General features: G+C 66.9%; 209 protein-coding genes and 3 pseudogenes (2 of these 212 running past the window's edge). 116 read left to right on the top strand and 96 right to left on the bottom strand.

Going from position 1 to position 222705, the window contains the following annotated elements; all coding sequences use genetic code 11:
* Positions 1-669, bottom strand: partial view of a class I SAM-dependent methyltransferase gene (locus FFS62_RS18295; RefSeq protein ID WP_137974276.1) — the 5' portion only. It extends 111 nt beyond the left edge of the window; 669 of the gene's 780 nt are visible here — the first part of the coding sequence; it begins with the start codon at positions 667-669; its stop codon lies off the left edge, out of view.
* Positions 670-776: 107 nt separating this feature from the next.
* Between FFS62_RS18295 and FFS62_RS18290 the strand changes: the two genes are divergently transcribed.
* The gene (locus tag FFS62_RS18290; RefSeq protein ID WP_137974275.1) at positions 777-1541 is read left to right on the top strand and encodes a hypothetical protein; all 765 of its coding nucleotides are present in this window, start codon (positions 777-779) and stop codon (positions 1539-1541) included.
* 14 nt (positions 1542-1555) lie between these two features.
* Here FFS62_RS18290 and FFS62_RS18285 read toward each other — a convergent pair whose 3' ends face one another.
* The 7 genes from FFS62_RS18285 to ppc form a co-directional block, all read right to left on the bottom strand.
* Positions 1556-2245 carry an extensin family protein gene (locus tag FFS62_RS18285; protein ID WP_137974274.1) on the bottom strand — a complete coding sequence of 230 codons (690 nt, stop codon included), beginning with the start codon at positions 2243-2245 and terminating at the stop codon, positions 1556-1558.
* Between the two features lie 4 nt (positions 2246-2249).
* Complete coding sequence (locus FFS62_RS18280) at positions 2250-3074, bottom strand: oxaloacetate decarboxylase (RefSeq protein WP_137974273.1); 825 nt, start codon at positions 3072-3074, stop codon at positions 2250-2252.
* A 72-nt stretch (positions 3075-3146) separates the two neighbouring features.
* Positions 3147-4001, bottom strand: coding sequence for a DUF72 domain-containing protein (locus FFS62_RS18275; protein ID WP_137974272.1), 855 nt, complete (start codon positions 3999-4001; stop codon positions 3147-3149).
* On the bottom strand, positions 4001-4348 hold the full coding sequence (locus FFS62_RS18270) for a hypothetical protein (RefSeq protein WP_137974271.1): 348 nt from the start codon (positions 4346-4348) through the stop codon (positions 4001-4003). Before FFS62_RS18270 ends, FFS62_RS18275 begins: the two co-directional genes overlap by 1 nt.
* A gap of 106 nt (positions 4349-4454) precedes the next feature.
* Positions 4455-5138, bottom strand: coding sequence for a tRNA (adenosine(37)-N6)-threonylcarbamoyltransferase complex dimerization subunit type 1 TsaB (tsaB, locus tag FFS62_RS18265; protein WP_137974270.1), 684 nt, complete (start codon positions 5136-5138; stop codon positions 4455-4457).
* Between the two features lie 86 nt (positions 5139-5224).
* The gene (gene adk, locus FFS62_RS18260; RefSeq protein ID WP_137974269.1) at positions 5225-5872 is read right to left on the bottom strand and encodes an adenylate kinase; all 648 of its coding nucleotides are present in this window, start codon (positions 5870-5872) and stop codon (positions 5225-5227) included.
* A 160-nt stretch (positions 5873-6032) separates the two neighbouring features.
* Positions 6033-8669, bottom strand: a complete 2637-nt coding sequence (ppc, locus tag FFS62_RS18255) for a phosphoenolpyruvate carboxylase (RefSeq protein WP_137974268.1) — start codon at positions 8667-8669, stop codon at positions 6033-6035.
* 194 nt (positions 8670-8863) lie between these two features.
* Here ppc and FFS62_RS18250 point away from each other — a divergent pair, with 194 nt between their 5' ends.
* The 3 genes from FFS62_RS18250 (at position 8864) to FFS62_RS18240 (ending at position 10582) form a co-directional block, all read left to right on the top strand.
* Positions 8864-9208 (top strand): pilin assembly protein, encoded by a 345-nt coding sequence (locus FFS62_RS18250; RefSeq protein WP_137974267.1) that lies wholly within the window; start codon positions 8864-8866, stop codon positions 9206-9208.
* Positions 9209-9402: 194 nt separating this feature from the next.
* A complete protein-coding gene (locus FFS62_RS18245) occupies positions 9403-9783 on the top strand; it encodes a DUF4398 domain-containing protein (RefSeq protein ID WP_256662297.1) in 381 nt (126 codons plus the stop codon).
* Positions 9784-9802: 19 nt separating this feature from the next.
* Positions 9803-10582: an OmpA family protein gene (locus FFS62_RS18240; protein WP_137974265.1), complete on the top strand. Its 780-nt coding sequence runs from the start codon at positions 9803-9805 to the stop codon at positions 10580-10582.
* A 38-nt stretch (positions 10583-10620) separates the two neighbouring features.
* On the opposite strand, the gene FFS62_RS18235 is transcribed toward FFS62_RS18240, so the two are convergent.
* The 11 genes from FFS62_RS18235 to FFS62_RS18185 form a co-directional block, all read right to left on the bottom strand.
* On the bottom strand, positions 10621-11124 hold the full coding sequence (locus FFS62_RS18235; protein ID WP_137974264.1) for an O-acetyl-ADP-ribose deacetylase: 504 nt from the start codon (positions 11122-11124) through the stop codon (positions 10621-10623).
* A gap of 25 nt (positions 11125-11149) precedes the next feature.
* Positions 11150-11479 carry a hypothetical protein gene (locus tag FFS62_RS18230; protein ID WP_137974263.1) on the bottom strand — a complete coding sequence of 110 codons (330 nt, stop codon included), beginning with the start codon at positions 11477-11479 and terminating at the stop codon, positions 11150-11152.
* Positions 11480-11554: 75 nt separating this feature from the next.
* Positions 11555-12301, bottom strand: coding sequence for a TIGR00266 family protein (locus FFS62_RS18225; RefSeq protein ID WP_137974262.1), 747 nt, complete (start codon positions 12299-12301; stop codon positions 11555-11557).
* Positions 12302-12415: 114 nt separating this feature from the next.
* The gene (locus tag FFS62_RS18220) at positions 12416-13705 is read right to left on the bottom strand and encodes a flavohemoglobin expression-modulating QEGLA motif protein (protein WP_137974261.1); all 1290 of its coding nucleotides are present in this window, start codon (positions 13703-13705) and stop codon (positions 12416-12418) included.
* Between the two features lie 9 nt (positions 13706-13714).
* Positions 13715-14266, bottom strand: a complete 552-nt coding sequence (locus FFS62_RS18215; RefSeq protein WP_137974260.1) for a hypothetical protein — start codon at positions 14264-14266, stop codon at positions 13715-13717.
* Positions 14267-14333: 67 nt separating this feature from the next.
* Complete coding sequence (locus tag FFS62_RS18210) at positions 14334-15047, bottom strand: TetR/AcrR family transcriptional regulator (RefSeq protein WP_137974259.1); 714 nt, start codon at positions 15045-15047, stop codon at positions 14334-14336.
* A gap of 131 nt (positions 15048-15178) precedes the next feature.
* Positions 15179-16681, bottom strand: a complete 1503-nt coding sequence (gene lysS, locus FFS62_RS18205; RefSeq protein ID WP_137974258.1) for a lysine--tRNA ligase — start codon at positions 16679-16681, stop codon at positions 15179-15181.
* A gap of 63 nt (positions 16682-16744) precedes the next feature.
* Positions 16745-17840, bottom strand: a protein-coding gene (prfB, locus tag FFS62_RS18200) for a peptide chain release factor 2 (RefSeq protein WP_137974257.1) whose coding sequence is annotated in 2 segments (ribosomal slippage) — positions 16745-17767 and positions 17769-17840 — 1095 coding nt in all. Because the reading frame shifts where the segments join, the coding sequence is not laid out codon by codon here.
* Between the two features lie 316 nt (positions 17841-18156).
* Positions 18157-19089 carry an autotransporter domain-containing protein gene (locus FFS62_RS18195; RefSeq protein ID WP_137974256.1) on the bottom strand — a complete coding sequence of 311 codons (933 nt, stop codon included), beginning with the start codon at positions 19087-19089 and terminating at the stop codon, positions 18157-18159.
* A gap of 32 nt (positions 19090-19121) precedes the next feature.
* The gene (xrtQ, locus tag FFS62_RS23280) at positions 19122-20477 is read right to left on the bottom strand and encodes an exosortase Q (RefSeq protein ID WP_218569299.1); all 1356 of its coding nucleotides are present in this window, start codon (positions 20475-20477) and stop codon (positions 19122-19124) included.
* On the bottom strand, positions 20467-22464 hold the full coding sequence (locus FFS62_RS18185; RefSeq protein WP_137974255.1) for a VIT domain-containing protein: 1998 nt from the start codon (positions 22462-22464) through the stop codon (positions 20467-20469). The genes xrtQ and FFS62_RS18185 overlap by 11 nt, the downstream gene beginning before the upstream one ends.
* A 191-nt stretch (positions 22465-22655) precedes the next feature.
* Here FFS62_RS18185 and FFS62_RS18180 point away from each other — a divergent pair, with 191 nt between their 5' ends.
* On the top strand, positions 22656-24287 hold the full coding sequence (locus FFS62_RS18180; RefSeq protein ID WP_137974254.1) for a sensor domain-containing diguanylate cyclase: 1632 nt from the start codon (positions 22656-22658) through the stop codon (positions 24285-24287).
* A 3-nt stretch (positions 24288-24290) separates the two neighbouring features.
* Here FFS62_RS18180 and FFS62_RS18175 read toward each other — a convergent pair whose 3' ends face one another.
* On the bottom strand, positions 24291-25034 hold the full coding sequence (locus FFS62_RS18175; protein ID WP_137974253.1) for a tellurite resistance TerB family protein: 744 nt from the start codon (positions 25032-25034) through the stop codon (positions 24291-24293).
* 197 nt (positions 25035-25231) lie between these two features.
* On the opposite strand from FFS62_RS18175, the gene FFS62_RS18170 reads away from it, so the two are divergent.
* The 9 genes from FFS62_RS18170 (at position 25232) to FFS62_RS18130 (ending at position 34946) form a co-directional block, all read left to right on the top strand.
* The gene (locus FFS62_RS18170) at positions 25232-26143 is read left to right on the top strand and encodes a LysR family transcriptional regulator (protein WP_137974252.1); all 912 of its coding nucleotides are present in this window, start codon (positions 25232-25234) and stop codon (positions 26141-26143) included.
* 135 nt (positions 26144-26278) lie between these two features.
* Complete coding sequence (locus tag FFS62_RS18165) at positions 26279-27733, top strand: gamma-aminobutyraldehyde dehydrogenase (RefSeq protein WP_256662296.1); 1455 nt, start codon at positions 26279-26281, stop codon at positions 27731-27733.
* An 81-nt stretch (positions 27734-27814) separates the two neighbouring features.
* Positions 27815-28966, top strand: coding sequence for a putative ABC transporter substrate-binding protein YdcS (ydcS, locus tag FFS62_RS18160; protein WP_137974250.1), 1152 nt, complete (start codon positions 27815-27817; stop codon positions 28964-28966).
* A 213-nt stretch (positions 28967-29179) separates the two neighbouring features.
* Positions 29180-30208 carry an ABC transporter ATP-binding protein gene (locus FFS62_RS18155; RefSeq protein WP_137974249.1) on the top strand — a complete coding sequence of 343 codons (1029 nt, stop codon included), beginning with the start codon at positions 29180-29182 and terminating at the stop codon, positions 30206-30208.
* 1 nt (position 30209) lies between these two features.
* Positions 30210-31154 (top strand): ABC transporter permease, encoded by a 945-nt coding sequence (locus FFS62_RS18150; protein WP_137974248.1) that lies wholly within the window; start codon positions 30210-30212, stop codon positions 31152-31154.
* Positions 31144-31950 carry an ABC transporter permease gene (locus FFS62_RS18145; protein WP_137974247.1) on the top strand — a complete coding sequence of 269 codons (807 nt, stop codon included), beginning with the start codon at positions 31144-31146 and terminating at the stop codon, positions 31948-31950. Before FFS62_RS18150 ends, FFS62_RS18145 begins: the two co-directional genes overlap by 11 nt.
* Positions 31951-31988: 38 nt before the next feature.
* Positions 31989-33413, top strand: coding sequence for a gamma-aminobutyraldehyde dehydrogenase (locus tag FFS62_RS18140; RefSeq protein ID WP_137974246.1), 1425 nt, complete (start codon positions 31989-31991; stop codon positions 33411-33413).
* Between the two features lie 239 nt (positions 33414-33652).
* Positions 33653-34126, top strand: a complete 474-nt coding sequence (locus FFS62_RS18135) for an ester cyclase (protein ID WP_137974245.1) — start codon at positions 33653-33655, stop codon at positions 34124-34126.
* A 139-nt stretch (positions 34127-34265) separates the two neighbouring features.
* Positions 34266-34946, top strand: a complete 681-nt coding sequence (locus FFS62_RS18130; RefSeq protein WP_137974244.1) for a transglutaminase-like cysteine peptidase — start codon at positions 34266-34268, stop codon at positions 34944-34946.
* On the opposite strand, the gene FFS62_RS18125 is transcribed toward FFS62_RS18130, so the two are convergent.
* The 13 genes from FFS62_RS18125 to FFS62_RS18065 form a co-directional block, all read right to left on the bottom strand.
* The gene (locus FFS62_RS18125) at positions 34943-36274 is read right to left on the bottom strand and encodes a choice-of-anchor Q domain-containing protein (RefSeq protein ID WP_137974243.1); all 1332 of its coding nucleotides are present in this window, start codon (positions 36272-36274) and stop codon (positions 34943-34945) included. The two genes, FFS62_RS18130 and FFS62_RS18125, sit on opposite strands and share 4 nt — an antisense overlap.
* Before the next feature lie 133 nt (positions 36275-36407).
* Positions 36408-37739, bottom strand: coding sequence for a choice-of-anchor Q domain-containing protein (locus FFS62_RS18120; RefSeq protein WP_137974242.1), 1332 nt, complete (start codon positions 37737-37739; stop codon positions 36408-36410).
* A 133-nt stretch (positions 37740-37872) separates the two neighbouring features.
* A complete protein-coding gene (locus FFS62_RS18115; protein WP_137974241.1) occupies positions 37873-39210 on the bottom strand; it encodes a CSLREA domain-containing protein in 1338 nt (445 codons plus the stop codon).
* A gap of 127 nt (positions 39211-39337) precedes the next feature.
* Positions 39338-41053, bottom strand: a complete 1716-nt coding sequence (gene recJ, locus FFS62_RS18110; RefSeq protein ID WP_137974240.1) for a single-stranded-DNA-specific exonuclease RecJ — start codon at positions 41051-41053, stop codon at positions 39338-39340.
* Positions 41054-41201: 148 nt separating this feature from the next.
* Positions 41202-41741, bottom strand: a complete 540-nt coding sequence (locus FFS62_RS18105) for a YaeQ family protein (RefSeq protein ID WP_137974239.1) — start codon at positions 41739-41741, stop codon at positions 41202-41204.
* A gap of 72 nt (positions 41742-41813) precedes the next feature.
* Positions 41814-42503, bottom strand: coding sequence for a phospholipase D-like domain-containing protein (locus tag FFS62_RS18100; protein ID WP_137974238.1), 690 nt, complete (start codon positions 42501-42503; stop codon positions 41814-41816).
* A 10-nt stretch (positions 42504-42513) separates the two neighbouring features.
* Positions 42514-43011 carry a rhomboid family intramembrane serine protease gene (locus tag FFS62_RS18095; protein WP_137974488.1) on the bottom strand — a complete coding sequence of 166 codons (498 nt, stop codon included), beginning with the start codon at positions 43009-43011 and terminating at the stop codon, positions 42514-42516.
* A 50-nt stretch (positions 43012-43061) separates the two neighbouring features.
* On the bottom strand, positions 43062-48320 hold the full coding sequence (locus tag FFS62_RS18090; RefSeq protein ID WP_137974237.1) for a DNA repair ATPase: 5259 nt from the start codon (positions 48318-48320) through the stop codon (positions 43062-43064).
* A gap of 171 nt (positions 48321-48491) precedes the next feature.
* Positions 48492-48731, bottom strand: coding sequence for a hypothetical protein (locus tag FFS62_RS18085; protein ID WP_137974236.1), 240 nt, complete (start codon positions 48729-48731; stop codon positions 48492-48494).
* Between the two features lie 87 nt (positions 48732-48818).
* Positions 48819-50870 carry a flotillin family protein gene (locus FFS62_RS18080; protein ID WP_137974235.1) on the bottom strand — a complete coding sequence of 684 codons (2052 nt, stop codon included), beginning with the start codon at positions 50868-50870 and terminating at the stop codon, positions 48819-48821.
* Between the two features lie 39 nt (positions 50871-50909).
* The gene (locus FFS62_RS18075; protein ID WP_137974234.1) at positions 50910-51548 is read right to left on the bottom strand and encodes an OB-fold-containig protein; all 639 of its coding nucleotides are present in this window, start codon (positions 51546-51548) and stop codon (positions 50910-50912) included.
* Between the two features lie 56 nt (positions 51549-51604).
* Positions 51605-52300 (bottom strand): PspA/IM30 family protein, encoded by a 696-nt coding sequence (locus FFS62_RS18070; RefSeq protein WP_137974233.1) that lies wholly within the window; start codon positions 52298-52300, stop codon positions 51605-51607.
* A 10-nt stretch (positions 52301-52310) separates the two neighbouring features.
* Positions 52311-52928: a YjfI family protein gene (locus tag FFS62_RS18065; protein ID WP_137974232.1), complete on the bottom strand. Its 618-nt coding sequence runs from the start codon at positions 52926-52928 to the stop codon at positions 52311-52313.
* A gap of 266 nt (positions 52929-53194) precedes the next feature.
* On the opposite strand from FFS62_RS18065, the gene FFS62_RS18060 reads away from it, so the two are divergent.
* The 5 genes from FFS62_RS18060 to FFS62_RS18040 all read left to right on the top strand — a co-directional run bounded on the left by FFS62_RS18060 (position 53195) and on the right by FFS62_RS18040 (position 57674).
* Complete coding sequence (locus FFS62_RS18060) at positions 53195-54391, top strand: CaiB/BaiF CoA-transferase family protein (RefSeq protein WP_137974231.1); 1197 nt, start codon at positions 53195-53197, stop codon at positions 54389-54391.
* A complete protein-coding gene (locus tag FFS62_RS18055) occupies positions 54391-54810 on the top strand; it encodes a hypothetical protein (protein WP_137974230.1) in 420 nt (139 codons plus the stop codon). Before FFS62_RS18060 ends, FFS62_RS18055 begins: the two co-directional genes overlap by 1 nt.
* 107 nt (positions 54811-54917) lie before the next feature.
* Positions 54918-55859: an ornithine cyclodeaminase family protein gene (locus FFS62_RS18050; protein WP_137974229.1), complete on the top strand. Its 942-nt coding sequence runs from the start codon at positions 54918-54920 to the stop codon at positions 55857-55859.
* A 5-nt stretch (positions 55860-55864) separates the two neighbouring features.
* Positions 55865-56989 (top strand): FAD-binding oxidoreductase, encoded by a 1125-nt coding sequence (locus FFS62_RS18045; RefSeq protein ID WP_137974487.1) that lies wholly within the window; start codon positions 55865-55867, stop codon positions 56987-56989.
* A 55-nt stretch (positions 56990-57044) separates the two neighbouring features.
* Positions 57045-57674, top strand: a complete 630-nt coding sequence (locus FFS62_RS18040) for a transcriptional regulator (RefSeq protein WP_137974228.1) — start codon at positions 57045-57047, stop codon at positions 57672-57674.
* A 4-nt stretch (positions 57675-57678) separates the two neighbouring features.
* On the opposite strand, the gene FFS62_RS18035 is transcribed toward FFS62_RS18040, so the two are convergent.
* The 4 genes from FFS62_RS18035 to FFS62_RS18020 all read right to left on the bottom strand — a co-directional run bounded on the left by FFS62_RS18035 (position 57679) and on the right by FFS62_RS18020 (position 60647).
* Positions 57679-58563 carry an amino acid ABC transporter substrate-binding protein gene (locus FFS62_RS18035; RefSeq protein ID WP_137974227.1) on the bottom strand — a complete coding sequence of 295 codons (885 nt, stop codon included), beginning with the start codon at positions 58561-58563 and terminating at the stop codon, positions 57679-57681.
* On the bottom strand, positions 58560-59894 hold the full coding sequence (potE, locus tag FFS62_RS18030) for a putrescine-ornithine antiporter (protein ID WP_137974226.1): 1335 nt from the start codon (positions 59892-59894) through the stop codon (positions 58560-58562). The genes FFS62_RS18035 and potE overlap by 4 nt, the downstream gene beginning before the upstream one ends.
* 76 nt (positions 59895-59970) lie before the next feature.
* Positions 59971-60318 carry an antibiotic biosynthesis monooxygenase gene (locus FFS62_RS18025; protein ID WP_137974225.1) on the bottom strand — a complete coding sequence of 116 codons (348 nt, stop codon included), beginning with the start codon at positions 60316-60318 and terminating at the stop codon, positions 59971-59973.
* Positions 60315-60647 (bottom strand): NIPSNAP family protein, encoded by a 333-nt coding sequence (locus FFS62_RS18020; RefSeq protein WP_137974224.1) that lies wholly within the window; start codon positions 60645-60647, stop codon positions 60315-60317. Before FFS62_RS18020 ends, FFS62_RS18025 begins: the two co-directional genes overlap by 4 nt.
* A 73-nt stretch (positions 60648-60720) precedes the next feature.
* Here FFS62_RS18020 and FFS62_RS18015 point away from each other — a divergent pair, with 73 nt between their 5' ends.
* Positions 60721-61401, top strand: coding sequence for a helix-turn-helix transcriptional regulator (locus FFS62_RS18015; protein WP_137974223.1), 681 nt, complete (start codon positions 60721-60723; stop codon positions 61399-61401).
* 23 nt (positions 61402-61424) lie between these two features.
* Here the strand turns inward: FFS62_RS18015 and FFS62_RS18010 are convergent, their stop codons facing one another.
* The 5 genes from FFS62_RS18010 to FFS62_RS17990 form a co-directional block, all read right to left on the bottom strand.
* Positions 61425-62201: an ABC transporter substrate-binding protein gene (locus tag FFS62_RS18010; RefSeq protein WP_137974222.1), complete on the bottom strand. Its 777-nt coding sequence runs from the start codon at positions 62199-62201 to the stop codon at positions 61425-61427.
* A 237-nt stretch (positions 62202-62438) separates the two neighbouring features.
* On the bottom strand, positions 62439-62894 hold the full coding sequence (gene moaE, locus FFS62_RS18005) for a molybdopterin synthase catalytic subunit MoaE (RefSeq protein WP_137974221.1): 456 nt from the start codon (positions 62892-62894) through the stop codon (positions 62439-62441).
* A 1-nt stretch (position 62895) separates the two neighbouring features.
* A complete protein-coding gene (locus tag FFS62_RS18000; RefSeq protein ID WP_137974220.1) occupies positions 62896-63141 on the bottom strand; it encodes a MoaD/ThiS family protein in 246 nt (81 codons plus the stop codon).
* Positions 63138-63629: a cyclic pyranopterin monophosphate synthase MoaC gene (gene moaC, locus FFS62_RS17995; protein ID WP_137974219.1), complete on the bottom strand. Its 492-nt coding sequence runs from the start codon at positions 63627-63629 to the stop codon at positions 63138-63140. The genes FFS62_RS18000 and moaC overlap by 4 nt, the downstream gene beginning before the upstream one ends.
* A gap of 99 nt (positions 63630-63728) precedes the next feature.
* The gene (locus FFS62_RS17990; RefSeq protein ID WP_137974218.1) at positions 63729-65120 is read right to left on the bottom strand and encodes a PhoH family protein; all 1392 of its coding nucleotides are present in this window, start codon (positions 65118-65120) and stop codon (positions 63729-63731) included.
* 457 nt (positions 65121-65577) lie between these two features.
* Here FFS62_RS17990 and yaaA point away from each other — a divergent pair, with 457 nt between their 5' ends.
* From yaaA to FFS62_RS17975, 3 genes are all read left to right on the top strand, one after another.
* Positions 65578-66357, top strand: a complete 780-nt coding sequence (gene yaaA / locus FFS62_RS17985; RefSeq protein WP_137974217.1) for a peroxide stress protein YaaA — start codon at positions 65578-65580, stop codon at positions 66355-66357.
* 80 nt (positions 66358-66437) lie between these two features.
* Complete coding sequence (locus FFS62_RS17980; RefSeq protein WP_137974216.1) at positions 66438-67268, top strand: SDR family oxidoreductase; 831 nt, start codon at positions 66438-66440, stop codon at positions 67266-67268.
* A gap of 9 nt (positions 67269-67277) precedes the next feature.
* Positions 67278-67652, top strand: a complete 375-nt coding sequence (locus FFS62_RS17975) for a hypothetical protein (RefSeq protein ID WP_137974215.1) — start codon at positions 67278-67280, stop codon at positions 67650-67652.
* Here FFS62_RS17975 and FFS62_RS17970 read toward each other — a convergent pair.
* Entirely contained in the window at positions 67649-68614 is a 966-nt protein-coding gene (locus FFS62_RS17970) for a PA2778 family cysteine peptidase (protein WP_137974214.1), read from the bottom strand. The genes FFS62_RS17975 and FFS62_RS17970 overlap by 4 nt on opposite strands.
* Entirely contained in the window at positions 68602-69000 is a 399-nt protein-coding gene (locus FFS62_RS17965; protein WP_137974213.1) for a PA2779 family protein, read from the bottom strand. The genes FFS62_RS17970 and FFS62_RS17965 overlap by 13 nt, the downstream gene beginning before the upstream one ends.
* Before the next feature lie 62 nt (positions 69001-69062).
* Here FFS62_RS17965 and FFS62_RS17960 point away from each other — a divergent pair, with 62 nt between their 5' ends.
* Together FFS62_RS17960 and FFS62_RS17955 are read left to right on the top strand one after the other, a co-directional pair.
* On the top strand, positions 69063-69695 hold the full coding sequence (locus FFS62_RS17960; RefSeq protein ID WP_137974212.1) for a 2'-5' RNA ligase family protein: 633 nt from the start codon (positions 69063-69065) through the stop codon (positions 69693-69695).
* A gap of 25 nt (positions 69696-69720) precedes the next feature.
* Positions 69721-70881, top strand: a complete 1161-nt coding sequence (locus tag FFS62_RS17955; RefSeq protein ID WP_137974211.1) for an AAA family ATPase — start codon at positions 69721-69723, stop codon at positions 70879-70881.
* An 88-nt stretch (positions 70882-70969) separates the two neighbouring features.
* On the opposite strand, the gene FFS62_RS17950 is transcribed toward FFS62_RS17955, so the two are convergent.
* Entirely contained in the window at positions 70970-71872 is a 903-nt protein-coding gene (locus FFS62_RS17950) for a DMT family transporter (protein WP_137974210.1), read from the bottom strand.
* Between the two features lie 144 nt (positions 71873-72016).
* Between FFS62_RS17950 and FFS62_RS17945 the strand changes: the two genes are divergently transcribed.
* Positions 72017-72889 carry a helix-turn-helix domain-containing protein gene (locus tag FFS62_RS17945; RefSeq protein WP_137974209.1) on the top strand — a complete coding sequence of 291 codons (873 nt, stop codon included), beginning with the start codon at positions 72017-72019 and terminating at the stop codon, positions 72887-72889.
* A gap of 8 nt (positions 72890-72897) precedes the next feature.
* Here FFS62_RS17945 and FFS62_RS17940 read toward each other — a convergent pair whose 3' ends face one another.
* The 4 genes from FFS62_RS17940 to FFS62_RS17925 all read right to left on the bottom strand — a co-directional run bounded on the left by FFS62_RS17940 (position 72898) and on the right by FFS62_RS17925 (position 75584).
* Positions 72898-73221 carry a DUF3325 domain-containing protein gene (locus FFS62_RS17940; RefSeq protein ID WP_137974208.1) on the bottom strand — a complete coding sequence of 108 codons (324 nt, stop codon included), beginning with the start codon at positions 73219-73221 and terminating at the stop codon, positions 72898-72900.
* A complete protein-coding gene (locus FFS62_RS17935) occupies positions 73221-74753 on the bottom strand; it encodes a PepSY domain-containing protein (protein WP_137974207.1) in 1533 nt (510 codons plus the stop codon). The genes FFS62_RS17940 and FFS62_RS17935 overlap by 1 nt, the downstream gene beginning before the upstream one ends.
* Positions 74750-75046: a DUF3649 domain-containing protein gene (locus FFS62_RS17930; RefSeq protein WP_137974206.1), complete on the bottom strand. Its 297-nt coding sequence runs from the start codon at positions 75044-75046 to the stop codon at positions 74750-74752. Before FFS62_RS17930 ends, FFS62_RS17935 begins: the two co-directional genes overlap by 4 nt.
* 106 nt (positions 75047-75152) lie before the next feature.
* Positions 75153-75584, bottom strand: a complete 432-nt coding sequence (locus tag FFS62_RS17925; protein ID WP_371920160.1) for a phosphate-starvation-inducible protein PsiE — start codon at positions 75582-75584, stop codon at positions 75153-75155.
* Positions 75585-75779: 195 nt separating this feature from the next.
* Here FFS62_RS17925 and FFS62_RS17920 point away from each other — a divergent pair, with 195 nt between their 5' ends.
* Both FFS62_RS17920 and FFS62_RS17915 read left to right on the top strand, forming a co-directional pair.
* Entirely contained in the window at positions 75780-76043 is a 264-nt protein-coding gene (locus tag FFS62_RS17920) for a YebG family protein (RefSeq protein WP_137974204.1), read from the top strand.
* 74 nt (positions 76044-76117) lie between these two features.
* The gene (locus FFS62_RS17915) at positions 76118-77020 is read left to right on the top strand and encodes a sterol desaturase family protein (RefSeq protein ID WP_137974203.1); all 903 of its coding nucleotides are present in this window, start codon (positions 76118-76120) and stop codon (positions 77018-77020) included.
* On the opposite strand, the gene FFS62_RS17910 is transcribed toward FFS62_RS17915, so the two are convergent.
* Positions 77003-77680: an AraC family transcriptional regulator gene (locus FFS62_RS17910; RefSeq protein WP_137974202.1), complete on the bottom strand. Its 678-nt coding sequence runs from the start codon at positions 77678-77680 to the stop codon at positions 77003-77005. The genes FFS62_RS17915 and FFS62_RS17910 overlap by 18 nt on opposite strands.
* 369 nt (positions 77681-78049) lie before the next feature.
* Here FFS62_RS17910 and FFS62_RS17905 point away from each other — a divergent pair, with 369 nt between their 5' ends.
* The gene (locus FFS62_RS17905; protein WP_137974201.1) at positions 78050-78943 is read left to right on the top strand and encodes a DMT family transporter; all 894 of its coding nucleotides are present in this window, start codon (positions 78050-78052) and stop codon (positions 78941-78943) included.
* A 12-nt stretch (positions 78944-78955) separates the two neighbouring features.
* On the opposite strand, the gene FFS62_RS17900 is transcribed toward FFS62_RS17905, so the two are convergent.
* Together FFS62_RS17900 and FFS62_RS17895 are read right to left on the bottom strand one after the other, a co-directional pair.
* Positions 78956-79975, bottom strand: a complete 1020-nt coding sequence (locus tag FFS62_RS17900; RefSeq protein WP_137974200.1) for a Glu/Leu/Phe/Val dehydrogenase dimerization domain-containing protein — start codon at positions 79973-79975, stop codon at positions 78956-78958.
* A gap of 86 nt (positions 79976-80061) precedes the next feature.
* A complete protein-coding gene (locus FFS62_RS17895) occupies positions 80062-81051 on the bottom strand; it encodes an NAD(P)-dependent oxidoreductase (RefSeq protein WP_137974199.1) in 990 nt (329 codons plus the stop codon).
* A gap of 200 nt (positions 81052-81251) precedes the next feature.
* Between FFS62_RS17895 and FFS62_RS23725 the strand changes: the two are divergent.
* Together FFS62_RS23725 and FFS62_RS23720 are read left to right on the top strand one after the other, a co-directional pair.
* Positions 81252-82091: pseudogene (locus tag FFS62_RS23725) on the top strand (cache domain-containing protein); the annotation flags it as partial.
* A gap of 579 nt (positions 82092-82670) precedes the next feature.
* Positions 82671-83210, top strand: a pseudogene (locus tag FFS62_RS23720) (methyl-accepting chemotaxis protein); the annotation flags it as partial.
* A 236-nt stretch (positions 83211-83446) separates the two neighbouring features.
* Here FFS62_RS23720 and FFS62_RS17885 read toward each other — a convergent pair.
* Entirely contained in the window at positions 83447-84331 is an 885-nt protein-coding gene (locus tag FFS62_RS17885) for a LysR family transcriptional regulator ArgP (protein ID WP_137974197.1), read from the bottom strand.
* A 95-nt stretch (positions 84332-84426) separates the two neighbouring features.
* Between FFS62_RS17885 and FFS62_RS17880 the strand changes: the two genes are divergently transcribed.
* The 7 genes from FFS62_RS17880 to FFS62_RS17850 all read left to right on the top strand — a co-directional run bounded on the left by FFS62_RS17880 (position 84427) and on the right by FFS62_RS17850 (position 91526).
* Positions 84427-84828 carry an ACT domain-containing protein gene (locus FFS62_RS17880; RefSeq protein ID WP_137974196.1) on the top strand — a complete coding sequence of 134 codons (402 nt, stop codon included), beginning with the start codon at positions 84427-84429 and terminating at the stop codon, positions 84826-84828.
* Between the two features lies 1 nt (position 84829).
* Positions 84830-85438 (top strand): LysE/ArgO family amino acid transporter, encoded by a 609-nt coding sequence (locus tag FFS62_RS17875; RefSeq protein ID WP_137974195.1) that lies wholly within the window; start codon positions 84830-84832, stop codon positions 85436-85438.
* A 57-nt stretch (positions 85439-85495) separates the two neighbouring features.
* Positions 85496-86338: an EamA family transporter gene (locus FFS62_RS17870; protein WP_137974194.1), complete on the top strand. Its 843-nt coding sequence runs from the start codon at positions 85496-85498 to the stop codon at positions 86336-86338.
* 230 nt (positions 86339-86568) lie between these two features.
* The gene (gene sodB / locus FFS62_RS17865) at positions 86569-87150 is read left to right on the top strand and encodes a superoxide dismutase [Fe] (protein WP_137974193.1); all 582 of its coding nucleotides are present in this window, start codon (positions 86569-86571) and stop codon (positions 87148-87150) included.
* Between the two features lie 249 nt (positions 87151-87399).
* Positions 87400-89463 carry a bifunctional diguanylate cyclase/phosphodiesterase gene (locus tag FFS62_RS17860; RefSeq protein ID WP_137974192.1) on the top strand — a complete coding sequence of 688 codons (2064 nt, stop codon included), beginning with the start codon at positions 87400-87402 and terminating at the stop codon, positions 89461-89463.
* A 126-nt stretch (positions 89464-89589) separates the two neighbouring features.
* Positions 89590-90996, top strand: coding sequence for a hypothetical protein (locus tag FFS62_RS17855; protein WP_137974191.1), 1407 nt, complete (start codon positions 89590-89592; stop codon positions 90994-90996).
* A gap of 59 nt (positions 90997-91055) precedes the next feature.
* The gene (locus FFS62_RS17850) at positions 91056-91526 is read left to right on the top strand and encodes an LEA type 2 family protein (protein WP_137974190.1); all 471 of its coding nucleotides are present in this window, start codon (positions 91056-91058) and stop codon (positions 91524-91526) included.
* A 2-nt stretch (positions 91527-91528) separates the two neighbouring features.
* Here the strand turns inward: FFS62_RS17850 and FFS62_RS17845 are convergent, their stop codons facing one another.
* Positions 91529-92401, bottom strand: a complete 873-nt coding sequence (locus FFS62_RS17845; RefSeq protein ID WP_137974189.1) for a YihY/virulence factor BrkB family protein — start codon at positions 92399-92401, stop codon at positions 91529-91531.
* A 130-nt stretch (positions 92402-92531) separates the two neighbouring features.
* Here FFS62_RS17845 and FFS62_RS17840 point away from each other — a divergent pair, with 130 nt between their 5' ends.
* Positions 92532-92873, top strand: a complete 342-nt coding sequence (locus tag FFS62_RS17840; protein WP_137974188.1) for a zinc ribbon domain-containing protein YjdM — start codon at positions 92532-92534, stop codon at positions 92871-92873.
* A gap of 32 nt (positions 92874-92905) precedes the next feature.
* Here the strand turns inward: FFS62_RS17840 and FFS62_RS17835 are convergent, their stop codons facing one another.
* Entirely contained in the window at positions 92906-93202 is a 297-nt protein-coding gene (locus FFS62_RS17835) for a hypothetical protein (protein ID WP_137974187.1), read from the bottom strand.
* Positions 93203-93367: 165 nt separating this feature from the next.
* Between FFS62_RS17835 and FFS62_RS17830 the strand changes: the two genes are divergently transcribed.
* A complete protein-coding gene (locus FFS62_RS17830; protein WP_137974186.1) occupies positions 93368-94093 on the top strand; it encodes an ABC transporter substrate-binding protein in 726 nt (241 codons plus the stop codon).
* Positions 94094-94145: 52 nt separating this feature from the next.
* Here the strand turns inward: FFS62_RS17830 and FFS62_RS17825 are convergent, their stop codons facing one another.
* The 3 genes from FFS62_RS17825 to FFS62_RS17820 form a co-directional block, all read right to left on the bottom strand.
* The gene (locus FFS62_RS17825) at positions 94146-94526 is read right to left on the bottom strand and encodes a hypothetical protein (RefSeq protein WP_256662294.1); all 381 of its coding nucleotides are present in this window, start codon (positions 94524-94526) and stop codon (positions 94146-94148) included.
* 48 nt (positions 94527-94574) lie between these two features.
* Positions 94575-94703, bottom strand: a complete 129-nt coding sequence (locus FFS62_RS23470) for a hypothetical protein (protein WP_256662292.1) — start codon at positions 94701-94703, stop codon at positions 94575-94577.
* 149 nt (positions 94704-94852) lie between these two features.
* On the bottom strand, positions 94853-95563 hold the full coding sequence (locus FFS62_RS17820) for a hypothetical protein (protein WP_137974185.1): 711 nt from the start codon (positions 95561-95563) through the stop codon (positions 94853-94855).
* Between the two features lie 172 nt (positions 95564-95735).
* On the opposite strand from FFS62_RS17820, the gene FFS62_RS17815 reads away from it, so the two are divergent.
* From FFS62_RS17815 to FFS62_RS17790, 6 genes are all read left to right on the top strand, one after another.
* A complete protein-coding gene (locus FFS62_RS17815) occupies positions 95736-96149 on the top strand; it encodes a hypothetical protein (RefSeq protein WP_137974184.1) in 414 nt (137 codons plus the stop codon).
* Positions 96150-96223: 74 nt separating this feature from the next.
* Entirely contained in the window at positions 96224-97072 is an 849-nt protein-coding gene (locus tag FFS62_RS23550; protein ID WP_137974183.1) for an OmpA family protein, read from the top strand.
* Positions 97073-97175: 103 nt separating this feature from the next.
* Entirely contained in the window at positions 97176-97514 is a 339-nt protein-coding gene (locus tag FFS62_RS17805; RefSeq protein WP_137974182.1) for a hypothetical protein, read from the top strand.
* Between the two features lie 86 nt (positions 97515-97600).
* On the top strand, positions 97601-97969 hold the full coding sequence (locus tag FFS62_RS17800; protein ID WP_171016367.1) for a DUF3592 domain-containing protein: 369 nt from the start codon (positions 97601-97603) through the stop codon (positions 97967-97969).
* A gap of 82 nt (positions 97970-98051) precedes the next feature.
* Positions 98052-98786 (top strand): DUF6882 domain-containing protein, encoded by a 735-nt coding sequence (locus FFS62_RS17795; RefSeq protein ID WP_137974180.1) that lies wholly within the window; start codon positions 98052-98054, stop codon positions 98784-98786.
* Between the two features lie 1150 nt (positions 98787-99936).
* Positions 99937-101394 carry an anti-phage dCTP deaminase gene (locus FFS62_RS17790; RefSeq protein WP_137974179.1) on the top strand — a complete coding sequence of 486 codons (1458 nt, stop codon included), beginning with the start codon at positions 99937-99939 and terminating at the stop codon, positions 101392-101394.
* 186 nt (positions 101395-101580) lie between these two features.
* On the opposite strand, the gene FFS62_RS17785 is transcribed toward FFS62_RS17790, so the two are convergent.
* The 4 genes from FFS62_RS17785 to FFS62_RS17770 all read right to left on the bottom strand — a co-directional run bounded on the left by FFS62_RS17785 (position 101581) and on the right by FFS62_RS17770 (position 105887).
* A complete protein-coding gene (locus tag FFS62_RS17785) occupies positions 101581-102354 on the bottom strand; it encodes a gamma-glutamyl-gamma-aminobutyrate hydrolase family protein (RefSeq protein WP_218569298.1) in 774 nt (257 codons plus the stop codon).
* Positions 102355-102702: 348 nt separating this feature from the next.
* Positions 102703-104199 carry a CoA-acylating methylmalonate-semialdehyde dehydrogenase gene (locus FFS62_RS17780; RefSeq protein WP_137974177.1) on the bottom strand — a complete coding sequence of 499 codons (1497 nt, stop codon included), beginning with the start codon at positions 104197-104199 and terminating at the stop codon, positions 102703-102705.
* 57 nt (positions 104200-104256) lie between these two features.
* Entirely contained in the window at positions 104257-104544 is a 288-nt protein-coding gene (locus FFS62_RS17775; protein ID WP_137974486.1) for a cupin domain-containing protein, read from the bottom strand.
* A complete protein-coding gene (locus FFS62_RS17770) occupies positions 104541-105887 on the bottom strand; it encodes an aspartate aminotransferase family protein (RefSeq protein WP_137974176.1) in 1347 nt (448 codons plus the stop codon). The genes FFS62_RS17775 and FFS62_RS17770 overlap by 4 nt, the downstream gene beginning before the upstream one ends.
* Before the next feature lie 108 nt (positions 105888-105995).
* Between FFS62_RS17770 and FFS62_RS17765 the strand changes: the two genes are divergently transcribed.
* From FFS62_RS17765 to FFS62_RS17755, 3 genes are all read left to right on the top strand, one after another.
* Entirely contained in the window at positions 105996-106916 is a 921-nt protein-coding gene (locus FFS62_RS17765) for a LysR family transcriptional regulator (RefSeq protein WP_137974175.1), read from the top strand.
* Between the two features lie 20 nt (positions 106917-106936).
* Positions 106937-107341 carry a hypothetical protein gene (locus FFS62_RS17760; protein WP_137974174.1) on the top strand — a complete coding sequence of 135 codons (405 nt, stop codon included), beginning with the start codon at positions 106937-106939 and terminating at the stop codon, positions 107339-107341.
* A gap of 220 nt (positions 107342-107561) precedes the next feature.
* Positions 107562-108224 (top strand): TetR/AcrR family transcriptional regulator, encoded by a 663-nt coding sequence (locus tag FFS62_RS17755; protein ID WP_137974173.1) that lies wholly within the window; start codon positions 107562-107564, stop codon positions 108222-108224.
* A 141-nt stretch (positions 108225-108365) separates the two neighbouring features.
* Here the strand turns inward: FFS62_RS17755 and FFS62_RS17750 are convergent, their stop codons facing one another.
* The 3 genes from FFS62_RS17750 to FFS62_RS17740 are packed head-to-tail and all read right to left on the bottom strand — an operon-like array spanning position 108366 to position 110144.
* Positions 108366-108893 carry a cytochrome b/b6 domain-containing protein gene (locus FFS62_RS17750; protein WP_137974172.1) on the bottom strand — a complete coding sequence of 176 codons (528 nt, stop codon included), beginning with the start codon at positions 108891-108893 and terminating at the stop codon, positions 108366-108368.
* Between the two features lie 4 nt (positions 108894-108897).
* Positions 108898-109164, bottom strand: a complete 267-nt coding sequence (locus FFS62_RS17745) for a PepSY domain-containing protein (RefSeq protein ID WP_137974171.1) — start codon at positions 109162-109164, stop codon at positions 108898-108900.
* 56 nt (positions 109165-109220) lie between these two features.
* Entirely contained in the window at positions 109221-110144 is a 924-nt protein-coding gene (locus FFS62_RS17740) for a LysR family transcriptional regulator (protein ID WP_137974170.1), read from the bottom strand.
* Between the two features lie 159 nt (positions 110145-110303).
* Here FFS62_RS17740 and FFS62_RS17735 point away from each other — a divergent pair, with 159 nt between their 5' ends.
* From FFS62_RS17735 to FFS62_RS17725, 3 genes are all read left to right on the top strand, one after another.
* On the top strand, positions 110304-111317 hold the full coding sequence (locus FFS62_RS17735; protein WP_137974169.1) for a zinc-binding alcohol dehydrogenase family protein: 1014 nt from the start codon (positions 110304-110306) through the stop codon (positions 111315-111317).
* A 128-nt stretch (positions 111318-111445) separates the two neighbouring features.
* A complete protein-coding gene (locus tag FFS62_RS17730) occupies positions 111446-115339 on the top strand; it encodes an EAL domain-containing protein (protein ID WP_137974168.1) in 3894 nt (1297 codons plus the stop codon).
* 67 nt (positions 115340-115406) lie between these two features.
* The gene (locus FFS62_RS17725; RefSeq protein ID WP_137974167.1) at positions 115407-115595 is read left to right on the top strand and encodes a hypothetical protein; all 189 of its coding nucleotides are present in this window, start codon (positions 115407-115409) and stop codon (positions 115593-115595) included.
* 11 nt (positions 115596-115606) lie between these two features.
* Here FFS62_RS17725 and FFS62_RS17720 read toward each other — a convergent pair whose 3' ends face one another.
* The 3 genes from FFS62_RS17720 to FFS62_RS17710 all read right to left on the bottom strand — a co-directional run bounded on the left by FFS62_RS17720 (position 115607) and on the right by FFS62_RS17710 (position 121192).
* The gene (locus tag FFS62_RS17720) at positions 115607-116794 is read right to left on the bottom strand and encodes a multidrug effflux MFS transporter (RefSeq protein WP_137974166.1); all 1188 of its coding nucleotides are present in this window, start codon (positions 116792-116794) and stop codon (positions 115607-115609) included.
* A 96-nt stretch (positions 116795-116890) separates the two neighbouring features.
* On the bottom strand, positions 116891-120031 hold the full coding sequence (locus FFS62_RS17715) for an efflux RND transporter permease subunit (protein ID WP_137974165.1): 3141 nt from the start codon (positions 120029-120031) through the stop codon (positions 116891-116893).
* A 12-nt stretch (positions 120032-120043) separates the two neighbouring features.
* Complete coding sequence (locus tag FFS62_RS17710; RefSeq protein ID WP_371920153.1) at positions 120044-121192, bottom strand: efflux RND transporter periplasmic adaptor subunit; 1149 nt, start codon at positions 121190-121192, stop codon at positions 120044-120046.
* 151 nt (positions 121193-121343) lie between these two features.
* On the opposite strand from FFS62_RS17710, the gene FFS62_RS17705 reads away from it, so the two are divergent.
* Positions 121344-121973 carry a TetR family transcriptional regulator gene (locus FFS62_RS17705; RefSeq protein WP_137974164.1) on the top strand — a complete coding sequence of 210 codons (630 nt, stop codon included), beginning with the start codon at positions 121344-121346 and terminating at the stop codon, positions 121971-121973.
* Between the two features lie 4 nt (positions 121974-121977).
* Here FFS62_RS17705 and FFS62_RS17700 read toward each other — a convergent pair whose 3' ends face one another.
* Positions 121978-122175 carry a heavy-metal-associated domain-containing protein gene (locus tag FFS62_RS17700; RefSeq protein WP_137974163.1) on the bottom strand — a complete coding sequence of 66 codons (198 nt, stop codon included), beginning with the start codon at positions 122173-122175 and terminating at the stop codon, positions 121978-121980.
* 219 nt (positions 122176-122394) lie between these two features.
* Between FFS62_RS17700 and FFS62_RS17695 the strand changes: the two genes are divergently transcribed.
* From FFS62_RS17695 to cueR, 3 genes are all read left to right on the top strand, one after another.
* Positions 122395-122763, top strand: coding sequence for a hypothetical protein (locus tag FFS62_RS17695; protein ID WP_137974484.1), 369 nt, complete (start codon positions 122395-122397; stop codon positions 122761-122763).
* Positions 122764-122866: 103 nt separating this feature from the next.
* On the top strand, positions 122867-125251 hold the full coding sequence (locus FFS62_RS17690; protein WP_137974162.1) for a heavy metal translocating P-type ATPase: 2385 nt from the start codon (positions 122867-122869) through the stop codon (positions 125249-125251).
* Complete coding sequence (gene cueR, locus FFS62_RS17685; RefSeq protein WP_137974161.1) at positions 125248-125688, top strand: Cu(I)-responsive transcriptional regulator; 441 nt, start codon at positions 125248-125250, stop codon at positions 125686-125688. Before FFS62_RS17690 ends, cueR begins: the two co-directional genes overlap by 4 nt.
* A gap of 84 nt (positions 125689-125772) precedes the next feature.
* Here cueR and FFS62_RS17680 read toward each other — a convergent pair whose 3' ends face one another.
* From FFS62_RS17680 to FFS62_RS17670, 3 genes are all read right to left on the bottom strand, one after another.
* On the bottom strand, positions 125773-127998 hold the full coding sequence (locus FFS62_RS17680; RefSeq protein WP_137974160.1) for a TonB-dependent siderophore receptor: 2226 nt from the start codon (positions 127996-127998) through the stop codon (positions 125773-125775).
* Between the two features lie 291 nt (positions 127999-128289).
* Entirely contained in the window at positions 128290-128754 is a 465-nt protein-coding gene (bfr, locus tag FFS62_RS17675) for a bacterioferritin (RefSeq protein WP_137974159.1), read from the bottom strand.
* 240 nt (positions 128755-128994) lie between these two features.
* Positions 128995-129750 carry an SDR family NAD(P)-dependent oxidoreductase gene (locus FFS62_RS17670; RefSeq protein WP_137974158.1) on the bottom strand — a complete coding sequence of 252 codons (756 nt, stop codon included), beginning with the start codon at positions 129748-129750 and terminating at the stop codon, positions 128995-128997.
* A 117-nt stretch (positions 129751-129867) separates the two neighbouring features.
* Between FFS62_RS17670 and FFS62_RS17665 the strand changes: the two genes are divergently transcribed.
* Positions 129868-130791, top strand: coding sequence for a LysR family transcriptional regulator (locus FFS62_RS17665; protein ID WP_137974157.1), 924 nt, complete (start codon positions 129868-129870; stop codon positions 130789-130791).
* On the opposite strand, the gene FFS62_RS17660 is transcribed toward FFS62_RS17665, so the two are convergent.
* The 3 genes from FFS62_RS17660 to FFS62_RS17650 all read right to left on the bottom strand — a co-directional run bounded on the left by FFS62_RS17660 (position 130736) and on the right by FFS62_RS17650 (position 133560).
* Complete coding sequence (locus FFS62_RS17660) at positions 130736-131623, bottom strand: EamA family transporter (RefSeq protein WP_137974156.1); 888 nt, start codon at positions 131621-131623, stop codon at positions 130736-130738. The two genes, FFS62_RS17665 and FFS62_RS17660, sit on opposite strands and share 56 nt — an antisense overlap.
* A gap of 95 nt (positions 131624-131718) precedes the next feature.
* Positions 131719-132606 (bottom strand): PA4780 family RIO1-like protein kinase, encoded by an 888-nt coding sequence (locus tag FFS62_RS17655; protein ID WP_137974155.1) that lies wholly within the window; start codon positions 132604-132606, stop codon positions 131719-131721.
* Between the two features lie 66 nt (positions 132607-132672).
* Positions 132673-133560, bottom strand: coding sequence for a LysR family transcriptional regulator (locus FFS62_RS17650; protein WP_137974154.1), 888 nt, complete (start codon positions 133558-133560; stop codon positions 132673-132675).
* A gap of 100 nt (positions 133561-133660) precedes the next feature.
* Here FFS62_RS17650 and FFS62_RS17645 point away from each other — a divergent pair, with 100 nt between their 5' ends.
* Both FFS62_RS17645 and FFS62_RS17640 read left to right on the top strand, forming a co-directional pair.
* On the top strand, positions 133661-134302 hold the full coding sequence (locus FFS62_RS17645) for an NAD(P)-dependent oxidoreductase (protein WP_137974153.1): 642 nt from the start codon (positions 133661-133663) through the stop codon (positions 134300-134302).
* Positions 134303-134358: 56 nt separating this feature from the next.
* Complete coding sequence (locus FFS62_RS17640) at positions 134359-134652, top strand: DUF2218 domain-containing protein (RefSeq protein ID WP_137974152.1); 294 nt, start codon at positions 134359-134361, stop codon at positions 134650-134652.
* Between the two features lie 91 nt (positions 134653-134743).
* On the opposite strand, the gene FFS62_RS17635 is transcribed toward FFS62_RS17640, so the two are convergent.
* Positions 134744-135928 (bottom strand): HD domain-containing phosphohydrolase, encoded by a 1185-nt coding sequence (locus FFS62_RS17635; protein ID WP_137974151.1) that lies wholly within the window; start codon positions 135926-135928, stop codon positions 134744-134746.
* A gap of 11 nt (positions 135929-135939) precedes the next feature.
* The gene (locus tag FFS62_RS17630) at positions 135940-139428 is read right to left on the bottom strand and encodes a response regulator (RefSeq protein WP_137974150.1); all 3489 of its coding nucleotides are present in this window, start codon (positions 139426-139428) and stop codon (positions 135940-135942) included.
* 127 nt (positions 139429-139555) lie between these two features.
* On the opposite strand from FFS62_RS17630, the gene ada reads away from it, so the two are divergent.
* The 8 genes from ada (at position 139556) to FFS62_RS17590 (ending at position 145196) form a co-directional block, all read left to right on the top strand.
* The gene (gene ada, locus FFS62_RS17625; protein ID WP_137974149.1) at positions 139556-140590 is read left to right on the top strand and encodes a bifunctional DNA-binding transcriptional regulator/O6-methylguanine-DNA methyltransferase Ada; all 1035 of its coding nucleotides are present in this window, start codon (positions 139556-139558) and stop codon (positions 140588-140590) included.
* A 55-nt stretch (positions 140591-140645) separates the two neighbouring features.
* A complete protein-coding gene (locus tag FFS62_RS17620) occupies positions 140646-140948 on the top strand; it encodes a nucleotide pyrophosphohydrolase (protein ID WP_137974148.1) in 303 nt (100 codons plus the stop codon).
* On the top strand, positions 140945-141694 hold the full coding sequence (locus FFS62_RS17615) for a methyltransferase domain-containing protein (RefSeq protein ID WP_137974147.1): 750 nt from the start codon (positions 140945-140947) through the stop codon (positions 141692-141694). The genes FFS62_RS17620 and FFS62_RS17615 overlap by 4 nt, the downstream gene beginning before the upstream one ends.
* 92 nt (positions 141695-141786) lie before the next feature.
* The gene (locus FFS62_RS17610) at positions 141787-142380 is read left to right on the top strand and encodes a DUF4136 domain-containing protein (RefSeq protein ID WP_137974146.1); all 594 of its coding nucleotides are present in this window, start codon (positions 141787-141789) and stop codon (positions 142378-142380) included.
* A 64-nt stretch (positions 142381-142444) separates the two neighbouring features.
* Entirely contained in the window at positions 142445-143005 is a 561-nt protein-coding gene (locus FFS62_RS17605) for a DUF4136 domain-containing protein (RefSeq protein WP_137974145.1), read from the top strand.
* On the top strand, positions 143002-143490 hold the full coding sequence (locus FFS62_RS17600) for a GNAT family N-acetyltransferase (RefSeq protein ID WP_137974144.1): 489 nt from the start codon (positions 143002-143004) through the stop codon (positions 143488-143490). The genes FFS62_RS17605 and FFS62_RS17600 overlap by 4 nt, the downstream gene beginning before the upstream one ends.
* Positions 143491-143543: 53 nt before the next feature.
* Positions 143544-143987, top strand: a complete 444-nt coding sequence (locus FFS62_RS17595; protein WP_137974143.1) for a DMT family transporter — start codon at positions 143544-143546, stop codon at positions 143985-143987.
* A gap of 81 nt (positions 143988-144068) precedes the next feature.
* Positions 144069-145196: a GGDEF domain-containing protein gene (locus tag FFS62_RS17590; protein WP_137974142.1), complete on the top strand. Its 1128-nt coding sequence runs from the start codon at positions 144069-144071 to the stop codon at positions 145194-145196.
* An 18-nt stretch (positions 145197-145214) separates the two neighbouring features.
* Here FFS62_RS17590 and pbpC read toward each other — a convergent pair whose 3' ends face one another.
* Positions 145215-147566, bottom strand: coding sequence for a peptidoglycan glycosyltransferase PbpC (gene pbpC / locus FFS62_RS17585; protein ID WP_137974141.1), 2352 nt, complete (start codon positions 147564-147566; stop codon positions 145215-145217).
* Between the two features lie 108 nt (positions 147567-147674).
* On the opposite strand from pbpC, the gene FFS62_RS17580 reads away from it, so the two are divergent.
* On the top strand, positions 147675-147968 hold the full coding sequence (locus tag FFS62_RS17580) for a hypothetical protein (protein ID WP_137974140.1): 294 nt from the start codon (positions 147675-147677) through the stop codon (positions 147966-147968).
* 48 nt (positions 147969-148016) lie between these two features.
* Here FFS62_RS17580 and FFS62_RS17575 read toward each other — a convergent pair whose 3' ends face one another.
* Positions 148017-152924 (bottom strand): alpha-2-macroglobulin, encoded by a 4908-nt coding sequence (locus FFS62_RS17575; RefSeq protein WP_137974139.1) that lies wholly within the window; start codon positions 152922-152924, stop codon positions 148017-148019.
* 100 nt (positions 152925-153024) lie between these two features.
* Positions 153025-153366, bottom strand: a complete 342-nt coding sequence (locus tag FFS62_RS17570; RefSeq protein ID WP_137974138.1) for a carboxymuconolactone decarboxylase family protein — start codon at positions 153364-153366, stop codon at positions 153025-153027.
* Between the two features lie 106 nt (positions 153367-153472).
* On the opposite strand from FFS62_RS17570, the gene FFS62_RS17565 reads away from it, so the two are divergent.
* Positions 153473-154375, top strand: coding sequence for an AraC family transcriptional regulator (locus FFS62_RS17565; RefSeq protein ID WP_137974137.1), 903 nt, complete (start codon positions 153473-153475; stop codon positions 154373-154375).
* A gap of 3 nt (positions 154376-154378) precedes the next feature.
* On the opposite strand, the gene FFS62_RS17560 is transcribed toward FFS62_RS17565, so the two are convergent.
* Positions 154379-154843: an aminoacyl-tRNA deacylase gene (locus FFS62_RS17560; protein ID WP_137974136.1), complete on the bottom strand. Its 465-nt coding sequence runs from the start codon at positions 154841-154843 to the stop codon at positions 154379-154381.
* A gap of 161 nt (positions 154844-155004) precedes the next feature.
* Between FFS62_RS17560 and FFS62_RS17555 the strand changes: the two genes are divergently transcribed.
* Genes FFS62_RS17555 through FFS62_RS17545 form a run of 3 tightly spaced genes read left to right on the top strand, consistent with a single transcriptional unit; the run spans position 155005 to position 157866 of the window.
* On the top strand, positions 155005-156351 hold the full coding sequence (locus tag FFS62_RS17555) for an MATE family efflux transporter (protein ID WP_137974135.1): 1347 nt from the start codon (positions 155005-155007) through the stop codon (positions 156349-156351).
* Positions 156352-156363: 12 nt separating this feature from the next.
* Positions 156364-157401 carry a sensor domain-containing diguanylate cyclase gene (locus FFS62_RS17550; protein WP_137974134.1) on the top strand — a complete coding sequence of 346 codons (1038 nt, stop codon included), beginning with the start codon at positions 156364-156366 and terminating at the stop codon, positions 157399-157401.
* Positions 157402-157410: 9 nt separating this feature from the next.
* Entirely contained in the window at positions 157411-157866 is a 456-nt protein-coding gene (locus tag FFS62_RS17545) for a DUF2214 family protein (RefSeq protein WP_137974133.1), read from the top strand.
* A 194-nt stretch (positions 157867-158060) separates the two neighbouring features.
* On the opposite strand, the gene speA is transcribed toward FFS62_RS17545, so the two are convergent.
* From speA to FFS62_RS17525, 4 genes and pseudogenes are all read right to left on the bottom strand, one after another.
* Positions 158061-159974, bottom strand: a complete 1914-nt coding sequence (gene speA, locus FFS62_RS17540) for an arginine decarboxylase (protein WP_137974132.1) — start codon at positions 159972-159974, stop codon at positions 158061-158063.
* A 119-nt stretch (positions 159975-160093) separates the two neighbouring features.
* Positions 160094-160465: a translation initiation factor Sui1 gene (locus tag FFS62_RS17535; RefSeq protein WP_137974131.1), complete on the bottom strand. Its 372-nt coding sequence runs from the start codon at positions 160463-160465 to the stop codon at positions 160094-160096.
* A gap of 392 nt (positions 160466-160857) precedes the next feature.
* Positions 160858-161390 (bottom strand): annotated as a pseudogene (locus FFS62_RS17530) (NUDIX hydrolase).
* Positions 161390-162460, bottom strand: a complete 1071-nt coding sequence (locus FFS62_RS17525) for a DUF2333 family protein (protein WP_137974130.1) — start codon at positions 162458-162460, stop codon at positions 161390-161392. The pseudogene FFS62_RS17530 and the gene FFS62_RS17525 overlap by 1 nt, the downstream one beginning before the upstream one ends.
* A 228-nt stretch (positions 162461-162688) precedes the next feature.
* Here FFS62_RS17525 and FFS62_RS17520 point away from each other — a divergent pair, with 228 nt between their 5' ends.
* From FFS62_RS17520 to purD, 12 genes are all read left to right on the top strand, one after another.
* Positions 162689-164323 (top strand): PleD family two-component system response regulator, encoded by a 1635-nt coding sequence (locus FFS62_RS17520; RefSeq protein ID WP_171016366.1) that lies wholly within the window; start codon positions 162689-162691, stop codon positions 164321-164323.
* 81 nt (positions 164324-164404) lie between these two features.
* Complete coding sequence (locus FFS62_RS17515) at positions 164405-166366, top strand: methyl-accepting chemotaxis protein (protein WP_137974128.1); 1962 nt, start codon at positions 164405-164407, stop codon at positions 166364-166366.
* Positions 166367-166473: 107 nt separating this feature from the next.
* Positions 166474-168273: a protein-disulfide reductase DsbD gene (gene dsbD, locus FFS62_RS17510; protein WP_137974127.1), complete on the top strand. Its 1800-nt coding sequence runs from the start codon at positions 166474-166476 to the stop codon at positions 168271-168273.
* Between the two features lie 122 nt (positions 168274-168395).
* On the top strand, positions 168396-168839 hold the full coding sequence (aroQ, locus tag FFS62_RS17505; protein ID WP_137974126.1) for a type II 3-dehydroquinate dehydratase: 444 nt from the start codon (positions 168396-168398) through the stop codon (positions 168837-168839).
* A gap of 25 nt (positions 168840-168864) precedes the next feature.
* Positions 168865-169326 carry an acetyl-CoA carboxylase biotin carboxyl carrier protein gene (accB, locus tag FFS62_RS17500; protein WP_137974125.1) on the top strand — a complete coding sequence of 154 codons (462 nt, stop codon included), beginning with the start codon at positions 168865-168867 and terminating at the stop codon, positions 169324-169326.
* 17 nt (positions 169327-169343) lie between these two features.
* Positions 169344-170696: an acetyl-CoA carboxylase biotin carboxylase subunit gene (accC, locus tag FFS62_RS17495; RefSeq protein ID WP_137974124.1), complete on the top strand. Its 1353-nt coding sequence runs from the start codon at positions 169344-169346 to the stop codon at positions 170694-170696.
* Between the two features lie 131 nt (positions 170697-170827).
* Positions 170828-171706 (top strand): 50S ribosomal protein L11 methyltransferase, encoded by an 879-nt coding sequence (gene prmA / locus FFS62_RS17490; RefSeq protein ID WP_137974123.1) that lies wholly within the window; start codon positions 170828-170830, stop codon positions 171704-171706.
* Positions 171707-171770: 64 nt separating this feature from the next.
* Positions 171771-173207 carry a DUF3426 domain-containing protein gene (locus FFS62_RS17485; RefSeq protein WP_137974122.1) on the top strand — a complete coding sequence of 479 codons (1437 nt, stop codon included), beginning with the start codon at positions 171771-171773 and terminating at the stop codon, positions 173205-173207.
* A gap of 212 nt (positions 173208-173419) precedes the next feature.
* Complete coding sequence (gene dusB / locus FFS62_RS17480; RefSeq protein WP_137974121.1) at positions 173420-174418, top strand: tRNA dihydrouridine synthase DusB; 999 nt, start codon at positions 173420-173422, stop codon at positions 174416-174418.
* Complete coding sequence (gene fis, locus FFS62_RS17475) at positions 174415-174750, top strand: DNA-binding transcriptional regulator Fis (RefSeq protein ID WP_043307105.1); 336 nt, start codon at positions 174415-174417, stop codon at positions 174748-174750. The genes dusB and fis overlap by 4 nt, the downstream gene beginning before the upstream one ends.
* Positions 174751-174837: 87 nt before the next feature.
* On the top strand, positions 174838-176445 hold the full coding sequence (gene purH / locus FFS62_RS17470) for a bifunctional phosphoribosylaminoimidazolecarboxamide formyltransferase/IMP cyclohydrolase (protein WP_137974120.1): 1608 nt from the start codon (positions 174838-174840) through the stop codon (positions 176443-176445).
* Positions 176446-176662: 217 nt separating this feature from the next.
* A complete protein-coding gene (gene purD / locus FFS62_RS17465) occupies positions 176663-177955 on the top strand; it encodes a phosphoribosylamine--glycine ligase (protein WP_137974119.1) in 1293 nt (430 codons plus the stop codon).
* 109 nt (positions 177956-178064) lie between these two features.
* Here the strand turns inward: purD and FFS62_RS17460 are convergent, their stop codons facing one another.
* The gene (locus FFS62_RS17460; protein ID WP_256662290.1) at positions 178065-179741 is read right to left on the bottom strand and encodes an MFS transporter; all 1677 of its coding nucleotides are present in this window, start codon (positions 179739-179741) and stop codon (positions 178065-178067) included.
* A gap of 320 nt (positions 179742-180061) precedes the next feature.
* Here FFS62_RS17460 and FFS62_RS17455 point away from each other — a divergent pair, with 320 nt between their 5' ends.
* From FFS62_RS17455 to FFS62_RS17410, 10 genes are all read left to right on the top strand, one after another.
* On the top strand, positions 180062-182830 hold the full coding sequence (locus FFS62_RS17455) for a response regulator (RefSeq protein ID WP_137974118.1): 2769 nt from the start codon (positions 180062-180064) through the stop codon (positions 182828-182830).
* Positions 182831-182898: 68 nt separating this feature from the next.
* Positions 182899-183492: a MarC family protein gene (locus FFS62_RS17450; protein ID WP_371920159.1), complete on the top strand. Its 594-nt coding sequence runs from the start codon at positions 182899-182901 to the stop codon at positions 183490-183492.
* 172 nt (positions 183493-183664) lie between these two features.
* Positions 183665-185461, top strand: a complete 1797-nt coding sequence (atzF, locus tag FFS62_RS17445) for an allophanate hydrolase (protein ID WP_137974116.1) — start codon at positions 183665-183667, stop codon at positions 185459-185461.
* Positions 185462-185465: 4 nt separating this feature from the next.
* A complete protein-coding gene (locus FFS62_RS17440) occupies positions 185466-186236 on the top strand; it encodes a GntR family transcriptional regulator (RefSeq protein ID WP_137974115.1) in 771 nt (256 codons plus the stop codon).
* A 14-nt stretch (positions 186237-186250) separates the two neighbouring features.
* Positions 186251-187516 (top strand): urea ABC transporter substrate-binding protein, encoded by a 1266-nt coding sequence (gene urtA, locus FFS62_RS17435; RefSeq protein ID WP_137974114.1) that lies wholly within the window; start codon positions 186251-186253, stop codon positions 187514-187516.
* Between the two features lie 179 nt (positions 187517-187695).
* Positions 187696-189270, top strand: a complete 1575-nt coding sequence (urtB, locus tag FFS62_RS17430; RefSeq protein WP_137974113.1) for an urea ABC transporter permease subunit UrtB — start codon at positions 187696-187698, stop codon at positions 189268-189270.
* Positions 189270-190361: an urea ABC transporter permease subunit UrtC gene (gene urtC, locus FFS62_RS17425; RefSeq protein WP_137974112.1), complete on the top strand. Its 1092-nt coding sequence runs from the start codon at positions 189270-189272 to the stop codon at positions 190359-190361. Before urtB ends, urtC begins: the two co-directional genes overlap by 1 nt.
* Positions 190358-191209, top strand: coding sequence for an urea ABC transporter ATP-binding protein UrtD (gene urtD, locus FFS62_RS17420; protein ID WP_137974111.1), 852 nt, complete (start codon positions 190358-190360; stop codon positions 191207-191209). The genes urtC and urtD overlap by 4 nt, the downstream gene beginning before the upstream one ends.
* Before the next feature lie 3 nt (positions 191210-191212).
* Positions 191213-191911 carry an urea ABC transporter ATP-binding subunit UrtE gene (urtE, locus tag FFS62_RS17415; protein ID WP_137974110.1) on the top strand — a complete coding sequence of 233 codons (699 nt, stop codon included), beginning with the start codon at positions 191213-191215 and terminating at the stop codon, positions 191909-191911.
* A gap of 65 nt (positions 191912-191976) precedes the next feature.
* Positions 191977-192396: a hypothetical protein gene (locus FFS62_RS17410; protein ID WP_137974109.1), complete on the top strand. Its 420-nt coding sequence runs from the start codon at positions 191977-191979 to the stop codon at positions 192394-192396.
* Positions 192397-192425: 29 nt separating this feature from the next.
* Here the strand turns inward: FFS62_RS17410 and eutC are convergent, their stop codons facing one another.
* From eutC to eat, 3 genes are read right to left on the bottom strand one after another with little or no spacing between them, the layout of a single operon-like run.
* Entirely contained in the window at positions 192426-193250 is an 825-nt protein-coding gene (eutC, locus tag FFS62_RS17405) for an ethanolamine ammonia-lyase subunit EutC (RefSeq protein ID WP_137974108.1), read from the bottom strand.
* Between the two features lie 5 nt (positions 193251-193255).
* Entirely contained in the window at positions 193256-194650 is a 1395-nt protein-coding gene (locus FFS62_RS17400; protein WP_137974107.1) for an ethanolamine ammonia-lyase subunit EutB, read from the bottom strand.
* 48 nt (positions 194651-194698) lie between these two features.
* Complete coding sequence (gene eat, locus FFS62_RS17395) at positions 194699-196063, bottom strand: ethanolamine permease (RefSeq protein WP_137974106.1); 1365 nt, start codon at positions 196061-196063, stop codon at positions 194699-194701.
* Between the two features lie 301 nt (positions 196064-196364).
* Between eat and FFS62_RS17390 the strand changes: the two genes are divergently transcribed.
* The 7 genes from FFS62_RS17390 to ureC all read left to right on the top strand — a co-directional run bounded on the left by FFS62_RS17390 (position 196365) and on the right by ureC (position 201691).
* A complete protein-coding gene (locus FFS62_RS17390; protein ID WP_137974105.1) occupies positions 196365-197414 on the top strand; it encodes an AraC family transcriptional regulator in 1050 nt (349 codons plus the stop codon).
* A 70-nt stretch (positions 197415-197484) separates the two neighbouring features.
* Positions 197485-198336, top strand: a complete 852-nt coding sequence (locus FFS62_RS17385; protein ID WP_137974104.1) for an urease accessory protein UreD — start codon at positions 197485-197487, stop codon at positions 198334-198336.
* Entirely contained in the window at positions 198336-198638 is a 303-nt protein-coding gene (ureA, locus tag FFS62_RS17380; RefSeq protein ID WP_137974103.1) for an urease subunit gamma, read from the top strand. Before FFS62_RS17385 ends, ureA begins: the two co-directional genes overlap by 1 nt.
* A gap of 2 nt (positions 198639-198640) precedes the next feature.
* Positions 198641-199159, top strand: coding sequence for a GNAT family N-acetyltransferase (locus FFS62_RS17375; protein ID WP_137974102.1), 519 nt, complete (start codon positions 198641-198643; stop codon positions 199157-199159).
* On the top strand, positions 199156-199689 hold the full coding sequence (locus FFS62_RS17370; protein WP_137974101.1) for a GNAT family N-acetyltransferase: 534 nt from the start codon (positions 199156-199158) through the stop codon (positions 199687-199689). The genes FFS62_RS17375 and FFS62_RS17370 overlap by 4 nt, the downstream gene beginning before the upstream one ends.
* A complete protein-coding gene (locus tag FFS62_RS17365) occupies positions 199686-199991 on the top strand; it encodes an urease subunit beta (protein ID WP_137974100.1) in 306 nt (101 codons plus the stop codon). The genes FFS62_RS17370 and FFS62_RS17365 overlap by 4 nt, the downstream gene beginning before the upstream one ends.
* Complete coding sequence (ureC, locus tag FFS62_RS17360; RefSeq protein WP_137974099.1) at positions 199991-201691, top strand: urease subunit alpha; 1701 nt, start codon at positions 199991-199993, stop codon at positions 201689-201691. The genes FFS62_RS17365 and ureC overlap by 1 nt, the downstream gene beginning before the upstream one ends.
* Positions 201692-201701: 10 nt before the next feature.
* On the opposite strand, the gene FFS62_RS17355 is transcribed toward ureC, so the two are convergent.
* Positions 201702-202562 carry a DMT family transporter gene (locus tag FFS62_RS17355; protein WP_137974098.1) on the bottom strand — a complete coding sequence of 287 codons (861 nt, stop codon included), beginning with the start codon at positions 202560-202562 and terminating at the stop codon, positions 201702-201704.
* A 140-nt stretch (positions 202563-202702) separates the two neighbouring features.
* On the opposite strand from FFS62_RS17355, the gene FFS62_RS17350 reads away from it, so the two are divergent.
* Positions 202703-203164, top strand: coding sequence for a YMGG-like glycine zipper-containing protein (locus tag FFS62_RS17350; RefSeq protein WP_137974097.1), 462 nt, complete (start codon positions 202703-202705; stop codon positions 203162-203164).
* Here FFS62_RS17350 and FFS62_RS17345 read toward each other — a convergent pair whose 3' ends face one another.
* Positions 203165-203431, bottom strand: coding sequence for a DksA/TraR family C4-type zinc finger protein (locus tag FFS62_RS17345; protein WP_137974096.1), 267 nt, complete (start codon positions 203429-203431; stop codon positions 203165-203167). It lies immediately after the preceding gene.
* Between the two features lie 118 nt (positions 203432-203549).
* Between FFS62_RS17345 and FFS62_RS17340 the strand changes: the two genes are divergently transcribed.
* Positions 203550-204287 carry an ABC transporter substrate-binding protein gene (locus FFS62_RS17340; protein WP_171016365.1) on the top strand — a complete coding sequence of 246 codons (738 nt, stop codon included), beginning with the start codon at positions 203550-203552 and terminating at the stop codon, positions 204285-204287.
* Here FFS62_RS17340 and FFS62_RS17335 read toward each other — a convergent pair.
* Positions 204277-205140, bottom strand: coding sequence for an oxaloacetate decarboxylase (locus tag FFS62_RS17335; protein WP_137974094.1), 864 nt, complete (start codon positions 205138-205140; stop codon positions 204277-204279). The two genes, FFS62_RS17340 and FFS62_RS17335, sit on opposite strands and share 11 nt — an antisense overlap.
* A gap of 220 nt (positions 205141-205360) precedes the next feature.
* Here FFS62_RS17335 and FFS62_RS17330 point away from each other — a divergent pair, with 220 nt between their 5' ends.
* Together FFS62_RS17330 and FFS62_RS17325 are read left to right on the top strand one after the other, a co-directional pair.
* Entirely contained in the window at positions 205361-207451 is a 2091-nt protein-coding gene (locus tag FFS62_RS17330) for a TonB-dependent siderophore receptor (protein ID WP_137974093.1), read from the top strand.
* A 17-nt stretch (positions 207452-207468) separates the two neighbouring features.
* A complete protein-coding gene (locus tag FFS62_RS17325) occupies positions 207469-208188 on the top strand; it encodes a DUF4198 domain-containing protein (protein ID WP_137974092.1) in 720 nt (239 codons plus the stop codon).
* A 6-nt stretch (positions 208189-208194) separates the two neighbouring features.
* Here FFS62_RS17325 and FFS62_RS17320 read toward each other — a convergent pair whose 3' ends face one another.
* Positions 208195-208932 (bottom strand): ABC transporter substrate-binding protein, encoded by a 738-nt coding sequence (locus FFS62_RS17320; protein WP_137974091.1) that lies wholly within the window; start codon positions 208930-208932, stop codon positions 208195-208197.
* Positions 208933-208982: 50 nt separating this feature from the next.
* Positions 208983-209903: a substrate-binding domain-containing protein gene (locus FFS62_RS17315; RefSeq protein WP_137974090.1), complete on the bottom strand. Its 921-nt coding sequence runs from the start codon at positions 209901-209903 to the stop codon at positions 208983-208985.
* A 150-nt stretch (positions 209904-210053) separates the two neighbouring features.
* Here FFS62_RS17315 and FFS62_RS17310 point away from each other — a divergent pair, with 150 nt between their 5' ends.
* Both FFS62_RS17310 and FFS62_RS23205 read left to right on the top strand, forming a co-directional pair.
* A complete protein-coding gene (locus FFS62_RS17310) occupies positions 210054-211319 on the top strand; it encodes an Hsp70 family protein (protein ID WP_137974089.1) in 1266 nt (421 codons plus the stop codon).
* A 76-nt stretch (positions 211320-211395) separates the two neighbouring features.
* A complete protein-coding gene (locus FFS62_RS23205) occupies positions 211396-211599 on the top strand; it encodes a hypothetical protein (protein WP_171016364.1) in 204 nt (67 codons plus the stop codon).
* A 49-nt stretch (positions 211600-211648) separates the two neighbouring features.
* Here FFS62_RS23205 and lptG read toward each other — a convergent pair whose 3' ends face one another.
* Both lptG and lptF read right to left on the bottom strand, forming a co-directional pair.
* Positions 211649-212710 carry an LPS export ABC transporter permease LptG gene (gene lptG / locus FFS62_RS17300; protein WP_137974088.1) on the bottom strand — a complete coding sequence of 354 codons (1062 nt, stop codon included), beginning with the start codon at positions 212708-212710 and terminating at the stop codon, positions 211649-211651.
* Entirely contained in the window at positions 212703-213833 is a 1131-nt protein-coding gene (gene lptF / locus FFS62_RS17295) for an LPS export ABC transporter permease LptF (protein WP_137974087.1), read from the bottom strand. The genes lptG and lptF overlap by 8 nt, the downstream gene beginning before the upstream one ends.
* Before the next feature lie 139 nt (positions 213834-213972).
* Between lptF and FFS62_RS17290 the strand changes: the two genes are divergently transcribed.
* From FFS62_RS17290 to phrB, 9 genes are all read left to right on the top strand, one after another.
* Positions 213973-215457 (top strand): leucyl aminopeptidase, encoded by a 1485-nt coding sequence (locus tag FFS62_RS17290; protein ID WP_137974086.1) that lies wholly within the window; start codon positions 213973-213975, stop codon positions 215455-215457.
* Positions 215454-215870, top strand: coding sequence for a DNA polymerase III subunit chi (locus FFS62_RS17285; protein WP_137974085.1), 417 nt, complete (start codon positions 215454-215456; stop codon positions 215868-215870). Before FFS62_RS17290 ends, FFS62_RS17285 begins: the two co-directional genes overlap by 4 nt.
* Before the next feature lie 78 nt (positions 215871-215948).
* On the top strand, positions 215949-216434 hold the full coding sequence (locus FFS62_RS17280) for a DNA polymerase III subunit chi (protein ID WP_137974084.1): 486 nt from the start codon (positions 215949-215951) through the stop codon (positions 216432-216434).
* A 310-nt stretch (positions 216435-216744) separates the two neighbouring features.
* On the top strand, positions 216745-219576 hold the full coding sequence (locus FFS62_RS17275; protein ID WP_137974083.1) for a valine--tRNA ligase: 2832 nt from the start codon (positions 216745-216747) through the stop codon (positions 219574-219576).
* Between the two features lie 49 nt (positions 219577-219625).
* On the top strand, positions 219626-220084 hold the full coding sequence (locus FFS62_RS17270; protein WP_137974082.1) for a hypothetical protein: 459 nt from the start codon (positions 219626-219628) through the stop codon (positions 220082-220084).
* A 15-nt stretch (positions 220085-220099) separates the two neighbouring features.
* Positions 220100-220396 (top strand): helix-turn-helix domain-containing protein, encoded by a 297-nt coding sequence (locus FFS62_RS17265; RefSeq protein ID WP_137974081.1) that lies wholly within the window; start codon positions 220100-220102, stop codon positions 220394-220396.
* 216 nt (positions 220397-220612) lie between these two features.
* On the top strand, positions 220613-221563 hold the full coding sequence (locus FFS62_RS17260; protein WP_137974080.1) for a DUF523 and DUF1722 domain-containing protein: 951 nt from the start codon (positions 220613-220615) through the stop codon (positions 221561-221563).
* Complete coding sequence (locus FFS62_RS17255) at positions 221560-222486, top strand: MerR family transcriptional regulator (RefSeq protein WP_137974079.1); 927 nt, start codon at positions 221560-221562, stop codon at positions 222484-222486. Before FFS62_RS17260 ends, FFS62_RS17255 begins: the two co-directional genes overlap by 4 nt.
* Positions 222474-222705: the 5' portion of a deoxyribodipyrimidine photo-lyase gene (gene phrB, locus FFS62_RS17250; protein WP_137974078.1), read on the top strand. It continues 1205 nt past the right edge of the window; 232 of the gene's 1437 nt are visible here — the first part of the coding sequence; it begins with the start codon at positions 222474-222476; its stop codon lies off the right edge, out of view. Before FFS62_RS17255 ends, phrB begins: the two co-directional genes overlap by 13 nt.

Below are 222705 nucleotides of genomic sequence, written 5' to 3'. Positions count from 1 at the left end.
CACCACCCGGTGGCTGGCCAGGGCCAGGGCGGCCTCGAGCAGTGCGGGAGCGTCCATGTCGTCGCCCACCAGCGGGCGGAACAGGCGCATCTCCTTCTTCACCAGTGCGCTCTTGTCACGGTGCGGGAACATCGGGTCGAGATAGATCACCTGGGGCGGCTCGCCCTGCCAATCACGCATCAGCTCGATGGCATTGCCTTGTAGCAGGCGCATCTGCGCGGCGATGGGCGCCACCTCGGCGTCGCGGGCGGCGCGCGCCAGGCCGTCCTCGAGCAAGGCGGCGATGATCGGCTGACGCTCACTCATGGTCACCGCACAGCCCAGGCTCGCCAGCACGAAGGCATCGCGCCCCAGCCCCGCCGTGGCATCCAGCACGCTCGGACGCACGCCCGGCTGTACACCGACCGCCTTGGCGATCATCTGCCCGCTGCCGCCGCCATACAGGCGACGATGGGCCACGGCGCCCTCGACGAAGTCCACCCGCACCGGCCCCGGCGCCTGCGGCCCCAGCTCGGCCAGTTGCAGGCCCTCCTCGCCCAGCTGCAGGGCGAACTCGGCCTCGCCCTGCAACGGCAGCCCCAGGCGCTCGGCCCAGCGACCGGCGGACTCGGCAAACACGGGCAACTGGGCCTCGACTCGAATTCTGGTTATAGGCCGCTCGTCGCTCATCGGGAAATATGCTCAAAAAACGTTCAACAGGGACGGCGCGCGGCCGATAGAACAGTAACGCCCTATTCTGCCAGAGGCGGCCAGCGGCGGCCGCAACGAGTTCCCCCATGTTCGACGCCCTCTCCGCACCTCGCTCCTCCGCGCTGGACAAGCAGCTGGACGCCGGCCTGCGCGACTCCCTCGACTACCAGATCCTGCGCCGTACCCTGATGCCCAAGGGCGAGCAGCCGCCTCCCGAGGCAGCGGCCGAGATCGAAGAGGCCAGCCAGCCAGACGCCGCCGATGCTCCACCGGTAGACGCCATGGCCCAGGCCGCCAGTTTCCAGCAGGTATTGCAGCAGCGCGAACTGCAGCTCAACGTGACCGCCAACCCGCAGCCGCAGAAGACCGACCCACTGGTGCTGGACCTGGCCAGCAATGGCTTCACCACCCGCGGGCTGGACGACGCCGTACGTTTCGACCTGGACGCCGATGGCCGCAACGACCGGATCAGCGCCCCCAGCGGCGACGACGCCCTGCTGGCCCTGGACCGCAATGGCAATGGCCGCATCGATGATGGCCGCGAGCTGTTCGGCGACCAGAACGGCGCCACCAATGGTTTCGCCGAGCTGGCCAGGCACGACGACAACCGCGATGGCCGCATCGATGCCCAGGATGCGGTGTTCGATCGCCTGCGCCTGCTGCGCTTCGATGCCGCCGGCAAGCAGCAGGCCCAGAGCCTGACCCAGGCCGGCGTGGCCGCCATCGAGCTGCAGGCCCATGACGTCAAGCAGGCGCTTGGCGCCTACGACGAGATCGCCCAGCTCGGCCAGTTCGAATTCGCCGACGGTCGCCGCGGCCAGGCCGCCGACCTGCTGCTGGCGCGCCGCTAGCCGTTGCGCAGGCGCTAGCGACAGAGGCGAAACAGCCCCATATCCAGGTGGAAATGGTCGCGATGGGCGGCGTTGTACTCCGGCCCCAGGATGACGTTGAAACTGGAGCACGCCGCATCGCGCACCTGGCGCAGGAACAGCGCCTCCTGCCCCGCCCCTTCCCAGTGCCTGGCCACACTGATGCGCCGCCCGTCCTGTAGGCGAAAGCCGGCGATATCCAGGGCGTTGGCGCTGGCGTGCTGGCTGCGCCGCTGACTGGTGCCGATGTTGCGGCAGGCGAAGCTGCCCAGATGCTCGACCCGCGCCACCGGCTGGCCGAATGCCTGGCGCGCGGCCGGCTGCAGGCCATGTTCCTCAAACAGGGCGTAGGCCACGGCCAGCTTGCAGCTGGCGAGGAACGCCGAGCTGAACTGCACACCGGCGCGCTGCACCCGCACCGCATTCTCCACGGCGCAACCGGCGGCGGGTTCGCTGTCCGCCACCGCCGTGTAGCGCAGCACGCTGCTGTCCAGCGCCAGCCGGCAAAGCTGGGGATCGCGCTGCAGGCGCATCAGTTTGTAGCCGGTGAGCAGGTTGGGCGGTTGGCGTACGTCCAGCGGCGTCCAGGGATTCCATGCTGGCGGCACGGGCAACCAGCCGCGGTAAACCGCCAGCGGCGTGCCGAGCAGCATCAGCAGCACCAGCAAGCAGAACGCACGGCGCATGCCGTCAGCCGAACAGGTCGTTGATCTCGTCGAACGGCATGGCCTCGCCCATCGTCGCCAGGCTGCCACGGGCCAGCTCGCCGGCGGCGAAGAAGAATTCGCCGTAGGCGACCCGCGCCAGGTTGGAGCCGACGCTGACCCGCTTCACCCCCAGCTCGATCAGCTCGGCCAGGGACAGGCGCAGGCTGGGGGAGCCGACCAGCACGTTGACCGGTCGCGGCGCCACGGCCTCCACCACCGCCTTGATCTCCTCGCGGCTGCGCAGCCCGGGTGCATAGAGCACATCGGCACCGGCCTCGGCATAGGCCACCAGGCGGCGGATGGTGTCGTCCAGATCGGCGCGGCCGTGCAGGAAGTTCTCCGCCCGCGCGGCCAGGGTGAAGGGGAAGTCCAGCGCACGCGCCGCCTCCACCGCAGCGCGGATACGCTCCACGGCCAAGTCCTGCGGATAGATCGGCATATTGGCACGGCCCGTGGCGTCCTCGATGGAGCCGCCGACCAGGCCGATCCCGGCAGCCAGGCGGATGGTCGCCGCACAGTCCTCGGGGGCATCGCCGTAGCCGTTCTCCAGGTCGGCGGCCACCGGCAGCGGCGTCGCCTCGACTATCGCGCGGGCATTGGCCAGGCATTCGTCGCGGCTCACCGCACCTTCCGCGTCACGCCGCCCCAAGGAGAAGGCCAGGCCGGCGCTGGTGGTGGCCAGGGCCTGGAAGCCGAGCCGGGCGAGCATCTTCGCCGAACCGGCGTCCCAAGGGTTGGGCAGGACCAGCAGGCCCTCGCCCTGGTGCAGAGCCCGGAAGGTTTCGCCACGTTCTCGCTGGGTACTCATGGTGCTGCTCCTTGCGCTGAGTGAAGTGGCAACCCTAGCCGCCCGCATGACGGACGGAAAGGCGCGCCCCTGTCAGAGCAGACCGAGCTGCTCCACCTCGGGTTCCACCTGCGCCAGCGCCGGCAGGCCGGGCAGGCGCTCGCTAAGGGCGGCGTGGAAGCGCAGGGCCTGGGCCGCCGCCAGGTGGTTGTCCGGGGTATGCAGGAACACATGAGGCTTCAGGCCCTGCTCGATCCAGGCGGCGACCTTGTCCAGCCAGGGTTCGAGAAAGGCCTGGTTGGCATCCAGGTCCGGCCCGCCGATGAAGCGCAGCTGCGGGCTGGCGCTGAAAGCCGTCGGCCGTGGCGGCAGGCGCGGCTTCTTCGACTGGGCATGCAGCACCGCGGCGTCGCGCGAGGTGCAGGCGAACAGCGCCCGCGAGTCCAGACAGATGCGCTCCACCCCGCGCTCCTGCAGGCTTCGATTGAGCAGGCGCTCGTCCTCCTCCCTGGCGAAGAACGCCGGATGGCGCAGCTCCACGGCAATGGCGCGACTGGAGAACTCGTCGAGCCAGGCCAGCAGCTCGCCCAGGCGCGACGGACCGAAACTAGCCGGCACCTGCAACCACAGGGGTGCGACCCGCTCGCCGAGCGGCGCCAGCAGCTGCAGGAAGTCGGTGGTGGCGGTGAAGTGGTCGCGCAGATCGCCGTTATGGCTGATATCGCGTGGCAGCTTGGCGCAGAAGCGAAAGTGCGCCGGCATCTGCTCGGCCCAGCGCTGCACGGTCTGCGGCGCGGGCCGGGCATAGAAGGTGGTATTGCCCTCCACTGCATTGAAGGTGGCGGCATAGTGGCTCAGGGTATCGGCGGGGCGCAGGTCGGCGGGATAGAAGCTGCCGCGCCAGGCCGGCTCGTTCCACGACGGGCAGCCGAGGAAGTAAGGCAGCATCAGGCGTAGAGGTCGAGGCCGAGAACTTCGCTGGCGTCGCGGTCGTCGGTGTAGCCGGCGGTGTTGCCGTAGGCGGCCAGGGCCTGGTTGGCCTTGGCACTGAAGCCGCGCTGCTGCTGGGTGACGTTGTCCTGGTAGCGCGCCGGCAGGCTGTCGCTGCTGGCGTTGCCGGCCTGCACCTTGCGCGGCTGGGCGAGCTGCTCGTAACCCTGGGTGGCGGACGGCGAAGCGGGCTGTTCGCGGCGTTGCTCGACCTCGCGCTGCGCCTCACGGAAAGGCGTGACCGCGCTGCCCGGGCGAGAGCTGCGATCCAGCGAATAAGAGGAAGAGAGGCCGTCGAGACGCATCGGTTACTGCTCGGAATACGTGGGTGGCAATTTAGCGGCGCCAGATAAAAATGGCAATTTGCTCAGGCCGGCAGCGGACGGAAGGCGCCACAGCGAAGCGGCAGGCCTAGGGCTTGGGGGCCTTGGGCGTGGCCACGTTGTCCCGCAGATACACCGGCTGCGCCTCGTCGGCTGGCAGCGCCTCGCCGCGCTGCCAGGCGAAAGTTGCCAGGTTCAGCAGGTCCTGGGCATGCGGCAGCATGGCGTTGTCGCTGCCACTCGGGGTCAGGGCGATACGCGCGCCATAGGTGCCCCAGCCGGTGCCGGCGGCGAACCAGTCGCCACTGGCGCCACGCGGCAGCTCGGCACGCTCCGGCGTCAGCACCGCCTCGATACCCTGCAGGCGCATCTCGCCCTGCTCGGCGGCGTAGCAACCCCAGTACACCTCGTCCATGCGCGCATCGATGGCCGCGGCCACCTGCTGCGCGCCATGCTCGCGCAGCGCACGCTGGGCCAGCACCGCCAGGTTGGAAACCGGTAGCACCGGCTTGTCCAGGGCGAACGCCAGGCCCTGAACCACGCCGATGGCGATGCGCACGCCGGTGAAGGCACCCGGGCCGCGGCCGAAGGCAATGGCATCCACCGCGGCCAGGGCCACCCCGGCCTCGCCGAGCAGGTCGTGGATCATCGGCAGCAGGCGCTGGGCGTGCAGGCGTGGCGCCACTTCGTAGTGGCTGAGCACCTTGCCGTCGTGCAGCAGGGCGACGGAGCAGGCTTCGGTGGCGGTATCCAGGGCCAGCAGGGTGGTCATCGGCATATCCGGTGGGGCAGAAAAAGGCGGGCAGTATAAACGCCAACGGCCCGCGATGCGGGCCGTTGGACAGAACGCACAGCCAATCAGCTGAGGGCGGCGAACACCTTGGCGGTGATCTCGTCCACCGAGCCGACGCCGGCGATGGCGCTGTACTTCGGGGTGCCTTCGGCGGCGGCCAGCTTCTGGTAGAAGTCCACCAGCGGCTTGGTCTGCGAGTGGTAGACGGACAGGCGGTGACGCACGGTTTCCTCGGTGTCGTCCTTGCGCTGGACTAGCTCGTCGCCGGTCTCGTCGTCCTTGCCTTCCACCTTCGGCGGATTGTAGACCAGGTGGTAGACGCGGCCGCTGGCCTCGTGCACACGGCGACCGGCGATGCGCTGGACGATCTCTTCGTCGTCGACGGCGATCTCGACCACGTTGTCGATGGTCACGCCGGCTTCCTTCAGGGCTTCGGCCTGGGGAATGGTGCGTGGGAAGCCGTCGAACAGGAAGCCCTTGGCGCAATCCGGCTGTGCGATGCGCTCCTTGACCAGGTTGATGATCAGGTCATCGGAGACCAGACCGCCGCTTTCCATGATGCTCTTGGCCTTCAGGCCCAGCTCGGTGCCGGCCTTGACCGCGGCACGCAGCATGTCGCCGGTGGAAATCTGCGGAATACCGAACTTCTTGGTGATGAAACCAGCCTGGGTACCTTTGCCGGCACCGGGCGCCCCCAGCAGAATCACGCGCATCGAAGTGCTCCTCAAAATAAAGACAGAAAGTCGTCGGATTCGCCTCGTGGGGCCAATCTCAATATTTGGGTTTCGGCGTCACTGAGCGGCCAAAAGGAGGGCCACAATACACAGCGCTTCGGTGCGGCACAAGCCACCGAAAGTCGGAGGCGGCGGGGCTTCAACCGGTGTTGCGCAACCCTGCTGCGATGCCCGCGACACTCACCAGTAAAGCCTGTTCCAGAGGGCTGTCCACCGGGTTCTCGCGCAGCCTGCAACGGGCCAGCAGCTCGGCCTGGAGCAGGTGTAGCGGGTCCAGATAGATGTTGCGCACGGTGATCGCCTCGCGGGTCTCCGGACTGTGGGTGAGCAGCTCCGACTGATGGGTCAGACCCAGCACCATGGAGCGGCACTGCGACAATAGGTCGCGCAACTGCGCACCCAGCGGTCGCAGCTCGGAACTGACCAGCCGCTCGTCATACAGCGCGGCAATCGCCAGGTCGGCCTTGGCCAGCACCATCTCCAGCATGTCGATGCGCGTACGGAAGAACGGCCAGTGCTCGCGCATGTCCTCCAGCAGGCCCTTGCCACCGCCCTGGATGGCCTTGTCCAGGGCCTGCTCCCAGCCCAGCCAGGCCGGCAGCATCAGGCGGGTCTGGGTCCAGGCGAAGATCCACGGGATGGCGCGCAGGCTCTCCACCCCACCGGCGCGGCGCTTGGCCGGGCGGCTGCCTAGCGGCAGGCGGCCGAGTTCCTGCTCCGGCGTGGCCTGGCGGAAGTACTCGACGAACTGCGGATGCTCGCGCACCACCGCACGGTAGGCGGCCACGCCATCGGCGGCCAGGCGGTCCATGGCCGAGCGCCAGGCCGGCTCCGGCGCGGGCGGTGGCTGCAGGGTCGCCTCCAGCACGGCGGCCAGGTACAGGTTGAGGTTCTGCTCGGCCAGCTGCGGCAGGCCGAACTTGAAGCGGATCATCTCGCCCTGCTCGGTGGTGCGGAAACGCCCGGACACCGAACCCGGCGGTTGCGACAGGATGGCCGCATGGGCCGGGCCGCCGCCACGTCCGACGGTGCCACCGCGGCCGTGGAACAGCAGCAGCTCGACCTCGTGCTTGCGACAGACACCGACCAGGGTCTCCTGAGCCCGGTACTGGGCCCAGGCGGCGGCCGTGGTCCCGGCGTCCTTGGCCGAGTCGGAATAGCCGATCATCACTTCCTGCGGACCATGCAGGCGCGCGCGGTAGCCGTGCAGGCCGAGCAGACGGTCGATGGACGGGCCGGCGTTGTCCAGATCGGCCAGGGTCTCGAACAAGGGTGCAACCCGCATCGGTCGCTGCAGACCGGCTTCCTTTAATAGCAGTTGCACCGCCAGCACATCCGACGGGGCACCGGCCATGGAGATGACGTAGGTGCCGAGCGAAGCCGCCGGCGCTGCGGCGATCACCCGGCAGGTGGCCAATACCTCGGCGGTCTCGGCCGAGGGGCGATGGTGCGGCGGCAGCAGCGGGCGGCGGTTGTCCAGTTCGCGCAGGAGGAACTCGAGGCGCTGTTCCTCATCCCACTCGGCATAGTTGCCCAGGCCCAGGTAGTCGGTGATCTCGGCCATGGCGGCGGCATGCCGCGCGGCGTCCTGGCGGATGTCCAGGCGCACCAGGAACAGGCCGAAGCAGGCGGCGCGGCGCAGGCAGTCGAGCAGCTCGCCCTCGGCGATCACGCCCATGCCGCAGGCGTGCAGGGAGTGGTAGCAGAGCTCCAGCGGTTCGAGCAGCTCGCGGTTGTCGTGCAGCACCTCGGGGCCGGGTGCAACCTCGTCGTCCAGCGCCGCCTCGGCCCAGGCGCGGGTGGCCCGCAGGCGCTCGCGCAGCTGCTTGAGCAGGGCCCGGTAGGGCTCGGGATGCACGCCGACGCGCACGCGCAGCTCGTCGCTGGCCTGCTGCATGGACAGCTCGGCGGCCAGGCGGTCGACGTCGCGCAGATAGAGGTCGGCAGCCATCCAGCGCGCCAGCAGCAGCACCTTGCGGCTGACCTCGGCGGTGACATTGGGGTTGCCGTCGCGGTCGCCGCCCATCCAGGAGGCGAAGCGCACCGGCGCCGCCTCCAGCGGCAGGCGCAGGCCGCAGGCGTCGTGCAGGGCCTGGTCGGCCTTGCGCAGGAAGCTCGGCAAGGCCTGCCACAGGGAATGCTCGATCACCGCGAAGCCCCACTTGGCCTCGTCCACCGGGCTGGGCCGGCTGCGGCGGATTTCCTCGGTGTGCCAGGCCTCAGCGATCAGCCGGCGCAGCTTGAGCCGCGCCTGGTCGCGCTCGGCGGCAGACAGGTCGGCGTGGTCCAGGGCTGCCAGCTGCGCGGCGATCGCGTCGTACTTCTGGATCAGGGTGCGCCGCGCCACCTCGGTGGGATGGGCGGTGAGCACCAGCTCGATGTCCACACGGCCGAGCTGGCGCGCCAGCTGCTCCGGCTTGTGGCCGCCCGCCACCAGGCGTTGCAGCAGCTCGGCCAGCACGCGGTCGTCGAAGGGCTGAGCCTCGTCCGGGCGCCGGCGGCGGATGCGGTGGTACTGCTCGGCGATGTTGGCCAGGTTGAGGAACTGATTGAAGGCGCGCGCCACCGGCAGCAGCTCGTCGTCGCTGAGCGCGGCGAGGGTCTCGCGCAGTTGCTGCTCGCCGGCCGAGGAACCCTTGCGCCCGGCCTTGGAGCCCTGGCGGATCAGCTCGATCTTGGCCAGGAAGGCCTCGCCGAGCTGATTGCGGATGGTGTCGCCGAGCAGCTCGCCGAGCAGGTGAACCTCTTCGCGCAGGCGCGCATCGATCTCTGCCATGACCCTTCTCTCCCTCGGGATAGAGCCCTCAGCTTGCACAGGGCGACCCATTCTTACAAGCACACGACGAACGGCCGCTAGGCGAACGCCAGCGAGCTAGTCTGAACCTTGCGGGCGTCACAAGCGCCCGTGCCCGGCCTACAGGCAGTTCCCGGGCCGTATCCGCCCACCACGAATGGGCCACCGAGGTGCCTATGAAGATCAGAGAACTCACCCGCCATTGGGAGCAGAACGCCAAGGGTCGTCTGACCCAAAGCCAGTACCACATCCATCTCGACCTGGAGTCGGCGGCGCGCCTAGCGGCGCTGTCCGAGATGTATCCGAAGCGCAGTGCCGAGGAACTGCTCGGCGAATTGATCAGTTCGGCGCTGGAAGAACTGGAGGCCAGCCTGCCCTACGTCAAGGGCCACAAGGTGGTTGCCACCGACGAACAGGGCGACCCGCTGTACGAGGACATCGGCCCCACGCCACGCTTTCTCGCCCTGTCGCGCAAGTACCTGCAACAACTGACCGCGCAGAGCGACAGCACCAAGCACTGAGTCGCCCGCCCCGCCAAGGCCCCATCCCGGGGCCTTTTTCATGCGCGTGAAAAATCTTGAACGTTCGTTTTCGGCTGGCAGTCACAGCACTAGGCCGGGGCAAACGGCAGCGATTAACAAGGCTTCTTCGCCTATCCGCTGACATCCGGCAGGCAAGTCGTTTTTTGACAATGGAACTGCATGGAGCCAAGACCATGATCAACAGCCCGAGAACACTTCTGCTCACCCTCGCCATCGGCGGCAGCCTGGCACTGGCCGGGTGCGCCGGCAATCCGCCCACCGAACAGCTCGCCTCCGCCACCGCGGTGATCAAGAGTGCCGAGGCCGCTGGCGGCCCCGAGTACGCTCCGGCGGACATGAAGGCGGCACAGGACAAGATGACCCAGGCCCAGCTGCTGATGCAGGACCAGGAGTACGAGCAGGCCCGCCGCCTGATCGAGCAGGCCGAGGCCGACGCTCGCGTCGCCGAGCGCCGCGCCCTGGCCGGCAAGGCCCAGCGCAACCTGGACGACGCCCAGCAGGGCGTGCAGCAGATCCGTGAAGAAGGATCGCGTACCCCGATCATCGTGCAGTGACCATGGAGGAGCGACGCTCATGAACCGTACGACCCATCTGTTCACCCTTTCCGCCCTGGCCCTGGTGCTGGCGGGCTGTGCCCACGAACCCAATCCCAATCTGGAAAAGGCGCGCGCCGGCTATGCCGAGCTGCAGGCCAACCCGCAGGCGCAGACCCTGGCGGGCGTGGAAACCAAGGAAGCCGGCGACATGCTGACCCGTGCCAACCAGGCCTACGAGTCCGGCCAGGGCAGCGTGCAGGTCGACCACCTGGCCTACCAGGCCAACCGGCGCATCGACGTGGCCAAGGAGACCATCCTGCAGAAGAACGCCGAAGAGGCGCTGAAGACCGCTCCGGCCCAGCGCACCCAAGCGCAACTGGACGCGCGCAACCAGCAGGTCGACGTGTTGCTGCAGCACCTGCAGGCCCAGGAGACCGAGCGTGGCTCGGTGGTGACCCTGGGTGACGTGCTGTTCGAGGTGGATCGCGCGCAGCTGACCAGTGCCGGCATGCGGAACGTGCAGGAGCTGGGCAACTACCTGCTGCAGAACCCGGAGCGCCAGGTGGTGGTGGAAGGCTTCACCGATAGCACCGGTACTCGCGACCACAACCTGCGCCTGTCCCAGGCCCGTGCCGACTCGGTGCGCAGCGCCCTGGTGGCCATGGGCGTCGATCCGCGGCGCATCACCACCCACGGCCTCGGCCAGGACTATCCGGTCGCCAGCAATGACACCGCCGACTCGCGCACCCTCAACCGCCGGGTGGAAGTGACCATCGCCCACGGCCAGGGTCCGGTGGCACCACGCGCACGGCTGTAACGTCGCCGCGTGAAAAAGCCCCGCTTCGGCGGGCTTTTTCATGTGCCGAGCACAGCTCGGTAGAGAGCGGCCATGTCTACGGAGAAGGCCACCAGCACGGCACGCCGCAGCGTGCTGCCGGCAGGGTGCGGGCGGCGCAGCTCGGTCACGGCGATGCGGGCGGCCGCTTCCGGCGGATAGCCATAGACGCCGCAGCTGATGGCGGGAAAGGCGATGCCGGAACAGCCCTGGGCATCGGCCAAGGCCAGGCTGTTGCGGTAACAGGCGGCCAGCAGCGCCGGCTCGCCACGCTCACCGCCCTGCCAGACCGGCCCCACCGTGTGGATCACCCAGCGCGCCGGCAGGCGAAAACCCGGAGTGATGCGCGCCTCGCCGGTGGGGCAACCGCCCAGTGCGCGGCAGGCGGCCAACAGCTCGGGACCGGCGGCGCGGTGAATGGCGCCATCCACGCCGCCGCCGCCGAGCAGCGAACTGTTGGCGGCGTTGACGATGGCGTCCAACGCCAGGGTAGTGATGTCGCCGTGGAAGACTTCGATCTGCATCGCGCTCCTCCTCGGCAGCAGCGACTTACTGTTGCGGAGCCTGCGGGGTTTCCTGACCCATGCAGCGCACGGCCTGCTTCTTGTCGTTCACCAGCACGCCGGTCAGGCCCTTCTGCTGAGTATCGAACAGCACCAGCACGCCATCGATGCACTGGGCCACCTGGTTGGCCGGCTTGAGCGAGACCTTGTAGTCCTCGCCGGGCACCGTCTTGAGCATGGTGAAGTCGGCCAGCAGCAGGGCGTCCTCCTGCTTGGCGAAATGCACGTAGCCGTAATACCAGAGCACGCCGATGGTGCCGACGATGCTGGCGATGCCGGTGAGAATCAGGGGAATGGCGTTGCGTTCTTCGCTCATGGGGAAGGCTCGTTGTACGAAAAGGGCGCAGTTTACCCGCTGGCCGCCCACCTGGCGCGGGCGGGATGTCGCAGGCTATTTGCCGCCGGCGCGCACTTCCTCGCGGGCGCGGAAGGTGGCGTCGTAGATGCGCTCGGCCAGGCGCGAGAACGGCAGGCTCTGCACCCATACGGTACCGGTGCCCTTGAGGGTGGCGAGCAGGATGCCCTCGCCGCCGAACAGCATGCTCTTCAGTCCGCCGGCCAGGCCGATGTCGTAGTCGATGCCGCTGGTGAAGGCGACCAGGCAGCCGGTGTCCAGGCGCAGGGTCTCGTTGTTCAGCTCCTTGCGGATCACCGTGCCGCCGGCATGCACGAAGGCCAGGCCGTCGCCTTCCAGCTTCTGCAGGATGAAGCCCTCGCCACCGAAGAAGCCGGCGCCGATGCGCTTGTTGAAGCTGATGCCGATCTCGGTGCCATGGGCGGCGCAGAGGAAGGCGTCCTTCTGGCAGATCAGCCGGCCGCCGACCTGGCTCAGGTCGATGGGCACAACGGTGCCTGGATAGGGCGCGGCGAAGCCGACCCGGTGCTGGCCGTTGCCCTGGTTGCTGAAGTGGGTCATGAACAGCGACTCGCCGGTGAGCAGGCGCTTGCCGACGCCCCACAGCTTGCCCAGCACCCCACTGGCCGAGCCGTCACCCATGCGCGTCTCGAAGCGGATGCCCTCGGTCATGTAGTTCATCACCCCGGCCTCGGCGATCACCGTCTCGCCCGGGTCGAGGATGATCTCAACGGTCTGCGCCGAGGCGCCGAGGATTTCGTAGTCGAGTTTGTGGCTGGGCATGACGAGGGTTCCTTGATCGGTAGCCCGGATGCAATCCGGGATAAGCGCTCCCGGATTGCATCCGGGCTACGGGGCTATGCCCCTCTCCCCTTCCTGGGAGAGGGAGCCACGGATCTAGAGAATATTGGCGTAGTCCGCTTCGATGCGATCCAGGCTCAGATGGTTCAGGAAGTTGGAGAAACACATCCAGGCCGCCAGGGCATTGAGGTCGCGGAACTGCGGCGGCAGGTACTTGGGCGGTGCCACCAGGCCCTCATCCACCAGCTGGCGCAGGGTGCGCATGTCTTCCAGGGTGGTCTTGCCGCAGAACAGCAGCGGAATCTGTTCCAGTTTGCCTTTGCGCACGGCGAGCTGGATGTAGTTGTAGATCAGGATGAAGCCCTTGAGGTAGGACAGATCCTTGGTGAACGGCAGGCCATCCGGGGTCGAGCCGCGGAAGGCGCGGCTGGCATTGCCGTAGCTTTCCTCCAGGGTGAAGCCCTGCTCGCGATAGAACTCGTAGACCTGCAGGAAGTCGGCGCCCTCCTCCGCCATGTGGATGGCACGGGTGCGGTTGGTCAGCTTGCGCAGGCGGTACGGGTAGGAGGCGAAGGCGATCACCTCCATGAGGATGGCCAGGCCCTCCTGGGTCACCGTCGACGAGGGCGGCCCCTTGGCCAGGAAGGTGCACACCGGCTGGTTGAGGCCGTTGAGCGTGGTACCGACGTGGACCATGCCCTCGTGCACTTCCAGAGCGCGCACGTCGCGCTCGTTGAACAGGGCATCGGCGCGCACCTTGATGTAATCGGCGCCGGCGGCCGCGTCGGCGACGATGCCGTCGGACTCGAACACGCGGATGGTGTCGTCGCCGAACACCTTGGCCAGGCGCTCCTGGAGGATGCTCACGGCATCCTTGGCGGTGAGCGTCTTGGCCTCGTCGACCAGATCGCCGCGGGCGGCGATGTTGTTCAGGTAGCCGGAGAGCATCACGCCGAGGTCGGCCAGGGTCGGGTCGCCGGCATGGAAGGCGTCCGAGGCGGCGCCGTACAGCTCCTGGGAGATCAGGCCGAAGTCGGCGGTACCGCGCGCCTCGAGCATGCGGATCACCATGCGGTATTCCTTGCACATGCGCCGCATGATCTGCCCGACCGGGTTGAACTGGCCGAGCTGGCGAGTGATGTCGCGCTCGATGTTCTGGAATTCCAGCTTCTTCGCCGTGGAGTCGAAGGCCAGCGGGCGGCTGTCGTAGTAGGCCCGGTCCACCGCCGGCATCTCGCGGCCCTTGGCCTTGAGGAAGCCCTGGCGGATGCTGTCGTCCCACTTGATCGCATCGAGCACGCGGATCGGCGTCTGTGCCTCGACGATGCGCCCCGACAGGGCGCGGATGATGCTGTGGTAGTCGTCCTGCGACTTGCGTCGGCTCATGCCAGCCCCTTATTCGGCACTGCGCTGGTAGCGCGCCACTTCGACGAAGACGTCGGCGTTGGCCTGGTCATCAAGGTAGCTGAACACCTGGTCCAGCGGCGTGGTGACCAGCACCGCGTCGCCCTCGGGCGTCTCCACCGGCTGGCCCTGCAGGGCGCCGCCCTCCATCTCCTGGAGGATGCGTTCGACGTCGAGGTTGTAGATCACCAGTTCGTTGCTGGGCGTCAGCTCGAAGCCGGCGATGGCGAAGTTGGCGCCCAGGCGCTTGGGCAGGCCGGCCGAGATGTACCAGCGGCGGCCATGGTGGGACACGGTGAAGCCGTACTCCTCGGCCACCTCGTCCTCGGTGCCCTCGCCCCAGGCCTTGGCGCGGTACACGTTGGAGCCGGAGCGGGCGATGCTCAGGTACTGCTGATCGCCCCATTCGTCCTTGCGCTCCCAGTCGCCGAGCAGCGGGATGGGCGCTGCCTCGTTGGCCGGAATCGGGTCCTTGAAGGTCACCAGGCAACCGCTCAACAGCAGGCAACTCAGGGTGGCTAGGGCCACGCGCCAGGCTTTCATCATGCACTCCTTGTGAGGTTCGATCGGTTGCCGCAAACGAAAAGCCCCGCCGGGGCGGGGCTGGGACTCAAGGCCCGATCAGCAGGTCCAGGAAGCGCTGGAGAACGGCGCGCTGGGCCTCTAGATCGAAGTCTTCCACCCCGTCGACAATGGCATGATATTCCATCCGCAAAACCAGCGTAGTCAACACCTGCGCATCCTCGAAAGGCGCCGTGGAGCCCATGGCCCGCACCGCACGCTCGGCGAAGCGAAAACGCAGGCTCTGGTGGGCGAGGAACAGCGGGCGCAACTCCGCGTTGGTCAGCGCCTCCTGGCGGAAGGCCAGCTCCACCAGCAGCTCGTCGTCGTGCTCGCGCATCTTGGCCTGGACATGGGCCTCGGCCAGGTCGATGAAGTGGGTGACCATCTCGCGACGGGCCCCCGGATCGTGCTCGATGGCTGCGGCGATGCGGCGGAAGTCCTCGTCCACCCCGGCCCACAGCGTGGCCAGGCTGGCCGAGCTGCGTTTGACGAACAGCGCGAAGCTGTCGGCGATCAGGTCCTGGATGTCGTTGAAGTAGTAGGTGGTGGCCGACAGCGGCACCCCGGCCTCGGCGGCCACCGCGCGATGGCGCACGCCGCGCAGCCCCTCGCGAACGATGATGCGCAATGCCGCATCGAGAATACTCAGGCGGCGTTGTTCACTACCCTGACGACTGGCCTTGCGGCCGCGATACTGCACGGATTCGGCTAGGTCGCCGGCCAGTCTGACCGGGCATTCCGAGGCGGAGCTGAGGTTCACTGCTGATCGTTCCTCGCACTGACTGAAGATAAAAAACAGGGGCCTGCCGCGACGGTAGACCCCTGAGTTTCAAACAGCTGGATGGCCAAGTGCCACCCTCACCTCGACGGTGCCCTTTCCAGGGCCTCCGATCAAGCCTGCGGCCGCATATGCGGGAACAGGATCACATCGCGGATGGATGGCGAATTGGTCAGTAGCATTACCAGCCGGTCAATCCCGATACCCTCGCCAGCGGTGGGCGGCATGCCGTATTCCAGGGCGCGGACGAAGTCGGCGTCGTAGTGCATGGCCTCGTCGTCACCGGCGTCCTTGTCGGCCACCTGCTGCATGAAGCGCTCGGCCTGGTCTTCCGCGTCGTTCAGCTCGGAATAGGCGTTGGCGATCTCGCGGCCACCGATAAACAGCTCGAAGCGGTCGGTGACGCTCTGGTCGTCGTCGCTGCGACGGGCCAGCGGCGAGACTTCGAACGGGTAGCGGGTGATGAAGTGCGGCTGCTCCAGCTTGTGCTCGACCAGCTCCTCGAAAATCATCACCTGCAGCTTGCCCAGGCCTTCGAAGCCGAGCACCTTGGCGCCGGCCTTCTTGGCAATCTCGCGGGCGCGGTCGATGTCGTTGAGATCGGCGGCGGTGATTTCCGGGTTGTACTTGAGGATCGAGTCGAACACCGACAGGCGCACGAACGGCTCGCCGAAGTGGAACACCTTGTCGCCGTAAGGCACGTCGGTGGTACCGAGCACCGCCAGGGCCAGCTCGCGGAACAGCTCCTCGGTCAGGTCCATGTTGTCTTCGTAGTCGGCGTAGGCCTGGTAGAACTCGAGCATGGTGAACTCGGGATTGTGCCGGGTCGAAACGCCTTCGTTACGGAAGTTGCGGTTGATCTCGAAGACCTTCTCGAAGCCACCGACCACCAGGCGCTTGAGGTACAGCTCCGGGGCGATACGCAGGAACATCTGCATGTCCAAGGCGTTGTGGTGGGTCTCGAACGGCTTGGCCGCGGCGCCGCCGGGGATGGTCTGCAGCATCGGCGTTTCGACTTCGAGGAAGTCGCGTTTCATCAGGAAGCTGCGGATATGGGCGATCACCTGGGAACGCACGCGGAAGGTCTGGCGCACGTCCTCGTTGACGATCAGGTCGACGTAGCGCTGGCGGTAGCGCTGCTCGGTGTCGGACAGGCCGTGGTGCTTGTCCGGCAGCGGGCGCAGCGACTTGGTCAGCAGGCGCACGTCGGTCATCTCGACATACAGGTCGCCCTTGCCGGAACGGGCCAGGGTACCGACGGCGGAGATGATGTCGCCCATGTCCCAGGTCTTCACCGCGGCCAGGGTCTCTTCCGACAGGGTCTTGCGGTTGACGTAGACCTGGATGCGCCCGGTCATGTCTTGGATCACCATGAACGAGCCACGGTTGAGCATGATGCGCCCGGCGACCTTGACCGGAATGGCAGCGGCTTCCAGCTCTTCCTTGGTCTTTTCCGCGTACTGTTTCTGCAGGTCGGCGCAGTAGTTGTCGCGGCGGAAGTCGTTGGGGAAGGCGTTGCCCTGCTCACGGATGGCGGCAAGCTTCTCTTTGCGCTGGGCAATCAGCTTGTTTTCTTCCTGTTGCAGGTCGTGCTGGTCGAGTTGTTGGTCGCTCATGTCGTCGTCATTTCCGTCACGGTGTCGTTGCCGCCCTCAGCGCGAGGGCGGAATCGAAAGGTATTACAGGCCTTGCTTGAGGCTGGCCTCGAGGTACTGGTCGAGGTCGCCATCGAGGACCTTCTGGCAGTCGCTACGCTCGACGCCGGTCCGCAGATCCTTGATGCGCGAGTCGTCGAGCACGTAGGAGCGGATCTGGTGGCCCCAGCCGATATCCGACTTGGAGTCTTCCAGGGCCTGGGAGGCGGCGTTGCGCTTCATCATCTCCAGCTCGTACAACTTGGCCCGCAGCATCTTCATGGCGGTGTCCTTGTTGGCGTGCTGGGAGCGTTCGTTCTGGCAGGCCACCACGGTGTTGGTCGGCACGTGGGTGATACGCACCGCCGAGTCGGTGGTGTTGACGTGCTGACCGCCGGCACCGGAGGAGCGGTAGGTGTCGATGCGCAGGTCGGACGGGTTGATCTCGATCTCGACCTTGTCGTCGATCTCGGGCGAGGCGAACACCGCCGAGAACGAGGTGTGGCGACGGGCGCCGGAGTCGAACGGGCTCTTGCGCACCAGGCGGTGCACGCCGATCTCGGTGCGCAGCCAGCCGAAGGCGTATTCGCCCTTGATATGCACGGTGGCGCCCTTGATGCCGGCGACTTCGCCCTCGGACAATTCGATGATGGTGGCATCGAAGCCGCGCTTGTCGGCCCAGCGCAGGTACATACGCAGCAGGATATTGGCCCAGTCCTGGGCCTCGGTACCGCCGGAGCCGGCCTGGATGTCCAGGTAGCAGTTGTTGGCGTCCATCTCGCCGCTGAACATGCGGCGGAATTCCAGCTTCTCGAGGATCTCGCGCAGGCGCTCGACTTCGGCGGCGACGTCGTTCACCGCGCCTTCGTCGTTTTCCTCGGCGGCCATTTCCAGCAGATCCTTGGAATCGGCCAGACCGCCGGTGAGCTCGTCGATGGTGCCGACGATCTGCGCCAGCATGGCGCGCTCACGGCCCAGGCTCTGGGCGTATTCGGGCTTGTTCCAGACGCTGGCGTCTTCCAGCTCGCGGTTTACTTCGACCAGGCGATCATGCTTCTGATCGTAGTCAAAGATACCCCCGAATCGACAGGGTCCGCTCGGACAGGTCCTTGATGCTGTTGAGGATCGGATTGATTTCCATGGTGGGCAGCACTCTCGGGCAAAGGCGCAGAACGACCGATCCGGCCGGTCGGAGCGGCGTTGCGCCTGGCTCGACCGGGCACGGCAGGGGCCGCGACCGCAAAGTTTCTGAAAAGCCGGCGAGTATACCCGACTCGCCGCGCCCTGGCAGCCCGCGCACTGACCGGCGGGCCGCGCCCGCTCACGATCTAGCGAGCTAGAGACAAACGGGGGCGAAAGCGAGCGAAGAAGCGCAGTTTACAGGCGGTAAATGAGCATTCTGAGCGAGCTTTCGCTCCCGTTTGGCCGACGCGCAGCAGGTCGTGTGTGGGCGCCCCTCAGAATTTCACGCTGAGCCGCGCCGCCAGGGCGCTGTCGCGGGCATCCTCGGCGTAGTGGCCGGCGTAGGTCAGGCCGAGGTAGCAGCGCTCGCTCAGCTCGTGATCCAGGCTCAGGTCCAGGCGCAGGGTGCTGCGTTCGAACTCACGGCCCTGCAGGTGCAGCGCATCGCCCTCCTCGCTCCAGGCGCGACTGGCCAGCCGGTCGCTGCCCAGGTCCTGGCGCAGCGCCAGGCTGGCGCGGCCGACCCACTTGCGCTGCTGCACGTACCAGGGCGCGGCCAGGCGCCAGCCGAGAGTGAGATAGCCGCTCTCCTCGTCCGCCCCCGGCAGGTACAGCCCGCGCTCGCGCTGGCTGGGCGCATCCAGCTGCACATAGGCCAGGCCGGCGAAGGGCTCCAGGGTGAAATCACGAAAATCCAGGGCCAGGCTACTCTCGCCGAACAGCTGCCAGCTGCGCGCCCGCTCGCCCCGCTCCAGCTCGTGCCAGCCCTGCAGCGCGCCGAGCTTGAAGCCCAGCTGGTTGTAGATGCGCGTGGCGGCATACAGGCCCAGGTGCGTGCTGTCGCTGTCGGCGTGGCCGGTATCGTCCTGCAGGCGGGTTCGCGACACCCCGGCCAGCACGCCGCCGATCCACTGCCCGCCCAGCGGCCGATCCAGACCGAGCAGCAGCCCCTCGCCATCGCGCTCCAGCCCGCCATCCCACGTACCGTCGACGCCGTAGGCCCGCGACCAGAGCGGCCACTCGCGCTCCTGCGCCTGCTTCTCGCGGAAGGCGAAACGTACCTGCTGCAGGCGATCCAGCGCCGCCTCGCGCGGCAGGCGGCTGTCGTCCAGCAGCAGCGCGCGCTGATCGAGCAACAGATCGCCGGCCTGCGCGGCCTGACCGATCAATGCCAGCACCACCGTGCCCAGTGTCGTTCGCCTTGCCATATCCGCCCTCCCGCTGGCCTGGCCGGAGTCTATCAGGGCAGAGGCTGCGCCGTGGTCACCGCCAGCCAGGGGCCGCGCGACTCGCCGGCCAGCGCGCTCCAGTACCAGGCAGAGTGGTCGCTGAAGCTGGCGCCGGCGGCGTCCTCGATGTACTCGCACACGCGCAGCGGGCCGCCCGGGCCCTCGGCGACGAAACAGCGCTGCACGCCGGAAGCGGCAACGCGCCGCTCCAGCGCCTGCGCAGCGATGCGATAGCCGAGCCCGCGAAAACAGTCCGCCGCCGGATGCAGCTTGCGCGTCGGCCGGGTGACGTGACGCAGGCTGATGACGCGTTCGCCGTCGCTGAAGCGGCCGATGGCGCCGGGAAACTGCGCGGCGAACTGCAGTTCCACCGGCGACAGCGCCAGCGGGCGCAACTCGCGGCCGGCGAAGTGCTGCGGCCATTCGTGCGAGCGAACCAACGGCTGCGCCGGCTCCGCCTGGCCCTGCACCAGCGGCCAGCCACCCAGACCGACGAATACCAGCGCCAACGACAGCTGCCAGATGCCCGCTGTCGCGACTGCCAGAGCCCGCACCGGCAGCGGCGCCGGCTGCCACACGCCGGCGCCGACGAAGCGCAGCACCAGGGCGCAGACCGCGACGAACACCAGCAGGCCGATGCCCTCGTGCATCCAGCCCGGCCAACCCAGGCGGCCGGTCTCCTGCAGCACCAGCAGGCTGTTGCGCAGGATATTGCCGACCAGCACCAGCGCACCGAGCAGTGGGATCCTGCGCAGCAGCAGGCGGTCCGGCAGGCGCAACCAGGCGGCGGAGGCGAAGGCGGTGAAATAGGCGACCCAGGCCATCTGGATGCCGGAGCACGGGGCGTCGACCATCACCAGCTGCCCGCCCACCTCCAGCGCGCTGCCCTGGCGCGCAGCCTCCAGCCCGCCGCCGCGCAGCAGCCAGACACTGGCCTCGGCGGTGAGCACACGCAGCGGATAACCCAGGTAGAACTGCAGCGACGACAGCAGCGGCAGCGCCAGCAGCCCCAGGCCGAACCAGGCCAGGCGCGGCTGCCCGGCGCCGCGCAGGGCCATGGCCACGCAGAGCACCGCCAGCACGCCCAGAGCGGCGCGGGGCAGCGGCGGCCAGAACCCCTGACCGAGCACCGCCGAGACGGCCAGCGCGACCGCCGCCAGCAGCCAGCCCAGGCGCGGCGCCTCGACAAAGCCCGTGCGCTCGCGCCACAGCACCAGCAACAGCGCGCCCAGCGCGACGATGCCGTAGGGGTCATCCGAGCCATCGCTCAAGCGCCGCGCGCTCCACAGCCACAGCGGCCACAGCGCGGTGTTCGCCAGCACCAGCCAGAGCCAGGCCGGCAGGCGCGGCAGCCTGTCAGTGCGCATGGCTGCGGCGCCGGCTCGCCCAGACCATGCCCAGCGCGGCGATCAGCAGCATGGCCCAGGCCGCCGGCTCCGGCGTGCTCGGCACCAGCGCGCCGATCGCCTGGTTGCTCACGCCCTGGGGCAGCGGCAATGGCTGCTGAACCTTGGCCGCCGCGCCCGGATCGGGATTGCGCACCTGCTCGTCCACGGCGATGAACGAGGTATAGGGCGTCAGCAACCCGTACTTGAGGCCGAGGTCGAGAATCGCCTGGCTGTGCTCGTAACCACCCTCGAGGGTTTCCTGGTCCACCAGCGTGGCCACCCGGCGGCGCGCCCACAGATGCGTCAGCGCCTGGCTGTCCTTGCGCACCTCGGCCGCAACTATCGGCACCTCGGCCCGGAAAGGACCCTGGCTGCCATGCCCCTCCACCCGCAGGCGACCCTGGGCCGGGCCGCGCCACTTGCCGAACACCGCCAGCGGGCGCTCGGCGAACAGGTCGGGCAGCAGCGCCGGCTCCACGTCGTAGACGTCCAGCCCCTCGAACGTCAGCTTGGGGCTGGCCAGCAGCGGCGCATCGATCATCCGCCGCAGACGCTCGGCCTCCTGCTGCGCCGACTCGGCATCCAGCACCACGAACGGCTCGCCCTGACCGGCACGAGCCAGCCCCTCGATCAGCTGGCGATTGACCGAACTGCCGATGCCGAAGGCGAACAGGTTGGCCTTGTCCAGGTTCTCGCGCACCAGCCGGAAGGCCTCGCGCTCCACCGCCACGAAGCCGTCGGTGACCACCACGAAGCTGCGCGAACGTTCGGCATCCACCGGTATCGCCAGGGCCTGACGCAGCGCCGGCAACAGCTCGGTGCCACCGGAGCCCATCTGCGTGTCGAGCAGCGCCAGCGCCGTCTCGATATTGTCCTCGGTGGCCGGCTGCGACTGCGGCGCCAGCATGCTACTGCTGCCGGAGAACAGCAGGACGTTGAAGCTGTCGGCCGGGCGCAGGCCGCCGATCAGCTGGCGCAGCAGCTGCTTGGCGGTATCCAGCGGGAAGCCGTGCATGGAGCCGGAGATATCCACCACGAAGATGTACTCGCGCGGCACGATCAGGCTGCTCGGCGCCTGCCGTGGCGGCGCCACCAGGGCGAGGAAGAAGTTCTCCTGCGCGCCTTCGCTGAGCAGCACACCGCTCTGGAAGTCGGCGCCGGACAGGCGATAGTCGAGCACGAAGTCGCGGTTGTTCGCCGGCCGGCCGTCGTCGCCCAGGCTCAGTTGCAGCCGGTTGGCCTCCACCTGCTCACGCCGCAGCGGGTGGCTGGGCGAGGCGACATCCGCCAGCGGCGTCGGCGCCATCAGGTCGATGTCGAGACTGAAGCCCGCACTCGACGGCACGCCCTCGCCCAGATGGGCCGTGGCGATCCAGGGCTCGGCCTTGTGGCTAGCGCTGCCCGGCTTGCCGTTGTAGCGCGGCCCGACCACCGTCGGAAAGACGAAACGGTACACGTCCTCCTCCGGCAGCAGTAGCTCGGTGTAGCGCAACTCCACGTCGACTTCGTCGCCCGGCAGGATGTTGGCGACCTGCATCTGGAACACGTTCTCGCGCTGCTGCTCCAGCAGCGCCGCGGTCTTGCCGGCACTCTTGGCCTGCTGGTACTCGACCTTGGCCTTCTGCTTCTCGCGGATCTGCGCACGCAGCTCGCGCTCGCCCAGGCGCACGGTCATGCCGTACACGGCCGCGCGGGTCGAGCCGGGGAATACGTAGCGCGCCTCCAGCGCCTGCTGGCCCTCGTTGCGATAGCGCTGCACCACCCGCACATCGGCCATCACGCCGAGAATGCGCACCTGCACATCGGTGGACTTCAGCGGCAGGGCGTCCACCACGCCATCGCCGCCCTCCACCGCGAAGTAAGGGCTCTCCCCCTGATCCTGCTGCGCCGCCACCAGCGTCGCGCAGCCCAACAGCATCAGCCCCAGGGCCGCCCTAAGGGTTCGCCTGCCAATTCCCGGCAACATATCCACCTCCCGCTCTCGATTGCTGATGGCGGGATGCTGCGAGCGCAGAGTGGGAAAAGTTTGAAGATTGCGTGGGCTTTGTGTGGAATGCTCGCCGAGCGGCCTGAACTACCCTGCAGAGAAGGCCCGACACCCCGCTATGGCCCGCGCCAGGGCGAACCGCCACCGTCATGCATTCGGAGTCGCCGTTGATGCGCCCAGCCTTCAGTCTGCGCAGCCATATCGCCCTGCTCATCGCCCTGCTGGTGACCCTGCTCAGCTGGCTGCTCGGCACACTGATCGGCAACGAATCCAGTCAGCGCATCCGCGAAGAAGTCGGCCGTGACCTGGTAGAAGTTTCGCTGCAGATGATCGACCGCCTGGACCGCGACATGGCCAGCCGAGCCGCCTACCTGCAGGTGCTCGGCAGCCTGAATGTGCTGCGCCAGCCGGACGACGCCGGGCAGATCCGCGAGCTGCTCGACCGCCTCAAGCGGGAGATTCCCAGCATCGCCTGGATCGGCTTCACCGACCCCAAGGGCAGCGTGCTGGCCTCCAGCGGCGGCATCCTCCAGGGCGCCAGCCTGGCCCAGCGCCCGGTGTATATCCAGGGCTACCGCGGCCTGTTCATCGGCGACGTGCACGAGGCCGTGCTGCTGGCCAAGCTGCTGCCCAACCCGAGCGGCGAACCGATGAAGTTCGTCGACATCAGCCTGCCGGTGTACGGCCCGAACGACAAGCTGGCCGGGGTGCTGGCTACCCACCTGTCCTGGGCCTGGGCGGACGAGGTGCGGCGCTCGCTGGTCGAGCCCATCCAGCAGCGCCGCAATGTGGAGTTTCTGATCCTCGGGAGCGACCACACGGTGCTGCTCGGCCCCAAGGCCATGATCGGCCAGCGCCTGGAACTGCATGCCCTCGATCGCCCTCTCGCCGAGGATGGCCAGTGGGCCGTGCAACGCTGGCCGGACGGCCAGGAGTACGTCACCAGCTTCGCCGCCAGCCAGGGCTACCAGGACTATGCCGGTCTCGGCTGGATAGTGGTGGCGCGGCAATCGCTGGACGAGGCCTATGCGCCGGCCCGGGCGCTGAGCACCAACATCGTGCTGTGGGGCGTCGGCCTGGCGCTGCTGTTCGCCGCCGTCGGCTGGCTGCTGACCGGCTACTTCACCCGCCCGCTGCGCCAGATCGCCGAAGCCGCCGACCGCCTCAGCGTCGGGCAGATCGCCGAGATCCCCGACCTCGACAGCCCCCGTGAGATCGCCGTGCTCAGCCAGTCGATCCGCCATCTGGTGGAGAGCCTGACCCACCAGCAGAACGCCCTCGGCCTGATGGAGAACAAGGCCTACAGCGACCCGCTGACCGGCCTGGCCAACCGCGCCGCGCTGGAGAAATTCCTCATGCTGGCCAAGCAGCGCGAAGGCGCCCTGGCCCTGCTCTATCTCGACCTGGACGGCTTCAAGCCGGTCAACGACCAGCTCGGCCACGCCGCCGGCGACCAGTTGCTCAAGCACGTGGCCGTACGCCTGCGCGGCTGCGTACGCGAAGGCGACCTGGTGGCGCGCCTGGGCGGCGACGAGTTCGTGCTGGTGCTACGGGTGCAGGACGAGGAAGCGCAGGCGCGCATTCGTTACGTGGCCGAGCGCGTGCTGCATGGCCTGCAACAACCGGTGCGGATCGACGAACAGGAAGTGAGGATCGGCTGCAGCATCGGCGGCGCCCTGTGGCCGCTGGACAATGCCGAACTGGAGAGCGTGCTGGAGCTGGCCGACCAGGCGCTGTATCGCGCCAAGCACGCCGGGCGTAATCGCGCGGAGTTCCAGGACGGCACCCGGAACCCCGCCTGAGCCTCAGCTGACCACCAGTTCCTGGCGCACCTGAGCTTCCAGCTCGGCCTTGAGCGACGGATCCAGCTTGAGCTGACGCGCCAGCTCCTCCAGGTAGGCGCGCTCCATGAAGTGCTCCTCGTCCACCATCAGCACGCTGGCGATGTACATCTCCGCGGCCATCTCCGGGGTAGTGGCGGCACGCGCCACCTCGCCCGGGTCGAGCGGTTTGTTCAGCTCGGCGTCCAGCCAGCGCAGCAGCTCGGGATCGTTGGCCAGCGCGCCGATCTGCTCCTCGATCAGCTGGCGCTCCTTGGCGTCCACATGGCCATCGGCCTTGGCCGCCGCCACCAGCGCCTTGAGGATGGCCTGGCTGTGCAGCTCGGCCTGGGGCGCCGGCAGGCGGTCGACGGTCTGCGGCTCGACGCGCGGCTGCGCCGTGCCTTGTTGCTGGGCCTGCCAGTTGCCGTAGGCCTTGTAGGCGATCACCCCGAGCGCGGCCAGGCCGCCATAGGTCAGCGCCTTGCCGCCCAGCTTGCGCGCGCTCTTGTTACCCAGCAGCAGGCCCAGGGCACCGGCTGCCAGCGCACCGCCGCCGGCGCCCTTGAGCAGGGTGCCGAGATCGCCACCGCCTTTACCGCCACTCGCGCCGCCGGCGATGCCACCGAGCAATCCGCCCAGGCCGCCGGGCGACGATGAGCCGGACTTCTGCTGCAGCAGGTCCTGGCCGGATTTGAGCAATTGGTCGAGCAGTCCACGGGTATTCATCTGAGCCCTCCTTCAGGGTTAACCGTTCCATGGAAGTGCCCCGATTCTAGCCACATGCCCCCCGGGCGGAAGTGACGCAGTGCTTCGGAATATTGCAGGCGCCAGGGACAAGCCCTCTTCTTTCGAATAAAAAGAACGGCTTTAGCTATTTTCGATAAACCATAATCCCCACAGCCCGCCGCACCGGATTGCCCGTCATGATGACCCTGCGCCAGATCCGCCACTTCATCGCCGTCGCCGAGACCGGCTCGATCTCCGCCGCCGCCCAGGCGGTGTTCATCTCCCAGTCGACCCTGACCCTGGCCATCCAGCAGCTGGAGGAGGAGATCGGCGTCAGCCTGTTCAACCGCCACGCCAAGGGCATGAGCCTGACCCACCAGGGCCACCAGTTCCTGCGCCAGGCGCACCTGATCCTGGCCACCGTGGACAACGCCAAGCGCAGCCTGCAGCAGAGCACCGATCAGGTTGCCGGCAGCCTCACCATCGGCGTGACCAGCCTGGTGGCCGGCTACTACCTGGCCGATCTGATCACCCGCTTCCAGCGCGCCTATCCCAACGTGCAGACCCGCGTGGTGGAGGACGAGCGTCCCTATATCGAGCACCTGCTGGTGAGTGGCGAGATCGACGTTGGCGTGCTGATCCTCTCCAACCTGGAAGATCGCCACGCCCTACAGACCGAGGTGTTGACCCACTCGCCACACCGTCTATGGCTGCCGGCCCGGCATCCGCTGCTGGAGCGCGACAGCATCGGCCTCGCCGACGTGGCCGGCGAGCCGCTGATCCAGCTCAACGCCGACGAGATGGGCCTGCACACCCAGCGCATCTGGAGCCGCGCCGGCCTGACGCCGCACGTGACGCTGCGCACCGCCTCGGTGGAGGCCGTGCGCAGCCTGGTGGCGGCAGGCCTCGGCCTGTCGATCCAGCCGGACATGACCTACCGGCCCTGGTCGCTGGAGGGCGACATCATCGAGGCGCGCCCGCTGGTGGACCTCGGCGAGCCACTCGACGTCGGCCTGGCCTGGCGCCGCGGCACCGCGCGGCCGGCGCTGGTCGATCCGTTCCTGACCCTGGCCCGCGAGCAGCCCAACAGTCGCAAGGTTTCGATTTAATCGAACGCCGCTTTCAATATTTAGAATTTGTAGACCTCAAGCCCGGACTCTAGTCTCGCTTCCTTATGGACGCGGGCGCCCGGGCCAACCGGAGCCGCCATGCCTGCCGCAGCGAATAACAGAAGAAACGCGAAGATGAGCACGCCCACCCTGCACAGCGCATTGCTGATCGACGGCCAACTGGTCGGCGGGGAAGGCGTCGCCGAAACCATCCTCAACCCGGCCAGCGGCGAAGTGCTGTGCAGCATCGCCGAGGCCTCGCTGGAACAGCTGGAGGCCGCCGTCCAGGCCGCCCATCGCGCCTTCCCAAGCTGGTCGCGCACCACTCCCGCCCAGCGCGCCAGCGCCCTGCTCGCCATCGCCGATGCCATTGACGCCCAGGCCGAGCAACTGGCGGCGCTGGAGGCGCTGAACTGCGGCAAGCCCGTGCACCTGGCGCGCCAGGACGACCTGCCGGCCACCGCCGACGTGTTCCGCTTCTTCGCCGGCGCCGTGCGCTGCCAGCAGGGCCAGCTGGCCGGCGAATACGTGGCCGGACATACCAGCCTGGTGCGCCGCGACCCGGTCGGCGTGGTCGCCTCCATCGCGCCGTGGAACTACCCACTGATGATGGCCGCGTGGAAGATCGCCCCGGCCCTGGCCGCCGGCAACACCATGATCTTCAAACCCTCGGAGCACACACCGCTGTCGATCCTGGCGCTGGCGCCGGCGCTGCGCGAGATCCTGCCGGCCGGCGTGCTGAACATCGTCTGCGGCGGCGGCGAAGGCATCGGCAGCAGCCTGGTCGGCCACCCGCGGGTGCGCATGGTGTCGCTGACCGGCGATATCGTCACCGGTCAGAAGATCCTGCAGAGCGCCGCGCGCACCCTGAAACGCACTCACCTGGAGCTGGGCGGCAAGGCGCCGGTGATCGTCTGCAACGACGCCGACCTCGACGCCTTGGTCCAGGGCATCCGCACCCACGGCTACTACAACGCCGGCCAGGACTGCACCGCCGCCTGCCGCATCTACGCCCAGGCCGGCATCCACGACCGCCTGGTGAGCGAGCTGGGCGAGGCCGTGGCGAGCATCCGCTTCGCCCGCAAGAAGGACGCCGACAACGAGATCGGCCCGCTGATCAGCGCTCGCCAGCGCGACCGCGTGGCCAGCTTCGTCGAGCGCGCCCTCGGTCAGCCGCATATCGAGCGGGTCACTGGCGCCGCCGTGCATTCCGGCCCCGGCTTCCACTACCAGCCGACCCTGCTGGCCGGCTGCAGGCAGAGCGACGAGATCGTCCAGCGCGAGGTGTTCGGCCCGGTGGTCACGGTCACCCGCTTCGACCAGCTGAGCCAGGCGCTGGATTGGGCCAACGACTCCGAGTACGGCCTGGCCAGCTCGGTGTGGACGCAGGACCTGGACAAGGCCTTCCAGCTGGCCAACCGCCTGCAGTACGGCTGCACCTGGATCAACACCCATTTCATGCTGGCCAGCGAGATGCCCCACGGCGGGCTCAAGCGCTCCGGCTACGGCAAGGACCTGTCCAGCGACTCGTTGCAGGACTACAGCGTGGTACGCCACATCATGGCGCGCCATGGACAACAACTAGACTGAAACCAACCGCCGGCTCGGCAGCCGTCTTGCCGAACGACATTCATCTGCCCCGATAACAGGTCACAACAAGAGGGAATCACGATGTCCGCGCCAAGAACCGCACTGCTCAGCGCTGTCGCCACCGCCCTGCTCGCCGCAAGCGCCGTGCAGGCCGCCGAACCGCTCAAGACCCTGGGCCAGGCCGAAGGCCAGCTCGATATCATCGCCTGGCCCGGTTACATCGAGCGCGGCGAGACCGACAAGAACTACGACTGGGTGACCCAGTTCGAGAAGGACTCGGGCTGCAAGGTCAACGTCAAGACCGCCGCCACCTCCGACGAGATGGTCAGCCTGATGGCCAAGGGCGGCTACGACCTGGTCACCGCCTCGGGTGACGCCTCCCTGCGCCTGATCGCCGGCAAGCGCGTGCAGCCGGTCAACGTCGACCTGATCCCCAGCTGGAAGAACATCGACGAGCGCCTGAAGAATGCACCCTGGCACGTGGTCGGCGGCCAGCACTACGGCACGCCCTACCAGTGGGGCCCGAACGTGCTGATGTACAGCACCAAGCTGTTCAAGGAGGCGCCGAGCAGCTGGAAGGTGGTATTCGAGGAACAGACCCTGGCCGACGGCAAGAGCAACAAAGGCCGCGTGCAGGCCTACGACGGCCCGATCTATATCGCCGACGCCGCGCTGTACCTGAAGACGCACAAGCCGGAGCTGGGCATCACCGATCCCTACCTGCTCAACGAGGAGCAGTACGCCGCCGCGCTGGAACTGCTGCGTCAGCAGCAACCGCTGATCCACCGCTACTGGCACGACGTCACCGTGCAGATGAACGACTTCAAGAACGAGGGCGTGGTCGCCTCCAGCGCCTGGCCGTACCAGGTCAATGCGCTGCAGCTGGAGAAGCAGGAGATCGCCTCCACCGTGCCCAGCGAAGGGGCCACCGGCTGGGCCGACACCACCATGCTGCACGCCGAGGCCAAGCACCCGGTGTGCGCCTACAAGTGGATGGACTGGTCGCTGCAGCCCAAGCTGCAGGGTGACCTGGCCGCCTGGTTCGGCTCGGTGCCGGCGGTACCGACCGCGTGCGAAGGCAACGCCCTGCTCGGCGCCGAGGGTTGCAAGACCAACGGCTTCGACAACTTCGACAAGATCGCCTTCTGGAAGACCCCGCAGGCCGAGGGTGGCAAGTACGTGCCCTATAGCCGCTGGACCCAGGACTACATCGCCATCATGGGCGGAAGGTAAGCATCCTGCTGACCACGTAGGGCGGGTGAAACCCGCGGCCTCCACTGCGGGTTTCACCCGCCCTACGCGATTGATCTCCCCTCTCCCTTTGGGAGAGGGAGTAGTCCCTACTTCCACCGCTTTCCCGTTGTACACCCACCACCGACGCTCCTGCCCCGTGTCGGCAAAACCCTGGCAGGGGTGGTGGGTGGCTTTCCTCCTGGAGTGTTCGAGATGACCCTTGCAGTGCAATTCACCGATGTGTCCCGCGTGTTCGGCGAGGTCAAGGCCGTCGACCGGGTGTCCATCGACATCCGGGACGGCGAATTCTTTTCCATGCTCGGCCCCTCCGGCTCGGGCAAGACCACCTGCCTGCGCCTGATCGCCGGCTTCGAGCAGCCCAGCGCCGGCTCCATCCGCATCCACGGCGAGGAGGCCGCCGGCCTGCCGCCCTACCAGCGCGACGTCAACACGGTGTTTCAGGATTACGCCCTGTTCCCGCACATGAACGTGCTGGAGAACGTCGCCTACGGCCTCAAGGTCAAGGGCGTGGCCAAGGCCGAGCGCCTGGCCCGCGCCGAAGAGGCGCTGGCCCTGGTCGCCCTCGGCGGCTATGGCGTGCGCAAGCCGGCACAGCTGTCCGGCGGTCAGCGCCAGCGCGTCGCACTCGCCAGGGCCCTGGTCAATCGCCCGCGGGTGCTGCTGCTCGACGAGCCGCTGGGCGCCCTCGATCTCAAGCTGCGCGAGCAGATGCAGAGCGAGCTGAAGAAGCTGCAGCGCCAGCTCGGCATCACCTTCATCTTCGTCACCCACGACCAGGGCGAGGCCCTGTCCATGTCCGACCGGGTGGCGGTGTTCAACAAGGGCCGCATCGAGCAGGTCGACACCCCGCGCAACCTGTACATGAACCCGGCCAGCGCCTTCGTCGCCGAGTTCGTCGGCACCAGCAACGTGCTCAAGGGCGAGCTGGCGCAGCAACTCAACGGCTCGCCGCGCCCCGTGTCGATCCGCCCCGAGCACGTTCGCCTGTGCGACGGCAGTACCCTGGGCGGCGACGAGGTGGCCGTGGGTGGCCTGCTGCACGATATCCAGTACCTGGGCGCCGCCACCCGCTACGAGCTGCAGTTGGACAACGGCCAGAACTTCGCCGTGAGCCAGGCCAACAACCAGTGGGGCGTGGGCGATGCGCCCTGCCAGCCGGGCCAGCGGGTCACCGCGCGCTGGGCCCGCGCGGCCATGGTCGCCCTGCGCGAGGAGGCCTGAGATGAGTCAGGCCATCGCCCTGCAGGCGGACGGCGGCGGACCGCTGCGCCGCCTGTCCAGCCTGCTCTACCGCAAGCCGACCCTGTACCTGTCGCTGCTGCTGATCCCACCGCTGCTGTGGTTCGGCGCGATCTACCTGGGCTCGCTGCTGACCCTGCTGTGGCAAGGCTTCTACACCTTCGACGACTTCAGCATGACGGTCACCCCGGACCTCACGCTGGGCAACTTCAAGGCGCTGTTCCAGGCCGCCAACTTCGACATCATCCTGCGCACCCTGACGATGGCCGTGGCGGTATCCCTGGCCGCCGGCCTGCTGGCCTTCCCCATCGCCTACTACATGGCGCGCTACACCGACGGCAAGACCAAGGCCTTCTTCTACATCGCGGTGATGCTGCCGATGTGGGCCAGCTACATCGTCAAGGCCTACGCCTGGACCCTGCTGCTGGCCAAAGGCGGGGTGGCCATGTGGTTCGTCCAGGTGCTGCATCTGCAGCCATTGCTGGAGCTCGTCCTCGGCATTCCCGGGGTGGGCGGCAACACCCTGTCGACCTCGCACCTGGGGCGCTTCATGGTGTTCGTCTATATCTGGCTGCCGTTCATGATCCTGCCGATCCAGGCCTCGCTGGAGCGCCTGCCGCCATCGCTGCTGCAGGCCTCGGCGGACCTCGGCGCCAAGCCGCGGCAGACCTTCTTCCAGGTGATCCTGCCGCTGTCGATTCCGGGCATCGCCGCCGGCTCGATCTTCACCTTCAGCCTGACCCTCGGCGACTACATCGTGCCGCAGCTGGTGGGGCCGCCCGGCTACTTCATCGGCAGCATGGTCTACGCCCAGCAGGGCGCGATCGGCAATATGCCGATGGCCGCCGCCTTCACCCTGGTGCCGATCGTGCTGATCGCCGTCTACCTGTCCATCGTCAAGCGTCTGGGGGCCTTCGATGCACTCTGAGAAAGCTTCCCTCGGCCTGAAACTGGCCGCCTGGGGCGGGCTGGTGTTCCTGCACTTCCCGATCCTGATCATCTTCCTCTACGCCTTCAACACCGAGAGCGCCGGCTTCAGCTTCCCGCCCAAGGGCCTGACCCTGCACTGGTTCGAGGTGGCCTTTGCCCGTGCCGACGTGCTCGAGGCCATCGAGCTGTCGCTCAAGGTGGCGGCAGTGGCCACGCTGATCGCCATGGTCCTCGGCACCCTGGCCGCGGCGGCGCTGTGGCGGCGCGACTTCTTCGGCAAGGAGAGCGTGTCCATGCTGCTGATCCTGCCGATCGCCCTGCCCGGCATCGTCACCGGCATCGCCCTGCTCTCGGCGTTCAAGACCTTCGGCATCGAGCCGGGCCTGCTGACCATCGTCATCGGCCACGCCACCTTCTGCATGGTGATCGTCTACAACAACGTCATCGCCCGCTTCCGCCGCACCAGCTACAGCCTGATCGAGGCCAGCATGGACCTCGGTGCCGACGGCTGGCAGACCTTCCGCTACATCGTCCTGCCCAACCTCGGCTCGGCCCTGCTGGCCGGCGGCATGCTGGCCTTCGCCCTGTCCTTCGACGAAATCATCGTCACCACCTTCACCGCCGGCCACGAGAAGACTCTGCCGATCTGGCTGCTCAACCAGCTTTCGCGCCCGCGCGACGTACCGGTGACCAACGTGGTCGCCATGCTGGTGATGCTGGTGACCATGCTGCCGATCCTCGGCGCCTACTACCTGACCAAGGGTGGCGAAGGCGTGGCCGGCAGCGGCAAGTAGCACCTATTCATGCAACCCGACGACACGAGGTTCTAGCGATGCAAACCAAACTGCTGATCAACGGCGAACTGGTCGCCGGCCTGGGCGCCGCCCAACCCGTGCTCAACCCCTCCCTGGGCAGCACCCTGGTACAGATTCCCGAGGCCAGCGCCGAGCAGATCGACGCCGCCGTACGCGCCGCCGATGCCGCCTTCGACGACTGGTCGCAGACCACTCCGGGCCAGCGTTCCGCGCTGCTGCTGGCCCTGGCCGACGCCATCGACGCCAACGCCGACGAACTGGCGCGCCTGGAGTCGCAGAACTGCGGCAAGCCCTACACCGCCGCGCGCAACGACGAGCTGCCGGCCATCGCCGACGTGTTCCGCTTCTTCGCCGGCGCCGCGCGCTGCCTGCAGGGTTCCGCCGCCGGCGAGTACCTGCCGGGCCACACCTCGATGATCCGCCGCGACCCGATCGGCGTCGTCGCCTCAATCGCGCCGTGGAACTACCCGCTGATGATGGCAGCCTGGAAGCTGGCCCCGGCCCTGGCCGCCGGCAACTGCGTGGTGCTCAAGCCCTCCGAGCAGACCCCGCTGACCGCCCTGCGCCTGGGCCAGCTGATCGCCGATATCTTCCCCGCCGGCGTGGTCAACATCGTGTTCGGCCGTGGTGCCGCCGTGGGCGAGCCGCTGGTCAACCACGCCAAGGTACGCATGGTGTCGCTGACCGGCTCCATCCCCACCGGCTCGAAGATCATCTCCAGCACCGCCGCTTCGGTGAAGCGCATGCACATGGAGCTGGGCGGCAAGGCCCCGGTGATCATCTTCGACGACGCCGACATCGACGCCGCCGTCGAGGGCATTCGCACCTTCGGCTTCTACAACGCCGGCCAGGACTGCACCGCCGCCTGCCGCATCTATGCGCAGAAGGGCATCTACGAGAAGTTCGTGGCCAAGCTCGGCGAGGCGGTCGGCTCGATCAAGCACGGCCTGCAGGACGACGACGGCACCGAGCTCGGCCCGCTGATCACCGAGGTGCATCGCCAGCGCGTGGCCGGCTTCGTCGAGCGCGCCAGCGCGGTGTCGCATATCGAGGTGGTCACAGGCGGCAAGGCCCCGGCCGGCAACGGTTTCTTCTTCCTGCCCACGGTGCTGGCCGGCGCCAAGCAGAGCGACGAGATCGTCTGCCGCGAGGTGTTCGGTCCGGTGGTCTCGGTCACCCCGTTCGACGACGAGGCGCAGGCCCTGGCCTGGGCCAATGCCTCCGACTACGGCCTGGCCAGCTCGGTGTGGACCCGCGACGTCGGCCGCGCCCATCGCCTGTCAGCGCGCCTGCAGTACGGCTGCACCTGGGTCAACACGCACTTCATGCTGGTCAGCGAGATGCCGCATGGCGGCCTCAAGCTCTCCGGCTACGGCAAGGACATGTCCATGTACGGCCTGGAGGATTACACCGCCATCCGTCACGTGATGATCAAGCACTGATCTGAGCGCCGCGCACTTGACCGGGCGTTGTTGGCCAGAACCTCGAAATGCTCATGTACTTCAGTACATTCCGCTTTCTCGGCTCTGACCGCCTAGCCCGGCCGGCGCGCGCGACGCTCAGATAACTCCAATGTTTCCCTGCTCCACGGGCGGTGCTCGGCACCGCTCGCGAGCAGCGCTACGCCGATTTCGGGCCAGCCGGCCCACAACCTGCGGGTACGCCCGCAACGGAGGCAAGCATGCGTCATCTCGTCAGAGCGTTATCCCTGCTGTCGCTGTTCTGTTTCGCCCACCTGGCCCAGGCGGCCGATGCCAAGGCCATAGTCGACGGCTACATGGCCGCCTGGAACGCCCATGACGCCGACCAGGCCGCGACCTTCCTGGCCGAGGACGCGGTGTACTTCGACGCCACGGTCGGCACACCGCAGAACGGCAAGGCCGCCGCCCGCGACAACGTGATCAAGGTCTTCGTCGGCGCCGTTCCGGACCTGAAGTGGGAGATGACCAGCGCGCCCATCGTCAGCGCCGATGGCATCGCCTTCCAGTGGAAGTTCAGCGGCACCAACAGCGGCGACTGGAGTGCCGAGACCAAGGCCACCGGCAAACCGCTGTCGTTCGAGGGTGTCAGCTTCATCCGCATCAAGGACGGCAAGATCGCCTACCAGGGCGACTACTACGACGCCCTCGGCTTCAACAAGCAGCTGGGCTGGTAAGCGGAGCGTGAACCAGCGCATGGATTCGCGCGGAACTGGGCGGGTGCGGTGGCAAAGGGAGTAGGGCGTCACACTTGTCCACCGAGCGATCTTTCAGGATCGTCCGAGCCCCGCCATCCCGGCGGCCGGAGCAGCCGCCATGCCCCTGCCCTCGCCCATTCGCCTGTTGCCGCGCCGCGCCCTGCTCGGCGCGCTGGGGCTATTGGTCGGCCTGGGCGGCGCACCGAGCAACGCCGGCAACACCCAACCCTCGGCCCTGGCCGAGGCGATCAGCGCCAACCGCCTGCAGGCCTGGCAACAGTTGCTGGAACGGCCCGCCAGTGATGACGAGAAGCTTGTGCTGGAGCGGGTCAACCGCTTCGTCAACCGCAGCGTGCTGCATGGCGAGGATCTGGATGTGTGGGGCGAGGCCGACTACTGGGCCACGCCACGCGAGACCCTCGGCCTGGGCCGTGGCGATTGCGAGGACATCGCCATCGCCAAGTATTTCGGCCTGATCCAGCTGGGTGTGCCCAGCGCCAAGCTGCGCCTGACCTTCGTCAAATCCCTGGAGCTGAAGCGCGCACACATGGTGCTGGCCTACTACGCCGACGAGCGCGCCGAACCGCTGATCCTCGACAACCTGCAGGCACAGATCCTGCCGGCCCGCGAGCGCCGCGACCTGCTGCCGGTCTATGCCTTCAACAACCACGGCATCTTCCTCGGCAGCGCGCCGCAGCGGCAGTCCAAGCAGTCGCCGCAGCTACTGTCGCGCTGGCAGGATGTCAGCGCGCGGGCGCTGGCCGAAGGCTTGTCGGCCAGCAACCCGCACTCCATCTAGCGCGCGGCGCCCCGCTCGTAGGCGCCCAGATCGCACACCGCCAGGCCATCGCCGTCGCCATCGCGCGGCCGCGGGTAGCCGCGCTGATCTACGGTCGGGCACGTGCCGACGCCCGCGTCCAGCGCCGGGCTAGCGGGAGGCAGGCTGAAGGTCGGCAAACCGGCGCCGTTGTCGGCCAGTGCATAAAGCACCTTGCCGTAGATGCTCTGGTCATCGACATAGACAGCGGCGGGGCAATTGCCCGAATCGAGACCGAGCAACAGCCCGCTCGCCCGCTGGACTGTTGCGTCGTTGATGCAATTGCCGAACTGGTTATCGACAATCACGCTGTTACGCACGTCCAGGAGACCGCGGTTATGCAGCCCCACCGCCGCGTTATCGGCAATGGTGACATGCAACAACTTCATGCGCGGGGAGTAATACAGCAGATCGGTGGCGTTACCGTTGGCCACTGCAGAATAAAACCCGGACCTCGAACTGCTGGTCGCTACCGTGGCGTTGGACATCGTCAGCACGCCATAGACCGCGTTGCGTACCGCGACGCCTTCGTCGCCATCGGCCCGGCTGTCCAGAATGGCCACCCGCGCCAGGCTGGCTTCACCCGTATTGAACAGTGTCGCCCCCGCGCTGATGCTGTTGGAGCTGATGACCGAATTGCTACGGAACAGGGTGTCACGCACGCTCAATGTGCCGGCATTGAACAGGGCCCCGCCCTCAGCGCGGCCGAGATCATAATTGGCGATGCCGTTGCCTTCCAAAATGCTGTCGTAAAGCTCTAGCGTGCCCTGGTTGTATATCGCCCCACCGCGGTGCTCAGCGAACCACAAGTACCAGATACGCAGCCCCGTCAGCAGACTGCGACGCAGCACGACATGGCCGCGGTTCTCGATACCGCCGCCATTCGAGGTGGTATAGCCGTTGCGCAACGTCACGTCCTGCACATCCAGCACCGCGCCGGCCTCCACCTCGAACAACCTATCGATGCTCCCGCCGTCGATGATGGTTTCCTGCCGAGCGACACCCACCACGGTCAGATTGCCGGCGAGCACGTCGAGATCGCCATTGAGGTTCTGATCCTCGTCGTAGACGTCACCGTCCACACCGTATTCCGGTGGCAAGGAAAGCTGGTAGGTACCGGCCCGCAGCACGATGCGATTGGTGCCACCCAGCTGGTTGTTCACGCTGACGGCATCGCGCAACGAACAATGGCTATCGCAAATACCGTCGAATTCATCGTTGAAGCGGTTGACCCTCAGGTCCTGGGCCAGGACGGCATCGGAAAGGGCAAGAACAGACGCGCAGGCAAGCGCGGATATGGAGTAGCGCATGGCGGAGGCTCCAGATACGGGACGTTATTCGCGGACAACGCCCAGCTTCCGCAGACTGTCGCACATGGGCGACGGATAACTTCTTAGGGGGGCGCAGGCACCCAGTCAAGACCGCTTATCCGCCGATTAGCACTCAGTGAACCCTCGGGCCACGCTCATAGGCGCCCAGGTCGCACCCCACCACTCCATCCCCGTCGCCATCCTGCGGCCGCGGGTAGCCACGCTGATCTAAGGCCGGGCACGCGCCGACACCCGCGTCCAGCGCAGGGCTGGCGGGAGGCAGGCTGAAGATCGGCAAACCGGCGCTGTTGTCGGCCAGTGCATAGAGCACCTTGCCATAGATGCTCCGATCATCGGCATACACAGTCGCAGGGCAATTACTGGCATCGGCACCCAGCAGCAATCCGCGGGACATCAGGGTTCCCGCGTTGACGCAATTGCCCTCCCGATTGTCGATAAGCAGGCTGTTGCGCACGGTCAGATTGCCCTGATTGTGCACCCCGACCGATAGGTTATCCGCAACGGTCGCGTGAATCAGCGTCAGGGAAGGAGTGCCCGGATACATGGGGTAGTCGCTCCCGTTGGCAACGGCGGCGAAGCTCTCCAACCCTGCATAGGGCGTCTTCGCCACGGTGACGTTGGCTAGCGTCAGCGAGCCGTCGCCATCGTTGCGTATCGCCGCGCCCTGACCATCGCCACGGTTGTTGACGAAGGATGCCCGTATCACGCTGGCCGCGCCGGTATTGAACAAGGCCCCGCCGATGCCGGTTACGTCGTCGGTACTCACGCCATTGTCGACAAACAGCGTGTCTCGCACCTTGAGCGTGCCAGAGCTGAAGATGGCTCCGCCAAAAGCCCCGCCGCTATCGCCCGTTAGCACATAGTTGCTCTCGAATCGGCTGGCATACACCTCGAGTTGGCCACTGCTGAAGATTGCTCCTCCGCTCTGCTCACCGCCCCATGGATATCGGCAGCGGTTCTGGGTCAGCAAGCTGTGGCGCACGGTCAGCTGGCCACGGTTTTCGATTGCCCCGCCGTCCTCGGAGGTCTGCCCGTTGCGCAGCGTCAGATTCAACACCGTCAGAGCAGCACCGGCCTCGACCTCGAACAGACGGTCGACCGCGCCACCGTCGATGATGCTGTCGCGACTGTCGGTGCCGACCAGGGTCAGCGAGCCGGCGAGCACATCGAGGTCGCCATTGAGGTTCTGATCTTCGTCGTACACCTCGCCCTCCTCGCCGTAATCGGGGGGCAATGCCAGGGTGTAGATGCCGACGGGCAGGAGGATGCGGTTGTCACCGCCCAGCAGATTGCTGGCCGTGACCGCGTCACGCAGCGAACAATGGGTATCGCAGATACCGTCGAATTCATCGTTGAAGCGGTTGACCCTCAGATCCTGGGCCAGGACGGCATCGGAAAGGGCAAGAACAGACGCGTAGGCAAGCGCGGATATGGAGTAGCGCATGGCGGAGTCTCCAGATGCAGGACGTTATTCGCGGACAACGCCCAGCTTCCGCAGACTGTCGCACATAGGCGACGGATAACTTCTTAGGGATGTGCATGCACCCAGTCAAGACCGCTTATCCGCCGATTAGCGCTTAGTGAACCCTCGGGCCGCGCTCGTAGGCGCCCAGGTCGCACCCCACCAGTCCATCCCCGTCGCCATCCTGCGGCCGCGGGTAGCCGCGCTGATCTACGGTCGGGCACATGCCGACACCTGAATCCAGCGCCGGGCTGACCGGCGGCAGGCTGAAGGTGGGCAAGCCCGCACCGTTGTCCCGAAGTGCGTACAGAACCCTGCCGTAGATGGCCTGCTCGTCGACATACAGGTCCGCCGGGCAGTTGCCCGAATCGCTGCCGAGCAGCAGGCCGGCGGAGCGCACGATGGTTCCGTAGTTGACGCAGTTGTTCTGCGGGTTGTCGACGATGATGCTGTTGCGCAGTTCGAGGAAACCGTCGTTATACAACCCCATCTGCCCATTGCCGGCGATGGTGACATTCAGCAGCTTGAGGCGCGGGCTGCCGGGGTAGGCCCAGTGATCCGAGCCGTTGGACACCGCCGCATCCGTCTCGGACTCCTGGCTGCCGCTGCCCGTGATCGTGGCGTTGGACAGGGTCAGCACGCCGTTGCCATCGTTGCGCACCGCGGTGCCCTGACCGTCGCCCCTGCCGCCCAGAATCGCCACCCGGGCCATGCTGGCCTCACCGATGTTGAACAGCGCCGCGCCGAAGCCGGTGACGTCATCGGTGTCCACCACGTTGTTCTCAAACAGGGTGTCGCGCACCTGCAGCCGGCCGGCGTTGAACAGCGCGCCGCCCTGGGCGCTACCGCTGTCATTGATGTTGATGACGTTGTGCTGAAAGAGGCTGTCGTAGACCACCAGCGTGCCTTCGTTGTAGATCGCGCCGCCGTAGTGCTGGCCGTCCCACTGATAGGAGATCAGGTTGTCAGCCAGGCGGCTGCGCCGCACGATGACCTGGCCGCGGTTCTCGATGGCACCGCCGTTGGTCGATGTGAAGCCGTTGCGCAGGGTGAGGTCGCGCACATCCAACACGGCCGTGCTGGCAACTTCGAACAGGCGATCGAGCCGCCCGCCATCGATGATGCTGCTGTCTCGTCCGGCGCCCACCAGAATGACGCTGCCGGCGAGCACATCGAGGTCGCCGTTGAGATTTGCATCCTCGTCGTAGACCTCCCCCTCCTCCCCATACTCCGGCGGCAGGGACAGCTGGAACGTACCCGCCGGCAGCAGAATGCGGTTGGGCCCCTGGCCCATCTGGTTGTGCGCGCTGATCGCGTCACGCAGCGAGCAGTGGGCATCACAGACGCCATCGAACTGATCATCGAAACGGTTGACCCGAAAATCATGGGCCAGTGCGGAGTCGGCAAGAGCAAGAACGGATGCGCAGGCAAGCGCGAACGGGACATGACGCATGGCGGAACCCCCATGGGAAGACGTTATCGCGGATAACGCCCGGCTTCCGCTCCAGCGCCGCGTCGTAGCGGCGCATTAACCTTTAGAAGCCCACCCCGGCAGCGTCAACGCCACTCATCCGGTCAGCTCAACGCGGAGCCAGATGCGCTACCAGCAATTGCACGCTTTCGCGGCCCTGGTACTCGTTGACGTCCAGCTTGTATGCCAGCTCCACCCAGCGCACGTTGGGGTTGGGCCAGGTGTCGCGGTCGACGTTGAAGGCGATGCCGTCCAGGGTCTGGCCGCCGCATTCGGTCTTCAGCACCAGCTTGAGGTGCTTCTCGCCCACCACCCGCTGATTGACGATCTGGAACACGCCGTGGAACAGCGGCTCGGGGAAGTGCTGGCCCCAGGGCCCGGCGTGGCGCAGGGCCTTGGCCAGCTCCAGGTGGAACTCCTCGACGCCCAGCTGGCCGTCGGACAGCAGGCGCCCGGTGAGATCGTCCTCGCTCAGTTGGCGGCGCACCTCGGCGTCGAAGGCGGCGGCGAAGGCACCGTAATTCTCCTGCGGCAGCGACAGGCCGGCGGCCATGGCATGCCCGCCGAACTTGCTGATCAGCCCCGGATGGCGTGCGGCCACGGCATCCAGCGCATCGCGGATATGCAGCCCCGGCACCGAGCGCGCCGAGCCCTTGAGCAGGCCGTCACCGGCATCGGCGAAGGCGATGGCCGGGCGGTGGTAACGCTCCTTCAGGCGCGAGGCGAGGATGCCGATCACGCCCTGGTGCCAGTCCGCCTCGAACAGGCACAGGCCGAACGGCATGTCCTCGACGCTCATGTCCTTGAGCTGGGCCAGCGCCTCGCGCTGCATGCCCTGCTCGATGGCCTTGCGGTCCTTGTTAAGGTCGTCGAGCTGCTGGGCCATGTCGCGCACCAGCGCCTCGTCGTCGCACAGCAGACATTCGATGCCCAGGCTCATGTCGTCCAGGCGCCCCGCGGCATTCAGGCGCGGGCCGAGGATGAAGCCGAGGTCGGTGGAGCTGATGCGCCCGTGCTGCCGCCCGGCCACTTCGAGGATCGCCCGCAGGCCCGGCCGCGCCCGGCCGGCGCGGATGCGCGCCAGGCCCTGATGCACCAGGATGCGGTTGTTGGCGTCCAGCGGCACCACGTCGGCCACACTGCCCAGGGCCACCAGATCGAGCAGCTCGCCCAGATTCGGTTCGGCTACACCGCTACTGGCAAACCAGCCGATCTCCCGCAGCCTGGCGCGCAGGGCCAGCAGCACGTAGAACATCACCCCGACCCCGGCCAGGGACTTGCTCGGGAACTCGCAGCCCGGCTGGTTGGGATTGACGATGGCATCGGCCGCCGGCAGCTCCGGTCCCGGCAGGTGGTGGTCGGTGACCAGCACCTTGAGGCCGGCAGCCTTGGCCGCGGCCACGCCCTCGACGCTGGAGATGCCGTTGTCCACCGTCAGCAGCAGGTCGGGCTGGCGCTGCAGGGCCACTGCGACGATTTCCGGGGTCAGGCCGTAGCCGTACTCGAAGCGGTTCGGCACCAGGTAGTCGACATGCGCCGCGCCGAGCATGCGCAGGCCGAGCACGCCGACCGAGCTGGCGGTGGCGCCGTCGGCATCGAAGTCGCCGACGATCAGGATGCGCTGGCGTTGCTCCAACGCCCGCACCAGCAGCTCCACCGCGCCGTCCATGCCCTTCAGCTGTTGGTACGGAATCAGCCGCGCCAGGCCCTTGTCGAGCTCGGCGGCGGACTGCACGCCACGGGAGGCGTACAGGCGGGTCAGCAGCGGCGGCAGCTCGCCCAGATCGGGCAGCGTGGCGGGCAAGGGGCGAAGGTCGATGCGCATGGGGTATTCCGATTGTTTTGCTAGGCGTCCAGTAGCGACGCGGAAGGCTCCCTCTCCCTTTGGGAGAGGGTTGGGGTGAGGGAAACTCCGCGCAGGCGATCAGCCCCTCACCCCTGGCCCCTCTCCCGGAGGAGAGGGGAAGCGAGGCTCAACGCTCGCCGTGCAGCCACTCCAGCGGGATCTCGTGCTGGCCGCGCTCGTCGGTGACATAGAGCAGGCCGTCGCTGATCATCACGCTCCAGCTCACCGAACGCGGCAGGTCGCGGGCCAGGTTCTCCAGGGCTTCCTGGTCCACGCTGACCACATTGATGTTTTTCAGGCTGCGCACGCCGTCGAGCACCTTGTTCTGCCATACGCGCAAGCTGCCATAGGCGACCAGGCTGAAACGCTCGGTGCGACGCGAGCACCAGGTGATGCGCTCGGCGTCTGGCTGGCCGACCTCGATCCAGTGCAGCACGCGGTCGTCCAGGCTCTTCTCCCACAGCGCCGGCTCGTCGACGTCCGACAGGCCGCGACCGAAGGCCAGCTGCTCGTGGTACCACAGCGCATAGGCGATCAGCCGCACGCACAGCCGCTCCTCGGTCTCCGAGGGATGCTTGGCCACGGTGAAGCGCAGGTTCTCGTAGACGTTGCGGTCGATGTCGGTGAGGTTGAGTTCGACTTTGTAGGGCGTGGCTTGCAGGGCCATGGGCGGACTTCTTGGCTGGCGGGAAAGGCGGCAAGTCTACCCGAAAGGCCGCCTCGCCACGAACCCGGCCGCTCAGCGGGCGAAGCGTGCCCAGAGCTGTTCGAACTCCGCCGCATAGGCCGCCAGCAGCTGCGGATGGTCGATCACCAGCAGGTTCTCCTCGTTGCTGGTGCTGGCACTGCGGGTCCAGTTGAAGCTGCCGTTGAGCAGCACGCGACCATCGAACAGGGCGAACTTGTGGTGCATGTGGAAGGGACTGTCGTCGATGCGCAGCGGCACGCCCTGGGCGAGCAGGTGCTGGATGTCGCTGCCCTCGTCGAACTGCTTGTCGTTGTCGCTGATCACCCGCACCGCCACACCGCGGCGGTGGCAGGCGACGATCTCCTCGCTGAGGCGATCGTCGGAGATGGTGTAGACGCAGATATCCACGCTGCTGCGCGACCGGCGGCACAGCTCGCGGATCTTGCGCAGGCAGTCCTCGCCGGGGCTGAAGTGGGCGCTGGCCAAGGCCGGACGCGGCGGCGCACTGGCAGCGTCGAGGGTCTTGATCACCTGTTCCAGCCATTTCAGCGCCGGCAGCAGATTGGCCGTGTCGGTCAGCGCCAGGTCACGCACCAGGTCGAAGGCGCGGTTGCGCAGGTAACGCACCTGGTCCGGGCCCAGGTCGCTGCCCAGCTGGCGCAGCTCGTCGCGTTCCTCGTTGCTCAGCTTGAGATCGACCAGGCTGTCGCGCAGTTGCTGGTCGAGACGGGCAAAGTCCATTTCCGCATCCTCAGGTCGAACGTCGGCGCCGACTCAATGCGGCGAACAACACGCCGCACAGGGCCCCGAACAGGTGGTATTCGAAGGAGACGCCCTGGCTCGGCAACAGCCCGAGCCACCAGCCGCCGTAGTAGAACAGCACCAGCAGGGCGATCAGCAGGCTGGCCAGGCTGCGCTCGAACCAGGCGCGGGCCAGCAGCAGGCCCCACAGGCCGAACACCCAGCCGCTGGCGCCCAGGTGCATGCCCGGCCGGGCGAACAGCCAGACCAGCAGGCCGCTGCCGGCGATGATGAAGGCGCTGGCGGCGAGAAACTGGCGCAGCGAACCGAGCAGCGCCAGCCAGCCCAGCAACAGCAACCCCGGCAGGTTGTTGAGCAGGTGCCACCAGCCGGCGTGCAGCCAGGGCGCGATGAGGATGCCGGGCAGGCTGTCGACACGGCGCGGCAGCACGCCCCATACGGTGAGGGCATTGCCACTGAGGCTGTTGCCGACCTGCAGCGCCAGCATCAGCGCGGCGATGCCGGCGAGCAGCCGCAGGCGCGGTGCCAGCCAGGCCGTCACTTCTGTTCCGGCCCCGCTTCGGCGGGCGCTTGCGGCGCACCGAGGAACTGGCCCAGCTCACGCAGGCGCTGGGCCATGTCGCCCATGCGATTGTGGGTGCGCAGGTCGATCTCGATCTTCTTGTCCATCGCGTTCATCAGCGGCAGGAAGCTGTTCTGCAGGGTGCCGGCCACGCTCTCCAGCAGGGTCTGCATGCCCGGCTGCGGCGGCGCCACCACTTCCACCTCGACCTGCGGCTGCAGGGTGCCGAGGCGCTCCAGGCCGGCCAGCAGCTCGTTCCAGGGAATGTCCTGCTGCTTCTGCGGCTCGCGCTGCAGATTGCCGCCGAGGGCGCGGATGCCTTCCACCAAGTCGTTGAGCTGGGCCACCACGCGGGCGCCGACGTCGCTGTCGCTGCCGCCCATGGCCTTGTTGCGCAGGAAGTCGCGCTTGATCTGCTCCCAGCGGGCACGCTGCTCTTCGGTCATATTGCCGCGCAGCTCGGCCAGCTTGAGCAGGTTTTCCTCGGCACCGGTGGTGAGCAGTTGCGACTCGCCCTGGTAGTGGTCGGCGATCAGCTGCAGCAGCTCGGCGTCGTTCATCACCGCGCTGATCTTCTCGGTCATCTTGTTCATGTTGCGGTAGCTGCCCTGCAGCTTGAACGGCGGCTCGCTGCGGTACTGGTCGGCCTGGGCGGCGCTGGCGATGTACTGCTGGTTGACCCGCAGCACCACGTCGCGCACCTGCATCAGGCGCTGCAGGGTGCTGACGATCTCGTTGATCTCCGCGCCGCTGTAGCCGTGAGAAAGCTCGTTGGCGGAGAATGGCTCGCCCTCGGCCTTGGCGACGAAACGGTAGACGTCGGCCATGTCGCGGGTGGCCAGCGGCGCCAGCACCGGGTTGGAGGTCAGGCCGTTCTCGATGTAGCTGAGGGAGAAGGCCTCCTGCATGCCGCCCAGGGTGTCGCCGAGGTTATAGATATCGGCGCGGTTGGCCAGCATGTCGGGGATCTTGAAGACCTCGCCGGACTCGGTGTACGGGTTGCCGGACATGATCACGCAGAACTTCTTGCCGCGCATGTCGTAGGTCTTGGTCTGGCCCTTCCACACGCCCTCGATGCGCCGGGTGCCGTCGCACAGCGAGATGAACTTCTGCAGGAATTCCGGGTGGGTGTGCTGGATGTCGTCGACATACAGCATCACGTTGTTGCCCATCTCCAGCGCCAGGTTGAGTTTCTCCAGCTCCTGGCGCGAAGTGGCGTCCGGCGCCTGGGCCGGGTCGATGGAGCGCACTTCGTGGCCGAGGGCCGGACCGTTGATCTTCATGAAGATCAGGCCGAGGCGATGGGCGACGTACTCCATGAGCGTGGTCTTGCCGTAGCCGGGCGGCGAAATGAGCATCAGCAGGCCCATCAGGTCGGTGCGCTTGTTCTCGCCGGCGGTGCCCATCTGCTTGGCCAGGTTGTCGCCGATAAAGCCCAGGTACACGTCGTTGATCAGCTTGTTGCGCACGAAGGAGCTGAGCGGCTTGGCCTTGAACTCGGCCAGGCGCAGCGCCGCGCGCTCGCGACCGATCACCTCCTGGCGCAGGGCCTGGTAGCGCTGCAGGCCGGGCAGGAAGGATTCACGATGGGTGCGCAGGCGGGCGAACAGGTCGTCCACCGCCAGCACCAGCTGGCGTTCCTGGATGCGCGAGTGCTCGCCCATCAGGCCCGTTACGGTGAAGCGCAGGTCCACCTCGGTGACGCGACCGGGGAAGCCTTCGCTCAGCAGCGACAGGGCCACCGCCTCGGCGACATAGCCGGCCAGCGGGGCGAACTCGTCCTGGGCGCAGAGGCCGCGCAGCCAGTTGTCGGCCAGCGCCCATTGCGCCGCCGGGCGGCCGTCGAGATTGGCCAGGGCGCGCTGGTAGTCGTCCCACATGCGCGCGCCCTGCAGGCGTAGCTTGAGGCCTTCCTGCAGCTGCTTGGCGTACTTGCTGAAGACGAACTCGATGCGCTCGGCAGCCAGTTCCTGCACCAGGTATTCGGCAGCCTCGCCCACCACCGTGGCGGCCAAGCCCAGGGGCTGCTCGGCAAGGAAAGCCTGCAGCGCTTCGGCGACCTCGCCCTGCAGTTGTTGCAGGCCCTCGCGGCGGCCGAACAGCTGCTGGATATGACGGCTGGTACGGGCTCGCTCCGGCCACTGAGCAGCGCTGTCGTTATCACGCTGCAGGCTCCAGAACAGGCAGGCCAGTGCGCGCGCCTCGGCGCCGTAACGCAGCAGCCCAGCGCTGTCGCGCAGCGGCAGCAGCTGGGCAAGGATGGCGGCGGCGTCGTGGTCGTGGATGCCCTTCTCGTAGCCTTCCTTGTAACGCGGCGCGGCGAAGTCGCGGATCAACCGAGCCAACTCGTCCGGCTGTGCCAGCAACGACTTCAGGCGTTCCAGGCCGAGGCCTTCACGGCCCTCGTCGGCCGCCGCCAGCACCTCGCCGGCCAGGTATTCGGCGCGGTACAGCTGTTCGGATTCGGATTCCAGCGCCACCTGCCAGAACGGCTTGAGCGCTTCCAGCTCGGCGTTGGCCAGCGGCTCGAGGAAGTCGGTGCCGGTCAGGTGCAGGTACAGCTGGTCGCCGCGCGGTAGCAGGGTCAGATCCAGCTCCTGGGTGTTGACGCTGAAGCGGTGGCGCGGGCCGAGCTTGATGACGTTGCCGCCTTCCTCGAACAGCTCGCTCTTGTCGCGCAGCGCACGCACGGCCTGGTCGCGGGCGCCCTTGAGGCGCGCCTCGATATCGTCGGCCTTGACGCTGTCCTTCAGCTCGCGCAGGCGGCCGGTCATTTCGCGCAGCTTGAGGATCAGCGGGTCGGCGGCGAAGAAGGCATTGAGCTCCTCGGCCTGGGTGAACTTGGCGGTGCGTCGGGCCAGGCTGTCGAGGATGCGTTTGGCCGCATCCAGCACGCTCTGCGCCTTGCGCTGGCGCTCGTCGAGCAGCGCCTGCTTGTGCGCCTCGAAGGTCTCCAGCAGCTCCTCGCGCTTGGCCAGGATGTCGCCGATGAACTGCTCGTGGTCGCCGAACTGGCTCTCCAGCTCCTCCAGCTGCACCAGCAGGCGGGCCAGCTGCTCGTCGCAGCGCTCCGGATCCTGGGCCTGGCCGAGGGCGTTGGTGATGCCCTGGCTGAACAGTTTGAACTGGGCACCGAACTGCGCCACCGTCTCGCTCGAGCCCAGGCCCTTGCGCCGCTGTTCGGCACGGGCCTTGGCCTGGTTGAGGCGGGCGTAGATCTCGGAGATGGATTCGACGATGCGGGTGCGCTGGGTGGCGTCGTCGATCTTCAACGACGCCATCAGGCCGGACAGCATGTCCAGGTCGGCGGCCATGGTCTGCAGCGCCGCGAGCGGCTCGGCCAGCTGCGCCACGGTCGCGGCCTTCTGCGCCTGCTCGTCGAGGCCCTGCAGGCGCACGACGAAGGGCTGCAGCGCGGCATCGCCGGCGAGGAAAGTGGCGGTGGCCGCCGAGACACGCTCCTGGGCGGCCAGCAGCTCGGTCTCCATGGCATCCAGGCGCAGCAGATCGATATAGCGGTATTCGCGGATGGTCAGCAGCAGGCCGCGCTGGGCGGTGATGCCGTTGAGGCCGTCGACGAAGCTCTGCGCCTGGTCCCAGCTGTCCGGCAGCAGGCCGTCGAGCAGCGCCTTGTGGCGGCTCTCGGCATCGGCCATGGCCTGGGCCGACTGCTTGCGGATGCTCTCGACCTTCTCGTACTCGTCCAGCACCAGTTCGGAGGTGGCGGCGATCTCGCGCAGCAGCGGCGCCAGGCCGGCCAGTTGCTCGCCGCTCAACCAGTGGTAGGCGTCGAACAGGCGGCGGGTGTTCTGGCACAGCCGGCTGTAGCGCTGCACAGACACTGCCGGGGTGTCGATCTCGCGGCACAGGTCATAGAGGTCGGAGACGCCGCGCACCAGCTCGGCGTTGCCGATCTTGCCGAGGAAACCGCTACGCGCCGGCTGGCGGGCAGCGAACTCGTCGCTGCAGAACGGCGTCTGCCAGATCTGCATCGGGTGGATGCGGGTCGGCTCCTCGCCTTCGGCGGCGAAGATCACCGTGCGCCCGTCTTCCAGGCGCGCATAGCCGTGGCCGAACAGCGGGTTCTGCAGCTGGCGGTTGATCATGTTGTAGGTCAGCAGCACGGCCCGCCCCTGCTCGGGGTGGTAGAAGATGTACTGCACGTCCTCGCCGTTGGGCGAGCGTACGGCGCGCTTGAAGCGCATACCGGCCATCGACTGTTCGAAGGTCTTGTACTCGCCGTTCTGCAGGTAGTAGCCGCCGGGGAAGATGATGCCGTGGTCTTCCGGCAGCTGCACGCAGGCCTGGCCGATGGCGTCGATGCGCTCCACCTTGCCGGTGAGGCCGTTGTACACCAGGTAGCGCCACTGCTCCTCGCGGTACGGCAGCACCTTGAGCAGCACCAGGCTGCCGAGGCGGGCGAATTCGACCTGGGCGTCGTCCAGCGACTGGGTCTTGTCCAGCACCTCCTCGCGGTAGATGCCCAGACCGTCCTCGGTGTTGTTCTCGACCTTGATGGTGAGGTCGCCACCGATGGTTTCGACGAACAGGGTGTCGAGAATGTTCAGATGCGGATGGCGGCCTTCCACCACCATCTCGCGGGTGGCCTTGCTCCACTCGAAATCGAACGGCGCCGGCAGCGCGATATCGCGCTCGCCGCGGTTGTCGATGTAGCGCACGTCCTTGCCGTCCGCGGAGATCGACCAGCGGAACACGCGGATATCGCTGATCCGCTCGCCGATCTGGAAGCTCGCCAGCAACTTGCCGTCGCGGATGGCCAGCTGCAGCAGGCGAGTGTTCTTGTAGTAGCTGTACAGCTCGTTGAAGTCGTTGACGAAGCCGGGCGTAGCCAGGAAGGTCCCTTCCAGCGGCACCGGCTCGGCCTCGTAGGCATCGCCCTCGCCCACCAGGCGGTAGAGGGAGAAGACGTCGGCGACGCCGGTCTCCTTCTTCAGGCCGAGGAACACGTTGTAGCCGAACAGCAGGCAGTCGCCGACCTGGACGATGTCGCGGGCGATGCAGTTGTTCTCGGTGCGGATGCGCACGCGCCCGACCACTTCCATCTGGCTGCTGCCGAACTCCTCCAGGCGCTGGCCGTTGAGGTTCTCGGTGATCTGCCGCAGGCGTTGCCCCTGGTCCAGCAGGCGCTTGTGCAGCACCTCGTAGGCGCCGCCTTCGGCGACGGCCTTGTCCAGTACGTCCTGGGTTTGGGTTGCGGCTGGTGCGTCCGACATCGTGGCCTTCCTGGATCTGCGCTGTCTGCGGGCAATGGTGCGGGGAGTGAAGCTAACGGGCTGAGCAGAAATCTGTTGAGCGAATCAGGGTGAGAACGAGCGACTGAACTTCAGCCACCCGCTCTTGCCCTTCCTGGCACGGCATGAACCACGCCCGTGATCCGGCGCCGCTCAGGCGCCGATTTTCTTGGCGACCTCGGCCAGCTTGTCGCGCATGGCCTGGTCGATTTCTTCCGGTTTGATCTGGGCGATGATCTTCTTCAGCACACGGATCTCGTTGTCGTCGATGGCGCCATCACGCTCGGCGATGTCCAACAGGGCGCCGAGCTCATGCACGTCCAGGCGGCCATCGTTGGCGAAGCACTGGATCGAGCGGAAAGACATTTCCAGATAATTCCTGGGTTCCAACATTGCAGCTCTCCTCGTTCGATAGGGCTGGGCTCATGCCCATGGCGGCGGAAGCGAGCCGATCTCGCTCCCGCCTGGGTGGTTACTCGATCAGGCCTCGGCGGCGGGCGCCACGACTTCCAGGTCGGGCTTGCGCTCGGCCGGCTTGCCGTTGAGCAGGCGTGCCAGTACGTCCTGCACCACCGGGCTCTTGCCCACCACGCCTTCGATGGCCTTGCCCACCGACAACGACTTAGCGAAGGAGTTGAAGAAGTCGCCCTCGCCGCCGACGATCTCGATCTTCGCCTTGGCCAGCGCGGTGGCGAGCACCTCGGCCTGGTCCTTGGCGATTTCCTTGTTGGCGGCGATGGCGGCCATGGCCTCCTCGAAGCTCTTCTCCAGCTGCATGCGGAACTCTTCGTGCTGACGCGCGCTGTCGCTGAGGGCGTCGAGGGCGCCGAACTTCTTGCCCAGACCTTCCGCTTCCGCGTTCAGGCGTTGCAGCAGCACCTCGGCTTCCGACGTACCCAGGTCCTTGGTCGCCTGGGCCTTGGCCGCACCGAGCTGCTGCTCGCCGCGGGCCTGGGCGCCCAGTTTCTCTTCCAGCACCTTGGCTTCGGCCAGGCCATCCTTCTCCTTGGCTGCGGCCTGGGCTTCCAGTACGCGGGCCTCGGCCAGGCCCTTCTCCTGCTCGCCCTTGGCTTCGGCGATCAGCTGTTCGGCACGCACGCGCGCCTCGGCCAGACCGTCCTTCTCCTTGGCCGCGGCAGTCACTTCCAGCACGCGGGCATCGGCCAGGCCAGGCGCGGCGCGCTCGGCCTCGATACCTTCGGCCATACGCTTCTTGGCCTCGGCCTGCTTGGCCGCAGCTTCCAGCTCGGCCTGGGCCAGGTTGTTGATTTCCACGGCCTTGTGCTTGGAGCGGGTCTCGTCGGCCTCGGCCTGCTTGACCTGGCGCACCAGCTCCTGTTCGGCCTGGGCCTGGGCCTGCAGCACGATGACCTGCTTGGCACGCTCGGCCTCGGACACCTCGCGCACTTCCTTGATGCGCTCTTCTTCCTGGGCCACGGTCTTCTCGACCGCGACGCGCTCGCGAATGACGTTGGCGATGTTCTTGCGCTGCTCTTCCAGGGCCTTCTCGGCCTCGATGCGCTGCAGCTCGACCTCGCGCTCGCGGGCCACCACTTCCAGGTCCTTGGCACGGGTGACTTTCTCCACCTCGATGACCACGGCGCGCTGGCGGTTCTGCTGGGCCACTTCGACTTCGCGCTGATGGTTCTCGGTGCGCACGTCGATTTCCTGCTGCGACTGGATGCGCGCCTGCTCGGCCTTGAGGCGTTCCTCTTCCTTGACCTTGATGGTCTCGGCTTCCTCACGGGCACGGATGGTCTCGACCTCGCGCTTCTGCCGCGCCTCGGCATCGGCCTGCTGGCGCTCCAGAGCCAGGGTCGCCTCGCGGGTCTCGACGTTCTTCTTCTTGATCGCCAGCTCCTCGTTGCGCTCGAGGTCGTTGGTGATGACGTTCTGCGCGGCGGTCAGCTCGGTGATCTTGCGGATACCGGCGGCGTCGAGGATGTTGCTCGGGTCCAGCGAGCTCTTGGCGGTCTGCTCCAGGTAGTCGATGGCGACGTCTTCCAGCACATAGCCGTTGAGGTCGTTGCCGATGGTCTCGACGATGCGGTCGCGGAATTCCTGGCGGTTCTCGAACAGCTGGACGAAGTCGAACTGCTTGCCGACGGTCTTCAGCGCCTCGGAGAACTTGGCGTTGAACAGCTCGTTGACCGCGGCGCGGTCGGAGGCACGGTCCACGCCGATGGCCTTGGCCACCTTGAGCACGTCTTCCTGGGTCTCGTTGACGCGCAGGTAGAAGGCCACGGTGATGTCGGCACGCATGTTGTCCTTGCAGATCAGGCCGTCCTTGCCGCGACGATCCACTTCCAGGGTGATCAGCGAGATCCGCATGAACTCCTTGAGGTAGATCACCGGGTACACCAGGGCACCGGTGAAGTGCACCTTGGGCGTGGAGGACATGTCGTTGACGATCAGCGCCGTGCCCTGGGGGACCTTGATATAGAAGGCCTTGAACAGCACGAAGAAGCCGAAGATCAGCAGGAATACGACACCGACGCCGATCAGGAAGGGCATCACCAATTCGAGGCTCATTGCAATCAATCTCCTTTGATTCTGGGGTGAGTACGAGGGTCAGAAGCCCTTGAACTCGTCCTCGGTAATGACCCGGTAGGCGTGTTCGCCTTCCAGGTACTCGAGCAACACGACACGGTCGCCACGTTTGAAACCACGCGCCTCATCGGCACGCACGCGCAGGATCAGGCCCGCGCCACCGTCTTCCAGTACCGCCTCGCCATGGCTCAGGGTGACTCGGCCACTGCGCACCACGGCGGTCTGCCCCAGCACCGACTTGCTGCTGGTGGCTTCCAGCTTGCGAAACAACGGGCGCAGCGGACGGCACAGGGCGGCCGTTACCGGCACGGCCAGCATCAGCGCAGCGAACACCAGCACCAGCCCCAGCGGGTAGCGCAGGATGCCCAGCGGCAGGTGGCGCAGCAGCAACAGCTCGACGAAGTAGCTGGCGATCCAGGCGAAGAAGAACAGCAGGGTCAGCACCAGCGTCACCGGTACGCCATTGAGGCCCAGCTTGAGCAGCAGGCCGGCGAGCCCCTCGGGCTGCACCGACTCCAGCGTGGAGTCGGCCTCGATATCGAGTACGTCGACTTCGAGGATGCCCAGTGCGGCGACGCACCAGTAGAGCACCGCCAGGCACAGCAGGAAGCTGAAGATGACGGTGGGGAACGCAAAAGTGCTGTGCAGGAAATTTTCCATCGAGTTCCTATCCCTGAATCAGGCGGCGGAGCGAGCTCCGCCGCAACGCACGACGGTCAGGACTTGGCCTTGTCCTTCAGGCGCGCCAGTACGCTATCCGCGCTGGCATTGTCGGCCTTGATGCCGGCAGCACGCAGCTTGGCTTCCAGCGAGTCGTCGACGCTGGCCGCCTCGGCCAGCTCGGCCGTCGCCTCCATCTTCGCCGCGCGCTCGGCCTGCTGTTGCTTGATCCGCTCCAGCGACTCGACGGCCGTATGCAGCTTGGCCTGGGAGCCACCATAACGCTGGGCCACGGCCATCTGCGCCTTCTGCACGCTCTCGGTGGCCTTGACGGTATCCACCTGCTGCTTGAGACGCTTGATGTTGGCCTCGGCCTGGGTCACCGCCTTGCGCAGCTGAGCGACGCTGGCGGCATAGCTCTCGGCCTGCTCGCGCTCGCTGTTCAGCTCGACTTCCAGGTTGGCGATCTTCACCGCCACTTCCTGGGCCAGCGACTCGTTGCCGGCCTCCAGGGCCTTCAACGCGTACTGCTCGTACTCGGCGACCTTGGCCGCGCTCTTCTCGGCGCGATCGGCGGCCAGTTTCTGCTTGGCCATGATCTCGGCCAGCGCCTCCTTGGACTTGCGCAGCTCCAGGTCGGCGTCGCGGATTTCCTGGTCGAGAATACGCAGGGCCTGGCTGTCCACCATGGCCTCACCCACTTCGTTGGCGCCGCCACGCAGGGCGGTCAACAGTTTGCTCCACACGTTCATGGCAATCTCCTTAGGCACCGGCCTTGAGGAAGCCCTCATAGGCTTCGGTGGCCTTGATCACGTTGTCCGCCAGCATCTCGATTTCCTGTACCACGTTGGAGAGCACTGAGGACGCGCTCAGGGCACCGAACATGGTGTAGCAGGCCTGCCCGTCCGGCAGGATTTCCAGGCCGATGGACGACAGCGGGAAGAGCTTGCGGCTGCGCAGCACCTCTTCGTTGAACGCGACCTCATCGCGCACATCGGCCGCCGGCCAGAGCAGCGCCTCGACGATGATCTGCTCGCCGAAAACAGCGACGAACAGCGGCAGGTCGCCGTATTCACCCATGGTCACGTGCAGGCTGGCGTCGGCGCCCTGGATCAGCTCGATGGCCGCCCGCCCGTCCTTGAACAGCTCCGTTGCGGACAGCGCATCGAACAAACCTTGTGCAGTCCAAACCTGAGGCATGGCACCTCCCTCCTTCTCCATAGAGGCCTGCCCCACCTGGGGCTGGCGCAGTTTCCGCTCGAATGCCGCGAGCGCTTGCGCATGCTCGGGCAGTATCCACACCTCTTTCTTGATCAAGCCCTGCTCGCGCAGGCGCTGACGAAAGAGACGCTGGTAATGGGCTGATGATTTGCTTTCCATGGGCGAGAGATTAGGCACTCACATGTAATGAATCAACTACTCACATGTAATATTTTCAAGCGCACGTATGACGGACACACGAGCACGCCGAGAGCAGACCGGAAGGGCCGCCACGGGAAAGGGTTTGCGGGTATGGGTAACGGGAGGGAAAGCCTTCCAGGCCAGAGAGGGAGCGCGCATCCTTTCGCCCGGCGATTTAACCGCAGATACTCCACCGACGAAAGCCCAAGGCGCACCAACCAGGTCGCATCCACACAGGAATCACGATGATCCCCAGCAAACCCCTCGCCGGCCTGAAAGTGGTCGAGCTCGGCACCCTGATCGCCGGCCCCTTCGCCTCGCGCATCTGCGCCGAGTTCGGTGCCGAGGTGATCAAGGTCGAGTCGCCGGATGGCGGCGATCCGCTACGCAAGTGGCGCAAGCTGTACGAAGGCACCTCGCTGTGGTGGTTCGTGCAGGCACGCAACAAGCAGTCGATCACCCTCAATCTCAAGCATGAGGGCGGCCGCGAGGTGCTGAAGAAACTGCTGAGCGAAGCGGACATCCTGATCGAGAACTTCCGCCCCGGCGTGCTGGAGAAGCTCGGCCTGGGTTGGGACGTGCTGCATGGGCTGAATCCGAAGCTGGTGATGGTGCGCCTGTCCGGCTTCGGCCAGAGCGGGCCGATGCAGGACCAGCCAGGCTTCGGCGCGGTCGGCGAGTCCATGGGCGGGCTGCGCTACATCACCGGCTTCGAGGATCGGCCGCCAGTGCGCACCGGCATCAGCATCGGCGACTCCATCGCCGCGCTGTGGGGCGTGATCGGCGCGCTGATGGCGCTGCGGCACCGCGAGGTGAATGGCGGCCAGGGCCAGGTGGTGGACGTGGCGCTGTACGAGGCGATATTCGCCATGATGGAAAGCATGGTGCCGGAGTTCGATGTGTTCGGCTTCATCCGCGAGCGCACCGGCAACATCATGCCCGGCATCACCCCCTCCTCCATTCACACCTGCGGCGATGGCAAACATATCCAGATCGGCGCCAACGGCGATGCGATCTTCCAGCGCTTTATGCGCGCCATCGACCGTAGTGACCTGGCCGACGACCCAACGCTGGCCGACAACGCCGGCCGCGATGCGCGGCGCGACGAACTCTACGGGGTGATCGACCGCTGGGCCGCCAGCCTGCCGCTGAGCGAAGTGGAGGCGGTCCTGGTGCGCGCCGAGGTGCCGGCCAGCCGCATCTACTCCGCCGAGGACATGTTCAAGGACCCGCAGTTCCTCGCCCGCGAGATGTTCCTCTCGGCCAAGCTGCCCGATGGCAAACCATTCAAGATGCCCGGCATCGTGCCCAAGCTGTCGGAAACCCCCGGCGGCGTGGAATGGACCGGTCCGCAGCTGGGCGAGCACAACCAGGCGGTGCTGAGCCGCCTCGGCTACAGCGCCGAGCAGATCGCCGCACTGAAGGATGGCGGCGCGATCTGATGCGCCGCCTCGCCACCGCGCTGCTGGCGAGCCTGGCCGTCGCGCCGAGCGCCGCACTGTTCATCGCCCTGCTCACCGGCAGCCTGCGCCAGCAGCGCCTGACCCTGGAGTGGCCGCAACTGATCGACGGCGGCGACTCGATCGTGCTCGAACTGCTGCTCACCACCGCACCCGGCGCATTGCTCGTGCTGCTGGCGAGCGCCTGGCTGCGCCGCGGGGCGCTGCGCGTCGGCGCCTTCATCGGTGGCGCACTGCTGGCCTGCATGCTGGCCGCCGGCCTGTTCGCCCAGGCCTTCGGCAATACTTGGAGCATCAGCGAAATCCTGGCGGAGCTGGTCGTGGCACAGCTGCACCTGATCGCCCTGGCACTGTTGCCTGGCACCCTGCTGGTCGCCCTGCTCCAGCGCCGCGAGGATTGACCCAGGCGACAGCGGCTTTCAGCGAAGCGCCATTCGGCGGACGGCCGCTTGCCGACAAATACTTTAAAGTCCAACATGGACAAACAAGTATTTACGGAGACACTCGCATGACCCGCGTGATCGACCAGACCGAAGCCGAACGCCTGCTCGCCCGCATCGACGTGCACCAGGCCATGCGCGCCATGTTCGCCAGCCTGGCCGAGGGCCGCGCGGTGCAGCCGGCGCAGCAGCTGGTGGAATTCCCCGGCGGCGGCGACTTCATCAACTACCTCGGCGTGCTGGCCGACGAAGGCGTCTACGGGGTCAAGACCTCGCCCTACATTCCCGGCCCGCAGGGCGCCACCGTCACCGCCTGGACCCTGCTGATGTCGATGCACAGCGGCCAGCCGCTGCTGCTGTGCGACGCCCACAGCCTGACCACCGCACGCACCGCCGCCACCACCGCGGTGGCCGTGGAGGAGCTTGCCCCGCAGCACGCCACGCGCCTGGCGATCATCGGCAGCGGCCCGGTGGCCCGCGCCCACCTGCACTACGTGAAGAACCTGCGCGAATGGCAGAGCATCCGCCTGTACTCCCCGGGCCTGGCTGCCGAGAGCGCGGGCAAACACGCCGAGCTGCGCGCGCTGGACCCGCGCCTGCAGCTGTGTGCCAACCAGGAGGAAGCGTTGGCCGATGCCGACGTGATCCTGCTGTGCACCTCCTCCGCCGGCCCGGTGTTCGACCCGCTGAGCCTCGGCCGCAACGTACTGGTCACCTCGATCAGCACCAATGCACCACGCGCCCACGAGGTGCCGCCGGCCAGCCTGGTCGGCATGGACGTGTACTGCGATTACCGCGCCACCACGCCCGGCTCGGCCGGCGAGATGGTGCTGGCCGCGGAAGGCGGCTGGAACCGCGGCCTGATCCGCGGCGACCTGGCCGAGCTGGTCAGCGCCCGCGCACCCAAACCGGCCTACGACCGCCCAGTGTTCTTCCGCTCGATCGGCCTGGGCCTGGAAGACATGGCCCTGGCCCATGCGCTGCATCGCCTGCTGGAGCAAGGCCAATGAGCACGATCATCCACGCCGACTACCTGATCATCGGTGCCGGTATCGCCGGCGCCAGCACCGGCTACTTCCTCGCCGCGCACGGCAAGACCGTGCTGCTGGAGCGCGAGAGCCAGCCCGGCTACCACTCCACCGGGCGCTCCGCCGCGCTCTACACCCTGGCCTATGGCACACCGCAGGTGCGCGCCCTGACCGCCGCCAGCCGCGCCTTTTTCGACGCACCGCCGGCCGGCTTCAGCGAGCACCCGCTGCTCAGCCCGCGCGGCGAGATGGTAGTGGACTTCAGCGGCGACGCCGAGGAACTGCAGCGCCAGTTCGACAGCGGCAAGGCCAGCGTGGCGGACATGCGCCTGCTCAGCGCCGACGAGGCCTGCGCCCTGGTCCCGGTACTGCGCCGCGACAAGGTGCATGGCGCCATGCTCGACCCCAGCGCCGCCGATATCGACACCGATGCCCTGCATCAGGGCTTCCTGCGTGGCATCCGCCAGCAGGGCGGGGAAATCCACTGCAACCGCGAAGTCAGCAGCATCGGCAAGGTCGAGGACGGCTGGCAGGTACGCTGCGGCCAGCAGCTGTACAGCTGCCGCGTGCTGATCAACGCCGCCGGTGGCTGGTGCGACCAGATCGCACAGCTGGCCGGGGTCGCCCCCATCGGCCTGGTGCCCAAGCGTCGCGCCGCCTTCACCTTCCCGGCGCCTGAGGGCATGGACTGCCACGCCTGGCCCTGCCTGGTGGACCTGCACGAGGCCTTCTACTTCAAGCCGGACGCCGGCCAGCTGCTCGGTTCGCCGGCCAACGCCGATCCGGTGGAACCCCATGACGTGCAACCGGAAGAGCTGGACATCGCCATGGGCCTGTACCAGATCGAAGAGCACACCAGCATGAGCGTGCGCCGCCCGGCGCACACCTGGGCCGGCCTGCGCAGCTTCGTCGCCGATGGGGATCTGGTCGGCGGCTACGACGCCCACGCCGAGGGCTTCTTCTGGGTCGCCGCCCAGGGCGGCTATGGCATCCAGACCAGCGCGGCCATGGGCGAGGCCTGCGCCGCGCTGATCCGCCACCTACCGCTGCCGGCGCGCTTCGCCGAGTTCGGCCTGACCGCGCAGATGCTCTCGCCTTCCCGCCTGGAATGAGTTGCGGCACACTCGCTGCGCCCCGTCATGCGGGGCGCAGACCCGGAGCCCCTGCATGAAGCCGACACCCGCCACCGACCTGGCCAATTTCCGCGCCATCGCCGATGCGATCGCCACCCTGTTCTTCCCCCACGCCGAAGTGGTGCTGCACGACCTGCGCACGCAGAAGATCGACCATATCGCCAACAACCTGTCCAAGCGCGCGGTTGGCGACGATGCGGCCCTGGAGGACCTGCTCGAGGGCGAGACCGACGCATGCAATATCGGTCCCTACGAGAAGCTCAACTGGGACGGACAGAAGATCCGCTCAGTCAGCACCGTGCTGCGCGACGGCCAGGGCACGCCGGTTGCCGTGCTGTGCCTGAACCTGAATATCTCGCTGTTCGAGACGGCCAAGCAGGCGCTGGACCTGTTCCTCTCCGCCAGCAAGGTGATCCCCCAGCCCGATGCGCTGTTCCGCGACGACTGGCAGGAGCGCATCAACACCTTCCTGCATGGCTGGCTGCAGCAGCGCCAGCTCGGTCTCGCCCGCCTCAGCCGCGAACACAAGCGCGAGCTGGTCGAGGCCCTGCACGCCGAAGGCGCGTTCAAGGGCAAGAGCGCGGCCAACTATGTGGCCAATGTGCTCAACATGGGCCGCGCCACGGTGTACAAGCACCTCAAGGAGATCAAGGGCGAGGCCTGATCCCTCAGGGTCGCGAATACGCCTGGAACAGCAGCCGCACCTGCGCGCTGGGCTCGCCGAAGTACTTGCGGTACAGCGGTTCGATATCGCCGGTGCGGTACACCTGGCTCAACTCGCGGTCCACCAGCAGGCGGAAGTCATCGTCGCCACGCGCCATGACCAGCGCCAGGGGCTCCAGCTCGAACAGCCGATCGAGCACCTGCAGTTCACCGGCCGCGCGACTGAGCGCCACCTGGTTCTGCAGTACCACGCGATCGGCGAAGAAGGCGTCGGCCTTGCCCTCGGCCACCACCGCCACCCCCTCGGCATAGCCGGCAACCGGTACCACGCTGGCCTGCACGCCATACAGGCGCAACTTGCTGCGTACCCAGTGCTCGGTGACGCTGTCACCAATGACCGCGAAGCGCTCGTGGATCAGACCGCGATTGATGGTGGCGCGCCACTGCGGGCCGCTGTGCTGGGTCTGCCCGTTGAGCGCCGCCACCAGGCTGGGCGATGCGTCGCTGCGCACCACCACACCGCGCCCGGCCGGATAGATCGGCAGCGAGAAGTTCAGCAGCTCGCGCCGCGCCAGGGTCTCCACCAGGCCGCTGCACAACAGGTCGACTTCTCCCGCCTGCAGGGCCGGCAGCACTGCGTCACGCGCCAGCAACCGATACTGCACCTGCAGCTCGGCCAAGCCGAGCTCGCGCTTGACCCGTTCGGCCACCCGCTGGCAGAGCTCGATGCCATAGCCCGCCGGCCCCTCGCCCTGCTGCGAGGAGAACGGCGCCAGGTCGGCCAGGTAGCCGAGCGTGAGGCTGTTGCTGCTGCGGATTCGCTCCAGCGTCTGCGCCGCCAGCGGTTGCGCCAGCAGCAGCGCCATCAGCATCCAGGCCGCACGCTTCATGGCGCCTCCTCCTTCAGCGCCATGCGCTGTTCCAGCATGCGATCGGCGATGTAGCCGAACAGCAGGTAACCCACCGCGGTGACGATCATGCCGCCGAACACCGCCTCGGTGCCCGAGGCATACAGCGCGTAGAAGCTGTAGGCCATGGCCAGCGCCAGGGCGACCATGTTGCGGTACTGGATGGCGCGCGCCACGCCGGCCTTCTGCATGATGATCAGCAGCGCGGAGAGCGCGGTGATGTAGGGGATGATGTTGGTCACCGCAGCCAGGTTGACCAGCTTGCCGAACTGCTCCGAGGCGTTCGGCGAGATGGTCGACATCGCCATGCCGGTCTGCAGCACCGCGTTGGCGATCAGGCCGAGCAGCGGCGCGCCGAGCAGGGTCACGCGGGCGAACAGCTGCGGGAACATGCGCTGCTCGGCGGTGACCTTGGCGGTCTGCGCCAGAGTGAACTGCCAGCCCAGCAGCGAGCCGACGCAGGCCATCACCGCCAGGGCCATGATGATGTCGCCGACCCAGCCGTTGAACATCTGCGCATAGACGAAGGCGAACGGCGCGCTGGAGTTGGCCAGCTCGGCGTTCGGCACTATGCCCATGATCACCGAGGTGGACAGTACATAGACCACCGCCGCGCCGAGGGTACCCAGCAGGCAGGCCAGCGGTACGTTGCGCTGGGGATTCTCCACCGCATCGGAGTTCTGCGCCGCCGACTCCATGCCGAGGAAGGCCCACAGGGTCAGCGGAATGCTCTGCGCGATGGCGTCGCTGGTGGCGATGCCGTTGGGGTTCCAGGCCTGACGGAAGATCTCCGGGTCGAACCAGAACCAGCCGATCACCGACAGCCCGGCCACCGGGATGATCACCCCCCACACCGTCACCGAGCCGATCTGCCCGGTAACCTTGGGGCCACCGAAGTTGGCCAGCGAGGTCAGCCAGATCAGGCCGACGCTGCCGACGAACAGCGGGATCGCACCGCTGCCGAGCCAGGGGAAGAAAGGCGTCAGGTAACCCACCGCCGAGATGGCGATGGCCACATTGCCGATGGCCAGCGACAGGAAGTACAGGTAGGAACAGAGGAAGAAGGCCGACTTGCCATGGGCCTCCTCGGTGTAGGCCGACATGCCGCCGGGGCGCGTGCAGTAGATGCCGCACTGGGCGAAGCAGTAGGCGATGGCCATCGAGCCTATCGCGGTGATGATCCAGGACAGCAACGACACCGCCCCCAGCTGGGCCATGCTCGACGGCAGCATGATGATGCCCGAGCCCATCATGTTCACCGCCACCAGGGTGGTCAGCCCCGTCAGCCCCATTTTCTTGTCTGTCCCCGCCATAGCCGCCCCCTTCCCTATCAGCTCCTCCTCATACTAGGTGGAGCGCAGCGGCTGCGCCTGTGGCGGCGGACAAAATTCACCCGCCGTGCATCGCTCGCGAATCGACCGGCGCCTGCTCGCGCGGGTGCAGGCCGTAGTCGCGCAATACCTCAGCCACGCGCAGACGGTAGTCGGCGAACACTCCGCCGCGACCGGCCACCTGCGCCTGGCGATGCTCCTCGGTGTTGCGCCACTGGCCCACGGCCGCCTCGTCGCGCCAGAACGACAGCGACAGCAACTTGCCCGGCTGGCTGAGACTCTCGAAGCGCTCGATGGACAGGAAGCCGTCGATGGCCTGCAACTGCTCGCGCAGGTCGGCGGCCAGCCCCAGGTAGGTGTCGCGCCGGCCCGCGGCCGGCTGCACCTCGAAGATCACCGCGATCACGACCGCGGCTCCACGCCCAGCGTCCCCTCCACCACCTCGAGGAAACTGCGTTCCTCGCGCAGGATGAAGCGCTTGTCCTGGGCAAGGGCAAAGTTGGCGCGGCCCTCGGCATCGCTCTTCAGCCGGGTGCGGTAGGCCTCGTAGGCGGCCAGGCTGGGAAAGGCGATCAGCCCCCAGGCGATGTCGTTGCTGCCTTCGTGCGGCAGGAAGTAGCCGAGCAGGTGCCCGCCGCAGCGCGGGATGATGCGCCCCCAGTTCTCCGCGTACTCGCGGAATGCCTCGCGCTGGAACGGTTCGATCTGGTAGCGGATGAAACAGGTGATGGGCATGGTGCGTCCTCCTGGGTTGATGGGGCCAAGCTAACGCTTTGTCGCCGCCCGATGGTTCGACTAGGATCGAACCATGAAAGACGGACCCAACATCGCCCGCATCGCCGCGCTGATCGGCGACCACGCCCGCGCCGAGGTGCTCACCGCACTGATGGCCGACCGCGCCCTCACTGCCACCGAGCTGGCCAACCTGGCCGGCGTCAGCAAGCCGACCATGAGCGCACACCTGGCCAAGCTGCTCGACGCCGGCCTGATCGCCGGCGTGGCCCAGGGTCGCCACCGCTACTTCCGCCTGGCCGATGCCGACGTCGCCCGCCTGCTCGAAGCCTTGATGGGCGTGGCCTTCCGCGCCGGCGCCGTGCGCGTGCGCTCCAGCCCGCGCGAGCCGGCGCTGCGCAAGGCGCGGGTGTGCTACGACCACCTGGCCGGGGAACTGGGCGTGAAGGCCTACGAGACGCTGCTGCAGCGTGGCTGCATCGAGGAAAGCGGCGAGGAGCTGCGCCTAACCGAGGCCGGCCAGCGCTGGTTCGCCGAACTGCAGATAGATGTGGCGGCCGCCGCCGGACGCCGGCGCCACCTGTGCCGCCCCTGCCTGGACTGGAGCGAGCGCCGCCATCACCTCGGCGGCGCCTTGGGCGCACAATTGCTGCAACGCCTGCTGCAGCTGGGCTGGGCCAAACGCGATCCGACCTCGCGGGTGGTCGCGTTCAGCCCTCGCGGCGAACGCGAGCTGGAACGCCTGCTGCAGAGCTGAGCGGCGTCAGCCCTGCACCCATCTCAGTCGCCGTAGATATCGAAGCTGAAGTACTTGGCCTGGATCTTCTGGTATTCGCCGCTGGCACGGATGCCGGCGATGGCCGCGTTCAGCTTGTCCAACAGGGCCTTGTCGCCCTTGCGCACGGCAATACCGGCACCCTCGCCGAAATAGGCCGGGTCGGTGAAGGCCGGACCGACGAAGGCGAAGCCCTTGCCCTGCGGAGTCTTGAGGAAGCCCTCGTCGACCGGGATGGCATCGGCCAGGGTGCCGTCGACACGGCCGGAGACCAGATCCAGGTAGATCTCGTTCTGCGAGCTGTAGCGCACCACTTCCACGCCCTTGGGCGCCAGCACCTCGGAGGCGAAGCGGTCGGTGGTGGTCGCGCGCTGCACGGCGATGCGCTTGCCGCTGAGGCTGCTGAAATCATCACTAACCACGCTGCCTTCCTTCATCGTCAGGCGCGCCGGGCTGTAGTAGTACTTGCCGGTGAAGTCCACCGACTTGCGGCGCTCGTCGGTGATGGTCATGGACGACAGCACGGCGTCGACCTTCTTCACCTTGAGCGACGGGATCAGGCCGTCGAACTCCTGCTCCACCCACTGACATTCGACCTTCATCTCGGCACAGAGCGCGACGCCGATGTCCACGTCGAATCCGGCAATCGAGCCATCGGCCTGCTTGAAGGCGAAGGGCGGATAGGCAGCCTCGATGCCCAGGCGCAGGGGCTTGTCGGCGGCGAACAGGCTGGAGGCCATCAGGCTCAGGGCGAGGCCGCCCAGCAATGCGAGTTTCTTCATGGTGTGACTCCCGGGTGCGCCCACCGCGAGGCGGGCAGGTTGGCAAATGACTGGGCAGAAGAAGGGGCCGCCGGCGCGAACCGGAGCGAGCGAGAAGCAAGACATAGCTGGTACTGGGACATGATCGGCGAACCGCTATTTTGTACTTATAAATCTATACTGGACTTTAATGTACACACCGTCAACAGCCGTTCGCCTGCCGCCGATCCTGTTGAAAGGCGGCGGTATTCATCTGCTTCAGGGTTTCGACCAGCGCCGCGCCGCCTGCTGGTCGCTGCAGCGTCCTTCCACCCAGCGCGCGCCGTCCGGGGTGTCTTCCTTCTTCCAGAACGGCGCGCGGGTCTTCAGGTAATCCATGATGAAGCTGCAGGCGTCGAACGCCGCCTGGCGATGGGCGCTGGCGGTACCGACGAAGACGATGGGCTCGCCCGGCTGCAACCGGCCGACCCGGTGCAGCACTTCCACCCGCAGCAGCGGCCAGCGCTGCTCGGCCTCGCTGACGATGCCGGCCAGAGCCTTCTCGGTCATGCCCGGGTAGTGCTCGAGGAACATGCCGTGCACGTCCTGGCCGTCGTTGTAGTCGCGCACATAGCCGACGAAGGTGGCCACCGCGCCGATGCCCAGGTTGGCGGCGTGCAGCGCATTGAGCTCGACGCCCGGATCGAAGGCCTCGACCTGTATCCGGACGCTCATCTCAACCGCCGGTCACGGTGGGGAAGAAGGCGATCTCGTCACCGTCGGCGATTTCGGTGTCCAGGCCGCAGAGTTCCTGGTTGCGCGCGCACATCAGGTTCTGCTCGGCCAGCACCTGCCACACGCCACCGCGGCTCAGCAGGTGCTCACGCAGCTGCTCCAGGTTGCCCAGGGCGGCGCGCTGCAGCTGCTCGCCATCGATGCCCAACACCTCTCGGTAGCGGGCGAAATACTGTACGCGGATCATGTCAGGCTCCCTGCCTCGTGATAGTCCAGTCGGTAGTCGCCGCTCTTGCCGCCGGATTTCTCCAGCAGGCGTACGGCCTCGATCGTGATGCCGCGGTCCACGGCCTTGCACATGTCATAGATGGTCAGCGCGGCGATGCTGGCGGCGGTCAGCGCCTCCATCTCCACGCCGGTCTGCCCAGCCAGCTTGCAGCGCGCCTGGATGCGCACGCAGTCGATGCCCTCGGCCTGCAGCTCGACCTTGACGCTGGTCAGCAGCAACGGGTGGCACAGCGGGATCAGCTCGTGGGTCTTCTTCGCCGCCTGGATGCCGGCGATGCGCGCCACGGCGAACACGTCGCCCTTGGGGTGGCTGCCGTCGGCGATCATCGCCAGGGTCGCGGGCAGCATGCGCACACGGGCTTCGGCCACGGCCTCACGGGAGGTCACCGCCTTGTCGGTGACGTCCACCATGTTGGCGCGGCCTTGGGAATCGAGATGGGTCAGCACGATCTTGCTCCGGGATAGATGCGGCCATTGTAACGCCGCCACCATGCGGAGCGCGCGGCCTCCGCGCCCTCCCGTCGGAGAGGCGCGGAGCTGCGTCGGTTACATGTGGGCTTCGGCGTACTCGGCCAGCACCGAGCGCGGCACCCCTTGCAGGGTGATGTGCACACCGTGCTCGAAGTCCTTGAAGCGCTCGGTGAGGTAGGTCAGGCCAGAGCTGGTGGCGGACAGGTAAGGCGTGTCGATCTGTGCCAGGTTGCCCAGGCAGATCACCTTGGAGCCCGTACCGGCGCGAGTGATGATGGTCTTCATCTGGTGCGGGGTGAGGTTCTGGCACTCGTCGATCAGGATCAGGCTGTGCTGGAAGCTGCGCCCGCGGATGTAGTTGAGCGATTTGAACTGCAGCGGCACCTTCTGCAGGATGTAGTCGACGCTGCCGTGGGTGCTCTCGTCGTCCGAATGCAGGGCCTCCAGGTTGTCGGTGATAGCGCCGAGCCAGGGCTCCATCTTCTCCGCCTCGGTGCCGGGCAGGAAGCCTATGTCCTCGTCCAGGCCCTGCACACTGCGGGTGGCGATGATGCGCCGGTAGCGCTTGCTGACCATGGTCTGCTCGATGGCCGCGGCCAGCGCCAGGATGGTCTTGCCCGAACCGGCGGCGCCGGACAGGTTGACCAGGTGGATATCCGGATCGAGCAGGGCGAACAGCGCCAGCGACTGGTAGATGTCCCGCGGCTTGAGGCCCCAGGCCTCCTGGTGCAGCAGCGGCTCCTGATGCAGATCGAGGATGGTCAGGGTGCTGCCCTCGATGCCCTTGACCCAGCCGACGAAGCCCTGCTCGTCGATGATGAACTCGTTGATGTGCACGGCCGGCAGGTTGTCGGTGAGCTGCACCTGGTGCCAAGTACGGCCATGGCCCTGGCGGGTCTCGACCTTGCTCACGCGGTCCCAGAACGAGCCGCTCATGTTGTGGTAACCGCGCGACAGCAGGGACACGTCGTCGACCAGCTGGTCGGTGTGGTAGTCCTCGGCGGAGATGCCACAGGCACGCGCCTTCAGGCGCATGTTGATGTCCTTGGTCACCAGCACCACGCGCATGCCCGGGTTGCTGCTGCGCAGGTCCACCAGCTGGTTGATGATCTTGTTGTCGTTGAGGTTTTCCGGCAGCCAGGTGATGGGCTCGGCACGCTTGCTCATGAGGATCGACAGGCTGCCCTTCGGCCCGCTCTTGCCGCGCTGGATGGGGACGCCCTTCTCGACATCCTCGGGAATCGCATCACCGAGCACCTGGTCGATCAGGCGGATGGCCTGACGGCATTCGGCGGCGACCGTGTGCTTGCCGGTCTTGAGCTTGTCCAGCTCCTCCAGCACGGTCATGGGGATGGCGACGTGGTGTTCCTGGAAATTCAGCAGCGCATTGGGATCGTGGATCAGGACGTTGGTGTCGAGGACGTAGAGGGTGGGCTGGGTGGAGCGGGTGCGTCCGTGATCATCCATACTCGGTCACCTTATCGAGGGGCCTGGACGACAGAGCCTCTACAGCTCCGTCGCGGAGGACCGCCCACCTCCCGAACGGAGCGGGATACGCGAGCAAAGGTGATGGCCGAGGGCCGCCACCTGTGCTGCAGGGTTCGGCGGTCTGCTTTTTTAATACCCCAATCTGGATGACAGAAAAAAGAACTTTTTCTTCGGCCGGAGGCTTTTTTTACAGCTCGACGAATAACGCTTGGCGGGGCGCAAGTGCGCCGTTAAAGTCGGAAGTCCTCCCCGCGGCAAAGCGCTTCATAACGCCGCTTCGCTGCATTTCTCCAGATCCCTTTATCTCTCTCGGCAAAGCCCGCCAGCTGCGCTATTGCCTGGGCATATTCGTGGCCGATCCCGTCAATCACCCTCATAGGTAGAGCTGGGCCGCCATCCAGCCTAGAATCGCGCCACGCCTTCTGGAGACCATTCGATGCTGTTGGTGATTTCCCCCGCCAAGACCCTGGACTACGACACCCCACCGCCCATTGGCCGCTTCACCCAGCCCGAGCACCTGGACCACGCCCAGGAGCTGATCGGCCAGCTGCGCCAGATGAGCCCGCAGCAGATCGGCGAGCTGATGCATCTGTCGGACAAGCTGTCGGCGCTGAACGTGGCGCGCTATGGCAGCTGGCAGCGGCCGTTCAACCCGTCCAACGCCAAGCAGGCGCTGCTGGCGTTCAAGGGTGACGTGTACACCGGCCTGGCCGCCGAGGACTTCAGCGAGGCCGATTTCGACTTCGCGCAGAACCACCTGCGCATGCTCTCCGGCCTGTACGGCGTGCTGCGCCCGCTGGACCTGATGCAGCCGTACCGCCTGGAGATGGGCACCAAGCTGGCCAACGCCCGCGGCAACAACCTCTATGACTTCTGGGGCGAGCGCATCAGCGGCTGGCTCAACGAGGCGCTGGCCGCACAGGGCGACGACATCCTGCTCAACCTGGCCTCCAACGAGTACTTCGGCGCGGTCAAGCGCAAGGCCCTCAGCGCCCGGGTCATCGACACCGAGTTCAAGGATCTGAAGAACGGCCAGTACAAGATCATCAGCTTCTACGCCAAGAAGGCCCGCGGCCTGATGGCGCGCTACGTGATCAAGGAGCGCATCCGCGATCCCGAGCAGCTCAAGGCCTTCGACTACCAGGGCTATCGCTACAGCCCCGAGCAGTCCAAGCCGGACAGCCTGGTGTTCCTGCGCGATCATTCAGAAGACTGATCTGGCCTGCTGGGCCACTACGCCGGCGCCGGGAGTGGTTATGATCGGGCCTCCCCTTCCTCGCGAGACAAGGAGTGCCCATGACCCAGCCCGTAGTCCTGATCACCGGTTGCTCCAGCGGCATCGGCCGCGCCCTGGCTGACGCCTTCAAGGCCGCCGGCTACCAGGTCTGGGCCTGCGCCCGCAAACCCCAGGATCTCGCCGGCCTGACTGCCGCCGGCTTCGTCGCGGTGGCGCTGGACGTCAATGACGCGGTGGCCGTGCAGCGCGCCGTCGAGCGCGTGCAGAGCGAGGCCGGGCGCCTCGACGTGCTGATCAACAATGCCGGCTACGGCGCCATGGGCCCGCTGCTCGACGGTGGCGCCGAGGGCATGCGCCAGCAGTTCGAGACCAACGTGTTCAGCCTGGTCGAGCTGACCCGCGCCTGCTTCCCGCTGCTGCGCGCCAGCCGCGGCCTGGTGATCAATATCGGCAGCATCTCCAGCGTGCTGATCACCCCCTTCGCCGGCGCCTACTGTGCCTCCAAGGCCGCCGTGCATGCCCTCTCCGGCGCCCTGCGCCTGGAGCTGGCGCCCTTCGGCATCCAGGTGATGGAAGTGCAGCCTGGCGCCATCGAGTCCAGCTTCGGCAGCAATGCCAGCCACAGCGCCGAACAGCTGGTCAACGAACAGTCGCCCTGGTGGCCGGTGCGCGAGGGCATCCGCGCCCGCGCCAATGCCTCGCAAGAGAAGCCGACGCCGGCCGCCGAGTTCGCCGCCACTCTCCTGGCCGCCGTGCGCCAGGCCGAGCGCCCCGCCCTGCTGCGCATCGGCAATGGCAGCCGCAGCCTGCCACTGATCAACCGCCTGCTGCCGCGCAAGCTGATGGACCGCATGCTGAGCAGGCGCTTCGGCCTCGACACCCAACTCTGAGGCACCGCCATGCCACGCCGCTTCCCGCTCTACCGCTACGTCCTGGGTGCGACGGCGGCAGCGTTTCTGCTCAATGTCCTGCTACGCGTGCCGTTGAAGATCGGCGGCATGCCCGCCACGCTGCTGGCGGCACTGCTCAGTGCCTGGGCACTGTGCGCCGCCTTCGCCTGGCTCGAGAAGCGCCGCCCGCAAGCGGCCGAGCGCTGGCTGCTGGTGGCGCTGTACAGCCTGCTGCTGGGCCTGCTCTACCTGGTGATCCTCGGCCTGATGTGGCTGAAGGACGAGCCCGGCGACATGGGCCTGCTGTTGTTCTTCTTCCACTACCTCTGTTATCCGGCGGCCCTGCTGCTGGCGCTGCACATTTCCCGCACGCGCCCGGGCTAACGGACCGCGCAATCGGGCAAGGCCTGGCACTCGCCCGTCGCGTTGCCGGCTGCCGACAGCGGCGCGCCGAGGTGCCGATCATCCGGCGCCAGGCGGCGCGCACAGGCTCTGGCGGCGCTTGCCTGGGACACGCAGCCGCGCTCGTTGAGCATCTCCGACAGGTTGAACCAGCCGGCGGCGAAATCGCCACGGCGGCTCAGGCTGTCGCGTAACTGTTGCTCGGCACCTGCGCGGTCGCCCGCTGCATGCAGCAGATTGGCCATGGCGAAGCCGGGCAGCGGCTCGTCGGGCCACTGCTGCAGCGCCGTCCGATAGGCCGTGGCGGCCGCTTCGCGCTGGCCGGTCTGCTCCAGATCGCTGGCAGCCTGCATCCATGAGCTCAGCTGCGGCTGCGCCGGTAGACGATCCGGCGGCAGGGTCAGCACCGCCCAGCGCCCGGCGCGCGCCCAGGTGCGGTCGAAGTCGGTGAAATCGGTGGTCCAGCGCTTGGTTCGTGCCGAGCGCAGGATCAGCTGCTGGCGCTCACGGTCGTAGCCGACGGCCACCGCGAAGTGCCATTGCGGGTACCAGTCCAGCCCCAGGTTCTGCATCACCAGCACCGGATTGCCCGCCGCCAGTTGCGCCAGCAAGGCGTCCAGCTTCGGCTGCAGCGGGTAGACCAGTTGGCCGTGCTGACGCGCGCTGGCGACCAGCTCGACCTTCAGGCTGCCCTTGCGTGCCGGCAGGTAGACGCTCGGCAGCAGCGCCTCGGGCGAGGTCTGCACGCCGCGCTGCACCAGCATCGTGGCCAGAGCCGCCGGGCCGCACTGGTAGTCATCCTGGGGAAAGAACGGGGTATCGCCGAGTTCGACCCGCGCGGGCAAGCGCTCGCTGCCGGCCGACAACTGCAGCTGCTGGCCGGCACAGCCGGTCAGCAGCATCAGCACGGCGAGGGCCGGAGCCCCCCACCTCAGCGCAGGCATTTCACGAAGCTGAAGATATCGGTGGCGCAGAGCATGTCGGTGATGATGAAGATCACCAGGAACAGCACGATGATCCCGACCACGCCGGCGCCGGCCGGCTCCTCAGACAGCTGCTGGTTGAACTGGGCCAGCTCGGCCGGCGTCAGGCTATCGATGCGCTTCTCGACCTGGGCGCGATCCACGCCCATCTCCTGCAGTTTCTGCTGCACCTGCTGGTCATCCAGCATGGCGCGCAGCTGCTCGCGGTCGACCTGTTGACGTTGCTCCTGCAGCACCTCGGGGGTGCCGAGCATGGCCGCATTGGCCAGCGGCACCTGGGCGAACATCAGCAGATTGAGGGCGGCGAGGACGGCAGCGAGATAACGCTTGAACGGGTGGGCACGCATGATGGCGACTCCTGTTGGTATTGTTCTCTTCTTGACTCGCTGCGTTGCGCCCTGGTTCCCACATGTTGCTGTCAGACCCGCTACAGGCCCCGACCGCCCTGCTCCCCAGCCTGCTGGACGAGTATCCGCAATGGCACCGCGGTCGCCCGCGCTACGCGCTCTGGTCGATTCCGCTGGACTGTCCGGCGGTGCTCCGGCGCCTGCACGAGGCTCGCCGGTTGCTTGGCGACTGGCTGCATCCGGCGCAGCGGCGCCAGGCGCATATCAGCCTGTTCGTCTGCGGTTTCCCCTGCGCCGTGCCATGCCTTGACGACGACATCGGAACTGCCGTTCTGCAGGCTCAGCACAGCGCTCTCGCCGGCCTGAACGCAGCGTCCTTCGAGCTGCAGATTGGCGGCCTGGACAGCTTCGCCAGCGCGGCCTTTCTTGGCGTGCGGGACGACGGCCAGCTCGAGCAGCTACGCCAGGCGCTTGCGCCGCTGTCCAGGGAAATCCGCCAGGCCGCCTATGTGCCGCACCTTACCGTCGGCCTCTATCGGCAAGCCGTCAGCGCCGAGCAATGGCGCGCGCGTGCCGCGCCCCTGCGCGACTGCCCGCCACTGAGCCTGGCGGTGCGCGAGCTGCAACTGGTCAGCTATGACGCACGCGAGCTGCAGGGCCCGCTGCGCGTCGAGGCGCGGGTCGCGCTAGCATAGGCAGGCACTCGTCAGGACGACTCCCATGCTGCACACCCTCGCCGTCGGCAACTACCGCTCCATCAACAACCTGGTGATGCCGCTCGGCCGCCTCAACCTGATCACCGGGGCCAATGGCAGCGGCAAGTCCAACCTGTACAAGGCCTTGCGCCTGCTGGCCGAGACGGCGCGCGGTGGCGTGGTCAATGCCCTGGCGCGCGATGGCGGGCTGGAATCCACGCTGTGGGCGGGGCCGGAGAAGATCAGCCGGCGCATGAAGACCGGCGAGGTGCCGATCCAGGGCGGCCCGCGCAGCGAGGTGGTGCGTCTGCGCCTGGGCTTCGCCGGCGAGGACTTCGGCTATGCCATCTCCCTGGGCCTGCCCGAGCCCTCGCGCTCGGCCTTCGCCCTCGACCCCGAGATCAAGCGCGAATGCATCTGGGCCGGGCCCTGCTATCGCCCCGCCGCACTGCTGGTGGATCGCGAGGGCCCAATGGTCCGTCAGCGCGAGGGCCGCAGCTGGCAGGTGCTGGCCCAGCATCTGCCCAGCTACGACAGCCTGTTCGACCAGATCGGCAACGATCCGGGCTGCCCGGAGGTATTCCAGCTACGCGAGACCATTCGCCGCTGGCGTTTCTACGATCACTTCCGCACCGACGCCGATGCCCCGGCACGCCAGCCGCAGCTGGGCACCCGCACGCCGGTGCTGCACCACGACGGCCGCGACCTGGCCGCCGCCCTGCAGACCATCCGCGAGATCGGTGATCGTGAAGCGCTGGAACATGCCATCGCCGACGCTTTCCCCGGCTCGGTGCTGGATATCGACTTCCAGCCCGGCGGGCGCTTCAGCGTGGCATTGCGCCAGGAAGGCCTGCTGCGCCCGCTGTCGGCCGCCGAGCTGTCCGACGGCACCCTGCGCTACCTGCTGCTGGTCGCCGCCCTGCTCACTCCGCGGCCGCCCTCGCTGATGGTGCTCAACGAGCCCGAGACCAGCCTGCATCCGGACCTGCTGCCGGCGCTGGGGCGCCTGATCGTCGAGGCCTCCAGACATACCCAGGTGTGGGTGGTGTCCCACGCGCGCCGGCTGATCGCCGCGCTGGAGGAGCACCCGGAGTGCAACTCCATCGTCCTCGACAAGAGCCTGGGGCAGACCGCCGTCCAGGGCCAGGGCATGCTCGACGAGCCGGCCTGGCACTGGCCGGACTAGTTCCGTACGAAACGCGTCGGCGAAAGTCAGGCGTAGGACGGGCGAACCCGCGCTGGCAGCTACGCGGGTTGCGCCCGCCCTACCTTCCCTATGCTCTGCCCGGCTCGGGCGTCACGCTCGCCGGCTTGGGCTGGCGGAACACCAGCACGTTGCCGAGCATCACCAGCAGCAGGCCGAACAGCGCCGGCGCCGTCCACTGGTAGCCCTCGACGAACACCGAGATGTTCAGCGCCACCACCGGGAACAGCACGGTGCAGTAAGCCGCGCGCTCCGGCCCCATGCGCCCGACCAGGGTCAGGTAGGCGGTGAAGCCGATCACCGAGCCGGGAATCGCCAGGTACAGCAGCGAGACGATGTAGCGGGTGTTGGCCTCGAAGGTGAACGGCACGCCGACGACCAGGCAGTAGCCGACCAGCAGCAGCGCACCGTAGAACATGCCCCAGGCATTGGTGGTCAGCGGCTTGAGCCCGGCCTGCTGCTGCAGGCTGGAGAGCAGGTTGCCGGCGGAGAAACACAGGGTGCCGAGCACGGCCAGGCCGATGCCGAGCAGGGTCTCGCGGCTGGCCTGGTGGTGCGACAGCTCCGGCCAGAACAGCAGGCCCAGGCCGAGCAGCCCCAGCGCACCGCCGGCCAGCACGTTGGCGGCGATCCGCCGGCCCATGAAGATCCGCGCATTCAGTGCATTCCACAGGGTCGCCGTGGAGAAGATCACCGCCACCAGGCCGCTGGGGATCCACTGGCTGGCGGTGTAGAAGCACATGAAGTTGAGACAGAACAGGCACAGCCCCTGGGCCATGCACAGCAGCTGGGCGCGCCGGTCGAGGCGCTGCAGGCGGCGGCTGAGCAGGAGCAGGGCGAACAGCACGCCGGCCGCCAGGGCGAAGCGGTAGGCGATGGACACCGGAATGGCCACCTCGCCCAGCTGCAGCTTGAGGGCGATCCAGGTGGTGCCCCAGATCAGGACGGTGAGCAGGTACAGCGACAGGTTCATGGCAAGGCTCCGTTGACCCTTCCAGTCTCCACCCGACGCCCCGCACGCGCTTGCACAAACTTGCGCTTATCTGTCGCCCGCTACTGGCGGCGCCGCACCGTGGGAGTAGGATGGCAGGCATCTTCTCCGACCACTCGCAGTCCGATGGCCAGCCTCGAACAGAACCTGGTGTTCCAGTCGCTCAGCAGCTCGCCCAATGCGCGCCTGCTGCGCGGCGCCGAGCTGGGCGACGAACTGGCCGCGGCGCTATGGACCAACCATCACGACGCCCGCGACTACCAGGGCCCCGACCATCACACCCTGTCCTGCTACCTGGCCGGTGGCACCGGCACCTTCCGCCGCGAACGCCCTGGCGCTAAAGGCTCGCCGGACAAGCTGTGCGTATTGCCGGCCGGCCACGAGTCGTCCTGGGTGATCAACGGCGACATCCGCCTGGCCCATCTCTACGTCAGCCCGCAACGCTTCGCCGCCAGCGCCGTCACCCTGCTCGACCGCGAGCCGCGCGAGCTGCAGCTGCGCGAGAGCACCTTTCTCGAGGATCCACGCCTGGCCGGGCAATTCCGCCAACTGGTGAGCCTGGACTGGAACGAGCCCGGCGAACGGCTGCTGGCCAGCAGCCTGGCCCACGAGATGATCAGCCACCTGCTGCTGAGCCAGGTCGGCCTGCGCCAGGGCCTGAAGCTCAAGGGAGGTCTGGCGCCGCACCTGCGCAGGCGCCTGGTGGACTATATCGGGCAGCACCTGGACCAGGCGCTGTCACTGGGCGAGCTGGCCCAGCTGGCGGCGTTGTCCGAATACCACTTCGCGCGGATGTTCCGCACCAGCTTCGGCCTGCCGCCGCACCGCTACGTGCTGCAGCGCCGCCTGCTGCGCGCCCGCGAGCTGTTGCAGCACGGCCACCTGGCCCTGGGCGAGATCGCCCTGGTCTGTGGCTTCGCTAGCGCCAGCCACTTCAGCAACCGCTTCCGCGAAGCCTTCGGCGCGGCGCCGGGACTGTTGCGCGCGGCGCGCAGCTAGGGCTGCCCCTAGACCAGCGCGGCCACTCCGCCGGCCAGCGGCAGAACCGCCGCCAGGGGCAGCACCCAGCGCTGGCGCCAGGCGAGCAAGGCCACCAGCAGCAGGCCGGCGAGCATCAGCTGGCACAGCCAGAACACCGCGCCGATCTCGCCGCCTTCGGCCAGCCAGCACAGGCTCAGGCCAGCGACCAGCGCGGACAGCGCGAGTAAGCGCAGCAGGCGCTGGCGCACCGGGCTCAGGTCGGCTTGCAACAGCAGCTTGTGATGGCGGCTCATGGCCAGGCTGAGGGCGGTCATGGCCAGGTAGCTCAGGGCGAAAGCGAGCAGCAACATCAGACGGCCTCCTCGACCAGCACCCGGCGCGCGCGCGGCGCCCTAATCGCGGCGGGCTGGGCGAAACGCCAGGCGCACAGGGCGCTGAGCAGGCCGCTAACGATCAGGAACAGGTCGATACCAGCCAGCTGCCAGTCACCACGCGCCAGGCTGGACAGCAGATGGCCGTGCTCGGTGGTCAGCCCGTTGAGCAGCGGCAGGCCTAGGGCCAGCAGCGCGCCCAGGGCCAGTTGCAGGCTGAGCAGGCGGCGCGGCTGACGATGGCCGATCACCGCCCACAGGGCCACCAGCAGCCAGGCGCCGGCGAACACCCAGGCCTCGGCGCTGGCGCGCTCGGCCAGCCCGGCCGGAATCAGGCGGTTGCCCCACAGCAGGGCCAGGCTGGCCAGCGGCAGGCCGGCGAACACCGCGCCGTTGAGCGCGCGCACCACGCCGATGCCAGCACCGCCGCGGGCCTCGCGCTTGGCCACCCAGACCTTGATTCCGCCGACCAGCAGAGCGCAGCCGGCCAGGCCGAGGAGGAAGTAAAGGCCGCGCATCAGCGTGCCGCCGAACTGCACCATGTGCAGGCCCACCAGCCAGGTGTAGGTGGTGTAGCCGGCCGGCGCCTTCTGCTCGTGCAGCAGCTCGCCGCTGGCGGCATCGAAGGTCAGTTCGGACAGCGGCCGGCCGATGCGCGACTGGTGCCGCTGCTCGCTGATTTCAACCACCGCCGAGGCGTCGTCCGGATGGTGCACGCTGATCCAGCCGGCCGCGCTGCCGCCCCAGTGCTGCTCGGCCTGGTCGACCAGCGCGTTGAGCGACAGGGGTGGCGGCGCCGGCCGATGCATCTCCTCGCGGTGGTAGGCACCGCCCACCTCGCTGAAGAACTGCTCGCTGTCGTTCTGGTAGGCCACCTGCAGGCCGGCCGGCATGTAGCTGGAGACGAAGATCACCACCCCGGTGTAGGCCAGGACCAGATGGAAGGGGAAGCCGACCACGCCGAACAGGTTGTGCGCGTCCAGCCAGGCGCGCTGGCCGTTGGCATTGGGACGCAGGGTGAAGAAGTCCTTGAAGATGCGGCGATGGATGATCACCCCGGACACCAGCGCCACCAGCATGAACATGCCGGCCAGGCCGACGATGTACACGCCGGCCCTGCCGGCCTGCAGGGTGTAGTGCAGGCGGAAGAAGAAGTCGCCGCCGACCGTCTCCGGCAGCGGCTCGCCGCCGGCCGGGGCGAAGACGTGGTTGTGCTTCTGCTTGCTGCCGTCCACTTCCCAGCCCAGCCGCCAGTAGGGCTCGCGCTCGCTCGGGCCGTGCATCCAGAAGGCGTGCAGCTTCTCGCCCTCGGTGTGGCGCTGCATCCACTCGCGCACCTGGTCGGCGCTCATGCTGGACTCGGCGCTCTGGTGCAGGGCCGGGCGCATCCAGCGCTCCAGCTCCTTGTCGAAGCAGGCGATGGTGCCGGCCAGGATGATCACGTAGAGCAGCCAGCTGGGCAGCAGGCCGCCCCAGGTGTGCAGGCCGGCCATGGATTGACGCAGGCTCATGGGCGCACCGCCAGTTCGCTTGGCAGGAAGGCCGCCAGGCCCATCACCAGGGTCAGCCCGGCCAGCCACAGCCAGGCACGCACGGCACTGCCAGCGGCGAACACATAGATCGCCGCCGCCGTCCACACGGCGAAGCTGAGCATGCCGGCGAAGGCCACGCGATCCGGCCGCGCCAGCGGCAGGTAGACGGAGAGGAAGGCGGCGAAGCCGTAGGCCAGGGCATAGCCCCCGACCAGCGCGGCCAGCACGCGCGAGGCGACGCTCCAGGGCGACAGGGTGGAATTCTTGCTCACGGTCGACTCATCGTGGGGCGTGGCCAGGCCTACCGCGCAGCGGTGCTGACCATCGGGGCAGATTGGCCTCCCATTTTATTGATAAATATTCGCAAATGAAAGCTGATCAGCTTTCCTCCGAGTCGCGTCCGATGCGCGCCGGTGCCTGCACCGAAGGGAAGCGCGACGAGGCGAAGCGCACCACCAGAATGGCCATGGCCAGCAGCAGAATGGCGCCGGAGACATACACCACGCCCATGTCCGGGCGATGGTGGTGCGACACGTCGGAGATCAGCAGGCGGGTCAGCGCGGTAATCGCCACGTAGATCAGGAAGCGCACCGGCATGTGGTTGGTCTTGAAGTAGATGCCGACCATGGCGCCCAGCTCCAGGTAGATGAACAGCAGCAGGATGTCGTCCACCGTGATGTGGCCCTTCTCCAGCATGCCGAGAAACGCCACCACCGAGGCCCAGGCGGTGATGCCGCCGATGGCGAACAGCGCCAGGTAGTGGAAACTCTCCACCAGCAGGTTGCCCAGGGACTGGGCCAGGTCATGCATGTCACCCCGCAGGGCATCGATTCGCTTGAGACTCACCAGCGCACTCCTTCGACTGAACGGGTCCATGCTGGACCAGTTGGATGACAGCAGCTATGCAGGATGAGGGCCACGCGGCAGGCTTGCGCCGCAGGTGGCGAATCAAATACTGTATATACATACATATCAACCATCTAGCTTATGGGAATGAGGTGATGAATGGCCGTCGAAGTGGTGTACCGCAGCAGTCGCGATCCGGAGCGTCTGTTCATGGATAAGTCCGAAGCCGATCGCTACGACAAGATGCTGGAGCTGGCCGAGGCCCTGTCCGGCGCCCTGCACAAGGCCGTACCGTCGCTGAGCGAGGAACAGGTGGAGGAGCTGGGCATCTTCATGGCGAAGAACCGCGACACCTTCGCCAAGGCCTTCAAGAACCAGCCGGACGCCCTCGCCGAGCTGGACGCGGCCTCCGCCGACGCCTGACGCGCCGTTTGTTCAAGCCGCCCGCCAGGGCGGTTGGCGATGCTGGGCGCTCCCGTCCTTTTTCGGAGAGCGCCATGCGTCCCCTGCTCAGCATCCTCTATGCCCCGCTGTTCTTCTTCGGCCTGATCGGCCTGGCCACCTGGCTGGTCGGCTATTGCGACCTGTCGCCCGCCTGGCTGCCGGCGCTGCTGCTCGGCGCCATCCTCGTCTCGCACCTGGCCGAACGCCTGCTGCCCTATCAGCACAGCTGGAACCAGCCGCATAACGACGGCCCGAGCGACCTGCTGCATGCGCTGGTCAACGAGTCGCTGAATATCGCCAGCCTGGCCATCATCCCGCTGCTCGCCGGGCTGTGGCCCGCGCCGCCGCTGTGGCCCGCGCACTGGCCGCTGTGGCTGCAGCTGGCGTTGGCCATACCGGCCGCCGATCTCGGCGTCACCCTGATGCACTGGGTCAGCCACCGCAGCGCCCTGCTCTGGCGCCTGCACGCGGTGCACCACAGCGTGCCGCGTCTGTATGGCTTCAACGGGCTGATGAAGCATCCGTTGCACCAGCTGCTGGAGGCCGGCGCCGGCGTGCTACCGCTGATCCTGCTTGGCCTGCCGCTGCAGGTCGCCGCCCTGCTGGCCTTCGCCGTCGCCGTGCAGCTGCTGTTGCAGCACAGCAATGTCGACATGCGCATCGGCCCGCTGCGCCACCTGTTCGCCTGGGCGCCGCTGCACCGCTTCCACCACATCCGCTACGGGCGCGCCGGCGACGTCAATTTCGCGCTGTTCTTCAGCTTCTGGGATCGCCTGCTGGGCACCGCCTTCTATCGCGAGGACTACCGGCTGAGCGACGCCGATGTCGGCATCGGCGACCGCCCGGACTACCCGCGCGCCTACCTGGCGCAGCTGGGCGAACCCTTCCGCACGCCTGCCGCTAGCAGCGCCATCCCGGAGACGCCGCCGGCGCTGCGCTCAATCCAGCAGCCTTAGCTGCAGATGGCGCAGGCTGCGGTCGGCGCGAATGCCGAACAGCTCGCGCACGGTGCGCGACAGATGCGCCGAGTCGGCGAAGCCGGCGGCATGCGCCGCGTCGGTGAGCGTGCTGCCCTCCAGCGCCACGCCCAAGGCCAGGCGCAAACGCCGCCAGCGCACCAGGCGCCGCACGGACAGACCGACCTGCTCGGCGAACAGGCGCTCCAGCTGGCTCAGCGACAGGCACACGCGCTGCGCCAGGTCCCGGGCGCTGATGTGTTCGGTCAGTTGCTCGTCCATCGCGCCCAGCGCCTGGCGCACCCGTGCATCCAGCGGCAGACGCGGCAGCTGCCGCACCCGCTCGACCAGCGCCGGCAGCTCGGCCGGCGCCGTAGCGGCCAGCGTCTGCAACTGTTCGAGGGAGAACGCCAGCGGCTCGGCATACAGCGCCAGCAACGGCTGGCCGGCCAGTTCGAAGGCATGCTCCTGCTGCGACGGCACCAGCAACGCCCGCGCACAATGCGCCTGTCCCTCGACCAGCAGACGCAGCGGCTCGTCGGTCGCCAGCAGCAGTTGATGGGCATAGTGCGCATGGGGCCGCGCATTGCCGCTGACACCGGCCAGCAGGCAGTAGTCGGGGCCGAGCCAGAGCGCGCCCTGCCAGTGCTCTTCCTTCATGGCAGCCTCGTCGAATGGAGCGGCAGAAATAGCGCAAGCCCGTGCCGTACGCCAGCGCGAAAGCGCAGCGGATTGACCGATCGGCCAACTCGGGGTTAGTGTCGGCACATCCCTCAACGGATGCCCTCCGATGAATCACCTCGCGCTCACCGGCTCCAGCCTTGCCGCCCTGCACGGCGAGCATCCGTGTGCGCCACCACCTGTCGCCCCTCCCCGCGCTCGTCGGGCCGGCACGCCACCGCCGCCCCCCGCCAGCGCCTGATCGTCCGCGGCTCGTCGCCGTCGGCCGATCGTTCAAACCCTTTTCCGGTTTCCGCCCCGCCCGCGCTTCTGCACGCCTGGCCGGTGGCTTTCGACAGGTGATTATTCATGCGTTTCGACAAGACCTTCTGGGGCGCCTGCGCCTCCACCACGCTGTTCGTCCTGCTCTGGAGCAGTGGCGCGATCTTCTCCCGCCTGGGCCTCGATCACGCCTCGGCCTTCGCCTTCCTGACCCTGCGCTTCGTCCTCGCCCTCGGCGTTCTGCTGCTGATCGGCGCCCTCGTGCGCTCCTGTCTGCCGGCTCGCGGCCAGCGCCTGCGCACGGCCGGCACCGGCCTGCTGATGATCGGCGGCTACTCGATCTGCTACCTGCTGGCGCTGGACCAGGGCATCACGCCTGGGGTGCTGGCCACCGTGCTCGGCGTGCAGCCGATCCTCACCCTGATGCTGCTGGAACGGCGCTTCGCCGCCCTGCGCCTGGTCGGCCTGGGCCTGGCCCTGTTCGGCCTGGTGCTGGTGGTGTGGCAGAGCATCGGTCTGGCGCGTTTCTCCGCCGCCGGCACCGGCTATGCCCTCGGCGCGCTGCTGTGCATGACCCTCGGCGCCATCGCCCAGAAGGGCCTCAGCCAGTCGCCGCTGCAGGCACTGCCGCTGCAGTACGCGGTGAGCCTGCTGGCCTGCGCGGCGCTGCTGCCGTTCCAGCGCTTCGAGTTCGAGTGGTCGCTGGACTTTCTCGGCCCGCTGCTGTGGCTGGCCATCGTCATCTCGGTGGTGGCACAGCTGCTGCTCTATCGGCTGATCCGCGCCGGCAACCTGGTCAACGTCACCAGCCTGTTCTACCTGGTGCCGGGGGTGACGGCGGCGATGGACTATCTGTTCCTCGGCAACGCCATGAGCGGCCTGAGCCTGGCCGGCATGGCCGCCATCCTGCTAGGCCTGGTACTGGTGTTCCGCCGGCCACGGGCCAGCGGCGCGGCACCCCGCCTGGCCGAGACCGACTAGCAGCGCACCGGCTCAGCCGTACAGCAGGCGCTCGGCCAGCGCGTCGGCGACCCGCGCCGGCGAGCGCTTATCGGCCTGGGCGTGGGCGTAGATCTCGGTCAGGCGCCGGCCGATCTTCGCCAGGTGGGCGGTGATCGCCGGCAGCTCCTCGCCCCGGTGCTTGAGCGCCACGTAGATCAACCCGCCGGAGTTGATCACGTAGTCCGGCGCGTAGAGGATGCCGCGCGCCTCCAGCTCGTCGGCGACCTCGGCGTGAGCCAGCTGGTTGTTGGCCGCACCGGCCACGGCCGCGCAGTGCAGCTCGCTCACCGTCTGGCTGTTGAGCACGCCGCCCAGGCCGCAGGGCGAGAGGATGTCGCAGGGAGTGGAGAACAGCTCTTCGCTGCTCACCGGACGAGCGCCGAGCTGCTCCACCGCCAGCTGTACGCGACCGGGGTCGAGATCGCTGACGAACAGTTCCACCCCATCCGCGGCGAGCTGCTCGGCCAGCGCGTAGCCGACGTTGCCCAGCCCCTGCACCGCCACGCGCAGGCCCTGCAGGTCGTCGCTGCCGAGGCGCGCCAGCGCGGTGGCACGGATGCCGGCGTACACGCCCATGGCCGTGTGCGGCGAGGGGTCGCCGGCGGAGGTGGTGCTGGTGACGTGGCGGGTCTGCTGGGCGATGCAGTCCATGTCGGCGCTGGAGGTACCGCTGTCCACCGCGGTGATGTAGCGACCGCCCAGCGAATCGATCATGCGGCCGAAGGCCTCGAACAGCGCGCCGCGGCTGTCCACGTGCGGCGGGCGGATGATCACCGCCTTGCCGCCGCCCTGCTCCAGGCCGGCCAGGGCGGCCTTGTAACTCATGCCCTGGGCCAGGCGCGTGGCGTCGCGAATGGCGCTGTCGTCGTCGGGGTAGGCCAGGTAGCGGCAGCCACCCAGGGCGGCGCCGAACCGGGTGTTGTGGATGGCGATGATGGCCTTGAGGCCGGTGGCAGGATCATGGGCTAGATGCAGCGCTTCGAGCCTGGCGCTTTCCATCATGGTGAACATGGCGGACTTCCTTCGCTGGCTTTACAGGCCAGTATAGGTCGGCCGCCGTGCCGGGGCCGGGCAGGCGGGAATAAGCCGGATTGAGCTTATCGCCCCTGCACCTTCCACCAGTTGCAGAACTCTTCCAGCGCCGTCCAGATCGGCACCTGCGGCTCGTACTCCAGGTACTGGCGGGCGCGGCTGATATCGAGGGAGAAGTCGCGCCCCATCACCGCCACGCCGAGGCGGAACAGCGCCGGCTCCGGGCGGCCCGGCAGCAGCTTGCAGATGTTCTCGTTGAGCGTCGCGGCGGCGTAGGCCAGGCCGAACGGCATGTGTTTGGTCACCGGCGGCAGGTCGAACTGGCGCAGCACGAAGTTGACCACGTCCCACAGCGGCACCGGCGCACCATTGCTGATGTTGTACACCTTGCCCAGCGCCGGGCCGGCCGCCAGCAGACTGCTGAACAGGGCGTCGTTGAGGTTCTGCATGCTGGTGAAGTCGACCTTGTTCAGGCCGTTGCCGATCACCATCAGACGACCCTTGCGGTGCATCTCGATCAGCCGCGGGAAGATGCTGGTGTCGCCGGCACCGGTGACGAAGCGCGGGCGCAGGGCGATCACCTCCAGGCCGAACTCCTGGGCCTCGAACACCTTCTGTTCGGCCAGGTACTTGGTGGCGCCGTAGTGGTCGACGAACTTGCTCGGCACCTGCTCTTCGCGCAGCCCGACATGGGCCTTGCCATCGAAGTACACCGACGGCGAGGACAGATGCACCAGGCGCCGCACCTTCTGCCCCAGGCAGCCCTCGATGACGTTCTGGGTCAGCACCACGTTGCCCTGGTGGAAGTGCTCGCGGGTGCCCCAGGTACCGACGGCGCCAGCGCAGTGCACCACCATCTCCACGTCGCGACACAGCTTGTGCGCCATGTCCGGGTCGGACAGGTCGCCCTGGACAAATTCGGCGCCACGCTTGGTCAGGTGCGCCACGCCTTCCGGCCGCCGCCCGTTGACCCGCACGCCGAGGCCCTGTTCCAGGGCAAAACGGGCGAAACGCCCCCCAATGAAGCCACTCGCACCCGTTACCAGAATCTTCATCTGCACCGCCCCCGATCTTGTTATGCCACCGACTCTAGCAGCCGCCACACGCCCTAGCTGTTGCCCAGGCGGCCAGAACAGCGGCCTTGCAGGCCCAGCGCTCAACTTTTTTGACACTCGTTAAGTAATTTGCACGCTTATTGCAAAATATTTGACGCTTTAAACCCTATGTCACCCATCTACCCGCGGAGTCGCCCGACATGCCGTTGCGCCTTAAGCTTGCCATCAGCTTCCTGATGATCGGTCTAATTCCCGTGTTGGCGATGGCCTTCACGGTCTACCAGCAGGCCAGTCAGGCCCTGCGCGAGCAGGCCCTGAATGGCTTGGAGGCCGTAGCGAATATCAAACAGCAGCAACTGCAGGACAGCTGGCAGGCGCGCCACAACCAGCTCGCCGCCCTGGCCAGCAACCTGGGCACCAGCTACGCCGGGCTGGATGAAACCGCCCTGCTCAGCACCGCCAACTATGACCGGCCGATCTTCCAGAACTTCATCGAGACCTTCGGCTACCGCGAACTCAAGCTGGTGTCGCGCGACGGCCATGTGCTGTTCAGCCTGCAGCGCGGCGCCGACTACCAGCAGCAGCTAGGCGATCCCGCCTGGCGCGATACCCCGCTCGGCCAAGTGGTGCGCACCGCACTGGACAGCGGTCAGGCGGAGATCGGCGACCTGGCGGTGAGCACACCCGGCGGCGAGCCCAGCCAGTTCCTCGCCGCGCCCATCGTCGAGGAAGGCGAGCTGCAACTGCTGCTGGTGCTGGAGCTGCCGCTGACCGAACTGAACCGGGTGATGCAGGCCCGCCAGGGTCTGGGCGAGACCGGCGAGACCTATCTGGTCGGTGCCGACGGCCGCCTGCGCTCCGACTCGGTGCGCTTCACCGAACACAAGGTGGCGCGTGACGGTCAGCAGGGCGAGCAACTGCCCGGCGCTGCCATCGGCAAGGCCCTGGCCGGCCAGCAGGGTCGCCTGGCCGAACCCGGCCTCAACGGCCAGCCGGTGCTCAAGGCCTTCGTCCCGCTGCAGCTGGATGGCCGGCGCTGGGCGCTGGTCGCCGAGATGGACCAGGAACAGGCCTACGCCGCGGTCCGCACCCTGATGTGGCAGGTGGTGGTGCTGGTGCTGCTGACCATCGCCGGCGTGGCCCTGGCCACCTGGCTGGTCAGCCGCAGCGTGATGCGCCCGCTGGGCGGCGAGCCGCGCAGCATGGCCGAACTGGCCCGGCGCCTGGCCGCCGGCGAGCTGCGCCTGAGCGCCGAGGGCGCCGAGCACAGCGGCCTGATGCAGGCCCTGCACGAGATGGCGCGGGCCTGGCGCCAGGTGGTCGAACGCCTGCGCCAGGCCAGCCAGGCGGTGGGCGATGCCAGCGGCGATATCCTCGGCGCCGCCGGCCGCACCAGCAGCAGCCTGGACCAGCAACAGGAAGCCCTGGAGCTTGTGGTCAGCGCCGTCGACCAGATGGCCGCCACCGTGCAGGAGATCGCCAGCAACGCCAGCCAGAGCGCCGACGGCAGCGCCGCCGCGCGCGATGCCTTCGTCACCGTGCAGGGCAGCCTGCAGCGCATGATCGGCCAGCAGGACCAGTTGCTCGCCGGCCTGCGCGGCGCCGATCAGGTGGTGCAGACCCTGGCCAGCGACAGCCAGCAGATCGGCTCGGTGCTGGAGGTGATCCGCGCCATCGCCGAGCAGACCAACCTGCTCGCGTTGAATGCCGCCATCGAGGCGGCCCGCGCCGGCGAGCAGGGCCGCGGCTTCGCCGTGGTGGCCGACGAGGTGCGCAACCTGGCCCTGCGCACTCGCAGCGCCACCGAGGAGATCGTCACCATAGTCGCCGCCCTCGGCGAATCCTCCGGCGAGGCCCAGGCACGCATGCAGGGCTCCAGCGAACAGGCCCGCGCCCTGGAGGTGGAAACCCAGGCCGTGCTCGGCTCCCTCGGTCACCTGGACGACTCGCTGCAGGGCGTGCACGCGCTGGCCTTCCAGATCGCCGCCGCAGCCGAGCAACAGGCGGCCACCACCCAGGAGGTCAACCAGCATATGCACCGCCTCAACGACATGACCGGCGAAAACCGCCGCACCGCCGCCCACACCCGCGACTGCGGCGAACACCTGCGCAAGGTGGCCGGCAGCCAGGAACAGCTGGTGGCGCAGTTCCAGCTCTGAGGCACCGCATGGGCTAGGGCTGGCTCGGACTGCACTTGTAGGGGGGGCTCAGGAGCGCAGCGAACAGCCCACCGCGGCACCTCGGTGTACTGCCCGCGGCGAGTACACCCTACGTTTCGCCCTGCACTCCCCAACCATATCCGGAATTACGGCCGACTCAGGGGCCCCTCGTAGGGGACTCAGGAACGCAGCGAACAGTCCACCGCGGCAGCTCGTGCGCTACCTGGACGAGCCCATCAAACCAACCATTCCCCCACCCCACGCTCCAGATGGCGGGTCAGCTGACTCAACAGCTCGCCCCCATTGCGCCAATGGTGCCAATACAACGGCACATCCAGCGGCCGCCCCGGCAACAGCTCCACCAGCAGGCCGGCAGCCAGCTCGCGCTGCACCTGCAGCTCGGGCACCAGGCCCCAGCCGAAGCCGGCGCTGGTCAGGCGCACGAAGCCCTCGGAGGACGGGCACAGGTGATGGGTAAAACCACCACCGATACCCAACCCCGCCAGGTAACGGTGCTGCAGCAGATCGTCCGGACCGAAGACGATGGCCGGCACCTGACCCAGGCGCTGCAAGTCCACGCCCTGAGGAAAATGCCGGGCGATAAAGGCCGGACTGGCCAGTGCGCGATAGCGCATGGCACCCAGCGCCAAGGCGCGGGCACCCGCCACCGGGCGTTCGGCCGCACACAGGCAACCGGCCACCTCGCCGGCGCGCATGCGCTTGAGGCCGACGTCCTGGTCCTCCACCACCAGATCCAGCAGCAGGCGGTGCTCGGCGCAGAAGTCGCCCATCAGCGGCGCCCACCAGGTCGCCAGGCTGTCGGCGTTCAGCGCAATGCGCAGGCGCTCAGCGCTGCCGCCCTCGTCCAGCGCCGGCACCTGGCCCTGCAGGTCGCGCTCGAGCAGGCGCACCTGCTGCACATGGTTGAGCAGGCGTCGGCCGATCTCGGTGGGCGCCGGCGGCGCGGCGCGCAGCAGCACCGGCTGGCCGACCCGCGCCTCGAGCAGCTTGATCCGCTGCGACACCGCCGATTGCGACAGACCGAGCAACTGCGCGGCCCGCTCGAAGCCACCCTGCTCCACCACGGCCGCGAGGGCCGCCAGCAGCTTGTAGTCGAACATCAGTTTTCCTAATGAGAGATCAGCATGATTTGTTTTTCTTATACAACCGATCTGCCCAGACTGGCCAGCATCGCAACCCTTACAAGGACTCCGCCATGACCGGCGAAACTTCCCTGAGCACCCTGCTAGCTACCCTGTCGCCGCGCCTCAACCCGGGCGAGTTCGTGTTCTGCTCGGTGGCCGGCCCGACCGTGCTGCATGACGCCGTCGCCATCGGCAGCTTCCGCGAGGCGGAGGGCACCACCCTAATCCTGCCGCGCGCCGAGGCGGATCGCCTCGACCTGGCCTACGACTACGTGGCCGCCTGGATCACCCTGCAGGTGCACTCCTCGCTGGCCGCCGTCGGCCTCACCGCCGCCTTCGCCACTGCGCTGGCCAGGGAAGGCATCAGCTGCAACGTGATCGCCGGCTACCACCACGACCACCTGTTCGTCGCCCAGGCAGACGCCGAGCGCGCCCTGGCGACGCTGCAGCGGCTGGCCGCGGAGAGCCGCTGAGATGTGGCAGAGCTACCTCAACGGCCTGCTGGTGGCGGCCGGGCTGATCGTCGCCATTGGCGCGCAGAACGCCTTCGTCCTGGCCCAGAGCCTGCGCCGCGAGCATCACCTGCCGGTGGCCGCGCTGTGCGTGCTGTGCGATGCCCTGCTGGTCGCCGCCGGGGTATTCGGCCTGGCCGCCGTGCTGGCGAAGAGTCCGCTGCTGCTCGCCGTGGCGCGCTGGGGCGGCGCGGCCTTCCTGCTCTGGCTGGGTGTGCAGGCACTGCGCCGCGCGCTCAGCCCTCAGGCCCTGCAACAGCAGGACAGCGGCCCGCGCTCACGCCGTGCGGTGCTGCTGGCCGCCCTGGCGGTGACCCTGCTCAACCCGCACGTGTACCTGGATACCGTGCTGCTGATCGGTTCCCTCGGCGCCCAGCAACCGGTGCCCGGCGCCTACGCCCTGGGCGCGGCCAGTGCCTCGCTGCTGTGGTTCTTCACCCTGGCTCTGGGCGCCGCCTGGCTCGCCCCCTGGCTGGCACGCCCGGCCACCTGGCGCCTGCTCGACCTGGCGGTGGCAGCCATGATGTTCGCCGTGGCCTGGCAACTGATCGCCAACGCACCCGGCGCATGACCAGCGGGCGTCGCAGCGTTATGCTGCGGCGCTCGACCGCCAGCCAGGAAGCCGCGCGTGGATACAACCGTCTTTGCCGTAGTGATGGCCGCCGCGGTGCTGCACGCGGGCTGGAACGCCCTGCTGAAGATCGGCCTCGACCGCTTCCTCACCGCCTCGCTGATCCAGATCGGCGCCGGCTGCATCGCCCTGCTGGCGTTACCCTTCTTCAACCTGCCGTTGACCGGCGCCTGGCCCTACATCGCCCTCTCCGCCCTGCTGCATATCGGCTACAACATCTTCCTCTCGCGCGCCTACCAGCACGGCGACCTGTCCCAGGCCTATCCGATCGCCCGCGGCAGCTCGCCCTTGCTGGTCGCCCTGCTGGCACTGCTGGCCGGGGATGCGCTGCACGCGGGGCAATGGACGGGCCTGCTGGTGCTGGTCGGCGGCATCTGGCTGATGGCCTGGCGCGGCGGCCATGCCGGCGGTGCCCCCAGCGGCCCGCTGGTGCTCAATGCCCTGGCCACGGCGGCCTGTATCGCCGGTTACACCCTGTCCGATGCCCTCGGCGCGCGCACCAATGGCGATGCCATCGCCTACGCCCTGTGGCTGTTCGCGGTCAATGGCGTGGTGGCGGCAGTGGTCATCGCCGGGCGGCGTGGGCCAGGTATCTTCCTGCAGCTGGGGCCGCACTGGCGCGGCGGCCTGGCGGGCGGCGCCATGTCGATGCTGGCCTACAGCCTGGTGATCTGGGCCACCACCCAGGCGCCGGTGGCCATGGTCTCGGCCCTGCGCGAAACCAGCGTGCTGTTCGCCCTGCTGATCGGCTGGCTGTTCCTCAAGGAGTCGATGCCGGCACTGCGCCTGATCGCCTGTTGCGTGATCGCAGCCGGCGTGGCGCTGATGAAACTGGCCTGATCGCCCTCGCACTTCCCGCCCGGCCGACGGTCCCAGGCAAGAGTCGGCGAAGCCCCTGGCATCGGCTTTCCCACACAGTTGCTGCGTGGATATGGCCAGGGTCGGGTGCTATGATCCCGGCCTCGCGGCACATTAAAGAGTACAAACTCGTCGCCGCCCGTATTCCGGCCGCCCCGTGAACGGCCTGCGCTAGTCGCACATATCCCGACCTGATGATGAGGAGATAGACCATGGCTTTCGAATTGCCGCCGCTGCCGTATGAGAAAAACGCCCTCGAGCCGCACCTGTCCGCCGAGACCCTGGAATACCATCACGGCAAGCACCACAACGCCTACGTGGTGAACCTGAACAACCTGGTGCCGGGCACCGAGTTCGAAGGCAAGAGCCTGGAAGAAATCATCAAGACTTCCTCCGGCGGCGTGTTCAACAACGCCGCGCAGATCTGGAACCACACCTTCTACTGGAACTGCCTGTCGCCGAACGGCGGTGGCCAGCCGACTGGCGCCCTGGCCGATGCCATCAACGCCACCTTCGGTTCCTTCGACAAGTTCAAGGAAGAGTTCAGCAAGGTCTCCATCGGCACCTTCGGTTCCGGCTGGGGCTGGCTGGTGAAGAAGGCCGACGGCTCCCTGGCCCTGGCCAGCACCATCGGCGCCGGCTGCCCGCTGACCAGCGGTGACACCCCGCTGCTGACCTGCGACGTCTGGGAACACGCCTACTACATCGACTACCGCAACCTGCGTCCGAAGTACGTCGAGGCGTTCTGGAACCTGGTCAACTGGGACTTCGTGGCGAAGAACTTCGCCGCCTGAGTCGCATCCAGCGCTCACGAAAAGCCCGGCCTTTAGCCGGGCTTTTTCGTTGGCGCGCCCGGCACCTGCGCAAGCGCCATGCCCACCGCTGACGGCGAATGATTCGCACCCGCTCATCGCCGGCCATCGTCTCGCCGATGCAGGCCCGAAAAATATGGGATATGACGTAATGGCCCTTTGACGGCTCACGCGCATTTGCCAATACTCACAACGGTCATGAGCCTCCGGCGGCGAACAAGGAATACGCATTTGAAGCTGGATCTGAAAAACAGCCTGTCACTGAAACTGCTGCGTGTTGTCCTGATGTCGGCATTGGTGGTCGGGGTAGTGCTGAGCTGCGGGCAGATCGTCTTCGACATCTACAAGACCCGCCAGGCCGTGGCCAACGACGCCCAGCGTATCCTCGGCATGTTCCGCGACCCGTCCACCCAGGCCGTCTACAGCCTCGACCGCGAGATGGGCATGCAGGTCATCGAGGGCCTGTTCCAGCATGAAGCCGTGCGCTACGCCGCCATCGGCCACCCGAACGAGCCGATGCTCGCCGAACGCTCCCGCGAGCTGACCTCCTCTACCAGCCGCTGGATCACCGACCCGATCCTCGGCAAGGAACAGACCTTCACCACCCAACTGGTCGGCAAGGGCCCGTACACCGAGTACTACGGCGACCTGACCATCACCCTGGACACCGCCAGCTACGGCGAGAACTTCATCACCACCTCGGTGATCATCTTCGTCTCCGGCGTGCTGCGCGCCCTGGCCATGGCCCTGGTGCTGTACATGGTCTACCACTGGCTACTGACCAAGCCGCTGTCGAAGATCATCGAGCACCTGACCCACATCAACCCGGACCGACCCAGCGAGCACAAGCTGCCCATGCTGCGCGGCAACGAGAAAAACGAACTGGGGCTGTGGATCAACACCGCCAACCAGCTGCTGGAATCCATCGAGCGCAACACCCACCTGCGCCGCGAGGCGGAGAACAGCCTGCTGCGCATGTCGCAGTACGACTTCCTCACCGGCCTGCCCAACCGCCAACAGCTGCAGCAGCAGCTCGACCAGATCCTCGACGACGCCGGCCGCCTGCAGCGCCGCGTGGCCGTGCTGTGCGTCGGCCTCGACGACTTCAAGGGCATCAACGAACAGTTCAGCTACCAGACCGGTGACCAGCTGCTGCTGGCCCTGTCCGACCGCCTGCGCAGCCACAGCGGCCGTCTCGGCGCCCTGGCCCGCCTCGGTGGCGACCAATTCGCCCTGGTCCAGGCCGACATCGAGCAGCCCTACGAGGCCGCCGAACTGGCCCAGAGCATCCTCGACAGCCTCGATACCCCCTTCGCCCTGGAACAACAGGAAGTGCGCCTGCGTGCCACCATCGGCATCACCCTGTTCCCGGAAGACGGCGACAGCACCGAGAAGCTGCTGCAGAAAGCCGAACAGACCATGACCCTGGCCAAGAGCCGCTCGCGCAACCGCTACCAGTTCTACATCGCCAGCGTCGACAGTGAGATGCGTCGCCGCCGCGAGCTGGAAAAGGAACTGCGCGAGGCGCTCAGCCGCAACGAGATGCACCTGGTGTTCCAGCCGCAGGTCGACTACCGCGACCACCACGTGGTCGGCGTCGAAGCGCTGATCCGCTGGCAGCACCCGCAACACGGCTTCGTCCCGCCAGACCTGTTCATTCCGCTGGCCGAGCAGAACGGCACCATCATCGCCATCGGCGAATGGGTGCTGGACCAGGCCTGCCGCCAGCTGCGCGAATGGCACGACCAGGGCTTCAGCGACCTGCGCATGGCGGTCAACCTGTCCACCGTGCAGCTGCACCACGCCGAACTCCCACGCATGGTCAGCAACCTGCTGCAGGTCTACCGCCTGCCGCCGCGCAGCCTGGAGCTGGAAGTCACCGAGACCGGCCTGATGGAAGACATCAGCACCGCCGCCCAGCACTTGCTCAGCCTACGCCGCGCCGGCGCCTTGATCGCCATCGACGACTTCGGTACCGGCTACTCCTCGCTGAGCTACCTGAAGAGCCTGCCGCTGGACAAGATGAAGATCGACAAGAGCTTCGTGCAGGACCTGCTGGACGACGAAGACGACGCGACCATCGTTCGCGCCATCATCCAGCTGGGCAAGAGCCTGGGCATGCAGGTGATCGCCGAGGGCGTGGAGACCGCCGAGCAGGAGGCCTACATCATCGCCCAGGGCTGCAACGAGGGTCAGGGCTACCTGTACAGCAAACCGCTGCCGGCCCGCGAACTGACCCTCTACCTCAAGCAGGCCCGCCGCCTGAGCAGCGCCAGCAACCCCGCTACTCTCTGACCTTCCGCCGCCCACCGGAAGACGGTGGTGCGGCGCGCCTCCAACCCCTCCCCGGTCACGTCCACAAGCGCCGACAATCTCCGCAAGCGGCGCTATGATCAGCGCTTTTGTGGCCAGGGAAGTCCCATGCAAGGCATTCGAAAGCTGTTTCGCTGGCTGCTGGTGTGCAGCAGTCTGCTCGTCGCAACCATCGTGCTGATTTATCTAGCGCTAGTGCTGATCAACTGGCGAGACGATCCGGCCTCCTCCGCAGCGCAGCAGTTGGACAGGATCCACGCCGAGCGCCCCGCGGTCGCCACCCCGGACAATGCCTACCTGTACATGCTGGGGTTCACCGCTGCGGACGACCAAGATCCCATCGAACTGGGGCGCCAGCGTGTCGAGTGGATGCGCTGGGCCAGCCAACAACCCTGGACCGAAGACCTCATCGAGCCCGAGTACCCACGCTGGACCAGCCATGACCATGAGCTTCCCCTGTTCGTTGAGCCACTGACCCAGGCCTGCAACACCAACAACGGTCAATGCACCCAACGCCTGGAAGGTCATGAACCACGCCTTGCCGAGTGGCTGGAGCAAGAGCATCTACTGCTGCAGCGCTATCAAGAGCTCATCAAGCTGCCGGCCATGTATGAGCCGCTTCCATACAACATCCGATTCGCGTTCCCCGAATATCAACACCCCTTGAAAGGCCAGCGCCTGTACCTGGTCGATGTCTGGAAGATCGCCCGCCAGGGCAATCTGCATCAAGCCCAGGAGATGCTCGATACCGACCTGCGGTTCTGGCGCATGGCACTGGCCAACTCCGACATTCTGATAAGCCGTCTCATTGCCAATGCAGCGATCAGGCAGCACTTTCTATGGTCCATCCAGCTGTTCCAGGATCAGGACAAATATGCGGGACTCTTGCCCACTCAGGCGTGGCGAGAACCAGCCACAGAAGGCGAGCGTTCATGGCGACGCACGCTCAGCGGAGAGGCGGCCTTTGTTGATGATTATTTGCAGCAGATGAAGGCTCGAGAACTCAACTGGCTTACCGACGAGAAGGGCGACGAAGATAGTCTGAAACAGCAAGCCATCAAGGCACTGGGCCCACCGTTGCTGCTTCGGCAGACATCGATGAATCGGTACGCCGACCTCCTGCTGGAGCTGGATGAAATATTCTCCGCGCCCTACTCCACCATGGAGGACGCCAAGCAGCGTGCAGAGTATCTGGAGAGCAGCCGAAAGATAACTGAGCTGAACTTCTCGCACCTGCGCAATCTGGGAGGCTTCATACTTGAAGCGCAGGCAAGCGAAACGGGTTTCACCGGCTATATGCTCCGGGTTACCGATCTGGAAGGGCTTCGCCGCGCCAGCGTACTGCTGGCAGATATGCGCAACCAGCGAATAGCAGCTAATCAGGCAGCTGCTTATGTGCAGAGCTCTGAGTTGCGGGACCCTTATCGCGAGCAGCCGTTCGGCTGGGACACGAAAACCAGCAGTCTGCTTTTCGATGGTCTAAGCGAAGACAACAGCTACCGACTCACCTACTGAAGCAAGGTTGATGGCGCTGCGGTCTCCTACTCTGTAACTCATCGAGCCTGGAGCCCCGCATGCCCCTTCGACCACTCGCCATCCTGCTGATGGCCCTCGCCCTGACCAGCTGCGCCTCGCTCGCGCCACGCGATCCGCTGCGGATCGATCTGGTCGGGCTGGAGCCATTGCCGGCGCAGGGCATGGAGGTGCGCTTCGCCGTGGTGTTGCGGGTGCAGAACCCCAACGACAACCCCATCGACTACGACGGCGTGGCCCTGGAGCTGGACGTCAACGGCCAGCCGCTGGCCAGCGGGGTGAGCGACCAGATGGGGCAGGTGCCGCGTTATGGCGAGGCCCTGCTGCGGGTGCCGGTGAGCATTTCCGCGTTCTCGGTGATGCGCCAGGCGTGGGCGGCGGCAGGCTATCAGAGCGGGCGCGACCTGCCCTATGAGCTGAGCGGCAAGCTGGGCGGCGGGCTGCTGGGTACGGCCCGCTTCAGCGACGCCGGCACCCTGAACTGGCCGCAGCCGCCTGCCAGCCAGCAGTAGCGCTACTCCGCCTGTTTCTGCCCCGGCTCCTTGCCCTCGTGGGCAAGGTGTTCGATCACCGCGTTGAGCTCCGCGCCGAGCAGCAGCACCGCCGATGAGATGTACAGGTACAGCAGGAACACGATGATGGCGCCGATGCTGCCGTAGGTCGCGTTGTAGTCGGCGAAGTTCTGCGCGTAGAAACCGAAGCCCAGCGAGGCGACGATCCACACCACCACCGCCAGGATCGAGCCGGGGGTGATGAAGCGGAACTCCTGCTTCACGTCCGGCGCCAGGTAGTACACGGCGGCCACCACCAGCACCAGCATCAGCACCGCCAGCGGCCAGCGCAGCCAGGCCCAGAGCAGCACCACCGTTTCCTCCAGGCCCACCTGCATGGCCAGCCAGTTCATCGCCTGCGGCCCGAGCACCATCAGCGCCGCGGCCAGGAGCAAGGCGGCGGCAATCGCCACGGTGTAGAGCAGCGACAGCGGCACCAGCTTCCAGGCCGGGCGCCCGTCTTCCACGCCGTAGGCCCGGTTCATCGCCGCCATGGTCGAGCGCACCGCCGCCGATGAGGTCCACAGGGCCAGCAGGATACCGATGGAGAACAGCCCGACCTGCTGGGTCTGCAGCTGGGCGATCACCGGGTCGACCAGCCCCAGCGCATCTCGCGGCAGCACCAGCTCGGCCTGCTGGTGCAGCCAGTCGAAGATCGGCTGGGCGTCCATCACGCCGATCAGGGCGATGAGGAACAGCAGGAAGGGAAACAGCGAGAAGAACAGCTGGAATGCCAGCGCCGAGGCGTAGGTGGGCAGTTCGTCGTCGATGAAGTCGGTGGCGGTTTTGCGAACGATGGTCCACCAGGACACGCCGCGCAGGTCGATGAATGGCATGGCTCCTCCGCATCTCATGCTCTCCCTGCAAGGTGGGACGGCCGGGCAGCGCCATCGGTTCGACCAATCGCCTGCCAGGTAAAAGCCCTATACAATCTGCGGCCTTTTCCGCTCCGACCGAGGTACCTTCATGAGCACCCTGCCACCCTGCCCGCACTGCGGCTCCGAATACACCTACGAGGACGGCAGCCAGCTGGTGTGCCCGGAGTGCGCCCACGAGTGGTCGGCCGATGCGGCGCCGGAAGCCGGGGACGGCGAGCGAGTGATCAAGGACTCGGTGGGCAACCTGCTGCAGGACGGCGACAGCATCACCGTGATCAAGGACCTCAAGGTCAAGGGCACCTCGCTGGTGGTCAAGGTCGGCACCAAGGTGAAGAACATCCGTCTGTGCGACGGCGACCACGACATCGACTGCAAGATCGACGGCATCGGCCCGATGAAGCTCAAGTCCGAGTTCGTGCGCAAGGTCTGAGGAAACGGCCCGGCGCAAGGCCGGGCCTGGAGTCACTTGAGGTTGGTCTTCAGCCACTCGGCCTGGGTTTTCAGCGTCTCGGGCACCGTGTCGAAGGCGAACCACTCGCCTCTCTGGAACAGGTAGGTATTGCTGCCCTGATCGTTCTTCCAGGTCAGCGACTGCAGGCTGCCGTCCATCGCGTAGTTCAGGTGCAGGTGCGGCTTGTCGCTCCACGGCTCATGGGCGCCGCGGCTGGAGAAGTACAGGTCGGCCGGCAGCCCGGAATAGTGCTCGACCCAACCGGCCTCCTTGAGCTTCTCGATATCGTCTTTGCTGAGTGTGGGCATGGTGGCCTCCTTCCGTATTGCGCCGGCCCCGTGCCGGCGACAGCTGCACGATGCGCGCTGCTCGGGCCGCGGCGCAGAGGCAAATCCTTCCCCCGGCGCGAAGGTCGACTAGGCTGAGATAAGCGGGGCGCGCAGCGTGCCCCGGAGCGCCCAAGGGAGGCCAGCATGCGCAGCCTTTCGCTCATCCTTCTCCTGCTATTCAGCCCGCTGCTGTCCGCCGAAACCTGGCGGGTGGTCGGCGATGAACAGTTCGCCCCCTACAGCTTCGTCACCCAGGAAGACGACACGCCCCGCGGGGTCGACGTGGACCTGGTCGAGGCGGTGATGAAAGAAGCCGGCGTCGCCTACAGCCTGCGCCTGTACCCCTGGGAGCGGGTCAAACGCATGCTCGAACGCAACGAGGCGGAAATGGCCTTCCAGTTCGCCGGCACGCCCGAGCGCAAGGCCCAGTACGAACTGGCCGGCCCCATCCGCACCGGCTCCACCGTGTTCATGACCAGCCACAAGATCAGCCTCCAGGACTGGAAGACCCTGGACGACTTCACCCCCTTCGTCATCGGCCAGGTCCGTGGCTACGCCTACGAGTCGAACTTCGACAAGGCTGACCTGCGCCGCGATACCAGCGCGCAGAACCCACGCCAGCTGGTGTCCATGCTGCTGGCCGGGCGCATCGACATCATCGTCGGCGACCGCATCCAGCTGCTGTATTTCATCCAGGAACAACGGGCCCAGAGCAGCGTGCGCCTGCTGCCCACGCCCCTGGTGGAAATGCCGCGCTACGTGGCCTTCGCCAAGGGCGACAGCCAGCGCGCCAGGCAGTTCGGCACGGCGCTGGAGAAGGTGCGCGCCAGCGGGGAGCTGGAGAAGATACTGCGCAAGTGGGAGGAGTAAGAGGCGACGCGGAGGAGAAAGGGTGAGGCCAGGCCTCACCCTTTGCGATGGATCACTGATTCAGCGAGACCTGCTTGGCCTCGATGTTCAGCTCGCCGAGGCGCTTGAGCAGAGCGGAGATGTTCTCGCGGGCGGAACCCTCGTTGGCCAGGCGCAGGCGAGTCACGGCGACAAAAGCGTCACCCACGCCAGCAGTGAACGGAGTACGCAGGGTTTCGCGCAGCAGTTCCTTGCCGGTGGCATTGTCCACCAGGGTGTACTCGACCTCGCTGGTCACTTCGAAGTCCAGACCGAACATCGGCTGATCGACGCGGACCAGGTTGGCGCGCAGCGAGTAGGGAGCCTTGTCGCCAGCGCTCAGCAGGCCGGCATTGCCCAGGGACTTTTGCAGCGCGGCCTGGAACTCCGGACCACCGATCTCAGAGGTCCACATCGGATTGGTTTCCTGGCCACCCTTGACTTCACTCAGCTGCAGGTTGTCCTACAGGGCGGGGGCGTAGGTGTTGGCGCGAGCCTGGGTCTCGGCAACGGTCATGCCCTCGATCTTGGCGGAGGAGGCACAGCCGGTGAGGATCAGGGAGAACAGCGAAAGGCAGAGCAAACGACGCATAGGTGCAATCCTTGTACATGATGGTTGGTACGGGCGGAGCCCGGCGCGCCGGGACTACACGAGGCGCAAATCCACCACTTGCGTTCGTCCCTGAGCGCGATGGCAGATTAGTGGCAACTCGATCAGGTACTCAAGCGGAGACTGCTCGGTCACTGCACCGGCAGAAAATTCAGGAACAGCAGGCTCTGCGCGTAGTTCACCCCGAGGCGCCGGTAACGCTCCTCCAGCACATGGGTGAGCAGGTCCAGGCGCGCGGTCATCTTGCCGAACTCCACCGCGTAGCTGAGGTTGCTGCCCTCGTTGGACAGCAGCAGCGGCCGGCCCTTGGCGTCGCGGCGCTGGGCGAGCATCCAGGCTGCCTTCTCGATATTGCGCGCGGCGTTGTGGATGAACTGGGCGTCGAAGGAGTCGGTCAGGTAGAACTCGGTGCGCCCGCCATGGGCGGTCACCAGCATGCTGCCCAGGGCATAGATGAAGGCGCCGACCCGGTCGCCCTGGAAGTCCGGCCCCAGCGAGTAACTGAGCGCCGCCACGTCGCGCCGCCCCTTCAGCTGCGGCAGCGGCTGGTTCTGCTCGATGGCCTGGTGGATCGCCTGCTCCGCCTCGGCCCGCGTGGCCAGACCGGTCTTGCGCCATTCCTGCGGGTTGCGCTGGTATAGCTTGCTCATCAGTTGGTACAGGCTGTTGAGGTTGTCGCGCATGGCCAGCGTTGCCATGCGGTCCACGTCGCTCTGCAGGAACTCGCCAGCCTGGGGCTCGCTGCTCTTGCTGACGATGGACTCGTGCGCCAGGCGGCCGGAGCAGCCGCCCAGGCCGAACGCCAACAGCAGCGCCGCAACGGCGCAGACCAGCCTCGTCATCGGATTGCCCCCGCTCTCCTACGAACCCTCGGCTAGCAGTAAAGCGCAAAAGCCGCCATCGCACCGTGCGCCATGCCTCCACTGGGGAATGGCTTCCCGCTGAACCCCGCTCCATCGCCTTCCTAGGATCGGCCTACCCCAATGCCTGGGGCCCACCCAAAGGAGAACCACCATGGCCACTACCCTGCTCACCTGGTGCCGCGACGATGAAAAAGTCAGCGAAGAAGCCATCAAGTACCCAGCCGATTTTCGCTACAGCGGCTGCCGGCTCGCTGCCCTTCCGCAGACTCTGGGCCGCCTGAGCGGCGACGACATCCTGATCATCACCGCCCACGGCAATCCATATAACTTCGGCGACAAAGGCGACAGCTTCAGCGACTTCACCGTGGACAAATTCGCCGATGTGCTGCGGCAACTGGCTCCCAATGGCTGGAACGGCAGCATCTACTTCGACACCTGCAACGGCCTGGCCTTCGCCCGTAACCTGAAGGCCAAGATCGCCAAGGAGTTCCCCCATCTCAAACTGTTCGGCTGCGAGGGCAGCACCAACATGAAGGTCGACCTGTCCAAGCACCAACAGGCCTGATCCAGAGCGCGGGAGCCCGTCTCCCGCACTCCCCTGGGCTAGAGTGAATACACCCGCCCTCAGGAGCGCCCGCCATGAGGATGCTCGACCTTCTCGCCCTGCCCTGCCTGCTGTTGACCGCCCTGCTGGCCCACGCCGAAGACCTGGCCGGCGCCAAGGATCACCCGCTGCTGAGCCGCTACCCCGACTCGCACATCACCGAGTACCAGCAGTACTTCAACGCCGTGGAGTTCGCCACCGGCAGCCAGGACGGGGTGCCGCAGCGCCACAGCATCGAAGGCAACGCCACGCAGATCCTCTACTTCCACGACAACCCGGAGAAGCAGCCGAGCCCGCTGCAGCTGATCCGCAACTACCAGAACGCGATCAAGGCGATCGGCGGCGAGGTGGTCTACGAGCGCCTGCCCGCCGAGGGCGACGGCGGCGAGACCACGCTCAAGGTGCTCACCGGCGGCAAGCAGATCTGGGTACGGGTCGAACCCGGCATCTTCAGCGCGCCGACCCAGAGCTACCGGCTGAACATCGTCGAAGTCGCCGCCATGCAGCAGCTGGTCACCGCCAACCAGCTGCTGGACGAACTCAACCGCAACGGTTTCGTCGCCCTGTACATCAACTTCGACAGCGGCGAGGCCGAACTCAAGGACGACGGGAAGGCCACCGTGGCGGAGATCGTCGGCATGCTCAAGAGCGCGCCGGAGCTGAAACTGGCCATCGAGGGCCACACCGACAACGTCGGCCAGGCAGCGGAAAACAAGGCCCTGTCCGAACGCCGCGCCCAGGCGGTGATGGACGCCGTAGTCGCCGGCGGCATCGAGGCCCAACGGCTCAACGCCGCCGGTTTCGGCCAGGAACGCCCGGTCGCCGACAACCGCAGCGAGGACGGCCGCGCGAAGAACCGCCGGGTGGAGCTGGTGAAACAGTAAAGCCGGCGTTTACACAGGATTTACATTGCTCGACGCAATGCGGGGAACGAAGCGCAGTCGAAAGCTGTAACCGGACGACCGGTTTCCCACAGGAGCTTCGACCATGCTTTCGCGTATCCCCATCATCACTGGTCTGATTGCCAGCCTGCTTTTCGCCGGCGGGCAGCAGGCCCAAGCAGCAGACGGCGGCGATGTGGCCATCGGTGTCGCGGCCGGCGCCATTATCGGCGGCGTTCTGGCCAGCCAGCGACCGGTGCGGGTCTATGAGCCGGAGCCGGTGGTCTACTACGAACCGCGCCCGGTCTACTACGAGCCCCGTCCGGTCTACTACCCGGCGCCGGTGTACTACGTGGCCGAGCCGCGCTACCACCACAAGCACTGGCGCAAGCATCACCGTCGCCATCACCACCATCACGGCCACGGCCACGGCCATCGCTGGTAAGCAGAAGCCCCGCTCATGCGGGGCTTCTTCTTTTCATGGCCCGAATAAGCTAGGTTCGCCTCCCCTGATCCAATGGATGGATGCCCATGCTCACCTTGAAGAACCTGTTCTATGTGCTGGTGTTTGGCGTGGTGATGTACGTCGGCATCCAGCAGGCGCTGGAGATGGGCGACTCGCGGGAATGGCCGACCACCGAGGGCGTGATCACCGAATCACACATTACTCGGACTACGGAGCAGCGATCCTCAATGCGCTACGAATATGAGGTGAGGGTCCGCTACTCCTACAGCGTGGACGGGGTTAGCTACAGCGGTGATCGTTTACGCATTCGGCGCAACCGGTACAGCTGGGAGACAAACGCACAGCGGGAGCTGGCCGAGTATCCGGTGGGGCAGCGGGTGCGGGTGTACTACAACCCGAAGGAGCCCGAGCGCAGCCTGTTGAAGCATATTTGACCACCCGCGCCCAAGGCCTACCTTTTGCTGGGGCGGCCCCAGGCGCCGCCGCGCAGCCACTCCCATCTGACAAGGACAGAACATGAGCGACGAAGAGCTATCCGTTGAATGTGGCGAACACGGGAAGAGCCCTGCCACGTTCGTCTGCCAGCACCTGCCTGCCGGCGAAAACCAGGGGTTCAATGTCGGCTACGACCCGGAACACCCCGACGACGCCTATCCGGACGCCTGGTGCGACCAGTGCGACGCCGTGCTGGAGCAGGAAGGCGAATGGAACGACCGCTCCGAAGCCTTCGCCGACATCAAGATGGTCTGCGCCGGTTGCTACTGCGATATCCGCGAACGCAACTGGCAGCAGGACGAGGACGCCCTGGTCGAGCTGATCAGCGACAGCTTCGAATACCTGCAGGCGCGGCAGGCCAGCTTTATGGAAACCTACGGCATCGGCGACTACGAGCGCTGGGACTGGTACCAGGAAAACGCCACGCTGGTGTTCTCCAACGGCGGCAAGCCGGTGGTGGAATGCGATGTCGATTTCGTCGGCAGCTTTTCCAGCAGCTCCAACACCTGGATGTGGGCCTGGGCCAATGACTCGCTGCTGGAGCCGGTGCGGGTGGGTTCGAGAGCCGTGCGCGACCTGGGCGACTCGCTCGGCCTGCTCAAGCTGGCTAGCGCGACCTGGGCGGCAGAGCCGGTCGATGGCTGGGAGATGACGGCGGTGATGGCTAAGCACTTGGGGGCCATCGGTGCCTATCGCGCGCCTAGTGATAATGGGTTTCTGCATATGGTGGTGAAGCAGGCGCGCTGGGTGAATTGAGGGCTATTTGCTGGCTGGGTTGTCAGCTATGGCTTTGAGCCATCATTCGCAGTATGGTCGGAGGCATCGAACTGCAAGGATGCATTCATGGCCTTCGCTGCCACGATTCCTCGCCAATGGACTGGGTTACCGACCTTCTGGTTCGGCCTCAGCTTTTCTGCGCCTGAGCTTCCCCGCCAAGATCAGCTTAATCACCGTTTGATGGTCAGGTTTCGCCCTGCTGGGCGCCTCACTTTCTTTGCTTGTGCAAAGAAAGTAAGCAAAGAAACACACCCCGGCATCCGGGTCTCGCTACGCTCGACTCCCCTCCCTCCGGTGCTGCTCCGGGGGCCGGCTTACAAGGGCCATCCCTGGCCCTTTAAGCCTCTCGCCGCATCCATGCGGCTCACTCCCCTACGCAACACCTACGCTCGGCCTGCTGACGGGGAGTTCGCGCGCATGCAGGTTTCGAGTTTCAAGCAGCTCGGAGCTGTCGGTATGCCTCGCCGTAGGGTGGGTGCAGCCCACCAACGAACTCAAACGCCCCCACTACGCCATCGCCAGCACGCCGAAAGGTCGGGCCGGGAATCGGGCCCCGTCAGGAGGCTGAGTGGAAGCGTTGTGTAAGTGGGCCGGCCGGGCAGGCTTGAGCGGCATGGACGCCGCGAGAGCCGCGATGGGCCAGGGATGGCCCTTCGTGGCGTACCCCTGGAGCAATGATGGAACGAAGGAAGTCTCGCGCAGCGAGACCCGGATGTCGGGTGTGCTTTCTCTTTGGTTACTTTCTCTTTGCACCGGGCGGCGATCCGCAAGCAAAGAGAAAGTGACTCGCCGGGAAGTCGAAAAACGTGGCTCTGGAGCTAGCAGAATTTCGTTGAATCTCGATGGTGAACAAGCAAAGCATTGTCCACACTACGAATATCTAGGCTACTTACTAAAGGGGAAGCCAGCCCGCATGGTGCTCTGGAGTACAGAGAAAACACGGGCTGTCGAGGCATAACTTGATCAATCCTATATCCCACACCTTGGGGTGTAGAGCTGCAAGGGCGCAAATGCAAAGTATGGAAACCATCAAATACCACTCCACCTCACTACTTCACTGTTAATAACGCACAGAATCTGGCGAATACCCCAAGTATTCATCATTAAAAACCAATAAAAGCAACGAGCCATGTCTAGCCACACTAACGCCCCAGATTGTGAACTGGTAATAGGATTGGTTGCACCAGTAGGTGTAAACCTTGAAGACGTTAACACTCGACTGAATTCTTTTTTCACACAGTTCCGGTATGGGTACAACCCAATACAAGTAAGCGAACTGGGAAAGCGCTTCAGCGATGAAGCACCCCAGATAAGCTGCGAAATTCAGAGACTGGACTTCGCAATGAACACAGGGAAAATGCTTCGCGAAAAATCAGGACGCGGAGACTTTTACGCACTACTAGCAATCAACGCAATAAATGAACTCCGCGAAAATTCAGAGCCATTAAAACGACATGCTCACGTAATAAGATCACTAAAGCATCCCGACGAAGTAGCAACTCTTAGAAGAGTTTATGGAGATGGCTTTTTCTTGCTAGGAATTTCTTCCAGCATCGCCAGCAGAAAATACTATCTCAAGGAACTCAAAGGCGTTCCCGAAGACCAAATTGATCGATTAATTGCAAGAGATGACAAAGAACCTGGAGACTTTGGCCAAAGAACCCGTGATGTTTTCCAAATGGCGGATGCGTTTGTAACGACAGATGACACAGAGCGCTTATCTTTTCAGCTATCTAGAATTTTGGATCTACTATTTTCGAAGCCAGTTGTCCCACCAACCCAGGACGAATATGCAATGTTCATGGCATATGCAGCCTCGCTGAGGTCCGCCGATTTATCACGGCAGGTAGGTGCAGTCATTGCAAACAACCATAACGACATAGTCGCAACCGGGGCAAACGATGTACCTAAATTCGGGGGCGGCCTCTATTGGCCTACTGAAAACGACCAGCGCGACTACATAAAGAAGGAAGACTCAAATGAAAAAGAAAAACAGAAAATAATACTAGGAGTCATGAGAAAAATAACATCCGACCCAAACAAACAAGAAGATGAATTAATTCAAGACGGCCTTACTCTACTCAAAGACACGGGCCTTCTAAATATCACCGAATATGGTCGAGCCGTTCATGCCGAGATGGAAGCCATACTCTCGGCCGCACGAAACGGATTAGCGATTCGAGGATCAACCTTATATACAACAACCTACCCTTGTCACAACTGCGCGAAGCACATAGTTGCCGCCGGAATAGGCAAAGTAAAATATGTTGAGCCGTACCCTAAAAGCTATGCAATAAAACTCCACGGCGACTCCATTGAATCATATGGAGAAGATGACGAATCAAAAGTTAAGTTCGAGCCGTTTGTCGGAATCGGCCCAAGAAGATTTGTCGACTTGTTTTCAATGAGCTTAAGTAGTGGTAGGATAATTGAACGCAAGAAAGACGGGGATTTGATGGAGTGGGACCGAAGTACTGCAGAGTTGCGAGTGCCTATGATCCCGTTATCTTATTTAGATGCTGAACTCCATCAGGTAAATTTATTAAACACGGTTGTCTCTGCATCGGGCATGGAGGAGTCGAGATGATTAATAATTTTGATAAAGCAAAAAAATTAACCCAAGATTGGCCCGAGTGGAAACGAGAGTATCAGTTAACTAAACCCTCCCAAGCAAAAGAAACAGAGCCCAAGCAGCTGTCATCTGCCCCACGAAAACCTGATTGAAATAAAAAGCCCGTCGAGAGACGGGCTTTTTATTTCAATCGCAAGAAGCTTACGCAGCCCCCACAGCCTCCCTCCGCTTAACCACCTTGGCAGCTTGATACTCCCTCGCCGCCTCATGAAACGCCCCAATCAGCGCGTTGTAATCGGCCTTCTCCCAATAGCGATACTCCGGGTGCCACTGCACGCCCACGGCAAACGCCTTGGCGCCAATCACGCTGACCGCCTCGATCTGCCCATCCTCGCAAACGGCCTCGACCTGTAGCCCCTCACCCAGTCGATCGACGCCCTGCCCGTGCAGCGAGTTGACGCTGATCTCGCGCTCGCCGAGCAGCCTGTGCAGCACGCCACCCTCGGTCAGGGCGACCTTGTGGATCGGGCCGTAGGCCACATTGTCCGGTACATCCTTCACTTCGCGGTGGTCCAGGCGGCCCGGCACGTTGTGCACTTCACGGTGCAGGGTGCCGCCGTACAGCACGTTGAGTTCCTGTACGCCGCGGCAGATGCCGAGGAAGGGAATGCCACGGTCGATGCAGGCGCGCATCAGGCGCAGCACGGTGGCGTCGCGGGGTTTGTCGGCCAGGCCCAGGCCGGGATGGTCGTCGCCGTAGAAGCTGGGGTGCACGTTGGACAGGGAACCGCCAAACATGATGCCGGAGACGCTGTCGAGCACGGTCTCCATGTCCAGGTCGTCGCCGAAGGCCGGGATCATCAGCGGGAAGGCGCCGAAGCCGGTGACGGACTGGATGTATTTCTCGCCCACCAGATGAAACCAGCCGATGTCGCGATCGGTCAGCTGCCAGCGACACAGGGGAAGGCCAATCATGGGTTTGTTCATTGCAAGGGTGTCCTCTTCATTTTGATTTTGAAGTGGGCTGCCCTTGGGACAGCGGGTTACCGGGCCACGAACAACCGTGAACCCGCTCACCCAAGGGGTGCCGCTTCCCGCCGGCAGGACGCCGGCGAGTTACCGCACCAATGCCGCGCCCGCGCGGCAGGGTTACCCCCCTATCCCACTGGTGGGAGAGGGGCTGGGGGAGAGGGCGTCGTTTGACTGCCCCTCTCCCCAACCCTCTCCCGTGAACGGGAGAGGGAGCAAAACGCGCTGCCCGGCCACTGTCGCCAGCCGGGCGGTAAAAAAAGAGCCGGTCCGAAGACCAGCCCTGGTTAGCACTTAACCGTTGCTCGGGAAGGCGAACTGCGCCGCCTCGTGGCTGGCGCGCTGCGGCCAGCGCTGGGTGATGGTCTTGCGCTTGGTGTAGAAGCGCACGCCGTCCGGGCCGTAGGCGTGCAGGTCGCCGAACAGCGAGCGCTTCCAGCCGCCGAAGCTGTGGTAGGCCACCGGTACCGGCAGCGGCACGTTGACGCCGACCATGCCGACTTCGATCTCGTCGCAGAACAGGCGTGCGGCTTCACCGTCGCGGGTGAAGATGCAGGTGCCGTTGCCGTATTCGTGGTCGTTGATCAGCTGCATGGCGTCTTCCAGGCTGCCGACGCGGACGATGCACAGCACCGGGCCGAAGATCTCTTCCTGGTAGATGCTCATCTCGCGGGTGACGTTGTCGAACAGCGTGCCGCCGACGAAGAAGCCCGCCTCGTTGCCCGCCACGGACAGGCCGCGGCCGTCCACCACCAGCTTGGCGCCCTGGGCCACGCCGGCGTCGATGTAGCCCTTGACCTTGTCGCGCGCGGCGCCGGTGACCAGCGGACCCATGTCCAGGCCGCAGGAGGTGCCGGCACCGATCTTCAGTGCCTGGATCTTCGGAGTCAGCTTGGCCACCAGGGTATCGGCGACCTGGTCACCCACGGCGACCACCACGGAGATGGCCATGCAGCGCTCGCCGCAGGAGCCGTAGGCGGCGCCCATCAGGGCGTTGACGGTGTTGTCGATGTCGGCGTCCGGCAGCACCACCGCGTGGTTCTTGGCGCCGCCCAGGGCCTGCACGCGCTTACCGCGACGGTTGGCCTCGGTGTAGATGTATTCGGCGATCGGCGTGGAGCCGACGAAGCTGATGGCTTTGACTTCCGGCGCTTCGATCAGCGCGTCCACCGCTTCCTTGTCGCCGTTGATCACGCCGATCACGCCCTTGGGCAGGCCGGCTTCGTGCAGCAGCTGGGCGATGAACAGGGTGGAGCTGGGGTCACGCTCGGACGGCTTGAGGATGAAGCAGTTGCCGCAGACGATGGCCAGCGGGTACATCCACAGCGGCACCATGGCCGGGAAATTGAACGGGGTGATGCCGGCGACCACGCCCAGCGGCTGGAAGTCGCTCCAGCTGTCGATGTTCGGGCCGGCGTTGCGGTTGTATTCGCCCTTCAGCAGCTCCGGGGCGCCACAGGCGTACTCGACGTTCTCGATGCCGCGCTGCAGTTCGCCGACGGCGTCTTCCAGGGTCTTGCCGTGCTCTTCGCTGATCATCGCGGCGATCTTGTCCTTGTGCTCCTCAAGCAGAACCTTGAAGCGGAACATGACCTGGGCGCGCTTGGCCGGCGGGGTGTTGCGCCAGGCCGGGAAGGCCGCCTTGGCGGCGTCGATGGCGGCCTGGATGGTGGCGCGGTCGGCCAGCTCGACCTGACGCACCGGCTCGCCGATGGACGGGTTGAAGACCTGGGCGGTACGGCCGTTGCGCAGAACGATTTCGCCATTGATGAAGTGGGCGACGGTGCTCATGGGTGTTTCCTCATTGGTGTTCTGTGGGGCGGCCGCGCTGGGCGCAGCCGCCGCGAATCATTTGATTTCGGTTTCGACGAAGATCACTTCGTGATCGCTGGCGTTGACCACGTTGTGCTCCACGCCGGCCTGGCGGAAGTACGACTGGCCGGCCACCAGGGGCGCGTGACGCTCGCCTTCCGGGGTTTCCAGCAGCAGGACTCCGTCGGTCATCGGCGTCACCACGTAGTCGTAGCCGTGGCGATGGGCGCCGGTCTCGGCACCGGGGGCGAAGCGCCACTCGGTGACGATGACTCGGTCGTTTTCCACCTGCACGGTGGGCACCGCCTTGGGTCGGCTCATCAGTCGACCTTGTTCAGTACGTCGCCGACGGCATTGAACAGGCGGTCCAGCTCTTCCGGCTTGGTGTTGAAGGTCGGCCCGAACTGCAGGCAGTCGCCGCCGAAGCGCACGTAGAAGCCGGCCTTCCACAGGGCCATCCCGGCCTCGAACGGGCGGATGGTCGGGTCGCCGTCACGCGGGGCCAATTGCAGGGCACCGACCAGGCCGCAGTTGCGGATGTCGATCACGTGCTTGCTGCCCTTGAGGCCGTGCAGGACGTTCTCGAAGTGCGGCGCCAGGTCAGCGGATTGCTGGATCAGGTTGTCCTTCTCCAGCAGCTCCAGGGTGGCCAGGCCGGCCGCGCAGGCGACCGGGTGGGCCGAGTAGGTGTAGCCGTGGGTGAACTCGATCATGTGCTCAGGGATGGCCTGGTGCATGAAGGTGTCGTAGATCTCCTTGGACGCCACCACCGCGCCCAGCGGGATGGCACCGTTGGTGATCTGCTTGGCGGCATTGATGATGTCCGGAGTGACGCCGAAGTATTCCGCGCCGCTCCACTTGCCCATGCGGCCGAAGCCGGTGATCACTTCGTCGAAGATCAGCAGGATGTTGTGCTGGGTGCAGATCTCGCGTAGGCGCTCCAGGTAGCCCTTGGGCGGAATGATGGCGCCGGCGGAGCCGGACAGCGGCTCGACGATGACGGCGGCGATGTTGGAGGCGTCGTGCAGCTCGATCAGCTTGAGCAGCTCGTTGGCCAACTCCACGCCGCCGGTCTCGGCCATGCCCCTGGTGAACGCCAGGCCCGGCTGCAGGGTGTGCGGCAGGTGGTCGGCGTCCATCATCTGGCCGTACATCTTGCGGTTGCCGCCGATGCCGCCCAGGGCGGTGCCGGCGATGTTCACGCCGTGATAGCCACGGGCGCGGCCGATGAACTTGGTCTTGCTCGGTTGGCCCTTCAGGCGCCAGTAGGCCTTGGCCATCTTCACCGCGGTGTCGGCGCACTCGGAGCCGGAACCGGTGAAGAACACGTGATTGAGCTCGCCCGGCAGCAGATCGGCGATCTTCTCGGCCAGCTTGAACGACAGCGCGTGGCCGTACTGGAAGCCCGGCGAGTAGTCGAGGGTGCCGAGCTGCTTGGCTACTGCTTCCTGGATTTCCTTGCGGCTGTGGCCGGCGCCACAGGTCCACAGGCCGGAGAGGCTGTCGAACACGCGACGGCCCTGGTCGTCGATGAGGATGTTGCCTTCGGCGGCCACGATCAGGCGCGGGTCACGCTTGAAGTTGCGGTTGGCGGAGAAGGGCATCCAGTGGGCGTCCAGCTTGAGCTGGCTGGCCAGGGACGGGGTGGCAGTCTGCGGCATGTTCATCGTGGCTCTCCAGAGCGGCACTGTGGTCTTGTTGCCATGCAAGGTGCCACGGGCATAAAGTCACGAAAATCCAAATCTTCTCACTTTAAGTTCAGTGATAACTAAACAATGAGTAATCGCCGTGCAGACCCGCTGGCCCAGGTCAGCGACTTCGAGATCCGCCTGCTGCGCCTGTTCCGCAGCGTGGTGGAGTGTGGCGGCTTCTCCGCCGCCGAGAGCGTGCTGGGCATCGGCCGCTCGGCCATCAGCCAGCAGATGAGCGATCTGGAGCAGCGCCTGGGCCTGCGCCTGTGCCAGCGCGGCCGCGCCGGCTTCGCCCTGACCGAGGAAGGCCGCGAGGTGTATCAGTCGTCGCTGCAGCTGTTCGGCGCGCTGGAGAGCTTCCGCAACGGGGTCAACGGCCTGCACCGCGAGCTGCGCGGCGAGCTGCATATCGGCCTCACCGACAACCTGGTCACCGTGCCGCACATGCGCATCACCCATGCGCTGGCGCGGCTCAAGGAGCTGGGCCCGGAGGTGCGCATCCAGATCCGCATGACGCCGCCCTCAGAGGTGGAACAGGGCGTGCTGGACGGCAGCCTGCATGTCGGCGTGGTGCCGCAGAGCCATGCCCTGTCCGGCCTGGAGTACCAGCCGCTGTATGGCGAGCGCTCGCAGCTGTATTGCGCGGTGGGCCACCCCCTCTTCTATGTGGACGACAACCAGCTGTCCGACACCCGCCTGAATGCCCAGGACGCCATCGCCCCGACCTTCCGCCTGCCGCCGGAGATCCAGACCCAGTATCAGGTGCTCAACTGCACGGCCAGCGCCTCGGACCGCGAGGGCATGGCCTTCCTCCTGCTCACCGGGCGCTACATCGGCTACCTGCCGGACCACTACGCCCAGCAGTGGGTGCAGCAGGGCCGCCTGCGGGTGCTCAAGCCGACCTCACGCTTCTACGATCTGACCATGGCCTCGGTGACCCGCAAGGGCCGCCGCCCGCAGCTGGTGCTGGAGACCTTCCTCGAGGCGCTGGCCGGCACCAGCTGAGCAATAAAAGGAGCAACGCGATGGATGCACTGCAGGACGAGGTACGGCGCTTCTTCGAGGACTTCGTCGCGGCGTTCGCCGAGTTCGACGGCGCGCTGATCGCCCGGCGCTACGGCGCGCCCTATCTGGCGCTGAATGCGGCCGGCGAGGCGCGCCTGTTCGCCACGGCCGCGGACATCGGCGACTACTTCCAGGGCATCGTCGACCAGTACTTCGCCCAGGGCTGCCGCAGCTGCCGCTTCCACGGCCTGGAGATCACCCCGCTCGGCTGCGCAGCCGTGCTGGCGAGCATCAGTTGGGAACTGCTGGATAGCGGCGGCGAAGTGATCGGCGCCTGGCGCGAATCCTACAACCTGACCCGCGGTGCCGACGGGTTGCGCATTCACGTCTCGACCGATCATTCAGAGACCGGCGACGACAGCTGAAAACAGCTGGAACGCCCGTACCACTAGGCGATCGCCATTTTTCCAGCAGCTGCAAAACGCACCAAAATGACGCTTTTCTGGCGCATCTTAGGGGGTTTTACCGAGCCAAATGCAGGCTTCGTCTGAACAACACACGTTTTTGACGCCTGAGGGTTGTTTCGTGACCCGCCCTGCGGTATCTGTTCGCACACAAAACCGATCATCAGTACGGACCCCCTCGATGCCTGCAGCCCCCGCCCCTGCTTCCAGCACCGGCAAACCCGCCGGCCGCATCCGCCAAAAGAACGAAAAAGCCATCATCGCCGCCGCCGAGGTGGAGTTCGCCCGCCATGGCTACAAGGGCACCAGCATGAACAGCATCGCCCAGGCGGTGGGGCTGCCCAAGGCCAACCTGCACTACTACTTCAGCAGCAAACAGGGCCTGTACGCCGCGGTACTGGACAACATCCTCTGCCAGTGGGAAAACGCTCTGGACAGCATGACGGCCGCCGACGATCCTGCCGAGGCCCTGAGCCGCTACATTCGCGCCAAGGTCGAGTTCTCCCGCAGCCAGCCGCTGGCCTCGCGCATCTTCGCCATGGAAGTGATCGGCGGCGGCCAGCAGCTGGCCGCCCACTACAACCAGAACTACCGTGAGTGGTTCGAGAGCCGCACCGCGGTGTTCCAGGCCTGGATCGACGCCGGCAAGATGGCCCCGGTGGAGCCTGCACACCTGCTGTTCCTGCTCTGGAGTAGCACTCAGCACTACGCCGACTTCGCCAGCCAGATCTGCCTCTACACCGGCAAGAGCAGCCTGAAGAAGGCCGACTTCGAGAGCGCCGCCGACAACCTCGAACGCATCATCCTCGGCGGCCTCGGCCTGACCCCACCGGCACGCAGCTGAGGCACCGTCCTCTGCCCTGCCCTCTCTGGTGAACGGAGAGGGCACGCCAGGTAGCCCGGATGCAATCCGGGTATGTGCAGCACCGAAGCCCCGCCTCGGATCGCATCCGGGCCAGGTCTCGAGCCTCGCGGGCCAACCGGCCTAGAGCCGGCGGCGCCGCCCGGTGATCATCGACAGCGGCAGGTTCTCGCGCAGGCGCAGGCTCTCCACCAGCGCCGCCAGCAGGTGCACGCAGACCAGCGCCAGCAGGGCGTCGGCGAAGAAGTCATGAATCTGCAGCGGCAGATCCTCGCCCCAGAAGTAGTCCACCTCTTCCATCAGGAAGCCGGTCACGCCCAGGCCGAGCATCATCAGCATCATCAGCACCATCACCAGCGCGCCGATCGGCGAATGGCCGAGGCGGTGATAGGGGCGCCGCTGGATCAGCGCCGAGCAGTGCTCGCGCAGGCGCGTCGGAGTCGGCCAGAAGTCCGCCCAGCGCGCCGCGTTCGGGCCGGTGAAACCCCAGACCAGGCGCACCGCCAGCCAGGCCACCGCGTAGTAGCCGAGCCAGCGGTGCCAGTCGTCACCCGCCTCGGTGAACCAGTAGTTGGCGACAAAGGCCAGCACCAGGGACCAGTGGCACAGGCGCACCAGCGGGTCCCATAGCTGCAGGGTTTCCCGGCTCATCCGGTCAGTCCTCGATCTCGGTCTTCACCGCGTTGCCGGACACCGGGTCGAAGTAGATCTCGACCTTCTGCTTGTCCTTGTTCCAGCCATAGATCTCGTAGCAGTTGCCACTGGTGACCTTGAACTTCTTGATCTCGTAGCCCTGGGCCTTGAGGTCTTCCTGGAACTTGGCCTGGTCCTGCCATTGGGCCTTGTCGGCGGTGGTGCACTGCGGACCGGCGAGAGCCAGCGGGCTGGCCAGGACGAGGGAGAGCAGCAGCAGTTTGCGCATGGATGGTTTCCTTCTTGTTGGATGACAGGGCGCCGGCCAGGCCGACGCCGCACATATTAGGCGCTGGCGCGCCAGGGTGCGCGCTGCAACAGTGTTGCACAGCGTTGCTGGAGAAATTCGCGCAGCAGGCGCACCGGCCCGCTGAGCTGGTCACGGTGGGCGCAGATCAGGTTGAGCGGGGTCGGCTCGCCCTGCCAGTCGCCGAGCGCCACCCGCAGGCGTCCGGCCTGCACGTCGCCGGCCACGTCCAGCCAGGACTTATACACCAGCCCCTGCCCCGCCACGGCCCAGCGCCGCACCACGTCGGCATCGTCGCTGACCCGGTTGCCGCTCACCGTCAGCGCCTCGCGTTGCTTGCCGGCGGCGAAGCTCCAGCGCTCGTGCACGCGGCCGCCGAGCATGTACAGCAGGCAGTTGTGCCGGCGCAGCTCCGCGGGCACCCGCGGCATGCCGTGGCGGGCGAAGTAGGCCGGCGCGCCGCACAGCACGCGGCGATTGTCCGCCGCCACTGGCAGCGCCACCAGACTGGAGTCCTCCGGCTCGCCATAGCGCAGGGCGATGTCCACCGGCTGGCGGAACAGGTCGGCGTTGCGGTCGCTGAGCAGCAGGCGCAGCGACAGCTGCGGGCGCTCGGCCTGAAACTGGTCGAGCCAGGGCAGCAGCGCGTTGCGGCCGAAGTCCGACGGCGCGGCGATCTGCAGCACGCCGCTGATCTCAGCCTTGGCTCCGGCCAGTTGCTGGCGCCCACTCTCCAGACTGAGCAGCGCGGCACGGGCATGGGCCAGGTACTGCTCGCCCTCGGCGGTCAGGCGCAGGCTGCGGGTGGAACGCAACAGCAGGCGCGCCTGCAGCTGCGCCTCCAGGCGCTTGAGCGCGGCGCTGGCCACGGCCGGCGAACAGTCCAGCTCGCGGGCGGCGGCGGACAGGCTGCCCAGCTCGGCGGTGCGCACGAACAGGGCGAGATCATCGAAGCGCAGCATGGCAGGGCCCTATTTTCAAAATTAGATTGAAAGAGACTCTATGGCAGCGCGGTTTTTCTCGCCAGGCAATTAACCGAACATGCGCCTAACGCCAGCCGGTACGCCGACTAAGCTGGAACATCGACTTCGCCATCGCGCCCCTTCGAGGATCACGCCGCAATGAAAGCCATCGCCTACTACCAATCCCACCCCATCGACCACGCCGAGGCCCTGCTCGACATCGAGCTGCCGGCACCGCAGCCCGGCCCGCATGACCTGCTGGTGGATGTGCGGGCCATCTCGGTCAACCCGGTGGATACCAAGATCCGCCGCAACGTCTCGCCCGAGGCCGGCCAGGCCAAGGTGCTGGGCTGGGACGTGGCCGGCGTGGTGGTGGCGGTGGGTGACGAGGTCAAGCAGTTCCGCCCCGGCGACCGGGTGTTCTACGCCGGCGCCATCGACCGTGCCGGCGCCAACAGCGAGCTGCACGTGGTGGACGAGCGCATCGTCGGGCGCATGCCCGGCTCGCTGGACTTCGCCCGCGCCGCCGCCCTGCCGCTGACCGCCATCACCGCCTGGGAGCTGCTGTTCGAGCGCCTCGGCGTACGCGAAGGCAAGGGCGACAGCCGTGACAGCCTGCTGGTGATCGGCGCCGCCGGCGGGGTCGGTTCGATCCTGGTGCAGCTGGCGCGCCAGCTCACCGGCCTGACCGTGATCGGCACTGCCTCCCGCAGCGAGACCCAGGACTGGGTGCGCGAACTGGGCGCCCACCATGTGATCGACCACGGCCAGCCGCTGCTGCCGCAGCTCAAGGCGCTGGGCATCGAGCAGGTGAGCATGGTCGCCAGCCTGACACATACCGACCAGCACCTCGACCAGCTGATCGAGGCCCTGGCGCCCCAGGGCAAGCTGGCGCTGATCGACGACCCGGCGCAGCTCGACGTGGTCAAGCTCAAGCGCAAGAGCCTGTCGCTGCACTGGGAGTTCATGTACACCCGCTCGCTGTTCCAGACCGACGACATGGTCGAACAGCATCGCCTGCTCAACCGGGTCAGCCAGCTGATCGATGACGGCGTGCTGAAGACCACCCTCGGCGAGCACTTCGGCAACATCAACGCCGCCAACCTGCGCCGCGCCCACGCGCTGCTGGAGAGCGGCAAGGCGCGCGGCAAGATAGTGCTCGAAGGCTTCTGAGCCACGACCCGCCGTCAGATCGAACGGACGCCAGGCGGCAGCTCGCGGCGAAGCGGCTAGACTGCAGTGGACCCGGACCTTTCAGCAGTGGTCCGGGCCTTCTCCGCCGTGACTGCTGAGGGTTCAGGATGCAGCCCAGGATCAACCGGCCAGTGCGCGTGGCCGGCATCTACCTCCTGTTCAGCGTTGCCTGGATCGTCCTCAGTGATCTGCTGCTGCAGACACTGCAACTGGACGCCGCCACCCAGGCCGGATTGCAGACCGCCAAGGGCCTGATTTTCGTCGGCCTCAGCGGCCTGCTGATCCTGTTGCTGTGCCGCCACGAGCAGAACGCCCAGCAGCAGCTGGAGCGCGATCTGCGCGAACACGCACGCAAGCTGCGCCAGGCCCAGGGCGAGGCCGGCCTCGGCACCTGGGAGCACAGCGGCGGCCGCCTGCACTGGTCCAGCGAGGCCCTGCAACTGTTCGAACGCCCGGAGACGGACGCCTGGGGCAGCCTGGACGACCTGCTGAGCTGGCTCTACCCCGCCGACCGCAATGCCGCCCAGCGCGCCCTGCAGGCGCTGCTGGACGATGGCGAGCCGCTGCTGATCAACGTGCGCCTGAATCGCCCCAACAGCGATGCCCCGGTGTGGCTGATGCTGCGTGGCAACTATGGCGCTGGCGGCGCCCACGGCAGCGTGCAGAACGTCAGCGGACAGAAACGCGACGAACTGGCCCTGCGCGAGAGCGAGCAGCGCTTCCGCCAGCTGTTCGAGCAGACCCCGCGCATCGCCGTGCAGGGCTACGACCGCGAGCGCCGGGTGATCTTCTGGAACCAGGCCAGCACCCAGCTGTACGGCTATGACGTGGCCGACGCCATGGGCCGGCGTCTGGAGGAACTGATCATCCCGCCGTCGATGCGCAACCAGGTAGTCAGCGACATCCAGAGCTGGATGATCGGCGGCCCGGCCATCCCCGCCGCCGAACTGACCCTGCAGCACCGCGACGGCAGCGAGGTACACGTCTATTCCAGCCACTTGATCCTGCGCAACACGCGCAATCAGGTGGAGCTGTACTGCGTCGACATCGACCTCGGCCAGCAGAAGAGCGCCCACCAGGAGCTGGAAGCCAGCGAGGCGCGCTACCGCGAGCTGGTGGAGCAGTTGCACGAGGCGATCTTCCTCACCGACAGCGGCGGTCGGCTGACCTTCGTCAACCCGGCCTGGCAGACCATCACCGGCTACAGCATCCGCGAGAGCATTGGCCGCCCGCTGCTGGATTTCATCGAGGACGACCAACGCGAGGCGGCCGGACTGCACATCGCCGCCGTCGTCGCCCACCAGCAGAGCAGCTGGCTCGGCGAGCTGCGCCTGCGCGATGCCGGCGGCCGCCCACATTGGGTATCGTTGCGCTTGGCAGCCGGTCCGCAGCACGGCCTGGGCCTACGGGGCAGTCTCAGCGACATCCACGAGCGACGCCACACCCAGGCCCTGCAGGAGGCACGCAACGCGGTGCTCGACCGCATGCTGGCGCAGCGCCCATTGCAGGAGAGCCTGAGCGACATGGCCCTGCGCCTGGAGCGCATCAGCCCGGAGATGCTGGTGTCCATCCTGCGCCTGGACGATGGCGTGCTGCGGGTGCTGGCCGCGCCCAGCCTACCGGCCATCTATACCGCCACGGTGGAAGGCATGTCGGCACGGCTCGAACTGGGCAGCTGTGGCCACGCCGCCGCTAGCGGCGAGCTGACCATAGTCGAGGACATCCACAATCACCCCAACTGGACCGAGTTCCGCGAGCAGGCACAACTGGCCGGGCTGCGGGCGTGCTGGTCGCTGCCATTCAAGAATGACCAGCAGGAAGTGCTCGGCGTGTTCGGCATCTACTACCGGCGCCAGTCCCGGCCGAGCCGCGAGGATATCGAGCTGGTCACCGAGTTCACCCGCCTGGCCGGCATCGCCGTGCGTCAGCAGCAGCGCGACGCCGAACGCCTGCAGAGCGAACTGCGTTTTCGCGCCACCTTCGAGCAGGCCGCCGTCGGCATCGCCCACCTGGCGCCGGACGGCCACTGGCTGCGGGTCAACCAACGCCTGTGCCAGATGCTCGACTACAGCCGCGAGCAGTTGCTCGAGCTGACCTTCCAGGACATCACCCACCCGGGCGACCTGGACAAGGACCTCGACCTGACCCGCCAGCTGCTGAGCGGCGAGCTGCAACGGCTGACCCTGGAGAAGCGCTACCTGCGCCGCGACGGCAAGGTGCTCTGGGCCCACCTAAGCGCCACCCTGGTACGCCATACCAACGGCGAGCCGCACTACTTCATCTCGGTGGTCGAGGACATCGGCGTGCGCAAGCAGCAGGAGCGCGCCCTGCAGCAGGCCGCCACCGTATTCGAGAGCACCCAGGAGGCGGTAGTGATAGTCGATGCGCGGCGGCGCATCCTCACCAGCAACCCTGCCTTTACCAGCATCACCGGGCTCAGCCCGCAACAGGCAGTCGGTCGGCGCCTGCCGCTGCTGCCGGGCAACAGCCTGGAGCGTGCGCGCTATCGCACCCTGTGGCGCAAGGTGCAGGACAGCGGTCACTGGCAGGGCGAAATGAACAGCCGCCGCCAGGACGGCTCGCGCTTCCCCTTCTGGCTCACCGTCAGCCGGGTACGCGACTGCGATCCGCAACAGCCGCAGTACGTGCTGACCTTCACCGACCTCAGCCAGTACCGCGACAGCCAGGAGCGCCTGGCCCACCTGGCCCACTTCGACACCCTCACCGACCTGCCCAACCGTCTCTACGCCATGGAGCGCCTCGGCCATGCCCTGGAGCACGCGCAACGGCACCAGGAGCGGGTGGCGGTGCTGTACTTCGACCTGGACAACTTCAAGACCATCAACGAGAGCCTCGGCCACAAGGTCGGCGACGAGCTGCTGGTGGCCGTGGCGCGGCGGCTGCAGCAACGCCTGCGCAACGAGGACACCCTGGCGCGGCTGAGCAGCGACGAATTCCTGGTGGTGCTGGAGAACCTGCAGCGCCCCGAGGAGGCGGCCGGCATCGCCCGCACCCTGATCGAGCTGCTGGAGCGCCCGCTGCCGCTGGGCAATGGCCGCGAAGCCTACCTGGGCGCCAGCATCGGCATCAGCCTGTTCCCGGATGATGGGCAGAGCAGCGACGACCTGCTGCGCAACGCCGACAGCGCCCTGCACCAGGCCAAGCAGGAGGGGCGCAATACCTTCCGTTTCTATACCCAGGGCCTGACCCGCCAGGCGCACACCCGCCTGACCCTGGAAGGCCAGTTGCGCCAGGCGCTCAAACGCAACGAATTCATCCTCCACTACCAGCCTCTGGTGCGCGGCCACGACGGTCACCCGATCGGCGTGGAGGCGCTGCTGCGCTGGAACAGCAGCGACGGCATGATCTCCCCGGCCCAGTTCATCCCCCTGGCCGAGGAAACCGGGCTGATCGTGCCGATCGGCAACTGGGTGCTGCGCGAGGCGTGCCGGCAGATGCAGTTCTGGCGCCAGCAGGGCCTGGACCTGCACACGCTGGCGGTCAACCTGTCACCCCGCCAGTTCCGCCAGGCCGACCTGCAGCAACAGGTGCGCGAGGCCCTGCACGATAGCGGCCTGCCGGCCGAGCATCTGGAGCTGGAGATCACCGAGGGCGCGCTGATCGAGAACGTCGAGCAGGCCCAGGCCACCCTGGCCGCGCTCAAGGGGCTGGGGCTGAAGCTGGCGATCGACGACTTCGGCACCGGCTACTCCTCCCTGGCCTACCTGCGCCGCTTCCCGCTGGACAAGCTGAAGATCGACCAGAGCTTCATGCGTGGCGTGCCGGAGGACCAGGCCAACCTGGAGATAGTCGCCACCATCATCGGCCTGGCGCGCAACCTCAAGCTCTGCGTGCTGGCCGAGGGCGTGGAGACCACCGAGCAACTGCAGGCCCTGCGCCATCTGGGCTGCGAGCAATGCCAGGGTTATCTGTTCAGCCGCCCGCTGAGCGCCGTGCAACTGGCCCACTGGCTGCACAGCGACCACCAGTCGGTCGGTTGATTCAGGTCAGGGAATGCGAGGGGCAGAGGTCTACACTGGAGCTTCACCGTCTCCATGGAGGCCTGCGATGAACATTGATATCCACCAGGTAAAGACCGCCGAAGGCACCCGCTGGCAGGTCAGCCTGGACCAGCATCGCGTCAGTTTCCGCAACGAGGCCGAGGCCAGGGACTTCGTCCGCGTGCTGCAGACCCGCCTCAAGGCCCCGCATCCGCTGCCCGGGCGCGGCATCGCCGAGGTGCGCAGCGCCGGTTGATCGGCCGCCACTCAGAACTCCAGCGCGTGACGCCGCGCATGTCGCGCGGTGAGCAACCCCAGGATCACGGTGATGACGCCGCACACGGCGATGACCAGCGCCATCGGCCGGGCGCTGCCGTCGTGCAGCGCGCCCACCAACCCGGACGCGCCGGCCGCCACGGTGAACTGCAACGAACCGATCAGCGCCGAGGCACTGCCGGCATGGGCGCCCTGCCCAGCCATGGCGCAGGCCGTGGCATTGGGCAGCACGCAGGACAGGCTGGCAGTGGTGATGAACAGCGGGATCAGCAACGGCCACAGTTGCGCCGGCCGGGCCATGGCCACCGCCAGCAGCGCCAGGGTCGCGGCGCAATAGATCCATACCGTGCGCTTGAGCCAGTAGCCGGGGCCGTGGTGGCGCAGCAGCCAGCCGTTGAGCTGGGCGCTGAGGATGAAGCCGGCGGCGTTGGCACCGAACAGCCAGCCGTAGTGCTCGGCAGGTACGCCGTAGAGATCGATGAACACAAACGGCGAGCCGGAGATGTAGGCGAACATGCCGGCCATGGCCACCCCGCCGGTCAAACCGTAGCCGATCAGCAGGCGGTCACGTAGCAGCAGCGAGTAGCGCCCCAGCGCCCCGCCCAGCGGCTGGACGGGAAACTGCGCCGAGCGGGTCTCCGGCAGCCACAGCAATACGGCCGCCAGGCACAGGGCGCTGAACAGCACCAGGCCGAGGAAGATCGACTGCCAGCCGAACAGTTGCAGCAGCACGCCACCGCCCAGCGGCGCGAGGATCGGCGCCACGCCCATCACCAGCATCAGCTTGGAGAACACCTTGGCCGAGGCCAGCGGGTCGCACAGGTCACGCACCACCGCCCGCGAGATGACCATGCCGGCGCAGCCGCCCAGGGCCTGGACGAAGCGCGCAACGATCAGCCACTCCAGGCTCTGCGCCAGGGCGCAGGCCAGCGAGGCCAGGGTGAACAGCACCAGCCCGGCCAGCAGCGGCTTGCGTCGGCCGAAACGGTCGGCCAGCGGGCCGTAGATCAACTGGCCCAGGGCGGTACCGGCGAAATAGGAGGCCAGCGACATCTGCACATGGTCGACATCGGTGCCGAACACCCGCGCCAGGGTCGGGAAGCTGGGCAAATAGAAATCGATGGCCATGGGCCCGAAGGCGCTGAGCGTGCCCAGTATCAGCAGGATGCGAAAATTCATCGGTTCTCCACAACGTGGTACTACCCGGAAAACGAAAGGCGCCCCGCGGGGCGCCCGGAATACAAGCCGGCGGGGTACGCACCCCGCAGCGGCAGGTCAGTGCGGCTCTACCACCTCGTTCTTGGACTTGCGTTTGTCCAGTTTGTCCGCCAGCGACTCCACCAGCAGGTAGAACATGGGAATCAGGAAGGTCGCCAGCAGGGTGGCGGCGAGCATGCCGCCGATCACCCCGGTACCGATCGAGTGACGGCTGGCCGAGCCGGCGCCGGTGCTGATGGCCAGCGGCACGCAACCGAGGATGAAGGCCAGCGAGGTCATCACGATGGGCCGGAAGCGCAGCTTGGCCGCCTCCATCGCCGCCTCGAAGATGCCCATCTTCTGCTCCTCGCGGCACAGCACGGCGAACTCGATGATCAGGATAGCGTTCTTCGCCGCCAGGCCGATCAGGGTCACCAGACCGACCTGGAAGTACACGTCGTTGGCCAGGCCGCGCATCCAGATCGCCAGGATCGCGCCGAACACGGCGAAGGGCACGGCGGTGACCACCGCCATCGGCAGCGTCCAGCGTTCGTACTGGGCGGCCAGGATCAGGAACACCAGGATCAGGCCGAAGATGAACGCGGTACTGCCCGAGCCATGGGTCGCCAGTTCCTGGAAGGCAGAACCGATCCAGGCCAGGTTGTACTGCTCGCCTAGCACCTCGTCGGCCACTTCCTGCATGGCCTCCAGGGCCTGACCGGAGCTGTAGCCCGGCGCCGGCCCGCCGAGCAGCTTGGCCGCCGGGTAGACGTTGAAGCGCGCGTAGGAGTCCGGGCCGAGGATGCGCTGCACGCGCACCAGCGAGGCCAGCGGAATCAGATCGCCGCCGCTGGAGCGCACGTAGACCTGGTTGAGATCTTCCGGGCTGCGGCGGAAGTCCGCTTCGGACTGCAGGCTGACCTGCCAGGTACGCCCATACAGGTTGAAGTCGTTGACGTAGTAGCTGCCGAAGGTCGCCTGCATGGCGGTGAACACATCGTTGATCGCAACGCCCAGGGCGCGCGCCTTGGTGCGGTCGAGATCGATGAAGTACTGCGGCACGTCGGCGTGGAAGGTGCTGTTGACCCCCGCCAGCTCCGGGCGCTTGGACGCGGCGGCGATGAACTTCTGCACCACCGCGCTGAGGTCCTCGATGGAGCCGCCGCTGCGATCCTGGATATAGGCCTCGAAGCCGCCGGTGGTACTCATGCCGCTGATGGGCGGCGGGTTGAAGGTCATCACCAGGGCGTCCTTCTGCTTGGCGCCCATGCCCATGAACTGCCGCGGCAGGTTGCGCGCATCGAGCTCCGCGGTGGTGCGCTCCTTCCAGTCCTTCAGGGGAACGAACGACACCCCGGCGTTGCTGCGGGTACCGAAGGTGAGCACGTCGAAGCCGGCGAAAGTCACCACGTCCTCCACCGCCGGATGCTGCATCAGCTCCTCGGTGACCGCGCTGGTGACCTGGTCGGTGCGGCTCAGCGAGGCTGCCGGCGGCAGGAAGTAGGCGTTGATCACGTAGCCCTGGTCCTCGTCCGGCACCAGCGAGCCCGGCACCCGGCCGAACAGCACGACCATGATGGCGATCATGCCGCCGAACAGCGCCACACCGATCAGCGAACGCTTGAGGAAGAAGCGCACGCCGGCGGTATAGCCGTTGGTGAAGCGCTCGAAGGCGTTGTTGAACCAGCGGAATGGCGCCGCCGGCTCCTTGTGCTCGGGCTTGAGGATCAGGGCGCAGAGCGCCGGCGACAGGGTCAAGGCGACGATGCCGGAGATCACCACCGACACCGCGATGGTGATCGCGAACTGCTTGTACATCTGCCCCGCCAGGCCGCCGAGGAAGCCGACCGGAATGAACACGGCGCACAGCACCAGGACGATGGCGACGATCGGCCCGGTCACCTCCTCCATGGCCTTGATCGCCGCCTCACGCGGGCTGAGCTTCTCGGTACGCATCACCCGCTCGACGTTCTCCAGCACCACGATGGCGTCGTCCACCACGATGCCGATGGCCAGCACCATGCCGAACAGGGTCAGCAGGTTGATCGAGAAGCCGAGCATGTACATGCCGGCGAAGGTGCCGATCAGCGACACCGGAATGGCCAGCACCGGGATCAGCGTGGCGCGCCAGTTCTGCAGGAAGATGAACACCACCAGCATCACCAGCACCAGGGCCTCGATGAAGGTGTGGATCACCTCCTCGATGGAGACCTCGACGAACTTGGTGGTGTCGTAGGGGATCTTGTAGGCGATGCCCTCGGGGAAGCGCTTGGCCAGGCGTTCCATGGTGGTGCGCACCGCCTCGGCGGTATCCAGGGCGTTGGCGCCGGGTTGCAGGTAGATGCCGAAGGCGGCGTTCTTCTTGCCGTTGAGGCTGGTGACCAGGGAGTAGTCCTGGGCGCCCAGCTCGACGCGTGCCACATCGCTGAGCAACAGGCTGGCGCCGGTCGCGTCGGTGCGCAGGATCACCTGCTCGAACTCTTCCGGCGTGGTGAAGCGGCCCTTGGTGCTCACCGTGTAGGTGAAGTCCTGCGGCGACGACAGCGGCTCCTTGCCGAAATTGCCGGCGGCGAACTGCGAGTTCTGCTCCTGGATGGCACTGACCACGTCGCTCGGGGTCAGGTCGTACTGCGCCAGCTTGTCCGGGCGCAGCCAGATGCGCATGGAGTAGTCCTTGGAGCCGAACTGGCTGGCGTCACCGACGCCTTGGATACGCTTGAGTTCGTCGATCACGTTGATCAGCGCGTAGTTGCTGATGAAGATCGGGTCGCGCGAATCGTCCGGTGAGAACAGGGTCACCACCTGCAGGATGTCGGAGGACTTCTTCTCCACCTTCACGCCCTGCCGGCGCACTTCCTCGGGCAGCTTGGCCAGTGCGGCCTGCACCCGGTTGTTGACGTCGATGGTGGCCTGGTCCGGGTCGGTGCCGACGTCGAAGTACACGGTCAGGCTCATGGCACCGTTGCTGTCGGAGTTGGACAGCTGGTAGATCATGCCCTCGACACCGTTGATTTCCTGCTCCAGCGGCGCGGCCACGGTCTCGGCGATGACCTGCGAGCTGGCGCCCGGGTAGGCCGCCGTCACGGACACCTGCGGCGGCAGAATCTCGGGGTACTGGGCCACCGGCAACGCGCGCATGGCCGCGAGACCGGCGAGGATGATGACGATGGAAATCACCGCCGCGAAGATCGGTCGATCGATAAAGAACCTGGAGATCACGGGCCTGACTCCTTACTGCTTGGCAGGGGCGGCGTCGACCACCTTGACGGGCGCGTTGGGGTGAACCTTGGGCAGGCCCTCGACTATCACCTTGTCGCCGGCTTCGATACCGCTCTCCACCACCCAGCGGCCGTTGGCGGTGTGCGCCGTGCCGATCGGGCGGATACGCGCCAGGCCCTGATCATCCACCACATAGACGAAGGTGCCGTTCGGCCCCTGGGACAGCGCGCGCTCCGGCACGGTGATCGCGTTGGGCTTGTTGATACCCTTGACCACCACACGCACGAACTGGCCCGGCATCAGCGCCAGGTTCGGGTTGGCCACCACCGCACGGGCACTGACGGTGCCGGTGCCGCGATCGATGGTGCTGTCGGTGAAGTCGACCTTGCCTTCCAGCGGGTAGCTGGTGCCGTCGCCGAACTTGATCTCCACGCTCATCTGCTGGCCGCCCTCACGCACCAGGCTGCCGCTCTGCAGACCGCTGCGCACGCTGGAGACCTCGCGATCCGGCGCGGCGAAGTTGACGTAGAGGGGATCGAGTTGGGTGATCTGGGTCAGCAGGCTGGCGTTCGGGTCGCCGGCCACCATCAGGCTGCCTTCGGACACGGTTTCCTTGCTGGTGATGCCGGAGATCGGCGCCTCCACCGTGGTGTAGTCGAGGTCGATCTGCTTGGACTGCACCTCGGCCTTGGCCGCCTCGATATTGGCCTTGCTCTGCTCGAAGTTGGACACCGCATTATCCAGTTCGCTCTCGCTGGCGAAGCCCTTCTTCTGCAGCTCACGGATGCGCTTGAGGTCGCGCTCGGTCTGCCGGTAGCGCGCCTGCTCCTGGGCCAGCGAGCCTTTGGCGCGGGCCAGGGCGGCCTGGTACGGGCGCGGGTCGATGCGGAACAGGATCTGCCCCTGCTTGACCTGGCTGCCCTCCTGGTAGGTGCGCTCCTGCAGGATGCCGCTGACCTGGGCACGCACCTGCACCTCGCGGAAGCCGGCGGTGCGCGCCGGGTACTCGAACTGCAGCGGCAGCGATTCGACCTTGGCCGCCTCCACCACTACCTCCGGCGGCGGCATCTGCTGGCCCTGTTCGGCGGCCTGCAGCAACGGACTGAACAGCATGCTCAGGGCAAGCGTTGGGAATGCGAACGGAAGCGAGCGAGCAAGCATGGTCATCTCCATGACGTCTTGAATTGGGCAAAGCCTCGAAGGAGTGCCATGCTAGTTACATACATCGGCGTCTGTAAACTGAACAACGGCACAGAATTCATTACACTGAGTTCCCCAAAACAAGAGCCTAGACGGATTCCACCTACCCGCCATGCGCCGAACCAAAGAGCAAGCCGAGCAGACTCGCATCGCCATCATGGCGGCCGCCGAGCAGCTGTTTCTGGAGAAGGGCGTGGCCCACAGCACCCTGGAACAGATCGCCCGCGCCGCCGGGGTCACCCGTGGCGCGGTGTACTGGCACTTCGAGAATAAGGCCCATCTGTTTCACGAAATGCTCAGCCAGGTGCGCCTGCCGCCGGAGCAGCTGACCGAGCGCCTCAGCGGCTGCGGCGGCGCGGACCCGCTGTTGTCGCTGCGCGATCTGTGCATCGAGGCGATCGCCAACCTGGCCCGCGACGAGCAGCGGCGGCGCATCTTCACCATCCTGCTGCATCGCTGCGAGTTCACCGATGAACTGCGCGAGGCCGAACAACGGCACAACGCCTTCGTCAATCAGTTCATCGGCCTGGTCGAGCAGCTGTTCGCCCGCCCGGCCTGCCGCGAGCGCCTGCTGCCGGGCATGACTCCGCGCCTGGCCGCGCGAGCGCTGCATGCGCAGATCATCGGCCTGTTCACCGACTGGACCCGAGACCCGCAGCTGTTCGATCCGCTGCTGGACACCCCCGCACTGATCGATGCGCAGCTGCGCGGCCTGCTGCGCGAGTGGAACCCGCCGGCCTGACGGATCAGGCCGCCTCGGCCGCGTAGCCCTCCTCGCGTACTGCCGCCAGCAGCTGCTCCAGGCTCAGGCGGCTGGTCACCCGCACCTCGCCGGCCGCCAGGTCGACCTGTACCTCCGCCGCCGGATCGCCAGCCTGCACCGCTCGGGTAATGGCGCGCACGCAGTGACCACAGCTCATGCCCGACACTTTCAGAATCTGCATAACGTTTTCCTCATCGCATGGTTGACTAGACCAGCATCGAGCTTGCCATCGGGGCAAGGTCAAGGCCTTGCGACTTGTCGTCCGCGCCAGCCTGGCCCAAGCTGCACAGAGCCTCTGGAGGGATTCGCCATGCGCCTGCCCATTGCCCTGCTCCTGCTGCTCAGCCTGCCGGCCCTGGCCGACGAGTCGGTGCCCGAACCCACGGCCGAGTCGGCCGCGATGCCGGTCCAGGTGCCGCCCCTGCCCGCCGCCGTCCCGCTGGCGCCCATGACCCTGCCAACGCCGATCGACTACGGCGTGCTCACCGTGTCCCGCGAGCGCCTGGAAGTCTCCACGCCCTGCGAGATCGGCCTGTACCTGCAGGGCAACCTGACCGCGCGCCTGTATCAGGGCCAGTCGATCACCCTCAACCTGCCGCCGGGCGAGGTGCTGGTGCGCCTCGGCCAGCTCGGCGGCGGCGACTGCCAGCCGCGCTTCGAACAGCTGCGCCACCAGACCCTACGGGTCACTGCCGGCGAGGTGAGCAAGTACCGCATCGCCATGGACTCCCTAGGCCTGCAGCTGATTCCGGCGCCACTCAACTACTGATGCCTGGTTCGGCAATGCGGCGGGCGGCGATGCGACAAACCGGCGCTTGACCTTGACCCAAGGTCAAGGTTGATTCTAGGGGCGAATTCCTTGGAGTCGCCCCATGACCACCCTGCAGACTTTCGACCTTCCCATCCGTGGCATGACCTGCGCCAGTTGCGCCGGTCGCGTCGAGCGTGCCCTGGCCCAGGTGCCGGAGGTGCAACAGAGCCAGGTCAACCTGGCCAGTGAGCGGGCACGGATCACCGCGCCGCGCGAACGCCTCGGCGAACTGCTGGCCGCCGTCGAGCACGCCGGCTATTCGGTGCCGCGGCAGAGCCTGGAACTGCAACTCGGCGGCATGACCTGCGCCAGCTGCGCCGGGCGCATCGAGCGGGCCCTGGGTAAGGTACCGGGCGTCAGCGACGTCAGCGTCAACCTGGCCAGCGAACGCGCCCGCGTCGAACTGCTGGAAGGCACGGACGTGGCCGCGTTGATCGCCGCGGTGGAGCAGGCCGGCTATTCGGCAGCCCTGCTCAGCGAGTCGGCCAGAGTCGATCCGCAGGCCGCCCTGCGGCGCGAACGCTGGGCGGTGATAGCCGCCCTGCTGCTGGCCGCCCCCCTGCTGGTGCCGATGTTCGCCGAATGGGCCGGGCTGCACTGGATGCTGCCCGCCTGGGCCCAGTTCGCCCTGGCCACGCCGGTGCAGTTCATCCTCGGCGCGCGCTTCTATGCCGCCGCCTGGAAGGCCGTGCGCGCCGGCAGCGGCAACATGGATCTGCTGGTGACCCTAGGCACCAGCGCCGGCTATGGCTTGAGCCTCTACCTGTGGGCCACCGCCGGGCATCACGCGCCGCATCTGTATTTCGAGGCCTCGGCCGTGGTCATCGCCCTGGTGCTGCTCGGCAAGTACTTGGAGAGCCGCGCCAAGCGCCAGACCAGCGCCGCCATTCGCGCACTCGAAGCCCTGCGCCCGGAGCGCGCCACCCGCCTGGTCGATGGTCGCGAAGAGGACGTGGCGATCACCGCCCTGCGCCTGGGCGACCGTATCGTGGTGCGCCCCGGCGAACGCTTCCCGGTGGATGGCGAAGTGCTCGAGGGCCACAGCCAGGCCGACGAGGCGCTGATCAGCGGCGAGAGCCTGCCCGTGGCCAAGGTGCCGGGCGACACCGTCACCGGTGGCGCCATCAATGGCGAGGGCCGCCTGCTGGTGCGCACCACTGCACTCGGTGGTGAAACGGTGCTGGCGCGGATCATCCGCCTGGTGGAGGACGCCCAGGCGGCCAAGGCGCCGATCCAGAAACTGGTGGACCGGGTCAGCGCCGTGTTCGTCCCGGTCGTGCTGCTGATCGCCCTCGCCACCCTCGGCGGTTGGCTGCTGGTCGGCGCAGTCGTGGAACAGGCGCTGATCAATGCGGTGGCGGTACTGGTGATCGCCTGCCCCTGCGCCCTCGGTCTGGCCACCCCGGCGGCGATCATGGCCGGCACCGGCGTGGCCGCTCGCCACGGCATCCTGATCAAGGATGCCGAAGCCCTGGAGCTGGCCCACAAGGTCACGGTGGTGGCGTTCGACAAGACCGGCACCCTCACCTCCGGGCAACCGCGCATCGTCCACCTGGCCACGGCGGGCATCGCGAACAACGAGCTGCTGCGTCTGGCCGGCGCCCTGCAACAGGGCAGCGAACATCCGCTGGCGCATGCCGTGCTGCAGGCAGCCGCGGAACAGGGCATCGCCCTGCCAGCGCTATCCACCAGCCAGGCCCTGGCGGGTCGAGGTATTCGTGGCGTGGTCGAAGGACGCGCGCTGGCCCTGGGCAACCAGCGCCTGTTCGACGAACTGGGCCTGAGCAGCGAACTGCAGCGCCAGGCCAGCGACTGGGAGGCCGAAGGCCGCACCCTGTCCTGGCTGATCGAGCAGAGCGAACCGCCCAGAGTGCTGGGGCTGCTGGCCTTCGGCGACAGCCTCAAGGAGGGAGCCGCCGAAGCCATCGCCGCGCTGCGTGAACGCCATATCGAGAGTCATCTGATCAGCGGCGACAATGCCGGCAGCGCCGGCGCCGTGGGCCGCGTGCTGGGCATCGACCGGGTGCATGCCCAGGTGCTGCCGGCAGACAAGGCCGCCCATGTCGCCGAGCTGAAAAGCAGCGGCGCAGTGGTGGCCATGGTCGGCGACGGCATCAACGACGCCCCTGCCCTGGCCGCGGCGGACGTCGGCATCGCCATGGCCGGCGGCACCGATGTGGCCATGCATGCCGCCGGCATCACCTTGATGCGCGGCGACCCACGCCTGGTACCGGCGGCGCTGGCCATCAGCCGACGCACCTGGAGCAAGATCCAGCAGAACCTGTTCTGGGCCTTCGTCTACAACCTGGTGGGCATCCCGCTGGCGGCCTTCGGCCTGCTCAACCCCATGCTGGCCGGCGCCGCCATGGCCCTGTCCAGCGTCAGCGTGGTGAGCAATGCCCTGCTGCTCAACACCTGGAAACCCGAACTGGAGAAACGCCCATGAACATCGGCCAGGCAGCCAGACAGAGCGGGCTCAGCGCCAAGATGATCCGCTATTACGAGTCCATCGGCCTGCTCAAGCCAGCCGGCCGCTCGGACAGCGGCTACCGCCTGTACGGCGCCCAGGACCTGCATGTGCTGGCCTTCATCAAGCGCTCCCGCGACCTCGGTTTTTCCCTGGAGGAGGTCGGCAAGCTGCTGACCCTGTGGCAGGACCGCGAGCGCGCCAGCGCCGACGTCAAGGCCCTGGCCCTGGCCCATGTCGACGAACTGAACCGCAAGATCGCCGAACTGACCGCCCTGCGCGACACCCTGGGTGAGCTGGTACAGCACTGCCAGGGCGATCATCGGCCGGATTGCCCGATATTGCGGGATTTGGAGTCGGGAACTGCGGCCACCGCGCAGGGCTGCGACGCAAAGCCCAGGCAGTGCGCCAGGTGACAAACCGCCAGAATGCAGAACGCCGGCCCTCGGGGCCGGCGTTCCGTTTGCGCGTGGCGAGAATCACCTCGCAGCGGTAGCGCCTTAGAAGCTGTACTTCGCCGACGCGGTGAGGCTGCGCGGAGCACCGTAGGTCAGTGCGCCGTAGGCATCGAAGATGTCGAAGTATTTCTCGTTGGTCACGTTGTTGGCGTTCAGCTGAGCCGAGAGATTCTCGGTGATCTGGTAGCGCGCCATCAGGTTGACCAGGGCATAGGCGTCCTGCTCGATCTTCTCGCGGTTGCCGGCCGGGTTGGTGGCGTAGGTGTAGATGGCGTCCTGCCAGTTCACGCCGCCACCGATGGTCAGCTTGTCACCGAGGATGCCCGGCACGCGGTAGGTGGTGAAGGTACGCAGCAGCTTGGTCGGGTAGAGCGTGTTGGCGTCATGGCCTTCCTCATCCTCGACGCGGAACTGGGTGTAGCCGGCAGACACATTCCAACCGGCCGCCAGTTCACCAGAGACCTCCAGCTCGAAACCTTTGCTCTCGACATCGGCCGCTTCGTAGATGTTCTCGAAGGTGCCCGGGAAGCGGTCGCCGGTGGCTACGCCAAGGTTGTTCTGCTTGATGCCGAATACGGCGGCCGATGCGTTGAGGCGGCCACCGAACCACTCGCCCTTCAGACCCAGCTCCGAGCTGTCGCCGATGATCGGGTCGAGCTGCTGGCCGCTGGCATCGCGCCTGGCCTGTGGCAGGAAAATATTGGTGTAACTGGCATAGGCCGACAGGTTCTGCGTCAGGTCGTACACCACACCGGCATATGGAGTTACTTCACGGTCCTCCAGACGGCTCTCGGTGCCCGACTCTTCACCATTCTTCTCATAGTCGGTCTGGCGTGCACCCAGGATCACCTTGAGGTCATCCGTCACGTTCAGACGGGTCGCCGCATAGGCACCGCGCTGCTCGAGTTTCGACGAACCATAGTCGCTGCGTGCGCCCCAGACCGGCTCGGGGAAGTCGCCATTGTAGTCGTCGAAGTTCGGGATGCCGCCCATGCCGGTCAGGGCCGGAATCTGATCGGCGTCGAAGTCCTGATCACTGTGGATATAGCCGAAGGCCAGGTCATGATCTCGCCCCAACAGGGCGAACGGGCCGCTGAAGCGGAGGCTGTAGTCGTCCTGGGTGGTCTCGGTCTTGTAGGTCGCAGGGAACGAGTACATGCCGCTGGAACCATTCCTGCCGGGGTTGCCGGAGAGGTACAGCAGGGCGGAGTCGGCCTTGCGTTCGCCACGGTTGTAGCTGAGGTTAACCTGCCAGTCGTTGGCGAAGGTATGGTCCAGGTTGACGAAGTAAGTCTCGTAGGTGCTGTCCCACTTGCTCCAATCAGCAGAGGTGGTCTTGGAACGGCTCCAGTGGGTGCGACTGCCATCGGCATACCAGACCGGCAGACCACCCCACATGGGCGAGTCGGTCTCATTTTCCTGGCGGCTCAGGCCGAACCACAGGGTGGTGTCGGGGGTCAGGTCGATGTCCATGGTGCCGTAATAGGTCTGGCGCTGGTTCGAATTCATGTCGATCCAGCTATCGCCTTGGTTGGTCTCGCCGACCAGGCGGGCGCGCACGGTACCCTCCTCGTTCAGCGCCATGGATACGTCGCCCAGGGTGCCGTAGGTGTCCCAGGTACCTGCGCTGGCTTCCACCGAGCCCTTCAGCTCAGTGCTGCTGGCGCGTTTGCGCACCATGTTGAGGGACGCGGAAGGATCGCCGGCACCGGTCATCAGGCCATTGGCGCCGCGCACCACTTCGACGCGGTCGTACATGGCCAGGCTGCCGAAGATCTCGCCCGAGCTCCACGGCTGTTCCCAGATGGTGGGGACGCCGTCGATCATCAGCGAGTTGAGTTCGAAGCCACGGGCGTTGATCTGGCCACGGCTGGTCTCGTAGCGGTTCAGCGAGATACCGGTGGTGTTGTTGACCACGTCGGTGATGGTCTGCAGGTCTTGGTCTTCCATGCGCTGCTGGGTGACCACGGTGACCGACTGCGGGGTTTCACGCAGGGACATTTTCAGTGGCGTGGCAGTATTCGCGGAGCCGGTGGTATAGGACTGAGTACCCTCGGTGACGTCGTCGAGCTCGCTGTCGGCCTCCCCAGTAATAGAGACAGCATCCAGGGTAACAGCCTCTTCGGCCTTGGCCTGCTCTGCATAGACAGGCATTGCAGCAACGACGGTGCCGGCTGCCAGCATGTGCACTGCCAGGGCCAGCGGACGCAGGGCCATGGACGAGCGCACAACAGCGGCGTCTTGGTGACGCGGGGTAGTCAGGGACATGGAGATACTTCCGAGCTGTTTATAATAGTGTTGGTGATAATAATTATCATCATAAACAGATCCCTATTGTTGCGAAAGAGTTGCAAATGAGATTTCGCTCTGCTAATGGCAAACGGCCACGCTGCCTGCTTGGCTCAAGGCGGAAAGCTGCCTGATTCGCTGCCCTAGACAGCTACGAGGTCGGAGCGGGATGTCAATGGGCTGCCCTGCCCTCAACGCTTCGATATTTCATCTGCAATTTCGGGGCATGAAAAAAGGGAGCCGAGGCTCCCTTTTTCGTACGGCCTGGAATCAGGCTTGCGATTGCAGATAGTTCTGCAGGCCCACGCGACCGATCAGGCCTAGCTGTTGCTCCAGCCAGTAGGCGTGGTCTTCTTCGGTGTCGTTGAGCTGCAGCACCAGGATGTCGCGGCTCATGTAGTCGCCGTGCTTCTCGCACAGCTCGATGCCCTTGGCCAGGGCCTCGCGCACTTCATATTCCAGGGCCAGATCGCTCTTCAGCATGTCCGGCACGGTGGCACCGGGGTGAATCGCCTTGGGTGTCATGTCCGGCGTGGCTTCGAGGAACAGGATGCGCTGCAGCAGGGCGTCGGCGTGCTCGGTCTCCTCCTGCATCTCGTGGTTGATCCGCTCATAGAGCTTCTCGAAGCCCCAGTCCTGGTACATCCGCGAATGGAGGAAATACTGATCGCGCGCAGCCAGCTCGCCACGCAGCAGATCCTTCAGATAATCGACGACTTCGGTCGCGCCTTGCATGACTCGTTTCCTTGCTAAAAAAAGATCGCTCAGGTAGGCAGCTTCGACCCTGGGCGCACAATGGTCAAGCAACAAAACGCCGCTCTCGGCGGAGCGATTCGCATTAGCGCAAAGCCGCGTGGCTACTGGGCTGCAGTGAATTCAAGCGTTAACGAAAATCACTGTGGATAAGCCACTCACACCGTCTCTCTCCGGCATCAGGATTGCGCCCCGCGCGGAGCGCAATCCTGCCCACAAACTTCAGACGAACATGCCGCCGGACACTTCCACCCGCTGCGCGTTGACCCAGCCAGCATCCTCCGACAGCAGCATGCCGATGGCGTTGCCGATATCGTCCGGCAGGCCGACCCGGCCCAGCGCGGTCTGCCCGGCGATGACGGCGTTGAGTTCGCGGTTGTCGCGTACCACGCCGCCACCGAAGTCGGTCTCGATGGCACCGGGGGCGATGGTGTTGGCGCGAATGCCACGGCCGCCCAGCTCCTTGGCTAGGTAGCGGGTCAGTACCTCGATGCCCCCTTTCATCGCCGCGTAGGCGGCATAGCCAGGCAGGGAGAAGCGTGCCAGCCCGCTGGAGACATTGAGGATGCGCCCGCCGTCGGCCAGCAGCGGCAGCAACCGCTGCGTAAGGAAGAAGGTGCCCTTGAGGTGGATGCTCATCAACTGATCGAACTGCTCCTCGCTGGTCTCGGCGAAGGGCACATGGATGCCGATGCCGGCGTTGTTCACCAGCGCATCGAAACTGTCGCGCTGCCAGGTAGTGCTGAGCGCCAGGCGCACCCGCTCGGCGAAGTCGGCAAAGCTGGCGCTGCGGCCCACGTCCAGTTGCAGGGCTACAGCCTGGCGGCCCATGGCACGAATCTCGGCCACCACGGCCTCCGCTTCGGTCTGGTTGCTGTGGTAGGTGAGTATCAGGTCGTGGCCATGGCGGGCCAGGTGCAGGGCGGCGTTCTTGCCCAGGCCGCGGCTGGCGCCGGTGATGAGAGTGATCTTGCTCAATGCTGCGTACCTCGTCGAAGGAAGTGGCGGACGAGGCACAGACTATTGATCGACGATAAGCGGATAAATCAGCTATCCATGATTAGACTGTCTACAAATCGATAACAGTGAGCCGCCATGGATCGCCTCAACGCAATGCTCGCCTTCGTGCGGGTTGCCGAGCTGGCCAGCTTTACCCGCGCCGCCGAGAGCCTCGGCCAGCCCAAGGCCAGCATCTCGCTGCAGGTACAGCAGTTGGAGAACCAGCTCGGCGCCCGCCTGCTGCACCGCACGACCAGACGCGTGCAGCTGACCCAGGACGGCCAGGCCTGCTATGAGCGTTGCAAGGATCTGCTGGCCGACGCCGACGAGATCGCCGCGATGTTCCAGCTCGACGCCGGTCAGCTGCGCGGTCGCCTGCGGGTCGACATGGGCCAGGCCCTGGCTCGCGATCTGGTGCTGCCGCACCTGCCCGCCTTCCTCGCCGAGCACCCTCACCTGGAGCTGGAACTGAGCTGCACCGACCACCAGGTCGACCTGATCCGCGAGGGCTTCGACTGCGTAGTGCGCATCGGCAGCCTGGTGGACGCCGCGCTGATCGCCCGCCCGCTGGGCCTGATGGAGCAGATCAACTGCGCCAGCCCGGACTACCTACAACGCTTCGGCAGGCCGCGTAGCCTCGCCGAGCTGGCCGCGCATCGCCTGGTGCATTACGTGCCGACGCTAGGCATCAAGCCGATCGGCTGGGAGTTCGTCGAGCAGGGCGAAACGCGATTTCTCGAGATGCCCGGCGCGCTGACGGTGAACAGCACCGACGCCTACACCCAGGCCTGTCTGGCCGGGCTCGGCATCATCCAGGTGCCCTTGGCCGGCATTCGCGGGCACCTGGCCGCGGGCCGGCTGGTGGAGATACTGCCCGAGTACTGCGCCGCGCCCATGCCGGTGTCGCTGCTGTACCCGCACCGGCGCAACCTGTCGAAGCGCGTGCAGGTGTTCATGGACTGGCTCAGCCGGCTGGTACGCGACTACCTCGACGGAACAGATCGGCCGGCAGCACATTGATCGCCAGGCCGCCGAACACCAGGGCGCAAGCCAGCCAACCGAGCGGCGTGAGCGCCTCGCCCAGCAGCAGCCAGCCCGCCAAGAGACCCGAAACCGGCACCGCCAGAGCGAAGGGTGTGACCTGGCTGGCCGGATAGCGGCGCAGCAGGAAACTCCAGATGGCGAAGCCCACGGTGGTGGCCAGGAAGGCGATGTACAGCAGGGCGCCGACGCCGCGCCAGCTCAGGTCGCTCAGCGCCGCGCCCATCGCCTGCGGCCCCTCGAACAGCCAGGACAGCCCCAGCAGCGGCAGCACCGGCACCAGGCTGACCCAGCAGATCAGCCGCAGCATGTCGCTGGCACCCGAGCGCTTGGTGGCGATATTGGAGAAGGCCCAGGCCAGCGCGGCGACGACCACCAGCACGAAGCCCAGCAGGCTGTCGCCCAGGGGCCGCTGCAGGCCGATCAGCACCAGACCGCCGGCCGCCAGAACCAACCCGGCCAGGGCGCGAATGCTGGGCCGCTCGCCCAGCACCAGCGCGGCGATCAGCACGGTGAAGAACACCTGGCTCTGCAGCACCAGCGAAGACAGGCCCGCCGGCATGCCCAGGTGCATGCCGACGAACAGCAGGCCGAACTTGATCACCCCGAGCAGCACGCCGATCTGCACGATGCGCCACCAGGGCGCCGGCAGTGGGCCACGCAGGAACAGCAGCGGCAGCGCCGCCAGGGCGAAGCGCAGGGCGCAGAACAGCAGCGGCGGGAAGTCCTGCAGGCCGACCTTGATGACGACGAAGTTGACGCCCCAGATCAGGGTGACCAGCAGGGCCAGGAGGATGTGCGGCAGCGGCATGAGCGAAGCTCCGGAATGTCTGCCGCCACCCTATCAGCGCGGCAGCGCAGCCGCCCGATACAGTTACCTGCTTTCGCGACCAGACAGGTCGCGCGTCACTGAATCCACGGCGGCGGTGGCGGCTCGTCGCGCGGCGCGTCCTCGGCATTGCGGGCGGCCTCGCGGCGCGCCTGTTCGGCCAGGGCGGCCTTGATCTCGCGCATCACCGCGCCGACGTCCGCCTCTTCCTCCGGCTCGACGAACTGGCCGGTGAGCTGGCTCTCCGGCGTCAGCTTGCCGTCCTCGTAGAGCGCCCACATCTCCTTGGCGTAGCGGGTATCGAGCAGTTCCGGAGCGAACTGGCCGAAGTACTCGGCCATGTTGCGCACGTCGCGCTCGAGCATGCTGAAGGCGTGGTTGTTGGCCGCCGCGTCTACCGCCTGGGGCAGGTCGATGATCACCGGACCGAGCGGATCGAGCAGCACGTTGAATTCCGAGAGGTCGCCGTGGACCAGGCCGGCGCAGAGCATCTTGACGATCTCGCCGATCATGAAGGCATGGAACTCGCGGGCGTCCTCGGGCAGCAGGTCGACGTCGTTGAGACGCGGCGCGGCATCGCCGTAGCCGTCGTCGACCATCTCCATCAGCAGCACGCCGTCCTGGTAGTCGTAGGGCTTGGGCACCCGCACGCCGGCGTTGGCCAGGCGGAACAGCGCCGACACTTCGGCGTTCTGCCAGGCCTCCTCCTGCTCCTTGCGCCCGTACTTGCTGCCCTTGGCCATGGCCCGGGCATCACGGCTGTTGCGCGTCTTGCGTCCCTCCTGGTACTCGGCGGCCTGGCGGAAGCCGCGCTTGTTGGCCTCCTTGTAGACCTTGGCGCAGCGCAGCTCGCCGGCGCAACGCACTACATAGACCGAGGCTTCCTTACCGCTCATCAGCGGGCGCACCACCTCGTCGATCAGACCATCTTCGAGCAAGGGCTCCAGGCGTTTCGGGGTTTTCATCGAACTGATCGGGCCTCCACGGGAAACAATCCCGCCCTTATACGGCAATCCGTCGTCGCCGCCCAGTTAGTGACCGACCGACAGGGTCCGGCGCAGCGCCTCGATGGCGTAGCGCACCTTGGCCGGCTGGGCATCGCGGCGCGGAGTGACGATATGAATGCCGACCGGCGTCGGCTGCCATTCCGGCAGCAGCACCAGTAGCGCGCCGCTGGCCAGCTCGGCGCGGATCTCCGGCTCCGGCTGCAGCGACACGCCCATGCCCGCCAGGCAGAAATGGCGTACCGAGAGGATGTTGTTGCAGGCCACCCGGCTCTCGATGCGCAGACGCTGCTGGGCGCCATCGGGGCCGTGCAGGGTGAGCTGCTGGGCGCGCTCGTTCAGGCTCAGCCAATCCAGGCCGACCAGCTGCTCCGGTCCGAGCACCGCGCCGCAGCGCGCCAGGTAGGCCGGCGCCACGCACAGCAGCATGCGCCAGTCGGCGAGATGGCGCGCCACCAGGCTGGAGCCCTCCTGGGCGCCGACGCGGATGGCCAGGTCGATGCGCCGCTCGATCAGGTCGATCTGCTCGTCCTGGAAGAACAGCCGCAGGCTCAGGCCCGGATGGGCGCCGAGCAGCGGCGCCAGGGCATCGGTGATCAGCCGGCCGGAGAAGCCCACCGGCGCGGCGATGCGCAGCTCTCCCACCGGCGCATCGCGCAGTTCGGCCAGGCGCTGCTCGGCCTGCTCGGCCAGCGCCACGATCTGCCGGCAGCTCTGGTACAGCTGGGCGCCGGCCTCGGTCAGGGTCAGCTTGCGGGTAGTGCGGTGCAGCAGGCTGACCTGGGTGCTCTGCTCCAGCTTGCCGATCTGCTGGCTGACCGCAGAAGCGCTCATGCCCAGGGCCTCGGCGGCGGCCACCATGGAGCCCTTCTCCACCACCGTGGCGAACAGAGCCATGCGTTTCAGCTGCTCCATTATTAAGTCCTGCTTAATTATCCAAGGCATTTAAGCCGCTTTTTCCCGGATTTATCCAGCTGCGATTATTCACCCATCGCAACCCACCGAGGATCACCCCATGAAAATCGCCCTGATCGGCGCCACCGGCTATGTCGGCACCGCCCTGCTGGGAGAAGCCCTGAACCGCGGCCACCGGGTCACCGCCCTGGTCCGCCACCCGGAGAAGCTGGCGCAGCACGCCAACCTCGACGCACAGCAGGCCAACGTGCATGACGTGGCCGCCCTGGCCGAGCAACTGCGCGGCCACGACGTGGTGCTCAGCGCCTTCAACCCCGGCTGGGGCCTGGCCGATATCCGCGAGCAATTTATCGCCGGCTCCAAGGCAATCACCGCCGCGAGCAAGGCCGCCGGGGTCAACCGCCTGCTGGTGGTCGGCGGCGCCGGCAGCCTATACGTGGCGCCGGGGCAACAGCTGATCGACACGCCGAATTTCCCCGCCGAGTACAAGGAAGGTGCCGAAGGCGCGCGCCAGGCCCTGAACCTGCTGCGCGACGAGCAGGAACTGCAGTGGACCTTCCTCTCCCCTGCCGCCCTGCTGCAGCCGGGCCCGCGCACCGGCCAGTTCCGTATCGGCGGCGAGCAGCTGCTGATGGATGGCGACGCGCCGGCGCATATCTCGGTGGCCGACCTGGCCGTGGCCCTGCTGGATGAGGCCGAACAGCCGCAGCACATCCGCCAGCGCTTCACCGTCGCCTACTGAGCCACACCCGCCCTGCGCTCGCCAAAGGCGCAGGACGGCCTTATCCAGGAGATCGCATGAGTACCTTTACCGCCTCGGCCCACGTCGTCACCGACACCCCAGCACGCTATATCAGCCGCCTGTGCAAGCACTTCGCGCACAAGCTGCCGGTCAGCTTCGATGAACGGCAGGGACGCATCGAATTCGCCTTCGGCCTGAGCCTGCTGCAGGCCGATGCCCAGGGCCTGACCCTGCGCGTGGAAAGCGCCAGCAATGATGACCTGATCAAGCTGCAGGGCGTGGTGGCCAGCCACTTCGAGCGCTTCGCCTGGCAGGAGGAACTGAGCCTGGACTGGCGAAGCGGCGCCTGACAGCCAAACGTAGGGCGGGTGAAACCCGCGAACCTATGCCACGCGGGTTACACCCGCCCTACGACAGCGAGTTAGCCAGGGCAGAGGAAACTCAGCTCGGCGGCAGGGTCAGCTCGATGCTTTCCCCCAGCGACTCGTCCAGGCGCTGCAGCTCGCCATGGATGGCCGCTGCATCGTCGGCCAGGCGCTGGGCGATGGCGGCGAACTCCTGCTCGGCCTCGATAAAGGCCAGCACCACCGACGGATCGAAGCGCGTGCCGCTGGCGGCGCCGATGCGCTGCTGGGCCTCGGCATGGCTGACCGACTGGCGATACGGATGGTGGCTGGTCAGCTCCTCGTAGTCACCGACCAGTGCCATCAGGCGTGCGGCCAGGGGAATCTGCTCGCCGCGCAGGCCCTGCGGATAGCCGCTGCCATCCCAGTGCTCGTGCTGGCTGTAAACGATGTCGCGGGCGTCACGCAGGAAGTCCGGCACGCTGCCCAGTTTGGCCTCGGCCGCCAGCAACGCATCGCGCCCGGCCACTGCATGCCGGTGCAGCAGTTGCAGATCCTCGCCCTGCAGCGGCACCGGGCTGAGCAGGATGCGATCCGGCAGCACCAGCTTGCCGATGCCGTGCAGCAGCGCCGACTTGCCCAGCTGGGCGATGCGCTCGGCGCTCAGCTCGGCGGCCAGCGCCGGCTGCTGGTAGGCCAGCGCCTTGGCCAGGGCGACCATGTAGGGCTCGACCCGCGACAGGTGCTTGCCGTTGGGGTTGTCGCGCATCGCCGCCAGGCTGGCCATGGCCTCGATGGTCACTTCCTGCAGGCGCTGCATGTCGCGGGTGCGCCGGCGCACCTCCAGTTCCAGGTACTCGCTCTTGTCGCGCAGGAAGTCCGCGCTGGCCTTGAGCTGCAGCTGCGCGTGCACGCGGGCGAGGACGATCGGCGGGCTGATCGGCTTGGTGATGTAATCCACCGCGCCCAGGTCGAAGCCCTGCTGCTCGTCCGCCACCTCGGTCTTGGCGGTGAGGAACACCACCGGAATCTCCGCCGTGGCCGGGTTCATCTTGAGCAGGCGGCAGACCTCGTAGCCGTCCATCTCCGGCATCATGATGTCGAGCAGGATCAGGTCCGGCTGCTGGCTGCCGGCGGCGATGCGCAGGGCCTTGAGGCCGTTGTTGGCCACCTTGATGCGGTAGCTGTCGGCCAGCAGTTCGCTCATCAGCTCCAGGTTTTCCGGCGTGTCGTCCACCAGCAGTACCAGCGGCCGATCGGGCCGGTCGAGCATGTCCACCATCATCCTTCCCCTTAGAGAGCGATACCGCGTTGTTGCGCCACCTGGCGCAGCAGAGCCAGGGCCCGCTCGAAATCGAAGCCATGCACCGCCGCGGCCAGCGGACCGTATTCATCATTAAAGGCGTTGCGCAGCAGTTCGGCCTGTTCGTCAAAGAGTTTTCCGGCACGCGGATCGTCGTCCTCGAACAGGCGCTGCAGCTGATGGCACAGCGGCGCCAGCTGCTGAGGATCGGCGCTGCTCACCACGGCCGGTTGCAGCGCCCGAATGGCCGCCACCAGCGCCGCCAGGCTGCGCTCCAGTTCGCCGAGCTGGGCATCCAGCTCATCGTGGCGGGCATCCTTGATCGCACTCTCGATGGCCGCCGCCTGGGTCGCCAGGTCCAGCGCACCCAGGTTGCCGGCCAGGCCCTTGAGGCTATGGGCCTCGCGTTCCGCGCTCTCCTGCTCGCTGGCGGCCAGGGCCTGGCGCAGGCGCGTGGCGCAGTCGGCCTGGCTGGCGGCGAACTTGTCCAGCAGACGGCGGTACAGCTCCGGCTTGCCCAGCACGCGACGCAGGCCGTTGGCCAGGTCGACGCCCGGCAGCTGCCAGTCCGGCAGCCCCGCCTGGGCCACGGCCGCCGTCGGCTTTTCGCTGGCGCGCAGCCAGCGTCCCAGGGTGACCCACAACTCGCCGGGTTCGATCGGCTTGCCCAGGTGATCGTTCATCCCCGCCGCCAGGCAGCGCTCACGGTCGGCTGGCATGGCATTGGCGGTCATCGCCACGATCGGCAGCGTGGCGAAGCGCGGCTCGCGGCGCAGCGCCTGGGTGGTGGCGATACCGTCCAGCACCGGCATCTGCATGTCCATCAGCACCAGGGCGTAGTGACCGTCGGCGGCAGCCTGCAACATGTCGAGGGCGATCTGGCCGTGCTCGGCCTGGTCGATCTGCAGGCCGCTCTCCTGCAGCAGGCCGCAGGCCACCTCGCGGTTCAGCTCGTTGTCCTCCACCAGCAGCACGCGCTGGCCGCTGAAGTCCGGCACCACCTCGCCCACCGGCAGGCGCGCGAAGCCCTGGGCCATGCCCGCGCCGCCCAGGCTGCGGATCACCGCATCGAACAGCAGCGAAGGATTGAGCGGCTTGAGCAGCACGTCCTCGATGCCCGCGCGCTCGGCACCCAGCAGCACCTCCTCGCGGCCGAAGGCGGTCGCCATCAGCAGGTGCGGCGGCGGTTGCAGGCCCAGCTCGGCGACCTTGCGCGCCAGCTCCAGGCCGTCCATGCCGGGCATCTGCCAGTCCAGCAGGATCAGCTCGAAGGGCTCGCGGCGCAGCACAGCCTCCTGCACCCGCTGCAGGGCCAGCTTGCCGGAGTCCACCGCATCGACGCGGAAGCTCATGCTCTCGAGCATGCCGCTCAGCACCTGGCGCGCGCTGTGGTTGTCGTCCACCACCAGCACCCGGCGGCCGCGCAGGTCGGCCTGGGCCAAAAGCCGCGGGCCCTGCTCGCCGGCGATGCCCAGGGGCACCCGGCACCAGAACAGGCTGCCGCGGCCGACCTCGCTCTCCACCCCGACGTGTCCGCCCATGGCCTCGGCCAGGCTCTTGCAGATGGCCAGGCCGAGGCCGGTGCCGCCGTACTTGCGGGTGGTCGAGGTATCGGCCTGCTGGAACGACTCGAACAGACGACCGCGCTGCTCGGCGGTCAGGCCGATGCCGGTGTCGCGCACGCCCATATACAACAGCAGCGAGTCGGCACTGCGCTGCTCGGCGCGCAGGATCACCTCGACCTCGCCCTGCTCGGTGAACTTCACCGCGTTGTTGGCGTAGTTGATCAGGATCTGCCCCAGGCGCAGCGGGTCGCCGACCAGGTGCTGGGGCAGCTCGGGATCGAGGTTGAACACCAGCTCCAGGCCCTTGCCGCCGACCTTGTCGCCGATCAGCCCGGCGAGGTTCTCCAGCACCTGCTGCAGGTCGAAGTCGATGCGCTCGATGGTCAGCTTGCCGGCCTCGATCTTGGAGAAGTCGAGGATGTCGTTGATGATCCCCAAGAGGTGCTGGCCGGCCTGCTGGATCTTGCTCAGGTAGTCGCGCTGGCGCGGGTTGAGATCGGTCTTCATGGCCAGGTGCGACATGCCGATGATGGCATTCATCGGCGTGCGGATCTCATGGCTCATGTTGGCCAGGAAATCCGACTTCAGCCGCGCCGCCTCCTCGGCCAGCTCCTTGGCCTTGGCCAGTTCGGCCTCGGTCTGCTTGCGCACGGTGATGTCGCGGCTGACGCCGACCAGGCCGAGCAGCTTGCCCTGGTCGTCGCGGAAGGTGGTGCGCAGGGTGTCGAACACCACCTGGCGCCCATCAGGGTAGGTGACCTGGCCCTCGCTCTCGAACGGGTGCGGCCAGTTCATCGCCGTGCGGTCGTGCTCGGCGCGGGCCGCCGCCCAGGCCGGCGCCAGCAGCTCGGTGTCACGGCGGCCGACCACCTCGTCGTGGCTCTTGCCGAACAGCTCGGCGCAGGCCTGGTTGACGCCCATGTAGCGCCCCTTGGCATCCTTGAACCAGATTGGATCGGGAATCGCGTTGATCAGCGCCAGCAGCGTGCTGCGCTGGCGCTGGGCCTCGGCCTCGGCGCGCTGACGCTCGGTGATCTGCACCGCCAGGCGCCGATTCCACACCAGCACGAAGGCGATCAGCGCGACCAGGCCGAGCAGGTAGGGCCAACCCACCTGCAACAGGCGGCGCAGGTTGAAGGCGGTCAGCGGCGGCAGCCAGCGCTCCTTGATCGCCTCCTGCTCCGCGTCACTGAGGCTGGCCAGCGCCTTGTCCAGCAGGGCGATCAATTGCAGGTTGGTGCGGCGGGCGGCGAAGCGGAATTCACTGGTGGACAGACCGGTCTCGCCACGCAGCTCCAGGTTGGTCAGGTTGAGTTCGCGGATCAGGTAGCTGGCGACGATCATGTCGCCGACATAGGCATCGGCGCGTCCGGACGATACGGCACGCAGCGCCGCCTCGGTGTCGCGCACCTCGATGATACGCACGTCCGGCACCGCTTCGCGCAGGCCCTGCTGCAACACGTAACCGCGCTCGATGGCGACCTGCTTGCCGGCCAGGCCGCCGATGCGCTGCACATCCACCTCCTCGCGGGTGAAGATCAGGCTGCTGCTGACCAGGTAGGGCTTGCTGAACGCCATGGTCGTCTCGCGCTCCGGCGTGCGCGCCACCGAAGGCAGCAAATCGACGCGGTCGTCACGCAGGGCGGCTAACGCCGCGTTCCAGTCGTCCAGCAGCACCGGCTCCAGGCGCACGCCGAGGCGCTGGGCGAGCAGAGCCAGGTAATCACCGCTGAGCCCGCGATGGCGCCCCTGCTCGTCGATCACATCGAACGGCGGCCAGCCACTGCGCTCTATGCCCACCCGCAGCACCGGGTGCTCACGCAGCCAGGCATGATCGGCCTCGTCCAACTGCAGCGCGGCAGGCGCGGCCAGCGGCAACAGGCAGAGCAGGAGCAGGCAACAGAGACGCGGCATGGGGCGGTCCTTAGCGGGCGAATGCGCTCTCAGCATAGGCTTTGAAAGTCAGATGCGGATTGGCAGCGCCACCGCGCGGATCGACAATCGGCCCATACAGATTGAGCACTGCCACCGGGAGACCGCCATGCTCGACCAAGACCACTGCTGGCAGGCCGTGTGCGACCGTGACGCCGGCCAGGACGGGCGCTTCTTCTTCGCCGTGAAGAGCACCGGCATCTACTGCCGCCCCAGCTGCCCGGCGCGCCGGCCACGGCGCGACAACGTCAGCTTCCACAGCGATGCGGCCAGTGCCGAAGCCGCCGGTTTCCGCCCATGCAAGCGCTGCTCGCCGACCGGCAAGAGCAGCGCCGAGCAACTGGACGAGCTGGTGATCGCCGCCTGCCGCCTGCTGGAGAGCCGTGACACCCCACCGACCCTGGACTGGCTGGCGGCGCGCATCGGCCTGTCCGCTTCGCACCTGACCCGTGCCTTCAAGGCCCGCACCGGGCTGACCCCGCGCGCCTGGTACGACGTCCACCGCCGCCAGCGCCTGGAGGCCGCCCTGCCACAGGCCGGTTCGGTGCTGCAGGCGGCGCTGGACGCCGGCTACTCCGGCACCCGCGCGCTGTACGAGCAGTCCGCCGGCCTGAGCCCGGCGCAGCGCCGGCAGAAAGGTGCCGGTGAAGTGCTGCGCTACGCCATCGCCCTCTGCCCGCTCGGCCTGCTGTTGCTCGCGGCCAGCGACAAGGGCATCTGCGCCCTGCTGTTCGGCGACGACGAGGTGGCCCTGGAAACCGAGTTGCAGCAGCGCTTCGCCGCCGCCCAACTCAAGCGCGACCAGCGCGGCCTGCGTGACTGGCTGCGCGAGGCGGTGGCCCAGGTCGAGGAGCCGCGCCGCGCCGCCAGCCTGCCGCTGGACATGCGCGGCACCGCCTTCCAGCAACAGGTGTGGCAGGCCCTGCGCGGTATTCCGCCGGGACAGACCCGGCGCTACGGCGAGCTGGCCGAACAGCTCGGCAGCCATGCCCGCGCCGTGGCCCGCGCCTGCGCCAACAATCCACTGGGCCTGCTGGTGCCCTGCCACCGGGTGATCGGCACCAGCGGGGCCCTCACCGGTTACCGTTGGGGCGTACCGCGCAAGCAGGCGCTGCTGGACAAGGAAGGCGCCGTCATCGAGTAGCGGGCTTGCGGTGCTGCGCCTTCGGGCCGAAGCTATGCGGCCTGAAGGAGAGCCCATGGACATCGCCGAACTCACCCACCGCCTGCACGCCATTCGCGACCACAACGACTGGCGCCGTTTCCACAGCCCGAAGAACCTGGCCATGGCCGCCAGCGTGGAGATGGCCGAGCTGGTGGAAATCTTCCAGTGGCTCTCCGAGGATCAGGCTCGCCAGCTCCCGGCCGAGCAGCTGGAACACGCCGGCCAGGAGGTCGGCGACATCGTCCTCTATCTCCTGCTGCTGTGCGCCGAGCTGGGCATCGACATGGAGCAGGCGGTGCGCGCCAAGCTGGCCGACAGCGAGAGGCGCTTCCAATGACCGACCGCCACTTCGACGAGCTGGCGACCCGCTTCGCCGAGAAGATCTATGGCGGCGCCAAGGGCGCCATCCGCCTGGCCGTGCTGCAGGCCGACCTCAAGGAGGCGCTGCCGGAGCGCCCGCTGCGGGTGCTCGACGTCGGCGCCGGCCTCGGCCACATGAGCCTGTGGCTGGCCCAGCGCGGCCACAGCGTGACCCTGGCCGAACCGGCCGAGCCGATGCTCGAAGGCGCCCGCCAGCGCTTTGCCGAGGCCGGGGTGGAAGCGCAGTTCATCCAGGCGCCCTGGCAGGATCTGCTCGGCCAGCTCACCGAGCCCTACGACCTGGTGCTGTGCCACGCGGTGCTGGAGTGGCTGGCCGAGCCCCATGCCATCCTGCCGGTGCTGCACCAGCTGGTCGCGGCGCATGGCTGGCTGTCGCTGGCCTTCTACAACAAGGACGCGCTGGTCTACCGCAACCTGCTCAAGGGCCACTTCCGCAAGCTGCGCAAGGAGCGCTTCGCCGGCGAGGGGCAGAGCCTGACGCCCCAGAAGCCGCTCGATCCGCGCGAGCTGGCGGCGCAACTCGACGGCCACTGGCGGGTCGAAAGCCAGAGCGGCGTGCGGGTGTTCCACGACTACATGCCGAGCGAGTTCCAGGCCAAGGCCGAGCTGGCCGATCTGCTGGAGATGGAGCTGGCGCACCGCCGCCACCCGAGCTTCGCCGGCCTTGGTCGCTATCTGCACTGGGTCTGCCGGCCCTTGTAGGAGCGAGCTCTGCTCGCGAATGCTCGGAGTTGCCGGCTTCGCGAGCAGAGCTCGCTCCTACACTATCCCTGCGACCAAGCACGGAGACCTAAATGCGCGCCCCACTCCTTCTGCCACTGCTCCTGCTGCTCACCGCCTGCCAGAGCGACAACCCCTATGTCGCCGGCGGTAACCCGCTGCCGCCGGCACCGGCCAGTGCGGCCAATCATTTCGACCACAGCGCCTACCCGGCGCCGCAGCGCGACTACGGCCGCTACCGCGACTGGAGCTGGCGCCAGCAGCCGGCCGGCAGCGCCTGGGCCGATGGCGCCCTGGTGGCCGAGGCAATCGGCGGCGGCCTGGACCAGCGCGGCCTGCGCCCGGTACGCGCCGGCAAGGCGGCCGATCTGCAGGTGAGCGCCTACCTGAGCCTGGAGCGCCGCCAGTACCAGGTGCGCGACGACTACGGCAGCTATTACGGCCACGGCCCCTATGGCGACCACTACGGCATGTACGGCAGCGTGCCGCTGGTGCGCACCTACGAGGTAGAGGTGGCGGTGGTGCAGATCGAACTGTTCGACGGCGCCAGCGGCCAGCCGGTGTGGAACGGCAGCGCCGAGGCGCGCAGCGAGGGCAGCCAGAGCGAGCGCGCCGATGCCCTGCGCCGCGCCGTGGCAGACGCCCTCGGCGCCTACCCGCCGGAGTGATGCCGGGCTTGCCGTATGGCGCCACTTGGAGTTCGATAGAGGCTCTACCTCGGAGGTTTCGATCATGTCCCCGCGTCTGTTGCTGATACCGGCCCTGCTGCTTCTCGCGGCCTGCCAGAGCGCCCGCGTCGAGCGCGACTTCGATGCCAGTCGCGACTTCGCCGCCTACCGCAGTTGGAGCTGGCAGGAACCGGCCCTGCAGTACCGCCCGGACGATCCGCGGATCCAGAGCGACCTCACCGAGCAGCGCATCCGCAGCGCCGTCGGCGAGCAGCTCGACCAGCGCGGCCTGCGCCCGGCCCAGGCCGGTAGCGCCGGCGATCTCAAGGTGCAGGCCTGGCTGATCGTCGACGAGCGCCAGGACCAGGTCAGCACCAATTACGGTGGCTACTGGGGCGGCTACTGGGGAGGCGGCTGGGGCGGCCCGGCGTACACCGAGACCCGCACCGTGGACTACAAGGTGGCCACCATCCAGGTCGACCTGTTCGACGGCAAGGACGGCAAGCTGGTCTGGCGCGGCAGCGCCGAGCAGGTCATGCGCCAGTCGCCGCCGAACCCGAGCGAGCGTGAGGCGGCGATCCGCGCCACGGTGGCCCAGGTGCTGGCACAGTACCCGCCGCAATGAGCGACCCGCGGCTCAGCCATCGCCCAGCCATTGATGCCGACCTCGACCAGGTGGTGCGTTTCGTGCGCAACGCCGACGAGCTGTTCTTCGCTTATCCCCGCGCCCACTGGCCATTGACCCGCGAGCAGCTGGCGGCGGCCTGTGCCGAACGCCAGGGCTGCACCCTGGCGCTGCTCGATGGACAGCCGGCCGGCTTCGCCAATTTCTACCAGAGCCTGCCCGGCGAGTACTGCGCCCTGGGCAACCTGATGATCGCGCCCTGGGCGCGCAGCCAGGGCGTGGCCAGCTACCTGGTCGGCGCGATGGAGCAGCTCGCCCTACGCGACTTCGACGCCCGCGAACTCAAGGTCTCCTGCTTCAACGACAATGCCGCCGGCCTGCTGCTCTATGCACGCCTGGGCTATCGCCTGACTGGGCTGGAGCAACGCCAGCGCGGCGAGCAGCGGGTGGCGCTGCTGCAGTTCGTGAAGAGCCTGCGAAGCTGACCAGCAGGACAGCAAAGCGCATAATACCGGCCCCATTTCCTCCGGAGACCGCCATGCCCAACTGGTGGCTACTCGCCCTGCCCCTGCTCGCCGGCGCCGTGATGCCGCTGCAGGCCGGCATCAATGGCCAACTGGCCAAACACCTGTCCAGCGTCATGGCCGCCGCCCTGGTCTCGTTCCTGGTCGGCACCCTGGCGTTGCTGATCATCGTGCTGTCCCAGCGCGAGGTCGCCGGCCTGTCCGCCTTCAAGGGCCTGACCTGGTGGCACTGGAGCGGCGGCCTGCTCGGCGCCTTCTTCATCGCCACCGCGGCCTTCGCCGGGCCGCGCATCGGCGCCCTGCTGTTCATGGTGCTGGTGCTGGCCGGCCAGCTGGGCATGGCCCTGGTGCTCGACCACAACGGCTGGGTGGGCTTTCGCGAGGCGCCCATCACCGCGGGCAAGGCGGCCGGTCTGGCGCTGATCGTCGGCGGCATCTGGCTCATTCGCCGCGGTTGACGACGGAATGCTGGCACATTGCTTTCCTTGCCCCGGTGGCAACGCTATGCTGCTGATATGCCGAATTTGTGATCACAGCACATGGCCCCCGACGCGCAGTTCCCCCGCAGCAGCTCCTTCATCCTCCTTCGCGAAAGCCAGGACACCCGCGTTCGCACCCGCTTGGGCGGCATCTACTACCTGCTCGCCTGGATTCTGACCTGGAGCTTCAGCGCCGCGCCCGGCTCCATGCTGGTGCTCGGCCTCGCCGCCACCGCGTTCTTCGCCCTGATGATGATGCTGCGCTGGCTGCATCGCCTGCCCGCCCACGAGAACAACGAATGCCTGCGCCAGTGGATCGACCGCCACTGGGCGCTGATCCTGCTCACCAGCCTGGGCTGGGGCCTGGCCCACGCCTGGGCCCTGCTGCGCCCCGAGTTCGAGCCGTCGCGGCTGATCGCCACCCTCAGCACCGTGGCCTTCAGCACGGCCATGGCCTTCAACTTCTCCATGCGCAAGCGGCGCTGCGTGGTCGCCATCCTGCTGCTGTATGCGCCGGGCCTGGCCGTGCTGGCCTGGCAATGGCCCAGCCAGGAAGCCCTGGCGGTGACCCTGGCCTTCTACCTCAGCTACCTGCTGCTGGCGCTCAACCGCAGCCATCGTGAATACCACGCCACCCTGACCATGGAGCAGCAGCTGGTCGACCAGCGCGAACGCTACGAACAGCTCAGCCGCACCGACAGCCTGACCCAATTGGGCAACCGCCTGCAGTTCAACGGCCTATTCCCGGCCATGGTCGCCAACGCCCTTCGCCAGGGCACGCCGCTGTCGCTGGTGCTGCTGGATATCGACTTCTTCAAGCGCATCAACGACGAGTATGGCCACAGCAGCGGCGACGCCTGTCTCAGCGACTTCGCCGAGCGCATGCGCCAGGTGTTCCGCCGCGACAGCGACGCCCTGCTGCGCCTGGGTGGCGAGGAATTCGGCGTGCTGATGCCCGGCACCCCACTGAACGAGGCCTGCCAATTGGCCGAGCACTTCCGCGTCGAACTAGCCACCCGCGGCTTCGAGCTGCACGGCCAGCGCCTGCCGCTGACCACCAGCCTCGGTGTGGGCTGCCTGGACGCGAAGCTGGACGAGAGCGCCGAGGCCTTCTTCAAGCGCGTCGACGACGCCCTCTACCGCGCCAAGGCCGAGGGCCGCGATCGCCTGGCCCTGGCCGACTCCTGAAGTGGTTCGACCCAAGCCTCACTCGCCGACCTGGAACTCCACCCGCGCGGTGGCTCCGCTCTGGTCCAGCAGGCTGAGCTGGTAGAGCCCGGCCGCCGAGAGCTTCTGCTCGATGCTCTCGCCCGGTTGGCTCTCGCCCACCGGCGCGCCGTTGAGGAACCACCAGCGCGTGCCGCTGCCGCCCAAGGCCGAGAGTTTGAGCTGCAACGGCCCGGCGCTGCTGGCCGGGCGACGCAGACGATCCCCCTCGCGCACCCCGACGATGGACAGCGGCGCCGCCGGTAGCGGCAATGCCGGCGGGCACTCGGTCGAGGCCGCCGGCAACCGCGCCGCACGCCGTTCGCGGCGTGGCAGCCAGGGCTCCAGCGGCGCCGGCCACAGGGCGACCTGGGTTTCCCGCGCGCCCGCGCAATTGGCCGCCACCTGACGGCCATTCGTATCCAGCCAGACCCGCTGACTCAAGCCCAGCCCCAGCGGCTGATCGGCTGCCTGCAGGGTCGGCGGCGTGGTGCCGTCCAGGGTCCAGGCGAAGCGCTGGCGCCGGCAGTTGGGGTCGTTGCGCCCCAGCTCCTGGCCCAGCGGCCAGCAGATCGCCGCCACGCCGAGGCTCGCCGGCACCTCCTGCACCGGTGGCACCAGGCCGCGCTGGCGGTCGCGGTTGACCAGCAGATCGTGCACCTGCAGCAGCAGCGGCGCGGCCGAGGCCAGGCCGAACTGGCCGGGCACCGGCGTGCCGTCTGGCCGGCCGATCCACACCCCGATCAGGTGACGCGGGCCGACGCCGATGGCCCAGGCGTCGCGGAAGCCATAGCTGGTGCCGGTCTTCCAGGCCAGCACCGGGCGCTGCACCAGCTCTGCGCGCGGGTCGCGATCAGGGCGCGCCTGGCCGGCGAGGATGCGCCGCACTATCCAGGCCGAGCCCGGCGACAACAGGCGCCGCTCATGCAGCGCGTCCTGCGGCTGCAGCCGTGGCCGCGCGGCCAGGCCATTGCGGGCGAAGGCGCTGTAGCCGGCCACCAGTTCTTCCAGGCGGCTGCCGGCACCGCCGAGGATCAGCGCCAGGTTCGGCTCGGCGCCGGCCGGCAGCGCCAGCGGCACGCCGGCGCCGCGCAGCTCGCCGGCGAAACGCTTCGGCCCGTAGGCCTCCAGCAGCTGCACGGCCGGCAGGTTGAGCGAGGTGGCCAGCGCCTCGCTGGCCGATACCGGGCCGACGAAGCCGGCGGCGAAGTTGCCCGGCCGGTAGTCGCCGTAGCGCCGCGGCACGTCTTGCAGCAGCGACTCGGAGTGAATCAGCCCGGCGTCCATGGCCAGGCCGTAGAGGAACGGCTTGAGGGTGGAGCCGGGCGAGCGCTGGGCGCGGATCATGTCGACATGACCGAAGCGGCGCTCGTCGCCGACATCCAGCGAACCCAGGTAGGCGCGCACCGCCATGCTCTCGCTGTCCACCACCAGGATGGCCGCCGAGGTGCGTTCCGGCAGGCGCGCGCGCCAGCCCAGCAGCAGGTCTTCCAGGCGTCGCTGCAGGTTGGCGTCGATGGTGGTGCGGATCAGCGGCGGGCTGCCCGCGACGTTCAGCCGCCGCGCCAGTAATGGCGCCAGGTCGGGCTCGCGGCGCGGCGCCAGCAGCACCGGCTCCTGCAGCGCCTCATCCACCGCCGACTGCGGCCACTGCTGGAACTGCGCCAGGCGCCGCAGCACCTTGTCGCGTGCGGACTGAGCGCGTTCGGGATGGCGGTCCGGGCGCAGCCGGCTGGGCGCCTGCGGCAGCACGGCGAGCAGCGCCGCCTCGGCGCGGGTCAGCTGGCTCGGCGACTTGCCCAGGTAGGCCCAGCTGGCTGCCGCCACGCCCTGCAGGGTGCCGCCGAAGGGCGCGCGGTTCAGGTACAGGGCGAGAATCTCGTCCTTGGACAGGTGCCACTCCAGCTGCAGGGTGCGCCACAGCTGCTTGAACTTGCCGCCCAGGGTCCGCTCGTGCGGATCGAGCAGGCGTGCCACCTGCATCGACAATGTGCTGCCGCCGGACAGCACGCGCCCGCCGCTGAGGTTCTGCCAGGCGGCGCGACCCAGGGCCAGCGGGTTGACCCCGGGGTGCGCGTAGAACCAGCGGTCCTCGTAGGTCAGCAGCGCCTGCAGGTAATAGGGCGAGACCTGATCCGGCGCCACCGGGTAGCGCCACACGCCGTCGGCATCGGCGAAGCGCCACAGCGGCGTGCCGTCCTCGGCCAGCACCACGCGGGCCAGGCCATCCTCCGGCAGCGGCAGGGGAAACAGCCGGTCGGCCGCCCACAACCCCAGCAGCAGGGCGAGCGGCAGCCCCAGCCAGGGCCGGCGCAGGAGCCGCCAGAGGCGCTGAAGGGGCGGCGTTTTCATCGGCTCGGGTACTTCGCCATGGCTGGGTTAAGACGCAACGGGGGGAACTCGGCTCGGGCCCGTGCAGCCCAAGCTTGAGGATCACCGGCAGAGTGTAAGGAAGGATCGATGGGAACCGAGAGCTTCTTCGAGCGACTGGGCGAGATACTGGGCAACTTCATTCGTGTCCTGGTCGAGGCCCTGACTGGCTTCTTCCGCATGATCGGTCAGGCCGGGGCCAACTTCATCGACGGGCTGTCCCGCTCGCTGGGCATGGACCCGAACTGGATCAGCATCCTGGTGCTGATCCTCGGCCTGCTGTTGCTATTCAGCGCGATACGCGCCTTCCTGCGCGGCTCGATCATCTGGGGCCTGATCGTCCTGCTGCTGGCGCTCTGGGTGCTGAGCCTGCTGATCGGCTGAGCCTGCTGCTGGATTGGCGGCCCCGGCGAGTGCCGGGGCCGCTATCACTCAGCGCTCGCGCACCACCAGCTGCGCCGGTGCGGCGCCCACTGCGTTCCACGCCGGGCGATACATCGACTCGACCTGGGGCGGCGGCACCCGGTAGGTACCGGGGGTGACGGCGCGGGCCAGGTACAGCAGGTGGGTGGTGTCGTAGCCGTTCACGTCGAGGGCGGCGACGAAGCGGTCGTCGCGGAACTCCTGGTGCTTGATCGCGGCGTTCTGCATCGACTTCTGCCACTCCTTCACCGCACTGCTGGCGTCGTCCAGGCTGGCGGCGCTCTGCGCCAGGTTCTGGTTCTCCAGCTCCAGGCCGGCCGGCAGCAGGTCCACCACCAAGGCGTCGGGCACCCGCTCCTCGGCGCGCACCGTCAGGTGCACCAGCACCAGCTGGCCGCTGGCCAGGTTGTTCAGGTCCAGCGGGCGACCGTCCAGGCCGTAGAAGCCGCGCTCGATGCTGAGGTTATTGCCGCGCGCCGCCGGTGCCGAGGTCGGGTAACCGGAGATGGTCAGCTGCTGGTAGAGCTTGTGGGCGAAGCCGGTGCTCAGGCTCAGCGGCTCGCTCAGGCTGGCGCCCTCCAGCTTCAGCGCCGGCTGGCCGTTGCTCAGCTCGCGCACCTGGCCGCCGGCTTCGAGCACGGCGTTCCAGCTCTTCTCCGGGGTCTTGATCAGGCCACGGCCGGCGAGGAACAGGGCGTTGCGCTCCTGGGTCGACAGGTAGTCCTGCAACGCGCGCTCCTCGGCCAGGCTGAACAGCAGCTGGTCACGGCTGCCGGCGGCCAGGTCGTTCTCCTCCAGCAGGGCGTAGATCAGCGCCTGGTCACGCAGCGGGCTGCCGTAGTCGGCCAGCCACTCCTGGCGCTGGCGGCCGAGTCCCAGGCCGAAGGCCAGGGCCTCGTCGGCGCGCGGCTTGTCGCCCATCTTCTGCAGGGCCACGGCCAGCTGCACCAGCGGCAGGCCGGACTTGGCGTCGCCACGGCGGTCGTACAGCGCACGCAGGCTGCCCAGCGGCGCCTGCTGACTGCGCGCCAGCACCAGGCCGGCGTAGGCCTGCACGGCGAAGCGGGTGTGGTCGAGGTTGTCGCTGTAGCCGGCGTCGACCAGCTGGCGATCCTGCAGGTAGCGCAGCAGGCGCTCGTTGGCCTTCTCCAGCGCCTCCGGCGGCACGGCGAAGCCCTGCTCGCGAGCGCGCAGGAGGAAGTCGGTGACGTAGGCGGTCAGCCAGAATTCCTCGTCGCTGTCCGAACCCCACAGGCCGAAGCTGCCGTTGTAGCGCTGCATGCCGAGCAGGCGCTCGATGCCAATCTCGATGGAGTTGCGCCGTTTCTCTTCCGGCTCGCCTTCCAGGCCGAGTTTCTTCAGCGTCGCCGCATCGGCATAGAGCGACGGATACAGGCCGCTGGTGGTCTGCTCCAAGCAGCCGTATGGATAGGCCCTGAGCGCCTGAATCTGCTCGGCCAGGTTCAGCGGCGGACGGCTGGAGACGCTGAGGAGCGCCTCGCGCCCCGCCGGCTCGAAGGCCGCCAGGGTGCCGGCCGGCAGCTGCCAGCTGCCACCCTGCAGCACGCTGCGCAGGTGCTTCTGCTGCGCCGGCCAGGCCGAACGCACGCCGATGCGCCACTCGCGGCTGAAGGCCGGCAGGTTCTCGCCCGGCAGGCTCAGGCCGTTGACCTTGACCCGCAGCACGCCGGTGCCGTAGCCGCCGACGGCTCGCACCGGAATGCGCAGGGTATGGCGTTGGGCCTGGTCGAGGGCCAGTGGTGCGCTGTGGCCGGCGGGGTCCGCCAGGCTGAGCTGGCCCTCGGCCTCGATCTGCACCTCGAGCTGCTGTGCGGCTCCGGAAAGGTTGGTCAGGTCCAGGGCCACGCTGGTCTCGTCGCCACCGGCGAGGAAGCGCGGCGCCGACAGCTCGGCCACCAGCGGCGCGGCGACCACCGTCTTGCCCTCGCCCATGCCATAGCGCTCGTCGGTCCAGGCCTGGGCCATCAGGCGCAGTTCGCCGTTGAAGTCGGGGATGTCCAGGCTGACGTCACCTTCGCCCTGGGCGTTCAGCTCGATCGGTACGCTCTGCAGCGCGACGATGGTGACACTGGTGTCCGGGCGCTTGCCGCCCTTGGCCAGCGCCGCGTCGCCACCGAAGGCCAATTTGGCCAGGCGACCCTGGCCGGCCTCGATCAGCTGGCCGTAGACGTCGAGCTGGTCGACGCCATAGGCCTTGCGGCCGAACAGCTCGGCGAACGGGTCGGGCGTCTTGTACTCGGTGATGTTGAGGATGCCGACGTCCACCGCCGCCACCAGCACGTTGACCTTCTGCGCCGCGCTGCCGTCGGCGTTCTTCGCCTGCACCTTGACCTTCAGCGGCTGCTGCGGACGCATCTTCGCAGGCGCCTCGAGGCTGACCTGCAGCTGGCGCGGCGCGCGGTCGAACGGCAGGTGCAGCAGGCCCACGGCGCGCTTGGGCGTGGCATTGGCCTTGCGCTCGCCGGGACGGATGACCAGGGCGCTGACGTACAGGTCATGTCGCGCCCAGTCCTTGGCCAGGGGGATGTCGAAGCTCTTGCCCTCGGCGGGCACCTCGATCTCTTCCCACCACAGCGGACCGTCGCTGGACTCGACCATCAGGTAGCCGCTGCCGCCGGACGGTGGCGTGACGGTGACCTTGGCCGTGTCGCCGGCAGCATAAGCGGGCTTGTCCAGCGCCAGCTTGACCTGGTCCGGGCGCACCGCGCCGCCTTCGGTGTTGTCCTGCCAGGAGTAGCCGGCCCAGAAGCGCAGGCTGCTGGTGATGTCGGTCTCGGGGTCGGTGACCTCGATGCGGTAAGGGCCCCACTCCACCGGGAAGCTGACCTTGGCGGTGCCGCCGGCGGCGACCTTGACGCCCTCCTCGCCCAGGTTGAGGAACTTCTCGTTGTAGTGGTAGTTCCAGCCCTCGCTCTCCGAGAAGCTCCAGTAGTAGTCGCGGCGCTCGCGGATCAGACGCACCTGCAGGTTGTCGCTGGCCAGTTTGTTGCCGGCCGGGTCGGCCAGCAGCACTTCGAATTCGGCCAGGCCGTCGCCATCCACATTCTCGCCGTCGAACAGGCCGCGCAGGCCCGGCAGGCGCTCGGCCGGCCACACCGGCTGCACCAGGCGCCGAGTGATCGGGCGACCGCCGGATTCCTGCAGGCTGGCCTGGAGGATCAGCTGCAGCGGCGACTTGGCCTCGGCCCAGCGATTCTCCACGCCGACCGTGGCCTTGCCCTGGGCGTCCAGGGTGATTTCTTCCAGCTCCAGATCCTGGCTCAGTTCCTCCTCGGTGACCGAGCCGAACTGGTAGCCGGGCAGCGCCTTGACCGCCTCGCGCAGCGGGCGCACGTAGACCTGGCCGGTGAGGCGATTGCCGGAGGCCGGCGCGCCGTAGAGGTAGCGGCCCTCGACCTGGAAGCGCGCCTCGTCGCTCGGCTTGATCGGGCTGTCGCTGCCCTTCAGCTCCAGAGCCAGGCGCTCGGGGAGGAAGTCCTCGACGAGGAACTCATAGATCTGCTGGCGACCGCCGCCGAAGTCGAACAGCAGCTGCCAGCGCCCGGTCGGTGCCTCGCCGGCCAGTTGCAGCTTGTACTGGTACAGGCCGTTGTCACCCGGCTCCCAGACGAACTTGCGGCTGACCTGCTCGTCCGGCCGGCGCACCTCCACGTTGACCGGTTGCGGCTTCACCGCGCGGCCATCGGCGTCGCGCAGCAGGGCGTTGAGCAGCACCAGCTCGCCCGGGCGATACAGGTCGCGCGGGCCGAACACGAAGAACTGCAGCGGGTTGGCCACTGCACCGGCGATGTCGAACTCGGCCAGGTCCAGGGCCGGGCTGCTGAGGTTGAGCAGGCTGGTCTGCTCGCCCTGGCGGGCCAGCACCACGGCGGCCTTGTCCGGCAGCGGCAGTTCGGCATGGCCTGCATCGTCGGTCTTGGCGCTGGCCAGCACCTGGCCATTGCCACCAAGCAGTTCGACCTCGACGCCCTCCAGCGCCTTGCCGCCTTCCAGGGCTTGGGCGAAGGCGTCCAGGCGACCGTGGTAACGGTGCACCGACAGGCCGATGTCACTGAGGGTGAACAGGCTCGCCGGCTGCGAATAGTTGTAGGTGCCGGCCTGGCGCATCACCGCCAGGTACACGCCGGGCTGCTTGAACGGCTCCAGGCCGGCGATCGGCAGCAGCAGGGTCTCGCGGGTGTTGCGCGCCGGATTCAGGTCGAAGCGCCCGCTGTAGACCAGCTCGGCCATCGGCAGCAGCTCGCGCGACTGCCAGGTATCGAGGTTGGCGCTGCGGCCCCACTGGGCGAGAAACTCGGGCAGCGACTCCTGCTTGATGCGGAAGAATTCGACGTTGACCTTGTCGACGTTCAGCGCGATCACCGGCAGGCCTTCGGCCAGGCGGGTCGGCAGCAGCGAGCCGCGGCTGGCAAAGCCGACGGTGGGTTGCAGGTCACGGGTGTCGATGGTGGCGCTGTACTCGGCGGCCAGTTCGCTGCCGTTGATCGCACGCAGGCCGCGGTCGACCGAGAGCACCAGGCTGCGTTGCGGCTCCAGATGGCGCAGGCGCAGCTCCATCAGGTTGTCGGACAGCTCCCAGGCGCCGTCGACCTTGCCGGTCTTCTTGTCCACCAAGTGCAGCTTGCTGGCGAAATCCTGCTCCGGGTCCAGCGGCACGCTGAAGCTCACCGACAGGGTGCTGGCGCCGTCCAGCTGCACTTCCGAGGCGTCCGCCACGCTCAGCTCGCGGCCGGCGTAGCGTTTGCTCAACTCGGCCTTGTCCACCGCCGGGCGGGCGGCGTCCTGCTGGGCTGCCGGCTTGCCCGGTTGGGGCGCCGCGGGGGTGTCGGGAGTGGAGGAATCGCAGGCGCTCAGCAGGGCGAGCGTGGCGGCCAGAAACAATCCTTTGTACGACATGGCGGAACTCTCGGAAGAGTGGCGGGAGAAGCTCAGCACTATAGTTCAGCGTCCCCCGCCATTCGAGCGACCAGGCCACGATCTACGTGGCCGACCGGCCTCACCTGGCCGTACTGGCGAACGCCTCCAGTGCGCGCAGCGAGTAGACATAGGCAGCCCCGCTGTTGAGGGCGATAGCCGTGGCCAGGGCCTGTGCCACCTCGGCCTCGTTGGCCCCGGCACGGCGCGCCGCCTCGGCATGCACGCCGATGCAACCATCGCAGCGGGTGGTGATGGCCACGGCCAGCGAGATCAGCTCCCGGGTCTTGGCGTCCAGCGCATCGTCGGCGCTGGCTGCCGCCTCCAGCGCCTGGTAGGCGCTGAGCATTTTCGGGTGGGACTTGCCCAGGGCGCCGAAGGCTTTCTTCACGGCGGGGACATGTTCGGACCAGTTGAACAGCATGGTGTTTCTCCTGAGTGAGGGGCCACAGCGGCCGACACCTGCAGTCTCCCGGCTTTCCGCGCGCCGGGTATGTCCGCTACGCTCGACTCTTTGCTCCGGACGCTCAATGACTCCTCTGGATCGCCTGATAGCCCTGGCTGCAGTACAGGGCACCTTGGACCTGCGCTGTCAGTTGCATGGCAGCTGGCATCTGGACCACCCGCAGCTGCCGGCGAGCGAGGCCGCCTACCACATCGTCCTGAGCGGCGAGTGTCGGCTGTCGCTGTCCGATGGCCGCCATCTGCCGCTGCGCGAGGGACAGCTGCTGCTGTTGCCGCATGGCGCGTCGCATATTCTCAGCCACGGCGAGGGAACGCCCGGCAGGCCGCAACAGGATCGTTTCGGCGCCCTGCCAAGGGTGCGGATCGGCCGCGGTACGAATGGCCTGGACATGTTCTGCGGGCACTTCCACCACGCACCCGGGTCGGCGCTGTTCGACGCCCTGCCCGAAGTACTCCTGCTGCCGATACAGGCGAACTCTAGCCTTGCCGCCCTGGTGGAGCTGCTGCGCCAGGAGGCCGAGTCCGCCCGGCAGGGTGCGCGCAGCCTGATCGACCACCTGTCTGGCGCCCTCTTCACCCTGATCCTGCGAACCCATCTGGAGCAGCAGCCGGTGCTGAGCGGCGCGCTGGCGCTGCTGACCGATCGGCGCCTGGCCAGGGCCTGGCAGGCGATGCTCGACGATCCCGCGCGGCCGTGGAGCGTGAGCGAGCTGGCCGCGCTGGCCAACCAGTCACGGGCCACCTTCGCCCGCAACTTCGCGGCCCTGGCCGGTACCTCGCCGGGGGCCATGCTGACACGTCTGCGTATGGAGAAGGCCCGCCTGCTGCTGCGCACCTCGACGCTGAGCCTGAACGCGGTGGCCCTGGAAGTCGGCTACGAGTCGCCGGCGGCGTTCAGCCGCGCCTTCAGGCAATGCCATGGCGATGCGCCGGGTCGCTACCGACAGGCCGGGCGCGCAGTCGACTAGCGTCTACAGGCTCAGCTCGCACAGCCGGGCATTGGGCGCCAAGCGGAAGAACTCCTCGATCGGCAGGCGCACCAGGTTCTGGTGGTCGCCGGCTTCCAGGTAGATATCGGCCTGGCGGGCCAGCAGCGGGTCGATCAGCATGCCCATGCCGTAGGCCTCGCCCAGGGCGGGAATGGCGCCACGCTCGCAGTCCTTGAACAGGCCGCCGAGGCTCTGCTCGCTGGTCAGCTGCCAGCGCCAGGGACCGCTTCGCACCTTGCCCAGGTCGAGCTGGCGGTTGGCCGGCAGCACGGCCATCAGGTAGTGGCCGCGACGGTCGTCGAGGATCACCGGCTTGGCCATGCGTGTGGCGGGAATGCCGGCCTTGCGCGCCGACTCCAGGCTGGTCGCGGAGTGCTCGTGCTCGACCAGATCGAAATGACAGTCGGCCCGCTTCAGGCTGCGGGCCAGGGTTTCGGCCATGTGCATGATCCACCTCGACTGCTGTGGCACCGGTAGTATCAGTCTAGCCGTGCCGCTGCCGGCACCCGTGGCAGCGCATGCAACGCTTGCTGCTATCGAGGCCCACGCATAGTCGCTATGGCGCTATGCCGGCACGCCTATAATTCGGCCTTTTTCCGGGGATGCCCATGTCCGCACTGCTCGACGCCTGGCGTCACGCACCGACCCACCACCGGGTGTGGGCGCTGGCCTCGCCGATGATCCTGTCCAATCTCTCGGTGCCGCTGGTGGCTCTGGTGGATGCGGCGGTGATCGGCCACCTGCCGCACACTCAGCAGCTCGGCGCGGTGGTGGTGGGTGGCAGCCTGTACGCCATGCTGGTCGGCGTGTTCGGCATCCTGCGCATGAGCGCCACCGGTTTCGCCGCCCAGGCGGTCGGCCGTGGCGATGGCGGCGCGCTGCGCCTGGTGCTGCTGCAGAGTTTAGTGCTGGCGGCGGCCATCGCCCTGCTGATCGGCCTGCTGGCGATGCCGCTGAGTGACCTGGCGCTGCAGCTGATGCGCCCCTCGGCCGAGCTGGATGCGCTGACCCGCGACTTCTTCCACGCCCGCCTGTTCGGCCTGCCGGCGACCCTGGCCTGCGCCGCCCTGGTCGGCTGGCTGCTCGGCACGCAGAACGCCCGCGGCGCGCTGGCGGTGATGCTGACCACCAACCTGCTCAACGTCGCGCTCAACCTGTGGTTCGTCCTCGGCCTGGACTGGAGCGTGCTCGGCTCGGCGCGGGCCTCGGTGGTCGCCGAGTGGTGCGGCGCCCTGCTCGGCCTGGCATTGGCCTGGCACACCCTCGGCCGCCATCCGGGGCGGATCTCGCTGGATGCCCTGCGCCAGTGGCGCGGCTGGCAGGCGCTGCTGGCGGTGAACCGCGACATCCTGATCCGCACCCTGGCCCTGCACCTGGTGTTCTTCCTCATCACCGTGCAGGGCACCCGCCTGGGCGATGCCACGGTGGCGGCCAATGCCCTGCTGCTCAACGGCCTGCTGGTCGCCGCCTTCGCCCTGGATGGCCTGGCCCATGCGGTGGAGGCCTTGTGCGGACATGCCATCGGCGCCAATGATCGCCTCACCCTGCGCCGCTCACTGGTGGTGGCCGGGGGCTGGTCGCTGTTCGGCAGCCTGCTGTTCGCCGGGCTGTTCCTGCTCGGCGGGCGACTGTTCATCGACCTGCAGAGCGACATCGCCGAAGTGCGCGGCGCCGCCTACCCTTATCTGCCGTACCTGGCGCTGCTGCCGCTGATCGCCGTGTGGAGCTACCTGCTCGACGGCCTGTTCATCGGCGCCACCAGAGCCCGCGAGATGCGCAATGCGATGCTGCTCAGCGTGGTCCTCGGCCTGCTGCTCGGCTGGCTGCTGCAGGGCCTGGGCAACCACGGACTGTGGCTGGCTTTTCTATGCTTCATGCTGATGCGCGGTCTGACTCTGGCCATCCAGGCCTGGCAGCTGCGCCGACGAGACGCCTGGTTCGGCGCGAATTACTGAGCGGAGACGGATATGTTGCCTGCCCCCTGCCCTGCCGACGAACACCTGCGCCAACAGGCGCTAGACAATCTGAATGTGGTCGATACACCGGCCGAGCTGTACCTGGACACCCTGGTGCGCCTGACCCGCGAGCTGTTCGAGGTGGAGACGGTGCTGATCAGCCTGATCGACCGCGACCGCCAGTGGTTCAAGGCACGCATCGGCCTGGACGTGGCGGAGACCCCGCGCGACATCTCCTTCTGCGCCCACGCCGTGGCGACGCGCAGCTCGCTGGTGGTGGAAGACGCCCACCTCGACCCGCGCTTCGCCGACAACCCGGTAGTCACCGGGCCGCCCTTCATCCGTTTCTACGCCGGCCAGCCGCTGTACAGCGGCGACAACCAGCCTATCGGCACCCTGTGCATGCTGCACCCGCAGCCGCGCGGCCTGAACCAGCAGGAGCGTGTGCGCCTGCGCGACCTGGCCACCCTGGTGGAAGGCTATCTGCAGCTGCGCAGCGTCAGCCTGCAGGCGCACAAACTGCGCGAGGCCGTGGACCGCGAACAGCGCAAGGCGCTGATCGACCCGCTGACCCAGCTGTGGAACCGCGCCGCCCTCAACCAGTTCTTCTCCCGCGAACTGGCCAGCGCCGCCAGCGCCGGCCTGCGCCTGGGCCTGATCTACGGCGATCTAGACCACTTCAAGCAGGTCAACGACCAGTTCGGCCATGCCGGCGGCGACCAGGTGCTGTGGGAGAGCTCACGGCGCATGGGCGCGGCGCTACGCCCGGACGACCTGCTGGTGCGCCTGGGCGGCGAGGAGTTCATCGCCCTGGTCTCGGTGCACGACGCCGGCGAGCTGAGCCATATCGCCGAGCGCATGCGCAAGGCGATCGGCGACACGCCGATGACGGTCGCCTCCAAGCCGCTGCCGGTCACCATCAGCCTGGGCACCGCGCTGCTGCTATCGGGGGAAAACCAGGGCGACCTGCTGGAACGCGCCGACCAGGCCCTGTACCTTGCCAAGAAACAGGGCCGCAACAGAACGGTCCACGCCGAACCCGCCACCTGAGGAGTTCCCATGGCCGACGCCATTGCCGCCAGCCTGCACTACCTGTCGATCTTCGTGCTGTTCGCCCTGCTCACCTGCGAGCACGTGCTGTTCAAACCCGATCTGGATGTGGTCACGGCGCGGCGCCTGCTGCGCATCGACATGATCTACGGCGCCAGCGCCGGCCTGGTCCTGCTCACCGGGCTAGCGCGGGTGATCTGGTTCGGCAAGGGCCTGGACTACTACCTGCACAACTGGGTGTTCCACGCCAAGGTCAGCCTGTTCATCCTGGTCGGCCTGCTGTCGATCCTGCCGACCCTGACCTTCTTCAACTGGCGCAACGACCTGCTGGCCGGCAAGGCGCCGACCATCACGCCGGCCCAGGCCAAACGCACCATCATGGTGATCCGCCTGGAGCTGCTGATCCTGGTCTGCCTGCCCTTCCTGGCCAGCCTGATGGCGCGCGGCGTGGGTTACTTCAGCTAAGTCGCAGGTAGCCCGGATGCAATCCGGGGAGGTCTTCCCGGATTGCATCCGGGCTACGAGCGCCCATGAAAAAGCCCGGCGATTGCCGGGCTTTTTTTGCTTGGAGCAGTTAGGGAAGCGGCCGCGCACTGCTTGCGTGACCCTCACCCCGGCCCTCTCCCGGAGGGAGAGGGGGGCGCCTCTGCGAACAGCCCTCAGGTCGCCAGGTACGACGAACGGGTCAGCCCCAGGCGCAGCGCATCCAGGTACTGCGCACGCTCGTTGGCGGTGAGCTTGGCGCTGGCCACCTTGTCGCGGTAGTAGGTCATCAGCTCCTCGGGCGACAGGTGCACATAGCGCAGCATGTCCTCGATGGTGTCGTGGGTCTCGATACCGGTGTGGTACACGCTGCCGTCCGGGTGCTGGTAGATGTTCACCGAGTCGGTGTCACCGAACAGGTTGTGCATGTCGCCGAGGATTTCCTGGTAGGCACCGACCAGGAACACGCCGAGCACATAGTCCTCGCCCTCGCGCACTTCGTGCACCGGCAGACTGGTCTCGATCGACTGCTCGTCGACGTACTGCTTGATCTTGCCGTCCGAGTCGCAGGTCAGGTCCTGCAGCACGGCGCGGCGCAGCGGCTCCTCCTCCAGGCGGGTGAGCGGCAGGATCGGCAGGATCTGGCCGATGGCCCAGGTATCCGGCAGGCTCTGGAACACCGAGAAGTTGCAGATGTACTTGTCGGCCAGCTTGTCGTTGAGCTCGTCGAGCACCGCGCGGTGCGAGCGCTGGCGCGCCTTCAGCTGGTTGTGCAGGCGGCGGCAGATGGCAAAGTAGCACTGCTCGGCCAGGGCCTTCTGCGACAGGCTCAGCTTGCCGGCGGAGTACTGCGCGGCCACTTCCTCGATGTAGTGGGTGGCGCGCCAGTAGGTCTCGGCGACCATTTCCGGATCGCTGTCCTCGAGCAGCTCGATCAGCACCTGCAGCACTTCCGGCTGCTCGACGGACGCATCGACTTCCGGCACGTCGTCGTTGTGGCGCTCCACGTCGGTCACCTGCACCACCAGCACGGCGTGGTGCGCGGTCATGGCCCGGCCGCTCTCGGAGAAGATGTGCGGATGGGGGATGTCCTGGCGGTCGCAGAACTCCTTGAGCATGTCGACCACGGTGGCGGCGTAGTCCTCCATGTCGTAGTTGATCGAGCTGGCGTTGCGCGAATGGGTACCGTCGTAGTCCACGCCCAGGCCGCCGCCGACGTCGATGTGGTCCACCGGCAGGCCGAGGGCGCGCAGTTCGCCGTAGTAGCGGATGGCCTCGCGGAAGCCCTTGCGGTAGTCGGCCAGGTTGGCGATCTGCGAGCCCATGTGGAAGTGCAGCAGACGGATGCCCTGGTCCAGCTTGGCCTGCTTGAGGCGCTCCACTACCGAGAGGATCTGCGCCGCGGACAGGCCGAACTTGGACTTCTCGCCACCGGTGTCGGCCCACTTCGAGGAGGCCAGGGAGGACAGGCGCACGCGCAGGCCCACCTGCGGAGTGACCTTGATCTTGGCCGCCTCCTCGATGACGAACTGCACCTCGGATTCCTTCTCGATCACGATGAACACGTTGTGGCCGAGCTTCTGCCCCATCAGCGCCAGGCGGATGAACTCGCGGTCCTTGTAGCCGTTGCAGACGATGGTGCCGCCCTTCGGCGCCAGCGCCAGCACGGCCATCAGCTCGGGCTTGGAGCCGGCCTCCAGGCCGATGGAAACGTCCTGGGTGGCGATGATGTTTTCCACCACCGCTTCCTGCTGGTTGACCTTGATCGGGTACAGGGCGGTGTAGCGGCTGCCGTATTCGAGGCGCTCGATGGCGGCGTCGAAGGCGCTGGTCAGCTGGCGCACGCGCGACTGCAGGATGTCCGGGAAGCGCACCAGCAGCGGCAGCGACAGGCCGCTCTCACGCAGGCCGTCGAGCTGGGCGTAGAGGTCGATCGGCGCGCTGTCCGGGCCGTTGGGACGCACTTCGACGCGGCCGGCATCGTTGATCGAGAAGAAGCCGGCGCCCCAGTGGCGAATACCGTAGACGCTGCGGCTGTCCGCAACTGTCCATTGGCTACCGTCGTCTTTGCGTGTGCGTCTTGCGGCCATCGAGGTCTCCTGTGAGGCAGATAAAGAGCTGCCGCCCGGCAGCAGATATAAGAGTATGGATGTGACGATTGCAGGAGAGTGGACTGCCCCTCCTACCTGGAAGTTTAGGAAGTGGCGCGTCAGCCGCCGGACTTCTTGGCCTTGAATCCGCGCTTGGTCAGCTCTTCGAGCAGCAGCTCGACCATGTCGCCCTGGATTTCGATGACGCCGTCCTTCAGCCCGCCGCCGCAACCGCAACGCTTCTTCAGCGCGCTGGCCAGCTCCTTGAGCTCGGCCTCGGCCAGCGGCACGCCGGTCACCGTGGTCACGGTCTTGCCGCCGCGACCCTTGGTCTCGCGGCGCACGCGGGCGATGCCATCGCCTTCGGGGATGACGCTCTTCTTGCAGATGCAGGCATCCACCGGCTGGCCGCAGTCGGGGCAATGCCGACCGCCATCGGTGGAATAGACGAGACCGCTCAGGGCGGAGAACGACGAAGCTTTCTTGACCACCGGCTTTTCCTCGTAGGGGTCAGGATAGCGACTGGCTGAACGAGGTCAGCCGCGGGGCCCCACTCAGGCAGGGGCAGCGCAACCAGGCATGGCGCCTGGCTTTGAAGGTGGCGCAGTGTAAGGGCAAAAGCCCTGCGTGCTAAGTGCGAAATTGCGCCATTGATCGACGGATTGGCGACCTCGTGCGGCATAGCGCACGCCACGCACGGAAATACTGCACAAATCCGCGCCCGGCGCGGGTTGCAGCAGGGTTCATCGCGCAAGCCACAACCCGGCATTTGGCAAGCGACGCCTGAGAATCAGGTCAGGTACAACGTAGGGTGTACTCGCCGAAGGCAGTACACCAACCGAAGGTGGGCTGCCGCTGCGCGGCGAGGCCACCCTACGCTGCGTCATGGATTGGCCAGGTACAGCCGCAGCGCCTGTAGCGAATCCGGGCAGTAGGGCTTTTCCAGCGCATCGCTCAGGGCCTGGCTCGGCGCGATGAAGTGCGCCTCCAGCACCTCCTCCGACTGCAGCACCAACGGCGCGTCGGACACGGCGGAGAACACCGCGCCCACAAGCGGTTGCCCGGCTCGGCGAAGTAGAAGCGCCCATGCTCGCGCAGCGCCACGCCGGCGATGCCCAGCTCCTCGGCCAGCTCGCGGGCGGCGGACTCGGCATAGCTCTCGTCCTCGCCGACCATGCCGCCGGCCGCCACGTCCCAGTAGCCGGGATAGATGGCCTTGCTCAGGGTGCGCCGGTGCACGCACAGCTCGCCACGAGAGTTGAACAGCAGGATGAAGGTGCCGCGGCCGATCAGACCACGCTCGCGCAGCTCGGCGCGGGGCAGGCCGCCGAGCAGTCGGTCCTGCTCGTCGACCCAGGCGACCCGCTCGGCGTCGGAGGCGGCGCGATGGGCCGCCTCGCGTTCGGCACTGGCCATCAGCCCTGGCTCAGCAGGGTCCGCAAGTCGATGATCGCGGCGTTGGCACGGGAGATGTAGTTGGCCATCACCAGCGAGTGGTTGGCCAGCACGCCGTAGCCGCTGCCGTTGAGGATCATCGGGCTCCACAGCGGCTCCTGGGCGGCCTCCAGCTCGCGGATGATCTGCCGCACGCTGACGGTGGCGTTCTTCTTCGCCAGCACGTCGCCGAAGTCCACCTCGATGGCACGCAGCATGTGCGACAGCGCCCAGGCCTGGCCACGGGCCTCGTAGAACACGTTGTCGATCTGCAGCCAGGGCGTCTTCACCTCTTCCTCGCGCACCGGCACGATCTGCCCCTCGGGGATCGGCTGGTTGGGCGCCACATCGGTATTCAGGCGCACCCGGCCGACGCTGGCCGACAGGCGCTGGGACAGCGAGCCCAGGCGAGTGGCGACATCGCCCAGCCAGTTGTTGAGGTTGTCGGCGCGGGCATAGAACTGCGCCCTGGGCTGGCTCGGATCGGCCAGGGCCGCCAGATAGCGATCCAGCGACCTGATGCCCTCGGTGTACTCGGCCTCGGAGGCCGGCAGCGCCCAGCTCTTGTTGTCGAAATTGAAGCGCGGCTCGGCCTTGGCCAGGTTCGGGTCCTCGGTAGACTGCGACTGGGAGCGGGCGAAGTCCTTGCGCATGGCCCGCGACAGGTCGCGCACCTGTACCAGCACGCCGTATTCCCAGGCCGGCATGTTGTCCAGCCACAGGCCGGGCGGGGCGATGTCGTTGGACAGGTAGCCGCCGGGCTTGCTCAGCAGGGTCTCGGACACCTGCTTGAGGGTCTCCACCGTAGTGTAGCCGCTGACCAGCTTGCGCTGGGCCTGCTCGGCCGCCGCCTGGGCGTGCTGCTGCACCGGGAACAGCTCCGGTTCCTGGCTCCAGTACCAGCCCACCAGCATGGCGCCCAGCAGATAAAGGCCCAGCAAGGTGCCGACAGTCTTGCCCAGCCAGCCACCGGCGGCGTAGCTGCGCACGCCATCGGCCTTGTCATCGACGTTGCCACGCAGCTCGCCTGCGCGATTCTTCCAGTCCAGCATGATCTTGATCCTTGATTGCGTCTTCGCTTGATCCGACCTTATCCGCGGCCGATCGTTGTCTGCACTATAAGTGAAGCTCAGGGTCGGAGCAGTGACAGAGTGGGCTCGATGCCGCTGATTCGGCCAAATGCTGGAAAATTGACGCCAAATGACCGATGGTTGTTCCCAGGGATATCACCAGTGGTAGCATCACGCCATCATCCAGCCCACAAGGCTGAATAACGATAGATGCGAGTCATGAACGAGCAAGAAGACCCCAGCCGCGATCGGCTCAAGCTGCACTTCGCCAAACGCGTGATCCACCAGGCGCGCCAGGTACTCGAGGTGTGGCAGCGCTTGCAGCAGGAAGAATGGGGCGCCGCCGTGATGTCCGAACTGGCCGAGACCAATCTCGGCCTGCTGCGCTATGCCGAGCGCTTCGAGCAGGACGTGCATGTCCAACTGGCCCGCGCCATCGTCCAATGCCTGGAAGCGGTCGAAGCCAACCGCGGCCGCCTGACCAGCCAGCTGATCACCGAACTCAACCAGCTGATGCAGCGCCTGTCGCGCACCGGCCTGCGCCATGGCGACCAGTACGAGCAGACCTTCCTGCCCCCGCTGCGCAAGCCGGTGTACCTGGCCCTGCAGGACCAGGACCGTGCCGAGCGCCTGGCCCAGCAACTGGAATTCTTCGGTCTTTACGCCCAACCACTGGCCAGCGCGGAGGCCTTCCGCGCGGCCATGGCCGAGCGTCACCCGGCCGCCATCCTGATGGAAGTGGACTTCGCCGGCCCCGGCCAGGGCATGGTTCTGGCTGGCGAGGCGCAGGAGGGCCTGGAGCACAAACTGCCGCTGCTGTTCTTCAGCCACGAGGACGTCGACACCCCGACCCGCCTGGCGGCGGTACGCGCCGGCGGCCAGGAGTTCTTCACCGGCAGCCTGGACGCCTCGAGCCTGATCGAGCGCATCGAGATCCTCACTAACGTGGTCCACTACGACCCGTACAAGGTGCTGATCGTCGACGATTCGCGGGCCCAGGCCACCCATACCGAGCGTGTGCTGAACAGCGCCGGCATCGTCACCCGCACCCTGACCGAGCCGATCCAGGCCATGGCCGAGCTGGCCGAGTTCCAGCCGGACCTGATCATCCTCGACATGTACATGCCCGACTGCAGCGGCACCGAGCTGGCCAAGGTGATTCGCCACAACGACCGCTACGTCAGCGTGCCGATCATCTATCTGTCCGCCGAGGACGACCTGGATAAGCAGCTCGACGCCATGAGCGAGGGCGGCGACGACTTCCTGACCAAGCCGATCAAGCCGCGCCACCTGATCGCCACCGTGCGCAACCGCGCGGCGCGGGCGCGCAACCTCAAGGCGCGCATGGTGCGCGACAGCCTTACCGGGCTGTACAACCACACCCACACCCTGCAGTTGCTGGAAGATGCGCGCTTCCGCGCCCGTCGCGACGGCCAGCCGCTGACCTTCGCCATGCTCGACATTGACCACTTCAAGAAGGTCAACGACACCTTCGGCCACCCCATGGGCGACCGGGTGATCAAGAGCCTGGCGCTGTTCCTCAAGCAACGCCTGCGCAAGACCGACCATATCGGCCGGTACGGCGGCGAGGAATTCGCCGTGGTGCTGACCGATACCGATGCCGTCACCGCGGCCAAGGTACTCGACGAGATCCGCAGGCGCTTCGCCGAGATCCACTACCCGGCCCAACCCCACGACCTCAGCTGCACCTTCAGCTGCGGCATCGCCGAGATGAGCGAGGGCATGGACAGCAACAGCCTGTCCAAGCAGGCCGACGAGGCGCTCTACGTGGCCAAACGCGGCGGCCGCAACCGGGTCGAGATCTACCTGGGCGAGTCGACGTGAACCACGTCACAGCGTCATAAAACCGCAACCAAACCGCAATAACCTGCGGACACCGCCTCAGTAGTTTTCCGGTGTCCGAACATGCGTCTCAAGCAGCTCACCAACCTCTCCACCACCCTCCTGATCACCGCTTGTCTGGCCCTGGGCGGCACGCTCTGGTGGTCGGAGCGGGCGCTGGAGCAGCCCTACCTGCTGATGCAGCGCTACCTCAACCTGTCCCAGCAGTTCCAGCAGCAGATCGCCGCCAACGTGCAGGCCTACCTGGCCAGCGGCGATGCCGTGCGCCACAGCCGGGCGACCCAGGCCATCGCCGAACTGGAGGCGCAGTTGAGTGGGCTGCCGAGCGAACTGGCCGACACCCTGCGCCCCAGCCTGGAAGAGTTGAACCGTTTCGCCTCCAGCGACCTGCTCGCCGCCGGCAAGCTGGCAGGTGATCCGCAGGGCCTGCTGCTGCAGGCCGAGCGGGAGATGGGCGGAGCCCTCGACCAGCTGGCGCGCTACGCCGTCGACAGCGGCAATCCACAGGCTGCCAGCTATGCCCAGCCGCTGTTCGCGGCGGCGCAGCATCTGGCGCGCCTGGGCCATGCCCGCGGCAAGCTGGTGAGCAGTGGCCGCAGCGAACTGGCCGGCGATGTGGAGCGCGAACTGGGCGCCCTCACCCAGCAGGCCAGCGCGCTGGGCGCCCTGCCGCTGCTTGGCGTGGCCGACAGCGCCGATACCACCAGCAGCTTCGCCGACCTGCTCGGCCTGGCCGGCGACGCCGACCAGCAGCAGGCGGAAGACAAGGGCATCGCCCTCAAACGCGACTTCGCCAGCCTGCTCAAACGCTACCCGGCGGAACTGGCGCGCACCCGCGCGCTGATCCAGCAACGCAGCGAGCTGGCCAGCGCCAGCGCCGCACGGATCGAGCAGATGCAGCAGGCCCTGGCCGGCCTCGAACCTTTGGTAAAAGCCGAACACGGCCGCATCCAGGGCGAGGCGCGCCTGATCCAGGGCCTGGTGATCGGCCTGATCCTGCTGATCGCCCTGGGCCTGGACCAGATCCAGCGCCGCCTGGGCAGCGTGCTCAGCCGCCTGGCCCCGGCCCTGTCGACTTGGGCCGCCGGCGATTTCGCCGCGGACATCCAGCTGCAGGCGCGGACCCGCGAGATGCGCGACATCGAGGACTCGCTGAATCACCTGCGCCGCTACCTGGTTGAACTGGTCGGCACCATCCACCAGCACGCCGGCGAGGTGGCCGGCAGCAGCCGCACCCTGGCCGAGCTGAGTCAGGGCCTGCATGGCGGTGCCGAGCGCCAGCTGGCCGACACCGCGCAGATCCGCGATGCCCTCGGCGAACTGGAAGGCACCATTGCCCGCGTCGCCGGCGACGCCAGCCAGGCTGCCGAAGCCAGCCGCTCCGCCAGCCGCGCCGTGGAGCAGGGCCAGCGGGTGATCGAACAGAGTCTCAACGGCCTGCACGGGCTGGTCGGCGAGGTGCAGGGCAATGCCCAGTCCATCGAACAGCTGGCGGCCGAGACGGCCACCATCGGCTCGGTGCTCACGGTGATCCGCGGCGTCGCCGAACAGACCAACCTGCTGGCCCTGAATGCCGCCATCGAGGCGGCGCGCGCCGGCGAGATGGGCCGCGGCTTCGCCGTGGTGGCCGAGGAAGTGCGCTCGCTGGCCCAGCGCACCAGCGGTGCCACCGAGGAGATTCAGCAACTGATCGCGCGCCTGCAGCAGGCCGCGCAGCAATCGGTCAGCGCCATGCGCGCCCAGGTCGAACATGCCGAAGCCACCGCCGGCCAGGCCGAGCAGGCCGACGGCGCGCTGGACGAGGTGGTGGTGGCCATTCGCACCATCGCCAGCATGGCCGAGCGCATCGCCGAGGCCACCGCCCAGCAGGGCGGCGCCGCCAGCGAGATCCGCGACCGTAGCGAACGCATCCACCACCTGGGTGGCGACAACCTGACCCGCATCGGCGAGGGCCGTGCCCAGGGCGAGCAGCTGCTGCAGCTGGGCGGGCGCCTGCACACGGCGGTACAGGCCTTCCGCCTGTAGCCGACCATCCACCAGCAATATCCGCTCACGCACTGCGCCGTTGCGTCGCCTAGGGTCGCTCGGCCGACTTGGGTATGATGCCGCCACGTCTCTCGTGCGAGCCCGCCATGCGCCGTCTGCTGCCCCTGTTCCTGCTGCTGTTCACTCTGCCCGCCCTGGCCGGCCTGTTCGACGATCCCGCCCCGCGCGGCATCATCGACGATGCGCCGCTGAACAACAGCGGCGACTTCCTGCCGGTACGCGATGCGTTCCGCCTGAGCCTGGTGAGCAGCGACGCCAAGTCGGTGAAGCTGCGCTTCGTCAACGCCGAGGGCTACTACCTCTACCGCCACCGCTTCCAGTTCCGCATCGAGCCCAGCGACCTGGCCAAGGGCGAGACCGTGCTGCCGGCCGGCGAACCCAAACACGACGAATACTTCGGCGATGTCGAGGTGTACTACGGCATCACCGACGTAACCCTGCCGATCGACAACCCCATCGACCTGCCTTTCACCGTGCACGTCAGCTACCAGGGCTGCGCCGACAAGGGCCTGTGCTACCCGCCGGAGAACGAACGCATCGAGGTGGATGGCAAGGGCGCCGCACCGACCGCCCAGCCCGCCGCTGCGCCGAGCGCCACACCCGCGCAAAGCGGCTGGACCTGGAAGGAGCTGGCGCTGTTCTTCCTCGGCGGCCTGGCCCTGACCTTCACCCCCTGCGTGCTGCCGATGCTGCCGATCCTCACCGGCGTGGTCCTGCGCGGTCAGCCGGGCGGCGCGCGGAGCCTGGTGCTGTCGCTGGCGTATGTGCTGCCGATGGCGATCAGCTTCGCCATCCTTGGCGCGCTGATGGGCCTGTTCGGCGCCGAGCTCAATCTGCAGGCACGCCTGCAGTCGCCCTGGGTGCTGGCGCCCTTCGCCGTGTTCTTCGCCCTGTTCGGCGCCGCCAGCCTGGGCTTCCTCGAACTGCGCCTGCCGGCTGCCCTCGACGGCCCGCTGCAGCGCCTGAGCCAGCGTCTGAACGGCGGCACCGTGCTGAGCGCAGCGGCCCTCGGCGTGCTCTCCAGCCTGCTGGTGTCGCCCTGCGTATCGGCACCTCTGGCCGGCGCCCTGCTGTATATCAGCGCCAGTGGCGACGCCCTCGGCGGCGGCCTCAAGCTGCTCGCCCTGGGCCTGGGCATGGGCGCGCCGCTGGTGCTGTTCGCCGTCGGCGGCGGCGCCCTGCTGCCGAAATCCGGCCCCTGGATGGTCAGCGTGCGCAATGCCTTCGGCGCCCTGCTGATGGCGGTCGCCGTGTGGCTGCTGGAGCGCGTGGTGCCTGGCCCGATCGCCCTGGCACTGTGGGGCCTGCTGGCCGCCGGCGTCGCCCTGTGGCTGGGCGTACTGGAGCTGACGCCCAAGACCCATCATCAGAAACTGGCCCAGCTGCTCGGCCTGCCGCTGCTGGTCTATGCGGTAGTCGCCTGGATCGGCGCACTGCAGGGCGCGAGCGATCCGCTGCGCCCACTGGGCCGCGCCGAGGCCGCCGTCGCCAGCGCGCCAACCAGCGTTGCCCACAGCGAATGGCAGACCATCACCACCCCGGCCGAACTGGACGCCGCCCTGGCCGCGGCGAAAAGCGCCAGCCAGCCACTGCTGCTGGACTGGTACGCCGACTGGTGCATCAGCTGCAAGGTGATCGAGCGTGAGGTGCTGACGGCGCCGGCGGTGACCGCGCAACTGGGCGGCTATCAACTGATCCGCTTCGACATCACCGAGAGCCGTGAGGACCAGCGCGCCCTGCTCGACCGCTACCAGCTGTTCGGCCCGCCGGCGATCCTGTTCTTCGGTGAAAACGGTGACGAATGGTCGGATCTGCGTGTCGTAGGTGAAATCAGCGCCGCCGACTTCGCCGAACGCCTGACCCGCGCCGCCTCCCGCCAGAACTGACGACGTCATATTTCTGCCGTAAATTTCGTCCATCTTGCCGACTACTCCCGGCAACTGGACAGCCCGCAGCGCTTTCGGCATAGTCCCGGCCAATCCACGGTCAGAACAACAAGGAAGCGCCCATGGCCACTCTCCTGGTGCTGCACGGCCCCAATCTCAATCTGCTGGGCACCCGCGAGCCGGACAAATACGGCTCCACCACCCTGGCGCAGATCAACCAGGACCTGGAGCAGCGCGCCCGCGCCGCCGGCCATCATCTGATGTACCTGCAGAGCAACGCCGAGTACGAGCTGATCGACCGCGTACATGCGGCGAAAGGTGAAGGAGTCGACTTCATCCTCATCAATCCGGCGGCTTTCACGCATACCAGCGTCGCATTACGTGACGCGCTGCTGGCGGTGAGCATCCCATTCATCGAAGTGCACCTGTCCAACGTGCACAAGCGCGAACCCTTCCGCCATCACTCCTACTTTTCCGACGTAGCGGTGGGAGTGATCTGCGGCCTTGGCGCCAGCGGTTACCGACTGGCCCTGGAGGCCGCCCTGGAACAATTAGAACGCCCCTGACCTCACCCTTGGGAGTTGCAAAACTATGGATATCCGTAAAGTCAAAAAACTGATCGAGCTGCTGGAAGAGTCCGGTATCGACGAGCTGGAAATCCGCGAAGGCGAAGAGTCCGTGCGCATCAGCCGTCACAGCAAGCAGCCGGCCTACGCCCCGCAACCGGTATACGCCGCCGCCCCGGCCCCGGTCGCCGCTCCGGTGGCTGCCGCTGCCGCCCCGGTGGAAGCCGGCGCCCCGGCCGCTGCCAAACTGAACGGCCACGTGGTGCGTTCGCCGATGGTCGGCACCTTCTACCGCGCCGCCTCGCCGACTTCCGGCAACTTCGCCGAAGTGGGCCAGAGCGTGAAGAAGGGCGACATCCTGTGCATCGTCGAAGCGATGAAGATGATGAACCACATCGAGGCCGAAGCCAGCGGCGTGATCGAGTCCATCCTGGTGGATAACGGCCAGCCGGTGGAATACGACCAGCCCCTGTTCACCATCGTTTGATGCGCGGGGAGCCTGCGATGCAGCTGGAAAAAGTCCTGATCGCCAACCGTGGCGAAATCGCCCTGCGCATCCTGCGCGCCTGCAAGGAGCTGGGCATCAAGACGGTGGCCGTCTACTCCACCGCCGACCGCGAGCTGATGCACCTGGGCCTGGCCGACGAGACCGTGTGCATCGGCCCGGCGCCCGGCGCCAAGTCCTACCTGAACATCCCGGCGATCATCGCCGCCGCCGAGGTGACCGGCGCCACCGCGATTCACCCCGGCTACGGTTTCCTCGCGGAAAACGCCGACTTCGCCGAGCAGGTGGAGAAATCCGGTTTCGCCTTCATCGGCCCGACCGGTGACGTGATCCGCCTGATGGGTGACAAGGTCTCGGCCAAGAACGCCATGATCAAGTCCGGCGTGCCCGTGGTGCCTGGCTCCGAAGGCCCGCTGCCGGAAGACGAAGAGACCGCGCTGAAGATCGCCCGTGAAGTCGGTTACCCGGTGATCATCAAGGCCGCTGGCGGCGGCGGTGGTCGCGGCATGCGTGTGGTGCACAAGGAAGAAGACCTGATCAAGTCGGCCAAGCTGACCCGCACCGAGGCCGGCGCCGCCTTCGGCAACCCGATGGTCTATCTGGAGAAGTTCCTCGGCAACCCGCGCCACGTGGAAGTCCAGGTGCTGTCCGACGGCCAGGGCAACGCCATCCACCTGGGCGACCGCGACTGCTCGCTGCAGCGCCGTCACCAGAAGGTCCTGGAAGAAGCGCCAGCCCCCGGCATCGACGAGAAGGCCCGCGCCGAAGTGCTGCAACGCTGCGTCGACGCCTGTGTCGAGATCGGCTATCGCGGCGCCGGCACCTTCGAGTTCCTCTACGAAGACGGCCGCTTCTACTTCATCGAGATGAACACCCGCGTGCAGGTCGAGCATCCGGTCACCGAGATGGTCACCGGCATCGACATCGTCAAGGAGATGCTCAGCATCGCCGCCGGCAACAAGCTGTCGATCAAGCAGAGCGACGTGGTCATCCGCGGTCACGCCCTGGAGTGCCGGATCAACGCCGAGGACCCGGACAACTTCATGCCCTGCCCCGGCAAGGTCAAGCACTACCACGCCCCGGGCGGCAACGGCATCCGTGTCGACTCGCACCTGTACAGCGGCTATTCGGTACCGCCGAACTACGACTCGCTGATCGGCAAGCTGATCGCCTACGGCAAGGACCGCAGCGAAGCCATGGCACGCATGCGCAACGCCCTGGACGAGCTGGTGGTGGACGGCATCAAGACCAACATCCCGCTGCACCGCGACCTGACCCGCGACAAGGGTTTCGCCAAGGGAGGCGTGAACATCCACTACCTGGAGAAGAAGCTGGGCATGGACAAGCACTGAGTCCTTCCTCGCACCACCACACGGGCTGCCTGCGGGCGGCCCGTGTGCTTTCCGATCGGCGCCCGCGGTGGCGGCGGCCGTGCCCCTCAAGTAAGCTGCGCGCCCACGCAACACCGCACACGAGGTTCGCCATGCCCTGGTTACAAGTCCGTCTCGCCATCACCCCGGAACAGGCGGAGACCTACGAGGACGCCCTGCTCGGCGTCGGCGCCGTGTCGGTAACCTTCATGGACGCCGAGGACCAGCCGATCTTCGAACCGGACCTGGGCACCACCCCGCTGTGGTCCAACACCCACCTGCTGGCCCTGTTCGAGGCCGACACCGACCCGGCCAACCTGGTCGCGCACCTGCAGCTGCTCACCGGTGGCGAGCTGCCGGCCCACGAGATCGAGCACATCGCCGACCAGGACTGGGAGCGCAGCTGGATGGACAACTTCCAGCCCATGCGTTTCGGCCGTCGCCTGTGGATCGTGCCGAGCTGGCATGCCGCGCCGGAGCCGGAGGCGGTCAACCTGCTGCTCGATCCGGGCCTGGCCTTCGGCACAGGCACCCACCCGACCACCGCGCTGTGCCTGGAATGGCTGGACGGCCAGGAGCTGGCCGGCTGCAACGTGATCGACTTCGGCTGCGGCTCGGGCATCCTGGCCATCGCCGCCCTGCTGCTCGGCGCGCCACAGGCCATCGGCACCGATATCGACCCGCAGGCCCTGGAGGCCTCGCGCGACAACGCCGGACGCAACGGCATCGACCCGGCGCGTTTCCCGGTCTACCTGCCCGCCGACATGCCGCAACAGCCGGCCGAGGTGGTGGTCGCCAACATCCTGGCCGGCCCGCTGGTCTCGCTGGCGCCGCAGATCACCAGCCTGGTCCAGGCCGGCGGCCGCCTGGCGCTGTCCGGCATCCTCGCCGAGCAGGCCGAGGAGGTGCGCGCCGCCTATGAAGGTGCATTCGAGCTCGACCCAACCGCGATCAAGGACGGCTGGGTACGCATCAGCGGGGTGAAGCGCTAGCAGCGCTTGTATTCCCAGGCCCCTGCTTGGGTAAACTAGCGCCCTGTTTCGCACGGACCGCCGCATGACCGACAGTTTCGTCACTCAATGCCCCCACTGCCGTACCAGCTTCCGCATCAGTCGTGCGCAGCTGGGCGCAGCCCATGGCGCCGTGCGCTGCGGGGCCTGCATGCGCGTGTTCAATGCCGCCCAGCAACTGCTGGTCGACCAGAATCGGGCCAGCAAGCCGGCTACCCCGGCTCCCGCTGTGGCGACGACACCAGCGTCGGCACCCGCCAGGCCGGCCGTCCCCGTCGAACAACCCAGTGCCGCGCAGCCGCCGCGCCCGGCGCCGGTTGCCGCACCAATCACGCCCAGCCAGCCTGCCGCCATACCGCCAGCACCCGCACCAGCGCCGGCCAAGCCGAGCCCGGCGCCGACGGCGGAAAAGAAATCCGTCGACACCCTGTGGATCCACGACGATCTGGACCTGGACAGCCTCGACCTGGACGAGGAACTGGCCAAGCTGGAAGAGCAGGAGATGCAGCTGTCCCGCGAGTTCCTGGCGATGGGCAACGCCACGCAGAACAACGAGCACCTGCTGCACGGCGAGGAAGAAGACAACCGCCACGACGAGAGCTGGGCCGAATCGCTGATCAAGGACGAGCCGCCGCGCAAGCCGGAAGCCATGCAGATGGCGCGCCCACGCGTGGAGCCGCTGCCCGAACCGCAATACCAGCCGGAGCCCAAGCCAGAGCCGCGCCCGGAGCCGATCCCAACTCCGCCCCCCGCACCAGCCGCCAGGGTCGAAGCGCCGCACAAGGCGAAGCCGCTCGAGGAACCGCAGAGCGACCGCGACGAGCCGCCCCTGGGCGATCTCAGCGCCGATGAGGACGCCGAGGAAATCGGCGACGGTGACTACTGCATCGCCACCGAGCCGGCCGCCAAGCCCGCACGTAGCGAGCCGGCACTGCGCGACAACGGCCTGCTGGACCTGAACGACGATCCGCTGCAGCTGGATTGGCAGCAACCGAAGAAGCCCTGGGGCCGCTGGATCGGCTGGGGCCTGCTGAACCTGATCGCCGCCGGCGCCCTGGGCACCCAGTACGTGATCTACCACTTCGAGGAACTGGCCCGCCAGGACCAGTACCGCCCCTGGTTCGAGACCATCTGTCCGGAAATCGGCTGCTCCCTGCCGTCCAAGGTCGATATCTCCCAGGTCCGCAGCACCAACCTGGTGGTGCGCAGCCACCCGCAGTACATGGATGCGCTGATGGTCGACGCCATCCTCTACAACCGCGCGCCCTTCGCCCAGCCCTTCCCGCTGCTGGAACTGCGCTTCGCCGACCTCAACGGCCAGCTGATCGCCAGCAGCCGCTTCCGCCCCAGCGAGTACCTCAGCGGCGAGCTGGCCGGCCAGGACGAGATGCCACCGCAGACGCCGATCCACATCTCCCTGGAGATCAAGGACCCGGGCGCCAAGGCGGTCAACTACAGCCTCAGCTTCCACTCCCCGGAATAGGCCGAAAACGCCGGATTTCCGGCGTTTGCGCCACTCCACCTAGCCAACGGCGATAACCCGATGGCTGCTCATAATTTGTTCAAAACAGCCTTTATCCGGTCACCGAGAGCGGGTATCATGCCCTCCCTTTTTCGCACTCCCCCGATCGCCGTTCCGCACTTTGGCAGGCTACGCCATTGCCCGAAACGACCCTCGAGACAACAGGGATGACCATGTCGGTGGTACGCATCGGCCCTTATACACTGCCCAATCAGCTGATCCTCGCCCCCATGGCGGGCGTCACCGATCAGCCGTTCCGGCAGCTGTGCCGGCGCCTCGGCGCCGGGCTGGTGGTCTCGGAGATGGTCACCAGCGACGTGCGCCTGTGGAACAGCCGCAAGTCCAGCCTGCGCATGATCCATACCGGTGATCCCGAGCCACGCTCGGTGCAGATCGCCGGTGGCGATCCCGAGATGCTGGCCGAGGCCGCTCGTCGCAATGTGGAGATGGGCGCGCAGATCATCGACATCAACATGGGCTGCCCGGCCAAGAAGGTCTGCAACAAGGCCGCCGGTTCGGCGCTGATGAAAGATGAAGAATTGGTGACGGCGATCCTCAACGCCGTGGTCAGTGCGGTCGACGTGCCGGTGACCCTGAAGATCCGCACCGGCTGGGATCGCGCGAACAAGAACGGCATCACCGTGGCCAAGATCGCCGAGCAGGCCGGCATCGCCGCCCTTGCCGTGCACGGCCGCACCCGCGCCGACCTGTACACCGGCGAGGCCGAGTACGACACCATCGCCGCCATCAAGCAGGCGATCTCGATTCCGGTGTTTGCCAATGGCGACATCGATTCGCCGCACAAGGCCAAGGCCGTGCTCGACGCCACCGGCGCCGACGCCCTGCTGATCGGTCGTGCGGCGCAGGGGCGGCCGTGGATCTTCCGCGAGATCGCTCATTACCTGGCGACCGGCAAGGAGCTGCCGGCGCCAACGCCGTACGAAGTAGAACGAATCCTGCTGGAGCACCTGGCCGCGCTGCACGCCTTCTATGGCGACCTGATGGGCGTACGCATCGCCCGCAAGCACGTCGGCTGGTACCTGGCAACGCTACCCGGCGCCCGCGAGTTCCGCGCCGAGTTCAATCGTCTGGAAAGTACGGACGCGCAGTACACCGCCGCTCGGCAGTTCTTCGCCGAGCAGAACAATAAAGGAGAAGGGGTGGCCGCATGACGAGGATGACCGAGCCTTTTTTTGAGCAATCAGTTTTTGATGGGGCAGTACCCGTGAGCGACAACGCCAACCTGAAGCAGCACCTGAACACTCCGTTCGAGCAGGGCCAGACCCTGCGCGACAGCGTGGAGAAGGCACTGCACAACTACTTCGCCCATCTCGAGGGAGCCGACGTCACCGACGTCTACAACCTGGTCCTGACCGAGGTCGAAGCGCCGCTGCTGGAGACCGTGATGAACTATGTCAAGGGCAACCAGACCAAGGCCTCCGAGCTGCTCGGCCTGAACCGCGGCACCCTGCGCAAGAAGCTCAAGCAATACGATCTGCTGTAAGCCTCGAATACATGGAAAAGGGCGGCCCCCAATACAAAAAAGGGCTCGCCCTTTTTTACTGAATCTTAAGCTCCGATGGACTTTGCAATGACCGACCAGACCACCCGCCTCCCCGTTCGCCGCGCCCTGATCAGCGTCTCCGACAAGACCGGCATCCTCGAGTTCGCCCGTGAGCTCGTCAGCCTGGGCGTGGAAATCCTCTCCACCGGCGGCACCTACAAGCTGCTCAAGGACAACGGCGTCGCGGCCGTGGAAGTGGCCGACTACACCGGCTTCCCGGAAATGATGGACGGTCGCGTCAAGACCCTGCACCCGAAGATCCACGGCGGCATCCTCGGCCGTCGCGCCCTCGACGGCGACGTGATGGAGCAGCACGGCATCAAGCCGATCGACCTGGTCGCGGTCAACCTCTACCCCTTCGCCGCCACCGTGGCCAAGCCCGGCTGTGACCTGGCCGACGCTATCGAGAACATCGATATCGGCGGCCCGACCATGGTCCGCTCCGCCGCGAAGAACCACAAAGACGTGGCCATCGTGGTCAACGCCAGCGACTACGCCGGCATCGTCGAGTCGCTCAAGGCCGGTGGCCTGAGCTATGCCCAGCGCTTCGACCTGGCCCTCAAGGCCTTCGAGCACACCGCTGCCTACGACGGCATGATCGCCAACTACCTGGGCACCATCGACCAGAGCCGCGACACCCTGAGCACCGAAGAGCGCGGTTCCTTCCCGCGTACCTTCAACAGCCAGTTCATCAAGGCCCAGGAAATGCGCTACGGCGAGAACCCGCACCAGAGCGCGGCGTTCTACGTGGAAGCACAGAAAGGCGAGGCCAGCGTCGCCACCGCCATCCAGCTGCAGGGCAAGGAACTGTCGTTCAACAACGTGGCCGACACCGACGCCGCGCTGGAATGCGTGAAGAGCTTCGTCAAACCGGCCTGCGTCATCGTCAAGCATGCCAACCCGTGCGGCGTGGCCGTGGCCACCGACGCCGAAGGCGGCATCCGCAAGGCCTACGACCTGGCCTACGCCACCGACACCGAGTCGGCCTTCGGCGGCATCATCGCCTTCAACCGCGAGCTGGATGGCGAGACCGCGAAAGCCATCGTCGAGCGTCAGTTCGTCGAAGTGATCATCGCCCCGAAAATCAGCGCCGAAGCCCGTGCCGTGGTCGCTGCCAAGGCCAACGTGCGCCTGCTCGAGTGCGGCGAGTGGCCGGCCGAACGCGCCGCTGGCTGGGACTTCAAGCGCGTCAACGGTGGCCTGCTGGTGCAGAGCCGCGACATCGGCATGATCAAGGCCGAAGACCTGAAGATCGTGACCAAGCGCGCGCCGAGCGAGCAGGAAATCCATGACCTGATCTTCGCCTGGAAAGTGGCCAAGTTCGTCAAATCCAACGCCATCGTCTATGCCAAGGGCCGCCAGACCATCGGCGTCGGCGCCGGCCAGATGAGCCGCGTCAACTCCGCCCGTATCGCCGCCATCAAGGCCGAACACGCCGGCCTGCAGGTCGCCGGTTCGGTGATGGCCTCCGACGCCTTCTTCCCGTTCCGCGACGGCCTGGACAATGCGGCCAAGGTCGGCATCACCGCGGTGATCCAGCCGGGCGGCTCGATGCGCGATGCCGAAGTCATTGCCGCGGCCGACGAAGCCGGCATCGCCATGGTGTTCACCGGCATGCGCCACTTTCGCCACTAAGTGGCGCGGCCGCGCTGAAGCAGGCGTCTGCGTTGTTGCGGACGACTTCGCTAATGCTCATTGCCAGTCGGCAACTGCGCTTATCGAAGCCCTCCGCGCCTAGCATCCACCAGCTCCATCGCGGCCCGAGAGATTTGCGTCGTAGCCCGGATGAAATCCGGGGACACCCCACTCAAAAGCCCCGGATTGCATCCGGGCTACGGTCAGGAGATACCCCATGAACGTATTGATCATCGGCAGCGGCGGCCGCGAGCACGCCCTGGCCTGGAAAGTGGCGCAGGACAAGCGCGTCGAGAAGGTCTTCGTCGCCCCGGGCAACGCCGGCACCGCCACCGAAGCCAAGTGCGAGAACGTGAGCATCGACGTGCTGGCCATCGAGCAGCTGGCCGACTTCGCCGAGAAGAATGTGCAGCTGACCATCGTCGGCCCGGAAGCGCCGCTGGTGAAGGGCGTGGTCGACCTGTTCCGTGCGCGCAAGCTGGACATCTTCGGCCCCACCGCCGCCGCCGCCCAGCTGGAAGGCTCCAAGGCCTTCACCAAGGACTTCCTGGCGCGCCACAACATCCCCACCGCTGACTACCAGAACTTCACCGAAGTCGAGCCGGCGCTGGCCTACCTGCGCAAGAAAGGCGCGCCGATCGTGGTCAAGGCCGACGGCCTGGCTGCCGGTAAAGGCGTGATCGTCGCCATGACCCTGGAAGAGGCCGAGGAAGCCGTGCGCGACATGCTGTCGGGCAACGCCTTCGGCGACGCCGGCGCGCGCGTGGTGATCGAGGAATTCCTCGACGGCGAGGAAGCCAGCTTCATCGTCATGGTCGACGGCGAGAACGTGCTGCCGATGGCCACCAGCCAGGATCACAAGCGTGTTGGCGACGCCGATACCGGCCCGAACACCGGTGGCATGGGCGCCTACTCGCCGGCTCCGGTGGTCACCGCCGACGTGCACCAGCGCGTGATGGACGAGGTGATCTACCCGACCGTGCGCGGCATGGCCAGCGAAGGCAACGTCTACACCGGCTTCCTCTATGCCGGTCTGATGATCGACAAGGCCGGCAAGCCCAAGGTCATCGAATTCAACTGCCGCTTCGGCGACCCGGAAACCCAGCCAATCATGGTGCGCCTGGAAAGCTCCCTGGTGCTGCTGGTCGAGGCCGCCCTGGCCAAGGCGCTGGACAAGGTCGAAGCGACCTGGGATCCGCGTCCGACCGTGGGTGTGGTGATCGCCGCCGGCGGTTACCCGGCCGACTACGCCAAGGGCGACGTGATCGAAGGCCTGGACGCCGCCGCCAAGATCGACGGCAAGGTGTTCCACGCCGGTACCGCGCTGAATGCAGCTGGCCAAGTGGTCACCGCCGGCGGCCGCGTGCTGTGCGCCACCGCCATCGGCAAGAGCGTGTCCGACGCCCAGCAGCAGGCCTATCGCCTGGCCGAGCAGATCCGCTGGAACGGCAGCTTCTACCGCAAGGACATCGGCTACCGCGCCATCGCCCGCGAAAACGGCGAAGGCTGATTTCCAGCCGATAGAAAAAGGCCCCGCACTGCGGGGCCTTTTCATTTCTGCATCTCGATCAGACCAGCTCGGTGGGCTGCCGCTGCGCGGCGAGGCCACCCTACGGCTGTTAGTGCCAGTTACGCAGATCGCGATCCTTGGTCTCCGGCATCAGGAACAGGCCGATGATGAAGGTCATCACCGCCACCACGATCGGGTACCACAGCCCGTAGTAGATGTTGCCGGTGGCGGCGACCATAGCGAAGGCGGTGGTCGGCAGGAAGCCGCCGAACCAGCCGTTGCCGATGTGGTACGGCAGCGACATCGCCGTATAGCGGATGCGGGTCGGGAACAGCTCCACCAGCAGCGCCGCGATGGGCCCGTAAACCATGGTCACGAACAGCACCAGGATGGTCAGCAGCAGCACCAGCATCGGCGTGTTGATCTGCGCCGGGTCGGCCTTGGCCGGATAGCCGGCGCCGCGGATCACCTCGGTCATCCTGGCGTTGAAGGCGTCGGACTCGGCCTTGAACTGCTCGGCCGGCATGCCGGCGCCGGAGAACGAGGCGATGGTCTGCTCGCCGATACGGATGCTCGCCGGGGTGCCGGCCGGCGCCTCCTCGTTGGCGTAGTTCACCGAGTTGCGGGCGAGGAAGCCCTTGGCGATGTCGCAGGAGGTGACGAACTTCGCGGTGCCCACCGGGTTGAACTGGAACGAGCACTCGTTGGGGTCAGCCACCACCGTCACCGGCGCCGAAACCTGGGCCTGCTCCAGCGCCGGGTTGGCGTAGTGGGTGATCAGGCCGAACAGCGGGAAGTAGGTCAGCGCCGCGATCAGGCAGCCACCGAGGATGATCGGCTTGCGCCCGATCTTGTCCGATAGCCAGCCGAACACGATGAAGAACGGCGTACCGATCAGCAGCGACAGGGCGATCAGGATATTCGCCGTGGCGGCCTCCACCTTGAGCGTCTGGGTCAGGAAGAACAGCGCGTAGAACTGCCCGGTGTACCAGACCACCGCCTGGCCGGCGGTGCCGCCGAACAGGGCGACCAGCGCCACCTTGGCATTCTCCCAGCGGCCGAAGGCCTCGGTCAGCGGCGCCTTGGAGGTCTTGCCCTCCTCCTTCATTTTCTTGAAGGCCGGGCTCTCGCTGAGGGTCAGGCGAATCCATACCGAGATGGCCAGCAGCAGGATCGACAGCAGGAACGGGATGCGCCAGCCCCAGGCGGCGAACGCTTCCTCGCCCAGCCAGGTGCGGGTGCCGAGGATCACCAACAGCGAGAGGAACAGACCCAGCGTGGCGGTGGTCTGGATCCACGAGGTGTAGAAGCCGCGCCGGCCGTGGGGCGCATGCTCGGCCACGTAGGTCGCCGCGCCACCGTATTCACCACCGAGGGCCAGCCCCTGGAACAGCCGCAGGACGATGAGGATGATCGGCGCCGCGATGCCCCAACTGGCATACGAGGGCAGGATGCCGACGATAAAGGTCGACAGGCCCATGATCATGATGGTGATGAGGAAGGTGTACTTGCGCCCGACCAGGTCGCCCAGGCGCCCGAAGAAGATCGCGCCGAAAGGCCGTACCGCGAAGCCGGCGGCGAAGGCCATGAGGGCGAAGATGAAGGCCGCGGTCGGGTTGACCCCGGAGAAGAACTGCGCCGCGATGATCGCCGAGAGAGAACCGTACAGGTAGAAGTCGTACCACTCGAAGACCGTGCCGAGGGATGAGGCGAAAATGACTTTTCGCTCCTCGGCGGTCATGGGTCCGGCCTGTGCCTGGCCGGCGTCTGCCGTTGCTACGCTCATGGGGTGCCTCCCGACGCCAGTCGGCAGAGAGCGAGGATCGCCCTTTACCCGGACGTCTTTTCTTGTGATTGTTGTTCTGACCAGGAAGGCTAGTCGGGCGTTGCACGAGCGGCATTAGACCTTAGTCTAATGCCCGGCAAATTTATGGTAGAAGCACGCCCCGTCCTGAGTGGCCTGGGCAAAACCGTCTCGATTGCCGATTCGGGACGGGTTACAGGGTAAAGATGCGGTAAAGCTCCCACTAAGGCCGCCGCCACGACTGCCTTTTGTGTATTACCCATAGCTATAATCCGGAAATCTATCGAAGAAGGGACTCCGCCGTGCGCCGGCTCTGGATCGCCACAGGACTCATTGTCAGCCTGCTCCTGGGTCTGCCGGCTCTGGCCACGGCTGCGCCGACGGCCGAGGAGAGCTGGTCGATCCTGCTCGACAAGTCGGCCCAGCTGACCTTCGACGAGGTCCAGGCCCAGAGCTCCCGCTTCCAGCCCCTCGACCGCCTCGCCTTCACCCTCCCCGCTTCCCCCCAGGCCATCTGGCTGAAAGTCGATACCGCCGCCCTCTCCGCCCCGCACTGGCTGTGGCTGTTCGCCCCACGCGTGCAGCACCTGGACTTCTACCTGGTCAGGGACGGCGTGCTGGAGCAGCAGCTGCGCACCGGCGAGGCCCTGACCCTGAGCTCGCGGCCGCTGCCGTCGCGGGCCTACCTGTTCAGCCTGCCCAACGACAACCTGCCGCGGGTCGCCTACCTGCGCATGACCTCCAACCACGCGCTGATGATGTGGTTCAAGGTGATCGACGAGACCCAGCTGGTCGCCCAGGAGAAGCCGGCCTACCTGTTCGGCGCCCTGCTCGGCGGCCTGCTGTTGCTGGCGCTGTTCAACCTGCTGCGCATGGCCTACTCGCCGACCGCCAGCAACCTGTGGCTGGCCGGCATGCATGTCGCCCTGGCCCTGTGCGCCACCGCCAACATCGGCCTGCTGGCGGTGCTGCTGCCGGAGCAGAGCTACAACCAGTCGCTGATCGCCGACCTGGCGGCGCTCACCGCCGCCCTGTGCATCCTCGGCTACACCCGCTTCTTCTTCAGCGGTAGCCCGGCCGAGCGCAGCCCGCTGCGCCACGTGCTGCACCTGGAATTCGCCGTGCTCGCCGCGGCCGCCGCCATGATCGGCTTCACCGGCCTGTTCTGGCACAGCTGGCTGGTCTACGGCCTGGTGGTGCTGGTGGCGCTGACCGTGCCGGCCGTGGCCTTCACCCACTGGCGCGGCGGCTACCGCCCGGCACGCCTGATCTTCGCCGGCTTGCTGATCTTCGATATCGGGTTCGCCACCCTCGGCCCGGTACTGTTCGGCTTCGACCAGCTCAACCCCGGCTGGCTGGTACTCTGCCTGTTCAGCGTGGCCATGATCGCCGGCCTGGTGCTCAGCATCGCGCTGTCCGAGCGTCAGCGGCAGATCCAGAGCGACACCCTGTTCCGCCGCACCAGCGAGGCCGCCACCAGTGCCGAGCTGAAGGCCAAGGCCGAGTTCCTGGCCAAGATGAGCCACGAGATCCGCACGCCCATGAACGGCGTGCTGGGCATGACCGAGCTGCTGCTCGGCACCCCGCTGTCGGCCAAGCAGCGCGACTACGTGCAGACCATCCATAGCTCGGGCAACGAGCTGCTGACCCTGATCAACGAGATTCTCGACATCTCCAAGCTGGAGTCCGGGCAGATCGAGCTGGACGACGTGCAGTTCGACCTCAACGCGCTGATCGACGACTGCCTGGACATCTTCCGCGCCAAGGCCGAGCAGCAGAAGGTCGAGCTGATCAGCTTCACCCAGCCCCAGGTACCGCGGGTGATCAGTGGCGACCCGACGCGCCTGCGGCAGATCCTCATGAGCCTGCTGGACAACGCCTTCCGCCAGACCGACGAGGGCGAGATCCTGCTGGTGGTGGCGCTGGACAGCGAAGCCAAGGAGCCACGCCTGCGCATCGCCGTGCAGGACAGCGGCCGCCCGCTGGAGCCGAGCGAGCGCGACGCGCTGCTCAACACCCAGCTGCACAGCAGCGACTTCCTCAGCGCCAGCAAGCTCGGAGGCCGCCTCGGCCTGATCATCGCGCGCCAGCTGGTGCGCCTGATGGAAGGCGAGTTCGGCGTGCAGAGCGGCGGCAGCGCCGGCAGCACCCTGTGGCTGACCCTGCCGCTCGACCCGCAACGCCTGGAACAACCCACCGCCGACCTCGACGGCCCGCTGCAAGGCGCGCGCCTGCTGGTGGTGGACGACAACGAGACCTGCCGCAAGGTGCTGCAGCAGCAGTGCGCGGCCTGGGGCCTGCAGGTCAGCGCCGTGGCCTCCGGCAAGGAGGCCCTGGCCCTGCTGCGCACCAAGGCGCACCTGCGCGAGTTCTTCGATGCGGTGCTGCTGGACCAGGAAATGCCCGGCATGACCGGCATGCAGCTGGCGGCCAAGATCAAGGAAGACCCCAACCTCAACCACGACATCCTGCTGATCATGCTCACCGGCATCAGCAACGCGCCGAGCAAGATCATCGCGCGCAACGCCGGGATCAAGCGCATCCTGGCCAAGCCGGTGGCCGGCTACACGCTGAAGACCACCCTGGCCGACGAACTGGCCCAGCGCCAGGCCGGCGCGCCGCAACTGCCGCAGGTCGACAGCGGTCCGCTGCAGGTGCCGGAAGACTTCCGCATCCTGGTGGCCGAGGACAACAGCATCTCCACCAAGGTCATCCGCGGCATGCTGAACAAGCTCAACCTGCGCCCGGACACCGCCAGCAACGGCGAGGAAGCCCTGCGCGCCATGCAGGAGCAGCAGTACGACCTGGTGCTGATGGACTGCGAGATGCCGGTGCTCGACGGCTTCTCCGCCACCGAGCAGCTGCGCGCCTGGGAGCAGCGCGAGCAGCGCGGGCGCACCCCGGTGGTGGCGTTGACCGCGCACATCCTCGCCGAGCACAAGGAGCGCGCGCGCCAGGTCGGCATGGACGGGCACATGTCCAAGCCGGTGGAGATGTCGCAACTGCGCGACCTGATCGCCCACTGGGTGGGTGAACGCGAGCGCCGCCAGCGCGACGCCCTGCCCTCCTAATAGGCTGGCGGTGGTCGACCATCGCCTTCTATGCTGTGCCCGTCCGCCCCTGAAGAGCCCTGTCCATGCTGTCGCTGCTGTTCACCGTCTATCTAAAGATGCTGGTCCTCTACAGCCCGTTCTTCGTGCTGTCCTGCTTCATCAGCCTGACCCCGGGCTATAGCGCCAAGGAGCGCAAGAGGCTGGCCTGGAAGGTGGCACTCGGCACCCTAGTGTCCAGCGTACTGCTCTACCTGTTCGGTCAGACCATCTTCGAGATCTTCGGCATCACCGCCGACGCCTTCCGCATCGGTGCAGGCTCGGTGCTGTTCATCTCCGCCCTGGGCATGGCCCAGGGCAAGTCGGCGGTGCAGGCGGACAACGTGCAGCAGGACGTCACCATCGTGCCGCTGACCATTCCGCTCACCGTCGGCCCCGGCACCATCGGTGCGCTGCTGGTGATGGGCATCAGCCAGCCGCAGTGGGACGACAAGCTGGCCGCCATCATCGCCATCGCCATTGCCAGCGCCACGGTCGGCCTGGTGCTGTATCTCTCCGACAAGGTCGAGCGCCTGCTCGGCCAGCAGGGCCTGCAGATCCTCAGCCGCCTGATGGGCCTGTTCGTCTGCGCCCTGGCCGCGCAGATCATCTTCACCGGCGTGCGTGGCTACCTCGCCCCCTGACTCCGCCCCCTACTGGCGCACCACCCCAGCCCGCCGGCCCCCAAACGGGGCGGCGGCGGCTCCTTCGTACGCGCACAAGCGAGATAAATAACTTACAAAACAATCAGTTAACGAACTGGCACAACATCTGCTCTGGAAATTCCAACTTGGATACAAGAAGGAATCTAGAAAGATGTCCCATCCCGGATTCGGCTGGACCCTGAGTGAATGGCAGCACGCCTATCGCAGCGAGAACCTGCAACCGAGCACACTGGCCGAGCTGCTCGCCGAGCTGAGCGCCGACGATCCGGCCTGGATCGCCCTGGCGACCCAGGCTCAGCTGCAGGCCCAGCTCGATCAGCTGGCCGAGCGCCTGGCCGAAGCCTCCGGCGACCTGAGCAAGCTGCCGCTGTATGGCGTGCCCTTCGCCATCAAGGACAACATCGACGCCGCCGGCTGGCCCACCACCGCCGCCTGCCCCGAGTTCGCCTACACGGCCAAGGCCGATGCCAGCGTGGTCGCCAAGCTGCGCGCCGCCGGCGCCATCGTCATCGGCAAGACCAACCTCGACCAGTTCGCCACCGGTCTGGTCGGCACCCGCTCGCCCTATGGCGCGGTGCCCAACAGTTTCGATGCGGATTACGTCAGCGGCGGCTCCAGCTCCGGTTCCGCCAGCGTGGTGGCGCGCGGCCTGGTGGCCTTCTCGTTGGGCACCGACACCGCCGGCTCCGGCCGCGTGCCGGCCGGCTTCAACAGTATCGTCGGGCTCAAGCCGACCAAGGGCTGGTTGTCCACCAGCGGCCTGGTGCCGGCCTGCCGCACCCTGGACTGCATCTCGGTGTTCGCCCTGACCGTGGCCGATGCCCAGGTCGTGGCCAACATCGCCGGCGGCTTCGATGCCAGTGACGCCTACAGCCGTAAGAACCCCAATAGCGCCAAGGTCGGCATGCCGGCCAAGCCGCGCCTGGCCATGCCGGCGGCGCCCGAGTTCTTCGGCGATGCGCAGAACCAGGCGGTGTTCGAGCAGGCGCTGGGCAAGCTGCGCGAGCTGGGCGCCGAGGTCGAGGCCATCGACTTCACGCCCTTCCGCGAACTGGCCGAGCAGCTCTATTACGGCTCCTGGGTCGCCGAGCGCACGGTGGCGCTGGAAGCTGTCGAGCCCGCCCATATCAACCCGGTGGTGCGCGGCATCGTCGAGAATGGCGAGAAGTACAGCGCCTGCGATGCCTACAAGGCCGAGTACATTCGCGCCGAGCTGGCACGCCAGATCAACGACGCCCTGGCCGGCTTCGACGCCCTGGTGGTGCCGACCTCGCCGACCATTCGCACCCTGGCCGAGATGCAGGCCGAGCCTGTGCTGTTCAACAGCCAGTTCGGCACCTACACCAACTTCACCAACCTCGCCGACCTCGCCGCCCTGGCCCTGCCGGCCGGGTTCCGTGCCGACGGTCTGCCGGCCGGCATCACCCTGATCGCCCCGGCCTGGCACGACCAGGCCCTGGCCGCCTTCGGCCAGCGCTGGCAGGAATTCCTCGCCCTGCCGCTGGGCGCCACCCAACGCGCCCTGCCCGCCCAGCCGGCCATCGGCCAGGCCCCGGGCAGCGTGCGGGTCGCCGTGGTCGGTGCGCACCTTACCGGCATGCCGCTGAACTTCCAGCTGCTCACCCGCGATGCCGTACTGGTCGAGCAGACCACCAGTGCCGCCAGCTATCGCCTCTATGCCCTGCCCGGCACCGTGCCGCCCAAGCCGGGCCTGGCGCGGGTCAGTGAGGACGGCGCCGAGATCATCGTCGAGCTGTGGGATGTGCCGCAGGCGCGCTTCGGCGAGTTCGTCGCCGAGATCCCGCCGCCGCTGGGCATCGGCAACCTGCAGCTGGCCGACGGCCGCTGGGTCAAGGGCTTTATCTGCGAGCCGTACGCGCTCGACGGTGCCCGCGACATCACCGGCTTCGGCGGCTGGCGCGCCTTTATCGCCAGCCTCAAGGGCTGAGCCCATGTCCAAGCGCGCGGCACCACCCAGCCTGGCCGACGCCATCTACCGGCAGCTCAAGGAGGACATTTTCGAGTTCCGCCTGCTGCCGGGCGATCGCTTCTCCGAGGGCGAGGTGGCCGAGCGCATGGCGGTCAGCCGCACGCCGGTGCGCCAGGCCCTGTACCGCCTGCAGCGCGAGGGCCAGGTGCAGGTGCACTTTCGCAGCGGCTGGCAGGTCAGCCCGCTGGACTTCGAGCAGTTCGAGGAACTCTACGACCTGCGCATCCTGCTCGAACTGGAAGCGGTACGCCGCCTGTGCCAGCGCCCCGAAGTCGAGCCGAGCCCCGCACTGCAACAACTCGGTCGCACCTGGTTGGTGCAACCCGAACAGCGCCTGCGGGATGGCAGGGCGGTTTCCCTGCTCGACGAACAGTTCCATTGCCAGCTGGTGGAGGCCGGCGGCAACCGCGAGATGGCCCGCGTGCACCTGGAGGTCACCGAGAAGATCCGCATTCTAAGGCGCCTGGACTTCACCCAGACGCCACGGATTGCCGCCACCTACGACGAACACGGACGGATTCTTGGCGCGATCCTCGCGCGCCACTGCGAAGAGGCACAGCTATTGCTCAGGACCCATATCGAGGAGAGCAAGGCGGAAGTGCGCAAGATCACCCTGCACATGTTGCACAGCGCCCGACAGAAGGTGCCGGAGACGCGGGGTGAAGGCGATGACCTTGGTTCCACTGCCACAACGGATAACAACAACCCAGCAGTTCAACACTCAAGTTCGTGAATGGAGATCGCACTATGCAACGTCGCAGCCTGATCAAGGCCTTCACCCTTTCCGCTTCCATCGCCGCCATGGGCATGACCTGGACCGTGCAGGCCGCCGAGACCATCAAGGTCGGCATCCTGCACTCGCTGTCCGGCACCATGGCCATCTCCGAGACCTCGCTGAAAGACATGGCGCTGATGACCATCGACGAGATCAACGCCAAGGGCGGCGTGGGCGGCAAGCAGCTGGAAGCGGTGGTGGTCGACCCGGCCTCCAACTGGCCGCTGTTCGCCGAGAAGGCGCGCCAGCTGCTGACCCAGGACAAGGTCGACGTGGTGTTCGGCTGCTGGACCTCGGTATCGCGCAAGTCCGTGCTGCCGGTGTTCGAGGAGCTCAACGGCCTGCTGTTCTACCCGGTGCAGTACGAAGGCGAAGAGATGTCGCCGAACGTGTTCTACACCGGCGCGGCGCCGAACCAGCAGGCCATCCCGGCCGTGGAATACCTGATGAGCGAAGACGGCGGCGCCGCCAAGCGCTACTTCCTGCTGGGCACCGACTACGTCTACCCGCGCACCACCAACAAGATCCTGCGCAGCTTCCTGCACAGCAAAGGCGTGGCCGACAAGGACATCGAAGAGGTCTACACCCCCTTCGGTCATAGCGACTATCAAACCATCGTCGCCAACATCAAGAAGTTCTCCGCCGGCGGCAAGACCGCGGTGATCTCCACCGTCAACGGCGACTCCAACGTGCCGTTCTACAAGGAACTGGCCAACCAGGGCATCGAAGCCACCGACATCCCGGTGGTGGCCTTCTCGGTCGGCGAGGAAGAACTGCGCGGCATCGACACCAAGCCGCTGGTGGGCCAGTTGGCCGCCTGGAACTACTTCCAGTCGGTGGACAACTCGGTCAATAGCGCCTTCGTCGACAAGTGGAAGGCCTACGCCAAGGCCAAGAACCTGCCGAACTACCAGACCGCGGTGACCAACGACCCGATGGAAGCCACCTACGTCGGCATCAACATGTGGGCCCAGGCCGTCGAGAAAGCTGGCACCACGGACGTTGACAAGGTCCGCGAAGCCCTGGCCGGCCAGACCTTCGCCGCCCCGAGCGGCTACACCCTGACCATGGACAAGACCAACCACCACCTGCACAAGCCGGTGATGATCGGCGAAGTCCAGGAAGACGGTCAGTTCTCCATCGTCTGGCAGACCGAAGGCCCGCTGCGCGCCCAGCCGTGGAGCCCCTTCATCCCCGGCAACGACAAGAAGCCGGACTACGCGGTGAAGTCCAACTAAGCAAAGCCCCTCTCCCTGGCCCTCTCCCACCCGTGGGAGAGGAACGGCCCGGTGCTGCTTGTCAGCAACGCCGGGCATTTCCCTCCCCTCTCCCGTTCACGGGAGAGGGGCCGGGGGAGAGGGTGTTCGTAGCCCGGAAGCATTCCGGGCCACGGCTCCACTCGAAGGACCGTTCCAACATGCCCACTGCCCTGATTCCCTTTCTGCTGTCACTGGCACTGCTGATCGTGCCGCTGACCACCCAGGCGGGCGACGCCAATGATTTCGTCGCCGCCAACCCGGCCAAGCAGGCCAAGCTCCTCGAGAGCTGGGCCGCCCACCCCGATGCCGCTCGCCAGCCATTGCTCGATGCCCTGCAGCAGGGCCGCGTCGGCGTCGATGCGAGTAAGGCCGCCTTCTATGAAGTCGACGGCAGCTGGCAAGCCGCCGAAGCAGCTGCGACCGCCGACGGCACGCCGAAGAAACTGCGCCTGAACAACCGCCTGCGCGGTCTGCTGGCCAACGTGCAGGCCAGCCAGCAACTGCTCGCCGCAGAGCCGGCCACGCGCCTGGCCGCCGCCCAGCAGCTGCAGAAGAGCGCCAAGCCGGCGCAGCTGGAACTGCTCAACGCCCGCGTCGCCAGCGAACAGGATGACGGCGTACGCGCCGCCCTGGCACTGGCCCTGGCCAACCTGCAGCTGGTCGACCCCGACCCGGCAATCCGCCTGAGCGCCGTGCGCCTGCTCGGCGAAAGCGGCGACCCGCTGGCCCGCACCCGCCTGGAAGGCCTGCTGGCCGAAGGCGTGGAAGCCGACGCCGCGGTACGCACCGCCGCCGAGACCAGCCTGGCCCAGGTCAAACGTCGCCTGCTGGTCGGCGAGCTGCTCGGCCAGGCCTTCAGTGGCCTGAGCCTCGGCTCGATCCTGCTACTGGCCGCCCTCGGCCTGGCCATCACCTTCGGCCTGCTCGGGGTGATCAATATGGCCCACGGCGAGATGCTGATGCTCGGCGCCTACACCACCTACATGGTGCAGCTGGGCTTCCAGCGCCTGGCCCCGGAATACCTCGCGCTCTACCCGCTGGCCGCCCTGCCGGTGGCCTTCTTCGTCACCGCCGCCATCGGCATGGCGCTGGAGCGCACGGTGATCCGCCATCTGTACGGCCGCCCGCTGGAAACCCTGCTGGCCACCTGGGGCATCAGCCTGATGCTGATCCAGGCGGTGCGGGTGATCTTCGGTGCGCAGAACGTCGAAGTCGCCAACCCCGGCTGGCTGTCCGGCGGCGTGCAGGTGCTGCCGAACCTGGTACTGCCCTACAGCCGCATGGTGATCATCGGCTTCGCCCTGTTCGTGGTGGCGCTGACCTGGCTGCTGCTGAACAAGACCCGCCTCGGCCTCAACGTCCGTGCCGTCACCCAGAACCGCAATATGGCGGCTTGCTGCGGCGTGCCTACCGGCCAGGTGGACATGCTCGCCTTCGGCCTCGGCTCCGGCATCGCCGGCCTCGGTGGCGTGGCGCTGTCGCAGATCGGCAACGTCGGCCCGGACCTGGGCCAGAGCTACATCATCGACTCCTTCCTGGTGGTGGTGCTTGGCGGCGTCGGACAACTGGCCGGTAGCGTGCTGGCGGCCTTCGGCTTAGGGATAGCCAACAAGCTGCTGGAACCGCAGATCGGCGCCGTGCTCGGCAAGATCCTGATCCTCGCGTTGATCATTCTGTTTATCCAGAAACGTCCGCAAGGCCTCTTCGCACTGAAAGGACGGGTGATCGACTGATGACTCAAGCACTCAACCAAACGCTGCTGGCCCGCGCCACGGCGAAACTGGGACCGCAGGCGTCCCTCGCCGTCGGCCTGCTGGTACTGGCTGTGCTGCTGGCCATGCCGCTGCTGCACCTGCTGCCGGCGGACAACGCCCTGCACGTCTCGGCCTACGGCCTGACTCTGGTCGGCAAGATCCTCTGCTACGCCATAGTCGCTTTGGCACTTGATCTGGTCTGGGGCTATGCGGGGCTGCTGTCGCTCGGCCACGGCCTGTTCTTCGCCCTTGGCGGCTACGCCATGGGCATGTACCTGATGCGGCAGTCGGCCGGTGACGGCCTGCCCGCCTTTATGAGTTTCCTCGCCTGGAGCGAGCTGCCCTGGTACTGGTACGGCACCAGCAACTTCCTCTGGGCCCTGTGCCTGGTGGTGCTGGCGCCCGGTTTGCTGGCCCTGGTGTTCGGCTTCTTCGCCTTCCGCTCGCGGATCAAGGGCGTGTACTTCTCGATCATGACCCAGGCGCTGACCTTCGCCGGCATGCTGCTGTTCTTCCGCAACGAGACCGGCTTCGGCGGCAACAATGGCTTCACCAATTTCAGGACGATTCTGGGCTTCGACATCACCGCACCGGGCACCCGCGCCTTCCTGTTCTTCTGCACCGTGCTGCTGCTGGTCGGCAGCCTGGCCCTGGGCTTCGCCCTGGCGCGCAGCAAGTTCGGCCGGGTGCTGACGGCGCTGCGCGACGCGGAGAACCGTCTGATGTTCTGCGGCTACGACCCGCGCGGCTACAAGCTGTTTATCTGGGTGCTTAGCGCGGTGCTGTGCGGCCTGGCCGGCGCGCTGTATGTGCCGCAGGTGGGCATCATCAACCCCAGCGAGATGTCGCCGACCAACTCCATCGAGGCCGCCATCTGGGTCGCCCTCGGCGGCCGCGGCACGCTGATCGGCCCGCTGCTTGGCGCCGGCATCGTCAACGGCATGAAGAGCTGGTTCACCGTGGCCTTCCCCGAGTACTGGCTGTTTGCCCTGGGCGCCCTGTTTATCGTCATCACCCTGTTCCTGCCGAAAGGTGTGATCGGCCTGATCAAGAAGGAGAAGGAGCAATGAGAGCCACGCCCCTGCCTGAATTCATGCTCGAACCCGCCTTCGACCCGGCCGGCACCGGCCGCGATGCGGTCGGCCTCGGCAGCGCCGCGGCCAAGGGGCTGGATGTGCGCCACGGCACCATCCTCACCCTGGAAGGCATCAACGTCAGCTTCGACGGCTTCCGCGCCATCACCGACCTCAACCTGTACATCGGCGTCGGCGAACTGCGCTGCATCATCGGCCCCAACGGCGCTGGTAAGACCACCATGATGGACGTGATCACCGGCAAGACCCGCCCGGACAACGGCCACGCCTACTTCGGCGAGACGCTCGACCTGACCCAGATGAGCGAGGTCGAGATCGCCCAGGCCGGCATCGGTCGCAAGTTCCAGAAGCCCACGGTGTTCGAGGCGCTCAGCGTCTTTGAAAATCTCGAACTGGCGCTGAAGACCGACAAGTCGGTATGGGCCAGCCTGCGCGCGCGGCTCTCCGGCGCGCAGAAAGACCGCATCGAGGAAGTGCTCAGCACCATCCGCCTGGAAGGCTCGCGCCATCGCCCGGCCGGGCTGCTGTCCCACGGCCAGAAGCAGTTCCTCGAGATCGGCATGCTGCTGGTCCAGGACCCGCAACTGCTGCTGCTCGACGAGCCGGTGGCGGGCATGACCGACGCCGAGACCGAGTTCACTGCCGAGCTGTTCAAGAGCCTCGCCGGCAAGCACTCGCTGATGGTGGTGGAGCACGACATGGGCTTCGTCGGCTCGATCGCCGACCACGTCACCGTGCTGCACCAGGGCAGCGTGCTGGCCGAGGGCTCGCTGGAAGAAGTGCAGGCCAACGAACGCGTTATCGAAGTCTATCTGGGGCGCTGAACCATGCTGCAAGTCGACAAACTCCACCAGTACTACGGCGGCAGCCATATCCTGCGCGGCCTGAGCTTCGAAGCGAAGATCGGCGAAGTCACCTGCCTGCTCGGGCGTAACGGTGTGGGCAAGACCACCCTGCTGAAATGCCTGATGGGCCTGATCCCGGCCAAGGAGGGCAGCATCAACTGGGAAGGCCAGACCATCAACGGCCACAAGCCGCACCAGCGCGTGCACGCCGGCATCGCCTATGTGCCGCAGGGCCGCGAAATCTTCCCGCGCCTGACTGTGGAAGAAAATCTGCTGATGGGCCTGTCCCGTTTCGGCGCCAGCGAGGCCAAGACCGTCCCCGAGTTCATATACGAGCTGTTCCCGGTGCTGCGCGAGATGAAGCAGCGCCGTGGCGGCGACCTTTCCGGTGGCCAGCAGCAACAGCTGGCCATCGGCCGCGCGCTGGCCAGCAAGCCGCGCCTGCTGATCCTCGACGAGCCCACCGAAGGCATCCAGCCCTCGGTGATCAAGGAGATCGGCGTGGTCATCCGCAAGCTCGCCGAGCGCGGCGACATGGCCATCCTGCTGGTCGAGCAGTTCTACGACTTCGCCGCCGAGCTGGCCGACCAGTACCTGGTGATGAGCCGCGGCGAGATCGTCCAGCAGGGCCGTGGCGAGACCATGGAGACCGATGGGGTGCGCGGCCTGGTGGCGATCTGAACGGCGACACCCGGCTCGTGCTCTGCGCATAATCGGCGCCTCGTTCCCGCTGGATGCCGGCATCAATGACCGCACTGCGCCACCTGCTGCTACCCCTCTGCGCCCTGCTCGGCTGCGCCATGGTCATCTATGGCGGCAGCCTGCCGGACTACTGGGCAAGCCGCGCCATGCCCGAGGGGATGGAGCCAGCCTATCCACTGCAATGGGTGCTGCTGTTCTGCGCCATCGTGCTGGCCGAGTGTGGCTTGCTGCTGGCCGTGCTGCGGCCCTGGTCGTATTGCCGTTCCTGGGGCCGCGCCTGGTGCGCCACCCTGCTGGCACTGCCGATGGCGCTGTTTTGGGTGGCCGGCGTGCTGCATTCTCCGCCGCACTATGGCCTGCACCTGCAGTGGTGGTTGCTGGTATGCGCCGCCCTGCTGGTACTGAGCCTGTACTCCAGCATCGCCGCCTGGCTGCACAAGCGCGCCGAGCGGGCCGCCGGGTAGAAACCCCGCGCAGCGTTTTCCGCCAGCGGTTACTGCAACGAATCCACCAGAAAATTCAGCCGCGCCGGCTGCTCGCCATCCAGGCCGGGCAACTCGGCCTCATCTTTCAAAGTGACCCCGGACAGCTGGCGCCGGCAGGCCTCGCGCATCAGGTACAGCAGCTTGTGCGCGGCCACGCCGTAGCTCAGACCCTCCAGGCGCACGTTGGAGATGCAGTTGCGGAAGGCGTCGGTGAGGCCGACCTTCGGCGCGTAGGTGAAGTACAGGCCGAGGCTGTCTGGCGAGCTCAGCCCCGGGCGCTCGCCGATCAGGATCACCACCATCCTGGCGCCGAGCAGCTCGGCCACTTCGTCGGCCACCGCCACTCGCCCCTGCTGCACCAGGCACAGCGGTGCCAGCGACCAGCCATCGTCCGCCATCTGCTCGCGCAGGCGCTGCAGGAACGGCTGGCTGTGGCGCTGCACGGCCAGGGCGGACAGGCCGTCGGCGATCACGATGGCCAGATCGTAGCCCTGCGCGTGTTCTGCTCGATGGCGACGCAAGATCTCCACCGATGGCGCATCCAGGCGCCGGCCCAGGTCCGGGCGCTGCAGGTAGACATGTCGGTCCGCCGCCGCGCTGTGCAGCAGCAGTGCTTGCTCACCACCGTCGCCGAGCTGCGCGACCAGCGCGCTGCAGTCCAGCGGCAGGTGCACGGCATCGCGCGCCTGGGCGTGGGCGAACTGGAAGTCCAGCTGCGCGCCGGTCGGCAGGCTGGTGCCGGCGCGGCCCAGGGCGATGCGCGCCGGGGTCAGGCGGCGCAGTGCCTGCCAGGGATCGTCGATGGCGCCGCTCGGCGCCTTATCGTCGTGCATGCGGGTCACCCGAGTTGTGCCAGCGCCTGGCGGAAGGCCGGCGGCAGGCTGCCGCCGAGGCGTACCCGGCCGTCGCGCTGGTGAAGAATTTCCATACGCTCCAGCCAGGCCTCGAACTCCGGCGCCGGGCGCAGGCCGAGCAGCTGGCGGGCGTACAGCGCGTCGTGGAAGGAGGTGGTCTGGTAGTTGAGCATCACGTCGTCGGAGCCGGGAATGCCCATGATGAAGTTGATGCCGGCCGCACCGAGCAGGGTCAGCAGGGTGTCCATGTCGTCCTGGTCGGCCTCGGCGTGGTTGGTGTAGCAGATGTCGCAGCCCATCGGCACGCCGAGCAGCTTGCCGCAGAAGTGGTCTTCCAGGCCGGCGCGGATGATCTGCTTGCCGTTGTACAGGTACTCGGGGCCGATAAAGCCGACCACGGTATTCACCAGGAACGGCTGGTAGTGGCGCGCCACCGCGTAGGCGCGCACCTCGCAGGTCTGCTGGTCGACGCCGTGGTGGGCGTTGGCCGACAGCGCGCTGCCCTGGCCGGTCTCGAAGTACATCAGGTTGTCGCCCAGCGTCCCACGCTTCTGCGACAGCCCGGCCTCGTAGCCTTCCTGCAGCACCTGCAGGGTGATGCCGAAACCGGCGTTGGCCGCCTCGGTGCCGGCGATGGATTGGAATACCAGGTCCACCGGCGCGCCGCGCTCGATGGCGGCGATGGAGCTGGTGACGTGGGTCAGCACGCAGGCCTGGGTGGGGATCTCGTAGCGCTGGATGATCGCGTCGAGCATCTTCAGCAGATCGGTCAGCGCGCCCAGGCTGTCGGTGGCCGGGTTGATGCCGAACATGGCATCGCCGTTGCCGTACAGCAGGCCGTCGAGAATGCTGGCGGCGATGCCGGACGGATCGTCGGTCGGGTGGTTGGGCTGCAGGCGCGTCGACATGCGGCCGCGCAGGCCCATGGTGTTGCGAAAACGGGTGACCACGCGAATCTTCTGCGCCACCAGGATCAGGTCCTGCACGCGCATGATCTTCGACACCGCTGCCACCATCTCCGGCGTCAGCCCCGGCGCCAGGGCGCGCAGGCTGGCCTCGTCGGCACGCTCGCCGAGCAGCCAGTCGCGGAAGCCGCCGACGGTGAGGTGGGCGACCGGGGCAAAGGCCGCCGCGTCGTGAGTGTCGATGATCAGCCGGGTGATCTCGTCGTCTTCGTAGGGAATCAGTGCCTCGCTCAGGAAATGCTTGAGCGGGATATTGGCCAACGCCATCTGTGCGGCGACGCGCTCGGCATCGCTGCTGGCGGCCACGCCGGCCAGGTAGTCGCCGGAGCGCGCCGGGCTGGCCTTGGCCATGACCTCGCGCAGGCTGTCGAAGCGCCAGGTGTGCTGGCCGACGGTATGGGCGAATGTGGCCATGAATACTCCTGAAACAAGCGCCCGCCGTTGCCGGCGGGCGTGGATCCATTACGGTTGCAGCAGGGCGTCGGCCGGCACGGCGTCGCGCTGGGCGCCGGTCAGCAGGAAGTACACCATGCCGATGCTCATCAGGCCGAGGAACAGCAGCGCGATGGTGCCGTTGAACCAGATCATCGCGGCCAGGCACACCAGCGCCAGGGCCAGGGCGATTCCCGGCACCAGCGGGTAGCCCGGCGCCTTGAAGGTGCGCTCCAGGTGCGGCTCGCTCTTACGCAGCTTGAACAGGCTGAGCATGCTCATGATGTACATGACGATGGCGCCGAACACGCTCATGGTGATCATCGCCGCGGTCAGGCTCATGCCCTGCAGGGCGATCAGGCCGTCGCTGTAGATCGCCGCGATACCTACCAGGCCACCGGCGATGATGGCGCGGTGCGGGGTATGGAAGCGCGACAGCTTGGCCAGGGCCGGCGGCAGGTAGCCTGCGCGAGCCAGAGCGAAGAACTGGCGGGAATAGCCGAGGATGATGCCGTGGAAGCTGGCGACCAGGCCGAACAGGCCGATCCACACCAGCATGTGCAGCCAGCCGGAGTTCTCACCGACCACGGTTTTCATCGCCTGCGGCAGCGGGTCGTTGATGCCGGACAGGGCCTTCCAGTCACCCACGCCACCGGCCATCACCATCACGCCCAGCGCCAGGAACACCAGGGTCAGTATGCCGGCGATATAGGCCCGCGGGATGGTGCGTTTCGGATCCTTGGCTTCTTCGGCGGCCATGGCCGCACCCTCGATGGCGAGGAAGAACCAGATGGCGAACGGAATCGCGGCGAAGATGCCGGCGATGGCAGGCATGCCGAACACATCGCTACCGGCCCAACCGTTGAGCACGAAGTTGCTGAAGCTGAAGCCCGGTGCCACCACGCCCATGAACACCAGCAGCTCGGCGACCGCCAGCACGGTGACCACCAGCTCGAAGGTGGCGGCGATGCTGACGCCAAGGATGTTGAGGGTCATGAAGATCAAGTAGGCACCGACCGCCGCCAGTTTCGGGTCGAGCCCGGGGAACTGCACGTTGAGGTAGGCGCCGATGGCCATGGCGATGGCCGGCGGGGCGAAGACGAATTCGATCAGGGTGGCCATGCCGGCGATCATCCCGCCGGTGGGGCCGAAGGCGCGACGGCTGTAGGCGAAGGGCCCACCAGCGTGCGGTATTGCGGTAGTCAGTTCGGTGAAGCTGAAGATGAAGCAGCTGTACATCGCCGCCACCATCAGCGTGGTGACCAGGAAGCCCAGCGTGCCCGCGGCGCCCCAGCCATAGCTCCAGCCAAAATATTCCCCGGAAATCACCAGACCCACGGCGATGCCCCACAGGTGCAGGGTGCCGAGCGTCGGTTTCAGTGTCGTTGTTGTCATTGCCAATTCCTCGATGTGAGAGCCACGTCAGACGTCGATCGCTTGGCGAGGATATCCAGCCAACCCCGGCCGAGACTTGACCTTGCAAAGTCCGCGCGCAGCTGCAGAGTCAAGTCGCCACAAGGCCTGCAGACCGCTCTGCGGCGGGCTTTTGCGCCACATGAGTGCATTTCGTTGCGAGTACGCCCCAAGGCGATGCAGACACCGGCCGAGGTGAAAACCCGCCGGCCAGTCCAGAGCCTCTGCGCAGCGGGGCACGACTATTGCTAATCCCTGCCCATCACCCTGGCGCGCACCGTCCATGTCCCTGAACATTCCTCATCCGCTGGCCATGACCGACGCCCCGAGCAATCTCGGCGTGCTGTCGGCCGCCGCCAGCGGACTGGATCGTTTCATCGGCCTGCAGGGTGGCGACGCCGAGCGGGTCTTCGGCGTGGCCGGCATCGACCCCGACCTGCTGCTGCACCCGACCCTCAGCCTGAGCCTGAGCAACTACTGCAAGGTGCTGGAGGAAGCTGCGAGCCAGTCCGGCTGCGACAACTTCGGCCTGCGCTACGGCCAGCAATTCCAGCCGCGCGCCCTCGGCCTGCTCGGCTACGTCGGGCTGTGCTCGGACACGCTGGAGCAGGCGCTGCGCAACTTCGCCCTGGCCTTCCCCTATCACCAGCACGACACGCTGATCCGCCTGGTGGATATCGGCGAGTGCTACCGCTTCGACTATCAGGTGCGCCACCCGGCGATCCTCGACAAGCGCCAGGACGCCGAGCTGACCATGGGCATGGCGCTGAACCTGGTGCGCCATGTGCTGGGCCCGACCTGGGCACCGCGCGCCGTGCTGTTCGAGCATGGCAAGCCGGAAGGCTGGCGCGAGCACCAGGCGGTGTTCGATGCGCCGATACTGTTCGACCAGCCGTGCAATGCCCTGCTGATTCCCAAGCGCGACATCGTCGGCCGGCTGATGCCCGAGCGCGACCCGGTGCTGCTGATGCTGGTGCAGGACGCCATCGCCCGCCTAGGCGGCCAGCAGCACCAGCAGTGCCTGGTCGACCAGGCCCGCGGCCTGGTGCGTGACGCCCTGCCGCTGGGCGAGCCGGGCCTGGAGCAGATCGCCGCCGGCCTCGGCCTGAGCGGTGCCGGTCTGCAGCGCCGTCTGCGCGAACAGAATCTCAGCTATTCCGCGCTGATCGACCAGGTACGCCGCGAGCTGGCCCTGCACTACCTGCGCCGGCGCCTGCCGATCACCGAGCTGGCGCCACTGCTCGGCTACTCCGAGACCAGCGCCTTCTCCCGCGCCTTCCGTCGCTGGTTCGCCACCAGCCCGCGGCAATGGCTGCAGGCACCCACGGCCTGAGCCCACCTATGCAGTCATTCGTCATCGCGATATACACTGGCGCCCCGTTCGCCCCGGCCGGATGCCCACGATGAACGCCCCCGTTAACCCGACCCTGTTCACCCCAGCCTGGCACGCCGAGCTGGAGCTGGCCTATGCCCGCCAGCAGGAGTGGACGCGTCCGACCCTGCGCCGCCACCTCGGCCCGCTGCGGGTGCAGAAGCATCTGCATGCCGAAGGTCCCGAGGTGTGCCAGCACATCATCGTGCATCCGCCGGCCGGCATCGCCGGTGGCGACAGCCTGAATATCAGCGCCAGCGTTGGCGAACAGGCCTGGGCCCAACTGACCAGCCCCGGCGCCGCCAAGTGGTACCGGGCCAACTGCCCAGCGCGGCAACAGGTGGAACTGCGCGTGGCGCCCGGCGCCACCCTGGAATGGCTGCCGCAGGAGACCATCGTCTATTGCGGCGCCCAGGCCGAGCTGAGCACCCGCATCGAACTCGCAGGCGATGCGCGCCTGTGCTACTGGGACATGGTCGCCCTCGGCCGCCCGGCGGCCGGCGAACGCTTCGCCAACGGCCATTTCCAGTCCGCCCTGGATATCCGCCGCGACGGCCAGCCGCTGTGGCACGAACGCCAGCGCGTAGTCGGCGGCGATGGCCTGCTCGACTCGCCCATCGGCCTCGATGGCCAACCGGTATTCGCCACCCTGCTGATCACCGGCGAAGTCGACGCCGAACTGCTGGAACGCTGCCGCGAGCTGCCCTGCCCGGCCGGCCATACCGTGCGTGGCGACCTGACCCAACTGCCGGGCCTGGTCGTGGCCCGCTGCCTGGCCGGCGAGGCGCTGCACGCCCGCGCCTGGCTGATCGAACTCTGGCGCCTGTTGCGCCCTGCCCTGCTCGGCCGCGAGGCCGTGCCCCCGAGAATCTGGAGTACCTGATGGATCTTTCGCCCCGCGAAAAGGACAAGCTGCTGATCTTCACCGCCGGCCTGGTGGCCGAACGGCGCCTGGCCCGCGGCGTGAAGCTCAACTATCCCGAAGCCATGGCGCTGATTTCCGCGGCCCTGCTCGAAGGCGCCCGCGACGGCCGCACGGTGGCCGAGCTGATGCATTACGGCACCACCCTGCTGACCCGCGAGCAGGTGATGGAGGGCGTGCCAGAGATGATTCCGGAGATCCAGATCGAAGCCACCTTCCCCGACGGCACCAAGCTGGTGACCGTGCATCAGCCGATTGCCTGACCATGAGCCTGATCATTCGCGACGCAGCCGACGCCGACCTGCCCGCTCTGCGCGACATCTTCAACGACGCCGTGCTCAACACCACCGCGATCTGGATGGACGACGTGGTCGACCTGGCCAATCGTCAGGCCTGGTTCACCGCCCGCGCCCAGCAGGGCTACCCGATCCTGGTAGCGGAGAACGCCACCGGTGAAGTGGTCGGCTACGCCTCGTTCGGCGACTGGCGTCCCTTCGATGGCTTCTGCCACACCGTCGAGCATTCGGTGTACATCCGCGCCGACCAGCGCGGCAATGGCCTCGGCCCACTGCTGATGGCGGCCCTGATCGAGCGTGCCAGGGCCTGCGGCAAGCACGTGATGGTCGCTGCCATCGAGAGCGGCAACGCCGCCTCGATCCGCCTGCACGAACGCCTAGGCTTCGTCACCACCGGGCAGATGCCCCAGGTGGGCCGCAAGTTCGGCCGTTGGCTGGACCTGACCTCTATGCAGCTGATCCTCACCCCGGAGCGCAGCGCGCCATGACGCCGCTCATCGAGCGCCTCGCCGCCGCGGACTTCGAGCAGTACCGCCCACAACTGATCCGGCTGCTGCTCGACGCCGTCACGCAGGGCGCCTCGGTGGGCTTTCTCGCCGACCTCGACGAGGTCGAGGCCGGCTCCTATTTCGACCAGGTGCTGCAAGGCCTGCGTGATGGCTCGCAGCTGATCTGGATCGCCCAGGACAGAGGCCAGCTACTGGGCAGCGTGCAGCTGGGCCTGTGCCAGAAACGCAATGGCCTCAACCGCGGCGAAGTGCAGAAGCTGCTGGTGCACAGCAGTGCCCGCCGCCGCGGTATCGCCCGCGCGCTGATGCTGCGCCTGGAGGGCGAAGCAGCCGAGCTCAAGCGCGGCCTGCTCTATCTGGATACCGAGGCGGGCAGCGACGCCGAACCCTTCTACCAGGCGCTGGGCTACACCGGCATCGGCGGCCTGCCCGACTACGCCTGCGGCCCGGACGGTACTTACCGGGCCAACGCCATCTACTACAAGACCCTGTCGAGGCCCCAGCCATGATTCCCGGCGAATACCAGATTCAGGACGGCGAGATCGAACTCAACGTCGGCCGCCGCACCCTGCGCGTGACCGTGGCCAACAGTGGCGACCGGCCGATCCAGGTCGGCTCGCACTTCCACTTCTTCGAGACCAACGACGCGCTGAGCTTCGACCGCGCAGCCACGCGGGGCATGCGCCTGAATATCGCCGCCGGCACCGCCGTGCGTTTCGAGCCGGGCCAGTCGCGCGAAGTGGAGCTGGTCGAGCTGGCCGGCAACCGCCGCGTCTTCGGCTTCGCCGGCCGTATCATGGGAGCGCTGTGATGAAGATTTCCCGCCAAGCCTATGCCGACATGTTCGGCCCCACCGTCGGCGACAAGGTGCGCCTGGCCGATACCAACCTATGGGTCGAGGTGGAGAAGGACTTCACCACCTACGGCGACGAGGTGAAGTTCGGCGGCGGCAAGGTCATCCGAGACGGCATGGGCCAGAGCCAGCTGTGCGCCAAGGATGTAGTCGACACGGTGATCACCAACGCGCTGATCATCGACCACTGGGGCATCGTCAAGGCGGATGTCGGTTTGAAGGGCGGGCGTATCGCCGCCATCGGCAAGGCCGGCAATCCGGACATCCAGCCCGACGTGACCATCGCCATCGGCGGCGCCACCGAGGTCATCGCCGGCGAGGGCATGATCCTCACCGCCGGCGGCATCGACACCCATATCCACTTCATCTGCCCGCAGCAGATCGAAGAGGCCTTGATGAGCGGCACCACCACCATGATCGGCGGCGGCACCGGGCCGGCCACCGGCACCTTCGCCACCACCGTCACCCCGGGGCCGTGGCACATGGCGATGATGCTCAAGGCCGCCGACGCCTTCCCGATGAACATCGGTTTCACCGGCAAGGGCAACGTCTCGCTGCCCGAACCGCTGATCGAGCAGGTCAAGGCCGGCGCCATTGGCCTCAAGCTGCACGAGGACTGGGGCACCACGCCGGCGGCGATCGACAACTGCCTGAGCGTGGCCGACCAATACGACATCCAGGTGGCGATCCATACCGACACCCTCAACGAATCCGGCTTCGTCGAAACCACCCTCGGCGCGTTCAAGAACCGCACCATCCACACCTACCACACCGAGGGTGCCGGTGGCGGCCACGCGCCGGATATCATCAAGGCGTGTGGGTTCCCGAATGTGCTGCCCAGCTCGACCAACCCGACCCGGCCGTTCACCCGCAACACCATCGACGAACATCTGGACATGCTGATGGTCTGCCACCACCTCGACCCGAGCATCGCCGAGGACGTAGCATTCGCCGAAAGCCGCATCCGCCGCGAGACCATCGCCGCCGAAGACATACTGCATGACCTCGGCGCGTTCTCGATGATCAGCTCCGACAGCCAAGCCATGGGCCGCGTCGGCGAAGTGATCACCCGCACCTGGCAGACCGCCGACAAGATGAAGCAGCAGCGCGGCGCCCTGCCCGGCGACGGTCCGGGCAACGACAACTTCCGGGTCAAACGCTACATCGCCAAGTACACCATCAACCCGGCGATCACCCACGGCATCAGCCACGAAGTCGGCTCCATCGAAGTGGGCAAGTTCGCCGACCTGGTGCTCTGGCGCCCGGCGTTCTTCGGGGTGAAACCGACGCTGATCCTCAAGGGCGGCGCCATCGCCGCCAGCCTGATGGGCGACGCCAACGCCTCAATCCCGACCCCGCAGCCGGTGCACTACCGCCCCATGTTCGGCAGCTACGCCGGCATGCTGCACGCCACCAGCCTGACCTTTATCAGCCAGGCGGCCATGGAGGCAGGCGTGCCGCAGCAGCTCGGTCTGCAGAAGCAGATCGGCGTGGTCAAAGGCTGCCGCGAGGTGACCAAGGCCGACCTGATCCACAACGACTACCTGCCGAGCATCGAGGTCGACCCGCAGAACTATCAGGTCAAGGCCGACGGCCAACTGCTCTGGTGCGAGCCGGCCGAGGTACTGCCGATGGCGCAGCGTTACTTCCTGTTCTGAGCCGTGCGCCTCAGGAACGCCGCTGGCTCCAGGCCAGCGCCGCGCCACTGAGGATGATCACGGCCATGCCGAGCACGGCCCAGGCATCGGGCAGGTGACCAAACACCACGACGCCGATCAGCGCGGCGATCAGGATCTGCCCATAGGTGAAGGGCGCCAGGCTGGCGGCGCTGGCGAAGCGGTAGGCATGAGTCAGCAGCATGTGCCCGGTCATCGCCAGACCACCCAAGGCCGCCATCAGCAGCACGTCCATCGGCGCCGGCGTCTGCCAGGTCCAGGGCAGCAGCAGGCCGGTTCCCAGGCTGCCCACCAGCGCGGTGAGGAAGTTGCTGGTGGCCGGGGCATCGGTAGCGCTGAGCCGGCGGGTGAGCAGCTGGTACAGACCGAAGCAGAACGCGGCGGCCAGGGGCAACAGGCTCGCCGGAGTGAACAGCTCGCCACCGGGACGCACGATCAGCAGCACGCCGAGCAGGCCACCGCCCACCGCCAGCCACACCCCACGACTGACCGCCTCCTTCAGCCACAGCACCGACAGCACCACGACCACCAGCGGTGCCAGGAAGATCACCGCCGTCGCCTCGCCCAGCGGGATGTAGCGAAGTCCGGAGTAGAACAGCAATGTCACCCCGACCAGGCTCAGGCCACGCGCCAGCTGCAGCAGCGGCCGGCGGGTGCGCACCAGGTCCAGCCCCATGCGCGGGGCGAACACCACCAGCATCAGCAGGTTCTGCGCCAGGTAGCGCAGGCACACCACCAGTAGCAGCGGATAGGAAGCGGTGAGGGTCTTGGCCAGGGCATCCTGGCTGGATAGCAGCAGGCCGGCGGCGAGGATCAGCGCAATGCCCAGACCGGGGCGGGAATGCTGGTGCAAGATCAGAACAACCTAATAATGAGCCGGCTAACTATTTTGCCAAAAACCATTTCTGCCAACCAGCGCCGACCGTCCACTGACCCGGCGCCGATTGGGTATGGGACTAGAGTGAATGCACCGCTCCGCTGATCGAGGTCGCCATGTCCACGCCACTCCGCACCACCCTCCTCACCTGCTCGCTATTGCTGAGCACAACGGCCGGCGCCGAGACCCTGGTTCCGCTCAACGGCCAGAGCCAGCAGCAGATCCAGAGTGATATCGCCTCCTGCCAAAGCCAGGCTTCCGGCACTTCCAGCAGCTCGACTAGCAGTGGTGGCGGGCGCCTGCGCGGCGCCGCCGTGGGTGCTGCAGCAGGTGCGGCGGCTGCCGAAGTACGCGGGCGCCAGCACGACGAGGCCTATGACCGCATCGACGATGATGTGAAGCAGGAGTACCGGCAGAACCAGGCTCGGGAGGCGGCAGCCGCCGGCGTGGTGGTCGGCGGTTCCCGGCAGCGCCGCGATCGGCGTGAAGAGCGGCGCAACGACCAGGCCGCACAAAGCAGCTCCAGCCAGGCCTATGTGAGTTGCATGAGCTCCCGCGGCTACTCGATCAGCCCGTGATCAGCGCAGCTGGCTGTCCTTGCTGCCGCGCCTGTTGTAGCCGCTGAACGCCGCCTGCTCTCTGTCGTGCTCCGCCTGGCATTTCACGCACAGGCGCACGCCGGGCACCGCCTGGCGGCGGGCCTCGGGGATCGGGGCGTCGCATTCTTCGCAATGATGCAGGCTCTCGCCCCTGGGCAGCTGGCTGCGCGCCCGGGCGACGGCATCCTCGATGCTGCTGTCGATCTGTTCCTGCACTGCGCTATCGTTGGTCCATCCGCCGGCCATGAAGCACCTCCAGGCATCTGTCTTATAGGCAGATATGCGCCCGCCACCGGCCGATTGCAAGCGCAGCGCCAGCCCGCCGGCTGGCTATGCTTGCAGTAACCGCGAGGGAATTCCGCCGATGTCCTGCCTACGCCCACTTGCGATTCTGCTGTTGAGTTGCAGCGTCCTGCTGGCGCGAGCGGAGACGCTGGTCGCCATCGACAACGCCAATCCGCCGTTCATGTATCAGCATGAGGAGCAGCCGCAGGGGCTCTACCCGCAGATGCTGCAGGCGATCTTCGCCCGTCTCGGCGAACCGCTGCTGATCCAGCCCATGCCGTGGAAACGTGCGCTGCTCAGAGGCGCCGCCGGTGAAGTGGGCATCGCCGGCATCTATCGCAACGCCGAGCGCATCAAGCTATTCGACTACTCCGAGCCGATCTTCGAGGAACGCCTGCTGCTCTATGTGCAGCAGGACAAGCCGCTGGCCTTCGACCAGATCGGCGACCTGCATGGCAAACGCATCGGCGTGATTCGCGGCTGGAGCTATACCGAAGACTTCGACCAGGCGGTACGTGAAGGACGCATCCTTGCCCAGGAAGGCAGCTCGGACGAGGCCAACCTGCGCAAACTGGCATCCGGCCGGCTGGATGCGGTGGTGGTGATCGAGCTGGCCGGGCAACGATTGCTGCATCTGCCCGGGATGGAACACCTGACCGCCCTGCCCCAGCCGCTGAGCATCAACCCCACCTTCCTGGTGTTCGCCAAGCAGGCCGACCAGCGCGAGCTGCTGCAGCGCTTCAACCAGGTACTGCGGGAGATGCGTCAGGACGGCTCGCTGCAGCGCCTGGTGCAGCAGGCCACTGCTACTCCTTGACGTTCATGTACTCGCGGGCCCAGACGATGTAGTCCTCGGGCTGGGTGTACTTGTGCGTCAGCTCGGTGGCGTTGAGGTCGCTGGCGGCGATGCCGCGCTGCTCGCGCAGGCAGTCGTAGGTGGCCTTGATCGCGGCGAAGTAGGCAGCGTGGCCGTCGACCACGATGCGCACGCCGAGGCTGGCCAGGCGGGCGTCGTCGCGCAGCGAGGGGTTGCCGTAGCTGACCAGCATCAGCGGCACCCTGAGGTTCTCGGCGATCTGCTCCAGGTGCTCGAAATCGCGGATGCCGACCATGCAGATGCCATCGGCACCGGCCCGCTGGTAGGCCTGGGTGCGGCGGATCACTTCGTCCACCTCGAGCACGCCGGCGTTGGTGCGGGCGATGATCGCCAGATCCGGATCGACCCGTGCCTCCAGCGCCGCGCGAATCTTGCCGACGCCCTCGTCGACGCCGATCAGGTCGGTGGATTTGCGACCGAACTGGGCCGGCAGCAGAGTGTCCTCGATGGTCAACGCGGCGATGCCGGCGCGTTCCAATTCCACCACCGTGCGCATCACGTTGAGCGCGTTGCCGTAGCCGTGGTCGGCGTCGGCGATCACCGGCAGGCGCGCCACGCGACCGATGCGCGAGGCCTGTTCGACGAATTCGCTGAGCGTGATCAGGGCGAAGTCCGGCGCGGCCAGAACTTGTAGTGAAGCTACAGAGCCACCCAGGATGCCCACCTCGAAACCGAGGTCGGCGGCGATCCGCGCGGACATGGGGTCGAACACCGAAGCCGTGTGATAGCAGGCATTGGAGGCGAGTAATGCGCGGCACTGCGCGCGAAGGTCGTGGTGCGAGGTTCTGTGCATGGGAGCCGCTACTGCCGATTCGTTGTCATTTGGATCGGCCAATTATGTAGTAAAACTACAAAACCAGCCAAGTATCCCGCCAAGCGAAGTTGCCAGATCAGTCTTGCGCTCGCCTTTCAGCGGCGCAATCGCCGCCTTCCGATAGACCGAACCTTCCGACAAGGGGTGGATTCCTTCAAATCTATTTTGTTATGTTATTTCATCTATATAAGGAAATGACATGGAAAATCTGCATAAAATCGGATTGATAGGAATATCAACCACCCTGCTCGGCAGCGCGGTCTGGGCTAAAGAACCCGTCCAGCTGGAAAGCCTGACCATCACCGACAGCCACTACGAGAGCGCCACCAGCCCGGTCGAGGGCTACCGCGCCACCCGCTCCGCCACGGCCACGCGCAGCGATGTGGATATCCGCGACACGCCGCAGAGCATCGACGTGGTGCCGGCCCAGGTACTGGAAGACCTCAACACCACGCGCATCGACCGCGCCCTGGACTTCGCCGGCGGCGTGTCGCGGCAGAACAACTTCGGCGGCCTGACCTTCCTCAACTACAGCGTGCGCGGCTTCACCACCGGCGAGCTGTATCGCAACGGCTTCGCCATCAACCGCGGCAGCTACAGCTCGCCGGACGCCTCCGCCATCGAGCGCGTCGAGGTACTCAAGGGACCGTCGGCCAGCCTGTATGGGCGAGGCGACCCGGGCGGCCTGGTCAATATCGTCAGCAAGCGCCCGCAGGCCGAGGCGTTCAGCACACTCAACCTCAGTGCCGGCAGCTGGGACCGTTACCGCAGCAGCCTGGATGCCAACACACCGCTCAACGAGGACGGCAGCCTGCTGTCGCGCATCAACCTGGCGGTGGAAGACTACGGCAGCTTCCGCGATCACGTCGGCAACCGCCGCCAGGTGGTCACGCCTTCGCTGAGCTGGCAGCTGGACCAGAACACCCAACTGCAGCTCGACGCCGAGTTCTCCCGCACCGAATCGGTGTTCGACCGCGGCATCCCGGCGGTGAATGGCGAGCTGGGTTCGGTGCAGCGCTCCACCTTCCTCGGCGAACCCAACGACCGCGATATCCGCAACGACAACCAGACTCTTGATCTGGCGCTGGAACGCTATCTCAACGAGGACTGGAAGCTGCGCCTGGCCAACCACTACACCCAGGGCCATCTGAATGGCGACAGCTCAGAGCCGCAAAGACTGGTCGGCGACACCATCACCCGCTTCTACCGCCAGCGCGACTTCGAGTGGAACGACAGCATCACCCAGGCCGAGCTGCACGGCAGCTTCGAGCTGGGCGGCTGGCAGCACCAGAGCCTGGTCGGCCTGGAGTACGAGAACTACCGCAACAGCCAGAAATACCCGCAGAGCGACACCCTGGTCAGCTACGGCCTGAACATCTACCAGCCGATCTACGGCGCGCCCAAGCCGCCGATCACCAGGCCCAACGACTTCCACGAACACACCGAGAGCTACGCCCTCAACCTGCAGGACCAGATCGCCTTCACCGAGCGCCTGCGCGGCCTGGTCGGCGTGCGCCTGGAGCGAGTGGAACAGACCTCGCTGAACCGCGCCACGGGCGTCAGCAACCAGCAGGAGAAGGATGTCGCCACTCCGCGCGTCGGCCTGCTCTACCAGCTCACGCCGGAGGTCGGCGTATTCGCCAACGCCGGCACCTCGTTCAAGCCCAACGCCATCGGCAGCCAGGGCCAGGTATATAAGCCAGAGAAGGGGCTGGGCTACGAGACCGGCCTCAAGCTCGACCTGCTCGACGGCCGCCTGGGCGGCACCATCGCGCTGTTCCATATCGACAAGGAAAACGTGGTCACCACCGATGCCCTGGGTGACAGCGTGGCCGCCGGCGAGGCGCGCAGCCGCGGCCTGGACCTGCAGCTCAGCGGCCAGCTCAGCGATGCCGTCCGAGTGATCGGCGCTTACGCCTATATCGACGCCGAAGTGACCAAGGGCGACGCCGCCATCCCGGCCGGCAGCGACCTGCTCGGCATCCCGCGCCACGCCGGCAGCCTGATGGCCGTGTACGAATTCCAGGACGGCGCCCTGCGCGGTTCGGATATCGGCGCGGCCTTCAACCATGTCGGCGAACGCTCCGGCCAGGCCGGCAGCGACTTCCGCCTGCCGGACTACCAGACCCTGGACCTGCTGGCCCACTACAAGGCCAGCGAGGACCTGACCCTGGGCGTGAACCTCAACAACCTCTTCGACCGCAAGTACTACGAGCGCTCCTACAACAGCGTCTGGGTACTGCCCGGCGAGCCCCGCAACCTCAGCTTCAGCCTGAGCCTCAACCTCTGATCACAAGGACTTCACCGATGCGTACTTCTTACTCCCTCCTGCTCGCCGGCCTGCTCGTCTGCGGCCAGGCCGCCGCCCACGGTCTGTGGACCGAGCAGCGCCGTGGCAATGTCGAAGTGATCTACGGCCACGGCGCCGAGGACGATGCCTTCAAGGCGCAGAAGGTCAGCGGCGCCTGGGCCTATGACGGCAGGGGCCGCATGGTTCCGGTCGGCATTCAGCGCCTAGACGACCACGCCCGCCTGCAGCCGCTGCGCGCCCCGGCGGTGCTGGCCGTGGCCCTGGACAACGGCACCTGGTCGCAGACCCCGGACAAGCAGTGGGTCAACCAGGGCCGCCGCCAGGTGCCGAACTCGATCCACTCGCTGCACACCTACAAGTACAGCCTGGCCATCCACCAGACCGGGGCCAGCCTGCCGGACCTGAAGCAGCTGCGCCTGGCCATCGTGCCGCAGGTCGATCCGCTCGGCGTCGGCCCGGGCAACCCGTTGCGCGTACGGGTGCTGGTCGACGGCCAGCCGGCCAGGGACGTGAAGCTGATCGGCGATTACCGCGGCATGCCCCACGAAGTCAGCGACACCACCGATGCCGATGGCTATGCCGAGGTGAAGGTGCGTAACGAGGGGCTGAACGTGATCGCCGCGGCGCTGTACCTGCCGGTCAAGGGCGACGCGGACATCGACGAACTCGGCTTCTTCAGCTCGCTGACCTTCCTCGGTAGCGAGCATCGCGAGTAGCGCGCCTCAGGGCGCGGCGGCCTGGGGCAGCCAGCGTCGGCGAATGGCATCCAGGCTGCCATCATGGCGCATGCCGTCGAGCTGGCGCTGCCACTGACCCACCAGGCTCGGCGAGGTACGCGGCGAGAAGGCGATGTAGTAGTCAGACTTCATGAACACCAGATGGCCCTGCACCTCCTCTGGGGTCAGGCCGCCGCTGGCCAGTTCCTCGCGCAGGGTCAGGTCCTCGGTGGCGATCAGCTTGACCCGGCCGTGCTTGAGCATGGTCACCATCTGCTTGGAGCTGGGCACGCCGTAGAGGTTGGTGAAGCCCATGCGCTCCAGGCTCTCGTAGGTGTACCACTGTTTGGGCAGGGCCAGGGTGCCGGCATGGGCCGCCTGCTCCAGGCTGTCGATCTGCAGCCCGCTGGTCTTCAGCGAATAGAAGCGGGTGGAGCCGCGCAGGATCGGACCGACCCATTGGAACGACGACTCCCGCTCCACCGTGCGCACCACCGAGAACAGGCCGGTGTCGGCCTCGCTCTTGGCCAGGTGATAGGCGCGGGTCCAGGGCAGCAGCTCGACGCTGGCGCTGCTGCCGGTGCGGCGGATCAGCTCGTGCACCACCTCAACCGCATAGCCGTCGGGCTGGCCATCGCGCATAAAGCTGGTCGGCGGGGCTTCTTCGGTCAGCAGGCGCAACTCGCCCGCCGCCCATCCGGGCAGCAGGCCGAAAGCCAGCCAGGCGAACAGCCACGCACGCATCGAAGAACTCCCTCCCCACCGCTTCAGCCTAGCCCAAGGCGCACGTGGGATCAGGGTTTCAGCAGACTCTGGATGGTGCTTTCGCTGAGGTTGTGGCGATCGACATACACGGCCGCCAGCTTCACCTGGCGCGGACCATCGCGCTCGCCCTGCAGCAGGCGCTGGGCGCGCAATACGCTCTGGTAGCCGATCTGCCGCGGCTGCTGGACCATCAGCGCGCTGACCTCGCCCTGGCGCAGCGCCTCCACCAGCAGCGGGCTGGCATCGAAGCCGATATGCACCAACTTGCCCGCCGACTTGAGCCGGCGCAGGGCGCCGAGTACTTCCTGGGTAGTGCCCTCGCTGGGCGTGAACAGCCCGTCCAGTTCGCGCAGCTCACGGGCCAGACGGGCCAGCGCCTGCTCGTCGCCCAGCGGCAGGTAACGCTCCAGCGCAATCTCCAGGCCACCCTCGCGCGCGCCCTGCAGGAAACCGCGCTCACGCTCGCTGGTGGACTGCACCTGGGCATTGAAGCGCAGCAATGCGACCCGGCCCTTGCCGCCCAACAGACGCGCCATCTGTCGGCCGGCCTGCATGCCGGCACTGAAGTTGTCGGTGGCGATGGCGGCGACCACCGCGTCGTCGCCCAGGTCGCGGTCGATGTACAAGCTGGCGATGCCCTTGCGCTTGAGGGCCTGCAGGTGCTCGGCGATCTCCGGCCCGCTGGGCGCGACGATCAGCACCCGGCAGCGGTTGCTCAGCACCTTGTCGATCAGGCGCAGCTGCACCCCGGCGTCGGCATCGCGTGCGGGCCCGCGGAAATGCAGGTGCACGCCCTGCTCGTCGGCCGCCTGCGCCGCGCCTTCGCGCACCTGCTGCCAGAACGACTGGCCGCCGGCACTGGTAACCATGCCGATGCAGTCCGCCAGCGCCAGCGGCGACGACAGCAGCAACAGACACGCCAGCAGGCTACAACGGGGAACAACGGACATCGATGGCGCTTCCACGGCAGTTGGGGGCAACGACCAAGGGCCGCTCCTTGCAATTTAGCATCCCGCCGCCGGGCCGGCAGCCGACCTGCGGCATGCACGAGGCGACGCGCTCGCATAGAATGCGCGGCCGTTTTTCCGGAACACCGCGCCATGAACCACGCCTCCCCCGCCAATGCCCTGGGCATCGACTTCGGCACCTCCAACTCCACCGTCGGCTGGTGGCGTCCCGGCGTGGAGCCCTTGCTGGAGCTGGAGGACGGCAAGATCACCCTGCCCTCGGTGATCTTCTTCAATACCGAAGAGCGCCGCCCGGTCTATGGCCGCCAGGCCCTGGACGAATACCTCGAAGGCTACGAAGGCCGCCTGATGCGCGCGCTGAAGAGCCTGCTCGGCTCCAAGCTGCTGAAGAGCGAGACCACCGTGCTGGGTAGCGCCTTGCCATTCCGCGATCTGCTCGGCTTCTTTATCGGCGAGCTCAAGCGCCGCGCCGAGGCCCAGGCCGGCCGCGAGTTCGAACAGGTGGTGCTGGGCCGCCCGGTGTTCTTCGTCGACGACGACCCGCAGGCCGACGCCGAGGCCGCCAATACCCTGCTGGCGGTGGCGCACAAGCTGGGCTTCAAGGACGTGTCGTTCCAGTTCGAGCCGATCGCCGCGGCCTTCGACTACGAGCGCAGCATTCAGCGCGAAGAGCTGGTGCTGATCGTCGACATCGGCGGCGGTACCTCGGACTTCTCCCTGGTGCGCCTGGCCCCCGAGCGTCGTCACCTCGACCAGCGCCAGGACGACATCCTGGCCACCGGCGGTGTGCATATCGGCGGTACCGACTTCGACAAGCAGCTCAGCCTGGACGGGGTGATGCCGCTGTTCGGCTACGGCAGCCGGATGAAGAGCGACGCGCTGATGCCCACCAGCCACCACCTCAATCTGGCCACCTGGCACACCATCAACGCCGCCTACGCGCAGAAGGCCCAGCTGGCACTGAAGAGCATGCGCTACGACATCGTCGACCCGACCGGCATCGACCGACTGCTGCGCCTCACCGAGCAGCGCGCCGGCCACTGGCTGGCCATGCAGGTGGAAGAAGCAAAGATCACCCTGACCGAACAGCCCGAGTACCGCATCGACCTGGCACGCATCGAGGCCGACTTGCAGGTACTGCTCGACCGCCCGCTGTTCGACCAGGCCATCGACGGCCTGCTGGTGCGCATACGCGAGGGTGTCGACGAGCTGCTGCAGCGCGCCGGCGTCGACCACGCGGCGGTCGACACCATCTTCTTCACCGGCGGCTCCAGCTCGGTGCCGGCCCTGCGCCAGAGCGTCGCCGCCCTGTTGCCGAATGCCCGCGTCACCGAGGGCAATAGCTTCGGCAGCATCGGCAGCGGCCTGGCCATCGAGGCCGCGCGTCGTTACGGCTAGACCACTGGTGACGGCGGTCGCTGCAGGGCGACCGGCAAAACGCTAAGGTGGAGCCATCTATCCGTCGGAGACCGCCATGCGCCACGCCCTGCTTCTGCTCAGCCTGTTCACCCTCGCCGCCTGCGACGGCGGCGTGGCCACCGCCACCACCGCCAAGCTGCAGGCGGACAAGGCGCAACAGGCCCAGCAACAGATGGAACAGCTCAAGCAGCAGATCGATCAGGTCAACGCGCAGAACGAGAAGAAACTGCAGGACATGAACGAGCAACTCGATCAGTAGAACGAAAAAGGCCGGGCAAATGCCCGGCCCTTTCTTTGGCGCCGCGGAATCAGGCGGCGCGGCGCAGCAGGAAGAAGCCGGCCACCGCGCAGATGGCCGCCGGCACCGCCACCGCCAGCAGCGGCGAGAAGCCGAACACCAAGCTGGACGGGCCGAGCAGGTCCTGGCCGATGCGGAACACGAAGCCCACCAGCACGCCGGTGAACACGCGCTGACCGAGAGTCACCGAGCGCAGCGGGCCGAAGATGAAGGAGATCGCCATCAGCACCAGCGCGGCGGTCACCAGCGGCTGCAGCACCTTGGTCCAGAACGCCAGCCAGTAGCTGCCATTGTTCAGGCCCTGCTCGGCCAGGTAGTGGATGTAGCGCCACAGGCCGCTGACCGACAGGGCCTCGGGCTCCAGTACCACGGTGCCGAGCAGCTGCGGGTTGAGCTCGATGTCCCAGCGCAGGCTGTCGGCCTTCTGCACCTCGGTGCTCTTGTCGTGGAAGACGGTGGTCTTCACATCCTCCAGCATCCAGTGGTCGCCCTGGTACTGGGCGCGACGGGCGAAGCTGGCGGACTGCAGCTTGCGCTGCTCGTCGAACTGGTAGCGGGTCACGCCGACCAGCTTGCCATTGGGCTGCACGGCGTTGATGTGCACGTACTCCTGGCCCTGGCGGTGCCACAGGCCGTGCTTGGAGCTCTGCGCCTCGCCACCACCCTGAGCCAGGGAACGATGGGCCTGGGCCAGGTTCTCGCTCCAGGGCGCCAGGTACTCGCCGACCAGCACACCGGCCAGCATCAGCACCAGCATGGGTTTCATCACCGCCCAGACGATGCGCCCGACCGATACCCCGGCGGCGCGCATGATGGTCAGCTCGCTGTTGCTGGCCAGGCTGCCGAGGCCGATCAGGCAGCCGATTAGTGCCGCCATCGGCAACATCTCGTAGGCCCGCCGCGGCAGGGTCAGCAGCACGTAGATCAGCGCCTCGAGGGTGCCGTAGCTGTCGCTGAGGTCGCCCAGCTCGTCGACGAAGGCGAACAGCAGGGCCAGGCCGACGATGATGCCGAGCACCGAGAGGATGGCGAGGAAGACGCTGGTACCAATATAGCGGTCGAGCTTATGCATGGGCCATCTCCTTCACTGCACGGCGACTGGCCAGCTTGAGTTTCAGCGGTAGCCAGAGGAACAGCGCGGCGCCGATCAGCAGGAACAGCGCGTGCACCCACCACAGGCCCAGCTCCATCGGAATCTTGCCCTTGTCCAGCTGGCCGCGGGCGCCGATCAGCAGCGCCAGGTAGGCCATGTACAGGAGGATCGCCGGCAGCAGCTTGAGGAAGCGGCCCTGGCGCGGGTTGACCCGGGCCAGCGGCACCGCCAGCAGGGTGACGATGAACACCAGCAGCGGAATCGACAGGCGCCACTGCAGTTCGGCCTGGTGACGCGGTTCGTCGCTGCCGATTAGCTCGCGGGTCGGAATCGCCTCGCGCTCGCCGATCTCGGCGCTGACGCTGGGCTTGGCCAGCAGCACACCGTGGGTCTCGTATTTGGTGGCGCGGTAATCGGCCTGGCCGGGATTGCCGTCGTAGCGGTAGCCGTTTTCCAGGATCAGGTAGCGGCTGCCGTCTGCCTGGATCACCTGGCGGCCCTTCTCCGCCACCAGCAGGGTGATGGCGCTGTCCTTCTTCTCGCCTTCGGATTTGCTGCGCGCCCGCTTCTCGGTGGTGAACACGCCGGCCAGCTGGCCGCGGTCCTCGGACAGGCCTTCGGTGTAAGTCACCCGCGAGCCGTCCTTCATGGCCTGGAAGCGCCCCGGCACCAGGGTGTCGAACTCGGTCATGGCGTCCTGCTGGTTGAAGATCTTCGCCACTTCGGCCACGCCCTGCGGCGCCAGGCCCAGGCTCAGCCAGGCCACCAGCACCGCGACGATGGCGGCCGGCGCCATGCTGTAGCCGAGCAGGCGGCGGTTGCTCATGCCGGTGGCGGACAGCACGGTCATCTCGCTGTCCAGGTACAGGCGCCCGTAGGCCAGCAGGATGCCGAGGAACAGGCCCAGCGGCAGGATCAGCTGGAGGAAGCCGGGCATGCGATAGCCCATGATCAGGAACAGTACGCCCGGGTCCAGCACTCCCTGTGCGGCCTGGGCGAGGTACTTGATGAAGCGCCCGCTCATGATGATCACCAGCAGCACGGCACTCACCGCACTGAGGGTCATCAGCACTTCGCGGGACAGATAACGGAAGACGATCAAACCGGACGCTCCAGGGTTGTCAGGCTCAGGCGGCAACGCTCACACTAGCCGCTCTCGGTTACACGGCCCGCAGCAGCAGGCCTCGAAAAAATAGCCGGCATTATCTGCCAAACCCGCTTCTTTGTCTTGGGGACAGCACATGGAATTCCTCGTCAAAAGCACCCGCCCGGAAACCCTGAAGACCGCCACCCTGGTGATCGCCCTCGGTGAAGGCCGCAAGCTCGGCGTCGCGGCCAAGGCCGTGGACGATGCCAGCGGCGGCGCCATCTCCACCCTGCTCAAGCGTGGTGACATCGCCGGCAAGCAGGGCCAGACCCTGCTCCTGCACAGCCTGCCGGGCCTCAAGACCGAGCGCGTGCTGCTGGTGGGCAGCGGCAAGGGCGAGCTATCCGACCGCCAGTTCCGCAAGTTGGTTGCAGCCGCCCATGGCGCGCTGAAGAACCTCGGCGGCACGGACGCGGTACTGGCCCTCGACGAGCTCAAGGTCAAGGGCCGCGATGCCTACGGCAAGGCCCGCCTGCTGGTGGAGACCCTGGCCGATGGCAGCTACGTGTTCGACCAGTTCAAGAGCAAGAAGGCCGAACCCAAGGCGCTGAAGAAGATCACCCTGCTGGTCGACAAGGCCGGCCTGGCCGACGCCGAGCGCGGCAGCCTGCATGCCCAGGCCATCGCCAGCGGCATGGCCTTCACCAAGAACCTCGGCAACCTGCCGCCGAACCTGTGCCACCCCAGCTACCTGGCCGAAGAGGCCAAGGCCCTGGCCAAGGCGCACAAGAACCTCAAGGTCGACATCCTCGACGAGAAGAAGCTCAAGGAGCTGGGCGCCGGCGCCTTCCTCGCCGTGGCCCAGGGCAGCGAGCAGCCGCCGCGGATGATCGTGCTCAACTACCAGGGCGGCAAGAAGGACGAACAACCCTTCGCCCTGGTCGGCAAGGGCATCACCTTCGATACCGGCGGCATCAGCATCAAGCCGGCCGCCGGCATGGACGAGATGAAGTACGACATGTGCGGCGCCGCCAGCGTGCTCGGCACCCTGCGCGCCGTGCTCGAACTGCAGCTGCCGATCAACCTGGTGTGCCTGCTGGCCTGCGCCGAGAACATGCCCAGCGGTAGAGCGACTCGACCGGGCGATATCGTCACCACCATGAGCGGGCAGACCGTCGAGATCCTCAACACCGACGCCGAAGGCCGCCTGGTGCTGTGCGACACCCTCACCTACGCCGAGCGCTTCAAGCCGCAAGCGGTGATCGACATCGCCACCCTAACCGGCGCCTGCGTGGTCGCCCTTGGCGCCAATGTCTCCGGCCTGATGGGCAACAACGACGCGCTGGTGAAGCAGATTCTCAAGGCCGGCGAGAGCGCCGACGACCGCGCCTGGCAGCTGCCGCTGTACGACGAGTACCAGGAACAGCTGGACAGCCCGTTCGCCGACATCGCCAACATCGGCGGGCCGAAGGCCGGCACCATCACCGCCGGCTGCTTCCTGTCGCGCTTCGCCAAGAGCTACCACTGGGCGCACCTGGACATCGCCGGCACCGCCTGGATCAGCGGCGGCAAGGACAAGGGCGCCACCGGCCGCCCGGTTCCGCTGCTGACCCAGTACCTGCTGGACAGGGTCAAGTGAAGGTCGAGTTCTACGTCCTCTCCTCCGCCACGCCGGAAGGCCGCCTGCGCGCGGCCTGCCAGCTGGCGAGCAAGGCCTGGAAGGCCGGCCTGCCGGTCTTCCTGCGCGGCGCCGACGAGGCCCAGTGCGCCGCGCTGGACCAGTTGCTGTGGAGCTTCCGCCCGGACTCGTTCATCCCCCACGGCCTGCACGAGGAAGACCCGCAGGCACCGGTGGTGATCGGCCTCGACCAGGCGCCGAGCCAGGCCGGCGGCGTGCTGCTCAACCTGCACCCGCAGCTGTCGCCGCACCTGGCCCAGTTCAGCCGGGTGATCGAGATCGTCAACCAGGAACCGGCCCTGCTCGCCCAGTGCCGCGACAGCTTCCGCCAGTACCGTCAGCTGGGCCACGACCCGCAGCGCGTGGAACTCTGAAGGCCGTCGAGGTCGAAATAGGCCTAGACTCGGCGTAGAATCTGCCGCCCCGCCCATCTCTCCTTGCTCGCAACGCCCATGGACAGCTCCAAACCGCCCAAGCCCGATCTCCTGCTGGACGATCTGGAAGCCATCCGCCAGTTGCTGGAGAAGGAGCAGCTGGAGCCGCCGCTGTTGACCGAGACCCTGGACGACGACCTGCAGATTCCGCTGCTGTCGGAAATCATCGAGCCCAGCCCGATAACTCCAGCCCCTGCACCAGCGCTACCCCCCACACCGATTGCCAGTGTGCCGCTGTCCTACCCGGTACAGCCGGCCGTCGCCCCGGCGCCCGCAGCCCCCGCCGCCGCCGCGACACCCAGAGCGACCCCGCCGCAGTCCCAGGTCAGCACCAGTGTGGCACAGAGCGGCCTGATCCAGAGCCGCCTGGACGCCGAGCTGCGCGCCGCCGCCCAGCTGATCCTGCAGGACGTGATCGACGACTTCGTGCCGCAGATCGAGGCCGAGCTCAAGCGCCGCCTGGATGCACGCCTCGACCGCCTGATCAAGCAGCCCAAGCCCTAACGATCTCTTGATCGTCGGCCATGCTGCGTTGAAATTGGGCCGGGGCACGTAGCCACGGGCTGCTTTACGACTTGTAAAGTCGCCCGCGACTCCGACCGGCCCTCGCCCATTTGATTTGCTGGCGCTCACCCTTCGGGCCAGCCTGCGGCTGTTACTCCCGCTGGTCGTTGCGCCTTGCCTGGCTCTAGCTCAAAACATCGTAGAGGCCCCACTATTAGACGCCAGCCGGCGGTCAGTGGCCCCGGGCGGGTGTCAGCCGTTATACTTCGCGGCTTTCCCGCCCAGTTGCCAATACGGTCCCGCCGCACCCATGGACAAGACCTACCAGCCCCACGCCATCGAAACTTCCTGGTACCAGACCTGGGAGAAGAACAACTACTTCGCCCCGCAAGGTTCCGGCGAGCCCTACACCATCATGATCCCGCCGCCGAACGTCACCGGCAGCCTGCACATGGGCCATGGCTTCAACAACTCGATCATGGACTGCCTGATCCGCTTCCGCCGCATGCAGGGCCGCAACACCCTGTGGCAGCCGGGCACCGACCACGCGGGCATCGCCACGCAGATGGTGGTCGAGCGCCAGCTGGCCGCCGACGGCGTCGGTCGCCACGACCTGGGCCGCGAGAAGTTCCTGGAGAAGGTCTGGGAGTGGAAGGAACAGTCCGGCGGCACCATCACCCGGCAGATCCGTCGCCTGGGCAGCTCGGTAGACTGGTCGCGCGAGCGCTTCACCATGGACGAGGGCCTGTCCGAAGCGGTCAAAGAAGCCTTCGTGCGCCTGCACAACGACGGCCTGATCTACCGCGGCAAGCGCCTGGTCAACTGGGACACCAAGTTCCACACCGCCATCTCCGACCTCGAAGTGGAAAACCACGACGAGAAGGGCCACCTGTGGAACCTGCGTTACCCGCTGGCCGACGGCAACAAGACCGCCGACGGCAAGGACTACCTGATCGTCGCCACCACTCGCCCGGAAACCATGCTCGGCGACAGCGCCGTGGCCGTGCACCCGGAAGACGAGCGCTACAAGGCCCTGATCGGCACCTTCGTCGAGCTGCCGCTGGTGGGCCGCCGCATCCCGATCATCGCCGACGACTACTGCGACCCCGAGTTCGGCACCGGTTGCGTGAAGATCACCCCGGCTCACGACTTCAACGACTATGAAGTCGGCAAGCGCCACAACCTGCCGCTGCTCAACATCTTCGACAAGAACGCCGCCGTACTGGCCAAGGCCCAGGTGTTCAACATCGACGGCAGCGTCAACGCTGAGATCGACGGCAGCCTGCCGGCCGAATACGCCGGCCTCGACCGCTTCGTCGCGCGTAAGCAGATCGTCGCCGCCTTCGAGGCCGCCGGCCTGCTGGAGAAGATCGACGACCACGCCCTGAAAGTGCCGAAGGGCGACCGCTCCGGCACCGTCATCGAGCCGTGGCTGACCGACCAGTGGTACGTCTCCACCAAGCCGCTGGCCGAAAAAGCCATCGCCGTGGTCGAGAGCGGTGAAATCCAGTTCGTGCCCAAGCAGTACGAGAACATGTACTTCAGCTGGATGCGCGACATCCAGGACTGGTGCATCAGCCGTCAGCTCTGGTGGGGCCACCGCATTCCGGCCTGGTACGACGATGCCGGCAACGTCTACGTCGGCCGCGACGAGGCGGAAGTACGCACCAAGCACAACCTGGGCGACGCCAACCTGCGCCAGGACGAAGACGTGCTGGACACCTGGTTCAGCTCCGGCCTGTGGACCTTCTCCACCCTCGGCTGGCCGCAGCAGACCGACTTCCTCAAGACCTTCCACCCCACGGATGTTCTTGTAACGGGCTTCGATATCATCTTCTTCTGGGTCGCCCGGATGATCATGCTGTCCACCCACCTGACCGGGCAGATCCCGTTCAAGACCGTGTACGTGCACGGCCTGGTGCGCGATGGCCAGGGCCAGAAGATGTCCAAGTCCAAGGGCAACGTGCTCGACCCGCTGGACATCGTCGACGGCATCGAGCTGGACGCCCTGCTGGAAAAACGCACCAGCGGCATGATGCAGCCCAAGCTGGCCGAGAAGATCGCCAAGCAGACCCGCGCCGAGTTCCCCGAAGGCATCGCCGCCTACGGCACCGACGCCCTGCGCTTCACCAACCTGGCGCTGGCCTCCACCGGTCGTGACATCAAGTTCGACATGGGCCGCGTCGAGGGCTACCGCAACTTCTGCAACAAGCTGTGGAACGCTGCCAACTTCGTTATCGAGAACACCGATAACCAGGACACCGGCATCAACGGTGAGCCGGTCGAGCTGTCGCCGGTGGATCGCTGGATCATCTCCGCCCTGCAGCGCTGCGAGCAGGACGTGACCCGCCACCTCGACGCCTTCCGCTTCGACATGGCCGCCCAGGCCCTGTACGAGTTCATCTGGGACGAGTACTGCGCCTGGTACCTGGAGCTGGTCAAGCCGGTGCTGTGGGACGAAAACGCGCCAGTAGAGCGCCAGCGCGGCACCCGCCGCACCCTGGTGCGCGTGCTGGAAGTGATCCTGCGCCTGGCCCACCCGTTCATGCCCTTCATCACCGAAGAAATCTGGCAGCGCATCAAGGGCCAGGCGGGCATCAGCGGCGAGACCATCATGCTGCAGGCCTGGCCGGTGGCGAACGAGAGCCGCATCGACGCTGCCGCCGAAGGCGACATCGAGTGGGTCAAGCAGCTGATGCTCGGCGTCCGCCAGATCCGTGGCGAGATGAAGATCTCCATGGCCAAGCGCATCGATATCATCGTGCAGAACGCCAATGCCGAAGACCTGCGCCGCCTGGCCGACTTCGAGCCGCTGCTGAACAAGCTGGCCAAGCTGGAATCGGTCCGTGTGCTGGCCGCCGGTGAAGAGGCGCCGATGTCCGCCACCGCCCTGGTCGGCGAGATGCAGGTGCTGGTGCCGATGGCCGGGCTGATCGACAAGGACGCCGAACTGGCGCGCCTGGACAAGGAAATCCAGCGCCTGCAGGGCGAAGTCCAGCGCGTCGGCGGCAAGCTCGCCAACGAAGGCTTCGTCGCCAAGGCCCCGGCCGAGGTGCTCGACAAGGAGCGCGCCAAGCTGGCCGAAGCCGAACAGGCGCTGGCCAAGCTGGTCGAGCAGCGCGAGAAGATCGCCAACCTGTAAAACGAAAAGGCCCGCTCATGCGGGCCTTTTTTCTGGCCAAGGAAAGCCGATGATCCAGTTGCGTTTCGAATCAACCCTGCCAGTCACCCCGGAGATCGCCTGGGGATGGATCACCGAGGTGCACAGCCTGCGCCAGGAGATGCGGCCCTGGCTGTGGATGAGCATCCCCCTCGGCCTGCGCAATCTGCAGGACGTGCAGGTGCAGCCCGGCACCCCGCTGTTCACCAGCCAGCTGTGGCTGTTCGGCGTGCTGCCGCTGGGCACCTCGAAGCTGACCCTGCTGACGCTCGAATCCGGCAAGGGCTTCGTCGAGCAATCACCGATGACCGGCATGCGCCTGTGGCGCCATGAACGCACCCTGCAGCCGCTGCAGGGCGGCACCCAGGTGGTCGACCAACTAACGGTCGACCCGCTGTTGCCGGACTTCATCGTGCGTGCCTTTCTGCAGCTGTTCTTCTCCAGCCGCCACCGCGTGCTGCGCCGCCGCGCCGCACGCCAGGCGCGCTGAGCCAAGGAGCGCCCCGTGGACGTGAGCAAGACCAAGACCAGTTTCTACCGCCGCCTGTACGTGGCCTGGCTGATCGACAGCGGCGGCGCCACCAGCGTGCCGGCCCTGATGGCCGCAACCGGCATGCCCCGGCGTACCGCCCAGGACACCCTGGCGGCGCTGGCCGAGTTGGATATTCTCTGCGACTTCGTCCAGCACGACGGCGAACGCAACAATGCCGGTCATTACCTGATTCGCGAGTGGGGGCCGATCGACCGCGCCTGGGTCGAGGCCAACCTGGCGCAGATCAAGGCGCTGCTCGGCTACCCCTGAGGCATCACGCGCCGCTAACGGCGAGCGGCGCCATCGCCTCAGCCACTGGCGGCCTGACTCAACGCGAAACACCCTCTCAGAAGACCAGCGCTGCCTTCCAAGCATTCTCGCGCGCTCGCAAAAACTTGTACAAATCAATTTCTTGTACAACTCCACATTCCGGTGTTTACTTGTACAACCGATAAGCCTTGTACAAGTTTTCAATGGGAGGTGCGCATGGGTGATCGTCTCAAGCTCGGCATCAGCGCCTGCCTGCTCGGCGAGCGGGTGCGCTACAACGGCGGCCACAAGCGCTCCGCCTTGTGCACCGAGGTCCTGGCCGAGCACTTCGATCTGGTTCCGGTCTGCCCGGAAACGGCCATCGGCCTGAGCACCCCGCGCCCGACGATCCGCCTGATCGGCGATGCCGATGCACCGCGCGCGGTGGTTCCCCAAGAACAGAACCGCGACCTGACCGCCGAGCTGCGCGCCCAAGGCGACCGCGTCGCCCGCGAGCAGGATGACATCAGCGGCTTCGTGCTGATGCACAAATCGCCGTCCTGCGGCCTGCACCGGGTCAAGCTGTACCGCGACAACGGCCACCTGGCCGAGGCGTCTACCCGCGGCGTGTTTGCCGCCCGCCTGCACCAGCTACGCCCGGAACTGCCGCTGGAAGACGAAGGCCGCCTGCACGACCCGGTGCTGCGCGAGAACTTCCTCAACCGGGTGTTCGTCTACGGCCGCTGGCAGCGCCTGCTCGCCGCTGGCCTGAGCCAGCAGGGCCTGCTCGACTTCCACGCCCGCCACAAGTACCTGCTGATGGCGACCCACCCGCAGCAGCAGAAGGCCCTCGGCCGACTGCTCAGCAACCTTGCCAACCAGGACCTGGCCGACCTGGCCTCGCGCTACTTCCGTCAATTGATGGCCGCGCTCAGCCGTCCGGCCACCCGCGGCACCCACAGTAATGTGCTCCAGCACCTCAGCGGCCATCTCAAGCAGCACCTCGGCGATGCCGAGCGCAGCGAGCTGCAGCGGCTGATCGAGCAGTACCGCACCGGAGTCATCCCGCTGGTGGTGCCGCTGACCCTGCTGCGCCACCACTTCAATCGTCATCCGGATGCCTACGTGGCCAATCAGGACTACCTGCAGCCGTACCCGGACGATCTCAGCCTGAGGAATGCGATTTGAGCGACACCCCCGTCGACTACCCCAGTGCCCTGGCCCTGGGCTACCTGCCGATCCGCGACGTGGCCCGTGCCACCGGCGTCAACCCGGTGACCCTGCGCGCCTGGGAGCGGCGCTATGGCCTGGTGGTGCCCTTCCGCACGCCCAAGGGTCATCGCCTGTATGCCCCGGAGCAGGTGCAGCGCATCCAGCAGGTGCTGACCTGGCTCAACCGCGGCGTAGCCGTCGGCCAGGTAAAGGAGCTGCTGGAGCAGAGCACGCCGCCGGAAACCCTCGGCAACGGCGTGTGGGACGAACTGCGCCAGGCCATGCTGAACAGCGTGGCGCGCCAGGCCGAACGCAGCCTGGACGAGGCCTTCAACCGCGCCCAGTCGCTGTACCCGCCGCAGATCCTCTGCAGCCAGCTGATCCTGCCGCTGCTGGCCGAGCTGGACCGGCGCTGGCGCGACCTGCCGTTCGGCGCCCAGCTGGAGCAGGTGTTCTTCCACTCCTGGCTGCGCAGCAAGCTCGGCGCTCGCCTGTACCACGACAACCGCCAGTACAACGGCGCGCCGCTGCTGCTGGCCAGCCAGTCCGGCCTGTATCTGGAGCCCGGCCTGTGGCTGTGCGCCTGGCTGATCAACAGCGCCGGCTGCCCGGTGCAGGTACTGGACTGGGCGGTACCGACCAGCGAACTGGTGCAGGCGGTGGACCACATCGCCCCGCGCGCCCTGCTGCTGTATTCCAGCCAGGCCCTGGCCGCACCGCTGCGCCACCAGCTGCCGCGCCTGCTCGAGGCCTGCGCCATCCCCGTGCTGCTGGCCGGCCCGGCCGCCACCATCCATGCCGAGGAGCTGCATGGCCTGCACCTGGCCGCCGACCCGCTACTGGCCGAGCAATGCCTGCGCCAACTGGGCCTGCTGGAGGACGCGCCGTGCGTCAGCTGATCTGGCTGCGCAGCGACCTGCGCGTAGCCGACAACAGTGCACTCGCCGCCGCAATGGCCGCCGGCCCGACCCTGGCCGTCTACCTCATCAGCCCCGAGCAGTGGCGCGAGCATGACGACGCGCCCTGCAAGGTCGACTTCTGGCTGCGCAACCTGGCCGAGCTGCAGCCCCGCCTGGCCGAGCTCAACGTGCCGCTGCTGATCCGCGTGGCAGCGCACT

The sequence above is a fragment of the Pseudomonas sp. F(2018) genome (genome assembly GCF_005508865.1).
Taxonomy (GTDB): domain Bacteria; phylum Pseudomonadota; class Gammaproteobacteria; order Pseudomonadales; family Pseudomonadaceae; genus Aquipseudomonas.
This window is presented reverse-complemented; position numbering and strand designations above follow the sequence as displayed.

What these genes read in the sequence shown, in the direction of transcription:
- FFS62_RS18290 (WP_137974275.1), top strand. Translation starts at nt 777, where the DNA reads ATGTTCGACGCCCTCTCCGCACCTCGCTCCTCCGCGCTGGACAAGCAG.
- FFS62_RS18285 (WP_137974274.1), bottom strand. Translation starts at nt 2,245, where the DNA reads ATGCGCCGTGCGTTCTGCTTGCTGGTGCTGCTGATGCTGCTCGGCACG.
- FFS62_RS18280 (WP_137974273.1), bottom strand. Translation starts at nt 3,074, where the DNA reads ATGAGTACCCAGCGAGAACGTGGCGAAACCTTCCGGGCTCTGCACCAG.
- FFS62_RS18275 (WP_137974272.1), bottom strand. Translation starts at nt 4,001, where the DNA reads ATGCTGCCTTACTTCCTCGGCTGCCCGTCGTGGAACGAGCCGGCCTGG.
- FFS62_RS18270 (WP_137974271.1), bottom strand. Translation starts at nt 4,348, where the DNA reads ATGCGTCTCGACGGCCTCTCTTCCTCTTATTCGCTGGATCGCAGCTCT.
- tsaB (WP_137974270.1), bottom strand. Translation starts at nt 5,138, where the DNA reads ATGACCACCCTGCTGGCCCTGGATACCGCCACCGAAGCCTGCTCCGTC.
- adk (WP_137974269.1), bottom strand. Translation starts at nt 5,872, where the DNA reads ATGCGCGTGATTCTGCTGGGGGCGCCCGGTGCCGGCAAAGGTACCCAG.
- ppc (WP_137974268.1), bottom strand. Translation starts at nt 8,669, where the DNA reads ATGGCAGAGATCGATGCGCGCCTGCGCGAAGAGGTTCACCTGCTCGGC.
- FFS62_RS18250 (WP_137974267.1), top strand. Translation starts at nt 8,864, where the DNA reads ATGAAGATCAGAGAACTCACCCGCCATTGGGAGCAGAACGCCAAGGGT.
- FFS62_RS18245 (WP_256662297.1), top strand. Translation starts at nt 9,403, where the DNA reads ATGATCAACAGCCCGAGAACACTTCTGCTCACCCTCGCCATCGGCGGC.
- FFS62_RS18240 (WP_137974265.1), top strand. Translation starts at nt 9,803, where the DNA reads ATGAACCGTACGACCCATCTGTTCACCCTTTCCGCCCTGGCCCTGGTG.
- FFS62_RS18235 (WP_137974264.1), bottom strand. Translation starts at nt 11,124, where the DNA reads ATGCAGATCGAAGTCTTCCACGGCGACATCACTACCCTGGCGTTGGAC.
- FFS62_RS18230 (WP_137974263.1), bottom strand. Translation starts at nt 11,479, where the DNA reads ATGAGCGAAGAACGCAACGCCATTCCCCTGATTCTCACCGGCATCGCC.
- FFS62_RS18225 (WP_137974262.1), bottom strand. Translation starts at nt 12,301, where the DNA reads ATGCCCAGCCACAAACTCGACTACGAAATCCTCGGCGCCTCGGCGCAG.
- FFS62_RS18220 (WP_137974261.1), bottom strand. Translation starts at nt 13,705, where the DNA reads ATGAGCCGACGCAAGTCGCAGGACGACTACCACAGCATCATCCGCGCC.
- FFS62_RS18215 (WP_137974260.1), bottom strand. Translation starts at nt 14,266, where the DNA reads ATGAAAGCCTGGCGCGTGGCCCTAGCCACCCTGAGTTGCCTGCTGTTG.
- lysS (WP_137974258.1), bottom strand. Translation starts at nt 16,681, where the DNA reads ATGAGCGACCAACAACTCGACCAGCACGACCTGCAACAGGAAGAAAAC.
- FFS62_RS18195 (WP_137974256.1), bottom strand. Translation starts at nt 19,089, where the DNA reads ATGGCAAGGCGAACGACACTGGGCACGGTGGTGCTGGCATTGATCGGT.
- xrtQ (WP_218569299.1), bottom strand. Translation starts at nt 20,477, where the DNA reads ATGCGCACTGACAGGCTGCCGCGCCTGCCGGCCTGGCTCTGGCTGGTG.
- FFS62_RS18185 (WP_137974255.1), bottom strand. Translation starts at nt 22,464, where the DNA reads ATGTTGCCGGGAATTGGCAGGCGAACCCTTAGGGCGGCCCTGGGGCTG.
- FFS62_RS18180 (WP_137974254.1), top strand. Translation starts at nt 22,656, where the DNA reads ATGCGCCCAGCCTTCAGTCTGCGCAGCCATATCGCCCTGCTCATCGCC.
- FFS62_RS18175 (WP_137974253.1), bottom strand. Translation starts at nt 25,034, where the DNA reads ATGAATACCCGTGGACTGCTCGACCAATTGCTCAAATCCGGCCAGGAC.
- FFS62_RS18170 (WP_137974252.1), top strand. Translation starts at nt 25,232, where the DNA reads ATGATGACCCTGCGCCAGATCCGCCACTTCATCGCCGTCGCCGAGACC.
- FFS62_RS18165 (WP_256662296.1), top strand. Translation starts at nt 26,279, where the DNA reads ATGAGCACGCCCACCCTGCACAGCGCATTGCTGATCGACGGCCAACTG.
- ydcS (WP_137974250.1), top strand. Translation starts at nt 27,815, where the DNA reads ATGTCCGCGCCAAGAACCGCACTGCTCAGCGCTGTCGCCACCGCCCTG.
- FFS62_RS18155 (WP_137974249.1), top strand. Translation starts at nt 29,180, where the DNA reads ATGACCCTTGCAGTGCAATTCACCGATGTGTCCCGCGTGTTCGGCGAG.
- FFS62_RS18150 (WP_137974248.1), top strand. Translation starts at nt 30,210, where the DNA reads ATGAGTCAGGCCATCGCCCTGCAGGCGGACGGCGGCGGACCGCTGCGC.
- FFS62_RS18145 (WP_137974247.1), top strand. Translation starts at nt 31,144, where the DNA reads ATGCACTCTGAGAAAGCTTCCCTCGGCCTGAAACTGGCCGCCTGGGGC.
- FFS62_RS18140 (WP_137974246.1), top strand. Translation starts at nt 31,989, where the DNA reads ATGCAAACCAAACTGCTGATCAACGGCGAACTGGTCGCCGGCCTGGGC.
- FFS62_RS18135 (WP_137974245.1), top strand. Translation starts at nt 33,653, where the DNA reads ATGCGTCATCTCGTCAGAGCGTTATCCCTGCTGTCGCTGTTCTGTTTC.
- FFS62_RS18130 (WP_137974244.1), top strand. Translation starts at nt 34,266, where the DNA reads ATGCCCCTGCCCTCGCCCATTCGCCTGTTGCCGCGCCGCGCCCTGCTC.
- FFS62_RS18125 (WP_137974243.1), bottom strand. Translation starts at nt 36,274, where the DNA reads ATGCGCTACTCCATATCCGCGCTTGCCTGCGCGTCTGTTCTTGCCCTT.
- FFS62_RS18120 (WP_137974242.1), bottom strand. Translation starts at nt 37,739, where the DNA reads ATGCGCTACTCCATATCCGCGCTTGCCTACGCGTCTGTTCTTGCCCTT.
- FFS62_RS18115 (WP_137974241.1), bottom strand. Translation starts at nt 39,210, where the DNA reads ATGCGTCATGTCCCGTTCGCGCTTGCCTGCGCATCCGTTCTTGCTCTT.
- recJ (WP_137974240.1), bottom strand. Translation starts at nt 41,053, where the DNA reads ATGCGCATCGACCTTCGCCCCTTGCCCGCCACGCTGCCCGATCTGGGC.
- FFS62_RS18105 (WP_137974239.1), bottom strand. Translation starts at nt 41,741, where the DNA reads ATGGCCCTGCAAGCCACGCCCTACAAAGTCGAACTCAACCTCACCGAC.
- FFS62_RS18100 (WP_137974238.1), bottom strand. Translation starts at nt 42,503, where the DNA reads ATGGACTTTGCCCGTCTCGACCAGCAACTGCGCGACAGCCTGGTCGAT.
- FFS62_RS18095 (WP_137974488.1), bottom strand. Translation starts at nt 43,011, where the DNA reads ATGCTGGCGCTGCAGGTCGGCAACAGCCTCAGTGGCAATGCCCTCACC.
- FFS62_RS18090 (WP_137974237.1), bottom strand. Translation starts at nt 48,320, where the DNA reads ATGTCGGACGCACCAGCCGCAACCCAAACCCAGGACGTACTGGACAAG.
- FFS62_RS18085 (WP_137974236.1), bottom strand. Translation starts at nt 48,731, where the DNA reads ATGTTGGAACCCAGGAATTATCTGGAAATGTCTTTCCGCTCGATCCAG.
- FFS62_RS18080 (WP_137974235.1), bottom strand. Translation starts at nt 50,870, where the DNA reads ATGAGCCTCGAATTGGTGATGCCCTTCCTGATCGGCGTCGGTGTCGTA.
- FFS62_RS18075 (WP_137974234.1), bottom strand. Translation starts at nt 51,548, where the DNA reads ATGGAAAATTTCCTGCACAGCACTTTTGCGTTCCCCACCGTCATCTTC.
- FFS62_RS18070 (WP_137974233.1), bottom strand. Translation starts at nt 52,300, where the DNA reads ATGAACGTGTGGAGCAAACTGTTGACCGCCCTGCGTGGCGGCGCCAAC.
- FFS62_RS18065 (WP_137974232.1), bottom strand. Translation starts at nt 52,928, where the DNA reads ATGGAAAGCAAATCATCAGCCCATTACCAGCGTCTCTTTCGTCAGCGC.
- FFS62_RS18060 (WP_137974231.1), top strand. Translation starts at nt 53,195, where the DNA reads ATGATCCCCAGCAAACCCCTCGCCGGCCTGAAAGTGGTCGAGCTCGGC.
- FFS62_RS18055 (WP_137974230.1), top strand. Translation starts at nt 54,391, where the DNA reads ATGCGCCGCCTCGCCACCGCGCTGCTGGCGAGCCTGGCCGTCGCGCCG.
- FFS62_RS18050 (WP_137974229.1), top strand. Translation starts at nt 54,918, where the DNA reads ATGACCCGCGTGATCGACCAGACCGAAGCCGAACGCCTGCTCGCCCGC.
- FFS62_RS18040 (WP_137974228.1), top strand. Translation starts at nt 57,045, where the DNA reads ATGAAGCCGACACCCGCCACCGACCTGGCCAATTTCCGCGCCATCGCC.
- FFS62_RS18035 (WP_137974227.1), bottom strand. Translation starts at nt 58,563, where the DNA reads ATGAAGCGTGCGGCCTGGATGCTGATGGCGCTGCTGCTGGCGCAACCG.
- potE (WP_137974226.1), bottom strand. Translation starts at nt 59,894, where the DNA reads ATGGCGGGGACAGACAAGAAAATGGGGCTGACGGGGCTGACCACCCTG.
- FFS62_RS18020 (WP_137974224.1), bottom strand. Translation starts at nt 60,647, where the DNA reads ATGCCCATCACCTGTTTCATCCGCTACCAGATCGAACCGTTCCAGCGC.
- FFS62_RS18015 (WP_137974223.1), top strand. Translation starts at nt 60,721, where the DNA reads ATGAAAGACGGACCCAACATCGCCCGCATCGCCGCGCTGATCGGCGAC.
- FFS62_RS18010 (WP_137974222.1), bottom strand. Translation starts at nt 62,201, where the DNA reads ATGAAGAAACTCGCATTGCTGGGCGGCCTCGCCCTGAGCCTGATGGCC.
- moaE (WP_137974221.1), bottom strand. Translation starts at nt 62,894, where the DNA reads ATGAGCGTCCGGATACAGGTCGAGGCCTTCGATCCGGGCGTCGAGCTC.
- FFS62_RS18000 (WP_137974220.1), bottom strand. Translation starts at nt 63,141, where the DNA reads ATGATCCGCGTACAGTATTTCGCCCGCTACCGAGAGGTGTTGGGCATC.
- FFS62_RS17990 (WP_137974218.1), bottom strand. Translation starts at nt 65,120, where the DNA reads ATGGATGATCACGGACGCACCCGCTCCACCCAGCCCACCCTCTACGTC.
- yaaA (WP_137974217.1), top strand. Translation starts at nt 65,578, where the DNA reads ATGCTGTTGGTGATTTCCCCCGCCAAGACCCTGGACTACGACACCCCA.
- FFS62_RS17980 (WP_137974216.1), top strand. Translation starts at nt 66,438, where the DNA reads ATGACCCAGCCCGTAGTCCTGATCACCGGTTGCTCCAGCGGCATCGGC.
- FFS62_RS17975 (WP_137974215.1), top strand. Translation starts at nt 67,278, where the DNA reads ATGCCACGCCGCTTCCCGCTCTACCGCTACGTCCTGGGTGCGACGGCG.
- FFS62_RS17970 (WP_137974214.1), bottom strand. Translation starts at nt 68,614, where the DNA reads ATGCCTGCGCTGAGGTGGGGGGCTCCGGCCCTCGCCGTGCTGATGCTG.
- FFS62_RS17965 (WP_137974213.1), bottom strand. Translation starts at nt 69,000, where the DNA reads ATGCGTGCCCACCCGTTCAAGCGTTATCTCGCTGCCGTCCTCGCCGCC.
- FFS62_RS17960 (WP_137974212.1), top strand. Translation starts at nt 69,063, where the DNA reads ATGTTGCTGTCAGACCCGCTACAGGCCCCGACCGCCCTGCTCCCCAGC.
- FFS62_RS17955 (WP_137974211.1), top strand. Translation starts at nt 69,721, where the DNA reads ATGCTGCACACCCTCGCCGTCGGCAACTACCGCTCCATCAACAACCTG.
- FFS62_RS17950 (WP_137974210.1), bottom strand. Translation starts at nt 71,872, where the DNA reads ATGAACCTGTCGCTGTACCTGCTCACCGTCCTGATCTGGGGCACCACC.
- FFS62_RS17945 (WP_137974209.1), top strand. Translation starts at nt 72,017, where the DNA reads ATGGCCAGCCTCGAACAGAACCTGGTGTTCCAGTCGCTCAGCAGCTCG.
- FFS62_RS17940 (WP_137974208.1), bottom strand. Translation starts at nt 73,221, where the DNA reads ATGTTGCTGCTCGCTTTCGCCCTGAGCTACCTGGCCATGACCGCCCTC.
- FFS62_RS17935 (WP_137974207.1), bottom strand. Translation starts at nt 74,753, where the DNA reads ATGAGCCTGCGTCAATCCATGGCCGGCCTGCACACCTGGGGCGGCCTG.
- FFS62_RS17925 (WP_371920160.1), bottom strand. Translation starts at nt 75,584, where the DNA reads ATGCATGACCTGGCCCAGTCCCTGGGCAACCTGCTGGTGGAGAGTTTC.
- FFS62_RS17920 (WP_137974204.1), top strand. Translation starts at nt 75,780, where the DNA reads ATGGCCGTCGAAGTGGTGTACCGCAGCAGTCGCGATCCGGAGCGTCTG.
- FFS62_RS17915 (WP_137974203.1), top strand. Translation starts at nt 76,118, where the DNA reads ATGCGTCCCCTGCTCAGCATCCTCTATGCCCCGCTGTTCTTCTTCGGC.
- FFS62_RS17910 (WP_137974202.1), bottom strand. Translation starts at nt 77,680, where the DNA reads ATGAAGGAAGAGCACTGGCAGGGCGCGCTCTGGCTCGGCCCCGACTAC.
- FFS62_RS17905 (WP_137974201.1), top strand. Translation starts at nt 78,050, where the DNA reads ATGCGTTTCGACAAGACCTTCTGGGGCGCCTGCGCCTCCACCACGCTG.
- FFS62_RS17900 (WP_137974200.1), bottom strand. Translation starts at nt 79,975, where the DNA reads ATGTTCACCATGATGGAAAGCGCCAGGCTCGAAGCGCTGCATCTAGCC.
- FFS62_RS17895 (WP_137974199.1), bottom strand. Translation starts at nt 81,051, where the DNA reads ATGAAGATTCTGGTAACGGGTGCGAGTGGCTTCATTGGGGGGCGTTTC.
- FFS62_RS17885 (WP_137974197.1), bottom strand. Translation starts at nt 84,331, where the DNA reads ATGTTCGACTACAAGCTGCTGGCGGCCCTCGCGGCCGTGGTGGAGCAG.
- FFS62_RS17880 (WP_137974196.1), top strand. Translation starts at nt 84,427, where the DNA reads ATGACCGGCGAAACTTCCCTGAGCACCCTGCTAGCTACCCTGTCGCCG.
- FFS62_RS17875 (WP_137974195.1), top strand. Translation starts at nt 84,830, where the DNA reads ATGTGGCAGAGCTACCTCAACGGCCTGCTGGTGGCGGCCGGGCTGATC.
- sodB (WP_137974193.1), top strand. Translation starts at nt 86,569, where the DNA reads ATGGCTTTCGAATTGCCGCCGCTGCCGTATGAGAAAAACGCCCTCGAG.
- FFS62_RS17855 (WP_137974191.1), top strand. Translation starts at nt 89,590, where the DNA reads ATGCAAGGCATTCGAAAGCTGTTTCGCTGGCTGCTGGTGTGCAGCAGT.
- FFS62_RS17850 (WP_137974190.1), top strand. Translation starts at nt 91,056, where the DNA reads ATGCCCCTTCGACCACTCGCCATCCTGCTGATGGCCCTCGCCCTGACC.
- FFS62_RS17845 (WP_137974189.1), bottom strand. Translation starts at nt 92,401, where the DNA reads ATGCCATTCATCGACCTGCGCGGCGTGTCCTGGTGGACCATCGTTCGC.
- FFS62_RS17840 (WP_137974188.1), top strand. Translation starts at nt 92,532, where the DNA reads ATGAGCACCCTGCCACCCTGCCCGCACTGCGGCTCCGAATACACCTAC.
- FFS62_RS17835 (WP_137974187.1), bottom strand. Translation starts at nt 93,202, where the DNA reads ATGCCCACACTCAGCAAAGACGATATCGAGAAGCTCAAGGAGGCCGGT.
- FFS62_RS17830 (WP_137974186.1), top strand. Translation starts at nt 93,368, where the DNA reads ATGCGCAGCCTTTCGCTCATCCTTCTCCTGCTATTCAGCCCGCTGCTG.
- FFS62_RS17825 (WP_256662294.1), bottom strand. Translation starts at nt 94,526, where the DNA reads ATGTGGACCTCTGAGATCGGTGGTCCGGAGTTCCAGGCCGCGCTGCAA.
- FFS62_RS23470 (WP_256662292.1), bottom strand. Translation starts at nt 94,703, where the DNA reads ATGCGTCGTTTGCTCTGCCTTTCGCTGTTCTCCCTGATCCTCACCGGC.
- FFS62_RS17820 (WP_137974185.1), bottom strand. Translation starts at nt 95,563, where the DNA reads ATGACGAGGCTGGTCTGCGCCGTTGCGGCGCTGCTGTTGGCGTTCGGC.
- FFS62_RS17815 (WP_137974184.1), top strand. Translation starts at nt 95,736, where the DNA reads ATGGCCACTACCCTGCTCACCTGGTGCCGCGACGATGAAAAAGTCAGC.
- FFS62_RS23550 (WP_137974183.1), top strand. Translation starts at nt 96,224, where the DNA reads ATGAGGATGCTCGACCTTCTCGCCCTGCCCTGCCTGCTGTTGACCGCC.
- FFS62_RS17805 (WP_137974182.1), top strand. Translation starts at nt 97,176, where the DNA reads ATGCTTTCGCGTATCCCCATCATCACTGGTCTGATTGCCAGCCTGCTT.
- FFS62_RS17800 (WP_171016367.1), top strand. Translation starts at nt 97,601, where the DNA reads ATGCTCACCTTGAAGAACCTGTTCTATGTGCTGGTGTTTGGCGTGGTG.
- FFS62_RS17795 (WP_137974180.1), top strand. Translation starts at nt 98,052, where the DNA reads ATGAGCGACGAAGAGCTATCCGTTGAATGTGGCGAACACGGGAAGAGC.
- FFS62_RS17790 (WP_137974179.1), top strand. Translation starts at nt 99,937, where the DNA reads ATGTCTAGCCACACTAACGCCCCAGATTGTGAACTGGTAATAGGATTG.
- FFS62_RS17785 (WP_218569298.1), bottom strand. Translation starts at nt 102,354, where the DNA reads ATGATTGGCCTTCCCCTGTGTCGCTGGCAGCTGACCGATCGCGACATC.
- FFS62_RS17780 (WP_137974177.1), bottom strand. Translation starts at nt 104,199, where the DNA reads ATGAGCACCGTCGCCCACTTCATCAATGGCGAAATCGTTCTGCGCAAC.
- FFS62_RS17770 (WP_137974176.1), bottom strand. Translation starts at nt 105,887, where the DNA reads ATGAACATGCCGCAGACTGCCACCCCGTCCCTGGCCAGCCAGCTCAAG.
- FFS62_RS17765 (WP_137974175.1), top strand. Translation starts at nt 105,996, where the DNA reads ATGAGTAATCGCCGTGCAGACCCGCTGGCCCAGGTCAGCGACTTCGAG.
- FFS62_RS17760 (WP_137974174.1), top strand. Translation starts at nt 106,937, where the DNA reads ATGGATGCACTGCAGGACGAGGTACGGCGCTTCTTCGAGGACTTCGTC.
- FFS62_RS17755 (WP_137974173.1), top strand. Translation starts at nt 107,562, where the DNA reads ATGCCTGCAGCCCCCGCCCCTGCTTCCAGCACCGGCAAACCCGCCGGC.
- FFS62_RS17750 (WP_137974172.1), bottom strand. Translation starts at nt 108,893, where the DNA reads ATGAGCCGGGAAACCCTGCAGCTATGGGACCCGCTGGTGCGCCTGTGC.
- FFS62_RS17745 (WP_137974171.1), bottom strand. Translation starts at nt 109,164, where the DNA reads ATGCGCAAACTGCTGCTGCTCTCCCTCGTCCTGGCCAGCCCGCTGGCT.
- FFS62_RS17740 (WP_137974170.1), bottom strand. Translation starts at nt 110,144, where the DNA reads ATGCTGCGCTTCGATGATCTCGCCCTGTTCGTGCGCACCGCCGAGCTG.
- FFS62_RS17735 (WP_137974169.1), top strand. Translation starts at nt 110,304, where the DNA reads ATGAAAGCCATCGCCTACTACCAATCCCACCCCATCGACCACGCCGAG.
- FFS62_RS17730 (WP_137974168.1), top strand. Translation starts at nt 111,446, where the DNA reads ATGCAGCCCAGGATCAACCGGCCAGTGCGCGTGGCCGGCATCTACCTC.
- FFS62_RS17725 (WP_137974167.1), top strand. Translation starts at nt 115,407, where the DNA reads ATGAACATTGATATCCACCAGGTAAAGACCGCCGAAGGCACCCGCTGG.
- FFS62_RS17720 (WP_137974166.1), bottom strand. Translation starts at nt 116,794, where the DNA reads ATGAATTTTCGCATCCTGCTGATACTGGGCACGCTCAGCGCCTTCGGG.
- FFS62_RS17710 (WP_371920153.1), bottom strand. Translation starts at nt 121,192, where the DNA reads ATGCTTGCTCGCTCGCTTCCGTTCGCATTCCCAACGCTTGCCCTGAGC.
- FFS62_RS17705 (WP_137974164.1), top strand. Translation starts at nt 121,344, where the DNA reads ATGCGCCGAACCAAAGAGCAAGCCGAGCAGACTCGCATCGCCATCATG.
- FFS62_RS17700 (WP_137974163.1), bottom strand. Translation starts at nt 122,175, where the DNA reads ATGCAGATTCTGAAAGTGTCGGGCATGAGCTGTGGTCACTGCGTGCGC.
- FFS62_RS17695 (WP_137974484.1), top strand. Translation starts at nt 122,395, where the DNA reads ATGCCGGTCCAGGTGCCGCCCCTGCCCGCCGCCGTCCCGCTGGCGCCC.
- FFS62_RS17690 (WP_137974162.1), top strand. Translation starts at nt 122,867, where the DNA reads ATGACCACCCTGCAGACTTTCGACCTTCCCATCCGTGGCATGACCTGC.
- cueR (WP_137974161.1), top strand. Translation starts at nt 125,248, where the DNA reads ATGAACATCGGCCAGGCAGCCAGACAGAGCGGGCTCAGCGCCAAGATG.
- FFS62_RS17680 (WP_137974160.1), bottom strand. Translation starts at nt 127,998, where the DNA reads ATGTCCCTGACTACCCCGCGTCACCAAGACGCCGCTGTTGTGCGCTCG.
- bfr (WP_137974159.1), bottom strand. Translation starts at nt 128,754, where the DNA reads ATGCAAGGCGCGACCGAAGTCGTCGATTATCTGAAGGATCTGCTGCGT.
- FFS62_RS17665 (WP_137974157.1), top strand. Translation starts at nt 129,868, where the DNA reads ATGGATCGCCTCAACGCAATGCTCGCCTTCGTGCGGGTTGCCGAGCTG.
- FFS62_RS17660 (WP_137974156.1), bottom strand. Translation starts at nt 131,623, where the DNA reads ATGCCGCTGCCGCACATCCTCCTGGCCCTGCTGGTCACCCTGATCTGG.
- FFS62_RS17655 (WP_137974155.1), bottom strand. Translation starts at nt 132,606, where the DNA reads ATGAAAACCCCGAAACGCCTGGAGCCCTTGCTCGAAGATGGTCTGATC.
- FFS62_RS17650 (WP_137974154.1), bottom strand. Translation starts at nt 133,560, where the DNA reads ATGGAGCAGCTGAAACGCATGGCTCTGTTCGCCACGGTGGTGGAGAAG.
- FFS62_RS17645 (WP_137974153.1), top strand. Translation starts at nt 133,661, where the DNA reads ATGAAAATCGCCCTGATCGGCGCCACCGGCTATGTCGGCACCGCCCTG.
- FFS62_RS17640 (WP_137974152.1), top strand. Translation starts at nt 134,359, where the DNA reads ATGAGTACCTTTACCGCCTCGGCCCACGTCGTCACCGACACCCCAGCA.
- FFS62_RS17635 (WP_137974151.1), bottom strand. Translation starts at nt 135,928, where the DNA reads ATGGTGGACATGCTCGACCGGCCCGATCGGCCGCTGGTACTGCTGGTG.
- FFS62_RS17630 (WP_137974150.1), bottom strand. Translation starts at nt 139,428, where the DNA reads ATGCCGCGTCTCTGTTGCCTGCTCCTGCTCTGCCTGTTGCCGCTGGCC.
- ada (WP_137974149.1), top strand. Translation starts at nt 139,556, where the DNA reads ATGCTCGACCAAGACCACTGCTGGCAGGCCGTGTGCGACCGTGACGCC.
- FFS62_RS17620 (WP_137974148.1), top strand. Translation starts at nt 140,646, where the DNA reads ATGGACATCGCCGAACTCACCCACCGCCTGCACGCCATTCGCGACCAC.
- FFS62_RS17615 (WP_137974147.1), top strand. Translation starts at nt 140,945, where the DNA reads ATGACCGACCGCCACTTCGACGAGCTGGCGACCCGCTTCGCCGAGAAG.
- FFS62_RS17610 (WP_137974146.1), top strand. Translation starts at nt 141,787, where the DNA reads ATGCGCGCCCCACTCCTTCTGCCACTGCTCCTGCTGCTCACCGCCTGC.
- FFS62_RS17605 (WP_137974145.1), top strand. Translation starts at nt 142,445, where the DNA reads ATGTCCCCGCGTCTGTTGCTGATACCGGCCCTGCTGCTTCTCGCGGCC.
- FFS62_RS17600 (WP_137974144.1), top strand. Translation starts at nt 143,002, where the DNA reads ATGAGCGACCCGCGGCTCAGCCATCGCCCAGCCATTGATGCCGACCTC.
- FFS62_RS17595 (WP_137974143.1), top strand. Translation starts at nt 143,544, where the DNA reads ATGCCCAACTGGTGGCTACTCGCCCTGCCCCTGCTCGCCGGCGCCGTG.
- FFS62_RS17590 (WP_137974142.1), top strand. Translation starts at nt 144,069, where the DNA reads ATGGCCCCCGACGCGCAGTTCCCCCGCAGCAGCTCCTTCATCCTCCTT.
- pbpC (WP_137974141.1), bottom strand. Translation starts at nt 147,566, where the DNA reads ATGAAAACGCCGCCCCTTCAGCGCCTCTGGCGGCTCCTGCGCCGGCCC.
- FFS62_RS17580 (WP_137974140.1), top strand. Translation starts at nt 147,675, where the DNA reads ATGGGAACCGAGAGCTTCTTCGAGCGACTGGGCGAGATACTGGGCAAC.
- FFS62_RS17575 (WP_137974139.1), bottom strand. Translation starts at nt 152,924, where the DNA reads ATGTCGTACAAAGGATTGTTTCTGGCCGCCACGCTCGCCCTGCTGAGC.
- FFS62_RS17570 (WP_137974138.1), bottom strand. Translation starts at nt 153,366, where the DNA reads ATGCTGTTCAACTGGTCCGAACATGTCCCCGCCGTGAAGAAAGCCTTC.
- FFS62_RS17565 (WP_137974137.1), top strand. Translation starts at nt 153,473, where the DNA reads ATGACTCCTCTGGATCGCCTGATAGCCCTGGCTGCAGTACAGGGCACC.
- FFS62_RS17560 (WP_137974136.1), bottom strand. Translation starts at nt 154,843, where the DNA reads ATGCACATGGCCGAAACCCTGGCCCGCAGCCTGAAGCGGGCCGACTGT.
- FFS62_RS17555 (WP_137974135.1), top strand. Translation starts at nt 155,005, where the DNA reads ATGTCCGCACTGCTCGACGCCTGGCGTCACGCACCGACCCACCACCGG.
- FFS62_RS17550 (WP_137974134.1), top strand. Translation starts at nt 156,364, where the DNA reads ATGTTGCCTGCCCCCTGCCCTGCCGACGAACACCTGCGCCAACAGGCG.
- FFS62_RS17545 (WP_137974133.1), top strand. Translation starts at nt 157,411, where the DNA reads ATGGCCGACGCCATTGCCGCCAGCCTGCACTACCTGTCGATCTTCGTG.
- speA (WP_137974132.1), bottom strand. Translation starts at nt 159,974, where the DNA reads ATGGCCGCAAGACGCACACGCAAAGACGACGGTAGCCAATGGACAGTT.
- FFS62_RS17525 (WP_137974130.1), bottom strand. Translation starts at nt 162,460, where the DNA reads ATGCTGGACTGGAAGAATCGCGCAGGCGAGCTGCGTGGCAACGTCGAT.
- FFS62_RS17520 (WP_171016366.1), top strand. Translation starts at nt 162,689, where the DNA reads ATGCGAGTCATGAACGAGCAAGAAGACCCCAGCCGCGATCGGCTCAAG.
- FFS62_RS17515 (WP_137974128.1), top strand. Translation starts at nt 164,405, where the DNA reads ATGCGTCTCAAGCAGCTCACCAACCTCTCCACCACCCTCCTGATCACC.
- dsbD (WP_137974127.1), top strand. Translation starts at nt 166,474, where the DNA reads ATGCGCCGTCTGCTGCCCCTGTTCCTGCTGCTGTTCACTCTGCCCGCC.
- aroQ (WP_137974126.1), top strand. Translation starts at nt 168,396, where the DNA reads ATGGCCACTCTCCTGGTGCTGCACGGCCCCAATCTCAATCTGCTGGGC.
- accB (WP_137974125.1), top strand. Translation starts at nt 168,865, where the DNA reads ATGGATATCCGTAAAGTCAAAAAACTGATCGAGCTGCTGGAAGAGTCC.
- accC (WP_137974124.1), top strand. Translation starts at nt 169,344, where the DNA reads ATGCAGCTGGAAAAAGTCCTGATCGCCAACCGTGGCGAAATCGCCCTG.
- prmA (WP_137974123.1), top strand. Translation starts at nt 170,828, where the DNA reads ATGCCCTGGTTACAAGTCCGTCTCGCCATCACCCCGGAACAGGCGGAG.
- FFS62_RS17485 (WP_137974122.1), top strand. Translation starts at nt 171,771, where the DNA reads ATGACCGACAGTTTCGTCACTCAATGCCCCCACTGCCGTACCAGCTTC.
- dusB (WP_137974121.1), top strand. Translation starts at nt 173,420, where the DNA reads ATGTCGGTGGTACGCATCGGCCCTTATACACTGCCCAATCAGCTGATC.
- fis (WP_043307105.1), top strand. Translation starts at nt 174,415, where the DNA reads ATGACGAGGATGACCGAGCCTTTTTTTGAGCAATCAGTTTTTGATGGG.
- purH (WP_137974120.1), top strand. Translation starts at nt 174,838, where the DNA reads ATGACCGACCAGACCACCCGCCTCCCCGTTCGCCGCGCCCTGATCAGC.
- purD (WP_137974119.1), top strand. Translation starts at nt 176,663, where the DNA reads ATGAACGTATTGATCATCGGCAGCGGCGGCCGCGAGCACGCCCTGGCC.
- FFS62_RS17460 (WP_256662290.1), bottom strand. Translation starts at nt 179,741, where the DNA reads ATGAGCGTAGCAACGGCAGACGCCGGCCAGGCACAGGCCGGACCCATG.
- atzF (WP_137974116.1), top strand. Translation starts at nt 183,665, where the DNA reads ATGTCCCATCCCGGATTCGGCTGGACCCTGAGTGAATGGCAGCACGCC.
- FFS62_RS17440 (WP_137974115.1), top strand. Translation starts at nt 185,466, where the DNA reads ATGTCCAAGCGCGCGGCACCACCCAGCCTGGCCGACGCCATCTACCGG.
- urtA (WP_137974114.1), top strand. Translation starts at nt 186,251, where the DNA reads ATGCAACGTCGCAGCCTGATCAAGGCCTTCACCCTTTCCGCTTCCATC.
- urtB (WP_137974113.1), top strand. Translation starts at nt 187,696, where the DNA reads ATGCCCACTGCCCTGATTCCCTTTCTGCTGTCACTGGCACTGCTGATC.
- urtC (WP_137974112.1), top strand. Translation starts at nt 189,270, where the DNA reads ATGACTCAAGCACTCAACCAAACGCTGCTGGCCCGCGCCACGGCGAAA.
- urtD (WP_137974111.1), top strand. Translation starts at nt 190,358, where the DNA reads ATGAGAGCCACGCCCCTGCCTGAATTCATGCTCGAACCCGCCTTCGAC.
- urtE (WP_137974110.1), top strand. Translation starts at nt 191,213, where the DNA reads ATGCTGCAAGTCGACAAACTCCACCAGTACTACGGCGGCAGCCATATC.
- FFS62_RS17410 (WP_137974109.1), top strand. Translation starts at nt 191,977, where the DNA reads ATGACCGCACTGCGCCACCTGCTGCTACCCCTCTGCGCCCTGCTCGGC.
- eutC (WP_137974108.1), bottom strand. Translation starts at nt 193,250, where the DNA reads ATGCACGACGATAAGGCGCCGAGCGGCGCCATCGACGATCCCTGGCAG.
- FFS62_RS17400 (WP_137974107.1), bottom strand. Translation starts at nt 194,650, where the DNA reads ATGGCCACATTCGCCCATACCGTCGGCCAGCACACCTGGCGCTTCGAC.
- eat (WP_137974106.1), bottom strand. Translation starts at nt 196,063, where the DNA reads ATGACAACAACGACACTGAAACCGACGCTCGGCACCCTGCACCTGTGG.
- FFS62_RS17390 (WP_137974105.1), top strand. Translation starts at nt 196,365, where the DNA reads ATGTCCCTGAACATTCCTCATCCGCTGGCCATGACCGACGCCCCGAGC.
- FFS62_RS17385 (WP_137974104.1), top strand. Translation starts at nt 197,485, where the DNA reads ATGAACGCCCCCGTTAACCCGACCCTGTTCACCCCAGCCTGGCACGCC.
- ureA (WP_137974103.1), top strand. Translation starts at nt 198,336, where the DNA reads ATGGATCTTTCGCCCCGCGAAAAGGACAAGCTGCTGATCTTCACCGCC.
- FFS62_RS17375 (WP_137974102.1), top strand. Translation starts at nt 198,641, where the DNA reads ATGAGCCTGATCATTCGCGACGCAGCCGACGCCGACCTGCCCGCTCTG.
- FFS62_RS17370 (WP_137974101.1), top strand. Translation starts at nt 199,156, where the DNA reads ATGACGCCGCTCATCGAGCGCCTCGCCGCCGCGGACTTCGAGCAGTAC.
- FFS62_RS17365 (WP_137974100.1), top strand. Translation starts at nt 199,686, where the DNA reads ATGATTCCCGGCGAATACCAGATTCAGGACGGCGAGATCGAACTCAAC.
- ureC (WP_137974099.1), top strand. Translation starts at nt 199,991, where the DNA reads ATGAAGATTTCCCGCCAAGCCTATGCCGACATGTTCGGCCCCACCGTC.
- FFS62_RS17350 (WP_137974097.1), top strand. Translation starts at nt 202,703, where the DNA reads ATGTCCACGCCACTCCGCACCACCCTCCTCACCTGCTCGCTATTGCTG.
- FFS62_RS17345 (WP_137974096.1), bottom strand. Translation starts at nt 203,431, where the DNA reads ATGGCCGGCGGATGGACCAACGATAGCGCAGTGCAGGAACAGATCGAC.
- FFS62_RS17340 (WP_171016365.1), top strand. Translation starts at nt 203,550, where the DNA reads ATGTCCTGCCTACGCCCACTTGCGATTCTGCTGTTGAGTTGCAGCGTC.
- FFS62_RS17335 (WP_137974094.1), bottom strand. Translation starts at nt 205,140, where the DNA reads ATGCACAGAACCTCGCACCACGACCTTCGCGCGCAGTGCCGCGCATTA.
- FFS62_RS17330 (WP_137974093.1), top strand. Translation starts at nt 205,361, where the DNA reads ATGGAAAATCTGCATAAAATCGGATTGATAGGAATATCAACCACCCTG.
- FFS62_RS17325 (WP_137974092.1), top strand. Translation starts at nt 207,469, where the DNA reads ATGCGTACTTCTTACTCCCTCCTGCTCGCCGGCCTGCTCGTCTGCGGC.
- FFS62_RS17320 (WP_137974091.1), bottom strand. Translation starts at nt 208,932, where the DNA reads ATGCGTGCGTGGCTGTTCGCCTGGCTGGCTTTCGGCCTGCTGCCCGGA.
- FFS62_RS17315 (WP_137974090.1), bottom strand. Translation starts at nt 209,903, where the DNA reads ATGTCCGTTGTTCCCCGTTGTAGCCTGCTGGCGTGTCTGTTGCTGCTG.
- FFS62_RS17310 (WP_137974089.1), top strand. Translation starts at nt 210,054, where the DNA reads ATGAACCACGCCTCCCCCGCCAATGCCCTGGGCATCGACTTCGGCACC.
- FFS62_RS23205 (WP_171016364.1), top strand. Translation starts at nt 211,396, where the DNA reads ATGCGCCACGCCCTGCTTCTGCTCAGCCTGTTCACCCTCGCCGCCTGC.
- lptG (WP_137974088.1), bottom strand. Translation starts at nt 212,710, where the DNA reads ATGCATAAGCTCGACCGCTATATTGGTACCAGCGTCTTCCTCGCCATC.
- FFS62_RS17290 (WP_137974086.1), top strand. Translation starts at nt 213,973, where the DNA reads ATGGAATTCCTCGTCAAAAGCACCCGCCCGGAAACCCTGAAGACCGCC.
- FFS62_RS17280 (WP_137974084.1), top strand. Translation starts at nt 215,949, where the DNA reads ATGGACAGCTCCAAACCGCCCAAGCCCGATCTCCTGCTGGACGATCTG.
- FFS62_RS17275 (WP_137974083.1), top strand. Translation starts at nt 216,745, where the DNA reads ATGGACAAGACCTACCAGCCCCACGCCATCGAAACTTCCTGGTACCAG.
- FFS62_RS17270 (WP_137974082.1), top strand. Translation starts at nt 219,626, where the DNA reads ATGATCCAGTTGCGTTTCGAATCAACCCTGCCAGTCACCCCGGAGATC.
- FFS62_RS17260 (WP_137974080.1), top strand. Translation starts at nt 220,613, where the DNA reads ATGGGTGATCGTCTCAAGCTCGGCATCAGCGCCTGCCTGCTCGGCGAG.